This window comes from Pantoea sp. Z09, from assembly GCF_022394795.1.
Taxonomy (GTDB): Bacteria; Pseudomonadota; Gammaproteobacteria; order Enterobacterales; family Enterobacteriaceae; genus Pantoea; species Pantoea latae.
The window spans coordinates 1,415,669-1,638,856 of sequence record NZ_CP092373.1 but is presented as its reverse complement, the minus strand read 5'-3'; the positions used below and the strand labels follow the sequence as shown (position 1 = coordinate 1,638,856).

Sequence of the window (223,188 nt, the reverse complement as noted above, 5' to 3'; positions counted from 1 at the left end):
TTTCCGAGGCGGAGGCGCTAAAGCGATCCACTAACACCACCAGCGGGCCTTTGTAGTAGACCACGCCGTCGTTGTCGCTGTCTTCGCGCACGCGTCCGTTGTTGTCGCGCACCTGCACCACCGGGCCGCTGGGAATAAACAGGCCGGAGAGCGACACCGCTTCGGTCAGCGCGCCGCCGCCGTTGGTGCGCAGGTCGATGACAATGCTGTCGACGTTCTGCTTCTGCAGTTTCTGCAGCTGCACTTTGACGTCATCGGTCAGGCCAACATAGAAGCCGGGAATATCCAGCACGCCGACCTTCTCTTTGCCGACGTTATGCACGCTCATCTTCACCGCGCGATCTTCCAGGCGGATCTTTTCACGCGTCAGGGTGACGGTGCGGGTTTTGGTACCCTTGCCCGCCGGCAGCACTTCAAGACGGACTTTGCTGCCTTTCGGCCCTTTGATTTTGGCGACGACGTCATCCAGACGCCAGCCGATGACATCTTCCATCGGCTTGCCCGGCTGACCGACGCCGACGATGCGGTCGCCGACGCTGATTGACTTGCTCTTCGCCGCCGGACCACCCGCGACCATAGAGTTGATCACCGTATAGTCGTCATCCATCTGCAGCACCGCGCCGATACCTTCCAGCGACAGGCTCATTTCGGTGTTGAACTGTTCGGTGTTGCGCGGCGACAGGTAGTTGGTGTGCGGGTCGATTTCATGCGCAAACGCGGTCATCGCCATCTGGAACACATCTTCGCTGTTGCTCTGCGCCAGACGACGGATCGAGAAGTTGTAGCGCTTGGTCAGCACATCGCGGATCTCTTTTTCGTCTTTGCCCGCCAGCTTAAGGCTGAGCTGGTCATATTTGACCTTGGCGTCCCAAAGCGCGTTCAGCTCGGCCTGATCTTTCGGCCAGGGCGCTTTGGCGCGGTCGATATCGATCGTATCGTTGCCGCTGAAGTTCATCGGACGGTTCAGCACGTCGAGCGCGTACTGATAGCGCTCGAAACGGCGTTTCTGCGCCAGATTATAGAGATCGTAAAACACGTCCAGCTTGCCGCTGCGCAGCTCATCGCCAAGCGTGGTTTTTTTATCGGCGAACTGCGCCACATCCGACGCCAGCAACACGTTGTGGTTGTAGTCGAGCAGATTAAGGTAGCGGTCGAAAATTTTCGCTGAAAACGCCTGGTCGAGATCGAACTGGCGATAGTGTGAGCGGGTAAAGCGGGAGGTCACCCGTTCGCTGACGGTGGGATCCTGCGGATCTTCGTGAAGCTGGGGGATCTGATCGGCGCGGGTAATATTCTCAGCGCCAAATGAAGGGCCTGCCAGTAGCAGGCCCGCAATCATACCGATTTTTAACAGGGTGTTCATGCCGGGGTCAGCCTCCGTTTCAGAACTGCAAGTGTTCTGCGCGCACAATCATTGCCATGCCGGAAGCGAGCTGTACCCGAACGCCGTCTTTTGACACTTCAAGAACGGTCGCGTCCATCGCACTTTTGCCTGCTTTGACTTTGATATTCTGGCCAGGTTGCAAAGTTGAGGTATCGGTGATGGGTTTCGCCTGCGCAGCCGGACGCGGAGCCGGTTTACGATCCTGAGCGGCAGCACGCGGCGCCTGAGGACGCGCTTTACGCGGCGCCTCGCCGTCGGCCGGTTTGCGCGCGGCAGGACGGCGCGGACGACGCGGTTCAGCGCCCTCTTTACCCTCTTCGCCCGCTTCGCGTTTCGCGGCTTTCTGCTGCTCGCGCTGCGCCTGAACGCGCGCTTTCGCCTCTTCCAGCTGCTGACGCGCATGCTGCACGTGCTGCTCGTCCAGCACGCCGCAGGCGTTGCCGTCGAGATCGACACGCGTCGCGCCGGCTTTAATCCCGTAGAGATAACGCCAGCTGGAGGTATAGAGACGCAGCGCGGAACGCAGCTGGGTCTTGCTCAGACTCATTTCGCCCTGAACGCGCTCCACCAGATCCTGAAAGATACCGATTTTGAGCGGACGCGCTTCACCTTCGGCGCTAAAGCAGTTTGGAAAACGTTCCGCCAGAAAGGCGATCACTTCTTTACTGCTATTCAACTTAGGTTGATTTTCCATGAAATTTCCTGATTACAACGGATTTGCCGACCAGAGCAGGCATGAACAGGCGACATTATAATGACAACATCGCCAAATGCCATGCGATCCAGTCGATTAGCTGCGCGACAGCTGCAAAAATTTTTCGATATCGCTGTCTGCCAGCACGTCGCAAAGCCCATCAGTCAGTGCAACCAACCCAGTTTCATCCTCGCTGTCGAAGCGATTGAACACCGTGCTGTCGATATCCAGAACGCCTACCAGCGCACCATTTACTTTCAGAGGAATCACGATCTCGGCATTGCTGGCCGCGTCGCAGGCGATATGACCCGGAAAGGCGTGCACGTCGTCGACGCGCTGCACGCGATCCTGCGCCAGCGCCGTGCCGCAGACGCCTTTGCCCACTGGAATGCGCACGCAGGCGATTTTGCCCTGAAAAGGGCCCAGCACCAGGGTATCGGCTTCTGTCAGCAGGTAGAAGCCCGCCCAGTTCACGCCTTCAAGGCGTTCATACAGCAGCGCGCTGAAATTGCCCATAGCGGCGAGAAACGACGTCTCGCCCGCGAGCAGCGCGCGCATGTCGCGATTCAAATCAGCGTAAAAGGCAGTTTTGTTCATTATTTAACCATTAACATTAACAACAGAGCGGCTTGATTTAACCGCCCGTTAAAATAAGCACTAAATATCCACCGCCACAAGGTGAATCATAGCGTTAGTTGCTATAACCTTAGATTTTTGTGGATCGAAACGTGGGCCCCGTACGGGCGTGTCAGAAACGTGAAAACGTTTTTTTGCCCCACCACCGCATCCGGTCACAGCGACACATATCTGGGCGAAACGTGCACCACCCTATGAAAATTCACGCCATCAGCCAGCCATTGCCCCACGCACGTTATCAGCGTTGTCCGCAATGCGATACCCTTTTTTCCTTACCGGATGTGAAATCGCATCAGTCTGCCTATTGTCCACGCTGCCATGCGCAAATTATCAGCGGACGCGACTGGTCGATGACCCGGCTAACGGTGATGGCCGCGGCCATTCTGATGCTGATGCCGTTCGCGTTTACCCTGCCGCTGGTGGATATTCGCCTGCTCGGCATGCGCATCAACGCCAGCCTGCTTGGCGGCGTTATCCAGATGGCGGAACAGGGCAACGTGCTCACCGCCTCGATGGTGGCGTTTTGCACCATCGGCGCGCCGGCGGCGCTGGTGGTCGGCATCGGCTATCTGACCCTTGGCCATCGGCTGGGAATGAACCTGCGGCCGGTGCTGCTGATGCTGGAGAAGGTCAAAGAGTGGGTGATGCTCGATATCTATCTGGTGGGCATCGCGGTGGCCTCGATCAAAGTGCAGGACTACGCCTCACTGGAGGTCGGCTACGGGCTGGCCGCCTACCTGACGCTGACGGTACTGAGCCTGCTGACGCTGATCCATCTGAATGTAGAGCAGTTGTGGGAGCATTTTTATCCGCAGAAGCAGTACGCCACCGCGCGCGACAGGCTACAGGTCTGCCTGAACTGCCATAATACCGGTGAGCCGGACGCGCGCGGCCGCTGCCCGCGCTGCCATACCCCGCTCGACTTTCGCCGGCGTCACAGCCTGCAAAAATCCTGGGCGGCGCTGATCGCCTCGGTGGTGCTGCTGATCCCCGCCAACCTGCTGCCGATCTCGGTGGTCTACCTTAACGGTTCGCGCCGCGAGGATACGATTTTCTCCGGCATTCTCGGCCTGGCCTCTGGCAATATTCCGGTGGCGGCGGTGGTGTTTATCGCCAGTATTCTGGTGCCTTTTACCAAGGTGCTGGTGATGCTGACGCTGCTGTTGAGCATCCATTTCCGCTGCGAGCAGGGGCTAAAAACCCGTATTCGCCTGCTACGGGTGGTGACCTGGGTTGGCCGCTGGTCCATGCTCGATCTTTTTGTGATTTCATTAACCATGTCGCTGGTCAATCGCGATCAGCTGCTGGCTTTTACCATGGGACCCGCCGCGTTTTACTTCGGCGCGGCGGTGATCCTGACCATTATGGCCGTTGAGTGGCTCGACAGCCGCCTGCTTTGGGATGCACATGCAACAGGAAACGCCGACTACACCGACTAACGCTACGCTGCGCAGCAAACGTAAAGTCTCTCCATTCTGGCTTCTGCCGATTGTCGCGATGCTGATCGCCGGCTGGCTGCTCTGGACCAACTACGAAGAGCGCGGCACGGTGATCACCATTAACTTCCAGTCGGCGGACGGCATCGTGCCGGGACGCACGCCGATCCGCTATCAGGGCGTGGAGGTCGGCACCGTGCAGGGCATTAACCTGAGCGACGATTACCGCACCATTCAGATCAAGGCGAGCATTAAAAGCGATATGAAAGAGGCGCTGCGCGAGAACACCCAGTTCTGGCTGGTGACGCCGAAGGCCTCGCTGGCGGGAGTATCGGGACTCGACGCGCTGGTGGGCGGCAACTATATCGGCATGATGCCGGGCAGCGGCAAGCCGCGCGAGAGCTTTATCGCCCAGGATACCCAGCCGAAGTACCGCGTCAACACCGGCGAGCTGCTGATCCACCTGCACGCGCCGGACCTGGGCGCGCTCAACTCCGGCTCGCTGGTTTACTACCGTAAAATCCCGGTCGGCCGCGTCTACGACTACAGCATCAACGGCAATACGGACGGCGTCACTATTGATGTGCTGATCGAGCGCCGCTTCAACAACCTGGTGAAAAGCAACAGCCGCTTCTGGAACGTTTCCGGCCTGAGCGCCGACGTCAGCCTGAGCGGCGCGAAGGTGCAGCTTGAGAGCCTGGCGGCGCTGGTCAACGGCGCCATCGCCTTTGACTCGCCAGACGACGCGCCGCCGGCGAAAACAGATCAGAACTACCAGCTCTACCCCGACCTGGCGCACAGCCAGCGCGGCGTGGTGATCACGCTCGATCTGCCCAACGGCAATAACCTGAAAGCGGGCCGCACGCCGCTGATCTATCAGGGGCTGGAAGTCGGCAGCCTGACAAAGCTTAACCTGCTGAGCGGCGGCAAGGTCACGGGCGAGCTGACGCTCGATCCTTCCGTGGTTAGCCTGATGCGCAGCAACACGCGCATCGAGATGCGCAGCCCGAAAGTGAGCCTGACCGACACCAATCTGAGCAGCCTGCTGACCGGCAATACGCTGGAGCTGGTGCCGGGCGACGGCGAGCCGCAGAACCACTTCACCGTGCTGCCCGCCAGCGAGTCGCTGTTGCAGAAGCCTGATGTGCTGACGGTAAAACTCAGCGCGCCGGAGAGCTACGGCATCGACGCCGGTCAGCCGGTGATGCTGCACGGCATGAAAATCGGCCAGGTGATTTCGCGCGAGCTGAATGAGAAAGGCATCCAGTTTGTCGCGGCCATCGAGCCGGGCTATCGCAATCTGGTGCACGGCGACAGCAAATTTATCGTCAACAGCCGGCTCGACGTGAAGTTCGGCCTCGACGGCATGAAGGTGCTGGGCGCCAGCGCCCGCGAGTGGGTGGATGGCGGCATCCGCCTTGAGCCAGGCAATAAAGGCGAGGTGAAAGCGGCCTATCCGCTCTACGCCGACGCCGAAAAGGCAGAAGAAGGCATTATCGGCGATCGCCCTTCCACCACCCTGATGCTGACGGCGAACAGCCTGCCGGACGTGCAGGCCGGCTCGGTGGTGCTCTACCGTAAATATGAGGTGGGCGAGATCGTCGACGTCACGCCGCGCGCCAGCGCGTTCGATATCGCCGTGCATATCAAGCCGGAGTACCGCAAGCTGCTGACCAACGAAAGCGTGTTCTGGGCGGAAGGCGGCGCGCGCGTGCAGCTAAACGGCAGCGGCCTGACGGTGCAGGCGTCGCCGCTGAATCGCGCGCTGCGCGGGGCGATCAGCTTCGACAATATGAGCGGCGCGGCGAACGCCAAAGGCAACAAGCGCACGCTCTATCCTTCCGAGACGGCGGCGCGCGCGGTCGGCAGCCAGATTACGCTGCACACCTTTGACGCCAGCAAGCTGTCAGAGGGGATGCCGATTCGCTATCTCGGCATCAATATCGGCCAGGTCGAGTCGCTGTCGCTGAGCCAGGACAACAATCAGGTGGTGGCGAAAGCGGTGCTCTACCCGGAATATGTGCAGGACTTCGCCCGCAGCGGCAGCCATTTCTCGGTGGTGTCGCCGGAGATCTCCCCGGCGGGCGTTAATCATCTGGAAACCCTGCTGCAGCCCTACGTCAACGTCGACCCCGGCAAGGGCGTGCCGGCGCGCAACTTCGAGCTGCAGGAGAGCACCATTACCGATTCGCGCTACCTGAACGGGCTGACGATCTATGTCGACGCCGCCGAGGCGGGCTCGCTCTCTATCGGCACGCCGGTGCTGTTCCGCGGCGTCGAGGTCGGCACCGTGACCGGCACCTCGCTCGGCAATATGGCGGATCGCGTGCAGATTGCGCTGCGCATCAGCAAAAAGTATCAGCATCTGGTGCGCAACAACTCGGTGTTCTGGCTGGCGTCGGGCTATAACCTCGACTTCGGCCTGATTGGCGGCGTGGTGAAAACCGGCACCTTCCAGCAGTTTATTCGCGGCGGCATTCAGTTTGCCACGCCGCCGACGGTGCCGCTGGCGCCACAGGCGGGCGCGGACAAGCACTTCCTGCTGCAGGATGAAGCGCCGAAAAACTGGCGCAGCTGGGGCACGGCGATCCCTGACCCGCAGCAGTAATAAGACCGGGCAGCCTCGCTGCCCACGCGGAGACGCCCCCTCTCTTTGGGGGCGTCTCAGCAACCGTCCCGGTCACTTCAGACCATTGCGCCAGCTGTTCGAACCGATCTGACGCTTTCATGCTACACTGCCGCCCTGTTTTTTGACCTCAATGCCTTAACTGGAATCTGCCTGTGGCCGACCTTTTCCCCTCTGACTTCCTGGATCTTATGCGCGCGGCGCTGCCCGACGACGCCGAACTGCAACGCTTTATCGCTATCAGCCAGCAGCCGCTGCGCCGCAGCATCCGCGTCAACACCCTCAAGATCGCCGTGGCGGATTTTCTTGCCCAGACGGCGGATTACGGCTGGCGCCTGACGCCGGTGCCCTGGTGCGCGGAGGGTTTCTGGATTGAACGCGACGATGAGAGTTTGCCGCTGGGTAGCGTGGCGGAACATCTGAGTGGGCTGTTCTACATCCAGGAGGCGAGTTCCATGCTGCCGGTCAGCGCGCTGTTCGACGCCGCGCCCGAGGCGCAGCTGGTGATGGATATGGCCGCAGCGCCCGGTTCGAAAACCACTCAGATGGCGGCGCGCATGGGCAATCGCGGCGCGATCCTCGCCAATGAGTTTTCCGCCAGTCGCGTCAAGGTGCTGCACGCCAATATCAGCCGCTGCGGCGTCAGCAATGTCGCCCTGACCCATTTTGACGCGCGCGTCTTCGGCCCCGCCTTGCCGGAACGGTTCGACGCCGTGCTGCTTGACGCGCCCTGCTCTGGCGAAGGCGTGATACGGAAAGATGCGGATGCGCTAAAAAACTGGTCGCTGAGCAGCACCGAGGCTATCGCCGCCACCCAGCGCGACCTGATCGAGAGCGCTTTCCATGCGTTAAAACCGGGCGGCACGCTGGTCTACTCCACCTGCACCCTGAATCAGATCGAGAATCAGCAGGTGGTCGCCTGGCTGCTGGCGCGCTATCCGCAGGCGGTGGAGATCGCGCCGCTCAGCGGTCTGTTTGCCGGCGCCGGGCAGGCGTTGACGCCGGAGGGCTTTTTGCACGTCTTCCCGCAGCTGTTCGACAGCGAAGGCTTCTTTGTCGCGCGGCTACGTAAAACCGACTCGGTGGCGCCGCTGCCGACGCCCGGCTATAAGCTGGGCAAGCTGCCCTTTACGCCGCTGGATAAAAAGAGGACGGCGGAAGTGGCCGCAGCGGCGGCAGCAGTCTGTCTGCGCTGGAACGACGATCTAACGCTATGGCAGCGCGACAAAGAGATTTGGCTGTTTCCCGCGGCGATCGCCCCGCTGCTCAACAGCGTGCGTTTCTCGCGGATCGGGCTGAAGCTGGCCGAGACCTTCGCTAAAGGCTATCGCTGGCAGCATGAGGCGGCGATAGCGCTGGCGCAGCCGGATGGGCAAAACCGCTTTGAGCTGACCGCCGACGAGGCGCTGGAGTGGTATCGCGGGCGGGATATTTTTCCTGACGTGCCGCCGACGCGCGATGAAGCGATAGTGACCTATCAGCAGCAGCCGCTCGGGCTGGCGAAGCGTGTCGGCAGCCGCATTAAAAACAGCTATCCGCGCGAGCTGGTGCGTGACGGCCGGCTGTTCCGCTGAGGCCTACTGCAACCGCAGCAGCGTCAGCGAGTTGCCGAACACCGCGCCAGTGTCGATATAGTGCAAATTGCCCGTTTCCAGCGGATGCTGCAGCGGCGTGTGGCCGAAGTAAAAATCATCCGCGCCGGCGATCCTCGCCGCATCGCCCGCTTTCAGCTGGGCGATGCGCTCGCGATTCCACACCACCTGATGCCAGTCCAGCGGCTGCTCCCACGCGTAGCGGTCTGCCGGATAGTCGGCGTGCGCCACCACCACGATGCGTTCCGCAAGCTGCAGGTGCAGGATCAGCGGCAGGCTTTTCAGCTGCCGCAAGGCGTGACGCGCGGCAATCAGCTGCGCGCCTTTCAGCTGATAAAACCACTCGCCACCGTTCAGGGTCCAGAGCAGCGAATCGTGACACTGTAACGCTTGCAGCGCCATCTCTTCATGATTGCCGCGCACGCAGCGGAACCACGGCTCCTCCAGCAGCTGTAAACAGCCGAGGCTGTCAGGCCCGCGATCGATTAAATCGCCGACGGAGATCAGCAAATCGTTTTGTTTATCGAAGCCCTTTTCCAGCAGCAGCGCATCCAGCTGACTACGGCAGCCGTGCAGATCGCCTACAATCCATATGTTTTGCCAGTTTTCACCGTTGAGATACTGGTAGTGCATTATTAGCCTGCTTGTTAACAACTGGTTTATCTGATGCGGGTTAAAGTATAGCCGGTCACATCTTCAGGGAGGCGTGATGAACAGCCGGAAACAATTTATTAGCGTGCTGGTGCTTATCTTTGTCGGCAGCCTGCTGTTGCTGGAATCGCTGGCGCGTCTGGTGCATTTGCTGTTGGTGGGTTAACGGCCAAACGCTGTTGGCCTGCTTCTCAGATTTTCCGTAATAAAGGGGCGTAAAAGCGCCACTGCGCGGCGATTACTGTTCAGATATCAGGATGTTTCTCCCTGACGAAACTGCGCTAGTGTGAGATCTCAGCCCGTCCACAACGTGGAGCAGATACACACAGCAAAGGAGGGATGGCTGATTACCTCCGTCAGGAGAATAAAAATGGTCGCTGCAACGCTTGATAACGTAAGTTTTAACCTTGATTCTCTCGAAAACGCAGCATTAGAAATCTGTAAAACCAAAGGAATGCTGGGCATGCTGTTGGCGTCAGTATCAACAGAGATTCAGCAGTCCTATTTCCAGCTGTTACGCGAGTCCGGCTTCGATGACGAACTGGTCTGGCTGCAGCAGGTGCTTGAGTCCAGATAAGTGCTCTTGTTGACCCCGGCGCCCGCTGGGGTTTTTCATTTTTGCCGCGGTGCCAGCCGACAAAATGAGACGCAGAGCGCAGGTGAGAAAAAATATTTTTTTGCTCTCCTGTTTTGGCTGGTACGACAAAAAAATGCCCCGCGCCCGCTATCGTTCATTTTTACCTGATAAGCGACAGCTAACGCAGAGAGAAACCAGCAGGACTACCCTGTCAGCCGGTTCTCTCACCGCCCACTGAATTTGTTTCGCTACTGGACAAATCGATCGGTGGCGCCCTTCCCTGGACAGGCTGCGATTACGGTTTTAATGCAGGCGGCACGGTGCCGGACAGCTCCTGCTCGCTTTGCGCGCCGGAACCGGGACGCGCATGGCCCAGCAGCGGCTCGTCGCCCAGCAGCTCGGGCTTCTCTTTCGCCGTAAACTGGGCTTTGCCGTCAAATGAAGGACCTTCGCACCAGCGGCCTTTCGGCAGCGGTTTATCCAGCGAGGTGTTGAGCACGTAGTAGGAGTGCTCGCTCGCCTCTTCGCTTTGCGGGAAGCTGTTGGGGATCGGCAGCGAGGCGTTGAGCCCGCCCATCTCCTCAATCACCGCCAGCCACTGCTGCTGGTGCATGGTGTCGCGGGCGATGAGGAATGAAAGGAAGTCCTTCATGCCGGTGTCTTCCGTCAGGTTGTAGAGACGGGTCGCCAGCACGCGGCCTGTCGCTTCCGCCGTTACGTTGGCCAGCATATCAGCCGCCACGTTGCCGGACGCATAGATATGGCTCATATCAAAGGGCACGCCGTTGGCATTGACCGGCATCGCCGCCAGACCGGAAGAGAGGATATGGCGCGGATTCATGCCGCCCAGCACCGCATTGACCACCGGATCTTTCGCCGAGGCTTCCTGGTAGGACAGGGGAGCCCCTTCCAGGTTGAGCGCGACGGCGTGCGCCAGCATTTCGATATGCGCCAGCTCCTCCGTCGCAGTGGAGATCAGCAGATCGCGGATACGCGCATCGCCGCGCGCGCCCATCGCCTTGAAGAAATACTGCATTGCCACACGAATTTCCCCTTCAACCCCGCCGATCGCCTGTTGCAGCAGCATAGCAAATTCGGGATCCGCTTTATCGACGCGAACAGGGTATTGAAGTTTTGATGAATGGTGGAACATATTTTATCTCCTGGCTTTTTTACAAGAATAAGCCGGACAAGCCTGGAAGAGGTTCGTGGAAAATGAAAGCGTGACCGTAAACTTTTCGGAATCGCTATCAGCGGCAAATTAACCGGCAACCGAGAAATATTAATCAGTTAGCGCAGAGAAAAATGATTGGCTATTTTACGCCACCCTCATTATTTCAGGCATAATATGCGCACCCTTTATAAGGATATATATCCGCGCCTTTTCCACTGTTGCGTTTTTTTGCGAGGTTATTTTTCTGTCAGCCAGGCAGAGGCGGCGATATTTGCTGGCGCCATCCTCCGTCAGGGAAAATCAAAGCAGGAAAGGATGAGTTTGTGTCGACGGGCGCGCAGGCATATCAGCGCTGCGCGCGGCGTGTCGGGCGGCAGGATGCTACTCTTTAAGCGGCGGCTGAGCGTTAATCAGCGGGGAAACGCCACTGATTTCCGCCAGGCCCGCCTGATTCAGCTGGTTATCGGCGCTGTCGACTGCGCGGGAAATGGTCAGCAGCTCCTGGAACTCCTGCAGCAGAATAGCGGCGTCAGATTTCAGCATCTCGTCGGAATCGGCTGAATCGATTACGGTATTGATAGCCTTATTGGCGCTGTCGATCATCTCGGTGACGCCGCCCTGCCTGCTGACGGCCAGCACCAGCGCGCTGATTAACAGCGACTGCGCCTCTACGCGCGCCGTCAGCTGCTTGGTTTCCGCATCGATTTTGGATATTTTAGCCAGCATGCTCAGCACAACATTTTTCATAACCGTCTCCCTGTAAAACAGGGATCTTACCTTGCTGCGTATTGTCGGCAAGCTGAAAAATCTTAATTCGTTAACTGGCCCTGCGCCGCGCCGCCTGAAAGCGCGGCCTCGCGCAAAAAGGCGATTGCAGAGCATAAAAAAACCCCGACATCAGATGCCGGGGCTGGTGGTCTACACAGAATGTATCAGGTTCTGTTGGTCAGGACTTGCGTCCGCCGCTATGGCTATTCTGACCACCTTTTTTACCTGCTTCAGAAGCTTTTTCACGGTCGCCGGCGAAACCACCGCCGCTGTGCTGACCGCCTTTTTTACCAGCCTCTGACGCTTTTTCAGGATTATTTGCGAAATTACCTGAACCACCACGATGCTCGGCCATCATATCCTCCTGGATATATTGTCATTGGGTCAATGGCAACCGGCATAAATCTATTACGCCAGCCGTATTTCGTGTTGCATGATTAAGACTAGCCGAGCTGAGGTTATCTGCAAGGCAATTCCTGACCAGTAAAAATATTTTCGCCCTTAACGAAGCGACAGCGCCAAAATTAAACCCAGCGGGAAATCGGTATAATAACCTTACGAACAGGAACTTAGAGAAATAACAGTCAGGGAAGCACGCGGGCCTTATTCATACTTATTTACCAATGCCCATATAAATACATGTCACGTCACAAGGTTAAGGCAAAAGGTTAATAGTGGCAGAGAGGAATCCTGAAAGGCGGCTAAATTCAGAGCACAAAAAAAGACCGAACACGATTCCTGTATTCGGTCCAGGGAAATGGCTCGTTGAGAGCCGTGCGCTAAAAGTTGGCATTAATGCAGGCGATGTCGCCTTGCAACTTAAGGTTAGCCCACGTCTGTGGAAATGCCAGCGATCGCTCAGGCAGCGGAAATCCGCAGGATCAGTTTGTGATCCTGACGGCAGAATCAGTGGAAAACGGCGCGCAAGCGAACCGCGCCGGAGAAGGTATTATTTATCGCACAGCGCCTGCGTGCGCTCGACGATTGGCTGCAGGCTCATCATCTGGCCCGGGTGGCTTTTATCTTCCGCCTGGATCACCGAAATCGGCTGCGCTTTCACCTGACCGGACTTCACGCGCGCGTCGGCTTTATCGTTAAGCGGATACTGCATCAGCGTGCTGGGGTTAATGGCGAACAGCGAACCGTCTTTCTCACAGGTCAGCATCACTTCTTCACGGCTAAAAGGCCAGGCTGCCTTGCCCACTTCAAAACGGCTCACGGTAATAATTTCTGCCGCCAGCGCCTGGCCACAGAGAGAGAACAACAGCATTGCGGGGATCACTTTCTTCAGCAACATAGCCTACCTTTTTACTCAGTCAAAACGGGTCATACTCAGGCTGGCGACAGCGTGGCGAAAATGCTGACCAGACCCACCACAGCGCATGCCAGCAGCAGCTCAAGCTGCGTCATACGGATAAATTTTTGCTGCGCGCCCTGCCCCGCGAGGCGGAAACGCGGCACCAGCAGATAACGGTTAACCAGCGCGATAGCGACCATCAGGGCCACCAGCGCCACCTTTATTAACAGCAGATCGCTGTAGAGGCCAGCGTGCCACTGGCGCGGCCAGCCGGCGATAAGCAGCGCGTTGACGATGCCGGTCAGCAGCGTGACAGCAACGGCCAGATGACCGTAGCGCGAAAAGCGCATCATGGCGCGAATCGCGTCGCTGCGGCGATCGATTTTCCGCGCTTCGCGCATCAGGATCAACAGCGGCAACAGGCCGCCGCTCCAGAACGCGGCGCCGATAAGATGCAGCGCGTGATTGCCCTGCTGCAGCGCGCCGGTTACTCCTTCGCGCATCGCCGCATGTCCGATCATCGCCATGCAGCCCAGCTGCAACAGGGCGCCTGCCAGCCACGCCTGCTGCCGCCGCTCACCGCGCAGCAGGCTGGCCAACAGCGTTACGCCAGCCACCCCGGTTTCCCATTGCCAGACAACGCCGAAGCGCGTGCTGAGCACGGCGCGCCAGATCCCGCTGTCGCTCAGGTTGCGCCAGTCACCGCTCATCAACGCCAGCTGGGTCGCCAGCATCAGCAGCGCGCTGAGCAGTGCCAGCGAGGCGCACAGGCGCATGAGCGGCATAAGGCGCTGCGCCAGCGCACGGCGATAGCGCGGCAGCGCCAGTAGCGTAGTATAAAACGCGCTGCCCGCCAGCAGCATCACAGCGCCAAAATGGAGCGCACGCAGCAGGATCCAGAGAAGAGACACAGACTATTTTACGCGGAAGCGGGTGCTGCCCTGGGTTTTATGACCATCCACCGACAGCACATGCCACTTAACCTGATAGTCGCCCGCCGCCAGCGGCGTTTTCAGGGAAAGGATCAGGCGGTTGCGCTGCTGCGCGTCCTGCTGCGCCTTATCGCCGGCGAGGCTGTGTTTATCCGCGCCCAGCAGCGTAATGCCGCTAAACGCAGGCTCCACATCTTCGCTAAACGTCAGGATCAGCGCCTGCGGCGAGGCGGCGACCACCGCGTTGTCGGCCGGCTCCGACGACGTCAGGTGTGCGTGCGCCAGCGCCGGCTGGCTAATCAACCACAGCGCGGCGCTGGCCAGCGCGGCGGCGCCTGATAAAAATGCTCTTTTTTGCATGGGATCATCCTCTTAGCCAACGCATCGGCGGCAAACGTGGCGCAAGGATACGCCGAGGTTTTTGAGGTGTCGAGGGCCAGCAATGCTATCCTTTGCCCTTGATTCAGACAGGGATAAGCATTATTTTTGCCCCCTGTCTTCAGGAGATCCCCATGAGCCATAACCTCGCCCTGCTTTCTCAGCAAGAGAAAGATAAAGTCAACGTTGAACTGGCCGCAGCGGGCGTGGCGTTCAAAGAGCGCTACAACATGCCGGTGGTGGCAGAGATGGTTGAGTACGAGCAGCCGGCTGCGCTGCGCGACTGGTTCCGCCAGCGTCTGATGCACTATCGCCAGGCGTCGCTGAACTTCTCGCGCCTGCCCTATGAACCCAAAATGAAGTAAATTATGCTACGCGTCATTGATACTGAAACCTGCGGGCTGCACGGCGGCGTCGTGGAAGTGGCGTCTGTTGACGTCATCGACGGGCAGATCGTCAACCCTATGAGCGACCTGATCCTGCCGGATCGCCCCATCAGCCGTCAGGCGATGGCGGTGCACCGCATTACCGAAGCGATGGTGGCAGGCAAGCCGACGATTGAAGAGGCGATAGGCCGTTATCACGGCAGCGCCTTTTACGTGGCGCATAACGCCAGCTTTGACCGCCGCATGCTGCCGGAAATGCACGGCGACTGGATCTGCACCATGGTGCTGTCGCGTCAGCTGTGGCCCGGCATTAAATATGGCAATCAGGCGCTGCGCCACAGCCTGAAGCTGGAGGTGACGCCGCCCGCCGATCTGCACGCCCACCGCGCGCTTTACGACTGCTACGTTACCGCCGCGCTGCTAATCCGCATTATGGAGATCTCCGGCTGGGACGCGACGCAGATGGCGCAGCGCTGCCAGCCCGCCAGCGTGGCGGGCGACGTGCTGCCGTTCGGCAAGTATCGTGGCCAAAGCGTCGCCGCTATCGCGCGCAAAGATCCGCGCTATCTGCGCTGGGTGCTGGAAAACGTGCGCGATTTGCGCCCGCCGCTGCGGCAGGCGCTGCGCAAATATATCAGCGACGATCAGTAATCACGCTGCGGCGGCAGGCTGCCCTGCGCCAGCGCGATCAGGAAGGTCAGCTCCAGCGCGATCCCCTCATAGGATTTGTAGCGTCCCGATTTTCCGCCGTGACCGGCGTCCATATCGGTGCAGAGCATCAACAGATTGTGGTCGGTCTTGAGCGCGCGCAGCTTCGCCACCCACTTCGCCGGCTCCCAGTACTGCACCTGCGAGTCGTGCAGCCCGGTGGTCACCAGCATATGCGGGTAGGCTTTCGCCTCGACGTTGTCATAGGGGCTGTACTGACGGATGTATCCGTAATAGTCCGCCTCGTTGGGATCGCCCCACTCGTCATATTCACCTGTGGTCAGCGGGATCGACTCATCCAGCATGGTGGTCACCACGTCGACAAAAGGCACCTGCGCCACCACGCCGTGAAACAGCTGCGGCGCCATATTGATCACCGCGCCCATTAACAGGCCGCCTGCGCTGCCGCCCATGGCGTAGAGCTGCTCGGGCTGACCGAAGCCTTTTTTCACCAGCGCCTGCGTCACGTCGATAAAGTCGGTAAAGCTGTTCATCTTATTGAACAGGCGGCCACCGTCATACCACTGCTGTCCCAGCTCCCCGCCGCCGCGCACGTTAATCAGCGCGTAGACGAAGCCGCGTTCGAGCAGGCTCAAGCGGCTGACGCTAAAGTCCGCTTCCATATTGCTGCCGTAGGCGCCATAGCCGTATACCAGCATTGGGTTTTTGCCCGGCTGATAGTGTTTGCGGTGATAGACAAGCGACACCGGCACTTCCGTGCCGTCGCGCACCGTGATCCAGTGGTGCTCGCTTTTGTAATTGTCGGGATCGAAGTTGCCGACCGCGCTCTGTTTGAGAATACGCCGTTCGCCGGTGTCCATATCGAGTTCGAACAGCGTGGTGGGCGTGGTCATCGAGCCGTAGCCGTAGCGCAGCTTGCTGGTTTCTGGCGAGGGATTAAACGCCAGCCAGGTCACGTAGGTGGGATCGTCGAAGGCGATGCCGGTGTCTTCGCCGGTTTGCCAGTGGATCTGACGCAGGCTGGTCAGGCCGCGCTGGCGCTCCTCGACCACCAGCCAGTCGCGGAACAGCTGGAAGTCCTCCATCACCACATGGTCGCGCGGCGCAATCAGGGTTTCCCAGCGCGACTCCTCCAGCCAGCGCGTGCGGTAGAGCCCGAAGTTCTTCCCTTCCCGGTTCGAGCGGATATAAAACTGATGCTGGTAGTGATCCAGGCTGTACTCATGATCTTTACGGCGCGGCAGAAAGACCTGCGGCGTGGCGTCCGGGAAGCCGGCGTCGAGCAGCTGGATCTCGCTGGAATTGGTGCTGAACAGCGCAATCAGAATAAAGTGGTCGGACGTAGTTTTATGCACGCTGAGATGATAGGTGTCGTCCTGCTCTTCATACACCAGCCGATCGTCGCTTTGCGGCGTGCCGAGTTCATGACGCCAGACCTGATAGGGCAGCAGCGTCTGCTCATGCTTGCGCACGTAGTAGAGCGTGCGGGAGTCGTTGGCCCAGGCGAGGCTCGATGAGGCGTTGTTCAGCACCTCTGGATACCAGCTCCCTTTCTCCAGGCAGCGAAAGCGAATGCCGTACTGTCGCCGGGAAAGGAAGTCCTCTGCCAGCGCCATCACCTTATTGTCGGGGCTGATGCTCAGCGTCCCCATGGTATAGAACTCACTGTGCGAGGCGCGCTGGTTGGCGTCCAGCAGCAGCGTCCACTCGTCGTTGACGGCGCTGTCGGCGGGCTGGCGATAATAGGCAGCATATTCGTTGCCGCTCTCATAGCGGCTCTGATAGCGATAGCCGTTATGCACATAGGGAACCGAATGGTCCTGCGGCGGCAGGCGATCGACAATCTCCTTTAATATGCGGTTCTGCAGCGGCTGCTGGGTCGCCATGATCTGCTTGCCGTAGTTATTTTCGGCGCGTAGATAGTCCAGCACCTCTTCATTATCGCGCTTGTCGTCGCGCAGCCAGTAGTAATCGTCCACGCGCGTTTCGCCGTGGAGCGTCATGGCGTGGGGGATTTTTTTTGCGATGGGGGCCTGCATGCGGTGTCTCCCTGTTATTGATATCCCTTAAGGGTGGCATCAGGTCGCTGGGAAGCCAAATTTTTGTGCGTAACACCTTGTTATTGCGGCCGCACCGGGCGCCCGTGGCGCGCTTAATCCGCCGGAATGCGCGCTTTTTGCTCGCGCAGATCGTTTTCGATGCCGTCGCGCACATCCTGCGGGATCTTCAGCGCGTCGCCCAGCGCGGTAAGGTAGCTGCGCTCCATAAAGTGATCGACGTCGATGGCGGCGCAGCTCAGGAAATAGAGTTCCAGCGCTTCGTCTTCGTTTTTCACGTCTGCCGCCAGCCAGGCGGGATCGAGCGGACGACTCATCGCCTGCTGGATCAGCGCTTCCGCCTGCTGCCCATAGCCCGACTCGTGAATGCTGCGCTCGATGGCGGCGCGCTCTTTAGCGTCGATATGGCCGTCGCTTTTGGCGGCGAACACCAGCGCCGTCACCAGCCGCTCGGCGCGCTGGTCCGCCGGGGTTTGCAGCTCGCCAAAGCCCGCGTCATTCTGGTGGGTGTCACGCACGCGCTGCTTATATTTATTCCACAGCAGCGCGCCCGCCGCCGCGCCGCCGCCGATAATCAGCGCTTTGCCGCCATAGTCGGTTAACAGCTTGCGCGACTTTTTACTGGCGATCAGCAGGCCCGCCAGGCCACCCAGCGCGCCGGGTGCCAGCATATCGTTCAAACCGCCGTTGCCGCCGCTGTGACCTTTCTTCGCCAGCAGCGACTGAAGCTGCTGCAACAGGTTGTTCATCGTTCACTCCTTCTTTAGGCGATAAGGCCCCTACTCTGCCCTGGCGGACGTCAGGTAACGTCAAGGTGAGAAAAGAGAGGCAAAGCAGAGGAGGATGAGAACGCAAACGTTTTCGTTTATACTGCGCGCGCGTTTTGACTCACAGGTGAAATTATGACGACTCTTGGAACTGCGCTGCGTCCGGCGGCGACGCGTGTCATGCTGTTAGGCTCGGGCGAGCTGGGTAAGGAAGTGGCGCTGGAGTGCCAGCGACTGGGTGTGGAAGTGATTGCGGTCGATCGCTACGCCGATGCGCCTGCGATGCACGTGGCGCACCGCAGCCACGTAGTGAACATGCTTGACGGCGAGGCGCTGGCCGCGCTGATTGCGCAGGAAAAGCCCGATTACGTGGTGCCGGAGATCGAAGCGATCGCCACGGAGAAGCTGGTTGAGCTGGAGCAGCAGGGCCAGCGCGTGGTGCCGACCGCGCGCGCCGCGCGCCTGACCATGAACCGCGAAGGCATTCGCCGTCTGGCGGCGGAAGAGCTGTCGCTGCCGACCTCAAGCTACCGCTTCGCCGACAGCAAGGCGAGCTTCGACGCGGCAACGGCAGAGATCGGCTTTCCCTGCATCGTTAAGCCGGTGATGAGTTCGTCAGGCAAAGGCCAGAGCTTTATCCGCGACGCGAGCCAGCTGGAGCACGCCTGGGAGTATGCGCAGCAGGGCGGCCGCGCCGGCGCAGGTCGCGTAATCGTCGAGGGCGTGGTCAACTTCGATTTTGAAATTACGCTGCTGACCGTCAGCGCGGTAGATGGCGTTCACTTCTGCGCGCCGATTGGTCATCGTCAGGAAGATGGTGACTACCGCGAATCCTGGCAGCCGCAGCAGATGAGCGAGCGGGCGCTGCAGCGCGCGCAGGCGATCGCCGGCGAGGTGGTAAAAGCGCTGGGCGGCTACGGCCTGTTCGGCGTCGAGCTGTTTGTCTGCGGCGATGAGGTGATCTTCAGCGAAGTTTCGCCGCGTCCGCACGACACCGGCATGGTGACGCTGATTTCGCAGGATCTCTCTGAGTTCGCGCTGCACGTGCGCGCCTTTCTCGGCCTGCCGATTGGCGCGATCCGCCAGTACGGTCCCTCTGCGTCGGCGGTGATCCTGCCGCAGCTGCACAGCCAGAATGTTCAGTTCGTCAATGTGGAAGCGGCGCTGGGCGCCGGTCTGCAGCTGCGCCTGTTCGGCAAGCCGGAAATCGCCGGTTCGCGCCGTCTCGGCGTGGCGCTGGCGAGCGGTGACAGCGTGGATGACGCCGTTGCGCGCGCCATTACCAGCGCCGCAGCGGTAAAAGTAGAAGGGTAAGAGAGAGCGGTGAGCGCCCTGCTCACCGCTTGCGGTTACTGCGCGCCCGCTACCGCTTCGCGCGCCAAGCGAGTAATACGATCCCAGTCGCCTGACTCCAGCGCGTCGTTTGGCACCAGCCAGGAGCCGCCGATGCAGAGCACGCTCTTCAGCGCCAGGTAGTCGCGATAGTTGGCGGGCGAGATGCCGCCGGTCGGGCAGAAACGCACCTGCGGGAAGGGACCGCCGATCGCCTGCAGCGCCTTGACGCCGCCGTTTGCTTCCGCCGGGAAGAATTTAAACTCGCGCAGGCCGTAATCCATGCCGGTCATCAGCTCGGAAACGGTGCTGATGCCGGGAATAAGCGGCACCGGGCCTTCTACCGCCGCCTTCAGCAGCGGCTCGGTAATGCCGGGGCTGATCACAAACTGCGCGCCCGCCTCGGTCACTTCCTGCAGCTGCTGGGTGTTGATCACCGTGCCCGCGCCGACGATGGCGTCCGGCACCTCTTTGATCATCAGGCGCAGCGCGTCCATCGCCACCGGCGTGCGCAGCGTCACTTCCAGCACGCGCACGCCGCCGGCCACCAGCGCTTTCGCCATCGGCACCGCATGTTCCAGCTTGTTCACCACGATCACCGGCACCACAGGTCCAGTGGTCAGAATCTTTTCAGCACTCGTCTTCCAGTTCTTCATCAGTTCCCCTTGCTTATCCATACCGGCGACTGCCGCGCAGCGCGCCATCAATGCGCCACTACCATACAGGATCGCCTTCCGCATCGTCTATCCGCCCGGCGCTGTTTTTGAAACTGCGGTTCAGTTTTCTGCACGCAAAAGCCCGCATAGCGCGGGCTGTTTTCAGGATTATTCGAACTCGTTCCAGGAACGGCCGTCTCGGGTGATCATCGCCACGGACGCCACCGGCCCCCAGGTGCCCGCCTGATAAGGCTTGGAGGAGTCGCCGTCGGCGGCCCAGGCGTCGATAATGGAGTCAACATAGGTCCATGCCGCTTCCACCTCGTCGCGGCGCACAAACAGCGCCTGGATGCCGCGCATCGTCTCCAGCAGCAGACGCTCATAGGCGTCGGCCAGATGCGACTGGTTGAAGGTTTCCGAGTAGCTCAGATCCAGCTTAGTGGTCTGCAGCTTGTGCTTGTGATCCAGACCCGGCACCTTGTTGAGGATCTCGATATCGACGCCTTCGTCCGGCTGCAGACGGATGGTCAGCTTGTTCTGCGGCAGTTCGGAGTAGGAGTCCTTGAACAGGTTCATCTCCGGGTTCTTAAAGTAAACCACTACCTCAGAGCATTTGGTCGGCAGACGCTTGCCGGTGCGCAGGTAGAACGGCACGCCCGCCCAGCGCCAGTTGTCGATATCGACGCGAATGGCGACAAAGGTCTCTGTCGAACTCGATTTATTGGCGCCCTCTTCTTCAAGGTAGCCCGGCACCTTTTTGCCCTGCACGAAGCCGGCGGTGTACTGGCCGCGCACGGTTTTGTCGCGTACGTTGGTCTGATCGATGCGGCGCAGCGAGCGCAGCACCTTCACTTTTTCGTCGCGAATGGCGTCGGCGCTCAGGTCGGACGGCGGCGACATGGCGATCATGGTGAGGATCTGCAGCAGGTGGTTCTGGATCATATCGCGCATCTGGCCCGCCTGGTCAAAGTAGCCCCAGCGTCCTTCGATGCCCACCTCTTCCGCCACGGTGATCTGCACGTGGTCGATGGTGCGGTTGTCCCAGTTATTGACGAAGATCGAGTTGGCAAAGCGCAGCGCCAGCAGGTTGAGCACCGTCTCCTTGCCGAGATAGTGGTCGATACGGAACACCTGGCTCTCGTCGAAGAATTCGCCCACCGCGTCGTTGATCTCTTTCGAGGTTTCCAGCGAGGTGCCAAGCGGCTTCTCCATTACCACGCGCGCCGGCTTCGCGTTCAGCTTCGCCGATCCCAGTCCCTTGCAGATGGCGCCAAAGGTGCTGGGCGGCATGGCGAAATAGTTAATGGTGGTGCGCTTGTCCTGGTCGAGCATTTTGCCCAGTTTAGGGAAATGAGAGGTGTCGTTGACGTCGAGATTGCAGAAGTCGAGGCGGTTGCTGAGTTTGTCCCACAGCGCTTCGTCGATCTTCTCCTTCATAAAGGTTTCCAGCGCTTCACGCACCACTTTGGTGTAGGCTGCTTTATCCCACTCGGCGCGTCCCACGCCGATAATGCGGGTTTCCTCGTGGATCTGTCCCGCTTTTTCCAGCTGATACAGTGAAGGCAACAGTTTCCGGCGCGCAAGATCGCCTTTGGCACCGAATATCACCAGATCGCATGCCTGGGCTGTTTGTGTTACCGCCATTTTCCTCTCCTCATTGCAGGATGATCCCGTTGGCGTTTGCATCCTCGTCCACCGGGTCCGTGTTGTAATTTTCTTTCAGCACAATGTACTTATTTCAGGGGGTCAGGTAAACCGACTCTATGCTGGTCCGCAGAGTTAACTCTGGACGGAATAAGGCGTGCCGATGTGATACTGCGTGCGCTTTTACCCAATTTAGTGCGGCGGACGATCTCCGGCAAAACTTAATCCGGCTCAAATTATGACAAAAAATATCCCCGTCGACTTATCCTCACTTGCGCGCGGTCATGGCGAACGCGGTATATTCACGCTTTTATCCCCTCTCTGCCAGTCATCGCTGGCATCGATCAAAGCGATAATGGTCATCCACTTATGAATATGCTGGAAAAAATCAGCGCGCAGCTGGCGGCGCTCAGCAAATCTGAGCGCAAAGTCGCCGAGCAGATCCTCGCGGCGCCGCAGGAGGCAATCCATGCCAGTATCGCCCGCCTGGCGCGCGCCGCCGAGGTGAGCGAGCCCACCGTTAATCGCTTCTGCCATCGGCTGGGCGCGCACGGCTTTCCCGCTTTTAAACTGCAGCTGGCGCAGAGCCTGGCAAAGGCGCCCAGCTGGGTCAGCCGCGACGTCGACGAGCATGACGACGCCGAACGCTATAGCCATAAAATTTTCGACTCGGCGCTGGCGGGTCTGCAGCGGGTGCGCGACCAGCTCGATCTCGGTGTCATTCGCGCAGCGGTGGCGGCGTTGTCGCAGGCGCATAAAGTGGCCTTTTTTGGCCTGGGCGCGTCGGCGGTGGTGGCGCACGACGCCTTCAATAAATTTCTGCGTTTTAATCTGCCGGTGGTCTGGTCAGAGGATATTGTGATCCAGCGCATGAGTTGTATAAATAGTCGGCCTGGTGACGTGTTTGTTTTGATTTCACATACTGGCCGCACGAAAAATATGATAGAACTGGCTCGCCTGGCCGGTGTAAACGGTTCCACCGTGATAGCCGTCACGTCTCCCGCTTCGCCGCTGGCAGAGGTCGCCACGCTGGCGCTCACGCTTGATGTCCCGGAAGATACCGATGTCTATCTGCCGATGGTTTCCCGCCTGGCGCAGCTTACCGTTATCGACGTGCTCGCCACCGGCTTTATTCTCGAACGCGGCAGCGCGTTTCGCGAAAACTTAAAGCGGGTAAAAGAGGCGTTAAAAGATTCCCGTCTCGATAAAGCCGTCGCGACGGAAAACGCAGCAGAGCAAAAAAATTAACATCACATTCACAATGTGAGTCGTATCACAGGCTGTCCTTCAGTTAGAATAATGTTCACGCCCTTTCCACTTTAGGGGATACGCAAATTTGTCAACGGAGTCCTTCATGTCAAGACGTCTCAGAAGAACCAAAATCGTTACAACCCTCGGCCCGGCCACTGACCGCGATAATAATCTGGAAAAAATCATCGCCGCAGGCGCCAACGTTGTGCGACTCAACTTCTCTCACGGCACCCCGGAAGATCATCAGCTGCGCGCCAACAAAGTGCGCGAAATCGCCGCTAAGCTGGGTCGCCACGTCGCGATTCTGGGCGATCTGCAGGGCCCGAAAATTCGCGTGTCCACCTTTAAAGAGGGCAAAGTGTTCCTCAACGTGGGCGATCGCTTTCTGCTCGACGCCAGCCTGAGCAAAGGCGAAGGCGATAAAGAGAAAGTCGGCATCGACTATAAAGGCCTGCCGGAAGATGTGGTGCCGGGCGATATCCTGCTGCTCGACGATGGACGCGTGCAGCTGAAGGTGCTGGAAGTTCAGGGCATGAAAGTGTTCACCGAAGTCACTGTCGGCGGCCCACTCTCTAACAATAAAGGTATTAACAAGCTCGGCGGCGGCCTGTCGGCGGAAGCGCTGACGGAGAAAGACAAGGCGGACATCATCACCGCCGCGAAGATCGGCGTCGACTATCTGGCGGTCTCCTTTCCGCGCAGCGGCGAAGATATGAACTATGCGCGTCGTCTGGCGCGCGAAGCGGGCTGCGAGGCGCAGCTGGTGGCGAAGGTAGAGCGCGCCGAAGCGGTCGCGACTCAGGAAGCGATGGACGATATTATTCTCGCCTCCGACGTGGTGATGGTGGCGCGCGGCGATCTCGGCGTCGAGATCGGCGATCCCGAACTGGTGGGCATTCAGAAGGCGCTTATCCGCCGCGCGCGTCAGCTGAACCGCACCATTATCACCGCCACGCAGATGATGGAGTCGATGATCACCAATCCGATGCCAACGCGCGCCGAGGTGATGGACGTCGCCAACGCCGTGCTGGACGGCACCGACGCCGTGATGCTGTCGGCGGAAACCGCCGCCGGCCAGTATCCGGCCGAGACCGTTTCCGCGATGGCCAAAGTCTGCCTTGGCGCGGAGAAGATCCCGAGCGTCAACGTCTCTAAACACCGTCTGGAAGTGACCTTCGACAATGTGGAAGAGGCGATCGCCATGTCGGCGATGTATGCGGCGAACCACCTGCAGGGCGTCACCGCGATCATCACCATGACCGAGTCTGGCCGTACGCCGCTGATGACCTCGCGCATTACCTCTGGCCTGCCGATTTTCGCTATGTCGCGTCATGAACGCACCCTGAACCTCACCGCGCTCTATCGCGGCGTGACGCCGGTTTTCTTTAACAGCGACAACGACGGCGTGGTTGCCGCCCACGATGCGATCAATCTGCTGCGCGACAAAGGCTTCCTCGTTGCCGGCGACCTGGTGATTGTGACCCAGGGCGACGTGATGGGCGCCACCGGCACCACCAACACCAGCCGGGTGCTGCGCGTAGACTAATCTCGCGCCTCTCTGCTGTAGTATGCGGTAAACAACGCGACTGCCTGGCGGTCGCGTTTTATTTTTTTAAAAGGAGTCTGGATGCCCCGCTATCAACCCGTCAGCAAGCTGACAGCAGGTCTGCTGCTGTTTCCGCTGGCGCTGGTGCTGTTTGAGTTCGCCACCTATATCGCGCACGATATGATCCAGCCCGGCATGCTGCTGGTGACGCAGGAGTTCGGCGTCGGCCCGGAGTGGGTTTCGACCTCGCTCACCGCCTATCTGCTCGGCGGCGTGGTGCTGCAATGGCTGCTTGGCCCGCTCTCCGATAAATTTGGCCGTCGCCCGGTGATGCTGGGCGGCATTATCTTCTTTATTCTGGCCTGCGCGCTCACCACCTGGGTCGGCTCGATTCGCGAGTTTGTCGCGCTGCGTTTTATTCAGGGCATCAGCCTCTGTTTTATCGGCGCGGTGAGCTACGCGGCGGTTCAGGAGGCGTTCGACGAGGCGCTGGCGGTACGCGTCATGGCGCTGATGGCAAACGTCGCGCTGCTGGCGCCGCTGGCCGGTCCGCTGGCGGGTGCTGCCTGGCTGACGGTGGCGAGCTGGCGCAGTATGTTCTGGCTGTTCGCGTTGCTGAGCGCCGTCGCCCTGCTGATTTTATGGCGCGTAATGCCGGAAACCGCCGGCGACCGCAGCCACTCGGTGGCGCTGCCGCAGCTGGTGCGCACCTATCGTCAGCTGGCGCGTGATCGTATGGTGATGCTGGGCTCGTTCGCCATCGGGCTGGTGTTTATTCCTGTTCTGACCTGGGTGGCGCTCTCGCCGGTGATTTTAATGCATGAGGAGCAGCTGTCGCGCATGCACTATGCGCTGCTGCAGCTGCCGGTGTTTCTGGCGATGATCGCCGGGAATATTACGCTCGGCAAACTGGCGGGCCGCGTGCCTATCGAGCAGCCGGTGAAGTTCGCCGCCTGGCCAATTTTGTTGGGGCTGGGCATCGCGCTGCTGGCGAACCTGCTCGATCACTACAGTTACCTGTTCCTGACCGCCGGGCTGAGTCTTTACGCCTTCGGCGCAGGCATGGTCAACGCCGGGCTCTACCGTCTGACGCTCTACGCCAGCGACGCCGGTAAAGGCAGCGTGGCGGCGATGCTGGGAATGATCAGTATTTTGACGCTGGCGGTGGGCATTGAGCTGGCGAAAAGCGGCTACTTCAGCGGCGGCACACCCTGGTTTAGCCTGATCAACTTCGCCAGCGGCGTGCTCTGGTTTGTGCTGGTGACGCTGTTCCTGCGCGAACGCAAGCGGCGTGCGCGGGTAACGGCACTGTCACAGTAAAGGTGCAGATGCGTGTAGCCTGGCCCGATCGCAAAGTCGCACAAGGCCTCCCTGCGCGCTCGGCCCAGGCTACCCGCCTGTCAGGCTAATCAGCCGTTACGCCTCGCTATTTACGCGGATAAAGCTCTTTGCGCTTATAGGGCTCGATATCGCCCTCTTTGCGCGTCTTCAGCAGCTTCAAAATCCAGGTGTACTGCTCGGGATGGGGACGTACGAAGATTTCCACCTCTTCATTCATGCGGCGCGCCAGCGTGCGATCGTCCGCTTCCAGCAGATCGTCCATTGGTGGACGGACAAAAATATCGAGCTGGTGCGTTTTGCCGTTATAAACCGGGAACAGCGGCACCACGCGCGCGCGACACACCTTCATCAAACGGCCCACCGCAGGCAGCGTCGCTTTATAGGTGGCGAAGAAATCAACAAACTCGCTGTGCTCCGCGCCGTGATCCTGATCGGGCAGATAGTAACCCCAGTAGCCCTGGCGCACCGAGCTGATAAAGGGTTTGATGCCGTCGTTGCGGGCGTGCATGCGGCCGCCAAAACGGCGGCGGGCGCTGTTCCAGATATAGTCCATCAGCGGATCGCTCTGGTTATGGAACATCGCTGCCATCTTCTGTCCTTCGGACGCCAGCAGCATCGCCGGGATATCGACGCCCCAGCCGTGCGGCACCAGAAAGATAACGTTCTGCTGCGAGGCGTGCAGCTCGTCGATAATCTCGCGACCGTGCCACACCACGCGCTGACGGATCTGCTGCGGATCGCGCAGCGCCAGCTCGGCCATCATCACCATCGCCTGCGGCGCCGTCGCGAACATTTCATCAACGATCGCTTCCCGCTCCGCCTCGGGGCGTTCGGGCATACAGTAAAACAGATTGATCTGCGCGCGGCGGCGAGCGCTTTTGGCCAGCCTGCCCGCGCGACGGCCCAGTGCGCCCAGCAGTGGATCGCGCACTTTGGCGGGTAAATAGGCCATACCGACCATTGCGCCGATCGCCAGCCAGCTGCCCCAGTATTTAGGCTTTAAGAAAGAACGTTCAAAAACGGGAATGAATTCAGCACTATTTTTTTTCGGGGTTTCCATGCACTCGCCTCAATCAATGACGCGCTAATGATAGTGGCGACAGGTAAATTTGCAATCCCCGACGCAAAGAGGAAAAAACCGACGCACGGGGCGTCGGTTTTCAGGCGTGGCTCACAGAGAGACTATTTGAAGCTAAGCTGCGGCAGGTTGGTTTTCACCTCTGCCAGATAATCGCTGCGCTCTTTGCCGGTGAGGCCTTCCATGCGCGGCAGCTTCGCCGTCAGCGGATTCACCGCCTGATTATTGATCCAGATTTCAAAGTGCAAATGCGGACCGGTAGAGCGGCCGGTATTGCCCGACAGCGCAATGCGATCGCCGCGCTTCACCTTCTCGCCCGGCTTCACCAGCACCTTCTTCAGGTGCATATAGCGCGTCATATACTGACGGCCGTGACGAATAGCGACATAGTTGCCGGCCGCGCCGCCGTTTTTCGCCACCACCACCTCGCCGTCGCCCACCGCCAGCACCGGCGTGCCAACCGGCAGCGCAAAGTCGACGCCTTTATGCGGCGCAATGCGCCCCGTCACCGGATTAAGACGACGCGGGTTGAAGTTAGAGGAGACGCGATACTGCTTCACGGTCGGGAAGCGCATAAAACCGCGCGCCAGGCCTGAGCCGTTGCGATCGTAAAATTTGCCATCTTCGGCGCGGAACGCGTAGTAATCTTTGCCGCCGGAGCGCAGGCGCACGCCGAGCAGCTGGCTCTGCGCGCTTTTGCCGTCGAGCATCTCGCGCGACATCAGCACGCTAAACTCGTCGCCGGCGCGCAGCTTGCGGAAATCCATCTGCCACTGCAGCGCTTTAATCACCGCGCTCGCTTCGCTGCCGGTCAGGCCGGCGCGCTGCGCGCTGGCGGCGAAACTGCCGCGCACCTCGCCTTTCAGCACGCGGTTCTGCCACTCGCCCTTCTGCATCTCGGACTGCATGGTGAACGCGCCGTTATTGCCGCGCTGATAGGTGCGGGTTTCGCGACGGTTAATCTCCCAGGTGAGCGACTGCAGGGCGCCGTCGTCGGTCAGGGTCCAGCTCAGCTGCTGGCCAACCTGCAGGTTGCGCAGCGCTTTATCGCTGTTGACCAGCGCAGTGATATCGCCCAGCTCGATGCCGTACTGATTCAGGGCGCTGCTCAGGGTATCGCCGGAAGAGACGGTGTATTCGTGCGTGCCTGACGCGTCCGGCACATCGCTGTCGATGTCGTCCGCAGGCAGCTCTTCCTCCGGCTCGGAGGTGGTCTGATCGATCGGTTCGCTGGCCTCAGGCAGCAGCGTACGCAGCTGATTTTTATCAAGTTCGATGCTCTTGACGATGGGCATCGCGTCATCGGTGGGATGGTAGACGTAAGGCCGCCAGACGGCGACGGCCAGAGTGACAACGGTTAAAGACCCCAGCATAACGCGGTGGGGGCGCGGCAAATTATTAAATGCGAGGGCGACAGAGCGGGCTATCTGCTGCACGTTTACCTATTCCTCATGCTCCATTCAGGCAGCTCGCATACTGGCCTGACAGCTGTGAAAGGAATTTCACGTAGCTGTCCTGACTAAGGCTGATATTCGTCCCCAGCGGATCCAGCGTCCCTTTACGCACGCTAGTGCCGCGGGCAACCGCATCGATGACGGCTGGCCTGAATTGTGGCTCAGCAAAGACGCATACGGCCTTCTGCTCAACCAACTGTGTTCGTATTTGATGTAGACGCTGTGCGCCCGGCTGAATCTCAGGGTTTACGGTAAAATGCCCGGTGGGCGAGAGGCCGTACTGTTTTTCAAAATAGGTGTAGGCGTCATGAAAAACGAAATACCCTTTGTTGCTGACCGGCGCGAGCTGCGCGCTAATGTGCTTGTCGGTCACCGCCAGTTCGTTCTCGAACTGCTGCAGGTTCGCGTCAAGTTTGGCTTTGCTTTCGGGCATAAGTTCCAATAATTTGCCGTGGATTGCAACCGCCGCTAGCCTGGATATTTGCGGTGACAACCACAGATGCATATTAAACTCGCCGTGATGGTGATGATGGGCGTCGTCGTCATGGCCGTCAGCGTCGTCGTGTGCGCCGGCGTCATCGTGGTGATCGTCGTCGTCGCCGCCTTTCAGCAGCAGCGGCTTCACCGCCGGCATCGCGGCGATTTCGAGATTTTTAGCGGCGGGCAATTCTGCGGCGGGTTTGGTCATAAAGGCCTCCATCTCCGGCCCGACCCACACCACTAAGTCCGCGTTTTTCATACGTTTTACGTCGGACGGACGCAGCGCGTAATCATGTTCTGAGGCGCCATCCGGCAGCAGCACGTCCACCGGGGTCACGCCGTCGGCGATGGCCGCAGCGATAAACCCTAACGGCTTCACCGAGGCGACGACATTTGCCTGCGCCGGAAGCGCGAGCGTGGTGGCCAGCGCCAGCGCAGAAAGGGTAAAAACTGTACTCTTTTTAATGTGTAACATAATGCGTCATTCCATCGTGACCTGGGGATGGGATGTGATATTATAACATTCGAAATTCTGTGCAACCTGTAAATAACATGACCTCACTCGTCACGCTTGAAAATATCTCCGTGCAGTTCGCACGGCGTCCTGTCCTCTCCGGCATCAGCCTGACGCTGACGCCGGGACGCATCCTTACGCTGCTCGGCCCTAACGGCGCCGGGAAATCCACGCTGGTGCGCGTGGTGCTGGGCCTGCTGGCGCCGACCTCGGGTCAGGTGCAGCGCGACGCCGGGCTGCGCATCGGCTACGTGCCGCAAAAACTGCATATCGACCCCACGCTGCCGGTCAGCGTCGAGCGCTTTATGCTGCTGACGCGCGGCGCGAAGCGCGCCGACGTGCTGCCGGCGCTGAAGCGCGTGCAGGCGGGTCACCTGCTCAACGCCCCGCTGCAAAAGCTTTCGGGCGGCGAAACCCAGCGCGTGCTGCTGGCGCGCGCCCTGCTCAATCAGCCGCAGCTGCTGGTGCTGGACGAACCGACGCAGGGCGTCGACGTTAACGGCCAGGTGGCGCTTTACGATCTGATTGACCAGCTGCGCCACGAGCTTAACTGCGCGGTGCTGATGGTCTCTCACGATCTGCATCTGGTGATGGCGAAAACCGATGAGGTGCTCTGCCTCAACCACCATATCTGCTGCTCCGGCACGCCGGAAGCGGTGTCGCAGCACCCGGAATTTATCGCCATGTTTGGCCCGCGCGGCGCGCAGCAGCTGGCGATCTACCGCCATAACCATAATCATCGTCACGACCTTCAGGGACGTATCGTTTTACGCAGAGGACAGGGTCCATCATGATTGAGTTACTATTACCGGGCTGGCTGGGCGGCGTGATGCTGGCGCTGGCGGCCGGTCCGCTGGGTTCCTTCGTGGTGTGGCGCAAAATGTCCTATTTCGGCGACACCCTGGCGCACGCCTCACTGCTGGGCGTCGCCTTCGGCCTGCTGCTCAACGTCAATCCTTACTACGCCGTGATCCTGGTGACCGTCTGTCTGGCGCTGGGGCTGGTGTTCCTCGAGCGCCGGCCGCATCTGGCGATCGATACGCTGCTCGGCATTATGGCGCACAGCGCGCTGTCGCTTGGGCTGGTGGTGGTGAGCCTGATGTCGAACGTGCGCGTCGACCTGATGGCCTACCTGTTCGGCGATCTGCTGGCAGTGACGCCGGAGGATCTCTGGGTGATGGGCGCGGGGGTAATCGTGGTGCTGGCGGTGATGGCATGGCAGTGGCGCGCGCTGCTGTCGATGACCATTAGCCCGGAGCTGGCGCAGGTCGACGGGGTCAATATTCAGCGTACCCGCCTGATTTTGATGCTGGTGACCGCGCTGACCATCGGCGTGGCGATGAAGTTTGTTGGCGCGCTGATCATCACCTCGCTGCTGATTATCCCCGCCGCCACGGCGCGCCGCTTTTCGCGTTCGCCGGAGCAGATGGCGGGTCTGGCGGTGGTGGTGGGCATTCTCGCCGTCTCCGGCGGCCTTACCTTCTCCGCCTTCTACGACACGCCTGCCGGGCCGTCGGTGGTGCTGTGCGCCGCGCTGCTGTTTATCCTCAGCATGGCGCGCAAGCCCGCCGTCTGACTACTCGTCGCGCGCCAGGCCGAAGTGGCGATAAGCATGCTGCGTGGCCATACGGCCGCGCGGCGTGCGCTGAATAAAGCCCTGCTGGATCAGGAAGGGCTCAATCACATCTTCAATGGTTTCCCGCTCTTCGCCGATAGCCGCGGCCAGGTTATCCAGCCCCACCGGCCCGCCGGTGAACTTGTCGATAATCGCCAGCAGCAGCTTGCGATCCATATAGTCGAACCCTTCGCTGTCGACGTTCAGCATATCGAGCGCGCTGGCGGCAACGTTGCCGCTCATCTCACCGTTGGCACGCACCTCTGCGAAGTCGCGCACGCGGCGCAGCAGGCGGTTGGCGATACGCGGCGTGCCGCGCGAGCGCTGCGCCACTTCCCGCGCGCCTTCGTCGCTGAGCGGCAGGCCGAGACAGGCGGCGCTGCGGCTGACGATATGCTGCAGATCCGGCACGTTGTAGAACTCAAGGCGCTGCACGATGCCGAAGCGGTCGCGCAGCGGCGAGGTGAGCGAACCGGCGCGCGTGGTGGCGCCGATCAGGGTAAACGGCGGCAGATCGAGCTTGATCGAGCGCGCGGCCGGGCCTTCGCCGATCATAATATCCAGCTGATAATCTTCCATCGCCGGATAGAGCACCTCTTCTACCACCGGCGAGAGGCGGTGGATCTCATCGATAAACAGCACGTCGTGCGGCTCGAGGTTGGTCAGCATCGCCGCCAGATCGCCCGCCTTTTCCAGCACCGGGCCGGAGGTGGTGCGTAAGTTGACGCCCATTTCATTGGCGACGATATTAGCCAGCGTGGTTTTTCCCAGCCCCGGCGGCCCGAAAATCAGCAGGTGATCCAGCGCATCGCCGCGCAGTTTCGCCGCTTTGATGAAAATTTCCATCTGCTCGCGCACCTGCGGCTGACCGACATATTCCGCCAGCAGCTTAGGGCGAATAGCGCGGTCGAGATTCTCTTCTTCGTTATAGCTGGCGGAGGAGACCAGACGGTCGGCTTCAATCATGACTTACCTCAAATGGCGGCGCGCAGCGCTTCACGGATCAGAGTCTCACAGTCCGCGTCAGGTCGGGCGACTTTGCTGATCATACGGCTGGCTTCCTGCGGTTTATAACCCAGCGACACCAGTGCCGCAACCGCTTCCGCCTCGGCGTCGTTGCTTTCCGGCTCGGCGTGCGGCGCGGCCAGCGTAAAGGCGGATTCGCCGGAGAAAAGGTCGCCATGCAGCCCTTTAAAGCGATCTTTCATCTCCACCACCAGACGCTCGGCGGTTTTCTTGCCGACGCCGGGCAGTTTGATCAGCGCGGCAATCTCCTCTTTCTCCACCGCCGTCACGAACTGCTGCGCCGACATGCCGGAGAGGATCGCCAGCGCCAGCTTGGGGCCGACGCCGTTGGTTTTGATCAGCTCGCGAAACAGCGCGCGCTCTTGCTTGTTGTTGAAGCCGAACAGCAGCTGCGCGTCTTCACGCACCACAAAGTGGGTAAAGATCACCGCTTCATGGTTGAGTTCAGGCAGCTCATAAAAACAGGTCATCGGCATATGCACTTCATAACCCACGCCGTGCGCTTCGATCAGCACCAGCGGCGGCTGCTTTTCCAGAATATTGCCCCGTAAACGACCTATCACCTGAACGCTTCCTTAATCAACGAATGTGGCGGGATTTATAACATAAAAAAGGCTGGATGAATATCCAGCCTGAAACGCAACGCGGCGCAACCGCCTAGCCTGAACGCAAACGCCCGCGCGTCAGCAGCAGTTTGCTGTCGCTGACGCGCGCCGCGTTCTGACTGACGTGGCAGTGCGTAATGGCGATCGCCAGCGCATCGGCGGCGTCCGCCTGCGGATTGGCGGGCAGCTTAAGCAGCGTGCGAACCATGTGCTGCACCTGGCTCTTCTCCGCCCCGCCGGTGCCGGTTACGGTTTGCTTGACCTGACGCGCGGCGTACTCAAACACCGGCAGCTCCAGATTAACCGCCGCGACGATCGCCGCGCCGCGCGCCTGCCCCAGCTTCAGCGCCGAGTCGGGGTTCTTCGCCATAAAGACCTGCTCAATGGCGAAGTAGTCCGGCGAGAACTGGGTGATGATCTCGGTGACGCCCGCATAGATCAGCTTCAGACGCGCCGGCAGTTCCGTGGTATTGGTGCGGATACAGCCGCTGCCCAGATAGGTGAGCTGGCGGCCGGTCTGCCGAATTACGCCGTAGCCGGTGACGCGCGAGCCGGGATCGATACCCAGAATGATCGCCATTACAGCGTTTCCGCGACCTCGTCGGAGATCTCGCCGTTATGGTAGACTTCCTGCACGTCGTCGCAGTCTTCCAGCATGTCGATCAGGCGCAGCAGCTTCGGCGCGGTTTCGGCATCCATTTCCGCCTTGGTCGACGGGATCATCGAGACTTCAGCGGTGTCCGCTTTCAGGCCGGTGGCTTCCAGCGCATCACGCACCGCGCCCAGCTCTTCCCACGCGGTAAAGACGTCAATCGCGCCGTCATCGTAGCTCACCACATCTTCCGCGCCCGCTTCCAGCGCCGCTTCCATCACGCTGTCTTCATCCTGGCCCGGCGCGAAGGAGATCACACCCTTCTTGCTGAACAGGTAGGAGACCGAGCCGTCGGTGCCGAGGTTGCCGCCGGTTTTGGTGAAGGCGTGACGCACTTCACCAACGGTGCGGTTGCGGTTGTCGCTCAGACACTCCACCATCACGGCAGAGCCGCCGGGGCCGTAGCCTTCGTAAATGATGGTTTCCATGTTGGAGTCATCTTCGCCGCCCACGCCGCGGGCGATAGCGCGGTTCATGGTGTCGCGCGTCATATTGTTGGACAGCGCTTTGTCCATGGCGGCGCGCAGACGCGGGTTGGACGCGGCGTCGCCGCCGCCGAGTTTAGCGGCGGTGACCAGTTCGCGAATGATTTTGGTGAAGATTTTACCGCGCTTAGCGTCCTGCGCCGCCTTGCGGTGCTTGGTGTTCGCCCACTTACTATGACCAGCCATTAGATCTTTTCTCCAGTTTAGGCATCGTACAGGCTATCTTGCTTGCGATCTTGTTCCCCGGCAGTGCTCGCAATCCTCACGTACATAAGTACGCTCCGGTTGCTGCGCGCTGGCGATGAACAACCTCGCGGCACCGATAACGCCTGACTGTTTGAGTTTTGCGGTGCAGTTCTGTGGGAACGCACCCATTTTCTTTAGTCCAGGCTGCCAGCAAAACTACGGCGGGCAGCTAAATAAATTCTTCAATTGCCTGGCGATTGCTCCAGGACTTCGTCAGGGCGGCGGCAGCGGCGGGTTCGAGCCAGCGTGCGTCGAGGTGCTCGCTGAGCGTCGGCTGGCGTTCGGCCGGCAGCGCCAGCCGAAACCAGTGTTCGCGGTTGTGCGTCACGCCCGGCGCGTAGCGATGGCGATAGTGCGCAAAGATTTCGAACTCGATCTCTTTGTGGCAGTCGTCCAGCGCCAGCTTTTCAGCCGCGATGTCGATGGCCAGCTCTTCCAGCACTTCGCGCCGCGCCGCCTGCAGCGGGGTTTCGCCCGCTTCCAGGCTGCCGGTGACCGACTGCCAGAAGCTGCTGTCGTCGCGCCGCTGCAGCATTAACACCCGACCGGTATCCTGCGCGAAAATCACCACCAGAACCGAGACCGGGTGCTTATACATTACTTATTCTCTGACTTTTCTTTCTTCGGCGCGATCTGAATGCCCAGATCCAGCAGCGCTGCCGGGTTGGCCTCGCTCGGCGCTTCGGTCATCAGACAGGCCGCGGCGGTGGTTTTTGGGAAGGCGATCACGTCACGGATGTTCTCGGTGCCGGTCAGCAGCATGGTGAGACGATCCAGACCGAAGGCCAGGCCCGCGTGCGGCGGCGTACCATATTTCAGCGCGTCGAGCAGGAAGCCGAACTTCTCGCGCTGCTCGTGCTCTTCAATACCCAGAATGGTGAACACCGCCTGCTGCATTTTACCGCTGTGGATACGCACTGAACCGCCGCCCACTTCATAGCCGTTGATCACCATATCGTAGGCGTTGGCGACCGCGCTCAGCGGATCGGCCGCCAGCTCGTCTGCCGACATCTCTTTTGGTGAGGTGAACGGATGGTGCATCGCCGCCAGACCGCCTTCGTCATCCTCTTCAAACATCGGGAAGTCGATGACCCACAGCGGCGCCCAGGCGCTTTCGTCGGTGATTTTCAGGTCGCGGCCCACTTTCAGGCGCAGCGCGCCCAGCGCGTCCGCTACCACTTTGGCGCGATCGGCGCCGAAGAAGATCAGGTCGCCGTCGGCGGCATCGGTGCGGCTCAGGATCGCTTCCACGATCTCTTCGTTGAGGAACTTGGCCACCGGGCTCTGTACGCCGTTGAAGCCGTCGGCGCGCGCGTTGACCTTCATCCACGCCAGACCTTTGGCGCCATAGATTTCAACAAATTTGCCGTACTCGTCGATCTGCTTGCGGCTCAGCTGAGCGCCACCCGGCACGCGCAGCGCGGCAACGCGGCCTTTGGCGTCGTTGGCCGGACCGGCGAACACCTGGAACTCAACGTTTTTCAGCAGGTCGGCGACGTCCACTAGCTCCATCGGGTTGCGCAGATCCGGCTTGTCGGAGCCGTAGCGACGCATCGCGTCGGCAAAGGTCATCTGCGGGAACGCGCCGAGATCGACGCCTTTCACCTCCAGCCACAGCTGACGGATCATGCGCTCGTTGATCTCACGCACCTGCGGCGCGGTGAGGAACGAGGTTTCGATATCGATCTGGGTAAATTCCGGCTGGCGGTCGGCGCGCAGATCTTCGTCGCGGAAGCACTTAACAATCTGGTAGTAGCGGTCGAAGCCGGACATCATCAGCAGCTGTTTAAACAGCTGCGGCGACTGCGGCAGCGCGTAGAACTTGCCTTTATGCACGCGGCTCGGCACCAGGTAGTCGCGCGCGCCTTCCGGCGTCGCTTTGGTCAGCATCGGCGTTTCGATGTCGAGGAAGCCTTCGTTGTCCATAAAACGACGCACGAAGCTGGAGATCTTAGCGCGCGTCTTCAGGCGCTGCGCCATCTCCGGGCGACGCAGGTCGAGATAACGGTACTTGAGGCGTGCCTCTTCGCTGTTGACCTGGTTAGAGTCGAGCGGCAGCGGCTCGGCGCGGTTGATGATGGTCAGCGCCTCGGCGAACACTTCGACTTCGCCCGTGGCCATCTCGGCGTTTTTGTTCTTGTCGTCGCGCGCGCGAACGGTGCCGCTGATCTGGATGCAGAATTCGTTACGCAGCTCAGACGCCAGCTGGAAAGCCTCCTGACGATCGGGATCGAAAAAGACCTGCACGATGCCTTCGCGGTCGCGCATGTCGATAAAAATCAGGCTTCCCAGATCGCGACGGCGGTTGACCCAGCCGCAAAGAGTGACTTGCTGACCTACATGAGACAGATTGAGCTGTCCGCAATATTCTGTACGCATAACGTATCCTTTTAACTTCGCCGCTGCTGCCTGGCAGCATCAGGCCGCGTAACCATTTGAGATGCTGCCGCAAAAAAGGCGGTCATTATAATGGAAAAAGCCAGGCAGGATAAGTAGAGCCGCGCCAAAGCGCGTATTTCGTCGCCGGTTTTTCCTGCGTCGCGCAACCAGGCTACCCTGTAGAGCCAAACCAGAAGGAGAAGAGACGCCGTGACGCTTCGCATTGGGCTGCCGCAGTGGCAGCATTCGCACTGGAAACGCTGGGGCATTGAGAGCCTGGCCGATTACGCCCGCCTGTTCCACTGCGTGGAGGGCAACACCACGCTTTATGCGCTGCCTGCGCCCGACACCGTACAGCGCTGGCGCGATATGACCCATGACGACTTCCGCTTCTGCTTTAAGTTTCCGCACACCATCAGCCATCAGGGCGAGCTGCGCCATACCGACGATCTGCTAAACGACTTTTTGCGCCTGCTCGATCCGCTGGCGGATCGCATCGGCCAGTATTGGCTACAGCTGCCCGCCGCCTTTTCCCCGGCGCAGCTCGACGATCTCTGGCGCTTTCTCGACGGGCTGCCGCGCCGCTTCAGCTATGGCGTCGAAGTGCGCCACCCCGCCTTTTTCGCCAAGGGCGAGGCGGAGCGCGCGCTGAATCAGGGCCTGCAGGCGCGCGGCGTCAATCGGGTGATCCTCGACAGCCGACCGGCGCACGCCTCGACCTCGCAAAGCCCCGCCGCCCTGCATGCGCGTCAGCAAAAGCCGCGCGTGCCGCCTCACGCGCTGCGCACCGGCGAGCGGCCGATGGTGCGCTTTATCGGCAGCGACGACGTAGACGAAAGCGAGCGATTTTTTCAGGTCTGGCGCGAAAAGCTGGCACAATGGCAGACGGAAAGCGATCCGCTGTTCTTTATCCATACGCCGGATATGGGCCAGGTCTTTCCGCTGGTGCGACGCCTGTGGCCGCAGCTGCAGGCGATCGACGCTGGTATCGGCGAAGGGCCCGCCTGGCCGCAGCAGGATTCGCTGTTCTGATCAACGAGGAAGAGCATGGTTAGCGCGTTATATGTGGTACTGGGTGTGTTGATGGTGATGAAGTTCGCGCTGGACGTGGTGCGCTATCGCCGCCACTATCGGGTCGCCTTTGGCGACGGCGGATTTCACGATCTGCGCGTGGCGATGCGCATTCACGGCAACGCGGTGGAAACCATCCCGCTGGCGCTGCTGCTACTGGTGATGATGGAGATGAACGGCGCTGACATCTGGATGGTGCACCTCACCGCGCTGATCTTTTTCGCCGGTCGCGTGCTGCATGCGCAGGGGCTGCGCCGCAGCGCGCTCGCCGGGCGCAAATATGGCATGATGCTGACCCTGTTCGCGCTGTGCGGCATGGCGGTGTTTAATCTGATCTATCTTCCCTGGGAGCTGGTGCTGACGCTGCATTGACCCGCCGCGGGCGTAAAGGGTGCAGCCCGCCCCACTTTCTGCCAGAATAGCGCCCTTTCCGTCGTCTTTCCGGATTTACTATGTCTGACCGCGATACGCTATTTTCCGCCCCCATCGATAAGCTGGGCGACTGGACCTTTGACGAGCGCGTGGCTGAAGTCTTCCCCGATATGATTCAGCGCTCCGTGCCCGGCTACTCCAATATCATCTCGATGATCGGCATGCTGGCCGAGCGCTTTGTCACGCCCGACAGCCAGGTGTACGACCTGGGCTGTTCCCTTGGCGCCGCCACGCTCTCGGTGCGCCGCAACATCAAGGCGCCAGGCTGCACCATTATCGCCGTGGATAACTCGCCGGCGATGGTCGAGCGCTGCCGTCGCCATATCGACGCCTTTCGCGCCGACACGCCGGTGAACGTGATTGAGGCCGATATCCGCGATATCGCCATCGAAAACGCCTCGCTGGTGGTGCTCAACTTTACGCTGCAGTTTCTCGATCCCCCTGCGCGTCTGCAGCTGCTGGAGAAGATCTGGCAAGGGCTGAAGCCCGGCGGCGCGCTGGTGCTGTCGGAGAAGTTCAGCTTCGAGGACGCTGAGGTGGGTGAGCTGCTGTTCAATATGCACCACGACTTCAAGCGCGCCAACGGCTACAGCGAGCTGGAGATCAGCCAGAAGCGCAGCATGCTGGAGAACGTGATGTTGACCGACAGCGTCGAGACGCATAAAGCGCGCCTGAAACAGGCGGGCTTCTCTCACGCGGAACTCTGGTTCCAGTGCTTTAACTTTGGCTCGCTGGTGGCGTTGAAATGATTGAGTTTGGCCGTTTTTATCAGCAAATCGCCACCGGTCCGCTCGCCAGCTGGCTGGAGGTGCTGCCGGCGCAGATCGCCGCCTGGCAGAAAGAGAACCTGCATGGCCTGTTTCGCAACTGGGAAAAGTCGGTGGATCATCTGCCGCTGCTGCAGCCGCAGCATCTTGACCTGCTGCACAGCGTCAGCGCCGATCGCGACGATCTGAGCGACCGCCAGCGCCAGGGCATTGAGAAGCTGCTGCGCAACCTGATGCCGTGGCGCAAAGGCCCCTATGCGCTCTACGGCACCGCGATCGACACCGAGTGGCGCTCTGACTGGAAGTGGCAGCGCGTCGCGCCGCATATCTCCTCACTGGCGGGCCGCACCGTGCTGGATGTCGGCTGCGGCAGCGGCTATCACATGTGGCGCATGGTCGGCGCAGGCGCGCAGCTGGTGGTGGGCATCGATCCGATGCAGCTGTTCCTCTGCCAGTTTGAAGCGGTACGCAAGCTGCTGGGCGACGACCGACGCGCGCATCTGCTGCCGCTCGGCATTGAGCAGCTGCCGACGCTGCAGGCGTTCGACACCGTTTTCTCGATGGGCGTGCTCTATCATCGCCGCTCGCCGCTCGATCATCTGCTGCAGCTGAAAAACCAGCTGGTGAGCGGTGGCGAGCTGGTGCTGGAAACCCTGGTGATCGAAGGGGACGAACGGGACGTGCTGGTGCCGGGCGAGCGCTACGCGCAGATGCGCAACGTCTACTTTATTCCGTCGGCGCTGGCGCTGAAAAGCTGGCTGGAGAAGTGCGGCTTTGTTGACGTGAAGATCGTCGACTATGCGGTGACCTCCACCGACGAGCAGCGCCGCACCAGCTGGATGACCAGCGAATCGCTGGCCGAGTTCCTCGACCCGCACGACGCGACGAAAACGGTGGAAGGCTACCCGGCGCCGCTGCGCGCGGTGCTGGTCGCCACCAAACCTTAAGGGCTAGCGGCGCGAAAGCGCCAGCTTCGCCGCGAAGCCGATAAACACCATGCCCGTCAGGCGGTCCATCACCTTGAGCACCGCCGGACGGCGCAGGTGCGCGGCGAAGTAGTGGCTGCCGCCGATCAGGACGGCGTTCCACAGCAGGCCAATCGCAATATGCATCAGCGCCAGCAGCGTGCACCAGAGCGGCACCGAGGCACCCGCCGGAATAAACTGCGGCAGGAAGGTAACGTAAAACACGCCTATTTTAGGGTTGAGCAGATTGCCGAACAGGCCGCGATTGAAGCAGCTCAGATAGCTTTGCGGCGCGGTTTCGCCCGTGGCCTCTTCCTGCGGCTGCGTGCGCGGACTGAGCAGCAGCCTGGTGCCCAGATAAAGCAAATAAGCGGCGCCGACCCACTTCAGCAGGTTATAGGCCATCTCCGACGCCAGCAGCAGCGCGCCCAGGCCACATCCCACCGCGACGCCCCACAGCAGACAGCCGAGGTTGATGCCCAGCGCCGTTGCGCTGCCGCGTCGCCAGCCCTGCGCGGCGGCGGTGCGCAGCACCAGCGCGGTGTCGAAACCCGGCGTCAGCGTCAAAATGGTAATCGCGAATAAAAACGAGAACAGCAGCGTGGCGGTCATAGTTATCTCCCTGAAATGGCGCCGCTTACTTTAACAAACTTTTAACGCGGGCGCGCTGTTTCTGCGCGCTACTCCGCCTCCGCCGGCCGATCCCAGTACTGATATTTATAGGCGGCGCTGAGATGGCGCTCGATGGTGCCTTTATCAAACACTTCGGTTTCGTGCAGATAGCTTAAGGTGCAGTTACCGACCTCGTCCCACAGCTGACACTCATCCACCGAGCGCAGCGAACTGACCGGCGTGGTGGCGCTGCCGTGCAGCTGCCATTCGCGGAAATTTTTATCGTAGGTGTAGCGATCTTTGCTGCGCGCCGTGATGGCGCTGATCACCTGCCCTTGCGGATTCCACTGCCAGCGACTTTCGCCGTTGGTCAGCGCGTCGGTGCCGCGCGAGACGCTTTTCGCCAGCCGCAGCTGCGCGTCGTAGCGGTAGGTGGTATCGGTAAAACCACTCTTGCCCATGCTGGTGAATTTATCGGAGGCGGTGACGATATTGCCGTGCTGGCCGGTCAGCCAGCTAATGGTGCCCTGACGGTTGTCGACCACCTGCTCCTGCCCCTCTTTCAACACCTTCACCAGATAGGCGTATTCCGCCACCCAGCCGCCCTGCACGCGGGCGATATGCTGCTCCATGCTCAGGATAACGTTGTGCTCTTTTTTATCGAAGGTGACGTCGGCCACCAGCAGGATGCCGCAGGGATCAAACTGCCCCAGCACCCGCTTTTGCGAGTCCACGTCTTTGCCGAACTCGCCGGCGATCACCTGACGCACCGCGCCTTTGGCGCTGCCGCCCAGCATAATCCAGCTGTTGCTACTGGCGACGGCCTTGCTGTGCGGAGCGCACCCGGCGGCCCGCAGCGCGGGAGAGGCAAAAAGCAGAGCCAGCGCGAGCGCCGCAGTCAGAGAGCGTGTCATGGTGTAACTCCCAGTGATCTCAATAACCTGAGTGTAACCGCATTGGCGGCTTCTGGCGCGGCCTGCTGCTAATCGGCAGATAAAAAGAACCCCAGCAAGATGGCTGGGGTTTGGTACTTGCAAACATCACGTCATAAGGCGTGCTGCGCGGCAAAATCTCTGGTGATTCAGGCTACCCTGACGGTATTAAGCTGCATCACGCTTTTCATGGCTTCCACCACGTCGCTGTCCACGCAGTAACGGCTGAACTCATCCATTTCCGCATCAGAACACATGGAGACACCGGCTTTGCGATAGCGCATCGGCGAGGTCACGAGGCGGCTGGCAGAGCTGTGAACCTCGCAAAGTCCGCTGTCGAGGAACTTTTGCAGGTTGCTGAGGCGCACGCCAGCACCGGCCATAATGATTGGACCCTCGCTCTGTTCATTAAGTTCCTTTAATAATGCAATTCCGTTTTCCGCGCTCTGCTGCTGCCCGGAGGTGAGCACGCGCGCCACGCCCAGCGCGGTTAATTCGTCCAGCGCGCGGTTCGGGCTGTGGCAGAGGTCGAAGGCGCGATGGAAGGTGACCTGCACGCCGTCGCACAGCGCCATAATCTGCCGCATGCGTGCGCGATCGATATGCGCCTCTTCATCCAGCATGCCGATGACCAGGCCGGGGAAGCCCATATCGCGGATGCGCGCCACGTCAGATTTCATGATCTCAAATTCCCGCGCGGTGTAACAGAAGTCGCCGCCGCGCGGCCGGACGATAGGATGAACCGGAATCGATATTTCACGTCGTGCCGCTTCCAGTGACCCAGCGGAAGGCGTCAGGCCGCCTTCGCGCGGCGCGGCGCACAGCTCAACGCGGTCGGCGCCGGCCTGCTGCGCCGTCATGGCGCAATCCACGCCGTAGCAGCAAATTTCCAGGGTTGTCATCGGTTCCTCCTTTACATGACGTCTGGCTCGACACAGGGCTATCGGTTAGTCTGGCAACAGACATCAGTTTACGTGGAAAACCGCGCATGGCATTTAATTTTGACCAACGGATAGACCGTCGTCACAGCGATAGTCTCAAATGGAACAAATACAGTGACCCGGACCTGCTTCCGCTGTGGGTGGCGGACACCGATTTCCGCTCGCCCGAGTGTGTGATCGACGCGATAAAAAGCCGCGCCGATCATGGTGTTTTCGGCTATGGCACGCGGCCAGCCGGCTTCATCGACGCGGCGCTGGCGCGTCTCGAACAGCGCTACCAGTGGAAAGTAGAGCCGGAATGGCTGGTGGTGCTGCCTGGCGTGGTGAGCGGCCTTAATCTGACGGTGCGCGCCATGACGGCGCGCGACGAACGCTCTCTCTCGCCGTCGCCCATTTATCCGCCGTTTCGCGGCGCAGCGAAGCTGGCGGAGCGCGAGCAGCGCTATCTGCCGCTGACGCTGCAGGCGGGACGCTGGGTGGTCGACCTCAGTCAGGCGGATGCGCAGCTCAACGGTAAAGAGAAGCTGCTGCTGCTCTGCAACCCGCAGAACCCCGGCGGCACCGTTTATCGCCGCGACGAGCTGGAGGCGCAGCTGGCGTTTGCCCAGCGGCACGATCTAATCGTCTGTTCGGATGAGATCCACTGCGATCTGCTGCTGACGCCCGGCGCGCGTCATATCCCCTTCGCCAGCCTGAGCGAAGACGCCGCGCAGCGCAGCATTACGCTGATCTCCCCTTCCAAGAGCTTTAATATCGCCGGGCTGGGCGCCTCGCTGGCGATTATTCCCAATGCCGGGCTGCGCGCGCGCTTTAAGCAGGCGCGCTACGGCATCGTGCCCGACGTCGATATTCTGGCGCTGGTGGCCGCCGAAGCGGCATGGCGTCACGGCGACGCCTGGCTGGCGGCGCAGCTCGACTATCTGCGCGTCAGCCGCGATCGGCTGCATGCGGCCGTCAACGCGCTGCCGGGCGTCTCGATGGCGCTGCCGGAAGCGACCTACTTAGGCTGGATCGACTGCAGCGGGCTGGATGTCGCCAGCCCGGCGCTCTATTTCGAAAAGCACGGACTGGGTTTCTCCCCCGGCCGCGACTTCGGCGACGATCGCTTTGTACGCTTTAATTTTGGCTGCACTCACGCCACGCTGGACGAGGCGCTGCGCCGTTTCCAGACAGCGGTCACCGCGCGCGCTTAGCCCGCCTCGCTGGCGACGATCTCCTCCAGTCGCCACGGATGAAACTTTATCGTGGTCTGCCCGTCGGTCACCGCTAAGGTCGGATTGGGCAGCCGCTCGTTTTCCCCTTTTGGCGAACTGGTTTTAAACGAGATGCCGGGCTGCGTCAGCGCGTCGTCGCTGAGCAGCGCCATGGCGCGCACGCCCAGCGTCTGGTGATCGCCGCGCAGCACGATTTCCACATGCTCAAAACCTTCATGGCGATAGCGTTTCTCCCCCGGCCAGGGTAGCTCGACCACGTCGATCTGCCAGCCGTTCAGCGCTAAGGGCTGGTGCAGCTTAAACAGGCGGATAGGCCGGCCATTGATGATTGCCTCGGAAAACTGGCTGCCGATTTTCGCCAGCCCCTGCTGCCAGCGCTCCGCGGTGCTGTTTTGATGACAGCGCACGGCGATATGATCCGCTTCGAGCGTCGCTAAGCTTAATCCGAGGCGCGCGGCGAATTCTTCCAGCGCTGCGCTAAAACGCGCCAGATCGATGGCTAAATCCGCTAATTCAGAGGGAAAAGAGAGGTTGGAAGTCATAAAACGCCCTTGTTTGTTTACGTTTTTTTATCAATACAAAGTCCCGCCAGCACTGGTTCAGGCGCGATTAAATGATAAGAATCATCCGATTTGCCCCCGATTTTGCCGCAAAACCATGTAATAAGCCCTTTTAATTCGGATTTATCCCCGCTTCAGGGCCAGTAGTTTCTGGATGAAAGTGCACTAAATTGCTGAAATTAATGACATTCATTTATACAATGAGATAACTCTTATTTGCCCGCCAAACAATTGCAGCAGCACCGCCTTTCTTATAAATTTGACCTAACACAACTACAAGGAATGGCTCTATGTTCATGCTCATTGTTGTCGCAGTCCTGATCGCACTGATGGGATTTGCAATTTCCCGCCACTGGAAGGTGCGAGAAGATAAAAGCGTCAAAAACCCTCGTCGCCATCTTCGCCGTCGTTAGCCTCTCTTTCGGGAAACCGGCCTGACGCCGTTTCCCCGCACTCTCTCTGCGCGGCGACTGCTGACGCAACGTGACATTTCACGTATACTTCCCCCTTCTTTTTTTCCATTCTGCGCGGCCTGCGGGCGCTCTGGCAGGATGATGACAATGGCTCGCTGCGCAGCAGTCGAGCCTTTCAGCATATGAAGGTAATGCGGTGAATATTCAGGCTCTTCTTTCCGAAAAAGTCAGTCAGGCGATGATTTTAGCCGGTGCGCCGGCCGACTGTGAACCCCAGGTTCGTCAGTCCGCTAAAGTTCAGTTTGGGGATTATCAGGCCAACGGCATTATGGCGGTGGCGAAAAAACTGGGACAGGCGCCGCGACAGCTGGCTGAAAGCGTGATAACCCACCTTGATTTAGCGGGCATCGCCAGCAAGGTCGAGATCGCTGGCCCGGGCTTTATCAATATTTTCCTCGACCGCAGCTGGCTGGCCGCACAGGCAAAACAGGCGCTGACGCAGCCGCGTCTCGGCGTCGCCGCCGTTGAGCCGCAAACCATCGTTGTCGACTACTCGGCGCCTAACGTGGCGAAAGAGATGCATGTCGGCCACGTGCGCTCTACCATTATCGGCGATGCCGCCGTGCGCACCCTGTCGTTCCTCGGGCATAACGTGATCCGCGCCAACCACGTCGGCGACTGGGGCACGCAGTTCGGTATGCTGATCGCCTTTCTGGAGAAGCAGCAGAACGAGCACCACGAGGAGATCGCGCTGGCCGATCTGGAAGCCTTCTACCGCGAAGCGAAACGCACCTACGACGAAGACGAAGCCTTCGCCGAGCGCGCGCGCGCCTACGTGGTGAAGCTGCAGGGCGGCGACGAATATTGCCGCACCATGTGGAAGAAGCTGGTGGATATCACCATGGGGCAGAATCAGCTGATTTATGACCGCCTGAACGTGACGCTGACCCGCAAAGACGTGATGGGCGAAAGCCTCTATAACGATATGCTGCCGGGCATCGTCGCCGATCTGCGCGTCAAAGGGCTGGCTGTCACCAGCGAGGGCGCCACCGTGGTGTTCCTCGACGAGTTCCAGAATAAAGAAGGCGAGCCGATGGGCGTCATCATTCAGAAGAAAGATGGCGGCTACCTCTATACCACCACCGATATTGCCTGCGCCAAATATCGCTACGAGACGCTGAAGGCCGATCGCGTGCTTTATTACATCGATTCGCGTCAGCATCAGCATCTGCAGCAGGCGTGGACCATCGTGCGCAAAGCGGGCTACGTGCCGGAATCAGTGCCGCTGGAGCACCACGCCTTCGGCATGATGCTGGGTAAAGATGGCCGCCCGTTCAAAACCCGCAGCGGCGGCACCATTAAGCTCGCCGATCTGCTGGATGAGGCGCACGATCGCGCACTGAAGCTGGTGCGCGAGAAGAACCCGGAGATGAGCGAAGCGGAGCTGCAGCAGCTGGCGGAAGTGGTCGGCATCGGCGCGGTGAAGTACGCCGATCTGTCGAAGAGCCGCACCACCGACTACATCTTCGACTGGGACAATATGCTGGCGTTTGAGGGCAATACTGCGCCCTATATGCAGTATGCCTACACCCGCGTGCTCTCGGTGTTCCGCAAAGCGGGCGTTGACGTCGACAGCATCGACGCGCCGCTGGCGATTACCGAAGATCGCGAAGCGCAGCTGGCGACGCGCCTGCTGCAGTTTGAAGAGACCATCACGCAGGTGGCGCGCGACGGCACGCCGCACGTGATGTGCGCCTATCTTTATGACCTGGCGGGTCTTTTCTCCGGCTTCTACGAGCACTGCCCGATCCTCAGCGCGGAAGAGGAATCGACGCGCCTGAGCCGCCTGCAGCTGGCGGCGCTGACGGCGAAGACCCTGAAGCAGGGGCTGGATACGTTGGGTATCAAAACCGTCGAGCGTATGTAATAAACAAAAACCCTGCCCTGGCGTAATGCTTGTCAGTTAATCACAGGGTGATGACGCAGTCTGGTGCCGCTCTGGGGCGGGCGGTCCTCGCGCCGCTGACGCGGTCCCTTCACGTCACTCGTCTGCCTCACGGACCGGTGGGGATGGAACCTCCCTGTTCCAGCCCCACCTTTCGCCCGCATCCCTGCGGGCTCTCCTGGCAGACTCACTCTGTTCAGCGCTGCGAAATGCCCGCCCCAGAGCGGCACCAGCCTGCTGGCCAGCTTCCGTGAGCGCTGCTGGAAAGGGCATAAGGGAGCGGACGGCAGCGTTTCTACTGCTACAAAGGGCACTCTGCCTGAGGCCACTGCGCCTCCTCTGCTGTAGAGGGCTATTCGCAGCGCTGAGGCGGAAACGTTGTGCCAGGAGCCGGTCGCAGGGAGGCGACAGGCAGTTCGGGTAGGCCTGGATGGCCGTACCCGAACGGTCCGGCCGGCACGACGTTGCAGCCGAAGGCACCGCGCAGCGGCGCGAGGACGGCCCGGCAGCAGAGGAGGTGCAGTGGCCCGCACCAATATGCTCACACGCGTACACGCGTATAAGAAAAGGCCGCTTTTTTCTTAAAAAGCGGCCTTTTCTGAACCTGACCTTCACTGACAAGCATTACGCCTCGGCGGGGTTTTTTAATGCTGATAATTTACCATCACTTCGCTGCTCAGCACCCTCAGCCCCGGCGGCAGCGCCCCGCTGCCCGCTACGCCAAACACCATATAGAGCGTTTCGCTCGCGTCGAGATGCGCCAGCGCACGTGTGGCGCCGCTGCCGCCCTCCAGCGAGGCGCAGCGCTGCGCGCCGCACAGCTTCACCTGCAATCCCGACGGCGCGGCGCCGGTCAGCTGATAGCGCCAGTTAATCAGGCTCACCGAGCCGGAAATCCCCGGCGGCGCGCGCAGCGGTTTCGACTTCACCCAGCCGCCCCGGTTGCTGAGCGCCGGGCCGCTGACGCTGGCGTGCCAGGCGCCCGTGGCGGCGAAAAGCGGCAGCGCCGTCAGCAGCAGCGCCAGTCCCAGACGCCAGCGCGCCATTACTTGCCACCGATAGTGGCGGTCATGCGGATATGCCGGTTGTCGGTCAGCTCCATATTGGAGAGCACCACCAGCTGCGGCAGATTGCGGCGCAGAAAGCGCGCCAGCAGCGCGCGCAGCGGATGGTTGACCAGCAGCACCGGTGGCGCGCCCAGCATCTCCTGACGCTGCAGCGCGGCCTGCGCCTGCTCCAGCAGCCGGTCGGCCAGGCCAGGCTCCAGCCCGCCGCCGCCCTGCAGCGCCTGCAGCAGCAGACGCTCCAGCGTCGCATCGAGGCCAATCACCTGCACTTCGCCGTTGCCGGGGAACCACTGCTGGCTAATGGCGCGGCCCAGCGCCACGCGTACCACGCTGGTCAGCTCCTGCGGATCGCTCTGCACCGGCGCATGCTCCGCCAGGGTTTCAATAATGGTGCGCATATCGCGGATTGAAACGCGCTCGGTCAGCAGGTTTTGCAGCACCTTGTGCAGCGTCGTCAGGGTAATCACGCCCGGCACCAGATCCTCGGTCAGCTTCGGCATCTCCTGGCTCACGCGATCCAGCAGCTGCTGCGCCTCCTGACGGCCGAACAGCTCGCTGGCGTACTGGCCAATCAGGTGATTAAGGTGCGTCGCTACTACGGTGCTCGCCTCCACCACGGTAAAGCCCTGAATCTGCGCCTGCTCTTTCAGCGCGCTGTCGATCCAGATGGCCGCCAGCCCGAACGCCGGATCGACGGTCGCCTCGCCCGGCAGCGTGCCCGCCGCCGTGCCGGGGTTAATCGCCATCCAGCGGCCCGGATAGGCGTCGCCGCTGCCAATCTCCACCCCTTTCATCAGAATGCGATAGCGCGCAGGCGGCAGCTCCATATTGTCGCGGATATGCACCACCGGCGGCAGAAAGCCGACATCCTGCGCCACCTTTTTACGGATGCTGCGGATGCGTCCCAGCAGCTCGCCGTTTTGGTTGTTGTCCACCATCGGGATCAGACGATAGCCCACCTCCATGCCGAGGGTGTCTTCCAGCTGCACGTCGGTCCAGGAGGCCTCGGTATTAGCGGGCGTATCCTGAGGCTTGATAAGCGAACTGCTGGCCGCTTCCGGGTTCTTCTTCGCCTCCATCTCGCGGCCGCGCATCCACCAGGCAAGGCCGAGCAGCGCGCCGGTAAACAGCAGGAAAACGAAGTTCGGCATGCCAGGCACCATGCCCAGCAGGCCGAGCACGCCGGCGCTGAGCAGCATCACGCGCGGGTTTTTGAACAGCTGGCTCACCATCTGCTCGCCGACGTCCTGATCGGTGCCGACGCGGGTGACGATCACGCCCGCCGCGGTAGAGATCACCAGCGCCGGGATCTGTGCCACCAGGCCGTCGCCGATGGTCAGCAGCGTATAGGTTTCAGCAGCGTGGCCGATATCCAGCCCGTGCTGCACCACACCCACCAGCAGCCCGCCGATCACGTTGATCACCATAATGATGATCCCGGCGATGGCGTCGCCGCGCACGAACTTACTGGCGCCGTCCATCGAGCCGTAGAAGTCCGCCTCCTGGGTCACTTCGGTGCGGCGCTTTTTCGCCTCCTGTTCGCCGATCAAACCGGCGTTGAGGTCGGCGTCGATCGCCATCTGTTTACCGGGCATGCCGTCAAGTACGAAGCGCGCGCCCACCTCGGCGATACGCCCTGCACCTTTGGTGATCACCATAAAGTTGATCACCACCAGGATAACGAACACCACGATGCCGATGGCGAAGTTGCCGCCGACCAGGAAGTGGCCGAACGCCTCGACCACGCGCCCGGCCGCGCCGGCGCCGGTATGGCCTTCCATCAGGATGATACGGGTCGAGGCGACGTTAAGCGCCAGACGCAGCAGCGTGGAGAAGAGCAGAATGGTAGGAAAGGCGGCGAACTCCAGCGTGCGCTGGGTGAACATCGCCACCAGCAGCACCATAATCGAGAGCGCGATATTAAAAGTGAACAGCAGATCGAGGATGAAGGCGGGCAGCGGCAGCACCATCATCGACAGGATCATCATGATCAACACGGGACCGGCAAGCACCTGCCATTGCGTGTCTTTCAGGTTGTTCGGTAAACGCAGTTTTGCGGCCAGGTTAGCCATCGTTTCGCTTCTCTCCTGCAGGGTCCATATCCGCCGGAACCGGCAGATTCTTTGGTTTGTTCGGGATCAGGCCGCCTTCGCGCTTCCAGCGCCGCAGCTGCCAGACCCAGGCCAGCACTTCCGCCACCGCCGCGTAGAGCGCGCCGGGGATCTGCTGACCGATTTCGGTGTGCCGATAGAGCGCGCGCGCCAGCGGCGGCGCCTCCAGCAGCGGAATGCGGTGTTCGGCGGCGAGTTCGCGGATCTTCAGCGCCACGTCGCCCGCGCCTTTCGCCACCACTTTCGGCGCGCTCATCTTTTCGTTGTACTGCAGCGCCACGGAGTAGTGCGTCGGGTTGGTGACGATGACGTCCGCCTTCGGCACATCGGCCATCATGCGGCGGCGCGCGGCGGCGCGCATCGCCTGACGGATGCGCCCTTTCACATGCGGGTCGCCTTCCTGCTGTTTGAATTCGTCGCGGATCTCCTGGCGCGACATGCGCAGCTTTTTGTAGTAGCTGTAGAGCTGCCAGAAAACGTCGTAGCCCACCATCGGGATCAGGCCGAGCACCACCAGCGCGCAGCAGGCGGCAATCATCTCCAGCCCGTGCATCAGGGCGTTAGAGGGTGACTGGCTGATCAGCCGCAGCATCTCCGGCCAGTGCGACCAGATGTACCAGCCGCCGACGCTGCCGACCAGCACCGCCTTAAGGATGCCTTTGAACAGCTCGGTCCAGGCCTGCGCGGCGAACATGCGGGCGAAGCCGGGCAGCGGATTGAGCTTTTTAAAATCGACCTTGATCGATTTGCCGCTGATCACCAGGCCACCCAGCAGCATCGGCGCGGCGATCGCCACCATCACCAGCCCGGCCATCAGCGGCAGTAGCGCCATGACCGCCTGGCCAATCAGGCCGCTGATATGGCCGATAATCAGCTTGCTGTCGTTGACCATGCTGTGATCGAAACGCAGCCCGGAGGCGACCATCGCCGCCAGCCGACGCGCCATCAGCGAGCCGCCCAGCCAGAGGGTCATCAGGCCCGCCAGCAGCATCAGCACCGACGTCAGCTCGCGCGAACGCGGAATCTGCCCCTCTTCACGCGCTTTTTCAAGTCGGTGGGCTGTGGGCGATTCTGTTTTGTCCTCGTCGCTCTCTTCAGCCACGACAAACCTCAGTGAACAGGAATTCTGAGCATAGAATGCCAAATTTGGCTTTGGTTAAAGCGGAGATAAAACGGGGAAAAGCGCCGTTCATTGGCGGATGAGAAAGAAAAGGTGCCGCCAGCCGGAAGGCTGGCGGCGCGGGATTAAAACCCTAAGCTGTCCAGCAGGTCATCGACCTGATCCTGGTTCGCCACCACGCCCGGTGCATCGGCGTGGATCTGCGGACCGTTCAGCAGGCTGGTGCCCTCCTGACGCTTCTCGGCGCTCACTTCTGGCATATTCTCCAGCAGCACCATCAACAGCTGGCGCTCAATCTCCTGGATCACATCCATCATGCGCTTGATCACCTGACCGGTCAGGTCCTGGAAATCCTGCGCCATCATGATTTCAAGCAGCTGCTTGTTGGTGAAGGCGGTATGCTCTGGCACGTCGGTGAGGAATGCGCGCGTATCCGTCACCAACTCACGTGCGTCGGCCAGTTCAATCGGGTTTTCAAACCACTGGTCCCAACGCCCTTTTAGCTGGGTTGCCCCGGCTTCCATTTTATCCTGATGCGGTTGCGCCGCTTCTACGCAGTTCAGCGCGCGGTCGGCAGCCTGTGCCGTCATCTGCACCACATAATCCAGACGGTCGCGGGCGTCGGGAATGGCTTCGGCCGCATCGGCAATGGCTTTGTCCAGCCCCAGCTCGCGCAGGCTGTCGCGCAGCATGCGCGTCAGCGAGCCGATGCGAGCGATGATGTCGTGTGCCGAGGCATCCTCAGTTGGTTTCGGAAGGTCGCTCATCACATCTCCTTACATACCCAGTTTTTCGAAGATCTTGCCTAATTTCTCTTCCAGCGTGGCGGCGGTGAAGGGTTTCACCACGTAGCCGCTGGCGCCGGCCTGCGCCGCCGCGATAATGTTCTCTTTCTTCGCTTCTGCCGTGACCATCAGCACCGGCAGCTTGCCCAGCGTGGCGTCGCCGCGAATGGTCTGCAGCAGCTGCAGGCCGTCCATGTTCGGCATGTTCCAGTCAGAGATGACGAAGTCGAATCCGCCCGCTTTCAGCTTGCCCAGGGCGTCGACGCCGTCTTCTGCTTCTTCGACGTTGTTGAAGCCCAGTTCTTTCAGCAGGTTACGCACGATGCGACGCATCGTGTTGAAGTCGTCCACCACCAAAAAGCGCATGTTTTTATCAGCCATAATTACTCCTGTGTTATCTCGCCCGGCAGGACGGGCCTGTTAAATTCGCAGTGCCTGTCCGGCGCTAATTTTTGCCAGCATATGCTGGCTGATATTGCCTAAATCCACGACTTCGCTCACACCGCCGCTGGCGATGGCTTCTCGCGGCATACCAAAGACCACGCAGGAGGCTTCGCTCTGCGCAATGGTCCAGGCGCCGGCGCGGTGCATTTCCAGCATGCCCGCCGCGCCGTCATTGCCCATGCCGGTGAGGATCACCCCCACGGCGTTACGGCCGGCGTTGATCGCCACCGATCGAAACAGCACGTCTACCGACGGCTTGTGGCGATTCACCGGCGGCCCTTCATTCAGTTTCACCACATAGTTGGCGCCGCTGCGCGCCAGCTCCATATGCATCGCGCCCGGCGCGATATAGGCGTGCCCCGGCAGGATGCGCTCGCCGTCTTCCGCCTCTTTCACCGTGATCTGACAAAGCTTGTTGAGACGCTCGGCGAACGATTTGGTGAAGCCCGGCGGCATATGTTGAGTGATCATCAGCGCCGGACTGGTCGGCGGCAGCGGCTGCAGCACATGGCGGATCGCCTCGGTGCCGCCGGTCGAGGAGCCGATGGCGATCAGCTTCTCGCTGCTCAGCAGCGGGCCTGCTTTTAAGGTCACCGGCGCCGGCATTGTCGGACGAGCGTGCAGTCGGGCGCGCGCCGCCGCGCGGATCTTGTCGGCGATCATCTGGCTGTAGGCCAGCATCCCTTCGCGAATGCCGAGCTGCGGCTTGGTGACGAAATCGACCGCGCCCAGCTCCAGCGCGCGCAGCGTAATTTCCGAGCCTTTGCCGGTCAGCGACGACACCATTACCACCGGCATCGGGCGCAGACGCATCAGCTTCTCGAGAAAGTCGAGGCCGTCCATGCGCGGCATCTCCACGTCCAGCGTCAGCACCTGCGGGTCGTACTGCTTGATCAAATCACGCGCGACTAAGGGATCGGGCGCGGTCGCCACCATCTCCATATCGGGATGGCTGTTGATGATTTCGGTCATCAGCTGTCGCATCAGCGCGGAGTCGTCCACGCACATTACGGTGATTTTGCTCATCATCTTTCCTTCGTCAGTCCATAGACGGTTTGTCCGCGCAGCCAGAACTCTTTGCTGATCTGACTGAAGTTCTCTGAGTGACCGGCAAACAGCAGGCCGCCTGGCTTCAGCAGCGGCACAAACCGACGCAGGATCTTCTCCTGCGTCTCTTTATCGAAATAGATCATTACGTTGCGGCAGAAGATCGCATCGAAAGGTCCCGGCAGCGCCCAGTCGTTGGCCAGCAGGTTGAGCCGGGCGAAGCTGACGCTGTTCGCCAGCTCCGGCCGCACGCGCACCATACCATCATGGGGGCCGGTGCCGCGCAGGAAAAAGCGCTGCAGCTGCTGCTGCGAGAGGGTGCGCAGCTCCTCCTGGCGATAGACGCCGGCGACCGCTTTCTCCAGCACCTGGGTGTCGATATCGCTGGCGTGCACCTGAAATTTGCCTGGTCCGGCGCCCAGCGTCTCCGCCAGCGTCATGGCGATGGAGTAAGGCTCCTCACCGGTCGAGGCGGCGGCACACCAGACGTTAAAGCTGCCGGAGCGCTTGCGCGCATGTTCCGCCAGAATGGGGAAATGGTGCGCCTCGCGGAAAAAAGCGGTCAGGTTGGTGGTCAGCGCGTTGATAAACGCCTGCCACTCCGCGCTGTTGGCATCGTTCTCCAGCAGCGCCAGATAGCGGCCAAAGTCATCAATATTCAGCGTGCGCAGGCGGCGCACCAGCCGGTTGTACACCATCTCGCGCTTGTGGTCGGCCAGCACAATGCCGGCGCGCTGATAGATCAGCTGGCTGATACGACGAAAGTGTGTATCCGAGAGCGGCAACCGCTGCACCATCTGCGAGAGCAGCGTTGTCGCGTCGTTTTGATCCAGTAACGTCGATTTCTTCATTTCAGGTCACCTGGCACTGTACTTCACTGATTAAATTCTGCTGCTATGCCGGTCGGCGTTGCCGCCAACCGGCCATCCAGGCGATTAAAAGGTTTCCCAGTTGTCGTCGCTGCGTACAGCTGACGCGCGGGAGGCCGCGACCGGCGCCTCCAGACGAACACTGTTCGACGCCGTAGTTCTGTTAACGGCCTGGGCGACAAATTCTTTACCAATATTGAACACAGAAACCGCCTGTTTCAGTCGGCTGGCCTGATCTTCCAGCGAGCCGGCCGCCGAGGCGGACTCTTCCACCAGCGCGGCGTTCTGCTGGGTGACGCGATCCATCTCCGTCACCGCCAGACCGACCTGGTCGATGCCGCGGCTCTGCTCGTCCGACGCCGAGGCGATTTCGCCCATGATGTCGGTAACGCGCGTCACCGCATTGACGATGTCCTGCATGGTTTCGCCGGCGCTCTCCACCAGCACCGAGCCGGTGTCGACGCGCGCCACGGAGTCCTCAATCAGCGCCTTGATCTCTTTCGCCGCCTGGGCGCTGCGCTGCGCCAGGCTGCGCACCTCGCCCGCCACCACCGCGAAGCCGCGGCCCTGTTCGCCGGCGCGCGCCGCCTCGACGGCCGCGTTCAGCGCCAGGATATTGGTCTGGAAGGCGATGCCGTCGATGACGCTGGTGATGTCGGCAATCTTCTTCGAGCTGCCGGCGATGTCGCTCATAGTTTTCACCACGCCGTCCACCACTTTGCCGCCCTGCTGCGCGGTTTCCGACGCGTTGAGCGCCAGCTGCGACGCCTGACGCGCGTTCTCGGCGTTCTGCTTCACGGTGGCGGTGAGCTGCTCCATGCTGGCGGCGGTCTGCTCCAGCGACGCCGCCTGCTGCTCGGTGCGCGAAGAGAGGTCGTTATTGCCGATGGCGATTTCGCTGGCGCCGGTGTAGATGGCGTCCGCGCCGTCGCGTACCGTCGAGACGGTGCGCACCAGCTCGGTCTGCATGTGCTGCAGCGCCGTCAGCAGATCGCCCAGCTCATTGCGCACGCTAAAGGCGATCGGCTGCGTCAGGTCGCCGCGCGCGATATGGCGGATATGCTCGATGCTCTGCTTCAGCGGCCCGATCAGCGAGCCGCGCATTACCGTCCAGACCAGCAGGCTGATCAGCAGCGTGATCAGCACCATGCCGACCGCGATCATAATGGCGTGGTCGTAGGCGCTGTTGTTGGCGTCGATGCCCTGCCTGGCCAGCAGCTGGTTATGGCTCTGCCAGGCGTTGTAATCCTTTGCAAATTTGTCCTGAAAACCCTGGGTCGGCTGATCGACGAAGCCTTTGAAATTGCCCGTGCCGAGAAAACCGGTCAGCTCGGTCAGCGCGTCGCGGTAGGCTTTGTAGTTGGCCTGCAGCGTCAGCACGTTTTCAGCGGTTTTGCCCTTTTCCGACAGGTTGGCGTTGAAGTCGGCAAACCCCTGGTCGGCCACTTTCAACTCTTCATTGGCCAGCGCCACCAGATCCTGCACGGTGGCGCCTGAGCCTGCCTGCTGGCTGTCGAGCAGGTAGCGGATCCCGGCGCGGTTCAGCGTGTTGCGCGCCTGAACCAGGGAGACCCATGAGGTGCCCATCGCCTGCTGCAGCGTCGCGAGACGCTGGTTATAGGCAAAATTCTCTTTGTCGGCTTTCACCGTATTAAAAAAAGCGCCTCCGGAAACCAGCTGCAGCAGCACAAACAGCACCAGCACACTCAGCAGACCGGAGACAACGCGTACTCGATTAAACATAAACACCTCATTGGTTGGCGGATCGCACTAGTTATCGGCCTCAATGAAGGGATCTTTATGTAAGGAAGCAGCGGTTGGACCAGAGGAGGAAAAAGCCTGCGCGGCCTGGCAGCAAGGGATCGAAACAGCCCGCTTCCCTGCGGGCGTAAACAGCGGTTTAGAAGGTTTCCCAGTTATCGCCGCTGACCGTTGCCGCCTGCGGCTGACGCGCCAGCGGCGCGGCCGCAACGGCGCGGGTTGCCGCGCGCGGTGCCTGCGCGGCGCGCGGGATGGCGAACACCGACACCGACTCGCTGAGGCGGCTCGCCTGCGCTTCGAGCGAGGCCGCGGCAGAAGCAGACTCCTCCACCAGCGCGGCGTTCTGCTGCGTCACGCGATCCATCTCGGTGACCGCCTGGCCCACCTGGTCGATGCCGCGGCTCTGCTCATCCGACGCCGAGGCGATCTCGCCCATGATGTCGGTGACGCGCGTCACCGCGCCGACGATGTCGCTCATGGTCTCGCCCGCCGTGCCGACCAGCTGCGAGCCGGCGTTGACGCGATTTACCGAGTCCTCAATCAGCGACTTAATCTCTTTCGCCGCCTGGGCGCTGCGCTGCGCCAGGCTGCGCACCTCGCCCGCTACCACGGCGAAACCGCGGCCCTGTTCGCCGGCGCGCGCTGCTTCCACCGCCGCGTTCAGCGCCAGGATATTGGTCTGAAAGGCGATGCCGTCGATGACACCGGTAATATCGGCAATCTTCTTCGAGCTGCCGGCAATATCGCTCATGGTTTTCACCACGCCGTCTACCACATCGCCGCCTTTACGCGCGGTTTCCGAGGCGCTGAGCGCCAGCTGCGACGCCTGACGGGCGTTCTCGGCGTTCTGCTTCACGGTGGCGGTGAGCTGTTCCATGCTGGCGGCGGTCTGCTCCAGCGACGCCGCCTGCTGTTCAGTGCGCGCGGAGAGATCGTTGTTGCCCGCCGAAATTTCGCTGGCGCCGCTCAGGATGGCGTCGGAGCCGTCGCGCACGTTGCTGACGGTGCGCACCAGCGACTGCTGCATCTCCTGCAGCCCGTTCGCCAGCTGGCTCATTTCATTGCGCCCTTCCACCGCGATCGGCTGGGTCAGATCTCCCGCCGCAATGGTGCGGATATGGGTCAGCAGCTGGTGCAGCGGCTGGATCAGCACCTGACGCAGGCCAAACCAGCAGACCGCCACCACGCCGATCACCAGCAGCGCCACCGTCGCCAGCAGCCACATCATCTGGGTGAATGCGCGCTGGTTCTGCTCCGCGCCCTGCGCGGCGAGCGTGGTCTGTCTGGCACGCCAGTCGCTGTAGGCGGCCTGCATCGTGTTCTGGATCTGTTCGATATTAAAGCGGAACATCCCGTCCAGATCGCGCGCCTTCAGGCGCTCCAGCATGCCGGCCAGGCCGTCGTGATAGCTGGCGTACTGCGCCTCCAGCCGATCGCGCAGCGCCACCTCCAGCCCCGGCGTGGCGGGCAAATCGTAGTAGATTTTAAAATTGCGATCGGCCAGCGCCAGCTGCTGTTCGGTCTGTTTAACCAGCTCGTCCAGCGGGCCGCCGTTAATCTGCGCCGCGGTGCTGCTCTGCAGGCGCAGCATGGCGCGGTTGAGGGTGATGCGCGTCTGGTTAAGCGCGATCCAGGCGTCGGTCATCGCCGTAACGTTATTCGTAGAGACCTGCGCCAGCGCGAACGCCTCTTTGTCTTTCTGCAGTGCCGACCAGAACAGCCCGCCCGACGTCAGCTGCAGCAGGCTAAAAATAGCCAGCACGGCGATCAGGCTGGTCACCACTTTAATGCGTTTCAACATATATTTTTCCCGGGGATCATTAAAAAAACGTGCAGGCTCTCTATCGGCGCGCCAGCGTCAGATCTGAGCGGGTTTAACGGTTTTCAGAGTTATGTAGGTTTTAAAAGCGGGAAGCACGGCTAGAGAGGGGAAATAGCATGCCGGACGGATGCCCGGCATGCAGGTGGCGCTTAGAAGGTTTCCCAGTTGGCGTCGCTGCCGGGCGCGGCCAGCGCCTTGCGCGGCGCGGCGGAAGCCAGGCTGAGCGCGGGCGCCGCAATTTGTACGTGTCGAGTGCCAACCGCCGCGGCCGCCGCGCGCGGGATCTTGAACACCGCCACCGACTGGCTGAGACGGCTCGCCTGCGACTCCAGCGAGGCCGCCGCCGCCGCCGACTCCTCCACCAGCGAGGCGTTCTGCTGCGTCACGCGATCCATCTCGGTCACCGCCTGACCCACCTGGTCGATGCCGCGGCTCTGCTCGTCCGACGCCGAGGCGATTTCGCCCATGATGTCGGTGACGCGCGTCACCGCGCTGACGATGTCGCTCATGGTGTCGCCCGCCGTGCCGACCAGCTGCGAGCCAGCGTTGACGCGGTTCACCGAGTCCTCAATCAGCGACTTGATCTCTTTCGCCGCCTGGGCGCTGCGCTGCGCCAGGCTGCGCACCTCGCCCGCCACCACCGCGAAGCCGCGGCCCTGTTCGCCGGCGCGCGCCGCCTCGACTGCCGCGTTCAGCGCCAGGATATTGGTCTGGAAGGCGATGCCGTCGATGACGCTGGTGATGTCGGCGATCTTCTTCGAGCTGCCGGCGATGTCGCTCATGGTTTTCACCACGCCGTCCACCACGCTGCCGCCTTTCTGCGCGGTCTCTGACGCGCTGAGCGCCAGCTGCGACGCCTGGCGCGCGTTCTCGGCGTTCTGCTTCACGGTGGCGGTGAGCTGCTCCATGCTGGCGGCGGTCTGCTCCAGCGACGCCGCCTGCTCTTCGGTGCGCGCGGAGAGATCGTTGTTGCCCGCCGATATTTCGCTGGCGCCGGTAAAGATGGCGTCGGAGCCGTCGCGCACGTTGCTGACGGTGCGCACCAGCGACTGCTGCATCTCCTGCAGGCTGGCGGCCAGCTGGCTCATTTCGTTACGCCCTTCCACCTGAATCGGCTGGGTCAGGTCACCCTGAGCGATCTGCTGGATATGCGCAATATTCGCGTTTAGCGGGTTAATCAGCACGCGACGCAGGCCGACCCAGCAGAGCGCGATCGTCACTACTACCAGCGCCATAATCGCGCCCAGGATCCACAGCATGCGCGCATAGGCGCTGGCGTTTTTCGCCACGCCCAGCTCGGCGAGGTGCGCCTGATCGGCGCGCCAGTCGGTATAGAGCTTAAGGAACGCGCTCTGGCTCGGCGCCACCGGCGCCTGGGCCACGCCCGCCATATCGCTGGCGATCAGCGCCTCCTGCAGCTGGCGCAGCGCATCCGCGTAGGCAGCGTAGGCGACGTCCAGCTCTTTATTCAGCGCGACGTTCTGCCCGGTGGTGTCGGGGATCGACTTATAGAGTTTGAAGTTATCCGCGGCCGACTGCTGGAAATGTTTGCTGTCATCGATCAGGTGATCGATATCCGCGTCTTTGCCGCTGAGTTTACTGGTGGCGATACGCAGCTGGACGCGCGTCAGCACCACGCGGCTCTGGTTCAGGCTGGCGTAGGCGTCGTTGAGCGCCGCCTGATTGCGGCTGGCGAGCTGCGACACGTTAAAGCTGTTTTTATCGTCGCTGAGCGCAGAGAAAAAGATTGCTCCTGAGAAGGCCTGGAACAGGCCAAACATCAGTAAAACCAGCAGCAGGCTGGTGACTACACGTATTTTGGTTAGCATAAGGAGCCCTGGGAAAGTAGAAGATAAAGCAGAACAATTATCGGCCAGCGGCGGGAGATATTTAGGGCAAGGCAGGAAAAAGAAGAAATCTATTATCTTGATTTTAAAAGGAAATAGTCACGAGCCGGTGTTATCCCGGCCCGTGAAAAAAAGCGGCTTACGCGCTGCGCAGCGTATCCATCAGCGCCATCTCTTCGCTGCTCAGCAGCTTCTCGATGTCCACCAGAATCAGCATACGCTCGCCGAGCGCGCCGAGGCCGGTGAGATACTCGGTCGACATGGTGACGGCGAATTCCGGCGCCGGGCGGATCTGATCCTGCGTCAGCGACAGCACGTCAGAGACGCCGTCCACCACGATGCCGACCACGCGATGCTCCAGATTCAGCACGATCACCACGGTGTTGTCGTTGTACTCGACGTCGGGCTGGGAAAACTTCACGCGCAGGTCGATAATCGGCACGATCACGCCGCGCAGGTTGGTGACGCCCTTGATGAACTCCGGCGTGTTGGCGATGCGCGTCACCTGGTCGTAGCCGCGGATCTCCTGCACCTTGAGAATATCGATACCGTACTCTTCATCTCCCAGCGTAAATACCAGGAACTCCTGGCCGACGGTTTCGCCGGCGATTTTGGTCACGGTTGCCATTCCAGTCATGTTTCTACCCTTTTGTTATCAGTCAGGCGGCCGCGCCGGCCACACGTTTTTCACGATTCAGCGATTGCAGCGCTGATACGTCGACGATCAGCGCCACGCTGCCGTCGCCCAGGATGGTGGCGGCGGAGATGCCAGGCACTTTGCGATAGTTGCTCTCGAGGTTTTTCACCACCACCTGGTGCTGGCCAATCAGCTGATCCACCAGCAGCGCGTAGCGCTTGCCCGCGCTCTGCAGGATCACCACGATGCCCTGCGTCGCCTCGGTTTTCGCGCCCTGCACGTCGAACACGTTCCACAGCTCGACCAGCGGCAGGTATTCGCCGCGCACTTCCAGCACGCACTCGCCGCCCGCCAGCGGCTTCAGCTCTTCGCTGCGCGGCTGCAGGGACTCCATCACCGCGTTGAGCGGCAGAATAAAGACTTCATCCGCCACGCGCACCGACATGCCGTCGAGGATCGCCAGCGTCAGCGGCAGCAGAATGCGGATGGTGGTGCCTTTGCCCTGCTTCGAGGCGATCTCAACATGGCCGCCCATCTCCTGGATGTTTCGCTTCACCACATCCATGCCGACGCCGCGGCCCGACACGTCGGTGACCTGCTCGGCGGTGGAGAAGCCCGGTGCGAAGATCAGCATGCCGACCTCTTCGTCGCTCATGTTTTCGCTGACCGGCAGGCCAGACGAGAGCGCCTTGGCGAGGATGCGCTCGCGGTTCAGGCCCGCGCCGTCGTCGGAGACCTCAATGCAGATGTTGCCGCCCTGATGCTCTGCCGACAGCGTCAGGTTGCCGGTGGCGACTTTGCCCGCCGCGAGGCGTTTTTCCGGCGACTCGATGCCGTGGTCGAGGCTGTTGCGCACCAGGTGCGTCAGCGGATCGATAATGCGTTCGATCAGGCTCTTGTCGAGTTCGGTGGAGCTGCCGAGCAGCGTCAGCTCGACTTCTTTGCCCAGCTTGCTTGCCAGATCGCGCACCAGACGCGGGAAGCGGCTAAAGACATACTCCATCGGCATCATGCGGATCGACATCACCGATTCCTGCAAATCGCGCGCGTTGCGCTCCAGCTGGCCCATGCTGTTCAGCAGGTCGCCATGCGCCACCGGGTCGAGTTCGCCCGAGCGCTGCGCCAGCATCGACTGGGTGATCACCAGTTCGCCGACCAGGTTGATCAGCTGATCGACCTTCTCTACCGCCACGCGGATGCTGCTCGACTCGCTGGTTTTGGCCGGCGCGGCGGCGCGTTTGGCTTCACGCTTCGCCACCGGCAGTTCGCTGACGCTGGCGCTCTGCACCGGCGCGGCCTCTTCCACCGGCTGCGGCTCGGCGACCGGCGCGGCTTCTGCGGCGGCGGCGGCTTCCGGGAAGCGGATCTGCGCTTCGTCGATGACGAAGCAGAGCACCGCCACGATATCGTCTTTGCCGACGCCGTCGATGTTCGCTTCCAGGCTGTCACTGCCCTTCACCACCTGGCTCAGGCTGCCGAGATTGCCCAGTTCTTCCAGCAGCAGATCGACTTCTCTCTCTTTGAGGTTGATCAGCTGCACGCGCAGTCCGCTGCTCGCTGGCGCGGCCTGCGCCACGGGTGCGGCGGCCGGCGCGGGAACGGGCAGGCCTTTGGCCTCTAACGCCAGCTGGCGCAGCGCCTCGCAGATATAGTTAAAGCTTTCCGCGTTCGGCTCTTGCGCGGTTTTATAGGCATCGAGCTGTTCCTGCATAATATCTTTGGTTTCCAAAAACAGGTTGATGATGTCGGTGCTGAGCTGCATCTCGCCGCGACGAGCACCATCCAGAATGTTTTCCAGAATATGGGTGGTTTCCTGCAATACCGTAAAGCCGAAGGTTCCGGCGCCGCCCTTGATAGAGTGGGCGGCGCGGAAGATGGCGTTTAGCTGCTCGGAGTCCGGCTCCTGGGGATCGAGACCCAACAGATGCTGCTCCATGTCGGCTAACAGCTCATCGGCCTCATCGAAAAACGTCTGGTAAAAATCGCTGATGTCCATGCTCACGGGATCACCTCGGCTGTGAGGGGGCTGCTGTGTTTACCGGGCTGCTGCTTTGTGGCACAGGCGGCGCGGTAATCTTTTCAATGGCCGCCGGATCGCTCACCTGGACGGCGTCGCTCTCGGCGTTCTCTTTTTCAATTGCCGCTTCGGTGTCGTGGTTCAACACCAGCAGGCTAATGCGGCGGTTAACGGCATCGTTGCCGCCGCGGTTCTTCAGTTTCATGGTGTCGGCCATGCCGACGACGCGCAGCACTTTGCCGCCGTCGAGACCGCCCATCACCAGTTCCCGTCGCGAGGCGTTGGCGCGATCGGCTGAAAGCTCCCAGTTGCTGTAGCCGCGATCGCCGCTGGCGTACTGAAAGTCGTCGGTATGCCCCGCCAGGCTGATGCGGTTGGGGATATCGTTCAGCAGCGGCGCGATGCCGCGCAGGATGTCGCGCATATAGGGCTCTACCTCCGCGCTGCCGGTTTTAAACATCGGCCGGTTCTGGCTGTCGACAATCTGAATGCGCAGCCCCTCTTCCACCATGTTGATGATCAGGTGCGGACGCAGCGCCTTCAGCCGCGGATCCGCCTCGATCAGCTGATCGAGCTTTTCCCGCAGGCGATTCAGGCGGATGTCATCCAGCTTGCGCTTCTGCTCATCCATATTGACGACTTTTTTCACTTCGCCCTGAATGCGCGTCGCGTCGTCGCCGCCGCCGGGGATCGGGCTGTCGCTGTCGCTGCTGCGCTTGCCGCCGGTCAGGGCGACCTTCAGCGGCGTTTTAAAATATTCGGCGATCTGCACCAGCTCCTGCGGGCTGGAGATGGAGATCAGCCACATCACCATAAAGAAGGCCATCATCGCCGTCATAAAGTCGGCATAGGCGATCTTCCAGGAGCCGTGGCCCCCTTCGTGGCCTTTATGCTTGCGCTTTTTGACGACGATGATGGGACGGTTGCTGTTCTTCATGCATTTTCGTCCGAAGTCTGTTTCGCCGGGTTCTTGGCGTTACGTACGTGCTCCTCCAGTTCGCTAAATGACGGGCGCTCGGCGGAATAGAGCGTCTTACGGCCAAACTCCACCGCGATCTGCGGCGCGTAGCCGTTCAGGCTGGAGAGCAGCGTGACCTTGATGCACTGCATCATCTTGGTGGTTTCAGAGCACTTCTGGCGCAGCACCGACGCCAGCGGCGAAATAAAGCCGTAGGCCAGCAGGATGCCGAGGAAGGTTCCCACCATCGCGTGCGCCACCAGCGCGCCCAGCTCGGCGGCCGGACGATCGGCGGAGGCGAGCGCGTGCACCACGCCCATTACCGCCGCCACGATGCCGAACGCCGGCAGGCCGTCGCCGACGGCGGATAAACTTTGCGCTGGCACTTCGCATTCGTGCTCGTAGGTTTCGATCTCTTCATCCATCAGCGCTTCAATCTCGAAGGCGTTCATATTGCCGCTGACCATCAGGCGCAAATAATCGGTAATAAAATCCACCAGCTGTTTATCGGCGAGAATACGCGGATAGTTAGCGAAAATTTCGCTCTGAGCGGGATCTTCAATATCGCGCTCCAGCGACAGCATGCCCTGCTGGCGCGATTTGGCCATCAGACGATAGAGCAGCGCCATCAAATCCATATAGAGGGCTTTGTTGTATTTTGAGCCGCGCATCAGTTTCGGCAGCGCTTTTAAGGTTTTTTTAATCGATTTGCCGTTGTTACCGACGAAAAAAGCGCCAATGGCGGCGCCGCCGATAATTAACAGTTCGGATGGCTGGTAAAGCGCGCCAAGATGGCCGCCCACCATTGCATATCCGCCCAACACGGATGCAACAACAATGATATAACCCAATAAGATCAGCACAAAAACATCCTTACGTCCGTAACGTGTTGGTGGAAGTTAAGCCAGAGGGCCGCAGGCGCTATTCAAATCGTGGGCAAAAAAAAAGCAGCGGGGAGAACCCCGCTGCTGGATGACTTTCCACGATGCGAACAAACTTAAACGGCGTGTTTAACCTGTTCATCCAGCAGTTGTGGAAAGGTATCGGCAGAATCTGCAGAAAGTTTACGTCTTTTTACCGCGCGTGACGGCGGCTGGCACAGGCTGCAGACGAAGCTGCCGACCGGCTGATGCGCATGGTTGATGAAACTGCCGTTGCAGCTTTTGCAGTCGGCGAGTTCCAGCATATTACTTTCAACGAATCGCACCAGGGTCCAGGCGCGCGTCAGCGCCAACAGCGGGCCCTCGTCCGATTGCGGACACTGTTCGAGATAGAGGCGGTACGCTTTGATAACCGCATCGACGCCGGTCGCCATGCCGGTTTTCAGCATAAACTGCCAGGCGTTGCAGAACATGGAAGCGTGAATATTCTGCTCCCACGTCATAAACCAGTCGGTGGAAAACGGCAGCATGCCTTTTGGCGGCGGACTGCCGCGCAGCTCTTTGTAGAGCTTAATCAGACGACCGCGGCTAAGCTGGGTTTCGCTCTCCAGCATTTGCAGACGCGCGCCCAGCGTAATTAATTCCATGGCGAGCTGAATATCGCGCGCTTCCTGGACAATACTTTTTTCGGACATTTACATCGCCCTCTTTTTCGCCGGCGTCTCTTCTTTTGAGACATTACGCAGTAAACGGCTGGATAATAAAATTCCGGTGTGGATTTGTTGTAAATCATCCACGCGAGATTCCTGCGTCAGGCGATTAATAATGGCGTGGTCATTAAAGCGAAACTGGCAAACCAACTGATTGGTTTCCGCTAACTTGACCATTTCCGGCAAGGTTAATTGCGACAATGCGTCAGCCATCTCTTCATCAATTCCGAGGCGAAACATTGCAGAAGCTTTTTCCTGGTTAATTAATCGCTGCGCAAGCAGTAAATAAGACAGATTGATATCATAAATATGTTTTAGTAAATCAGTTGTACCCATTTTTTCCATCCTGACAGACGCGACGTATTAGCATCGCAGAAAAACCCTCTGCGTTTCGGGTTGCTGGTTGGTAAATCTAAAGATGGCAAAAATTTACAGCCAAAAACCAAACGTACTCTGAAGTCTGCCACATGTTCTTGTGAACATATTTACAGTGCCAGTCAAAACCCCAGGGCCATTCTTTTTTAAATTATTGCGCTCTTCCGTGACGTCTCTTTACATTTTTTTAAGACTATTCCTAAAACAACGCAAATCTATCCCGTCTGATTTCCACATACAACGACAGAGATGTGAAATTTTAGATAAAGTGTGATCTGCGTCACACTTTTAAGGCAAATTTTTTCCTGAACCCTTCAGCATCGCTGTTATTTTGTCTGTTTTTTAGCCAACTTTACCGGATTTCACTTATATTTCGTCCTTGATAGGGGCTTATTCCTGTTACAGATATGATGTGTCAGGCCGCCTGACGACAACTCGATCTATTATCTTTAACATTGCGCTTAACACCCTATAAGCCGCCATTTACATCGCCAGCACCAGCATATTATGCTGAATAAGGCGCATGAGATCCGCTTTTAAATTAATCACTTAGTGCAACGGTTTCCTGGAGTGAGTAAGGGAAGCGTAAAGAGAGGCCGTGAGAGATCGACGCGTTTTAGCAACGAAGCGTTAACGCTTTACAGTGGACGTAAGGCTGCGGACAACAGATGTAACAGATGGTTACATTAGAATTGTGAATGAATAGCGGGTTTGACACTTTTGTACCTGACAACTATCGGCATTGGACGGGCAAACTTTAGGGCGAAACGTGAAAAAAGCGGCTTTTTTTTCTGAAATGCGGAGAGGTGCGGTCAGTGAGCCGCTAGCGGCTGCGTAAAAGGCTGAGCAAGAGGTTAGCGCGGCTGTTGATGCGGGGGAAGAAAAGCAGGTGACGGCCCGCTCGCGCGGGCCATCGACACTATCAGGCGAGTTTCGGGAAGGTCGCCACTTTATTTACCGTGCCGTGATCGGCGCTGCGCGGCGGAATCGCCCACAGATCCTTCAGGAAGCTCTCACGCCAGTGGGTGATATCCTGCTTGCGCAGCACCGCCATCATATCGTTGTAGCGCGATATGCGTTCGGTGCGCGGCATGGTCAGCGCCTTGTTGAGCGCGGCGGCAACCTCATCGCGATCGTAAGGGTTAACGATCAGCGCCGAGGTCAGTTCGTTGGCCGCGCCGGCGAAGCGCGACAGCACCAGCACGCCCGGATCGTCCGGGTCCTGCGCGGCGACATACTCTTTCGCCACCAGATTCATGCCGTCGCGCAGTGGCGTGACCAGACCCACGTCGGTCAGACGGAAGATCTTCATCAGCAGACGACGGTCGAAGTGCTGGTTAAGATAGTAGAGCGGCGTCCAGCCCAGGGTGCCGTACTTGCCGTTAATGCGGCCCGCCTCCGTCTCCAGCTGGTGACGGATATCCTGATAGGCCTGCACGTCGCCGCGCGAGGTCGGCGCGATCTGCGAATAGCGAATTTTGCCGCGATGCTCCGGGAAGTTCTCCAGCAGCGCTTCATAGGCAAGAAAACGCTCCGGCAGCCCTTTCGAATAGTCGAGGCGTTCGCAGGCGATGATGTTCTTCGCATCGCCCAGCTCGCGCTTCATCGCCGCCATTTTCGGCGGCAGCGGGCCTTCAGCCATCTCTTTGATGCTGTCCGGCTCGATGCCGATAGGATAGACCTCGGTCATAAAGGTGTTGCCGAACGCGCGGTGTTTCTTCTCGCCTTTGTTCTGCAGTTGCGTCAGCTGGCTCAGGCTGTCGAGGAAGGCGACGCGATCCGACTCGGTCTGGAAGCCCAGCAGATCGTATTCGCACAGCATCTCCAGCAGCTCTTTGTGCGGCGGCAGCGCGTTGAAGATTTCCGGCGTCGGGAACGGGATATGCAGGAAGAAGCCGATTCGGTTGTTAATGCCCTGCTTGCGCAGCGCGGCCGCAAAAGGCAGCAGGTGGTAATCGTGGATCCACAGTGTGTCATCCGGCTTGATCAGCGGCTTCAGGCGCTCCGCCAGCATCTCGTTGACGCGGCAGTAGCCATCCCAGGCTTCGCGCTGGAACTGCACCAGATCGAGGCGGTAGTGAAAGGCGGGCCAGACAACGGTATTGGAAAACTGGCAGTAGTACAGATCGTAATCGTTCTGACTCAGCGGCAGTGCGGCGTAGGAGATGCCGTCATGCTCTGCCTGCACCAGTTCGTCTTCCTCTTCTCCGGAAAATTCGCTGATTTCCCCGTTCCAGCCAAACCACAAACCGCCGGTGCTTTTCAGCGCGTCGAGAATGCCGACGGCGAGGCCGCCTGCGCTGGCTTTTTTCCCATCAGGAATGGCGATTCGGTTAGATACGACCACTAAACGACTCATAACCTTTACTCCTTACCGACGTTGTCTTGTTTTATTTGTAATAGTAATCGCTCCAGCCAGGCATAGACTGCCTCAACGTCTGGCAGGCGATAACGCGCCTGGCTGGAACCTTGTCCAATCTTCACGGAGATGCCCTGCATGGCGTTGACCGCGACAAAGCCTTTCTCATCCGTCAGATCGTCCCCAACGAATACCGGAATGCGACCGGTAAAGGGCGCTTCGCGCATAAAGGCGCGTACGGCTTCGCCTTTATCAATTCCCTGCGGTTTGATCTCCACCACGCATTTTCCCGGCTGCAGCGCCAGCGCCGGAAAGCGTTTCACGACCTGTTCCGCCAGGTCGAGCACATCCTGTTCATGCTGCATCGCCTGACGGTAATGCAGGGCGAAGGCCATACCTTTGGCCTCCAGCAAAGTGCCTGGCCAGCGATCCATCGCCTGCTGCAGCTGCAGCTGTAGCGCCTCGGCAACCTCTGGCTGCAGGCTGGTGCGGTGCATCTCGCCCTGGGCGTCGCGACGCTCGGCGCCATGCACGCCGGCGGCGGGCGCGACGAGCGGCGCGGCCAGCGCGTCAAGCTGCGCGATCGGCCGGCCGGAAACCAGCGCCAGCGCGCCATGACAAAGCAGGGAGAGTTGTTGCAGCTGCTGACGCACGGTTTCAGGAATGAAAACCGCGTCGGGCTGGGGCTGTATCGCAGCGAGCGTGCCGTCTACATCAAAAAAGAAGGCATAAAGACCGCCGCTCAGCGCAGGAAGCGAGGCATGTTCATTTGCCGCTTGGGTCACGTCTCTTCTCCTGTCGTTAATTCGGGCGCGGACGATTCGCGGCTTGTCAGGTCAGAGGCCTGGCTCGTCGGCGCGCCATTGCAGGATGTTTTAACAGGGGTGAATGTCAGCGGGTTCGGCAACCGGAACGGCCGCGCGTGAACCAGAAAGTGGAACAAAAACTGCGGATACCAGCATGTAAAATCGGATAAAACACCACTACGTTCAGGAACCACCACAGACATATCAACCTGACTGAAAACATCGTCGCGATTAAGTGTAGACGGTGCTGGCGCTTTTGCCAGTCCATGCGCTTTTTTTGCCTGTTCGCCACAGATTATCTTGTCTTTACCGCTTCGTTTACCTGTTTGTCCTCTCCTGCCGCCGGGCCTGTATACTGGGGCAACAGAGTATCAACAAGGAGCGCAGGATGTTTCAGGTATCTGATACGCCAGACGGCGAAGTGATCGACGTGATTTCCATTCAGTCGCAGGTGGTTTACGGCAGCGTGGGCAACAGCATCGCCGTGCCCGCGCTGCGCCGCCACGGCTTGCAGGTGGTCGCCGTGCCTACCGTGCTGCTGAGCAATACGCCCCACTACGCCAGCTGCTACGGCGGCGAGATCCCGCAAGAGTGGTTCGAGGGCTACCTTAGCGCGCTGGCGGAGCGTCAGCTTGACGTCACCGCGCGCGCTGCGGTGCTCGGCTATCTGAAGTCCACCAGTAAAGCGACCGCGCTGGCGCGTTGGCTGCGGCAGATGCGTGAGAAAAATCCGCAGCTGCCGGTGATTATCGATCCGGTGCTGGGCGATGACGACAGCGGCTTCTACGTCGATCCCGAACTGGCGCGCCACTACCGCGAACAGCTTGCGCCGCTGGCGACCGGGCTGACCCCGAACCGCTTTGAGCTGGGCTGCCTGTGCAACGCGCGGCTGGAGAGCGACGCTGAGATCCTCGACGCCGCGCGCTCGCTGCTCGGCGCGCAGACTGAATGGGTGGTGGTCACCAGCGCCACGCGCGACGACGCAAAACAGAGCATGCAGGTGTTTTGCGTCACGGCGCAGGAGAGTTTCATCACCGAGCATCCGCGCTACGATAATCCGCCGAAAGGCACCGGCGATCTTTTTACCGCCGAGCTGACCGCCGGGCTGCTGCGCGGCGTGCCGCTTAATAACGCGGTGGAGCAGGCCAGCCTGTTCGCCCAACGGTCGGTGCTGGCCACCCGCACGCTGGGAAGACGCGAGCTGCAGCTGGCAGAGGCTCAGGCAGTGTAAAAACGGCCGGTTTTCCTTTAGGGTAAAGCTACCTCACCCTAACAGGACGCTTAAAATGTATAACAACCCCTGTCAACTCGTCGGCGTGCTGTGCGACGACATCAGTCATCCGCATACGGCGGCGCTGCTGCAGGAACTCCATCGCCAGCTTAACGCGCGCGGCGGCAAAGTGCTGCTGGTGGACGCGGCGACAGACAGCGCGCGCCCGCTAGTGCCGCTGCTGACCGCCGCTATTCAGCTTTCCGGCCCGATCGCCCCCGCTTTTCGCGCCGCCGCCGGGCGCATGCCGCTGCTGGCGCTGGATGAGCTGCCTTTTGACGACTTTGCCGCCGGCGCAGCGCTGGGCGAGCTGCTGCTGGCGCAGGGCCACCAGCGCATCGGCTATCTGCAGCAGGCCAACGGCGCGGCTGCGGCGCGCCTTGACGGCCTGAGCAGCGCGCTGGCCGCGGCGGGCAAGACGCTTCACGCCCCGCTTATCGCCGGTCGCGACCGCGAAAGCGGCTATCAGACGGTGATGGCCTATCTGAAGCGCGCCCGCGCCGCAGAGCGCATTCAGGCGCTGCTGTGCGACAGCGATCTGCTGGCCTTCGGCGCGCTACAGGCGGTGCGTGATTTTGGCCAGGGGGCGCACCTCGCCGTGGCAGCGGTGGGCGACAGTGAGGAGGCCGCCACCTCGACCTGGCATCTGACCTGCTGGGCGCAGCCGCAGGCGCTGCGGGTAGCGGAGGCGCTGAACCGGTTGCTGCTCAATCGCGCAGAGGAAGATGGCGCATGGCGGCGCGGCGAGCTGCGGCTGCGCCACTCCCATCACGGCAAGGCGCTGTTGGGCGAAATGGGCCAGTGCGGCTGCGCTATCCGTCACTAATAAAAAAGCCCGCCAGAAGGCGGGCTTGTCAGTTATGCACGGGGTGATAACGCAGTCTGGTGCCGCTCTGGAGCGGCACCAGACTGCTGGCCAGCTTCCGTGCGAGCTGCTGCAAAGGGCACTCTGTCTGAAGCCACTGCGCCTCCTCTGCTGTAGAGGGCTATTCGCAGCGCTGAGGCGGAGACGTTGTGCCAGGAGCCGGTCGCAGGGATGCGACAGGCAGTTCGGGTAGGCCTGGATGGCCGTACCCGAACGGTCCGGCCGGCACGACGTTGCAGCCGAAGGCACCGCGAAGCGGCGCGAGGACGGCCCGGCAGCAGAGGAGGCGCAGTGGCCCGCACCAGCATGCTCACACGCATATAAAAAAGCCGCCATTTAGAGACAATAGCGGCCTTATCTGAACATGAGCTTCACTGACAAGCATTGCGCCAGAAGGCGGGCTGATTGCTGCTTACTTACGCGCCAGCGTCATGCCGCTGCCCTTATTCAGGGTGATCTGCGCGTTGTACTCTTTCGGCAGCCGTCGCGCCTGATAGAAGACGCGATGCCAGTAAGGGTTGTCGAGCGCGGAGCGGATCACGCCCTGGCTGACCGAAGCGTGAAAGAAGTGACGATCGGTGTCATAGAAGCCCACGTGCATGCCGCCGTTGATGCGGAAAAAGACCAGATCCCCCGGCTGCATATCGCCTGGAGCGATGCGTTTGCCCATCTTCAGCAGTTCCGTGGTGGTGACGCGGTCCATCGGCAGGTTAAAGCGATCTTTCAGGGTACGCCAGACAAAGCCGGAACAGTCAACGCCGGAGAGTTCCGTCCCGCCCCACTGATACTGCGTGCCGTGCCAGGTGTGCATCTGGTCATGCAGCGCCGCCACAACCGGGATCAGGTCGGGCTGGTCGCCAAGGCTCTCATCGCCCATCGAACGCTCATTCTGTGCCGAGGCGTCGGTGGCGTGGCGGGAACATCCGCCAAGCAGAAAAGCGGAGGTGAGCACAAGGATCAGCAGAGGTCGCAGCGTCTTCATGGTGTGGGGGGAAGCCCTAAGCAGGTTGGCGTGGTAGAGGACTTATAGCGTAATTACGGGTTTCGCTAAACCTGCCCCCTTCGCGCTTTACGTTAATTTACAAAAAGCGTCGCCGCTGCGCGCTATTCGCTGATTTTAAGACAAATAATGGCGCTTAACCCGTCACCGCGAGCGACTCTATTACCCCGGTCAGATGCTGGATCACCTGCTGGGCGGCGCGCGACAGCTGGCGCGACGGCGCGCAGCACAGCGCCAGGGTGAGCGGCCGCACGCTGCTGTCGCGCAGCGGAACAAACAACAGCACGCCGCGCGCCACCTCGTCCATCACATCCAGCAGGCTAAGGATGCTGATGCCGCTGCCCTGCTTAATCAGCGACTTAATCAGGCGGATATCGTTGCAGGTAATGACGTTTTCCGGCTGCAAATTATGCCGCCGATAGAGCATCTCCACCCGTTCATGCACCACCAGCGGCGCGCCAGGAATAATATGCCGTTCCGCGCTGAGCTGGCCGGTGGAGAGCGTGGCGCACGCGCTGAGCGTATGCCCGGCGGGCAACACTACGCCGACCGGCAGCTCGGCGAAGGCGATGACGCTCAGCCCCGCCTGCGCCTGCGGGTCGAGCACCAGCCCGGCGTCCAGCTCCGCCAGCCGCACCTGCTCGCCAATCTGCGCGCTGTCATGCACGCTGAGGTCGAGACGCAGCCAGGGATGCAACTGCGCGATCTGCGACAGGGCGTCGGCGATCGCTCCTTCGTTCAGCGCCTGGATCAGACCGAGCGTGACGCGGCCGCGCCGCAGCCCCTGGATTTCATCGAACCGCTGGCGCGTGCGCTGATACTCGCGCCGCCAGCGCCGCAGGTCGTCCAGCAGCAGCTCGCCAGCGCTGGTCAGGCGCATACCGTCGGGCAGACGCTCAAACAGCCGCATACCCAGCTCCTCTTCCGCCTGCAAAATCTGCCGGTTAATCGCCGAGGCGGAGACGTGCAGCTGCTCCGCTGCCTTGCGCAAACTGCCGCTGCGCGCCACCTCGAGGAAGTAGTGGGAAAAGCGAGAAAAAGGAAGCATCGGCACCTGTACTGTTTATCGCAACACGTTGCTGAAAAAACGATGATGGATCGCCGCACCCCTTTTTGTCCACACTGTTCTTATCCTGTTTATCCCCAGAAGGGTGACCGCTATGAATCAACCTGCGCCTCCGGCCCACTGTACCTTTGAACCCGATGACTGGCTGCGGCTGGCGCGCTGCTGGCATCCGGTCGCGCGCGTCTGCGATGTCAGCCCGGCGCCCACCAAAGCGGTGCTACTCGACGAGCAGCTGGTGCTCTACCGCATAAATGGGCAGATCGTCGCGGCGAAAGATGTCTGCCCGCATCGCGGCGTGCCGCTGACGCTCGGCTTTCACGACGAGCACGGCATTATCTGCCCCTATCACGGGCTGCGCTTCGGCGAGGAGGGCCGCTGCAACCGCATTCCCTCGAGCCCTAACCAGCCGGTGCCCGCCAAGCTCAACCTCACCGCTTTCCCGGTCGAGGAGCGCTTTGGTCTGGTCTGGGTCTGCCTGGCGCCGGATGTGGAGCGTCCCGCCGCGCTGCCGACCATGCCGCACTGGCAGGACGCCGGGTTTCAGCAGATCACCTGCCCGCCTTTTGACGTCGCCGGCTTTGCCGGTCGCCAGGTAGAAGGCTTCCTCGACGTGGCGCATTTCGCCTGGGTGCACAGCGAAACCTTTGCCGACCCCGACAATCAGGAGGTGCCGCCCTACTCCCCGGTCGAAACCGAGTATGGCTTTGCGGTGGATTACTGGAGTTCCGTCTCTAACTTTGCGGCGAACTCGGCGCAGCAGGCGCCAGAGGGCTTTCAGTGGCTGCGCCATTTTGAGATGCATCTGCCCTTTACCGCCACCCTGACGGTGCATTTCCCCGACGCGGCGCGGCTGGTGATTATGAATGCCGCCTCGCCGGTCTCGGCGCGCAAAACGCGCATGTTCGCGCCCATCGCGCGAAACTTTGATCTGCATATTCCGGTTGAGGAGGTGCACGCCTTCAACCACCGCGTCTTTGAAGAGGACAGGCTGATGGTCGAGACGCAGATGCCGGAGCGCCTGCCGCTCGATCTGACGCTGGAGGCGCATATTCCCGCCGACCGCAGCTCTATCGCCTACCGTCGCGGCCTGAAAAAAAGGGGCTACGGCGACTTTTTCCTGGTTTAGGAGAGCAACAGATGAGCACGATTACGGTTGTCGTCGACGGGCTGTCGCGTCAGGGACGCCACGCCGTCGCGCTGAGTCTGGTGCGCGAGGATGGCGACCCCCTGCCGCGCTGGGAAGCGGGCGCGCATATCGACGTGCAGCTCGGCAACGGGCTGACGCGGCAATATTCGCTGACCGGATCCCCGGCGCGCCAGGATCGCTACCTGATTGGCGTCGGGCTGGCCGCCGAATCGCGCGGCGGCTCGCGCTATATTAATCAGCAGCTGCGCCTCGGCCAGCGGCTGACCATTTCCCACCCGCGCAACCTGTTCCCGCTGGTGGCAGCCAGCCGCGTGGTGCTTATCGCGGCGGGCATCGGCCTGACGCCGCTGCTGGCGATGGCGCAGCAGCTGGAAAAGGACGGCGTCGCCTTTTCGCTGCACTATTATGTGAAGCAGCGTCAGGACGCGGCCTTTGCGCGCCATCTGCTGCAGCCGTTCCGGCACGGCTATGGCGAGATCCTCTGTAGCGACGAGGGTCACAGCCCGCGTCACGCGCTGCCCGAGGCGCTGCACGCGCCCGAGCCCGACGCGCGTCTCTATCTCTGCGGCCCGCACGGCTTTATGACGCACCTGCAGCAGCAGGCGCAGACGCTGGGCTGGCCGGCGGATCGCATCCACACCGAGGCCTTTGCCGCCGCCACGCCGCCACCCGCGCAGAGCAGCGACGAGAGTTTTATCGTCACGCTCGCCTCCTCTGGCGCCAGCTGGCCGGTGCCGGCGGACAAAACCATCGCCCGCGTGCTGCTGGACAACGGCGTCGACGTGCCGCTCTCCTGCGAAATGGGCCTGTGCGGCGCCTGTCTGACGCCGGTGCTCTCTGGCGAAGCGGATCACCGCGACACCGTGCAGTCGGAGGCGGAAAAATCTGCGTCGCATCAACAAATCGCGCTCTGCTGCTCGCGCAGCCGCAGTAAAGCGCTGGTAATCGACCTGTAGCTTCTACACTTAGAGGCATCGCCCCGACACAAGGAGATGCCATGAGTCATCGTCTGCACAAAACCGCCTTTCCGGTCAGCAAGGCGCGCAAATATCTCGAGCCTGGCCCGGTGCTGCTGCTCAGCTCGCAGTTTGAGGCGCACAGCGACATCATGACGCTCGGCTGGCATACGGTGCTGGAGTTCTCACCGTCGCTGGTCGGCTGCATGATATCCAGCATGAATCACAGCCATGCGCTGATCCGCGACAGCGGGCAGTGCGTGCTTAACGTCCCCTCGGCAGATCTGATCGACAAGGTGGTCGCCATCGGCAACAGCCACGGCGACAAGCTGGATAAGTTCGACGCCTTTGATCTCACCGCCGAACCCGCCAGCGTGGTTAACGCCCCGCTGATCGGCGAGTGTTTTGCCAGCTTTGAGTGTCAGCTCTATGACGACTCGATGGTGGACAACTACAACCTGTTTATCTTCGAGATTGTGAAGGCGCACGTCGCCGACGAGCCGGAGTTTCCCCCGACGCTGCACTATACCGGCGAGGGACGCTTCACCATCATGGGCGATCGCGTGCTGGATCGCAGCGGCCAGTTTAAACCTGAGATGCTGATTTAGCCGCGCGCTGAGGATTCTCGCCCGCTGCGGCTTGAAAAGGCGCGCCGCCGTCCCTACTCTCTCTTTCTCGACCTCGACAGGAGTTAAGCATTATGGCAATCGAATACGCAGTGATCGCAGGCGGCTGTTTCTGGTGTACCGAAGCGGTTTTTAAAGATGTGATCGGCGTGGAGTCGGTTGAAAGCGGCTATACCGGCGGCGCGCGCCCCAACCCGACCTATGAGCAGGTGTGCAGCGGCGCGACCGGTCATGCAGAAGCGATTCGCGTGGGATTCGATCCCGAGAAAGTCAGCTATGGCGACCTGCTGGATATCAGCTTCGCCACCCACGATCCGACGCAGCTTAACCGCCAGGGCAACGATATCGGCACCCAGTATCGCTCCGCCATCTTCCCGGCCACGCCGGAGCAGGAAGCGGAAGCGGTCGCCGCCATTGCGCGCGCGCAGCAGGATCATCAGGACCCGGTGGTCACCACCATCGAGCCGCTGAAAGAGTGGTATCCCGCCGAGGCCTATCATCAGGATTACTGGGACGGCGCCGGCCAGCGCAACGGCTACTGCATGGCGGTGATCCCGCCGAAACTGCAGAAGCTGCGCAAAAGCTTCGCTAACCGGGTGAAGAGCTAACCTCCGCCTGATCGACTCAGCCCCGCCTGCGCGGGGCTTTTTTTTATTCAGGCGGTGGCGCGACGGCGTTTCAGCCCGATCAGCGTCGGGAAGATAAACAGCGACTGACCGAGGCCGCGATTGGTGAGCGACCACACCGCCACCGAGCAGAGCGAGCAGAGGCCGACAATCGCCAGCGGATAGAGACAGGCCCAGAGAAAGGAGAACCAGGCCTGCTCGAACAGGTGGTGACGCTGGGCGAACAGGATCGCCGACATGCCGAAGAACTCGATAAAGATGCGGTGGATCACATAGATTTGCAGCGTGTTGCGCCCTATCCAGTTCATGTAGCTCATGCTGAAATGCTGATTCAGCCAGCGGCAGGCCGCCACGCTGACCAGCACCGCGATAATGCACATAAACAGGCTTTTATCGAGGCCGAAGATAACATGGACGCCGGCGAGCGCCGCCAGTATCGCCCAGGGCGTCCAGTTTTCACGGCGCCATTCACTCAGGCGCAGCATCAGCGGGCTCCAGAATACGCCCAGCAGGAAGAACAGAAAATATTGCGCCACGCTCTGCGGCCCCCAGAAGGGAATAATTTTCTCTACCGCCAGATAATTGAGCAGCACGGCAACCGCCAGCAGGGCCACTTTATGCTGGCGAAAGATCTTGGTGCAGAGGAAATATAAGCCCAGCCCGTAGAGATACCAGGAGGTGCTCATCGCCATAAAGGTCAGCTTGAGAAACTCAAATAACGAACCGGCATAGGCGGCGTTGAGGTTTTGCGATATCCGCTGGCCGGTAATTTCCGTAGAGATGCCGACAATCGACCACCACTGAATAAATCCCCATAAAATGTAGAGATAAAACAGATTGGTGATACGGCTGGTAAACACCTGTTTCCACGGGCGATTGAGAATGCCGTTGGTGGCCAGCAAACCGGAAACGAAAAAGAAGGCGGGCATACGCAACGGCGACAGCACGGTGTTGAACTGCACCCATATCTCTGCCGGGATCCAGCCCGCTGAGAGATAGCGAAGCGTGCCTTCAAAGCCAGGCAGCACCGTATGGTAGAGCACCACCAGCAATATACAGGCGCCTTTCAGGGTATTCACCCAGGCTATTTCATCTGACTTATTTTGGCTCATGATTCGACTCCTGCTGTGTAGGTCAGAAATTAAAAAGAGAAGAGAGAATATGGGAATATAGCTTTTAGGATTGTCTGGGGATTATTCTCTATCCCATTGCCGCTGACTCTAGCGAAAGTCTTAAAAGTTTTGCGCTGGACCTGAATTAACAATGCTTTACTCGTTTCGCTTTTTCTTTACAATTCTCGCTGGTCACGCTTTTTCAGTTAGCTGTTAACCACTAAGCGGCAATCGCAGCGAATTATCGCTATGCTTTGCCGCGACGCTAAATAGGAGTAAACCTGAGTAAGAGAAACCATATATGGGTGTTTTAGCGCAATAATAATGAAATACTTTGCACCAAATGGTTTAAGAGAATTAAAAAAGGTGTGGTAGCAGCAAAATAAATACGCCACCGAAGAGGCGTAGGGTTACTGATTAAGAAATTTGTCGAGAAACTGACGGGTGCGCGCCTGCTGCGGATTGCTGAACAGCGCTTTTGCCGCGCCCTGCTCAACAATGCGGCCCTGATCCATAAAAATCGCCCGGTCCGCGACGTCGCGGGCAAAGCTCATCTCATGGGTGACGATCACCATGGTGCGCTTCTCCTGCGCCAGCGCGCGAATGGTGTTGAGCACCTCGCCCACCAGCTCGGGATCGAGCGCCGAGGTCGGCTCGTCGAACAGGATCACCTGCGGTCGCATCGCCAGCGCGCGGGCGATGGCGACGCGCTGCTGCTGACCCCCGGAGAGACGCCGCGGAAAGCTGCTCTCTTTGCCCTGCAGGCCCACTTTGTCCAGCAGCGCGCGGGCGCGCGCCTCCGCTTCCCCTTTCGCTTCGCCTTTGACGATCACTGGCCCTTCAATGATGTTTTCCAGCACCGAACGATGGGGAAACAGATTGAAGTTCTGGAACACAAAGCCGACCTGCTGGCGCAGCCTGCGCACCTGCTCTTTCTGCTTCGTCTGCGCCAGCCTGGCGTCGATGGCGATGTCGCCAACCTTGATGGTGCCGCTGTCCGGCGTCTCCAGCAGGTTGATACAGCGCAGCAGCGTGGTTTTGCCCGATCCGCTTGGGCCGATAATCGCTACCACTTCGCCCGACGCCACCTCAAGATCGATGCCGTGCAGCACGGTCTGCCCGTTAAAGGTCTTCACCAGTTTGCTGATTTCGATGGCGCTCATTTCGCCTCCTCATCCTGACGGTTGACCCGTTTTTCCAGCCGGTTCTGCAGCGCCGACAGCAGGGTCGCCATCACCCAGTAGATCAGCGACGCCGCCAGATACATGGTGAAGACCTCCAGCGTGCGCGAGGTGATCAGCTGCGCCTGACGGAACAGCTCCGGCACCTGAATCGTGGCCGCCAGCGACGTATCCTTCACCAGGCTGATAAAGCTGTTGCCGAGCGGCGGCAGTGCGGTGCGCGCCGCCTGCGGCAGGATCACCCGACGCAGCGTCTGCCAGCGCGTCATGCCGATGCTCGCCGCCGCTTCCCACTGCCCGCGTTCGATAGCGGCAATGGCGCCGCGCAGCGACTCCGAGGCGTAGGCAGCGGTGTTGAGCGACAGGCCGATCATTGCCGAGGGAATGGGATCAAGCTCGATGCCGAACTGCGGCAGGCCGTAGTAGATCATAAACAGCTGGGCGATCAGCGGCGTGCCGCGAAACACCGAGACGTAGAAGCGCGACAGCAAGCTGACCGGCCAGAAGTGCGACAGCCGCATCAGCGCCAGCACGAAGCCGAGCAGCAGGCCGAAAAACATGCCGCCGATGCTCAGCTCCAGCGTAAAGAGCGCGCCTTTGAATAAAAAAGGTGCTGAATCCAGCACCAGTTTGAGGCTTTCCTGCATTACTTAGTCACATCCGCGCCGAACCATTTTTCAGAGAGTTTGGTCAGCGAACCATCTTTCTGCATGGCGGCGATCGCCTGATTAATGGCGTTAAGCAGATCCTCGTTGCCTTTACGCAGCGCAACGCCTGACTCCAGACGCGAGAACGGTGCGCCCGCTACGGCCATGGTGTCGCCGGTTTTCTTCACCAGATCCAGCGCGGCCAGGCGGTCGACCAGAATCGCGTCGAGACGGCCAGAGCGCAGATCCTGATATTTCGTCGGGTCATCGTCATAGGTGCGGATATCGACGCCTTTTACGTTGTCGCGCAGCCACTGCTCGTAGTTAGAGCCAAGGCCAACGCCCACTTTTTTACCCGCCAGGTCTTCCGGCTTGCTGATGGTGCCCGCTTTGGCTTTCATGGTCAGCGCCTGCACGCCGGAGATGGTGTACGGCGTAGAGAAGTCATATTTTTTCTTGCGCTCGTCGGAGATGGTCACCTGATTGATCACCACGTCGATGCGCTTTGAATCGAGCGACGCCAGCATGCCGTCCCATTTGGTCGGCTGCAGTTTGGCCTTCACGCCAAGATGCTGCGCCAGCTGCTCGGCGAACTCCACTTCAAAGCCGGTGAGTTTGCCGCGCTCATCCTGAAAGCTGAACGGCGGATAGGTGCCTTCCAGCCCGACGCGCAGCTCGCCTTTATCTTTGACCTGCGCCAGCAGGTTTTCTGCTGCGTGCGTCTTGAGGTTAACGCCGGCAATCAGCGCCACCGCCATCACGCTCATCGCCAGATGGCGACCAACACGAGAAAAAATCATAATTACCCCATTTATTAGTATGTGATGTGTGTGTCGTCAGGCAGCGCGTGCGCGACGCCTGGTTCTGCGGAATAACTCGCGAAGTATAAACGTTTTTTTTCCGCTTGCTCAGACCGAAGGATGATAAGCAAATAACGCCGGCGCACCGCCGGTATGCACAAACAGCAGCGGCCCGTCGCGGCGGAAGCGATTCTGGCTGATGCCGTCCAGCAGCCCCGCCATCGCTTTGCCGGTGTAGACCGGATCGAGCAGGATGCCTTCCAGCCGCGCCAGCAGTTTCACCGCCTCCATGCCCTCTTCGTTCGGCTCGCCGTAGCGCGGCGCGAAGTAGTCGTCCCACAGCGTAACAGAGGCGGTGCTGGTGAGTTCCAGCTTGCCGATCAGCTGCTGACGCAGGCTGTCGACCACCGGCAGCTGCTGCTCCGCCCTGCGCGACACGGTGACGCCAATTACCTCGGTTTGCGGCAGCAGCTGCTCCAGCCCCACCGCCAGCCCGGCATGGGTGCCGGCGCTGCCAGAAGCCACCACCACTGCGGCGTAATCGACCACGCCTTCGCTCTGATGAGCGATCTCCTGCGCGCATTCGATATAGCCGAGGGCGCCCAGCCAGTTGGAGCCGCCGACCGGCACGATATAGGGACGAAAGCCCTGCGCTTCGAGGCGTTCCGCCTGCGCCGCCAGCTGCGCCGCCGGATTATCCAGCGCCTCGACCAGCATGATTTCGCAGTCGAACAGATCCAGCAGCAGCCGGTTGCCGTTGCTGAGGTAGTTTTCCGCCTGGGTGCCGATTGGGTTCTCCAGCAGCGCGACGCACTTCAGGCCGAGCTTAGCGGCGACGGCGGCGGTCTGGCGCACATGGTTGGACTGGATGGCGCCCGCGGTCAGCAGCACGTCGGCGCCTTCGCGCAGCGCATCTGCCGCCAGAAATTCCAGCTTGCGCAGCTTGTTGCCGCCGAGGGCGATCGGCGTGACATCGTCACGTTTTATAAAGATATCGCGTCCGACATAGTCGGAAAGGCGCGGCAGATGCTCCAGCGGCGTCGGCGCGCCGAGCAGTTCAAGACGGGGGTACTGATGAAGAAGGTGTAAAGACAAGGCGGCCTCCAGGGCTGTCACAATAATCTTTACAGTGTTGCAGAAGTTGCTGCCAGGATCATCCGGCATTGCGCGGAAAAGAGACGGTCAGAAGATAATAACCGCCCTGTCAGAGCAGGCATTGCCGTCTGACGCGTCTCTGCCTGGGCAGAGACGATCAGCATGTCCGTTCTCTGGCCGCTAGCTGCGCTGCCACCCCAAAAACTGGTCATATTTGCGCAGCGCAATGCGGTAGTTATTATTCCCCGCATCGGGCAGATCGTTTTCCAGGCACTCGTGCCAGCTGTTGCCGCTCAGGCGGTCGGCCGGGAAATTTTTGGCCTTAAGCATATCGTCCAGGCGACGCAGCCTTACCACATATTCGCGGATGGTGCTGTGGCTCATTTCCGTCTGCTCAAACAGATACTGCTTGAATGCCATAATGTCGAAGTAATTAGGATGCGTATTGCAAAAAATATCACTACAGAAACGGCACAGCGCGGTCAGTTCTGGCTGTAATTTCAGCCATAGCTGCTCATCAATCATCTGGTCCATGCGCGCGATGGCCTCTTTATTGATGATCTGACCGCGAAACACCAACGCCATGCGGTCAAGAACTTTGCCGCAGTGTGAACAGTGACTCTGGCTGTGTTTGTAGTCTTTAAGATAACGGCTTAAAGGTCTGGCTTTGGATTTGGCTCCCATTGCTGAGTCCCCGGTTTTATTATTTTTAGATCGCCAGGCACTGAGGCCGTCAGCGCGCTCCCGTAAGTCGGGCACGCAGGCGTTTGATCGCCTGACTGTGCAGTTGGCTGACGCGTGATTCACCCACGTCGAGTACCGCTCCAATCTCTTTCAGGTTCAGTTCTTCCTGGTAGTACAGTGTCAGCACCATCTTTTCGCGATCGGGTAAGGCTTCGATCGCGTCGATAACGCGTTCACGCAGATTCCCTTCCAGCAGCTGATGCAACGGGTTGGCTTCTTCATGCCCTTCCGTGACCAGCTCCGCACTGTCGCCGTGTTCTTCCCGATACTCGTCGTAGGAAAAGAGCTGGCTGTTATTGGTATCCAGCAAAATCTGCCGGTACTCTTCTAGCGAAACATTCAGCCGATCGGCTACTTCCTGCTCGGTGGCGGCACGTCCCATCATCTGTTCGACCTGATGCATCGCGCCCGCGACCTCGCGCGCGTTGCGGCGCACGCTGCGCGGCGCCCAGTCGCGGCTGCGAAGCTCATCCAGCATTGCGCCACGGATGCGCTGCACGGCGTAGGTGGTGAATGCTGTCCCCTGCAGTGCGTCGTAACGCTCCACAGCATTCAGCAAGCCAATGCCACCGGCCTGCAGCAGATCGTCAAGCTCAACGCTGGCTGGCAGACGTACCTGCAGACGCAATGCTTCGTGGCGCACCAGCGGGACGTAGCGCTGCCAGAGCGAATGTTTATCCATCACGCCTTCGGCGGTATAGAAATCGTTCACGTTGACTACCCTGCGTTAATGAAGTTATCGGCAGGATTATCCAATTCTGTAGGGGGATTGATTGGGGGAATAGGCGGGCAAAAGCGAGGTTATTTCATTTTTGTTATGTCAGGGAGCGGATTGTTCCGCTCCCTGCGCGTCGTTTAGGCTGATACGCGCAGCCGCTGCCGCGTGGCGGGCGGCACCTGGTCCCAAAGTGCGCATACCTGCCCCTCAAGCGCCTGATAATAAGGGCTTATGCTTTGCCGGGTTTCGGCGTCGGGATGAAAGCGGATCTGGCCAGATTCACCATCGATGCTTATCAGTTTATTGATAAACAGGCGCTGCAGGTCGCTGCGCAGAAAGAGGCCGTTGTCGGCGCTGTTGTCGACAAGGGATCCCTCTTCGTTCTCCCGCGTGTCGATATGGCACGCCTCAACCCAGGGCCAGCTGTGGCGATCGGTCAGGCGCGTGCCGGTCATCACGCAGCCGCCGTAGCGCGCTTTGACCGCCGCCAAAAACTCCGCCTGGCTGGCGCGCTGAAAGACCCGCGTCTTCACGCGGCGCCCCACCTCCGTGCCCGCCATCACCGCCGTCGGCGCCTTATGCAGCGGCGTGCTCAGCACCACCATAAACTGGATACGACGCGAGAGCGGGAAACAGGGATGCGACTGGGGGTCAAAGAGCTGCCAGTAAGCGTCATCTTCATCCTCGCGCATCAGCACCAGCTGATAGCCGCGGCTGGCGAGCAGGTTCTGCGCGGTGGCGGAGTGGGGATCTATCATGGCGTAGACCCGGCTGTCGCCCATCACCTGCCAGAGCGCGTCGCGCGACGCCTCGCTGCGGCGAAAATAGGCAAAGGGCTGCTGCGATTTCAGGTAGTGCTCAAAGCGACGCAGATAGTTTTTGCGCTCGTTGTCGTCGGAGATAAACAGCAGATCTTCCAGCGAGCTGTTGCTCTCTTCGCTGGCGAAGACCGCGCGAATGCGCAGCGTGCGATAGCTGGTGGACGGGCTCAGCAACCCGCGTACGGTGAGCGCCTTCTCCTCGGGATGCTGCTGCGCGTAACGCAGCGCGATCTCGTCGAAGGTTAAATGCTCGCCGGGTAACAAGTCATAATTGAAGCGCATGGACACTCCAGAAAAAGAAAATCGGACAAAATTCAGGGATGTTCTGTAAGAGGTTATCGGCAGAATAGCGAGGTTCTGTAACCGTTGGCCGCTGAATCACGGTTTTTCAGGCATAAAAAAACCCCGCCGAAGCGAGGTTTTTAACAAGGTCACCAGAGGGCGATTAGCCCTGCAGCAGAGACAGAACCTGCTGCGGAACCTGGTTAGCTTTCGCCAACACGGAGTTACCGGCCTGCTGGATGATCTGTGCTTTAGACATGTTTGAAACTTCGGTCGCGTAGTCAGCATCCTGAATACGAGACTGTGCTTCAGACAGGTTGGTGGTGGTGTTGTTCAGGTTGGTGATAGCAGAGTCCAGACGGTTCTGCACCGCACCCAGGCTAGAACGGAAGGTATCGACTGACGCGATAGCCTTGTCCAGCAGAGCCAGCGGGTCAGAGGTCGCTGAACCTGAATGGATGTTTGCGTTAGCGGTGTCAGCGATGTCGCCGATGTTGCTTGCTACGCCAGTTGTACCGCCCGCGCTGCCGTTGACAATCGCGCCAGCAGCGGTGTTGTAGTCTTTGCCCTGAACGGTGACATAACCCTGCGCCGCGCCAGTTGAATCCGCACCGACTTTAACGTATTGAGCAGACATGGTACCAGCGGTAACGCCGTTAGCTGTGTCGGTGTAAGAAACGTCGGTGGTGTTCAGCGTTACAGCGCCAGTGGCATCATCAACAGAGACTGCATAGTTGTCGCTGCCTGAAGAAACAACGTAGGTACCGGTCGCTGCACCAGCTGAAGTCTGAACGTTTTTCAGAGAGAGTGAGCTTGCGTCAACTTTCAGCGCAGTGGCAACAGATGACAGGTCCACATCTTTCAGCGCGCCGCTCGCACCAACCTGAGTAATGGCATCGCTGGTTTTCAGTGCGTTTTTAGACACGCTGAAGCCGCTCAGACCCAGAGTTGAAGAGTCGATTTTTTTCAGGTCGATGTCGATGGTCTGGCCATCGTTCGCGCCAACCTGAATAGACATTTTGCCGTCTTTTGCCAGCACGTTCACGCCGTTGAACTGAGTCTGACCAGAAACGCGGTCGATCTCGTCCAGACGTGATTTGATTTCGTCTTGGATTGAAGACAGGTCAGAATCGGAGTTGGTGCCGTTCTGCGCCTGTACGGTCAGTTCACGTACACGCTGCAGGTTGTTGTTGATTTCTGACAGCGCGCCTTCAGTGGTCTGCGCGGCAGAGATACCGTCGTTGGCGTTACGCGCAGCCTGAGTGAGGCCGTTGATGTTAGAGGTGAAACGGTTGGCAATCGCCTGACCAGCAGCGTCATCTTTCGCGCTGTTGATACGCAGACCTGATGACAGACGCTCGATAGAGGTAGACAGAGCGGACTGGTTCTTGTTGATGTTGTTCTGAGTGATCAGCGAGAGGCTGTTGGTATTAATGACTTGGGCCATGATAAATATTCCTGTTAATCAAGTCTTTCGGTTAAGGTGTGGGCTTCAACCCGCCGGCTTCAGCGCCGTCAAAGTTGTTATCGTCTGCCCTTAAATAACCTTTAGAATTTTTTTAGTACCAGGTGAAAATTTTTTCCTTCAACCTGTCACGCTTATCTTTATCGCCCTCGCCCCTGACTTCTTTAGAACTAAATCACCCCTTTTCTAGCCGTAGAAATACCCTTCTCTATATACGCTATTCGCTTTATCGCACAGCCATCAATAACTTTAAACTTTCCCTATTCGCCGCCGATAACCCCGGTATTCACTCTCCGTGTCGACATGATAAGGAAACAAGCATGGCAAGTATCTCTACCCTGGGTATCGGTTCAGGCCTGGACTTAAGCAGCATTCTCGACAGCATGCAGACGGCAGAAAAAGCCGCCCTGACGCCGATCTCTAATCAGCAGACTTCTTATACCGCCAAGCTGAGCGCCTACGCGACGCTGAAAAGCGCGCTGACCACCTTTCAGACGGCGAACACCACGCTGAATAATGCGGACCTCTTTACGGCGACCACCGCGACCAGCAGCTCCAGCGCCTTTAGCGCCACCACCTCCGGCAGCACCGTGGCGGGCAAATACACCATTAGCGTGTCGCAGCTGGCGCAGGCGCAGACGCTGACCTCCGCGGTGCAGAGCAGCAACACCACCGCGCTGGGCGACAACTCGGCCAGCAGCCGCACCTTGAGCATCGCGCTAGCGGACGGGTCGAGCAAAGATATCACCCTGACCAGCGACCAGACCTCACTGACCGGGATGCGCGACGCCATTAACGGCGCCAGCGCGAGCGTAACCGCCAGCATTATCAAGGTCTCGGACGGCAGCTATCGCCTCTCCGTTACCTCGAACGAAACCGGATCGGACAACGCCGTCAGCAGCATTAAGGTCACCGGCGACGATACGCTGCAGTCCATCGTCGGCTACGACGCCAGCGCCACCAGCAACGCGATGACCGAAAGCGTCACGGCGCAGAACGCAAAGCTGACCGTTAACAATATCGCTATCGAAAACAGCAGCAACACCATCAGCGACGCGCTGGAAGGCATTACGCTGAATCTGAGCGACACCACCACCGGCAACCAGACGCTGACTATCGCGACCGACACGTCGAAAGCGAACAGCGCCATCTCCAGCTGGGTGACCGCCTATAACACCCTGCAGGACACCTTCTCCAGCCTGACGAAATACACCGCCGTCGACGTTGGCGCGGACGCGCAGGATTCCAGCAACGGCGCGCTGCTGGGCGACAGTACGCTGCGTACCATTCAGAGTCAGCTGAAGAGCCTGCTGACCAACGCCGCCAGCTCGTCGACCTTTAAAACCCTGGCGCAGATTGGCGTCACCACTGATCCGACCACCGGCGAGCTGGAGCTTGACTCCGACAAGCTGAGCAGCAGCCTGACGTCGGATATGGCAGGCGTGAAAGAGATGATTATCGGCGACGGTAAAACCACCGGTGTCGCCACCACCGTCGCCAGCAACCTGACCAGCTGGCTCTCCAGCACCGGTATCGTGCAGTCGGCCACCGACGGCGTCAGTAAAACGCTGAACGAGCTGACCGATCAGTACAACAAGGTGAACGATCGTATTACCGATACCATTGCGCGGCTGAAAACCCAGTTTACCCAGCTCGACGTTTTAATGAGTTCGCTTAACCAGACCAGCAGCTACCTGACGCAGCAGTTCGAATCGTCAAGCAGCTCAAGCTCCAGCAGCTCGTCATAAGGAGTCAGTATGTACAGCGCAAACGGCACCCAGGCCTATGCAAAAATCGGCGTTGAAAGCGCCGTCATGAGCGCCAGTCAGCAACAGCTGGTGAATATGTTGTTCGACGGCGCGCTGAGCGCGCTGGTGCGCGCCCGTCTGTTTTTGCAGGACGGCAATATTGAGGGAAAAGGCCTTTCCCTCTCCAAAGCCATTAACATTATTGAAAACGGGCTTAAGCAGGGCCTGAATGAAGAGAGCGACGACGATCTCACCACCAACCTGCTTTCCCTGTACGCCTATATGGTGCGGCGGCTTCTGCAGGCGAATTTACGCAATGACGTGGAGGCCATTGTCGAGGTCGAAGCGCTGCTGCGTAATATCGCTGACGCATGGAAAGAAGTTGCCCAGCCTCAACCACTGATTCAGGACGCCGTTTAATGATACTTGCACCGCATCTGATTACCATTTACCAACAGCTACTCGATCTCAGCCAGCAGATGCTGCGTTTTGCGGCCGAGGGCGAATGGGATGATTTGATCAAAAAGGAAGTTGATTACGTCAGCGCGGTGCAACGGCTGGCGCGATCGACCGAAGCCGCCTCGCCTTCCGTGCAGGCGCAGGAGCAGCTGCGACCGGTGCTGCGCCATATTCTGGATAATGAGAGCGAAGTGAAGCGCCTGCTGCAGGAGCGCATGAACGAGCTGTCGACGCTGGTGAATCAGAACACGCGCCAGAAATCGGTGATGAGCGCCTATGGCAAACAGGGCAGCGTAATGGTGCCGATGGAGAATCAGCCGCTCTCCTGATCCTGACACGCACCGTGCGCAACAAAATAGTTGTTCTGCCGGTGCGTCTTTTTTTTATCGTGCTCCATACTTGCTTTTCCTTCCCGCTGGAGCGCAGCAGATGCACAACCCGACGTTACTGCAATTTTTCCACTGGTATTACCCGGATGGCGGCAAACTCTGGCCCGAAGTGGCGGAGAAAGCCGCCTGGCTAGGCGAGATCGGCATCACCATGGCGTGGCTGCCGCCTGCCTACAAAGGCGAATCGGGCGGCTACTCTGTTGGCTATGACAGCTACGATCTTTTTGACCTGGGCGAGTTCGATCAGAAAGGCAGCGTCGCCACCAAATATGGCGACAAACAGCAGCTGCTGGCCGCGGTGGACGCCCTGCGTACCCACCAGCTCGGCGTGCTGATGGATGTGGTGGTGAACCACAAAATGGGCGCGGATGAGAAAGAGCGCGTGCGCGTCAACCGCGTCAATCCCGACAACCGCGATGAAATCAGCGATGAGGTTATTGAGTGCGAGGCCTGGACACGCTTTAGCTTCCCGGCGCGCGCCGGCGAACACTCCCGATTCATCTGGGACTACAAATGCTTTAGCGGCGTCGATCATATTGAAAACCCCGATGAGAACGGCGTATTCAAGATTGTGAATGACTACACCGCCGACGGCTGGAACGATCAGGTCGACAGCGAGCTGGGCAACTTCGACTATCTGATGGGCGCCAATATCGACTTCCGCAACAATGCGGTGCGCGAAGAGCTGAAATACTGGGCGCGCTGGATGATGCAGCAGCTGCCCTGCACCGGTTTTCGTCTCGACGCGGTCAAGCATATTCCCGCCTGGTTCTACAAAGAGTGGATTGAGCATGTCCAGGCCGTCGCCGAGGAGCCGCTGTTTATCGTCGCCGAATACTGGTCGTTCGAAACCGATAAGCTGCTGGAGTATATCCAGCAGGTCGACGGCAAAACGCTGCTGTTCGACGCGCCGCTGCATCTGAACTTTCATCAGGCGTCGAACCAGGGCAGCGACTACGATCTCAGTCAGATCTTCGCCAACTCGCTGGTGGAGGCCGATCCCTGGCATGCGGTGACGATTGTCGCCAACCATGACACCCAGCCGCTGCAGTCGCTGGAGGCGCCGGTGGAAGCCTGGTTCAAACCGCTCGCCTATGCGCTGATCCTGCTGCGCGAACAGGGCGTGCCGACGGTGTTCTATCCCGATCTGTTCGGCGCCAGCTATGAAGATGAGGGCGGCGACGGCGACAGCCATCGGGTAGAGATGCCGGCGATTGCCGAACTGGAGGCGCTGATCCGCGCGCGCCAGATCTACGCCTGGGGCGCACAGACCGACTATTTCGATCATCCCAACTGCGTGGCGTTCAGCCGCAGCGGCACCGCCGAACAGCCGGGCTGCATCGTCATTATGTCGAACGGCGACGAAGGCGAGAAACAGGTGGCGATGGGGGAAAGTTTTGCGGGTAAAAGGTGGCGCGACTATTTAGGTCATCGCGACGATATTCTGACGGCGGACGAGCATGGCACGGTGGTGGCGCGCTGCAACGGCGGCAGCGTCAGCGTCTGGGTGCTAACGGAGTAATTGAACGCGCCTTATTCCATCGCGCTGGCGGAATAAGGCGCTAATAGCTTACTGCTTCGCGTCGTTCGCCTGGGTGATGGCGGACTTGAGGATTTCCGGTTCGATATTCTGGATCACTGCCGCTTTAGGCTGCTTCGCTACCTCTGCCAGCGCCTGCTGGCACTCTACTGTCGGGCGGTCCACCTTACGCAGCGTCAGGCCGTCATAATGGAGTTCGCTTCCCTCCAGCTCCAGCGGCATTACGCGCGACTGACGATTGACGTTAACGTAATCGCCGCTCAGCAGCGTCAGCTTGCCCGGCTTGGCGATCACGCGCATCCACTGGCGACAATCAAGCGTGCTGCCGTCGGCGTTAACAATCAGCGTTCCCATCGCCTCACCGCTGCGTAATCCGCTTTGCGGCCCCACCGTCTGCCAGTTGCCCTGCAGGCTGGCGGGCGCCGGCGTCTGCACCGCGTCCTGATAGCTGTTGATTTGCGCACAACCGGCCAGCGCCAGCGCCGCCGTCAGCATCCACTTTTTCATCGTTAATCCCTGAGATCGCTTCAATGGCGGCTAAGTTATAATTTTTCGCCTGCCTTTCGCAAGCGATCTGCGCCCTGCTTCGTCCTGCACGGCGACTTTTTTTACGCCGCACGCGCCGCGAACGGCGTCCTGACAAGGCCTGGCCGCTGAGTTACACTGGCGCGACGCACCATAATGAATTTTTCAGGATACCCGATGAAAACGCCAGAAGCCTATTACGCGCAGGCGCGCGAGATGTTTTTTACCGCTCACGCCGATTTTAAGGCCGCGCTTGATGAACTGACCGAGAGCGACGCGCGCCACGCCAATATGTCGCTGCGCCAGCTGCGCGAGTGGCACGCCGAACGCATCTACGCCGCCTTTCTGCGTCAGAAGAACCTCGACGGCATGATCTTCTCGATCCAGCTCGCCGAGCCGGACAAAGCGGTTGCCGCCGAAACCATTGAAAATTATCTGAAATCCCATGCGGAATCGCTGGGAATGAGCTGGGAAGAGTTCTGCATCAAAAACGAACTCTAACTCCTCACGGGCAGCAACACCTCCAACCAGTCAAATAGTTCAGGAATAAATTGTACAAGTTGATCAAACTTGTATAAGTTTACTGCACGACTTCGGTCGTGATTGTCCTTGAACGAATGGTGCGCTTGCACCGCCTCTGGAGGTGTTGCTGGATTTCCACCTCCAGAGGTTCTATTTTTTCCTGCTGCCGTCTCTCTTTTATTCCCCCTCTGCCTGCATCACCTGCTGCCAGTTTGCGTGTTACGCCGAAAAAAAGCGTTTTGACGCGCCTGAGAGGCTTGTCACTGGTTGGATTTACAGTATGATGTGCCAGCGAATTTCTTCCCTGTATGGAATACCAGTATGTTTGTGGAATTGATTTACGATAGGCGTAACGTCGCCGGCCTGCCGGGCGCGCGCGAGATGATTTTGCGGGAGCTGGAAAAGCGCGTGCAGCGCGTCTTTCCGGATCTTGAGGTGCGCGTTAAGCCGATGGAGCGAAACGCAATCGAAACCGATATGAGTAAAAACGACAAAGCCACGCTGGCGCGCATCATTGAAGAGATGTTTGAAGAAGCGGAAATGTGGCTGGTGGCCGACTAAGCGCGACGGCCACCGGAGAGGGCAGGATTACTTCTCCTGCTCGCTGTGGTTAATGGCGATTTCGATATCCTGGATCGCGGCGTCCAGGTCGTCCAGCAGCGTGCCCTGTTTGTTAAGCAGCGCGTCAATGCGTCCGGCAAACTCGGGATCTTTATATTCGCCGGCGTCAAACGCGAGCCAGTGGCTGGAGAGCGTCTCGGTATTGGTTTGCGCGTAGTGGCGCATCTCTTTCAGCTGCGAGGTAACATCGCGCAGGTAGTCAGTTTTGCTTTTCGTTTCCACTGAATCACTCATGCTATTTCTCCTTTTGCCTTTTTAACCAATAAATATCTCGCGTGAATGATTAAAGGTAGTGGAATATAACGAAGCCGCCTTAAGAATATTCGGAAGTGACGTGACCCGACGCTCGCAGGTAAAAATGAGAAAGGTTATCATTCCTGCTTATCGCAATTTTAACAGGACGTTAAAATGAAAATTCCTCTACTGCTTATCGCTTCGCTGTTGCTCTCCGCCTGCGCCTCTTCGCCGCCTGACGCCGCTAATATCCCTAAACAGATTAAAAGGGTGCGGCCGCCCTATCCCTATTACGCCTTAAGCCATCATATTGAGGGTTACGTCCGCTTCGCTTTTGACGTCGATGCGGAGGGCAAAGTCAGCGAAATGCGCATCCTGCAGTCAGAGCCGCGCGGCCTGTTCGAGCCCTATGTGATCGCTGCTGTCAGCCAGTGGCGCTATGAGAAGCATAAGCCGGTAAAGGATTTGCAGATGACGATTCGCTTTCGGCTCCAGCAGGATGCCGACCCGGCTAAAAGCTCTCTGATATTCTAAAAAAACAGGGGACGCGTTGTCCCCTTTTACGCTCTTGCTCTTTGGTTCATTACAGATATTTACGCGCCAGTTCAAACAACTCTTTTCTGGCGGCCGTGCCCAGATGCTCTATTCCCTGCTGCACGAAATCAAACGCGGCGCCGAAATCTTTTACCCCCGCGCTGAATTCGCTTTGCTCCCCTTCGCCACTCGCCTGAGTAGACGCCGCAGCGTTGCTGCTTGCTGGCTCCGCGGCAGCCGTCGACTGTGGCGCGGCGTCGGTAACAGCCGGCGTGCTCGCCTGCCCGGCAGCGGCATCCGCCACGGGTGCCTGCGCCTGGGGCTGTGGGCTAGCGGCGGCGTCCGCTGCTGCGCTTTGATCTGCGGGCTGCACGGCGGCAGCGTCAGGTGCGACGCCTTGATCCGCAGGCTGCGCGGCAGCGGCGTCCGGTGCGACGCTCTGATCTGCAGGCTGCGCGGCGGCAGCGTCCGGTGCGACGCTCTGATCTGCAGGCTGCGCGGCGGCAGCGTCCGGTGCGACGCTCTGATCTGCAGGCTGCGCGGCGGCAGCGTCAGGTGCGGCGCTCTGATCCGCGGGCTGCGCGCCAGTGGCGTCCGGTGCGACGCTCTGATCTGCAGGCTGCGCGGCGGCAGCGTCCGGTGCGGCGCTCTGATCTGCAGGCTGCGCGGCGGCAGCGTCAGGTGCGGCGCTCTGATCCGCAGGCTGAGCGGCAGTGGCGTCAGATGCGGCGCTTTGATCCGCAGGCTGCGCAGCGGCGGCGTCCGTTGCGGCGCTCTGATCGGCCGACGGCGCTGGGGTGTGCTGCGCCGTTGCACCAGGCGCCACATGGGTTTCTCCCGGCGTCTCCTCTGAAGTGGCGGGCGCCACTGTCGAAGGCGAGGATAAGCGCTGCAGCTGCGGATCGGTCGGCACGTTGCTGTCCGGAACGGCAAACTGCGGCAGATCGGCGTCACTGTTTGGTGCGGTTGCGTTAATGATGCTGTTATCAGTCATGGCAGACTCCTTCGTGTTGATAAACGATCGGAGGGCGTGGAAGCCTTCCCCAATCAGGTTAAAAATTCGCATGCGGTTCTCCTGTTACGGCTTCACAGTGGATTCATCCTGGATCACGACTCGCTTGACCTTATCCGCCGTCTGGTCGGCAGTCTGGTCGGGCAGCGCGTCCAGCTTGTGCTGCAGCACGGTGACCTGCTTCGACAGCTGATCCACTTTGAATTCGCGTCGGGCAGCCGACTCGCGGGATTCGCGCCGAATTTCCTCCACGCGTCGGTTAGCGGTGCTGCTGACATATAAAAAGAGAATGGTCATCACAACGCACAGCATCGACATGCCCAGCATCAGCACGCCTAGCATTAATTTGCGCTTGTGGAGCCGTGGTCTTATTTCACTGTGTATCTCGGCCATCGCTACGCTCCTCTAAGGTGGAAATCAGCCTGTCGATTTCATTACGGAACTTGCTGTTTTGATCGGCATCAGTCATCACCACCAGAATGCCGAGCGCGTTTTTAATCAAACGCAGATCGGTCTCCAGGGTAGATATCCGCCGCAGGTTCGTGTCGTGACGTATACGCAAATCATCATTCTCCTGACGGAGCAGCATATTGCTCTCCTTCAGCAGCAGGACTTGCTCCTTATAGCTGGTTATAATTTCACCACCGGCACGGTTACTGGTGACAATAGAGGCGATGCCTGCAATGAGCGGCTTCCAGAAAAGCGCAGCCGCTCCGCCCCCAAGTACTAACGCGCCAACACTGGTAATCAGACTACTTTCCATGCCTCACCTCTGTGCCTCGACGGGTAATGGCTGCTGACGTCAGGCGTAAAACGCAAAGCGCCTCCCTCGCCGCAACTTAAGATTGCTTAAATTAACAGCTTAAGTATACTTAAGTCTGGCTCACAGGAGATGTCAAGACGATGGAAAAAGAAACAACAGGTGAACGTATCCGCTTCCGCCGTAAGGCACTGAATTTGACGCAGAAAGCAGTAGCGGAAAAAATTTCGGTTTCTCATGTGGCGATATCACAGTGGGAAAAAGAGGAGACGCTGCCGCGTGGAGAAAATCTGTTGCGGCTGGCAGAGGCACTGGGCTGCGCGCCTGCGTGGCTGGTTGACGGCGACGGACCGGTCTTTACTGTACAAACGCAGACGCAAAGCGGCCTGCCGGTGCTGGAGAGAGAGCAGGTTTCTCTCTGGCTGTCAGAGGCTAACCAGGTCGAGATCCATCGGCGTGTGCAGTCGGATCGCGACTACTCCGGCGCCAGCTTTGCGTTAGTGCTGTGGGACAGCGCGCTGTCGCCGCAATGTCTGCGCGGCGATCTGCTGATTATCGATCCAGAGGTAGCGCCGCAGCCGGGCGATCTGGTGCTGGCGCTATGCGAAGAGCGGGATATGGTGGCGCGCAAATATCGGGCGCGCAGCCATGACAGTTTTGAACTGGTGCCGTTAAACGAGGATTTTCCGCCGCTCTCTTCAACGGAGCAGTCGCTGGTTCTGTTAGGGACGCTAATGGAGTGGCGCCGTTATCGCGATGGGGTAACGTCCTAAAAAAAGGATAATTCCCGCTGCGCTCGAACTTTTGTTATTAAGTAGCGTCCTAACAGGCATGTGGATTAATCCATGTAACGATTTTTACCCGCCGCGAGCGGGTTTTTTTTGCCTATAAGAATTTCCTTTGACGCGCCCGTGACTCTTTCATTCCTTTCTGATGAGGCTGGTGAGAATATAACCAGGCGCTATGCGCATACCCTTTACGTAATGGTAACGAGAGTTCTGCTATATGGATTTGCCCGCCTCGCGCGGGCAATTTTTTTGCTGCAAGCCGCCCGTAGACGGCTTGCTATTTCAGATGGCGGGATCGTTATCTTCGGGATAGTCCGTCTCGTCGGACACCTCATCATCCTCTTCCGGGAATTCACTTTCTTCATCATCTTCGCCGGGGATATCTTCTATGCTGCCAGGAACCTGACCATCGTCGGGAAGGGGTTCCACATCGGGACGTTCTGACATACGCACCTCCAGTTACCCGTATTGGGTGATTAAAGTTTAGTGCTGTGACTATTCAGGCCAGCGGTTAAATGCAGGAAACGTGAACGAAACGTGAAACAAAAAACATAGTCGTACTACCGCTTGGCTTATGCGCGCAGAGATGCTCCTTTCAGCTGCATGATGCAAGCCCGCTGCAGGCATTAATTTCGGCCTTTTCATTGACGGATTGTTTTATAGCTTCTTGAATAAAGGAAGGCGTTATTGATGAGGAAAGGGAAGTGACTGAACTATTACATATCATCTCGGTTAGCGCGATCGTTGCTGGCATCTATCTTATTGAATAAAAATATAGTTTATCAATGTTAATATATATTTAAGCGACTAACTGCCATAAATTTTGCCATTTTCTTTTTAGAGAATAAGTTAGCCTGTTGCTCTCAGGGGAAATATTTTTTTTAAAGAGGTAAATCAGACGGGCCGTTAATATTCCCGCCTGAGCCATTGTCAATGGTGCAGCATCTCGTCAACAACCTGCTGCTGCGTTAACTGCCAGGGATAATAGGTTGGCCAATTATCCATTTCCTGCAGCAGCGCCTGCTGGGAGGTGTTGCCAAAGAAAACATGGAAATGACTCGATTTGCGCGGCGCGATGATATGGTCGCTAAACTGAACATACTTCGGTGCCTTGCTGCTGGCGTCTGAACACTCAAACAGATAGCGCACGCCTTTTTTACCAGACGCGTAGGTGAGGATTTTATGGCCCGCATAGCGGTAATGACAGCCTGCTACGCTGTCGCCGCGATGAAACTCAATCACGCCATTTTCAATACCCAGACGTTCAATATCAGTCGCATAGCCTTTGCGATAATAGGCTTTGATCTGTTCTGCCGTCTTGTCTCCCGCTTTGGCCGCCTTCTTTTCAAATACCGGATCGAGTTTCCCCTTCGCTAACAGCGGATAGACCGATTCCCAGATGCCCTCCCAGTCCGCCAGCGTGCGATCTTTGACATCCTTATTATCAAATTCCCCTTCGGCCGCTTTTTGCTCCACCTCGGTCAATGCCGGACCATGCGCATGATGGCCATGCGCCATTGTCTGCCCGCTTACCGCCAGCATAACCAGTGCCAGCAATGTCTTTTTTTTCGCCAACATCTTACCCTCCCTTTGTGAAAGAGTGCAAAATGTTATGATATAACATTTCATATAGCAAGGCGCTTGTTTTACTTACTGAATAGCTTCACTCGCCAGATACCTGTTGACCAGTAAGCCTTAACCTCGCGAGGCCGCGCATTTCACATCACGCAGCGCTTCCAGTTCGGAGAGACGCGATTTCGCTTTTTCGCTGGCGGTGCGGCGCGCAATACCATTTCCAATACCCAGATCGCCCATAAAGCCCATCACCGTGCGATAGTCAAAGCTGCTGGTCTGTTTAATCTCCTGCTGGATACCGTGGGTTTTGGCAATCTCCTGCTGGAGCGCGGTGCAGTTCAGTGAGACAGCCTCTTCGTCCGTTACCGCCGGTGCCTGAGGGTACTGCTTGGTGGCGCATGCAGAGAGCGTCAGCGCGGCCAGGATTAACCATAGTTTGTTCATTGGAGTGTCTGCTTTGGGGTGCCTGAGGTGAAGGGGTAGCGTCAGGTTATGTGAGGCCAGGGTTTACCGGAAGTTTACTGCGGGAGGGTTTTAGTCAATTGGGGGAATATGGGGGGTTTTGTTATTATATGCCAGCTAAAGCTAGCGTACTGCGTTGATAGCTGACTCTATAAAATTGAACTTTTATTTCATTGTTGGGAAATAAGGCTTTTATTATTAATAGCTTACTCTTTACATTTTCAATCAAATTTCTTCGTTCTTTTGAGCAAGAAATAACTAGCCTGACAGCTTTATGTTCTTCCTTATGGAGGCTGCTACTTTATAGCTCAAGTATCCATTTACGCCCCTTACTTGACTAGCACCTATTTTATATCGTCAATTGCACGCGATACGAGCGACCTCAGCCTAAAGCATTAGCTTTTCACTGCATTAATAAAACCGCCTACAGGCGGCTTAGTAAAATCACTGATACTTAAGTTTAGATAGACTGCTATTAAATTTCTTCATTCCATCAGCTTCACGTAAATGCTTGCGATCCTTACTAATCACCGCAGTATGATTGCACTCAATGTTCGCATAGTTCACCATTGCCTGTAAGATATGAAGTACATTTTCAATCCCCCATGCACCATCGAAATCTGCATGTGCCCTTATGAGTTTCCCACTGACGATAGAGGGGCTGTAAAGTGAGAAAACAATAGGTTTATAGGTAGTCAGATATTTGAAGAAAGCCCTTTCCCACCCCGAGCTAACCTGTTGATTTAACTCAAAATAAAAAACACCAGAGCTACCGTTAACTTCACACAGGCTTTGATTTACACCAGTTATTTTTGGTTTAGAACTGTTCATGCACCATCCCCAAGAGGCATCCATGTTCATCAGAGTTATACAAGAATAGTCTTAAATATTTACTGATTTCCAGCAGATTTTTTAAAATCCTTACACTTCGGCATAGCCAAAATGACAAAATTCTGATTTTTTTCCATAAAATACATGCACTTATGGGCTTTGTTGAATAAATCGAACTTTTGCTGAGTTGAAGGATCAGATCACGTATCTTCCCGACAACGCAGACCGTTCCGTGGCAAAGCAAAAGTTCAAAATCACCAACTGGCCCACCTACAATAAAGCCCTCATCAACCGTGGCTCCATAACTTTCTGGCTGGATGATGAAGCTATTCAGGCCTGGTATGAGTCAGCAACACCTTCTTCACGAGGCAGACCTCAGCGCTATTCTGACCTTGCCATCACGACTGTGCTGGTCATTAAACGCGTATTCAGGCTGACCCTGCGCGCTGCGCAGGGCTTTATTGATTCCATTTTTTCTCTGATGAACGTTCCGCTACGCTGCCCGGATTACAGCTGTGTCAGCAGGCGGGCAAAGTCGGTTAATGTCAGTTTCAAAACGCCCACCCGGGGTGAAATCGCACACCTGGTAATTGATTCCACCGGGCTGAAGGTCTTCGGTGAAGGCGAGTGGAAAGTCAAAAAGCATGGCCAGGAACGCCGCCGTATCTGGCGTAAGCTGCATCTCGCCGTTGACAGTAAAACACATGAAATCATCTGCGCTGACCTGTCGCTGAACAACGTTACGGACTCAGAGGCCTTCCCCGGGTTAATCCGGCAAACCCACCGGAAAATCAGGTCAGCCGCCGCCGATGGCGCTTACGATACCCGGCTATGTCACGATGAACTGCGGCGTAAGAAAATCAGCGCGCTTATCCCTCCCCGAAAAGGTGCGGGTTACTGGCCCGGTGAATATGCAGACCGTAACCGTGCAGTGGCTAATCAGCGAATGACCGGGAGTAATGCGCGGTGGAAATGGACAACAGATTACAACCGTCGCTCGATAGCGGAAACGGCGATGTACCGGGTAAAACAGCTGTTCGGGGGTTCACTGACACTGCGTGACTACGATGGTCAGGTTGCAGAGGCTATGGCCCTGGTACGAGCGCTGAACAAAATGACGAAAGCAGGTATGCCTGAAAGCGTGCGTATTGCCTGAAAACACAACCCGCTACGGGGGAGACTTACCCGAAATCTGATTTATTCAACAAAGCCACTCTTGTTTATTGTTGCGTTAAGGGCACACTACTAAGAGTGCAACTTTATAGTATCACAATGTTGAATTTTAATTAGCTTTGTTACCATGCAACATATGAATTAAATCGTTGTTTAAAGAAACATTATTTAGCTAAAACATACATACCCTCATTTACCGTTTGGCTTGCTTTATTCAGCCGTGTCTTTAAAGCAGACACCTACGATTTAGCAAGATATGCAAGAACTATTATTATAAGGTTTATAAACCCCCAAAATATAAATGCAAGCCAAGAGCCAACCCCCGACTTCATCGCAAGTCAGATGGGGCACGCTAATGCGCAGAGGGTGTATCAGGTATTCAACTCCTGGATAAAAGAAAACGACGAAGCATAAACGAGTCCACTCACCAAAAAAGTAAACGAGTTTGTCCCATTCATGCCCCACACCAAAGCGATCCAACTTTTAATTTTATATATTAGTTTGTTAGCCAATCTAAACCTGCATATTCATTTTTTCACTTAGTAGTTTTGCTTGGTTGGGCAAATGTAGGTTGATTCAGGGTTTTCAGAAGCATACCGCAAAGCGCACTTCATCTATCGGGTGAATATGAAGTGCTTTGCGGTATTTTTTTGTGCTACATGTGTGCTACTGAGGCCAACAGCGTCAAGTAAAGGCGTTTTAGTAATCAATATTTAGGGCATAGCCCATGTGCGCATCACCATCAAATTACCACTCTGTGCTTAGCCGTTGGCTTTGAGAGTCTCCTGATAGCGTAAAGTTTTTGACATCTTATAGTCATAATCTCTGCGACCTGAAAAGTAACTAAAGGTGATTATATCATGATGCTGTTAATGCTAATGACCGTAGGAATTTCTTTCCTGGCGCTGTGCGCCATCCTTTTTGTAAAAAGTTACATCGCATCTATCAACGAAACTGATCGAGCGGGCCGTTTTCACAGGTAGTTCTTCACACTGAAGCCTCATCCGAGGCTTTTGTTCAATTACACATCTTTACCAATCCTTGCCTTAATCCTAATCTGATGCCAAGATCCGCCTTTTTCTGGGGGTGGCATGTTTAAGGTCTTTGCTCGATACGCCTCAGTAGGGGTCATCAACACTCTTATCCACTGGATTGTGTTCACCGTCCTCTATGTTTATGGGCAGACGCAGTCAATCTCTAACTTTTCTGCGTTCTGTGTCGCGGTAACCTTTTCGTTCTTCGCTAATGCCAAGTGGACTTTCAACTCTGAGGCAACCACATTGCGCTATCTCATATACGTTTTCTTTATGGGCGCGCTGGCAACAGGTACTGGCTGGTACGGAGACAAGCTATCGCTGAGTCCAGTCATAACACTGATAACCTTTTCAGTTATCAGTCTTGTTTGTGGCTTCATCTACTCTAAGTTCATCGTATTCCGGGAAGGAAAATGAAAATATCTCTCGTTGTACCCGTCTTCAATGAAGAGGAGGCTATACCTCTTTTCTATCAGGAAGTGCGTGGGTTCCCCGCCTTTGCTGAGCATGATGTCGAAATAGTATTCGTAAATGATGGAAGCAAGGATAGTACCGAAGCCGTCATTTGTCTCTTTGCCAAAAGCGATAAACTTATAAAGCACATCTCTTTCACTCGCAACTTTGGCAAGGAGCCGGCGCTGTTTGCTGGGCTTGAGTGCGCTACTGGTGACATCGTTATACCTATAGACGTCGACCTTCAGGATCCAATACAGGTGATTCCTGAACTCATTGAGAAATGGGAGGCGGGTGCAGACGTTGTACTGGCAAAACGCATAGACCGTAGTTCAGACGGCCATATGAAGCGAGTGTCTGCGGAGTGGTTTTACAAACTTCATAACAAGATAAGCACGCCCAAGATTGAAGAGAACGTCGGGGATTTCAGGCTTATGTCCCGCGAAGTTGTGGAAAATATAAAGCTTTTGAAAGAGCGAAACCTTTTCATGAAAGGGGTACTCAGTTGGGTTGGGGGGAGGACAGATATCGTCGAGTACGTACGCGCAGAGCGAGTGGCGGGAACATCAAAATTCAATGGCTGGAAGCTATGGAATCTGGCTCTTGAGGGCATTACGTCATTCTCTACTTTCCCGCTTCGCATGTGGACCTACATTGGCCTTTTAGTGGCGGGCCTGTCATTTTTGTATGGTTCATTCACCGCGATCAACACCCTGATATTTGGCAACCCTGTTAGCGGGTACTCATCTATCATCGTTTCTATTTTGTTTCTTGGTGGCGTGCAGCTTATCGGTATAGGTGTGCTCGGGGAGTACATCGGCAGGATTTATATCGAGACTAAAGACAGGCCTCGTTACATTGTAAGGAAAGGCAAGACGCATGAAGGTCAATAAAAAAGCAGTATCGTTTTGGGCAATGTCGGTCGTAATATTTGCAGTAATGTGCTCATTCTATTTTCGCATTGCTCAGAGGATAGACATAAACTCCGACATGGCTTCTGGCATTGTAGAGGCAATGGATATGACGAAAGGAAATATCCTGCTTTCAGACTGGAGTCTGTCTACTGTATCCTTTTATTTCACAGAGATTATCTGGTATGCGCTGGCTATTCTTATTGGTGGGCATACCTATAAAATAGCGTACTTCATGCCGGCAGTTATCCTCACCGTATTGTGTGTGATGATGATCATTTCTTCAGAGAGCAAAAAGACAGCCTTTATATTCACGCTTTTCCTGCTTGGTGCGCCTGCATTTTTCATGGCAAGGAATGTGCTCACTCCATTCATTCATGTAGGAACGTATATTTTTTGTCTGGCTGCCTATTGCTTTACTGTTCGGTATGTAAGCAATGGAAGCAAGGGGGCCCTTGCGGCAGTCTTTGCCATTCTTTCGCTGGCATACTTTAGCGACACGATAGCAATTTATATCTCTCTCGCTCCTGCGCTGGTTGTTATCGCCTTATCATATTTGCGCTCTGAGTTCGACAAGCGATGGGCCATGATCCTGCTGATAAGCCTATTGTCGGTCGCTGCTTCGGTGCTTATTAAGCTGATTTTCTCGCATTACGGCTTCGTTGTTCCTGGTGTGCAGCCGACAAGATTCGCTACGCTTGAAGGTATAGGCAAAAATGCCGGAGATATGTTCCTTGGCATTATGAGCCTGTTTGATGCTGACTTTTATGGGCGAGACCCGCGCGATTCCGAAACGGTTATGCGCTGCCTGACCTTTTTCATGCTTGCCGCGTTCATCCTTATTTTGGCATTGCGCGCGTTCAAAATCAGAGACGGGAAAGATATATTTCTGCTTTCGGCCACTCTCATCATGCCGATAGCATTCGTCGTCAGTGATGTTTCAGTTGGCGTATCTTCCATTCGCTATATTCTTCCGTTCTTTATATATGGAACCGTTTTTATCAGCAGGTTCAACACCCCCCTGATGAATAACTCCCGAGTCTTCTGGCTTGTTGCAGTTCTGGCTGTTATCCCGTCAGTGCATCACATTAAAGAGAGCCTTCATTTACCGAAAGCTTTGAATGGAATGAAAGGCCTTTCACAGGTGCTGAAGGACAATGGGCTGACAAACGGCTATGCAGAATTCTGGTTTGCGTCGGCCGTATCTGTATACGGACAGGTCCAGGTGGCGCCAGTTAACTATGACAATAACCAGATCATCCGCAGGGACTGGTTGAGTAAAGGCTCATGGTATGGTGCGAACAACCGTTTCGTCATAATACATGATGACATTATCAAGAAGTCTGCCGTTTCTTCTTACGGCGAGCCAGATAACATAATCCGTTATAATGGCTACCTTGTTTATGTCTGGAACAAGAAATTAGCTGCAGTTAATCCATAAACAGAATAACGGGGCGTAAGCCCCGTTATTCTTTCCGAGATTTACCAGCCTGAATCTTCCGCCTCATTGAATAGCGCGTTAATCCTCACCTTACCAGACGTTGGCCCGCCCACAACATATATCGCCCCCCATCCATTTTAAGTATGGCTGTTGATGCGCCTACCGCCTCATCACTACTTCCCTTTGAAACCACTGTCAGCAAGGCAACTCGCTTCTGTACGTTACAGACATAATGTTTTATGGATGCATTTCCAGATGCATAAGTGGAGATTGTTGCGGATACTTTAGTAAACCCGCCAGGCTGATGACCTGTTGTAAGGATGTGACCGTTAGGCCAGTATCAATCCGACGTTTTCGTTACTGGTGTGGCGCCCGTCCCCAAGAAACAGTTCATAACATTGATCTTGGCAATATTTGCGTAAGCTGCACTGGCGACGTCAATGAACGAATTAGCCCCAATATAAGAGCAGTTAGTAAGGATAACATCTCCCTTTGCCCTGCCCCAAATCTTACTGCCGCATTTAGGCCCTAACATGCGACAGGAAAATGTCTGCATATCCAACAGGCGTGGCCCCCAACAAAAACCATCTTCGGATCTGGTTCATGTACGAGGGTAAAAGACGGTAGGAGGCGCTCGGTGTACCCGACACGCCCAAGAACCGGAAGATGGCCGGCGAGCTACGTAGCAACATCGTGTATCGCATAAAGACAGGGACATTCAATTACCGCAGCCATTTCCCCGACTCGCCGCTGTTCAAAAACGAGGTGGAATCATCAAAGCCGGTGGCTATACGGGATGTGGCGGATTTATGGCTGAAGCTTAAAAAGCCGGACTGGGCAAACAGCTCGTATGTGACGACAGAACGCCGGGTTCGGGTCACGCTCGACAATATCGGCAACAGCCGGGACATAAAGACCATCATGCAGAAGGATCTGCTTAGCCTCCGCAACGAACTGCTGAATGTAAGCTACTTTACCGGCAGGAAGATGGATATAGAGAAGAAAGGCAGGACGGCAGCCACGGTTAACTCCAGCATGTCCGATCTGAAAGCAATCTTCGCCTTTGCTCACGGGAACGGATATATAGAGGCAAACCCGATGACGGGCATCAAACCTCTTAAGAAATCCAACAAGCGGCCGGACCCGATCACGCGAGAGGAATTTCCGCGCTTCATCGCCGGGTGCTCTACCCGGCAGAACGCCAACATGTGGTCGCTGGCAATTCTGACAGGTTTGCGCCACGGGGAAATCTGCGCTTTAGCCTGGGAAGACATAGACCTTGAAGCGAAGACAATAACCGTGTCACGCAATCTGACCCCGCAGGGTCTGTTCACCCCACCGAAGACAGAAGCGGGCAACAGGGTCATATGCATGATTGATGCAGCGGTCGAAGTTCTCCGCGACCAGCGCGAGCTGACAAGAATGTATCCGCCGACCTCTTTCGCCTTTCATACCAGGGAGTATGGAAAACGGATCGATGACCAGAAAACATTCGTTTTTAACGCCAACATCGACTCGGTCAACGGACGAGCAGGAAACTACTATTCAGCAGACTCGCTGGGTCAGATATGGAACAGTGCGCTGAGGCGTGCAGGCCTTCGTCACCGCAAAGCATATCAGTCCAGGCACACGTTCGCATGCTGGGCGTTGTCGGCAGGCGCCAACCCGAACTATGTCGTCGCGCAAATGGGTCACTCAGATGCGCAGATGGTGTGCCGGGTTTATGGCGCCTGGATGTCGGAGAACAATACGGATCAGCTTTCCCTAATCAACACGAAAATGAACGAGCTTGTCCCATCCGAACCCCACACCAAAGCGATCTAACCTTTAATTTTCTATTTATTAGTTAGTTAACCAACCTACACCTGCATATTCATAATATCCGTATACGCCGACACCAGCTTGTTCCTCACCTGAATCCCCATCTGCATCGAGATAGACGACTTCTGCATATCCACCATCACGTCGTTCAGCGCGATGCCTGGCTTGCCCATCTCAAAATCCTGCGCCTGGGCGCGCGCGGTGTTCTGCGTGTCGCTGATCTTATCCAGCGCTGCTTTCATGGTGGCGGCGAAGTCGACCGGCTGCGTCGCCTCGCTGCTTTTGTTACTGGCCTGCAGCGAAGTCAGCTGAAGCTGCTGTAAAACGCCGTCGATTGCCTGAATGGACATGCCGTTACCTCATTGAGAGAAAGAGATGGAATTTTCTACGCTCAAAAAGTTAACACGTTGTCAATGAGACAAAGGCGCTAAATAACTGCAAAAAACCCGGCTTATTCGCCCATCGAATTTTGCGATAAAGAAAATAATGCCATGCATTGAAGTGGAATTTCTTTTACGCAGTGTCAGGGAGTCTGTTTTGTCACCACAACAAACCCGGTCAATTATGTCAGGCAGGAAACGGTCATGAATGCGAGTGCAGCCGCTACACAGGATTCAGCAAAAAAAGGCTTTAGTGACCTTATCGCTCGCCTGCGCGCTAACCCGCGTATCCCCCTTATCATTGCCGCCGCCGCCGCTATCGCTATCGTGATGGCGCTGGTGCTCTGGGCGAAAGCGCCGGATTACCGCGTGCTGTACAACAATCTCTCTGATGAAGACGGCGGCGCGATTGTTACCCAGCTCACCCAGATGAACATCCCCTACCGCTTCGCCGACAACGGCGGCGCGCTGATGGTGCCGGCGGAAAAGGTGCACGAGCTGCGCCTGCGTCTGGCGCAGCAGGGACTGCCGAAGGGCGGATCGGTCGGCTTTGAACTGCTCGATCAGGAGAAGTTCGGCATCAGCCAGTTCAGCGAGCAGGTCAACTACCAGCGTGCGCTGGAAGGAGAACTGGCGCGCACCATCGAAACCTTAGGGCCGGTGAAAACCGCGCGCGTGCATCTGGCGATGCCGAAACCGACGCTGTTCGTGCGCGAGCAGAAATCGCCTTCCGCCTCGGTGACCCTGAACCTGCAGCCGGGCCGCGCGCTCGATGAGGGCCAGATTCAGGCCATCGTGCATATGGTCTCCAGCAGCGTGGCGGGTCTGCCGCCGGGCAACGTCACCGTGGTCGATCAGAGCGGTCGTCTGCTGACCCGCTCCGACAGCGAAGGCCGCGATCTTAATGACGCGCAGCTGAAGTACACCGCCGAAGTCGAAGCGCGCTACCAGCAGCGCATCGAAGCGATCCTGAACCCGATTCTGGGCCAGGGCAACGTGCATGCGCAGGTGACGGCGCAGATCAACTTCGATAAAAGCGAGCAGACCGACGAGAAGTATCAGCCTAACGGCAACCCGAACAGCACAGCGATCCGCTCGCGCCAGACCAGCACCAGCGATCAGAGCGGCAGCCCCTACCCGGGCGGCGTGCCGGGCGCCCTCTCCAACCAGCCTGCGCCAGCCAACACCGCGCCGGTTAACGCGCCCAATGGTCAAAATGGACAAAATGGCCAGAACGGCCAGCAGAACAACGCCAACAACGGCAGCACCACCAGCACCGCCAGCAGCAGCGCACCGACCAACTCGCGCCGCGACGATACGGTGAACTACGAGCTGGACCGCACCATTCGCCATACCAAAATGAACGTCGGCGACGTGCAGCGTCTCTCGGTCGCGGTGGTGGTTAACTATCGCGCCGACGACAAAGGCAAGGCGATCGCCCTTAACGAACAGCAGCTGAAGCAGGTAGAAGATCTGACGCGCGAAGCGATGGGCTACTCGCAGCCGCGCGGCGACAGCGTCAACGTGGTCAACTCCGAGTTCACCGCCAACGATCCGAGCAGCGGCGACCTGCCGTTCTGGCAGCAGCAGGCCTTCTTCGATCAGATGATGAACGTCGGCAAATGGCTGCTGATCGCCCTGGTCGCCTTCATCCTCTACCGCAAAATGGTGCGTCCGCAGCTGATGCGCAAACGCGAAGCGGAACAGGCCGCCGTGGAAGCCGCCGCGCAGCGCGTTGCCGCCGAACAGGAAGAAGAAGCCTACAGCGTGCAGCTCAGCAAAGATGAGCAGGACGTGGAGCGTAAGTCTAACAACCGCATGAGCGCCGAGGTGATGAGCCAGCGTATCCGCGATATGTCCGAGAACGATCCGCGCGTCGTCGCGCTGGTTATCCGCGAATGGATGAGTAAAGAACTATGAGTCTGACCGGAACTGAAAAAAGCGCCATCCTGATGATGACCATCGGCGAAGAGCGCGCCGCCGAGGTGTTCAAGCACCTCAACCAGCGTGAAGTGCAGCACCTGAGCGCCGCGATGGCCAATATGCGCCAGGTGTCGCACAAGCAGCTCACCGAAATCCTGCGCGAGTTCGAGACCGACGCCGAGCAGTTCGCGGCGCTCAGCCTCAACTCGAACGAGTACCTGCGTTCGGTGCTCACCAAAGCGCTGGGCGAAGAGCGCGCCGCCAGCCTGCTGGAGGATATTCTCGAATCCCGCGAGACCACCAGCGGTATGGAAACGCTCAACTTTATGGAGCCGCAGGCGGCAGCCGATCTTATTCGCGACGAGCATCCGCAGATCATCGCCACCATCCTGGTGCATCTCAAACGCGGCCAGGCGGCAGATATCCTGGCGCTGTTCGACGAGCGCCTGCGTCACGACGTGATGCTGCGTATCGCCACCTTCGGCGGCGTGCAGCCGGCGGCGCTGGCGGAGCTGACCGAAGTGCTCAACAACCTGCTGGACGGCACCAACCTCAAGCGCGCGAAGATGGGCGGCGTGAGAACCGCGGCCGAGATCATCAACCTGATGAAAACCCAGCAGGAAGAGGCGGTTATCGAAGCGGTTCGCGACTTCGACGGCGAACTGGCGCAGAAGATCATCGACGAGATGTTCCTGTTCGAGAACCTGGTGGAAGTGGACGACCGCAGCATCCAGCGCCTGCTGCAGGAAGTGGAGTCCGAGCAGCTGCTGGTGGCGCTCAAGGGCGCGGAACAGCCGCTGCGCGAGAAGTTCCTCAAGAACATGTCGGCGCGCGCCGCCGATATCCTGCGCGACGACCTCGCCAACCGCGGGCCGGTGCGTATGTCTGCGGTGGAGAACGAACAGAAAGCCATCCTGCTTATCGTCCGTCGTCTGGCGGAATCGGGCGAGATGGTGATTGGCGGCGGCGAGGAAACCTATGTCTGATGCCTTTTCCGCCCGCCCGTGGCAGCTCTGGCAGCCTGAGGATTTAGGCCGCCGCGACGAGCCGGAGCCGGAGATGATGCCGGAGCCGGAGATGTTCGCCTCAGAGGTTGATGAGCAACAGCTTCAGTTCGAGCGCCTGCAGCAGCAGGCGCGCAAAGAGTCGCAGGCGCAGGGCTACAGCGAAGGCCATCAGCAGGGCTTCGCCGAAGGCCAGAAAGCGGGCTATGACGCCGGTTTTCAGCAGGGGCTGGCGGATGCGCAGCAGCAGCAGGCGCCGCTTCAGGCGCGCATGCAGCAGCTGGTCACCGAGTTCCAGCACTCGCTGGAGGCGCTCGACAGCGTTATCGCCTCGCGGCTGATGCAGCTGGCGCTGGAAGCCGCGCGTCAGGTGATCGGCCAGGCGACCACGGTGGACGGCACTGCGCTGCTGCGTCAGATCCAGCAGCTGCTGCAGCAGGAGCCGATGTTCAGCGGCAAACCGCAGCTGCGCGTGCATCCTGACGATCTGCAACGCATTGAACAGACGCTCGGCCCGACGCTCGATCTGCACGGCTGGCGGCTGCTGGCCGACAGCACGCTGCATCCCGGCGGCTGCAAGCTGAGCGCCGAAGATGGCGACCTTGACGCCAGCGTGGCGACGCGCTGGCAGGAGCTGTGTCGCCTCGCCGCGCCAGGAGAGTTTTAATGACTTCGCGACTCTCCCGCTGGCTGGGCGCGCTCGACGCCTTTGAAACCCGCATCGCGCAGGTGCAGCCGGTGCGCCGCTACGGCCGCCTGACGCGCGCCACCGGTCTGGTGCTGGAGGCGACCGGCCTGCAGCTGCCGCTCGGTGCCACCTGCGTGATCGAACGCAACGACGGCAAAACCCTGACCGAAGTGGAAAGCGAAGTGGTGGGCTTTAACGGCCAGAAGCTGTTTTTGATGCCGCTGGAAGAGGTCGACGGCATTCTGCCTGGCGCGCGTGTCTATGCGCGCGACAGCGGCCACAGCGGCAAACAGCTGCTGCTCGGCCCGGAACTGCTGGGCCGCGTGCTCGACGGCAGCGGCAAGCCGCTGGACGGCCTGCCCTCGCCCGACACCGGTTACCGCGCACCGCTGATCACGCCGCCGTTTAACCCGCTGCAGCGCACGCCGATTACCGACGTGCTGGATACCGGCGTGCGCGCCATCAACGCCCTGCTCACCGTGGGTCGCGGCCAGCGTATGGGCCTGTTCGCTGGCTCCGGCGTCGGCAAAAGCGTGCTGCTCGGCATGATGGCGCGCTATACCCAGGCGGACGTGATCGTGGTCGGCCTGATCGGCGAGCGCGGCCGCGAAGTGAAAGACTTTATTGAAAATATACTCGGCGCCGAGGGGCGCGCGCGTTCGGTGGTGATCGCCGCGCCCGCCGACGTCTCGCCGCTGCTGCGCATGCAGGGCGCCGCCTACGCCACGCGCATCGCCGAAGATTTTCGCGATCGCGGCCAGCATGTGCTGCTGATCATGGACTCCCTGACGCGCTACGCCATGGCGCAGCGCGAGATTGCGCTGGCCATCGGCGAGCCGCCCGCCACCAAAGGCTATCCGCCCTCAGTGTTCGCCAAACTGCCGGCGCTGGTGGAACGCGCCGGCAACGGCACCCACGGCGGCGGCTCGATCACCGCCTTCTATACCGTGCTGACCGAGGGCGACGATCAGCAGGATCCCATCGCCGACTCGGCGCGCGCCATTCTCGACGGCCATATCGTGCTGTCGCGCCGGCTGGCCGAAGCGGGCCACTATCCGGCGATCGATATCGAAGCCTCTATCAGCCGCGCCATGACCGCGCTGATCGATGAGGATCACTATGCGAAGGTGCGTCAGTTTAAACAGCTGCTCTCCAGCTTCCAGCGCAACCGCGACCTGGTGAGCGTCGGCGCCTACGCCGCCGGCAGCGACCCGATGCTGGATAAGGCGATCCGCCTCTATCCGCAGATGGAAGCCTTTTTGCAACAGGGCATTTTCGAACGCAGCCACTACGACGACGCCTGCCTGCATCTGCACGCGCTGTTCGGCTAACGGCGGAGGAGTAAGCGATGAAAAGCGCCAGTGCCATCGACACGCTGCGCGATTTAGCGGAGCAGGATCTGGAAAAAGCGGTGATCCACCTCGGCGATATGCGCCGCGGCGTGCGCCAGGCCGACGAGCAGCTCACCATGCTGCTCGACTACCAGGATGAGTACCGCAACAAGCTGAACAACGATATGTCGGGCGGCATCGCCACCACGCGCTGGACCAACTACCACCAGTTTATTCAGACGCTGGAAAAAGCGATTGAGCAGCACCGCGCCCAGCTGAATCACTGGAACCAGCGGCTGGAGCAGGCGCTGGCGAGCTGGCGCGAGAAGCAGCAGCGCCTTAACGCCTATCAGACGCTGATTAGCCGCGCGGCGGACAACGCATTACGAATGGAAAACCGTCTCGATCAGAAACGGATGGATGAATATGCCCAACGGGCCGCATTGAGGAAAGGCGAATGATTACGCTGCCAACTACTGTCACCGCCGCCAGCGCGAAAGGTGACCTGAACAGTTCAGATTCCGCAGACCTTTTGCACAGCGTCAAATCGCTGCCGCAGGATTTTCTCACCGAGCTGGGCAACCGCCTGCTGACGCTGGCGAAACAGCAGGGAAACGTGGCGCAATCCGCTGAAAGCGCAGAGGAAAGCCAGGATGAGGCCGCGCCGACGGATGCGCTCAGCGCGCTGCTGACTCCCTTTGAGCAACCCGACAGCCTGAATGCGCTGCTGACGCCGGAAAATATTAAAGCCGCCACCAAATCCGCCGATGATAAAGAGAAAGAAAGCGCAGAAATCGTAAACAGCAGTGATGCGCAAACTATCCAGGCGCTGTTCGCCATGCTGCCGGCAACGGCGGTGACGCAGAGCAGCGTAAACGCGGCGGTGAGCCCGGCGGCGACCGGCGGTGAAACGCGGCGCAGCGCGCTCTCCACGCTGAGCCAGGCGCTAAGCGGCGCGCTGGCGCAGAGCGATGCGTCGCCGTCACAGACGCAGGCGAGCCAGGCAGAGACGAAAGCGGCGTCAGCGGCTGTACTGCACGCAACGCCAGCGGCGACGGCAACGGCAACGGCAGCAGCCAGCACGACCGCCGCACCGCTGACGCTGGACAGCAGCTTTCAGCAGGCGCTGAGCAACTTCAGCAAGCAGGATGAGAAAAGCGCGCCGCTGAATTCGGACAGCACCACGCTCACCAGCGCCCCGCTCAGCAGCAGCTCGGCGCCGCTGATGATGCAGAGCGCCTCGGCCACGACCAGCACGCCGTCGACGCCGATGTTGAACGCGCAGCTGGGCAGCGACGAGTGGCAGCAGGCGCTCAGTCAGCAGATTGTGATGTTCAGCCGCAACGGCCAGCAAAACGCCGAGCTGCGGCTGCATCCGGCAGACCTGGGGGCGATCCAGATTAGCCTGAAGCTGGATAACGACCAGGCGCAGATCAGTATGGCCTCCAGCCACAGCCACGTCAGGGCGGCGCTGGAAGCCGCCCTTCCGCAGCTGCGTACCGCGCTGGCGGAAAACGGCATTAACCTGGGACAGAGTCAGGTCAGCAGTGACAGCTTCGCGCAGAGCCAGGGCTTCCAGCAGCAGCAACAGCAGCAGCAGGAGACACGCCGCGACGGACAGCACGGCGCCTTCTCTCTCTCCCAGAATGACGATAGCGAAATAACGCCGATCGCCGTTCCTGCCGCCCTTCAGGCGCGCATCCTCGGCACCGGCGCCGTCGATACCTTTGCCTGACAGCGACAAACGCTGAAGGTAAGCGTAAAACCCGCGTCTTTTCTTCCCATTGTTTGACTTAAGACGCGGGATAATCTGTCCAGGCAAACCGAGAGGTTTGCCGATAATTCACAGGAAGTTACTGCAAAAATGTCTGATAACGCGAAAGCAAAAGGCCGCAAACGTTCACTCTTAATTCCGGTGTTGCTGATTGTAACGCTGGCCGCTTGTAGCGTGGCAGGCTATGCAGTCTGGCGAATGATGAATAAACACGAGAGCGACAAACCGGAAGCCGCGAAAGTGGAACCGCCGCCCGCTCCCGTCTTTTTTGCGCTTGATACCTTTACGGTTAACCTGGTCAATCCCGACAACGATCCTGACCGCGTGCTGTACGTAGGCTTTACCCTGCGTCTGCCGGACGAAGATACCCGTCGTCGGATGAATGATTATCTGCCGGACGTGCGTAGCCGCTTGCTGCTGCTGCTCTCCCGACAGAGCGCCGCCGCGCTGGCGACGGAGCCAGGCAAGCAAGCGCTGATTGATCAGATCAAGCAGGTGCTGTCACCTCCGCTGGTGAAAGGACAGCCTGCGCAGGTGGTAACCGACGTGCTGTTTACCGCCTTCATTTTGAGGTAAATCAATGGGCGATAGCATTCTCTCCCAGGCTGAGATTGACGCGCTGCTCAACGGCGACAGTGACAGCGCGGTAGATGAAAAGAATCAAAGCGGGCCGGAAGGCGACATTCGTCCTTACGACCCGAATACCCAGCGTCGCGTGGTGCGCGAGCGCCTGCAGGCGCTGGAGATTATTAATGAGCGTTTCGCCCGACATTTTCGTATGGCGCTGTTTAACCTGCTGCGCCGCAGCCCGGATATCAGCGTCGGTGCGATCAAGATTCAGCCGTATCACGAGTTCGCCCGCAACCTGCCGGTGCCGACCAACCTGAACCTGATCCACCTGAAACCGCTGCGCGGAACGGCGCTGGTGGTCTTCTCGCCGAGCCTGGTGTTTATCGCCGTGGATAACCTGTTCGGCGGCGATGGACGCTTCCCGACCAAGGTAGAAGGCCGCGAGTTCACCCACACCGAGCAGCGCGTAATCCGCCGCATGCTGAAGCTGGCGCTGGAAGGCTACAGCGACGCGTGGAAGGCGATCTACCCGCTGGACGTGGAGTATGTCCGCTCCGAGATGCAGGTCAAGTTCACCAATATCACCACCTCGCCGAACGATATCGTGGTCAACACGCCGTTCCAGGTCGAGATTGGCAACCTGGTGGGCGAGTTCAACATCTGTATTCCGTTCTCGATGATCGAGCCGCTGCGCGAGCTGCTGGTTAACCCGCCGCTGGAGAACTCCCGTACGGAGGATAACCACTGGCGCGAAAACCTGGTGAAGCAGGTGCAGCATTCAGAGCTGGAGCTGATTGCCCACTTTGCCGAGACCTCGCTGCGTCTGTCGCGCATTTTGCAGCTCAAGCCTGGCGACGTGCTGCCGATCGAGAAGCCGGAGCGCATTATCGCGCACGTCGACGGCGTGCCGGTGCTTACCAGCCAGTACGGCACCATGAACGGCCAGTATGCCCTGCGTGTCGAGCATTTGATTAACCCGATTTTGAATTCGCTGAATGAGGAACAGCCCAATGAGTGACAGCAATAAACCGTCCGACGACATCTCTGCGGACGATCTGTGGGCTGAGGCGATGAACGAGCAGACCGCCACCAGCGCGGCGCCGAGCGACGACGTGTTCAAAACGTTCGAGAGCAGCGTGGCCGCCGGTTCACTGCAGGATATCGACCTGATTATGGATATCCCGGTCAAACTCACCGTCGAGCTGGGCCGCACCAAAATGACCATCAAAGAGCTGCTGCGTCTGACGCAGGGCTCGGTGGTGGCGCTCGACGGCCTGGCCGGCGAGCCGCTGGATATTCTGATCAACGGCTACCTGATCGCCCAGGGCGAAGTGGTGGTGGTCAATGATAAATATGGCGTGCGCATCACCGACATCATCACGCCGTCTGAACGTATGCGTCGTCTGAGCCGCTAAGCATGATGAACACCCAGTCCCACGCGCTGCAGCCCGCAGCGCCCGCCACGCCAGCTCTCTCTACCGGCTCTGTCGTAACGCAGGTCAGCAGCGTGCTGGCGGTGATTGTGCTGCTGATCCTCGCCTGCGCCTGGCTGGCGCGCCGTCTCGGCTTTGCGCCAAAAACGGTAAGCAACCAGGCGCTGAAGGTGAGCGCCAGCGTACAGGTCGGCCAGCGCGAGCGCGTGGTGATTGTGGATACCGCCGAGGCGCGCCTGGTGCTGGGCGTCACGGCGGCGCAGATCACCCATCTGCACACCCTGCCGCCGGTGGCGCCGGAGGAGCGCGCGCCCGCCGCCGCGCCGCAAGATTTCCGTCAGCTGTTACAAAACCTGGTTAAACGTCCCGGAAAACCCAAATGATGCGTCGACTGCTCCCCTTTCTGCCGCTGCTGCTGCTGGCGCCGGCCGCTCACGCCCAGCTGCCGGGCCTGGTGAGCCATGCGCTGCCCAACGGCGGGCAGAGCTGGTCGCTGCCGGTGCAGACGCTGGTGTTTATCACCTCGCTGACCTTTATTCCGGCGGTGCTGCTGATGATGACCAGCTTCACCCGCATCATTATCGTGTTCGGCCTGCTGCGCAACGCGCTGGGCACGCCGTCGGCGCCGCCGAATCAGGTGATGCTCGGCCTCGCGCTGTTTTTGACCTTCTTTATTATGGCGCCGACCTTCGACAAGATTTACGACGACGCCTATCTGCCGTTCAGCCAGGACAAAATCAGCATGGACGTGGCGCTGGAGAAAGGGGCGCAGCCGCTGCGCGATTTTATGCTGCGTCAGACGCGTGAAGCGGACCTGGCGCTGTTTGCCCGCCTGGCCAACACGCCGCCGATTGCGGGGCCGGAAGCGGTGCCGATGCGCATTCTGCTGCCCGCCTACGTCACCAGCGAACTGAAAACCGCCTTTCAGATTGGCTTTACCGTCTTTATCCCGTTTTTAATTATCGATCTGGTGGTCGCCAGCGTGCTGATGGCGCTGGGGATGATGATGGTGCCGCCGGCGACCATCTCGCTGCCCTTCAAGCTTATGCTGTTTGTTCTGGTGGATGGCTGGCAGTTGCTGGTCGGTTCGCTGGCGCAAAGCTTCTATTCCTGATTATTCCGATTCCCCGGAGAGAAAAATGACGCCAGAATCCGTGATGGTGATGGGCCAGGAGGCGATGCGCCTGGCGCTAATGCTTGCCGCGCCGCTGCTGCTGGCGGCGCTTGTGAGCGGCCTGATTATCAGCCTGCTGCAGGCCGCGACCCAGGTCAACGAACAGACGCTTTCCTTTATTCCGAAGGTGCTGGCCGTTGCCGCGACCGGCGTCATTGCCGGGCCGTGGATGCTGAATCTGGTGCTGGACTATATCCGCACCCTGTTCACCAACCTGCCTTATATGATCGGCTAATGGTCACGCTCGACAGCGGTCAGCTGGTTCACTGGGTCAGTCAGTTCTTCTGGCCGCTGGCGCGTATGCTGGCGCTGTTCGCCACCGCGCCGCTGCTGAGCGAGCGCACCATCAGCAACCGGGTGAAGATTGGCCTGGCGGCGCTGATTACCTGGCTAATGGTGCCGGTGCTGCCGCCGGTTGAAGTAACGCTGTTTTCGTCTGCTGGTTTCTGGCTGCTGCTGCAGCAGATGCTGATTGGCGTCGGACTCGGCTTTACCATGCAGCTGGCCTTTGCCGCGGTGCGCCTGTCGGGCGAGGTGATCGGTTTGCAGATGGGGCTGTCGTTCGCCACCTTTTTCGACCCAGGCAGTCGTTTAAATATGCCGGTGCTGGCGCGTTTTCTCGATATGCTGGCGATGCTGCTGTTTCTGACCTTCAACGGGCACCTGTGGTTGATCTCGTTGCTGGCGGACAGTTTTCATACGCTGCCGATTGGCGGAGGGCTGTTAAACGCCAATGCCTTTAACGCGTTGGTCAAAGCGGGCGGGTTAATTTTCCTTAATGGCATGATGTTAGCGTTACCCTTAATCGTTTTGCTGCTTCTGATAAACCTGGTACTGGGTTTGTTAAACCGTGTTACACCTCAGCTCTCTATTTTTGCGGTTGGCTTTCCAATTACCTTAACAGTGGGAATTTTGACCATGGGGTTGATGATGCCGCTGGTCGCGCCCTTCTGTGAGCATCTGTTCAGTGAAGTCTTTGATTTGCTCGCCCAGTTTCTACTGGAACTGTCTCACCCCTGATCATTAAGTATCTCACTATCTTTCTAAAGTAATACTTAAGCCACTTAAAACATTCTGTGCATTTTTCAAACCAGTTTTCTCAGAAATCAACTAAGGAAATTCTGATAAGTGAGAACTGACTCTGAAAATTATTCTTATTAAACCGCGCTTCAAGTATTTTATTTCACAGATTCCCGCCATCGCTAAGAGCGCGGAATCGTTGACAAAAAAGGCAACAGGTTGTTTTCGAACAAAAAAAATCCTTTAACGATTTTTCTTGTCAGGACTCTCTTTTTCCGGCATTGTCAACACTCGCTAAAACGTCACACTTTCGCGAATCAAATGTTTTTAAGAATCGTCCTATCAGCATTGAGGGTGTTATGCGCGATAGTGACGAGGCTCTCAAAACAGGGTGTTATACACGCTTATTGCAAACCGCCAGCGATTCCCGCTATCACTGGAGGGATAAGTGACGTCAAGGCAGCACAAAAATAACTTTGCAGAAACGGGTCAGGGAAGAGTACTTTTGGCAGGCGTATGGCCTGTCGCCAGACTGCTGAGCAGAATAAAAAAGTGTCTTAGAAATCTCTCTCGTACCGCAACGCGTAATTCATCGTTGATTTAAACGGATAACAAATTGGTGAGGGTCGCTAAACATGCCAACGATTATTATGGATTCATGCAACTACACACGCCTGGGATTATCGGACTATATGTCCTGTAAGGGAGTCAAAAAGAAAAACATCTTTTCTGTCTCCGACATTGATCAATTACAGCAGCGCTGCGAACAGTTAAAACCTGGCGTAGTGTTTATTAACGAAGAATGTTTCATTCATGAATCGGATTCCAGCGACCGCATCCGAAACATTATTATGCAGCATCCGGAAACGCTCTTTTTCATCTTTATGGCGATTTCCAATATCCATTTTGAGGAATACCTCTACGTTCGTAAGAACCTGATTATTACGTCAAAATCGATAAAAACGACGACGCTGGACTCATTACTTAGCACCTATTTGCAGAAAAAACTCAACGCCTCTCCGCGTATTTCTTCTGGCCTGGACGTTCATCCGCTGACATTAAGCCAGACGGAGTCGAATATGCTGAAAATGTGGATGTCTGGTCACGACACCATTCAGATTTCAGACAAGATGCAAATTAAAGCTAAAACAGTTTCGTCACATAAAGGTAATATTAAGCGCAAAATTAAAACCCACAATAAACAGGTTATCTACCATGTGGTGCGTTTAACCGACAATGTGACCTCTGGCATCTATGTCAATGTAAGATAATCACTTCCCGAAAGAACCGGCCCTCTGGCCGGTTTTTTTTCGCCGTTTTTGCGAGCGAGATCGCACTCCCTGCCCTAACCCTTTTTCTCTCTTTGCCGATGTTAGCCTCATAACCCCGACATGAGATCAAGGATATGAACACACCACTGGATTCTTCTACACAGTTCAAGGCCGGACTGTGGCGCAACCTGCGCCTGGTTCCTCTCTTCAGTATGATCTTCGGCGGCATTATGCTGCTGTTCGCCCTCTGTATCGCTCTTGCCAGCTACTTCCTGATTCAGAGCAACCAGTCGTTGCGAGATGCCACCGACGAGATCCAGGTGCGTATGGGCATCTCCAACAGTTCCAACCATCTGCGCACCGCGCGCCTCACGATTATTCAGGCGGGCGCCGCCGCACGCATCGGTGAGATGGATGAGTTCAAAGCCAGCGTCGCCGCCACCGAGAAACGCATTCAGCAGGCGCAGGACGGCTTCAAAATTTATATGGCGCGTAAGGTGAAAACCCCCGAGGATATCGCCCTCGACGCACCCTTGACAGCGCGCTTTAACGACTATGTCGAAAAAGGGCTGAAGCCGATGATCAACGCCGGCAAACAGGGCAGCTTCGAGGGGATTATCGCGCAGGAGACCGACGTCACGCGCAAACTCGACAACGCCTATAACGAAGTGCTGCTGCAGGCGATCAAGCTGCGCACGCAGCGCGCCGACGCCATTAACGCCAGAGCGGAGCATCAGTCGCGCATCGGCTTTATCGCCATGGCCGCCGCCTTCGCCGCTGCGCTGGCGCTAACGCTGCTGACCTTCGTGTTCCTGCGTCGTGTGGTGATCAGCCCGCTGCATCAGTCGGTGGCGCGCATTGAACGCATCGCGCAGGGCGACCTCACTGCCCCACCGGAGCCGCACGGCCGCAGCGAGATTGGCGCTCTGCTGCATAATCTGCAGCTGATGCAGGATTCGCTGGTGAAAACCGTCGGCACGGTGCGTGAAGGCGCCGTCGCCATCTATCAAGGCTCTGGCGAAATTTCTGCCGGCAACACCGATCTCTCTTCCCGCACCGAGCAGCAGGCCGCCGCGCTGGAGCAGACCGCCGCCAGCATGGAGCAGCTCACCGCCACGGTGAAGCAGAACGCCGAGAACGCCCATCACGCCAGCCAGCTGGCGGCGGACGCCTCCGGCAAAGCGCGCAGCGGCGGCGATCTGGTTAACGGCGTGGTGAACACCATGACCAATATCTCCGGCAGTTCGAAGAAGATCGCTGAGATCACCAACGTCATCAACAGCATCGCCTTCCAGACCAATATTCTGGCGCTTAACGCCGCGGTAGAAGCGGCACGCGCCGGCGAACAGGGTCGCGGCTTTGCGGTGGTGGCCAGCGAGGTGCGCAGTCTGGCGCAGCGCAGCGCCCAGGCGGCGAAAGAGATCGAGTCGCTGATTGCGGAGTCGGTTAACCTGATCAAAGAGGGTTCTCATCAGGTAGGAGAAGCGGGCGAAACTATGGGCGAGATCGTCGAGGCGGTGCGCCGCGTCACCGATATCATGGCGGAGATCGCCGCCGCGTCGGATGAGCAGAGCCGCGGCATCCAGCAGGTGAGCCAGGCGGTCACCGAAATGGACAATGTGACCCAGCAGAACGCCTCGCTGGTGGAAGAAGCCTCCGCGGCGGCGGCCTCGCTGGAAGATCAGGCGGGTAAACTGACGCAGGCGGTGGCCGCTTTCCGCCTGCACAACACGCCGGCGCGCCCTGCAGCGCCTTCCGCGCCCGCGCCTGCGCTGAAATCGCCGCTGGCGACGCCGCGCCCGGCGCTGGCTGCGGCAGGCAGCGATAACTGGGAAACCTTCTGAGTCTTGACTGCATAAAAAAGAGTCTTAACGGCTAATGCTTGTCAGTTAAGTACAGGGTGATAACGCAGTCTGGAGCCGCTCAGGGATGGGCGGTCCTCGCGCCGCTGACGCGGTCCCTTCACGTCATTCGTCTGCCTGACGGACCGGTGGGGATGGAACCTCCCTGTTCCAGCCCCACCTTTCGCCCGCTTCCCTGCGGGCTCTCCTGGCAGCCTCATTCTGTTCAGCGCTGCGAAATGCCCGTCCCTGAGCGGCCCCAGCCTGCTGGCCAGCTTCCGTGTGCGCTGTTAAAACAGGACGGCAGCGTTTTTACGGCTACAAAGGGCACTCTGCCTGAGGCCACTGCGCCTCCTCTGCTGTAAAGGGCTATTCGCAGCGCTGAGGCGGAAACGTTGTGCCCGGAGCCGGTCGCAGGGATGCGACCGGCAGGTCGGGTAGGCCTGGATGGCCGTACCCGAACGGTCCGGCTGGCACGACGTTGCAGCCGAAGGCACCGCGCAGCGGCGCGAGGACGGCCCGGCAGCAGAGGAGGTGTAGTGGCCCGCACCAGCAGGCTCACACGCGTACAAGAAAAGGCCGCTATTGTAAGAAAATAGCGGCCTTACCTGAACATGACCCTAACTAACAAGCATTAAGCCTTAGCGGCTCCTGTTATTTTTGTACAGCGATCAGGTCTCTTGATAGGGCTCGACAAACACCCCTTCCGGATGGTCGCCCTCATTGAAAAACCAGATGCCCAGCGGATAATCCTCCAGCGCCACCAGATACATGACCCCTTCATTAAACGGCTCGACGGCGAGGATGGTGCCGAGGCGGCGCGGGCCGCCATCGGTCTTTACGGTGACGCGGTCATTGACCTTCATGCGCGTTGCTCCTGATGATTTTCCTGCGCATCAGTGTAAACGAAGAGGCAGGACTCAGCGACGCGCAATCACCCATACCGCATGAATGATGCCGGGGATATAGCCGCACAACGTCAGCAAGATATTGAGCCAGAAGGCGCCGCCAAAGCCCACCTGCATAAAAACGCCCAGCGGCGGCAGAATAATCGCGATAATAATGCGTAATAAATCCATGGTCTCTCCTTGTCGCGTTATGATTCAACTCCGTGACTAACTATAGACGATGACGCTGATTACCAAGGAAAAAACAGGTAAATTTAGGTAAGCGGGAAATTTTTCGCTTTCTTAACGTTTCGCAACAAGACTTCTGACAGGGCAACCTTTTACACTTTCCTCACTGCGCCAACCCCAAAGGGGCAGTCAACCTAAAAGTAACAAGGATTTTGCCCGCGCAGCGCGGGCTTTTTTTTGCCCGCTATTCCGCCCTCGCCCCGCGCCAGCCGCCGTCTATACTTAATCGATCCGTCGCTATGCCGGGTCACAGCAAGCCTGTAGATCCTTTTCACCCAAAAGGAGAGCGATAATGGCGCCTACACATCACACCGGCCCCGACCCGCAGCCTCACGATAAACCCGACGTCGACGCGCTGCTGGAAACCCTGCCGCGCAGCGCAGCGCAGCCCCCTTTGCCGCAGGCGGAGGGCGACCGCCCTCACCGGCCAGGCGGCAGAGCCTGGGGCAGCAGTATCGAACTGGCGGACGAGTATGAACTGGATATCCGCGACTGCAGCTGCAACGAAATGAATCGCTGAGCGCACGGCAAAAAAATACCCGGCAGGGAGCGCCGGGTAAATAAACAGCCTATTCGTTACGTCAGGAAATTCTTGACACCTTTGCAGAGTACGCCTGAACGCCATTAAGACAAGTCCTGGAGATGCACAAGCCTGCGACTTTTTCTGCTAAACGAACCGACCGGCAAGCGGAACAGCCCTGAATTAGCCGCGTTGCCTCTGCACTCTTTGTGCATCCCGCCTCGCTTCGCACCAGTGTTTTAAGAATTATCCTGGAAGTGCCGCGCGGCAGGTGAAAAGCAGGCGTAAAACCGCTCTGACTATAATACTGAAAATCCGCCAGTTAATGTCGCAAGGAGCCCGCTATGCCCAGTTTGCAACAGCCGCTGTTAATCGTCACCGACCTGGATGGTTCCCTGCTCGATCATCATACCTACCGCTGGGACGCCGCCGCCGACTGGCTGGCCGAGCTTCAGCGCCATCAGGTGCCGGTCGTGCTCTGCTCCAGCAAAACCGCTGCGGAAATCGCGCCGCTGCAAAAGCGTCTCGGCCTGGCGGGCCTGCCTTTTATCGCGGAAAACGGCGCGCTGGTGCAGATGTCGGCCGAGCGTCAGGTGCGCATTCCGCCGCACAGCCCTGACTATGACAGCCTCTGCCAGCAGCTCAAGGCGTTACAGGCAACGTTCAGATTCAAGGGTTTTCATGACTTTAGCGATCCGGAAGTGGCAGCGATGACCGGCCTGACGGAAAGCGACTCGGCGCTGGCGCGGCAGCGTCAGGCGTCGGAGGTGATTGTCTGGCGCGACGACGAAGAGAAGCTCGACGCCTTTCGCGCCGCGCTGCAGCAGCATCAGCTGCAGCTCACCCAGGGCGGCCGCTTCTGGCACGTAATGCCAGCAGGCAGCGGCAAAGGCGAGGCGCTGCGCTGGCTGCTGACCCAGTATGACAGCGCGCCGGCGACCCTCGGCCTCGGCGACGGCCCTAACGACGCACCGATGCTCGATGCGGTTGACTACGCGGTGGTGATCAAAGGCTACAGCAAAACGCCCGTCTCGCTGAGCCGGCAGGATACGCAACGGATCTACGCTACGGCGCACTACGGCCCGGCGGGCTGGAAAGAGGGTCTCGACTACTTTCTCACCCAGCCCGATTAAGCCGCACCCACTGTTTATCAAAAGGAAAGCGCGATGAGCGATTTTTATCAGAATGGCGTGATTACCAATTTCCATAATCTGACCGACCGCAGCGTCGAGTCGCTGGAAAAAGAGATGGTGCGCTTCGCGCGCAAACGCAAAATGGGGCTGATCCTGCCGTCGCTTTTCTCTGAACTGGAAGGCCCGGCGTTGAGCCATATCGTTGATGAGCTGGCCAAAGTGCCCTATCTCGACGAGATTGTGATCGGTCTCGATCGCGCCGACCGCGATCAGTTTCTCTACGCGCGCGAATTTTTCTCGCGTCTGCCGCAGCGCCACCGCATTTTATGGAACGACGGCCCGCGCCTGAAGGCCATCGACGCCGAGCTGGATAAAGAGGGGCTCTCCCCTTCCCAGCCGGGCAAGGGACGCAACGTCTGGTTCTGCACCGGCTTTACCCTGGCCTCGGATCGCACCCAGTGCGTGGCGCTGCACGATTGCGATATCGTCACCTACGAACGCGGCATGCTGGCGCGCCTGCTCTATCCGCTGGCCAACCCTGCCTTTCAGTATGAGTTCTGCAAAGGGTTCTACGCCCGCGTCGCCGACGGCAAGCTGAACGGCCGCGTCGGTCGGCTGCTGGTGGGGCCGCTGCTGCGTTCGCTGCAAAAGGTCTACGGCCACTCCGAGTATCTCGACTACCTCGCCAGCTTCCGCTATCCGCTGTCGGGCGAGTTCGCCATGCGCACCCATGTGCTTAATGGCATTAAGATCCCCGGCGACTGGGGGCTGGAAATCGGCGTGCTGTCGGAGATCTACCGCAACTACACCACGCGCCAGACCTGTCAGGTGGAGATTGCCCACAACTATGACCACAAGCATCAGCCGCTGGCGGAAGATGATGGCACCGGCGGGCTGAAGCGTATGAGCAGCGATATTGTGCAATCGCTGCTGCGCAAGCTGGCGACCATGGGCGTGCCGCTCACCAGCGACTCCTTTCGCGTGCTGAAGGCGACCTACTACCGCAACGCGCTCGATATGATGGAGATCTACAATCACGAGGCGGCGATGAACGGCCTGAAGTTCGATCAGCACATCGAAGAGGCGGCGGTCGAAATGTTCACCCAGTCGATTCTGGAAGCGGGCCAGGCGTTTATCGAACGCCCGAACGACAAGCCGTTTATTCCCAGCTGGAGCCGCGTGCAGTCCGCCTTTCCCGACATCCTGCAGCGCATCTACCAGGCGGTGGAAGAGGATAACGACGGCAAGGTCTAATCCTCGGCCACCACGCGGTTGCGGCCCTGACGCTTCGCCAGATAGAGGCGACGGTCCGCTTCCGCCTGCAGCCGCTGCGGCTGGTAGTCATTCTCCGCTTCGCTGCTGGCGACGCCCGCCGAGATAGTGACGCGGAAACCGCGGCTGGCGCTGGCCAGAATGGTTTTCTCCGCCAGCCGCTGACGCATACGTTCCGCCACCTTCACCGCATCCGCCAGACTGGTCTCCGGCAATACCACGCAAAACTCCTCGCCGCCGACGCGGCCAGCCAGATCGTTTTTACGCAGCGCCTGCGTTATCGTCGCGGCGACGCGCATCAGCGCCCGATCGCCCGCCTGATGCCCCCAGGTGTCGTTGACCGACTTAAAGTGGTCGATATCAAGCTGGATCACCGCCAGCGGCACCTTGAGCTGCGCGCAGCGCGTCGCCTCCGCCTCAAAGCGCTCAAAAAAGGTGCTGCGGTTAAGCAGGCGCGTCAGGCCGTCGTAGCTGGCGCGCCACTCCAGCCGCGCAGAGAGCTGGCTCAGCCGCCGCACCAGCCGCACAATCACCTGATGCGCCAGCAGCAGCAGCAGCACGAACAGCAGCCACATGGTGAGCATAAACAGCATCGCGCGCCCTAAATCCTGCCGTAGCCCCTGCGTCAGGGTTTGCTGATTCACCAGGTAGCCGTCAACGTTTCTCAGCTTGATCCAGCTGATAAACTGCCGCTCCAGACGTAGCGCGCCATATGGCTGGTGTGTCATCTGCGCATAAAGCTGCTGACGGGCAGCACGGCTCAGCGTCTTGCCGTCCGGGACGTCGAGCGACGCCACCGGCTGCAGGGTTTTATCCAGCAGCAGCACGCTGCCCTGTAGCGCGCTGTGGCGCAGGGTGTTCAGCAGCCCGGCGATGCGCTGTTGGGTAAAGTCCATCGACAGCGTGCCGTACCAGTAGCCGTCATCGATCACCGGCATACTGGCGGTTAGCATCGGCCCTTCCTGCTCCGCCCCCTGATAGACGCCGGACCAGCGCGGCTGAAGGCCAGCCTGCGCGGCGCCCGTGCGGAACCAGGGCCGCGACACCATAGTGGCGTAGCTGGCGGCGAGCGCGGCTAAATCGTGCGGCGGACGCGAGCTGATGTAGAAACCCGCGCGCGAGGTGTACCAGAAGCGGGAGTGGAAATCGTTCGCCGCGTCGCTGAACTGCAGAATAAAGCTGAACTCCAGCGCGGCGCGCAGCTCGCCGTCCAGCCGCTGCGGATCGCGCTGCAGCAGCGCATCCTGAGTCAGCCAGCCGTCGCCGACGCCGTTGATCGGCATGCTGCGCGGCATATCAAGCCGCAGCTGCCAGGCGGGCTGCGCGCGCAGATGTTGAAATCTCGCCAGCGCGCGGCGGCCGTGATCGGCGTCCAGCGGATGCGCCAGCGCGTAGCTGAACATGCGGCGATAAAAGATGATGCCGTCAATGCTCTCCTGAAACTGGCTTTCCAGCCCGTTTTGCAGATCGACCAGCGCGGCGCGCTGCCGGGCCTCATCGTTCGCTTTCAGGGTGTAGAGTTCGCGCCAGGTCAGAAACAGAGAGAAAAGAAAGACCGCTAAAAATAAGAGGTGAACGCGCATTACAGGACGTAACGTCCGCACAGAGAGCGGCAAAACAGCCATCAGCAACCATGCTCCGAATAACAGGGATCTGGCGAGTATAGCAGGCGTGGAGAGGGAAAAACTGCGGGAGGTCACGGGGGATGGAGATCGCATCCCCGTTAAAAGCGCGCTAGCTGGCGAGCGGCGACTCCGCTGCTGCGTGGCTCAGCTCATCCTGATGAAAGGCTTCGCGGCGCACGGCATAGCCGTCATACCAGCGGCATTCCACCATGCCGCTGGCAAAGCCGGTGACGACCATAGCAGGCCCGCCCTCTTTATGCTGCACTTCATCGCTAATGGTAAACATGATGTTGCGTCCTCCAGGTGACCGTTAACAGAACCTCTCTATCTATAGCAGCCATCCGGACATCCTGCCCGTTAAGGTACGCAAAAAAATCGTAAATTCAGAATAAAGCAGTAAGAAATGTTGAAAATAAAAAAAGCGGATAAAAATTATTATCCGCTTTTAGTGTTCATAAGGCCTGAAATCAGATTTTGCAGCCTTCGCAGTCTGCGTCGTCGCCTAAATCAGCAGGCACTTCGTTGACCTTTTCCGCCGCTTTGGCTTCCGCCTGCTCCAGCTGCGCATCAATATCAAATTCAAACATATCGTCGTTCATAGCGTCTCCTCTCCTGACTTCACTTCATGATGCAAGTGCGCTTTATACCGATTTACCGCGCAGTTTAGCAATCAGATTCACCACCAACAGCACGATCGACCCAACGATAAAACCGAGCACCAGATTGGCGCCGTTGCTGAGCAAACTCGCTACCAGCCCGCTCATATCGCCGGTGAGGGTTTCAATCAGGTGATGCAGCGGCGTCAGGCCGTGCACGATAATGCCGCCGCCTACCAGAAACATCGCCAGCGTGCCGACGACGGTGAGAATTTTCATCAGCCAGGGCGCAAAGCCGAGCAGGAAACCGCCGACGGCCTGAGCGACAGAGGACGATTTCTTTGTCAGCCAGTCGCCGAGATCGTCGATCTTGACGATAGCGGCGACAATACCGTAAACGCCGATGGTCACCAGAATGGCGATGCCCGCCAGAATCAGCACCTGATTCAGCAGCGGCGCGTCGGAGACAATGCCGAGCGTGATGGCGACGATTTCCGCGGAGAGGATAAAGTCGGTGCGCACCGCGCCCTTGACCTTGTCTTTCTCAAACGCGCGCGGGTCCTGCTGCGCCAGCTTATCGAGCCGCTGCTGGCGCGCCTCCGGGCTTTTTTCCTGCTTGTCGTGCTGCAAACTGTGCAGCACTTTCTCTACCCCTTCGTAGCAGAGGTAGGCGCCGCCGATCATCAGCAGCGGCGTGATCAGCCAGGGGGCGAAGGCAGAGATCAGCAGCGCCAGCGGCACCAGGATCAGCTTGTTGAGAAACGAGCCTTTCGCCACGCCCCATACCACCGGCAGTTCGCGGTTGGCTTTGACGCCGGTAACCTGCTGCGCGTTTAGCGACAGGTCATCGCCCAGCACGCCAGCGGTTTTTTTCGCCGCCACTTTCCCCATGACGGAAATATCGTCCAGAAGCGTTGCAATATCATCTAATAAAGTCAGTAAGCTGGATCCTGCCAAAATCTCTTCCTTATTCCGGTTCGTTATGTTGACAACAGGGACAGCGCTCCAGCGCTGCGGCGCTAATATCCGCGACGCCGTCGCAGTCCCACTCTACGCGGACAGCGCCGGTCAGCTCGCCTGCGTGCAGGTATTTGCTGACCGGGCTCTCCGTCATGCCGGTAATCTCCTCCGTCGCGATCAGCGTATCGCCGATAAACACGCGTGCGGTGGCGTGCGCATTGACCATGCGCTCGTCGCGCAGCTGATAAAGGCGTTTGACCGTCAGTTTAATACTGCTCATACAGAACTCCTGATCGCGGGGGAAGGCGAAATCTAACCCGGCCACGCCTGCAAGGCAAGGCGGCCTCAGCGCGGACGATAGTGCTGGATGCCGTTGTGATCGATCTCCGCACTGCTCTCCATCGCCAGCAGCCACTCCTCCAGCCGCTCCTGCAAATCGCCATCGCTGAGCCGCAGTTTATTGCGCAGCGCGCACTCCCAGATAATCAGCACTTTCCAGCCGCTCTCCTGCAGCTGGCGCACATAGCGATTATCCCGCTCGACGTTGCTGTTGATTTTGCCTACCCAGAATTCGGTGCGCGTCGCCGGCACCTTAAACAGATAGCAGTGATGGTGATGCCAGAAACAGCCGTGCACAAAGATAATCGCCTGCTGCTCCAGCAGCACGAAATCGGGTCGCCCCGGCAAATTTTTATCCTGAACACGATAGGCGAAACCGCGATCTTTCAGCAGCTGCGCCACCCGAAGTTCGATGGCGGTGTCCTGCTGGCGTATTGCGCGCATATTTTTGCTGCGCGTCGTGCTGGAGTGTACATCGGCCATGGCGTCTCCTTTTTGCCTACGTCTATCAACTTTAGCCTGCCTCGATAAAAGCGACAGCCTGCGGCGCGGTTAAGCTCTCTGCCCGAGCGGCACTAATTTCTTCGCGGCCTCAGGAGTGTTAGCATAGTCCGTTCACTGTTAAGGAAAAACGCATGCTTGTCGATGACGCCACCGCTCTGCCGGAACCCGCTTCTCCCCTGCTCTCTGCCGATAGCGACGCCGCTGACCTGATGCGCCAGGTGCTGGCGATTTACGCCGCGCGCGACGTCGCGGCGCGACTGCATCAGGCGGGTTTTCGCGACTGGACGCCGCAGCAGCTGACGCGTCTGCGGCAAAATAAAAGCGTGCTGCCGCCGCTGAGCGAAGGCGAATATGCGCTGTTGCGCAGCCTGCTGCCCGCGCGTCCCGCCCATTACGACCAGCCGCTGTTCCGCTTTATCGATCTTTTCGCCGGCATCGGCGGCATCCGACGCGGGTTCGACGCCATCGGTGGCAAATGCGTCTTTACCAGCGAGTGGAACAAAGAGGCGGTGCGCACCTATAAAGCAAATCACTACAGCGATCCGCAGGAGCACCGCTTTAATACCGACATCCGCCTGATCACCCAGCCCGACGGGCTGCGCGACGAGGCGGCGATCTACCGCCATATCGACGCGGCGATCCCCGATCATCAGGTGCTGCTGGCCGGCTTTCCCTGCCAGCCTTTTTCGCTGGCGGGCGTCAGCAAAAAGAATGCGCTGGGCCGCGCCCACGGCTTTGAGTGCGAGGCGCAGGGCACGCTGTTTTTCGATGTGGCGCGTATTATTGCCGCGAAAAAGCCGCCGATCTTCGTGCTGGAGAATGTCAAAAATCTCAAGAGTCACGATAAAGGGCGCACCTTTGCCGTCATCATGGCGACGCTGGATGAGCTGGGCTACGACGTGGCGGACGCCGAGGCGGATTCGCCGGACGCCAAAATCATCGACGCGCGCCATTTTTTGCCGCAGCATCGTGAGCGCATCGTGCTGGTGGGCATCCGTCGCGACTACCCCTTCAGCAAAACCCTGTCGCTGCGTCAGATCCAGCAGCACTATCCGCCTGCGGTGCCGAGCCTGCAAAGCCTGCTGGAGCCAGCGCCGGAGGAGAAATATATTCTTTCCGAGCAGCTGTGGCGCTATCTCTACGACTACGCCCGCAAACACAAGGCGAAAGGCAACGGCTTCGGCTTCGGGCTGAACGATCCGCGTAACGCAGACGTCTGCGTGCGCACGCTGTCGGCGCGCTATTACAAAGATGGCTCGGAGATCCTGATCGACCGCGGCTGGGACAAAGCGCTGGGCGAAGCGGACTTCGGCAATCCCGCCAACATGGCGCGCCGGCCGCGCCGCCTGTCGCCGCGCGAGTGCGCGCGCCTGATGGGGTTTGAGGCGCCGGGCGAACAGCGCTTCCGCATTCCGGTTTCCGATACCCAGGCCTACAAACAGTTTGGCAATTCGGTGGTGGTGCCGGTGTTCGCCGCCGTGGCGCAGCTGCTGCTGCCCGCAATCCGCCAGTTAAACAGGCCGTAACAGAGCCAGAGTTTAGCTTAGTAAAGCGCATTGTGCTGTTTTTCTGCCCGTGCGCCCGCTGTCACAACGCTGTCACGCAACCGATGAATACTCGCTTTTATTTTCAGGTTGCGCTATGTCCTCTCTCACGCTGTTCTCTCGCCGCTTGCGTCTGCGCAGGCCGGGCTTGCCCGGCTGGCTCAGCAGTTTACGCGGCAACTTCACGCTGTTCGTCACGCTCTTTTTCCTGCTGCAGGCGCTGGGCGTCGCGCTGTTCACCGCGCAGGTCAACCATACGCAAAGCGCGCTGGCGCAGGCCGCCGTGCTGCGGGAAAAGCTGGCCCTGCTTGATAAAGCGCGGATCGAACTTCTGACCGCCAGCGACAACAGTCACCGCGCCGGCATCTATCTGATGCAGGATCAGCAGAGCGGCTCGGTCGACAGCTGGAAAAGCCTCGCCGAGAGCGCCGACGCGTCGCTCACTCAGGCTAAAGCCCTTTTCACGCGCTATGGCGCACAGCAGGAGAGCGCGCTGGCTCAGGGCTTTGTCTGCTGACGCAGGGGCTGGAAGAGCAGCTGAAAGGGCTGCAGGCTAACCAGATCGACGCCTTTTTTAGGGTGCCGATGCAGGCCTATCAGCAGCAGTTCAACGACGCCTGGTTTGCCGAGATCGACGCGGCAAACCAACAGCTCAGCGTGGTTAACCGCAGCACGCTGGCGAGCATGACGCACAGCCGCAACGGGTCGCTGCTGGTGAGCGCGCTGCTGTTCGCGCTGCTGCTGGTGGGCGGCGTGCTGCTGGCGCGCGGCGTGATTGCGCCGCTGCGTCACGCCAGCCGTCAGCTTCAACAGATTGCCACCGGCGATCTGCTGTCGCCTCCGGCGGCCGGGCGGCTGCAGGCGCGCGAAACGCGGCAGCTGTTCAGCGCGCTGGCGGAGATGCGCCAGGGTCTGCGGCATATTGTGCATGAAATCAACACCATTGCCGCCAGCGTGGCGGCGGGCGCAGGCGAGATGCAGCGGCATAATGCGCGCGTCAGCGCGCAGCATCAGGCGCAGAACGCCAGTTTTACCCATCTGTCGCAGCGGCTGCGTCGCGTGGCGGAAGAGGTCGAAACAGGCGCTCAGGTGTCGCAGCAGGCGACGCGGCAGGCGCACGACGCCGACACGCTGATGCAGCAGTGCGCGTCGCGCGTCGACGAGATGGAGACGCAGATGCGCCAGATTGTCGCCGCTTCGGGGGATATCGCCGGCATCGTGGAGATGCTGGAGAGTTTATCGCTGCAGACCCGCCTGCTGGCGCTGAACGCGGCGATCGAATCGGCGCACGCCGGGGTGTACGGCCGCAGCTTCTCGGTGGTGGCAAAAGAGATCGGCATGCTCTCCAGCCAGAGCAGCGGTTCGACACAGCGTATCGACGGGTTGATCCAGCATACGCAGCAGCATGTGGCGCAGGGTTTCAATAAAGTCAAAATGCTGGAGACGCTGTTCCAGACCATCAGCGGTGCGGTCACCGCTATCGCCGGGCAGCTTCAGGCGCTGCAGCACAACGCCACGGCGCAGAGCGCGCGCGTCAGCCATATCGCCGCTGAGATCCATAAGCTGGATGAAACCCTTCAGGCCAGCGCCAGCCTCAGCGCGCAGCAGCAGCGCGCCGCCGATGCGCTGGAGCAGCAGGCGGCGCGGCTGGCGCAAAGCGTGCAGCAGTTTCGCATCGGGCAGGCGTAAACGGCGCCAATAAAAAAACCCGTCTTGCGACGGGTTCTCTTTATTTTTTCTTTTTGCCCTGCTTCTTCAACAGGGCGCGGAGCTGTTTAACCTCATCCGCCGAAAACGCGTTTGACGCGCTTTCCGCCGTATCCTGATTATCGACCGCCGCGGCGGTAGGCGGCAACAGGCTCTCCTGCAGACGCTGAACAATCTCCTGACTCATTGAGATCTCATTCTCCAGCGCCAGCTGTTTAATCTGCTCCTTCAGCGCCGGATCAATCTTAATCGTCAAATTTACCGTATCAGTCATTCCGTTACTCCCTTCGTTATGTCTCCACAACGTAGCGGAAGCAACCTGTTTTTAACAGACTGTCATAAAAATTTAATATTACGCCCGTAGCGGGGTGAAATCGCGCAGCACCGACTCGTCGAAGCTGGTGAGGTTGCCCTGCAGTTCGGCGCAGAGTTTCGCCATATAGTGCACCAGAAAATCGGCGTTATGCTGCGCCAGCGCCCTGCCCGTCTCGGTTTGCATCGTCTCCGGCAGTCGCAGCAGCTTCTTCTGGAAGTGATCCAGCGTCCAGTTGACGTCATTAAGCTCGCGCATTTTGCCGAGCGGATCCTCATTGTCGAACAGCGGACGATTCAGCGCGCCGGCGGTGTAAAAGACGCGCGCAAGGCCGATAGCGCCCAGCGACTCAAGCCGGTCAGCGTCCTGCACGATTTTCGCCTCCAGCGTTTCCGGCGCGATGGCCGCGCTGAAGCTGTGCGCCTTAACGGCATGGGCGACAGCCGGGATCAGCGCGGCGGGGAAATCGGGGAAATCCTCGGTTAAAATGCGTGTGGTCTCTTCCGCCGCATAGGTCGAGGCGAGATGGCGCTCGGGATGGTTTTTCGCCAGGTTGACCACATCATGAAAGTAGCAGGCGGTCAGGATCACCAGCGGGCTGACGTCGCTGCCCGCCATAATGCGCTGCGCGCTCATCCAGACGCGGCGCAAATGGGCGATATCGTGCGCCTTGTCATCATGAACCCAGTTAATCTGAAACCAGCTTTCGAAGCGCGTTTGCCAGAGTGAGAGCGTCATGGCTTATCTCCCTGTTAAAGTTTGGCTATGGCGCGGTGACCGGTCGCCGTGGGACGTCATCTTAACGAGTAGCCGATGACAAATTTTTGACACAGGGTGGTGTCACTGCGCTGTGAGGCAAACCGGCGATCAAAAAAATGAGACCGGGATCGAGTTATAGCGCTAATTGTCGCAATATCCCAGCTATTAACAAAATTTCAGCATTTCTCCATATAATTTATCTTAAGGGAAACTTATTAATGATCCGCGCTAACACACGCCAGCGCCTTCTGCTTCGTCAACAATGCCGCCCAGGCGTTTAGCCGTCTGAATGGCATATTTCTGCTTTGTGAAGGTGAAAGATTCTGAAAAGGTTTCTAAAATGGCGGATATAACGTACTGTATCCGGGCTATACCAGGTAAGGGACCACTTAGCAAACCCGGTCTGGTGCGTTTTTTGCATTTTCGTTTTTTCCTAAAGGCAAATCGCCGTGTTGCCGTTATTGTAAGGCGACAAATTGTTAAGCAGACTGATGGGAAATCATCGCATCTGCACTTAAACGCAAGGCGGCAGATTGATACGCGTCAACCGGGTTCTATATTTATTCAGAGGTAATCAATGAAAGAACGGCCGATTCTTTTTTCCGAACAGCGGGTTCGCGCCCTGTTGGTTGGCCAGCAAACTCAGACCCGGCGCATCATGAAAACGCAGGCTTTCGGCCCAGGTCAGGATCACCATGAAGGCGTGCACGCCTTTGACGTTAACGCTAATCATCTGCATGGCTATAAGCTGATGTCGATGGCGGATATCAGCCAGCACTGCCCTTACGGTAAGCCAGGCGATATTTTATGGGTACGCGAAACCTGGCGCGGGCCGATCGTGCCGGAAGCCGATCTGGCGGAATATGAGCGCGATCCGCAGCCGTTCCGCCTGCCGGCCTTCTGCCAGTATCGCGCCGACAACAACGAGCTGGGGCACCATAGCCAGGGCAGCCCGGAAGCCGATCAGTTCGGCTGGCAGACTGCGATTCACATGCCACGCTGGGCCAGCCGCATCAACCTGCAGATCACCGCTGTGCGCGCAGAAAAGATCCAGGATATCAGCGAAGATGACATCATGGCGGAAGGGGTGCAGACCGACTCGCACTTCCTGAATAATTTCTTCACCATGAACATGAACGCGGAGTCGCCGAAAGAGGCCTACCGCAAAGCCTGGCAAAAGCAGTACGGCGCCACCAGCTGGGAGGTGAATCCCTGGGTCTGGGTGATTGAATTCGAGCGCATCGAGCGCGATTAGCTGCGCTTTGCGGGCTGAATCACAGACAAATTGCAGGCTAAACGGTTGAATAGACAGCTTTCACCCCTGCAGCCAGAGTAGAGTGCCAGCGACCGTTACGGATGCTGGCATTTTTTCTGGCAGATCAGGATAGCGCGGATAAGGTGTCAGCGAGGTTAGCGATGTTCAAATGGCCATGGAAAAACGATAACCGCATGCTCCTTGCCGATCTGCCCTGGCGGCAGGCGCTGGCGCAGCCGGTGTTTAGCTGGCTGGACGAAGAGGAACAGCAGGCGCTGGTTGCCATGGCGCAGCGCTTTCTTCAGCAAAAAAAGCTGGTGCCGCTACAGGAGGTGGAGCTGGATGCCTTGCGCAGCGCGCGCATCGCCCTGCTGTTTTGCCTGCCGGTGCTGAAGCTGGGGCTGGAGTGGCTCGACGGTTTTCATGACGTGCTGATCTATCCGGAGCCGTTTGAGGTGGCCGACAGCTGGGAAGATGAACAGGGACTGGTGCATCACGCCGCTGCGGTGCATGCCGGACAGAGCTGGACCCAGGGTCCGATTGTGCTTAACTGGCTCGATCTTCAGGATGCATTCGATCTCTCTGGCTATAACCTGGTGATCCATGAAGTGGCGCACAAGCTGGACGCGCGCGGTCGGGGCTATACCAGCGGCATTCCCGTGATGGCGCTGCGCGACGTGGCGCAGTGGGAAAAAGATCTGCGCGCCGCAATGGATGAGATTGAAAACGAGGTGGAGCTGGTGGGCGAACAGGCCGCGACTATCGATCCCTACGCCGCCAGCGATCCGGCAGAGTGCTTCGCCGTGCTCTCTGAATACTTTTTTACCGCGCCGGACCTGCTGTATCAGCGCTTTCCGGCGATGTATCACCACCTGCGTCAGTTTTATCGCCAGCATCCGCTGCCGCGCGTTGAGGGCTTTTTCACCCACAGCGCTTAATTCGCGATCGCTTTGCTGCAAAGCTAGCCAGTTGAATGCTAATGTGTTTTTTGCTGTTGACACCCCGGCGCGCTGCCCTTAATATGCGCTCCATCGAAACGATTCCTCTGTAGTTCAGTCGGTAGAACGGCGGACTGTTAATCCGTATGTCACTGGTTCGAGTCCAGTCAGAGGAGCCATATTTAAGAAGCCCGCTCAGGGAAACCCGAGCGGGCTTTTTGTTTGCTTCACACGTCAGCGTCAGAGCAGCGTCTGCATAACGTCTCCCAGCGTCACCATCAACACCATAGGATCGATCGGCGAAGGTTCAAATCCGATCCGCAGATAAAAACGCCGCGCCTCATCAGAGAGGGCATGAACCAGCATGCCGCGAATACCGATAGTGTCTGATGCCTGAATGACTCTCAACCCTGCATCGCGCACCAGCGCCCTTGCCACTCCCTGACCCTGAATCCTTTTATCCACGGCCAGTCGTCCCAATACCACCACAGGGATCGGATCGGGCATATTACGGCGAAAACGCCCTGGGGCGACGCTTGTCACCACTGCGCTGGATGCCAGAGAATAGTACGCCAGCACGTTAGCGCCATCGCAGCAAACAAATGTTCGGGATGCGCCGGTCAGCTGATTTTTCATGGCCCGCTGTTTTAGCCAGTTGTCCATCGACTCCACACCGCAACAAAAGAGAGAAAGCCCATGGTCGGCATGCAGCGGCTCAGGGGCAGATATCACTTTTTGGCGTCCCAGGGCGCGGGGGTTTGCATGGTGCGACGCAGTTCAGCGTTGGGCGCGGGAGGCTGGTCCAGGCGGGTGATAAACGCCTGCCAGCCGTCGGGATCGACCAGCATCACGCGCTGCTCAATTAAGGCGTCTTCAGCGGCGGCCCGAGCCGCATCGAGAACGAAATCGGTACGGTTTTTTCCTTTCGCCTTTGCTGCGCGATCGATAAGGTCTCGTTCCGCAGGCCTGATGCGTAAATTGAGCGTCTCGCGTTTCACTGAAAAGCTGTCTGGCGCTGGCATAATTTTATCCTCCGGGTGGCGATGTGGATAATAAGTATACCGCTCGTGTAACGCAGATGTCATTACGCATCAGGGTTACGTCAGGACGTAAAGCAGCGCGCTTTAACCATCGGCAGGCGCAATAGCGCGGCTAAACCGCGCTCAGCCGCCTCGTTTTTCTCTCTTACGCCAGTTTAAATCACCGCCACGCCACCCGTCACCGCAACGGTGGCGCCGGAAATGTAGCTCGATTCGTCGCTGGCCAGCATCACATAGGTCGGCGCCAGCTCAGCGGGCTGGCCCATACGCGCCAGCGGCACTTCGCTGCCGAAGCTTTCCACCTGCTCAGGCGGCATGGTCGCCGGGATCAGCGGCGTCCAGATGGGCCCTGGCGCCACGGCGTTGGCGCGAATGCCTTTCTCCGCCAGCAGTGCCGCGAGGCCGCCGGAAAAGTTAACGATCGCCGCCTTGGTGGCGGAGTAGGCCAGCAGTTTCGGCTTGGGCTGGTCAGCGTTGATCGACGCGGTATTGATAATGGAACCGCCGGCAGGCATATGCGGCACCGCCGCCTTGCAGATATAGAACATGGCGTAGAGGTTGGTCTTCATGGTGCGATCGAATTCGTCATCGTCGATCTCCTCCAGCGCGGTGCGCGTCATCTGGAAGGCGGCGTTATTTACCACGATGTCGATTTTGCCGAAGCGCTCAGCGGTCTGCGCCACGATGCTGCGGCAATGCGCCGCCTCGGTGATGTCGCCGGCGATCAGCAGCGCCTGCTGGCCCGCCTCTTCCACCCGTTTCGCGGTATCTTTTGCGTCTTCATGCTCATCCAGGTAGGAGATGACTACGTCCGCGCCTTCCCGGGCGTAGGCGATAGCCACGGCGCGGCCGATACCGGAGTCGCCGCCGGTGATAATAGCGGTTTTGCCTTTCAGACGGCCGGATCCCTGATAGCTGGTTTCACCATGATCGGGCTCAGGATCCATTTTCAGGAAGCTGCCGGGCCATTCCTGCTGCTGCGCCTCGCGTGGGTTTTGTGGACGGTCTGTCATAGGTTCTCCCCTTTTTGTGACTCTTTCACTCTCGTCTGTGGAGCTGAATCGCTATCAGCCTTGAGCCCTAAGTGTAGCAGCCATCACCGATCCGCAAGCGCGAGAGCTAAGCGTAACGGCTTGAAGCAACAACAATTTTGCTGCAAAAAAGCCCGCACAGAGGGGGCTGAGCGGGCTTTCAGGCACAGCAAGCGCAGCGGCTACAGCAGATCCTCCCAGCGCATAATCAGCTTTGTCGGCAGCGGCTGCGCCAGCAGCGTTTCATCCGGCTGCCAGCTCTCCCAGTCGCGAAACGCGGCGAAATTCAGTCCGGTGAGCGTCTCCAGCGCGCTCACCGTTACGCGGTACTCGTCGACGTTGGGGCGCGGCGCGCTCTGCGCGTGGGGCAGCACGCGGCGCGGCTCATCCAGCAGGTCCGCCTGGCTGACCAGCAGCGCCGTCGCCGGCGGTGTTGATGCGCAGCACCACTTTCCAGAACATCAGCGGCACCTGCCATTCAGCGTACTGTCGCCACTGGTCGTTGAGCACCGGGCCGGTCAGCACGCTGATCTTACGCTTCGACTCCAGCACGCCCGACTCAAGAATATAGCGCTCTACGCCCTGCCAGTACTGCAGGCTCTGATTAAAGCGAAAATGCTGCGGCGAGCAGTTGGTAAAGTGAAAGGTGTCTTTATTGGCGCGTACCGCCTCTTCTGCGGTGCCCCAGGTGGGATCGCTGCGGCGCGTCAGATGTCCGCGATCGAACCAGCGGCTGTATTCGCTGTAGAAGGCCTGACCAGTAACGTAGCGACTGTCGATGCGGCTCTCGTCGACCCAGCGATCCCCCTCCTCCAGCAGCGACGGCTGGCCGTTGCCGCGATCGATGGCGATATAGCGCGCGCCGTCAATGTTAGTGGCGGTAAAAAAGGCGAGCCGTCGCTCTGCGTTCATCAGCAGCGAAAAGTGCTGATAGTCGAGCCGCGCCTCCGCGCCCTGGCGACCGTCACGCAGCGGCGCCACCTCGGCGGCGCGCGGCGCGATAATGGCCGCTAAATCGATCGGCACGCCGCCGAGAAAATCGGGCTGGAAGCCGTCGCGGTTGGCGTAGTTGTTCTGTGACGCAGCGGAGGCGTCCAGCGACGGCGCGCTCTCGCGGCCCGTCAGCGCCTGCATCAGCCTCGCCTGCTGCGCGGCGGGCAGCTGCGGCAGTTCCCCTTTTAGCCAGTCGATTACGGCGCTGATGCGGATGCCTTCATTGACCCAGCCGTCGTCGCTCTCCACGCCGCCGTGATGCAGCGCCACCAGCTGCCAGCTGTCGTTAAACACCGGCGCGCCGGACGAGCCGCCGTCGGTGTCGGCCGCGTAGTGCAGCAGCTGCTGGTGACGCGCCAGCAGCGCGTTGTTGCGCAGGGTGATCTGCTGCGGCGCGCCGCCGGGATGATGGATCAGGTTAAGGCTGATGCCCAGCGCATGCTTGTCGTTGCGGTCGTTTAGCGCCAGCGGCAGCGGCGCCTCACCTTCTCCCGCCACGCGCTCGCCCAGCGCAATCAGGGTGCAGTCCAGTTCGTCGGTCGGGCTGGTCAGAAAAAAACGCGCGGCATCGACGGCAAAGGTAACGCCATCGACCAGCTCGCCCGCTTCGCTGCGCCGCCAGCCAAACTGCAGGGTGACGCGGCCCGACTCAGGCGGCTGCGGCAGCAGGTGATGGTTGGTGATAAACAGGCCGCCGTGAGTGAGAAACCCGCTGCCTTTCGGCACGCCATCCTCGCGCAGCAGCGCCACGGCGCGGGCGCAGGAGAGGCCCTGCTGCAAAAAGGCGACCGGCAGCAGATCGTTGCTGTCGCCGGCGATCACGCCCTGATTCACTTGCTGCTGAAAGGCATAGCGCTGCGCGCGGGCGCGGTCCGGCTCTGCGGATTCACCCTGCGCCAGCGCGCGTCGGGTCTCTGCGCGCTGCTGCGCGGTCAGTGACAGCCGCGCGCTAATCAGCGCGGCACTCGCTTTGTCGCTCATCTGCTTCTCCAGGTAAAAGGCATGCTGCCCTCTTAACCATAGCCGCTGCGGCTGAATTCTCCCCTGGTGACATCGTGGAAAACAGCCTGGATAACCGACGTAAAAAAACCCGCCTCAGAGAGAGCGGGCTTTACAAAAGAGCGGTCAAACAGGGACCACTACTTTTCATGGTAGCGATGCACCGACGGGAAATATTCGAAGCCGTAGAGCTGGCTGATGGGCAGCAGCAGCTCCTGCTCCAGACTGGTTTCATGCTCGCTGCCCGGGCCGCGCGCGAACCAAACATCGATACGGTTTTTCCACAGCTGCAGTAATGCTTTCATAGGGGCGTCCTCACTAAGTCAGAGCCCCAGTAAAACCGTAAGGCCGCCGTAACTGAACCATCAATTTCTGCGGTTGATTGCTGGAAAACAGATAACCGCGCCAGGCCGCGCGAACGTTACTGCTGCCTTGCCACCATTTTCCGGTAGTTATCCAGCCACTTGCCGCTCTTCAGCCGCCACCAGAAACAGACGCCGCGCACCGCCCAGTCGAGGAACATGCCGAGCCAGACGCCGACCACGCCCATGCCGAGCATAATCCCCAGCACATAGCCGACCACCACGCGCGCGCCCCACATGCTGAACATCGAAACGTACATGGTATAACGCGCGTCGCGCGCCCCTTTTAGCCCGGCGGGCAACACCCAGGAGGCGGCCCAGATCGGCATAAAGGCGGCGTTAAGCCAGATCAGATGCTGCGTCACGCTAATAACGTCGGGGTCGCGCGTGTAGAAGCGCGCCAGCACCCCGGAGAGCGGCACGGTCATAAACGCCAGCACGCAGAGGCAGAGGCTCGCCAGCCAGAAAACGTGCCTGATCTGCCGCTCTGCCTGATAGACCTGGTTGCGTCCCAGACGGGTGCCGGTAATGATGGTCGACGCCGAGCCCAGCGCGTTGCCCGGCAGGTTAATCAGCGAGGCGATAGAGAAGGCGATAAAGTTGCCCGCGATGGCGTCGGTGCCCATGCCCGCGACAAACACCTGGGTCAGCAGCTTGCCGCCGTTAAACAGCACCGATTCGATACTGGCCGGCACGCCGATGCCCAGCACCTCCATCAGGATCTTCGAGTCCCAGCGGCGAAAGTAGCTCGGCAGGCTGATCTTCAGCGAGGCGTTAAAGCCGATCATCAGCACGTAAATCACGCCGATGGCGCCGATATAGCGCGAGATGGTGAGACCCAGCCCGGCGCCGACGAAGCCCAGCCCTTCCCAGGAGAAGGCGCCGTAGATCAACACGCTGCTGATCACAATATTCAGGATGTTCATCCCGCCGTTGATCAGCATCGGGATTTTGGTGTTGCCCGCGCCGCGCAGCGCGCCGCTGCCGATCAGCGCAATCGCCGCCGCCGGGTAGCTCCACGCCGAAGTTTGCAGATAGCTCAGCGCCAGCGCTTTGACCTTCGGCTCTGCACCACCAGCGATCAGATCGATGATCAGATGGCCCCACAGCTCAATGGCGAACACCAGCACCAGCGACAGCACCGTCATCAGCGCCAGCGACTGGCGCGTGGCGGCGCGCGCCCGTTTGCCGTTGCGCTTCGCCAGGCTGAAGGCGACCACCACCGTGGTGCCGAGATCGATAGCGGCAAAGAAAGAGATAATGATGATGTTGAAGCTGTCCGCCAGCCCCACGCCCGCCATCGCCTCTTTGCCCAGCCAGCTCACCAAAAATGTGCTTAACACGCCCATCAGCATCACGCACAGGTTCTCGATGAAGATGGGCACCGCCAGTGGCGTGATCTCACGCCAGAACAGCGTGCGATAAAAGCGACGTTTGGGATACCATGCCGTGCGCTTTATCGCCTGCATCACTGCTACGCCAGGATTTTGCAAGGGAATAACCAAATCAGAACAGATTGGACAGGAGTAGTAATGATGAGTCGCCTTATCTGTTTATGCAAAGCGTTTCCCTGATTTTTCAATCATTATTACACTCTTTTCTCGCCTTTCACCGCAGCGGCTGCCGTGCCGCCCAGATAGGCGCTGCGCACCTCTTCATTATTGAGCAGCGCCTGGCCGCTGCCGCTGAGTCGGATCTCGCCGTTTGCCATCACATAGCCGCGATCGGCGAGCGCGAGCGCATGGCGCGCATTTTGCTCGACAAGAAACAGCGTCATGCCCTGCTGCGTCAGCTCGCGCAGGATGGCGAAGATCTGCTTTACCACAATGGGCGCCAGGCCAAGGCTCGGTTCGTCGAGCAGCAGCAGTCTCGGGCGGCTCATCAGCGCGCGGGCGATGGCCAGCATCTGCTGTTCGCCGCCCGACAGGGTCATTGCCCGCTGTTTGCGCCGCTCCAGCAGGCGCGGAAAGAGTTCATACATCCGCGCCAGGTCGCTTTTCTGATGGGCGCTGCCGATGGCGATGGTGCCCATTTGCAGATTCTCTTCCACCGTCATATCGGCAAAAATGCGGCGCCCTTCCGGCGCCTGGGCGATGCCGCTGGCGGCGATAAAATGGGTCGACCGCTGGCTGATGGGCTCTCCCTGAAAATAGATCTCGCCCTGGGCGATGCGCGGCTGGCCAAATATCGACATCAGCAGCGTCGATTTGCCAGCGCCGTTGGCGCCGATTAGCGCCACGGTTTCGCCAGGCTGCACGCTGAGCGACACCTGCTTTAGCGCCTGCACCGGGCCATAATAAACATCCACCGCGTCAAATTTCAGCATCGGCTCAGCCATGAAGCTCCTCCTCCTCTGCGCCCAGATAGGCGGCGATGACGCGCGGATCCCGCTGTATCTCGCCCGGCGTACCCTGCGCGATAACGTCGCCGTGATCGAGCACCACGATATGGTCAGAAATGGTCATCACCATCGGCATATCGTGTTCGATCAGCAGCACGCTGATGCGGTGATCGGCGCGCAGACGATAGAGAATGGCGCTCAGCGCCTCGGTCTCGACCGGATTGAGGCCCGCCGCCGGTTCGTCCAGGCAGATCAGCTCCGGCTGGGTGCACATAGCGCGCGCAATCTCCAGCCGCCGCTGCTGGCCATAGGAGAGCGTGCCGGCCAGCCGGTTGGCCGTCGGCGCGAGATCCACCGTCTCCAGCCAGTAAAAGGCGCGATCCAGCGCCCGGCTCTCCGCCTCGCGATAGCCGCGCGTGTTGAAAACCCCCGCCAGCAGGTTGCGGTTCGCCAGCATATGCTGCGCCACCAGCAGGTTTTCAATCACCGACATCTCGCGAAACAGGCGGATATTCTGAAAGGTGCGCGCCAGCCCGGCGCGATTGACCAGATGCGCGCCGCCGAACATTTTGTACCAGAGGCGCGAACCCAGCTGCGCCGGCCGCAGCCAGTCCTGCGGCTGAATTTTTTGCCCGAGGATCTGAATAACGTCGGTGCTGCGCGCCTGCGCATTGAGCTGAATGCGTCCGCCGCTGGCGCGGTAGAAGCCGGTCAGACAGTTGAACACCGTGGTTTTACCTGCGCCGTTCGGGCCGATAAGCGAGGTGACCGAGCCGCGCTGCACGCGCAGGCTGACGTCGTTCAGCGCTTTGATGCCGCCGAAGCGCATCATCAGATGATCGACCTGCAAAATCGCGTCACTCATGGCGCGCCCCTTTACGCAGCGCGACGCCGACGCGGCTGGTGCGCACCAGCCCGCGCGGTCGCCAGATCATCATCAGCAGCATCAGCATGCCGAACAGCAGCACGCGATATTCGGCGAAGCTGCGCAACAGCTCCGGTGCCACCGTCAGGACAAAGGCGGCCAGCACCACGCCGAGCGTCGAGCCCATGCCGCCCAGCACCACGATGGCGAGGATCAGCGCCGACTCAAAAAAGGTAAACGACGTCGGGTTGACGAAACCCTGGTAGCTGGCGAAAAAGACCCCTGCGATCCCGGCCGTGGAGGCGCCGAGCATAAAAGCGGAGAGTTTCACCAGCACATGGTTAAGCCCCATGGCGCGACAGGCGATCTCATCTTCGCGCAGCGCTTCCCACGCGCGGCCGATGGGCATCCGCGTCAGGCGATGTTTGATAAACAGCACCAGCGCCACCACCAGAACCAGCACTACATAGAGAAAGATAAACTTCATGTTGGGGTTGTAGTCGAGGTGGAAGAACTGATGAAAGGGCACGCCGCCTTCGCGCGCGCGCCGGCCGAACTCCAGCCCGAGAAAGGTTGGCGACGGCACGGAGACGCCATTCGGCCCGCCGGTAAAGCTCAGCCAGTTGGTCAGCACCAGACGAATGATCTCGCCGAAACCCAACGTAACGATCGCCAGATAGTCGCCATGCATGCGCAGCACCGGAAAGCCGAGCAGCGCCCCGGCGAACGCCGCCATCAACGCCGCCAGCGGCAGCATGCTCCAGAACCCCAGCCCCAGATACTGATAGCCGAGCGCCAGCCCGTAGGCGCCGATGGCGTAAAACGCCACGTAGCCAAGGTCGAGCAGCCCCGCCAGCCCCACCACGATATTTAGCCCCAGCCCCAGCAGCACGTAGATCAGGCCGAGTATCGCCACGGTCAGCAGATATTTGCTGGAGAGAAAGGGAAACAGCAGCGCCGCCGCCAGCAGCAGCGGCAGGATCCAGCGCAGCCGCGAGCGATGGCCAGGCTCACGCACGTAGACGCCGTCGTCCGCGCCTTCGACGCGCCGCCGCAGCGCCTGTCCGCGCTCGGTCTGCAAAAAGAGGCTGAGCAGCAGCCGTCCCGCCATTACCACCGCCACCAGCAGCGCCACGCGCGTCGGGGCCAGCGCGAAGGCGTAGCCCTTCAGCACCACGCCGACGATCGGTCCGAATACCACCAGCGCAATCAGCCCGGCCAGCAGGGTCTCGCGCAGCGCCTGGCGCACATTGATCGATCGAATCATCATTGCGCCCTCACACTTTCGCCACCAGCGGCCGGCCAAGTAATCCCTGCGGGCGGAAGATCAGGATCACCACCAGCAGCGCGAAGGAGAAGACGTCTTTGTAGTCGGAATTTACCAGCCCGGCGAACTGCGCCTCCGCCACGCCGAGCAGCAGCCCGCCCAGCATCGCGCCAGGCAACGATCCGATGCCGCCCAGCACCGCCGCGGTAAACGCCTTGATGCCGATGATAAAGCCGGCGTAAAAGTCGAAGGTGCCGTAGTTCATCGTCACCAGTACCCCCGCCAGTCCGGCCATCGCCGCGCCGATGACAAAGACCAGCGAAATCACGCGATCGGTGTTAATGCCGAGGATCGCCGCCATTCGCCGATCCTGCTGCACCGCGCGGCAGATGCGACCCAGCCGCGTGTACTGAATGATCCAGGTCAGCAGCGCCATGCCGCAAAAGGCGGCAACCAGAATAAACACCTTGGTCCAGGTGATCTGCACCACGCCGCCGTCAAACTCGACGCGCAGCACGCCGGTAAGCAGCGTCGGCACGCCCTGCTGATTGGGGCCCTGGCTCAGCTGAACGTAGTTCTGCAAAATCAGCGACATGCCGATGGCGGAGATCAGCGGTGCCAGCCGTGTCGAGTGGCGCAGTGGCCGGTAGGCAATGCGCTCGATGGTCCAGCCGTACACCGCCGTCACCACCACGGTGAACAGCAGCGTGCCGAAGATCAGCAGCGGAAACGACTGCACGCCGAAAAAAGAGAGCAGCGCCAGCCCGATAGCGCAGAGATAGGCGGAGATCATATAGACCTCGCCGTGGGCGAAATTAATCATGCCGATAATGCCGTAGACCATGGTGTAGCCGATGGCGATCAGGCCATATACCGCGCCCAGCGTTAGCCCGTTGATCAGTTGCTGAAGTAAAAAGGCGTCCATAATGAATTCTCTGCGCAAAGCGGACCGCGCAGCCAGGCGATCCAGACAGGAAACGCCCTGCGGTGCGCAGGGCGGGCTCAGGCTTACAGCTGGTGATATTTACCTTTATCGTCCCACTGATAGATGACGTAGTCGGAGACTTTCAGGTCGCCTTTGGTGTCCCAGGCTTTTTTGCCCATCACGGTCGGCACATCGTGCGATTTCAGCCATTCGCTGGCTTTCTCATTGTCTTTACCGGCGCCTTTGTAGGCGGCGGCCAGCGCCTGAATAGAGGCGTAAGCGTAGAGGGTGTAGCCTTCCGGCTCGAAGCCGCCCTTGCGGAATTTATCGATCACCGCTTTGCCATCGGGGATCTGGCGCGGGTCATTGCCGAAGGTCATATAGATGCCGCTGGTGTACTGCGGTCCGCCCGCCGCCGTGACCAGCTCCTGCGTCACGATGCAGTCGCCCGAGAAAAAGTTCGCTTTCACGCCCTGCTCGCGCATCTGGCGTACCAGTGGCCCGGCCTCGGGATGACAGCCGCCGAAGTAGACCACGTCGGGATTCGCCTGGGCGATCTTAGTTACCAGCGCGTTAAAATCTTTCTCGCCGCGCGACAGGCCCTCATACATCACCTCTTTGACGCCGCGCTTTTCCAGCGCCGCTTTGGTGGCGTCGGCCAGCCCCTGGCCGTAGGTGTCTTTATCGTGGATCACCGCCACCTTTTTCGCCTTCAGCTTGTCGATCATAAAGTTGGCGGCAATGGCGCCCTGCTGGTCGTCGCGCCCGCACATGCGGAACAGGGTTTTCATGCCGCGCTCGGTGATCTGCGGGTTGGTGGAGCCTGGCGTGATCGACAGCACGCCGGCGTCGTCATAGACCTCCGAGGCGGGCATGGTGCTGGAGGAGCAGAAATGGCCGACCACCGCCATCACCTTATCCTGATCGACGAGTCGGTTTGCCACCGCAACCGCCTGTTTGGGCTCGCAGGCGTCGTCGCCCTGCACCAGCACGATCTTCTCGCCGTTGATGCCGCCCGCCGCGTTAATATCCTCTGCCGCCTGCGACGCCCCTTTCCAGTACTGCGCGCCATAGGTGGCGTTCGGCCCGGAGAAGGGCCCGGCGACACCGATTTTTATATCCGCCTGCGCACTGAGCGCCGCGCTTAAACCGCCTGCAATGATGACTTGTAATGACAACTTGATCAGTTTCTGAGACATGCTGTCTACCCTCAACCCAGTTCGTTAGCATTTGCCAGACCACGGCGCAGGAGTGATGAATGTTGTTAATACCGCTAAGGAAAGCCATGGGCGGCCGCGACCGCCGTCATGGATGGCAAGCAAGAATCTCGCCACAACGGCATGAAGAGTGAGATTTCGCCTGAGGAAGGTGGCAACGCCAGCGACAGCGCACGACGTCACCTTCTGATTCTTATAAACGTAGGCGGGGATGCGCAACACGCCAGCACCCTGTTGGTGCATAATGCGGTCGATCACAGATTCTTGCTCTACGGCGGCGGCAAACCCGCTAAGCTGTGGGGAAGGTCACTTATCACCAGGAGAGCTTATGCCTACACAATGGAACAGCCTTACCCGCCAGCAGGCGCTGGATGAACTGGAGCGTCGGTACGACGAGGCGGTGAACGCGCTGCGTGCCGCGATCAAAACCTATATTGAAGGAGGCGAACTGCCCGATGCGGCCGCACGTCGTGAAGGCCTGTTCGTCTATCCCGAGCTGCGCATCACCTGGCGCGGCGAAGGTCCACAGCAGAACCGCACGCGCGCCTGGGGCCGTTTCACCCATACCGGCAGCTACAGCACCACCATTACGCGCCCGGCGCTGCTGCGCCACTATCTCAGCGAGCAGCTGGCGATGCTGGAAAAAGAGTATGAGGTGGAAATTCAGGTCGGCCCTTCCAGCCAGGAGATCCCCTACCCTTATGTGATTGACGGCTCGGATCTGTCGCTGGACCGCACCATGAGCGCCAGCATCGCACGCCATTTCCCCACCACCGAGCTGTCGCAGATCGGTGATGAAACCGCCGACGGCCTGTTTAACCCGGACGCCGTTTTTCCGCTGTCGCACTTCGACGCGCTGCGCACCGATTTTTCCCTGGCACGCCTGCGCCACTACACCGGCACCTCCGTGGAGTATTTCCAGCCGTTTGTGCTGTTCACCAACTACACCCGCTACGTGGATGAGTTTGTGCGCTGGGCGACCGAGCAGGTGCGCGATCCCGCCAGCGACTACGACAGCCTGGCCTGCGCGGGCGGCGCGGTGATCACCGCCGATACGGCGGACAGCGACGCGGCGATGCTGGATCTGGCGTGGAAAAAGCATCAGATGCCCGCCTGGCATCTCACGTCGCCTGGCCGACGCGGCATTACGCTGGTCAATATCGGCGTCGGTCCCTCCAACGCTAAAACCATCTGCGATCACCTGGCGGTGATGCGTCCTCATGCCTGGCTGATGATTGGCCACTGCGGCGGCCTGCGCGAAAGCCAGCGTATCGGCGACTATGTGCTGGCGCACGCCTATCTACGCGACGACCACGTGCTCGACAGCGTGCTGCCGCCCGATATTCCGGTGCCGAGCATCGCCGAGGTGCAGCGTGCGCTCTATGACGCCACCAAAGCGGTGAGCAATATGCCGGGCGAAGAGGTGAAGCAGCGTCTGCGCACCGGCACCGTGGTGACCACGGACGACCGCAACTGGGAGCTGCGCTACTCTGCGTCGGCGCTGCGTTTCAACCTGAGCCGCGCGGTGGCGGTGGATATGGAGAGCGCCACCATCGCGGCGCAGGGCTACCGGTTCCGCGTGCCCTACGGCACCCTGCTCTGCGTCTCGGACAAGCCGCTGCATGGTGAAATCAAGCTGCCGGGCCAGGCGAACCGCTTTTATGAAGGGGCGATTTCAGAGCATCTGCAGATCGGCATCTGCGCGGTAGAGCTGCTGCGCGCCGAAGGCGATAAGCTGCATTCGCGGAAGCTGCGCACCTTTAACGAGCCGCCGTTCCGGTAATGAGCCTGAGCGCGAGGCACCTGTCTCGCGCTCTGTCATAACCCGATGAGGAGAGAAGCAACAAGCTTCGCCTCTCTATCTTATCCAAAATTCTCTCGCCAGCCAGCCCAGCACGGCTAACACAGCTGGCACCATCAGCGTCCAGGTGATGCGATCGTTGAGGCGGTCGAACTTTTCGTCAACGCGGTCGAACTTTTCATAAACCCGGTCAAATTTCTCGTAAACCTGGTCGAACTTTTCGTCAACGCGCGCGAAATTTTCATCAACGCGCGCGAACTGTTTATGAATCTGCTCAAACTGCCTGTCAATCGCGGCAAAATTAGTGTCGGCCTGCCCGGTCCAGTCACTGACTCGCGCAAACCGCTCATCACTACGAGCAAACTGGGCTGACGTCTGAGCAAAACCTTCAAGCATTTCACAGCGCAGCCTGAACTGGTCGGTACGCAGGCCTTCCACATCCGTTTTAGTGGCAAAATTCTGTGAACGTTCGGTGAGTACCGCCAGATCATTTTTAATCTGTTGGGTGTGCTGTTCAAGTCGATCAACGCGTCTGGTCAGTCGTTCCATGTTAGCTCCTCCTGGCTGTCGAAGCGGGCGTAAAAGCGGAGGCAAATAGTGCGGCAGCGTGCTTAGCGGGCGTTCCATGGTGTTGCTTCTCCTTGCAAGGTTATACAGCCTGCCGCTGGCACCTCCTCTGCTGATGGGAATTTAATCATTTCTTCCCGCCTGTGACATTCCCCGTTCCACTAATTCGGTGAAAATTCGCCTACAGGCAGCAGAGCGGCATCGCGCCAGCGGGTGTAGCCTAACCGTACACATCAGGCGTTAACAGTTTTTCTGGCGCACTCTGGAAGCCGCCGCGCAAACCCGCGCAGGCTGGACAAAAAAAAGCGCGGCAGACGCTGTCCGTCTGCCGCGCAGAGTGTGGATAAGACCGCGCCAGCCTGCACCGGCGCGGCGATCGTTATCAGGCGCTGAGCCAGCCCAGCTTGATCACGAAGAGTAAAGAGAGGATCACCAGCGCCGCATTGATCTCTTTTGTCCGGCCGCTCAGCAGCTTCACCACCGTCCAGGTGATAAAGCCGAAGGCGATGCCGTTGGCGATAGAGTAGGTCAGCGGCATGGTCAGCGCGGTAACGGTGACCGGCGCGGCGGTGGTGATATCTTTCCAGTCAATCTCCGCCAGACCGGAGGCCATCAGCACCGCGACAAACAGCAGCGCCGGCGCCGTGGCGTAGACCGGCACGCTGCCCGCCAGCGGCGAGAAAAACAGCGCCAGCAGAAACAGGATCGCCACCACGACGGCGGTTAAGCCGGTGCGTCCGCCCGCGCTCACGCCCGCAGCGGACTCGACGTAGCTGGTGGTGGTGGAGGTGCCGAGCAGCGAACCAAACAGCGCGGCGGCGCTGTCCGCCACCAGCGCACGGCCCATTTTCGGGATATTGCCCTGCTCGTCTGCCAGGCCGGCGCGCTTGGTCACGCCCAGCAGCGTACCGGTATTGTCGAACACGTCGACAAACAGGAAGGCGAAAATCACGCTCACCAGACCGACGTTAAACGCGCCGGCGATATCGAGCTGCATAAAGGTCGGTGCAATGGACGGCGGCGCAGAGAAGACGCCGGCAAACGGCGACAGGCCAATGCCCATAGAGATAAAGGTAATCAGCAGAATGCCGATCAGCACCGCGCCGGTGACGCGACGCGCTTCCAGCACCACAATCACCACGAAACCGAGCAGCGCCAGCAGCGGGCCCGGTTTGGTCAGATCGCCCAGCCCGACGAGCGTCGCCGGGTTATCCACCACGATGCCCGCGCCTTCCAGCGCGATCAGCGCGAGAAATAGTCCGATGCCCGCGGCAATGCCGGCGCGCAGCGGCAGCGGGATGCTGGCGATGATCCATTCGCGGATTTTGAAAATCGACAGCGCAAAGAAGATGACCGCCGACAGGAACACCGCGCCCAGCGCGATCTGCCAGGTGTAGCCCATGTGCAGCACCACGGTATAGGTAAAGAAGGCGTTCAGCCCCATACCCGGCGCCAGCGCGATCGGGTAGTTGGCAATCAGGCCCATCAGCACCGAGCCGATCGCCGCCGCCAGACAGGTGGCGACAAACACCGCGCCTTTGTCCATCCCCGTGGCGCCCAGAATGCTGGGGTTAACAAACAGGATATAGGCCATCGCCAGGAAGGTGGTGATCCCGGCGATTACTTCGGTGCGAACCGTCGTGTTGTGCGCTTTTAGCTTGAACAGTTTTTCTAACATCATCATCTCTCAAGAGCGGAGACGGCACGAATGCGCGTTCTCACTTGCCAGTGTGGGTTACATGCTGATTATTGTGTTACCGCACGACGCGCCGCTGCATGCTGACGGCTACGATCGTCACGCCCTGAATCTCCATAAGGCCTGAAGACATAGCAATCGCTATGCCAGCTGCAAACGCAATCGTTTACCTTGCCAGACCTGGCATTTTCTAAGAGAAATCCGAACCAAAAGAAGGCGCGATTATGGTGCATTGCCCCGCCGCTGCGCAATCGTTTTCATCGCGTGGCTATCACCCCGGTAAAATTCTGCGCCAACGCACGCTTCGATAAACTCAAGCGCGATGTCGCTCACGTTTCCACTGCTTGCCAGCGCGGCGCGAAACGCCCCGTGTACACTCTTGTTAACCTTTTTTTAACCTTGAGGTCGAGCCGCATGAAGCCCGCCATTCTGATTGTCGATGATGATAAAGCGGTGTGCGAACTGCTGCAGGATGTGCTGAATGAACAGCAGTTTAGCGTCTACTGCTGCCATTACGGACGCGACGCGTCGGCCCTGCTGGCGCAGCACGGCGACATTGCGCTGGTGATGCTGGATATGATGCTGCCCGACACCAACGGGCTGCTGGTGCTGCAGCAGCTGCAGCGCCAGCGCCCTGACCTGCTGGTGATCATGCTGACCGGCATGGGCTCAGAAGCGGAGATGGTGATAGGGCTGGAGATGGGCGCGGACGACTATATCGCCAAGCCCTTTAACCCGCGGGTGGTGGTGGCGCGCGCCCGCGCGGCGCTGCGGCGCGGCGGCCGTCTTGCGCAGCCGGAAACGGCGGAAAGTAGCTGGCGCTTTAACGGCTGGCAGCTTGACGAGGCGCGCTGCCAGCTGCTCAACCCGCAGCGCGAACCGGTGCCGCTTACCCAGGGCGAATACGCGCTGCTGCGCGCGCTGGTGCGCCATGCGCGAAAAGTGCTGACGCGCGATCAGCTGCTGGAGCTGACGCACGGCGAAAGCCTCGACGTGTTTGACCGCACCATCGACGTGCTGATCATGCGGCTGCGGCGCAAGATCGAAACCCACCCGCACCAGCCGAGCCTGATCCGTACGATTCGCGGCCTCGGCTATGTTTTTTCCGCTGACGTGGCGCGGCCGGAAGCGGTGCGGCTGAGCGCCTGACAGGACGTTCAGCCAGACCGCGCCGCGCGGTTACTTCACCGTCCAGCCTTTATAGCTGCCGACATTGTTGCGATCGATCAGGGAAACCGGGATCAGCACCGGCTTATCCGGCGCCGCTTTACCCTGCAGGATGTCGTAGCCGATCTCCACCGCTTTCGCCGCCATCACCTGCGGATCCTGCGCCGGCGTGGCGACGAACAGCGAATTCTTGCGCTTCAGCGCCTCTTCGCCATCGGGCGAGCCATCGACGCCGACAATAAAGAATTCGCTGCGCTGCGCCTGTTTCGCCGCCAGATCGGCGCCGATTGCCGTCGGATCGTTAATGGCGAACACCGCGTCCACCTTCGGATTGGCCGACAGCAGGCCGGTCATCACCTCCAGCCCCCCTTCGCGGCTGCCTTTGGCGTTCTGATTCCAGGAGAGCAGTTTAATCTCAGGATGGCGCTTCAGTTCGGTCATGCAGCCCTCAACGCGGTTCTGCACCGCCGACACCGGCGGCCCATTGATGATCAGGACGTTGCCCTTCTCTTTCAGGCGATCGGCGATATATTTACAGGCCATCACGCCCGCCTGGGTATTGTCCGAGGTGATGGTGGCGTTGGCGCCGTCAGCGGCGACGTCTACCGCCACCACCACGATGCCGGCGTCACGCGCGCGTTTCACCGCCGGCGCGATGCCTCTGGAATCGGCGGCGTTAAGAATAATCATGTCCACTTTCGCCGCGATAAAGTTGTCGATCTGCGCCACCTGCTGGCCCAGATCGTAGCCGCTGGAGACCAGCGTCACGTTGACTTTATCGCCCGCCAGCTCGTGCGCCTTCATCTCCGCGCCTTTAGTGATCTGCACGAAAAACGGGTTGGCGAGATCGCCGACGGTGACGCCGATAGATTTGAGATCTTTTGCCTGGGCGAAGGAGCCGCTGAACAGCGTCGCCGCCAGCAGCCCGGTTACGATCGGATTAAAACGCATAGACCTTCTCCTGCTGTTATATGAATCGCCAACGGCTGAATGGCGGAGGGGTAAAAGCGGCGCGGCGCGCTCAGGACACATGGTGCCGGGTGCGATATTTGTCGATCAGCACCGCAATAATGATCACCGCACCCTTGATCACCAGCTGCCAGAAATAGGAGACGCCCATCAGCGTCATGCCGTTATTGAGCGTGGCGATAATCAGGGCGCCGATCAGCGTGCCGGTAATGGTGCCGATGCCGCCAACAAAGCTGGTGCCGCCGAGGATCACCGCGGCGATGGCGTCCAGCTCATAGCCGACGCCGAGGTTGCCGTTGGCGCTGTAGAGGCGCGACGCAGACATCAGCCCGCCCAGCCCCGAGAGCAGCCCGCTCATGGCGTAGACGAACACCAGCACCGCGCCGACTTTAATGCCGGTGAGCCGCGCCGCCTGCATATTGCCGCCGACCGCATAGATATGAACGCCCAGCGTGGTGCGGCGCAGGATAAACCAGCAGAGGGCGATCACCGCGAAGGCGATCACGATCAGCCAGGGCACCGGCCCGAGATAGCCGTTGCCTATCCACTCAAAACTGATATCGGAGTTAATCACCGTGGTGCCGTTCGCCAGCAAGTAGGCGGCGCCGCGCAGCGCCGTGTAGGTGCCGAGCGTGACGATAAAGGGCGGCAGCCCGGCCCAGGCGACCAGAATGCCGTTGAACAGCCCCATCACCAGCCCGGCACCCAGCGCCATGGGAATGGTCATGCTGGCAAGCATCGGGTCAAGGGACGCCACCATCGCCACCACCGCCGTGGTGCCGAGCATCGATCCCACCGAGAGATCGATGCCGCCGGTTAAAATCACAAAGGTCATGCCGGCCGCCAGCACGATATTAATCGACGCCTGACGGGTGATGTTGAGCAGGTTGGCTTCGGTGAAGAAATTCGGCGCGACCACGCCGAATACCACCACAATCAGCACCAGGATCGGCAGGATGCCGACGGTTTGCAGCAGATCGCCCATCAGCGCCCGCTTTACGGTGGGCGATTTCACGCGCGTGGTTTCTGTTGTCACGGTCTTCTCCTTATAGATCCACTGGCGACGCGGCATGCGCCCCGGTGGCGAGCGTCATAATGTTTTCCTGGCTGATGCGATGCTGGTCCAGCTCCCCGGCGATGGCGCCTTCGCGCATCACGTACACCCGGTCGCTCATGCCGACCACCTCCGGCAGCTCGCTGGAGATCATCAGGATCGCCACGCCCTGCTGCGCCATCTGATTCATCATGCGGTAGATCTCGCTTTTGGCGCCGACATCGACGCCGCGCGTCGGCTCATCGAGGATCAGGATGCGCGGCCCAATCGACACCCAGCGCGAAATCAGCAGCTTCTGCTGGTTGCCGCCGGAGAGCCCGCCTGCGCGCACCTGCGCATGGGGCACGCGGATATTGAGCGTGGCAATAGCGTCGCCGGCGATCTTTTTTCCTTTGCGCCGGTTGAGCAGGCCGTAGCTGGCGTCGCGCTCCAGCGTCGCCATCACGATGTTCTCCTGCGCCGCCATATCGAGAAACAGCCCCTGCTCTTTGCGGTTCTCGGTAAGAAAGCCGATGCCGCGCGCGATGGCGTCGCGCGGCGAATGAATGGTCACCTTCTCTCCGTCGATCCAAATCTCGCCGCCGCTGGGTTTATGCACGCCGAAAATCAGCTGCGCCAGCTCGCTGCGCCCGGCGCCGACCAGCCCAGCCAGCCCGACGATCTCGCCGGCGCGCACCGCCAGGCTGCTCGGCCGCACCTTGCCGCCATCGGTGAGGTGATTGACCGCCAGCCGGATGTCGCCGAACGGAATGGTGCCATCTTTGTTGAAGAGATCGCTCAGCGGTCGGCCAACCATCATGCGCACCAGCTCGCTGGCGTTAAGGTTGTCGCGGGTCAGGCTGCCGACATACTGGCCGTCGCGCAGCACGCTGACGCGATCGGAAAGCTCATAGACCTCCGCCATGCGGTGGCTGATGTAGATAATCGCCATGCCTTCGGCGCGCAGGCGCTTGATCAGGGCGAAAAGCTGTTCGGTTTCGCGGTTGCTCAGCGCGGCGGTGGGCTCGTCCATCACCAGAATGCGGCTGTTGCGGTGCAGCGCGCGGGCGATCTCCACCTGCTGCTGCTCGGCGATACTGAGCCGGCTGACCCGATCGGTGGCGCTGAACTGCGCGCCGAGCCGATCGATCACCTGCTGCGCCTCTTCCGCCATCTGCCGTCGGCGAATCAATCCGCCGCGCGTCATTTCGCTGCCGAGGAAGATGTTTTCGGCCACCGTCAGGTTGGGCGCAAGGTTAATCTCCTGGTAAATCAGCGTAATGCCCGCCGCCAGCGCCGCTTTCGGCCCTTTAATCGCGTAGGGCTGGCCGTCGATCAGGATCTCGCCGCTGGTGGCGCTGTAGGCGCCGGCGAGGATCTTCATCAGCGTGCTCTTGCCCGCGCCGTTCTCGCCCATCAGCGCATGAATTTCTCCGGCGTAGACCGTGAGATCGACCCCTTTCAGCGCATAAAACTGGCCGAAGCGCCGCGTAATGGCGCGCATTTGCAGAATCGGTGTGGCTGTCATGGGTCGCTCCAGATAAGCGGGATGAGCGCTGAGTAAAGCAACGCCAGATAAATGGAAAATGTCAGCGCCCGTTCATATTTGTCATAAACGGCGTCGGGCCGCGGCCTATACTCGCCCCAGTGACGGCGGGCGCGGAGGCGGCGAATGCGGCATCAACATCCCTGGCAGGCGGGCGCGCGCGGCCGTCTGCTGCTGTTTAATCTGCTGGTGGTGTGCGTGACGCTGATGGTGAGCGCGGTGGCGATCCTCGGCTTTCGCCACGCCGGACGCATTCAGGAGCAGGCGCAGGCGCAAACCCTGGCCGATATGAGCGCCAGCCTGGCGCTGGCGCGCGACACCGCCAGCGTCGCCACGGCGGCGGTGCGGCTGTCGCAGGTGGTGGGCGCGCTGGAGTATCAGAGCGAGTCGCAGCGGCTGCAGCAGAACCAGCAGGCCTTGCAGCAGTCGCTGGCGCTGCTCGCCTCGGCGCCGCTGGCGGCGCGCCAGCCGGAGCGGGTGGCGCGCATTCGCGCGCGCAGCCTGATGCTGGAGCAGACCATTACCCGGCTGCTGGTCAACGGCCATCAGCGCCACCTGCAGCGCAACGCCCTGCTCAGCGGGCTGTGGCAGTCAGCGCTGCTGCTGGGGCGCATCGATCGGCTCGCCGCCGCGCGCGGGCCGGCGCCGTCGCTGCGTCAGCAAACCGAGCGCCTGATCAACGTGGCGATCCGCACCCCCTCGCCCATCGCGGTCATCGACCAGCTGCAGCAGGTGATGAGCGCCTGGCGCGCCGACTCCGGCGATGCACGGCTGGATGACAAAGTCGCGCGGCTGATAGCAACCCAGCAGTCGCTGACGCCGCTGGCGGCGCAGCTGGCGGAGAACGATCTGGCGATCGCCTACTCGACCTATCGCATCAAGGCGCTGGTGGCGATGCTCAACGACGACATCACCGCCTGCGTGCAGCAGGTGGCGCTGCAGAGCGAAACGCGCAGCGCGGAGACCCACCGCGAACTCAACTCCGTGATCCTGTTTATCGCCCTGTTTGCCCTGCTGGCGCTGGCGATCACCGGCTACGCCGGCATCTATATCTACCGCAACCTCGGCTCCAGCCTCACCGCCATCGCCGACGCCATGACGCGGCTGGCGCAGGGAGAGAAACGCGTCTCGGTGCCCGGCCTGCAGCGGCGCGACGAACTGGGGGATCTGGCGCGCGCCTTCAACGTCTTTGCGCGCAATACCGCGTCGCTGGCGCACACCTCGCGCCTGCTGAAGGAGAAGAGCAGCCAGCTCGAGTCCACCTTCCTGGCGATGCGCGACGGCTTTGCGCTGTTCGACAACGACGGCGCGCTGGTGGTGTGGAATGCGCAGTACCCGCAGCTGCTGGGGCTGCCCGGGCAGACGCTGCATCGCGGCCTGCACTACCGCCAGCTGCTGCTGCGCGCCGGGGTGGATCTGCAGGATTCCGGCGAGCCGCAGGAGGTGCGGCTGGCGGACGGCCGCACGCTGGAGCTGCGCTTCAGCCCGGTGCCGCGTCGCGGCATCGTCAACACCGTGCTGGAGCGCACCGCGCGCAAGGCGCTGGAAGAGGCGCTGGTGCACAGCCAGAAGATGAAGGCGGTCGGCCAGCTGACCGGCGGCCTCGCCCACGACTTTAACAATCTGCTGGCGGTGATCATCGGCAGCCTGGCGCTGACCCAGGGCCAGCTGCCGCCGGGCGCGCTGGCGAGCCGCATCGAACGCGCCCGGCAGGCGGCGGATCGCGCCGCGCTGCTGACCCAGCGCCTGCTCGCCTTCTCGCGCAAGCAGGCGCTGCATCCGCGCGCCGTCTCGGTGGCGCAGCTGGTGGATGAGCTGCAGGGTCTGCTGCAGCACTCGCTGCTGCCCGGCCAGCGTCTGATCATCGAGGCGCAGCAGCCCGGCTGGCTCGCCTGGATCGACGCCAGCCAGCTGGAGAACGCGCTGATGAATCTGGTGGTCAACGCGCGCGACGCCATGCAGCAGCGAGGCGGCGAGATTCGGCTGCGCATCTGTAATCAACGGCGGGAGACGCGCGAGCGCGTGGTGATTGAGGTGGTCGATCAGGGCTGCGGTATGACGGAGGAGGTGCGCACCCAGGTGTTCGAACCCTTCTTCACCACCAAAGAGACCGGCAGCGGCAGCGGGCTCGGCCTGTCGATGGTGTATGGCTTTGTGCGCCAGTCGGGCGGCCAGATCGAGATCGACACCGCGCCGACGCGCGGCACCACCGTGCGCCTGCTGCTGCCGCGCGCGCCCGAAAGCGCCGTCGTAGCGCCGCCGGTGCCGCCGGTCGACCCACCAACGCCGCGCGACAAGCTGGTGCTGGTGCTGGATGACGAGCCGGCGGTGCGCCAGACGCTGTGCGAGCATCTGCATCAGCTCGGCTACGTGACGCTGGAGTGCGCCAGCGGCGAGGAGGCGCTGGCGCTGCTGCGCCAGACGCCTGATATCGATCTGCTGATCAGCGACCTGATGCTGCCCGGCGCGCTGAACGGTGCCGACGTTATCCGTCAGGCGCAGCAGCACTGGCCACAGCTGGCAACGCTGCTGATCAGCGGGCAGGATCTGCGCCTGCAGCCGGTGGCGCTGCCGCTGTGCGAGCGGCTGGCGAAACCCTGGCAGCAGGCGCAGCTGGCACAGGCGCTGGCGCGCGCCTGGCAGCGCAGCGAGCGGCTCAGTCGCGCGCGGCAGGCTGCCAGAGCGGCACCGGCTTCCCGCTGATATAGCGCTTGCGCAGCCGGCTGGAGATCGCATCCATGATCATCACCACCGCCACGAGGATCAGGGTCAGAAACATCACCACGTCCCAGTTCCACAGGCGCATATTCTCGGCGTAGACCAGCCCGACGCCGCCCGCGCCGACAAAGCCGAGCACCGCCGCCGAGCGGGTATTGGACTCGATCTGATAGAGGCTGAGCGCCAGAAAGTGGGGAAACGACTGGGTAAAGATGCCGAAGCGATGCTTTTGCAGGCTGCTGGCGCCCACCGCGCTCAGCCCGCGGCTCGGCGAGCGCTCCACCGCCTCATGCCCTTCCGAGTAGAGCTTGCCGAGCAGCCCGACATCCTGCATCACTATCGCCAGCACGCCCGCCAGCGGCCCCATGCCGACGGCGCGCACGAAGATCAGCCCCCAAATCGCCATATCGATGCCGCGCAGCAGATCGAGCAGGCGACGCACCGCCCAGGCCATCGGCCGCATCGCACGGCTGTGCATCACGTTGCGCGCGGCGAAAAACGACAGCGGCAGCGCGATAATCGACGCGGTCAGGGTGCCGGCGAAGACGATCGCCAGCGTAATGCCGATTTGCGAGAAGTAGTAGCCGAACGGCCAGTTAATAAAATCGTGCCAGACGAACATGCGCACAAAGTAGCGCCCCAGCTGCTGCGCGCCTGTCGCGGCGCGGCTCCACTCGATGCCGTAAAATTCGAAGAAAAAGAGGTAGTAAAGCAGGATCGCTGCGGCGGTCAGCGCGAGTCGGCGCAGATAGCGCCGCTGCGCGCTGAACAGCGCCGGGTGTTCCCGCCTGAGCTTGCCGATATCTGGCGCCAGCGCAATCATGATGATCCCTCCACCACGCGGCGGCGCAGCTGGCCAGAGAGCGTATCCAGCAGCGACACCACCACAATAATCAGCAGCAGCGTGATGCTGACCTGATCGTAACGATCGAGTTTGATATTGGTCATCAGCTCCTGGCCGATGCCGCCCGCGCCCACCAGCCCGAGAATGGTCGATGAGCGAAAGTTAATCTCCAGACGCATAAAGCTGTAGGAGAGGAAAATCGGTTTCACCTGCGGCCAGAAGGCGAAGCGCATCCGCTGCAGCTTGCTGGCACCGCAGGCAGCCAGCCCGCGCACCGGCCTGTCGGAGGCGCTTTCGATCGCCTCGTAGAACAGCTTGGTCAGGCTGCCGATGGTGTGCAGCGCCAGTGCGAGGAAGCCGGGAATGGCACCGATGCCGAACGCCATTACGAACATCACCGCCCAGGCCAGCTCCGGCATGGTGCGCAGAAAGGCGACGGCGGCGCGAATGGCAACGCGCAGGCTGGCCGGGGTTTTGGTGTTGTCAGCGGCGAAAAACGCCAGCAGCGCGGCGATAGCCACCGCCACGAGGGTGGAGGCGAGCGCCAGCTGCAGCGTCTCCCAGATCAGCGGCAGCTGAAAATGAAGCCGGTAGCCCCAGTAAGCGAGCGATCCTTCGGTCTTTACGCTGTCGAACAGCGTAGAAAGGTGCAGCACCGGCAGGGTTTCCCACAGGTAGTCGAAGAAGTGCGGCATCGAGGTCCAGAGCGTCGTCAGGCTGAACTCTGACATTTTGCCCGCGATAAGGTAGAGCGTGACCAGCAGCAGCGACCAGATCAGCGTGTCGCGTTTCTGCTGGCGGCGGATGCGTTGGTAGTAGCGTTCGAAATCAGTCAAAAGAAGATTCCTGCAAGAAGTGAAAAACCGCAGAGAGGCTTATTCACGGGTATCTCTTCAGAAAAGAGATACCCGTATCGACCTTAGCCGCGCTGGCCTTTCGCCAGGTCGCGCTTCATATCGATAATCGTCTGATAGTCCGCCACCGACGCCGGGCCGATATGCTGCGCGCCGCCGACCGCCTTGACGAAGCAGGCGTGCTGCTCTTTATCCAGCTTGCGAATGGTCTCCACCACCTTCTGCTTGAAGTCCGCCGGCAGCTTATTGCTCACCAGCAGCGGGCCGTTCGGGATCAGCGGCGACTGCCAGATAATGCGGATCTGCTTCATCAGATCGGGATGATCCATGCGGATCAGGCGACCAAAGGCGCCGGAGCTGTAGCCGCTGTTATAGTCGCCCACCAGCGAACTCCAGGTCACCGCGCCGTCGAACTGATTGTTCAGCACGCCAAGGATGTCCTGCTCGTGACCGCCGGAAAAGGTGACGCTGGAGAAAAAGCCGTTGTACTTGTCGTCGACGCTGCCGCCGAACTGCTTTTTAAACGCCTGGTTCGGCATCAGGAAGCCAGAGGTGGAATCGGGATCGGCCATGCCGAACGACTTGCCTTTTAAATCTTCCAGCTTCTTATAGGGGCTGTCGTTCTTCACGATCACCACCGAGTGATAGCCCTGCGAACCATCTTTGTCGTCCACCAGAATCCCCACCACATCCACCGCTTTCTCATCCTGCAGATAGACCGAGGCGTACGAGGCGGGCGACATGCTCAGCACCATATCGATCTTGCCGCCCAGCAGGCCCTGGATCACGCCCGCGTAGTCGGAAGAATTGCGCAGCTTTGTGTCGACGTTGAGTTCTTTATCAAAAAAATCCTTCACGCACTGGTTATCGCCAATCTGCTGGGTGGCGTTCTGGCCGCCGAGAATGCCCAGATTGAGCGTTTTCGGCGCATCCGCTGCGTGCGCGCCAAAGGTCATTACGCCGGTCAGTAACGCTAATAAAGTCAGTTTCATTCGAGGTTTTTCTCTTGCCGTGGAGGTTAGTGAAGCTGATTGATTTCATCGCCGTAGAGCTGGTGCAGCAGGCTGTCGGTCAGCTGCGCCGGATGGCCGTCGAACAGCACGCGACCACGCTGAATGCCGATGACGCGGGTGCAGTAGCTTTTCACCAGCTCGACCGAGTGCAGGTTTACCATCACGCTGATGCCCTGCTCGCTCACCTGGCGCAGCACATCCATAATGCGTTTGGTATTTTTGGGATCGAGCGACGCTACCGGCTCATCGGCCAGCAGGATCTTCGGGTTCTGCATCAGCGCGCGGCAGATGGCGACGCGCTGCATCTGCCCGCCCGACAGGTTCTCAGCGCGCTGCAGCGCCTGTGGCAGCATATTCATCCACTGCAGCAGCTCGATGGCGTGGGCGCGGTCGCTGTCGGAGAAGACTTTAAAAAAGGATTTCAGCGTCGAGGTCTGGCTCAGGCGGCCCAGAAGCACGTTGGTCAGCACGTCGAGGCGCGGCACCAGACAGAAGTCCTGGAAAATCATGCCGCACTCGCTGCGCCACTGGCGCAGCTGGCGGCTGTTAAGCGTCAGCAGATTGCGCTGCGCCTCGCCGTCGCGCAGGCTGTAAACCGCCCCTTCCGAAGCGTCGATAGTGCCGTTCAGCATGTGCAGCAGCGTCGATTTGCCTGCGCCCGAGCGGCCGATCACGGCGACCATTTCTCCCGCATGCAGATCAAAACTGACATTGTCCAGCACGCGGTTTTCGCCCCAGCTTTTGCCCAGTCCCTGCACGGACAACAGCTTCTGGCCGCCTGGCTGCAGCGGCGCGGGGCGGTTGTCCACCACGGTTCTTAACAGTGCCTGTGCCATGATTAACTCCGTAGTCGTTGACAGGTCGTAAGTTGACGCCTATTACGGCCCGACGCCATGACTCTCTGATGACAGAGAGGTGATCAAACGGTGACAGGGTCGTCGGCGCCCAGCGACAGCGTCAGGCCGTCGGCGGCGGCCAGCACCGACGCCGGCAACGCATTGTCAGATAACCAGTTATCCATCTGATGCGACAGGTGCGTCAGCCAGGCGCGACGCGGCGCCAGCCGGTCGATAATCGCCAGCGCGCGCGTCAGATCGTTATGATTGCGCGCAGCCGGCGACGGCGGATCGTTGCAGTCGATCACCAGCTCATCGATGCGCTGGCCGCGCAGGAAATCGTCGGTGTCGGGCGGCAGCCCGCAGGTGTCGCACAGCCAGGCGAGCCGCGCGCCGTGCCAGTCGAACAGGTAGCCGTGCGTCAGCTTCGAGTGCTGCAGCGGCAGCGGCGTCACCTGCAGCGCGCCGAACGGATGTGGCACGAAAGGGGTCAGCGACGGACGAAAGTCGAGCAGGCCGGGATGCTTAAAGAGATCGTCGCAGCCCTTCTCGTCCGGCGGCCCCCAGACCGGGATCGCCGCGCCGACGCCCCAGCGCAGCGCGAACAGCCCCTGCACGTGATCCATGTGGTAATGCGTCAGCAGAATGCGCGACAGCTCGCTGGGGGCGAAGCGCTCCGCCAGCAGCGGCAGCCCGGCGTCGAGCAGAATGCGCTCGCCGCCCGCCTCGATCAACGCGCTGCAGGGCGCGCGGCGCCGCTTTACCTCGCGGCGCGCCCGCTGACAGGCGGCGCAGTCGCAGCCAGAAAGGGGTGCGGCGGTGACGCCGCCGGTGCCGAGAAAGGTGAGCTTCATGGCAGCGGCTCCAGCAGCTGGCGCAGTTGCAGCAGGGTGTGCGACAGCGCACCGTTGTTGTTCAGCAGGCGGCAGCCCGGCGGCGGCAGCTGGGCGGCGCGATCCAGCCGCCGCGCGATCTCCGTCTCGCTCTCCCGCCCGCGCTGGCGCAGACGCGCCGCCAGCACCTCCGGCGACACCGTCAGGCAGAGCGGCAGGAGCTGGACGCCGTAGCGCGCCTGCGCCTGCGCCAGATGCTGGCGCGAGCCGTTGACCAGCACGTCATGGCCACGCGTCAGCCAGAGATCCAGCTCCAGCCCAAGACCGTAGTGCAGCCCGTGCGCCGTCCAGCGCAGGGCGAACAGCCCGTGCGCCGCGCGCCGCGCGAACTCCGTTTCGGTCAGGGCGATATGGTTCTCGCCGCCCGCATCGGCCGGCCGGGTAATATAGCGATGGGCGATCAGCAGGTTGCGCGGCGGCGCTTCGCGCAGCGCGTTGAGCAGGCTGTCCTTGCCCGAGCCTGACGGCCCGATAAGCCAGATCAGTCGCGCCATCAGTAGACCTGCCTGCCCTGCGTCCAGACGTGGCGAATATGCGGATGGCCGTGATCGGTGTGCGCCAGCACCAGATCGGCGCGGCGTCCCTCGGCGATGGCGCCGCGATCCTCCAGGCCAAGCGCGCTCGCCGGATTGCGCGTCACCAGCGCCACCGCCTGCGGCAGCGTCAGCGCGTTGCGCTCGTCGGCGGCGAGGCGGAACGCCGCGTCCAGCAGCGACGCCGGATAGTAGTCGGAGGAGAGAATATCGAGCAGGCCTTCCGCCGCCAGCGCCCAGGCGGCGACATTGCCGGAGTGGGAGCCGCCGCGCACGATATTGGGCGCGCCCATCAGGATCTGCATGCCGCGCGCGCGCGAGGCGCGCGCCGCCGCAAGCGTGGTCGGGAATTCGGCGATGGCGCTGCCGACGCCGTACGACTCCTCGACGTGCGCCTCGGTGGCGTCGTCGTGGCTGGCAATGGCGATATGGCGCGCGCGGCAGAGGGCGGCGATCGCCTCGCGGTTCGGCTGCGACCACTGCGCCGCCAGCGTCAGCTGCTCCTGCTCGAAGGCGTCCATCTGCCGATCGTTGAGCGCGTACTTGCCCTGATAATATTCGCGGTACTTCTCCAGCGAGGCGTACTGGCGCTGGCCCGGCGAGTGATCCATCAGCGACACCAGCGACAGCTCCGGCGTCTGCATCAGCGCCTCGAACAGCGGCTGGGTGGCGTGATGCGGCAGCTCGCAGCGCAGATGCAGCCGATGTTCGGCGCGGTTCAGCCCTTTGCGGTTGCTGTCGCGGATGGCGTCGATCATTTTAGTCAGGTTGTCGAGACGGTGGCCGCCGTCGCGCACGTCGCCGACGCCGATGGCGTCCAGCACCGTGGTGATGCCGCTGGCGACCATCAGCGCGTCGTGGCTGCTCATCGCCGAGTGGGCGGGCCAGTCCACTTTCGGACGCGGGGCGAAGAACTTGTCGAGATTGTCGGTGTGCAGCTCCACCAGCCCGGGCAGCAGATACGCGCCCTCGCCATCCAGCGCGCCAGGCTGGCGGCTCGGAGTTTCGCTAAAGCTGGCGATCAGGCCGTCGCGCATCTCCAGCGATCCAGCCACCACCTCGTTTTCCAGAATCAGTCGAACATTATTGATAATCATGCTTCCGCTCCGCTGCTCATCGGCTGCATCACGTGCAGGCGATCCGCCACCCGTTCGCGCACCGCGTCATCGTGAAAAATGCCGACAATTGCCGCGCCGCGCGCGCGCGCCTGCTCAATCAGCTCGACCACCGCCGCGCTGTTGGTTTTATCCAGCGAGGCGGTCGGCTCATCCAGCAGCAGCACGGGATAGTCGGCGATAAAGCCGCGCGCGATATTGACGCGCTGCTGCTCGCCGCCGGAGAAGGTCGAAGGTGCCAGCGACCAGAGGCGCGGCGGCACGTTGAGCCGCGTCAGTAGCTCTTTGGCGCGCTTCTCGCAGAAGGCGCGCTCCACACCGCGCTCCAGCAGCGGCTGCATCACAATCTCCAGCGTCGGCACGCGCGGGATCACGCGCAGAAACTGGCTGACCCAGCCCAGAGTGTCGCGGCGCATCGCCAGCATCTGGCGCGCCGGGGCGTCGACCATATCGACCCACTCATCATGATGCCGCAGCCAGATATAGCCGCTGTTGGCCTGATAGTTGCCGTAGAGCGCGCGCAGCAGCGTCGACTTGCCGCTGCCGGAGCGGCCGTGCAGCACCACCACTTCGCCCTGGCTGACCTCCAGAGAGGCGTTATGCAATACCGGCAGCGCGACGCCGCCTTGATTGTGCAGCACAAAGGTTTTGCACAGATTCTCGACGCGCAGTTGTCTGTTCATGCCTGACTCCGTCATTAGTTCAGCACCGATGAGACCAGCAGTTGGGTGTAGGGGTGATGGGGATCGTCCAGCACGCGGTCGGTCAGGCCGCTCTCCACCACGCGGCCCTGCTTCATCACCAGCAGCCGGTGCGCCAGCAGGCGCGCCACGCCGAGATCGTGGGTGACGATAATCACCGCCAGGTTCAGCTCGCGCACCAGGGTGCGCAGCAGATCGAGCAGGCGCGCCTGCACCGAGACGTCCAGCCCGCCGGTCGGCTCATCCATAAACACCAGCTTCGGCTGGGTGACGAGGTTGCGGGCGATCTGCAGGCGCTGCTGCATGCCGCCGGAAAAGGTGGTGGGCAGGTCGTCAATCCGGCTGGCGGCAATCTCCACCTCCTGCAGCCAGCGGCTCGCCTGGGCGCGGATGTCGCCGTAGTGGCGATGGCCCACCGCCATCAGCCGCTCGCCGATATTGCCGCCCGCCGTCACCTGTGGGCGCAGCCCGTCAAGCGGATGCTGATGCACCACGCCCCATTCGGTGCGCAGCAGGCGACGGCGTTCGCTCTCCGACAGCGCGTACAGGTCGCGCTGGCTGTAGAGAATGTTGCCCTGCTGCGGCGTCAGGCGCGCCGAGAGGCTGCGCAGCAGCGTGGTTTTGCCGGAGCCGGACTCGCCGACGATGCCCAGCACTTCGCCGGGATAGAGATCGAAGCTGACGGCTTCAAAGCCTTTGCCCGGCGCGTAGAGATGCGTCAGGTTATGGACCGCAAGCAGCGGCTGTTCACTGTGCATGTTGCTGTTCCTGCTGCTGGTGGCAAAAGTCGGTGTCGGAGCAGACGAACAGGCGCGTGCCCTGATCATCCATCACCACCTCGTCGAGATAGCTGTGGCGCGAACCGCACAGGGCGCAGGGTTCATCCCACTGCTGCACGCTAAAGGGGTGATCCTCGAAGTCGAGACTCTCAACTTTGGTAAAGGGCGGCAGCGCATAAATGCGCTTTTCGCGTCCGGCGCCGAACAGCTGCAGCGCGGGCATCCTATGCATTTTCGGGTTATCGAATTTGGGGATCGGCGACGGGTCCATTACGTAGCGGTCGTTGACCTTCACCGGATAGGCGTAGGTGGTGGCGATATGGCCATAGCGCGCGATATCTTCATAGAGCTTCACCTGCATCACGCCATACTCCTCCAGCGCGTGCATGGTGCGGGTTTCGGTTTCGCGCGGCTCGATAAAGCGCAGCGGCTCCGGGATCGGCACCTGAAAAATCAGGATCTGATCCTCTTCCAGCGGCGTCTCCGGGATGCGGTGGCGCGTCTGGATCAGGGTGGCGTCGCAGGTGCGTTCGGTGGTCGCCGCGCCGCTGACGCGCTGGAAAAAGCGGCGGATCGACACCGCGTTGGTGGTGTCGTCTGCGCCCTGGTCGATCACCTTCAGCACGTCGGCGTCGCCGATCACGCTGGCGGTGATCTGGATGCCGCCGGTGCCCCAGCCGTAGGGCATCGGCATCTCGCGTCCGGCGAACGGCACCTGATAGCCGGGGATCGCCACCGCCTTGAGGATGGCGCGACGAATCGCGCGCTTGGTTTGCTCGTCGAGATAGCCTGGGTTATAGCCGCTCAGCTCACTCATGGTTCGCCTCCTGATGCTCCTGGCGCAGCTGTCTGAGCAGCGCCAGCTCGGCCTGAAAATCGACGTAGTGCGGCAGTTTGAGGTGGGAGACGAAGCCGGCGGCCTCGACGTTGTCGGCGTGCGCCAGCACGAACTCTTCATCCTGCGCCGGGCTGGTGATACGTTCGCCGTGCTCGCGGGTTTGCAGCGCGCGATCCACCAGCGCCATCGCCATCGCCTTGCGCTCGGCGCGGCCAAACACCAGGCCGTAGCCGCGGGTAAAGTGCGGCGCCTCGTCGCCCTGGGTGGTGAAGCCGTTGACCATTTCGCATTCGGTCAGCAGCAGTTCGCCGATCTCCAGCTCAAAGCCCAGCTCTTCCGGGCAGATGCTGACGCTGAGGTAGCCGGTGCGGATCTCCCCGGCGAAGGGATGAGTGCGGCCGTAGCCGCGCTGGGTGGAGTAGCCGAGCGCCAGCAGAAAGCCCTCGTCGCCGCGCACCAGCTGCTGCAGCCGCGCCGCGCGCGTGGCCGGAAAGCCCATCGGCTCGCGGGTGATATCCACCGGCTCGCTGCCGTCGTCGGTTTCCCGTGCCGCCAGCCCTTCGTCGCTCATCATGGCGAACATATGCGGGCAGTGCGTCGCCAGCGCCTCGTCGCCGCGCGGCGCGGCGGGCGTCTCGCCGTTGGCCAGCAGGGTGAAGTCGAGCAGGCGATGACTGTAATCGTAGGTTGGACCCAGCACCTGGCCGCCCGGCAGATCTTTATAGACGGCGGAGATACGGCGCTCGAGGCGCATCTCGCCGGTGGCCAGCGGCGCGCTGTCCGCCAGGCGCGGCAGCGTGGTGCGGTAGGCGCGCAGCAGGAAGATCGCCTCCACTAAGTCGCCGCTCGCCTGCTTGATCGCCAGCGCCGCCAGTTCGGGATCGTAGATGCCGCCTTCGGTCATGACGCGATCGACCGCCAGGCCGAGCTGCTGCGCCACCTGATCGCAGCCCAGTTCCGCCACCTCGCGCGCGCCGCGCCGCAGGTCCGCCTGAAGCTGATGGGCGTTGGCTATCGCCTTTTCGCCTCCTTTAACCGCCACGTACATCAGCACACCTCCACGTCGGTGGTGCGCGGCAGCGCCATCATCGCTTCGCCGCAGGTGAAGATCAGATCGACGCCCTGCGGGAAGGGATGCGGCCGGTTGCGCAGGTAGTCCAGCACGCTCTCCGGCAGCTGCGGCGCGATGGCGCGCGGTTCGCGCAGGCCCGGCCCGGAGAGGCGCAGCGTCAGCCCGCCGTTGAGCGATGGCACTTCAATAATCAGCGTGGTGCTCTTTTCCGGCGCCAGGTTGTCGCCTGCGGCGAAGTCCGCCGGGCAGGGGCTGCTGCTGGCGTGGCTCAGCGCAAAAGGCGCGTCGCGGCTCTCGCTCAGCGGCACGCCGGTATGAAAGCGCAGGTTGCTGCGCAGGATCGCATTGTCGATCTGCGGCTCGATCCACAGCGGGCTCTCCTGATCCACCAGCGTTAGCAGCACCGCAGTCGCGGCGGGCGACAGCGCGCCCCAGCCCTGCGCCAGCGGCAGCGAGACCATTACGCCCGGCTCGCTCATCGCTTTCAGAATACGTCGGAAGGCGCGCTGCGCGTCGGCCACCGGATGGTTAAAACTAGCCAGTAAAGTCATTAGTTGTCTCCGCGTACCAGCGTAAAGAAGTCGACCTTCGAGCTGGCGATTTCGCGCGCGCGCAGCTGACGCTGCTCCTCACGCAGGGCCGCCAGCGGCGTAATGATTTTTTCAGTCAGCAGCGCGTGGGTCTGCGGCTGCTGCAACAGCGCGTCGATCAGGGCGCAGCGCTCGGCATGCGCCTTGTCGCGGCCCAGCACGTAGCTGTAGCCGAGCGTGCCCTCTTCCAGCTGCACCACGGCGCGCGTGACGGTGGCGTCGCCCATGACAAAGCGCTTGCCGCTGGCGCCCATGCGCGCCATCAGACGCGTCAGGCCGATTTCCGCCGGGCGGATCAGGGTGAAGCGCGGCGCGAGGTGCAGCGCCTGCCAGTGCTGCGCCAGCGCCGACGCGCTGCTGTGCGCCAGCACCGACAGCCACTGCTGTCGTTGCGTTAAGCTTTCCATTCATGCTCCAGAGTGAGTTCGATCATGTCGCCGCGCGTCAGGCTGACGGAATACTCCGCCAGCGCGCCGTCGCGGGTTTTATTCAGGGTGCGCACGCAGAGCAGCGGCGCGTGCAGCGCAATCTCCAGCAGCCGACACTCTTTGGCCTGGGCGCGGCGCGTGCTGATGCGGGTCTGGCTGCGCATCAGCTGATGGCCGCCGTGCTGCAGCAAAAAATCGTGCAGCGAGCCGCTGCTGAAGCGCTGCAAAGCGGGCCACCAGCCGAGGTCGGGCAGAAAATGGTTGATGACGCACACCGGCACGCCGTTGACCCGGCGCAGGGTGCGCAGATGGATAACGTTCTCCCCTTCCGCCACGCCGAGCGCGCTGGCGACGTCGGCGCTGGCGGGACGCAGCACCGCCAGCAGCCGCTCGCTGGTGGGATGGCTGCCCTGCTCCAGCAGGTTCTGGCTAAAGCGCGCCTGCGCGTGCAGTGGATAGTCGTAGGGCCGCATCAGCACCAGGATGCCGACGCCGTGACGGCGCTGCAGCAGCCCTTTATTGACCAGCTCGTCCACCGCGCGCCGCAGGGTGTGGCGATTGACCTCGTAGCGTTCCGCCAGCTGCTGTTCAGAGGGCAGATAGTCGCCGCTGCGGTAGTGTTCCCGCAGCGCCTGCTCAAGCTGCGCGGCGACGGCCTGGTAAACAGTGGTCGGATGTCTGGATATCTCCATCATGAACCGATCCTCAACCTTAACTGAGTGGTGAAAGCCGCGATAAATCCGGCGGCGCGTTGGGCATTACCATGAGCCGCGCAGATGACAGCAGGGTGACCGTGCAGTGACGCCGGGATGAATTCGCCGACGGGTGAAGGCGGGTTTAATTAGCTGCGCTAACGCTTTCTGTCAGCGAAGCGGCTGTGCATTTTTAACGCTTTTTCAATAACTACCTGCAAGACCAGGCAGCGTGCAGGCTGGCGGTTTTCTGCTAGCTTAATAACTGACACATCCTTGTTACGTGAAGAATGAAAATGATAAACAGCGTCAAACTTTCCGCCGGCTTTCGTCGGACGTTTATTCAAGAGGTGCTGCTGCCGCTGGTGGCTATTCTGCTGCTGACGCTGGTCGGCGCCGGAACCGGGCTGTTTCTCAGCACCTCAATGAGCAACCAGAAAGCGCAGGCGCAGCAGCAGCGCATGATTCAGGCCTCCTTCACCCAGAGCCTGGCGGAGCACCTGCGCCAGCTGCGCAGCCTGTCGCGCTGGGAGCCGCTTCAGGCTCATCTGACGGCGACGCCGGACGACGAGCGCTGGCTGGATGAGAATGTCGGCCACTGGCTGTATGAGATGTTCGGCCATCAGCTGATCATGGTGCTGGACCCGCAAAACCGGCCGATGCAGGCGTGGCGCGACGGCCTGCCGCTGGCGACGCCGCAGGCCGATCCCGGCGTGCAGGCGCTGCTGCGCGCCAGCGCGCGTCTGGAGGCGGCGGACTTCGCGCGTGTCGATGGGCGCGCCGCGGCGCTGGCCGTGGGGGATATGGGCCGCGACGCGGCGCGCTACCGGCTGGTCAGCCTCAAGTTTCTCGACGATGGCTACCTCGCCGGGCTGGCGGAGCGCAGCCAGCTCAAGGGGCTGCGTTTTTCCGACGCCGCCGCCTCGGCGCCCGCGCGTTACCTGCTGACCTCGCAGCAGGGCGATGAGGTGGGCTATATCAGCTGGGATCCGACGCGGCCCGGCGCCGAGATGCTGCGCACCGTCGGCCCATCCACCGCCCTTGCCGTGCTGGTGGTGATGCTGCTCTGCCTCTATATGGTGCGACGCCTCTGGACCTCATCGCTGAATTTGTCGCAGTCGATGCTGAAACTCGGCGCCAGCGAAGCGCAGGCGCTGCATCTGGCGTTTCACGACGTGCTGACCGGGTTGCCGAACCGCGCGCTGGTGGAGGAGCGGCTGACCCAGGCGCTGGCGCTGGCAACGCGTCACGAGCAGCGCGTGGCGCTGCTGCTGATCGACCTCGACCGCTTTAAAAACATCAACGACACCTACGGCCACCATGCGGGCGACGAGCTGATCATCGCCGTGGCCCATCGCCTCTCCAGCCTGGTGCGCGCCAGCGACACCGTCGGGCGCATTGGCGGCGACGAATTTATTGTGGTGATGCCGGAGGTGGACAACATCGGCCAGGTGCAGGCGCTGGCGCAGCGCATCCTCGACGCCCTCAGCCAGCCCTTCGCCCTGTTCGGCGGCGAGGTGTGGAGCGGCGCCAGCATCGGGCTGGTGCTGGCCCCGAAAGATGGGCTGGATCGGCAGGAGCTGGTGCGCAAAGCGGATATCGCCCTCTACGAAGCCAAAAGCGGCGGGCGCGGCAAATATCGCCAGTTCGAACGGGTGATGGATGAGTCGATCCGCACGCGGCAGAGCATCGCCGCCGATCTGCGCACCGCGCTGCAAAGCTATCAGGGGCTGGCGGTCTGGTATCAGCCGCTGATGGATATCGACGGCAAAAATATGGTGGGTGTCGAGGCGCTGCTGCGCTGGGATCATCCGACGCGCGGCGCTATTCCGCCAGGGGACTTTATCGCTATCGCCGAAGAGACCGGGCTGATTATCCCGCTGGGCGAGTGGGTGCTGCGCGAAGCCTGCCTGACGCAGCAGCGCTTCCCCGATTTGATGGTGGCGGTCAACGTCTCGCCGGTGCAGTTTCGCGCCACCGGCTTCGTGGTGCGCATGATCGACATCGTGCGCGAATGCGGCGGCGATCCCCAGCGTATCGAGCTGGAGATCACCGAAGGGGTGCTGATTGAGGATGAGCATGAGGCGCGCGCCATTATTATCGCGCTGCGCGAGGCGGGCTTTCGCATCGCGCTGGATGACTTCGGCACCGGCTACTCCAGCCTGAACTACCTCAGTACCTTTCCCGTGGACAAGATCAAGATCGACCGCTCCTTTACCCAGTCGCTGGGCGTGGCGGAAAACTCCGTGGCGATTATCGAGTCGGTGGTGAAGCTGGGACACGCGATGGGGCTGACGGTCACCGCCGAAGGGGTAGAGACCACAGGCCAGATGAGCGCGCTGGCCGACGCCGGCTGCAATCAGCTGCAGGGCTATCTGTTCAGCAAGGCGGTGCCGCTGGAGCGGCTGGGCGACTGGATGCGCTAAAGCAGGCGCGCTGGCAGCCAGCGCGCTAAGTCAGTTATTCCGGGAAGTCGGTATCGACCGAGGTCTGCTTCCAGGCTTCAATCTGCGCCAGACGCTCTTTCAGCTTCGCCGTTACCGCATCATAGCCCCAGGCGCCCATCACCAGATGGCGCGGCGGGTTATCATGTTCGGTAATGGCGATCATCGCCTGGGCCGCGCGCGCAGGATCGCCTTTCTGCGTGCCGCTGTATTCCGAGGTCGCCTTCATGCGCGCCGCCGCGGTGTCGGCATACTCCGGCAGCCTGCTCGGCGTCTAATGCAGCGAACGGCCCGCCCAGTCGGTGCGGAATGGCCCCGGCTCAACGCAGGTGACGCGAATGCCGAGCGGCGCGGTCTCCAGCGCCAGCGAGTCGGACCAGCCCTCGACCGCGTGCTTGCTGGCGGAGTAGTAGCCGGAGCTGGCGAAGCCGATAAAACCCGCCACCGAGGTGATATTGATGATGTGTCCGCTGCGCTGCTGGCGCATTGTCGGCAGCACGGCGCGCGTCAGGGCGAACAACCCGAAGACGTTGGCGTCGAACTGGTCGCGGATCGCCTGCTCCTCGCCCTCTTCCACCGAACTCTGATAGCCGTAGCCGGCGTTGTTCACCAGCACGTCAATAGTGCCGAAAGCCTCCAGCGCCTGACGCACCGCGCTGTCGATGCTGTCGGCGCGCGTGACGTCCAGCGCCACCGCCCGCGCGTTGTCGTGTCCTTCGACCAGGTCAGCGACTTTCGCCGTGTCGCGCGCCGTCACCACCACGTTAAAGCCGCGGGCGATCGCCTGCTGCGCCAGTTCGCGTCCAAAGCCTGTCGAGCAGCCCGAAATAAGCCATACCGGTTGTTTATCTGTCGCCATGAGTGACTCCTGAAATGATGTGCGGCGAATCGCCGGAACCCCCACGCGAGCGGCGGGGAAAAAGAGGAAGAGTAAGGTTAGCGGCACGGATCCGGGCCGCTTAGCGCTTTGTGCGCCCTACTTCTTCTTATGCAGCAGCTGGCTGGCGGTGTCGCTGATAATCTGCGCCGCGCCGCGATCGCCCTTCGCCATGGAACTCATAAAGGCTTTCGCCTGCTTAAAGGTGATATGCGGCGGCAGCGGCGCCACCTCTGGATCGGTTTTCACCTCCAGCACCACCGGACGATCGGCGCTCAGCGCGCGACGCCAGGCGTCCTCCAGCTCATCCGGGTTATCGACAAAAATCCCCTGCAGGCCGAGGGATTCCGCAAACTGCGCGTAGCGCACGTCCGGCAGCTGCTGCGTCGCCTCAAAGCGCGCGTTGCCCTCCATCACGCGCTGCTCCCAGGTGACCTGATTCAGGTCCTGGTTGTTGAAGACACAGACGATCAGGCGCGGATCGCTCCACTGCTGCCAGTATTTCTGAATGGTGATCAGCTCCGCCATATTGTTCATCTGCATCGCGCCGTCGCCCACCAGCGCCACCACCGGTCGGTCGGGGTGAGCAAACTTGGCGGCGATGGCGTAGGGCACCGCCGCGCCCATGCAGGCAAGCCCGCCGGAAAGCGTGGCGCGCTGCCCCTGCTTGACGCGATAGTCGCGCGCGAACCAGTTGGCGCAGGAGCCGGAATCAGAGGTGACGATGGCATTGTCCGGCAGCTGCGGCGACATCTCCCACACCACGCGCTGCGGGTTAACCGGATTCGCCGGCGCGTGGGCGCGGTCCTCCATCACTTTCCACCAGTCGCGCACCTGCACCGCAATCTCCTCCTGCCAGCTGCGGTCCTCTTTATGCTCCAGCAGCGGCAGCAGCGCACGCAGGGTTTCCGCCGCATCGCCGTGCAGATTGACTTCGCAGGGGTAGCGCAGGCCGAGCATCGCCGGATCGATATCGATCTGCACCGCGCGCGCCTTGCCCTCTTCCGGCAGGAACTCGGTCCAGGGGAAGCCGCTGCCGATCATCAGCAGGGTGTCGCAGTTCTGCATCAGCTCCCACGAGGGTTTGGTGCCGAGCAGGCCGATAGAGCCGGTGACAAACGGCGCGTCGTCCGGCAGCACATCTTTGCCGAGCAGCGCTTTGGCGACGCCCGCCGCCAGCACGTTGGCGGTCTGCACCACCTCCACCGCCGCGCCGCGCGCCCCTGCGCCGATCAGGATGGCGACTTTTTTACCGGCGTTCAGCACCTCGGCGGCGCGCTGCAGGTCCGCCTCGTAGGGCACCACTTTCGGGCGCTGATAGCCAGGGCCGGAGTGGGTGAAGCCGTGCAGATGCTTTGGCGCTTCCCAGGGTTCGTCCTGAATATCTTTCGGCACGATCACCACCGCCACGCCGTTTTGCGCTTTGGCGATGCGCACGCCGCGATCGATCAGATGGCGCACCTGGGCAGGCGCGGCCGCCTCCTGCACAAAGTTGGCCACGTCGGCGAAGACGCGGTCCAGGTTCATCTCCTGCTGGTAGCTGGCGCCGCGCGCGGTCACTTCCGCCTGGCCGGCAATCGCCAGCACCGGCGCGTGATCCATTTTAGCGTCGTAGAGGCCGGTGAGCAGATGGGTGGCGCCGGGTCCGCCGGTAGAGAGGCAGACGCCCAGCTCGCCGGTGAATTTCGCGTGGCCGGCCGCCATAAACGCCGCCATCTCTTCGTGCCGCACCTGAATAAACTCAATGCCGTCGCCTTTTTCATTGGCGCGCTGGATGGCGCCGAGCACGCCATTAATGCCGTCGCCGGGATAGCCGTAAATACGGGTCACGCCCCAGGCCTTCAGCCGCTGCACAAAGAAATCGCTTGTTTTCATGCTCATCGTTGTCGCCTCCTTGAAAATCCGTGTCAGAAAGTAAGGGTAGTCGACAATCTGGCTTATTCGCCTGCTAATGCGGGAAAGCGCAGCCGTAACGCGCTGAATATTTGCGACATATCCGCCTCTTCTCCCGCCTGCTCCACCGCGCGGAACACCTGGGTTTTCAGAAAATGACGCCAGCTGACCGGCGCGTCAGCGAGAAAATCGGTGAGCGCCCGGTAGCGCGCCGGCGTCCAGATCGCCTCAAACGCCGTGCGCGCTGCGCCGTGATGAAAATGCGTTCCGGCCTGCTGCGGCATGGCGGCGCGCAGCTGCGCCGTTGCCGCCTCATCTACCGCATTGTCCGCGATGGCCACGCCATACTGCTCGCGCGCCGCCGCCGCGCTGAGAAAGCCACAGCGCACGTCGTTAAGCACCGCCTCAACGTTGCGCTGCGCCGGCAGGCCGTAGCCGCCCGCGCCCGGCCCACGCACCTCGATGACATCCCCTGGCTGGCAGTGGATCACGTCGCGGTTGCCGTGCTCCAGCACTTTGCCATCGCGCAGGGTGCGAAAACGGGAAAGGCCGCCCGCACAGCCGCCCGCCGCGCCCGCCGAGGCGAACACCGAGCGGTTGCGGTTGCGCGCGGTAACGGTGGTCTCTGGCGTGAAGATGGCAAAGGCCATTTCAGTCGCCAGCCCGCCGCGAAAGCGCCCGGCGCCGGCGCTGTCGGGTGCCAGGCCGTAGCGCAGAAAGCGGATGGGCACCTCCGCTTCGTTGATCTCGATCGGGGTGTTTTTCAAAAAGGCGGAGAGTCCGCCGGAGCCGTCCGGGCCGTCGTGGCGCGGCGTGCCGCCCGCGCCGCCGCCGACCGGGCCAAGCGAAGCCACGACGCTGCGGTTGCGCGCGTCCAGCGTGCGGATATTCATAATGGAATTGCCGCCCGGCGAGTTGGCCGGCAGCCGATCCGGCAGCGCCAGCGAAAAGACGCCGACGGTGGCGATTTGCGACAGCGCGCAGGTGAGCGAGCGCATGCCGACGGCGGCGGGCGCCTCGCAGTTCATCACCGTGCCCGGCGGCAGAATGGCGCGCGTCGGGCGCAGCGTGCCGGCGTTAAGCAGCAGCGAGCGATCCAGCGTCGACAGCACGTAGGTGACGCCCACCAGCGCCAGCGGATGGCGCTCGCGGCCGCCGGTCGGCATGTTCAGCGACGAGGCAAGCTGCGGATCGCTGCCGGTGTAGTCCAGCTCCAGCCGATCGCCGCGCACCCGCAGGGTAATCGCCACACGGCAGGGATAGCCGCCTTCGCCATCTTCATCGGCGTAGTCGGCGTAGAAATAGTCGCCGTCGGGGATGGTGCGGATAATGGCGCGCGCCTGCTGTTCGGCGTAGTCAAGAATGCCTGCAATCCCCTGCAGAAAATCGTCGACGCCGAAGCGGGCGATAATCTCGTGGATCTTGCGCTCGCCGATATTGACCGAGGCGATCTGCGCCTTGAAGTCACCCCAGTTCTGCTCCGGCACGCGCACGTTAAGCCGCAGAATGCGCGCCACATCCTCGTTCAGCTCGCCGTTGCGGATGATTTTCAGCGGCGGGATGCGGATCCCCTCCTGCACGATATCGGTCAGCGCGCGCGACAGCGAGGCGGGCACCGCGCCGCCGATGTCGGTATTGTGGATATGGCCGACGACAAAGCAGACGATCTCACCCGCGTAAAAAACCGGTTTCCAGATATGAATATCGGGCGAGTGGGTCGCGACGTTGCCCGCGTAGGCGTCGTTGGTGATGCAGATATCGCCTTCATCGTAGTGGTCAATCAGCGCCAGCACCGGCGCATAGTCGATGCCGCTGTACCAGGGCGCGCCGAAGCTGCGCGGCGAGGCAAACGCCAGCCCGTCGCGGCTGACGATCTGGCAGGAGAAGTCTTCCGTCTCTTTAACGAAGGTCGAGTGCGCGGTGCGCATCAGGGTAAAGGCCATCGCGTCGGCCGCCGCCGCGCAGTAGTTGGCGAGAATTTGCAGGTTACGTCCGTCAATAGCCACGATCACTTCTCCTCGTTCAGCGGAGTAATTAACAGATTGCCGAAGCTGTCCACCTCGACCTGCATACGCGGCGGTACGCAGGTGGTGCAGTCATCCTGCGCCACAATCACCGGCCCGCGCAGCTGATGACCGGGGCGCAGCGTGGCGCGCAGCACCAGATCGACCTGATGAAAGGCGCCGTCGATCCACGCCTGCACCTGCTTCGCCGCTTTTACCGGCCCGCTGGCCGCAGGCAGGCGATTCAGCGCCGGTTTCGGCGTGGGCGAGGCGATCACTAGCCGCAGGTTGATCAGCTGCACCGGCGCGTCGGCGTCACTGTGGCCGAACAGCTGGTGATGCTGCTGGTCGAACGCCGCGTGCAGCGCCGCCACGTCGGCGTTCGCCAGCCACGCCGCCTGCAGCGGCACGTCAATCTCGAACGACTGGCCGCGATAGCGCATATCGGCGCTGAACTGCAGCGTAAAGGGCATCTCGCCGCCGTGCTCCGCCGCCAGCCAGGCCTGCGCCCGCTGACTCAGGCTCTCCGCTTCGGTCGCCAGCCGATCCGCCAGCTGCGCGCTGAGATCGCCGTAAAGCGTGCGGATAAAATCGTTGCGGATATCCGCCACCAGCCCGCCCAGCGCCGAGAGCACGCCAGGCGTCGGCGGCACGATGACCCCTTTCATATTGAGTTCGCGCGCCAGAAAGCAGCCCATCATCGGCCCTGCGCCGCCGAAGGCGAGGAACCAGAACTCACGCGGGTCGAGGCCGAAGCGCGACAGCAGGCCGCTGGTGTCGCTGTACATGCTGGAGATCGCCAGTTCGATGGCGGTTTCGGCGGTCTGCTCCACCGAGACGCCAAGGCGCTCGGCCAGCGGCTGCCAGGCGGCGCGCGCGGCGGCGACATCCACCTGCACGGCGTGATAGCCGAGATCGCCGTGGCCGATCATGCCGCAGGCGGCAAAGGCGTCGGTGGCGGTCGGCTGGGTGCCGCCGCGCTGGAAACAGACCGGACCCGGCAGCGAACCCGCGCTGTCCGGCCCCATCTGCATCACGCCCTGGGCGTCGATCCACGCCAGCGATCCGCCGCCCTGCCCGACCGAGGTCACCGCCACTGAGGGAATGTAGATGGGAAAATCGCCGATGATTTCGCCGTTGCCCTGCGCCACCTCGCCGTTCACGATCACCGCCACGTCGGCGCTGGTGCCGCCGATATCGAGGCTAAGAATGCGGTCAAAGCCGCAGGCGCTGGCGAGATAGCTGGCGCCGATCACCCCCGAAGCGGTGCCAGAGAGCACCATCTGCACGCATTCGCGCTTCGCCTGGCCGACGCCCATCACGCCGCCGTTGGATTTGGTGATGCGCGGCGGCGTAGCAACGCCTTTGTCAAGCAGCGCCTGTTCGAATTTTTCCAGGTAGTTGATCACCATCGGCTGCACGTAGGCGTTGATGGTGGCGGTGATGGTGCGCTCATATTCGCGAATAATCGGCCAGATGTCGGCGGAGCAGGAGGTCAGCAGCTCCGGCGCCACCTCTTCAACAATCGCCTTTACCGCCGCCTCGTTTTGCCGGTTGCGATAGCTGTGCAGCAGCGCCACCACGATGCCCTGACAGCCCGCGGCGCGCGCCTGCTCGATAGCCGCCAGCACGCTGCCGCGATCCACGGGCTGCAGCACGCTGCCGTCGCGGTCGGTGCGCTCGCGAATGGGGAAAACGCGGTCGCGGCCGATCAGCGGCGCGGGCCGCCGCGAAAAGAGGTCATGAATATGGGGGATTTTTAGCCGCGCCAGCTCCAGCACGTCGCAGAAGCCTTCGGTGGCGAACAGCGCCAGCCGCACGCCGCGCCGCTGGATCACGGCGTTGATGCCGACCGTGGTGCCGTGGGTAAAGTAGCCAATCTCTGCTGGATCCAGCCCGTCGCGCTCGGCGAACTGCGCCAGCCCGGTAAGGATTTCGCTGCCTGGCGCATCGGGCCGGGACAGCACTTTCAGGGTATGGATCTGATTAGTTTGCCGATCCAGCACGGCGAAATCGGTAAAAGATCCGCCTATATCCACGCCAACGCGGTAACGCATCTGTGTCGCTCCAGAGTCAGGAGAGAGGGAACTCCATCAGCTTGTGCGGTTCCTGCACTACGCGCCAGCCGAGCCGCTGGTAGAGCTGATGGGCATCGTTTGTAGAGAGCATCCAGCGGCGCACCGTGGCCAGCTCCGGATGCTCGCGCACGCAGCTGGCCAGCCAGCTGCCTAAGCCGTGACCGCGCCACGCCTCATCAATCATCACGTCGCACAGCCAGCCGAAGCGGGTGTAGTCGGTGATCAGCCGCGCAAAGCCGATCTGCGCATCAAAGTGATAGAGCCCGAACGGCAGCGACGCGGCGATGGCCCGCTCGGTGGTGGCGCGCGCCTGCCCTTTCGCCCAGTAGGAACGTTCCGCCAGCTGGAAGTGGATCCAGTCCATATCCAGCCGCGTCCGTTTGGTGGAGAGGGTAAAGTCGTCGCGCTGCCAGATATGGTCGGCAATGATCGGTGCGGTCATAAATAACTCCTTGTCGCGGCATCAATTTATAGTAAAGGCGCAGCGCCAGCCGACGCGGCTGAAGAGGCGCGGCGAACCGGTCAAATGCGGTGAAAAAAAGGTGGAAAAGAAATTTTATGCTGCGTAGAAAGGGTCAAGCTGCGGCCATAAAAAAGCCCCATAACGGGGCTGAAAAGTGGATGCATTTTTTTAAAACAGGTCTGCGTGCGTACCGGTTCTTTCGAACCTTATTAGCTCATCCGTTAGTTTGTAGATCAGTAGCCAGTCGGGTTCAATATGCGCATCTCTGTAACCCCTGTAGTTACCCTGCAGCGGATGATCTTTATAAGCCGCAGGAAGAGGCAATCTATCGTTCATAAGCAGCGACATAAGCGTTTTAAGCTTGTCCATCTTTTTGCGTCGCTTCTGCATCTTTTTGACGTCTTTGTAAAACTGGTTTGAGTAGGCAATTTCCCTTTGCTTAGCCATGAGATTTCCTTCTCTTCGCAATGACCGGTTAAATACCTAACTGGTCAAACAGATCTTTTTCATCCTTCGCTTTTTTTACGCCTTTGCCTTGCTCGCTCGCTTCGATGCTGCTGGCTGTGATGTCGTTGGGGATGCGCAGATCAAAAGGCAGCGCCTTTTCTTTGGCAACTTTAGTCAGGGTGATGCGTACCAGGTCAGAAACGGTTAATCCCATTTCAGCCAGCACGGCGGCGGCTTCATTTTTCAATGTCTCGTCTATACGAGCACGTACGAATGCATTGGTGGGCATGATCGTTCATCTCTCTTAAAGTAGAAAGAGAGTGTAGCTCAGCTGAGCTACAGCAGCATAGCAGTATATAAAAGGATTCAGCGCTACAGCGCGCTCAGCACATCGTTCTGCCGCGTAATCAGCGAGCGCAGCGGCACGCTGCTCTTCATCACCGGCGATTTAATCACGATATAGCTAAAATATTTGTCGATGCCGATCTGCGCATCGAGCATCTTCTCGATCACTTCCTGATAGTGCTCGATGCTGCGGGTAATAAAGCGCAGCAGATAGTCGTAGCCACCGGTGATCAGATGACACTCCATCAGCTCATCCACATCGCGCAGCGCGCTTTCGAACTTCATAAAATCTTCGCGGCGATGGCCCGAGAGCGTCACTTCGGTAAACACCGTGACCGAGTCGGTGATTTTGGTGAGATTGATATGGGCTTCATAGCCGGTGATAAACCCCGCCTGCTCAAGGCGCTTGACGCGCTGCAGGCACGGACTGGGCGAAAGTCCCACGGCGTCGGCGAGATTAACGTTGCTGATACGGCCATCTTTTTGCAGTTGCACCAGGATGTTGATATCGATGCGGTCAAGTTTCATTAAGCCGTTCATACCACCCCTCATTGTTAACCAATTGTGCAGGACGTGCTGATGGTATAACACGCTTTGCGCCGCCAGCGCCAGCGTTAACATGCGTGTTAACCATCAGGAAAAATTATAATTATTCCAGCAATATCAATGAGGAAGAAGGCGCTATCCAAGACGGCCAGTGGCGCGCGCCAGCGCAATATCAAAAATGTGCAGCGCCTCTTCTAATTGTGAATCGGTTGTGACAAGCGGCGCGAGGAAGCGCACCACGTTGCGCTGAACGCCACACTTAATCAGCAGCAGCCCCTCCTGACAGGCGCTGTCGAGGATCTTCTGCGTCAGCGCAGCGTCTGGCTTGCCGCTTTCGAAATCGAGGATCTCCACCGCCAGCATAAAGCCGAGGCCGCGCACGTCGCCGATGCAGGCGTACTTCTCCGCCAGCTGCTGCAGCCGCGCATGCAGCTGCTCGCCGAGCTGGTTGGCGCGCGCCAGCAGATTGTCATGCTCCAGCAGATCGAGCACCGCCAGCGCCGCCGCGCAGCCCAGCGCGTTGCCGCCGTAGGTGCCGCCCAGCCCGCCCGGCGTCGGCGCATCCATGATCGCCGCCTTGCCCACCACGCCGGAGATCGGCAGGCCGCCGCCGAGGCTTTTCGCCACCGTCACCAGGTCAGGTTTGATGTTGAGATGCTGGAAAGCGAACATTTTGCCGGTGCGGCCAAAGCCGGTCTGCACTTCGTCGCAGATCAGCACAATGCCGTGCTGCTCGGTAATGCGGCGCAGCGCCTGCATAAACGCCGGGCCGGCAGGCAGGAAGCCGCCGTCGCCCTGCACCGGCTCGATAATGATCGCCGCGACGCGCTCCGGCGCGATCTGCACCGCGAACAGCTGATCCAGCGCCTTCAGGCAGTCGACTTCCGTCACGCCGTGCAGCGGATTAGGGAACGGCAGGCGGTAAATATCCGCCGGGAACGGGCCAAAATTCTGTTTATAGGGCTGGCTCATGCCGGTCAGCGTTACGCCCAGCAGCGTGCGGCCGTGGAAGGCGCCGTCAAAGGCGATGACCCCGGAGCGGTTGGTATGGGCGCGGGCGATTTTAATCGCGTTCTCCACCGCCTCCGCGCCGCTGGTGAAGAAGACGCTTTTGTAGGCCTCTTCGCCGCCAACCAGCTGGTTAAGCCGCTGCGCCAGTTCGATATAGCCCGGATAGGCCACCACCTGAAAACAGGCGTGCGACACCAGCCCCAGCTGACGCGTAACGGCGTTGACCACCGCCGGATGGTTGTGGCCGACGTTGAGCACGCCGATGCCGCCGACGAAGTCGAGATAGCGGTTGCCTTCGACGTCCCACACTTCGCTGCCCTTCGCGCGTTCAATCACCAGCGGGTGCGCGGTGACCACGCCGCGCGGCACGTTCTGCTCGCGCGCGTCCAGCAGCAAACTGTTGTCTGAATAGGTCTGTTGTTTGGCGATGACATTCTGCATTTTTTACCTCATCCACGTAACGTTCGGTTGGCTCAAGTATCGCAACCCACTGGTTTAGCATGCTGCCGTTATGGGTAAGGCTGCGGCATTTCCTGTCAAAATCGGTGCCCTTACAGCAGGGAAATTTCTTAACCTAATGCGCGGCGGGCAAGCGCCGATAAGGCGCGCACGCCATAGGGGATCAGCTCGTCGTTAAAGTCGTAGGCGGAGTGGTGCAGCGGCCGCGACGGCGCCGAGCCAATCCAGAGATAGGCGCCCGGCTTCGCCTGCAGCATAAAGGCGAAGTCCTCTGAGGTGAGCGCGGGCTGGCGCGCGACGCGGGCGTTAAATCCCGCCTCGCTGAGCGCTTCAACGGCAAGCTTCGCCTCCGCCTCGCTGTTTATCGTGGCCGGGTAGTAGCGCAGATAGTTCACTTCCGCCTGCAGGCCGTGCGCGGCGGTAACGTGGCGCGCCATCTCGCGCAGCCGCGCTTCGAGCGTATCCTGCGCCGTCGGGCTGAAGGTACGCACCGTGCCGGTGATCGACGCCTCCGCCGGGATCATGTTGTGCGAGAAGCCGCCCTGTATGCGCGTCACGCTCAGCAGCGCCGCTTCGCAGGGATCGATGGCGCGCGCCACCAGCGTATTGAGCTGCACCACCAGTTCGCTGGTCGCCAGCAGCGTGTCACGCGTCAGATGCGGCTGCGCGGCGTGGCCGCCGCCGCCTTTTACCCTAATATCGAAGCGGTCCGCCGCCGCCATAATGGCGCCGGGACGGGTCTGCACCTCACCGAGCGGCAGCTCCGGCCAGTTGTGCAGCGCATAGACCGCCTCGCAGGGAAAGCGGCTGAACAAGCCGTCGTCGATCATCGCCTTCGCGCCCGCCAGCCCCTCTTCCGCCGGCTGAAAGATAAAGTAGATGGTGCCGTTGAAGTCGCCCGTCTCCGCCAGCTGCTGCGCCGCGCCGAGCAGCATCGCGGTATGCCCGTCGTGGCCGCAGGCGTGGCAGACGTTCGCCGTCTGGCTTTTCCAGGGCGCGTCGCCCTGATCCTGCATCGGCAGCGCGTCCATATCGGCGCGCAGCCCAATCGCCCGCCTGCCGTCACCGCGCGTCAGCACGCCGACCACGCCGGTTTTGCCGATGTTGCGATGGACCGCTAGCCCCAGCTGGTGCAGAAAGCGCGCCACGATGTCGCCGGTGCGCGTCTCCTGATAGCCCAGTTCCGGGTGGGCATGCAGATCGCGCCGCAGCGCGACAAGAGCGTCAATGTTCATTAATAACCTCGCGCGCGGTCGATCAGACCGATCATCGGTTCGCCGCGCTGATAGCGACGCAGGTTCTCCAGCAGCGCGGCCACGGCGCTCTCGTTTTGCGTCTGGCTGGCGATATGCGGCGTCAGCCAGATAGCGGGATGACGCCAGAAGGGATGGGACGGCGGCAGCGGCTCGGGATCGGTGACGTCGATTACCGCCGCGCCGAGCTGGCCGCTGTCGAGCGCCGCCAGCAGATCGGCATGATGCAGCTGTGCGCCGCGTCCCGCCTGCACCAGCGCCGCACCCGGCGGTAGCTGGCTGAAAAGATCGCGGTTCAGCAGGCCGCGCGTCTCCGCCGTCAGCGGCAGCAGGCAGACCAGAATGTCGCTGCGCGCCAGAAACGCGCTGAGCTGCCCGTCACCGTGAAAGCACGCGACGCCATCGAGCTGGCGCGGCGTGCGGCTCCAGCCGGCGCAGTCGAAGCCGAGCGTTGCCAGCTGCCGCAGCGCGGCCTGGCCCAGCTCGCCGAGCCCCATCACGCCGACGCGCCGCGTGGCGGCGGGCCGCACGCTGTGCGCCAGCCACTGCGCCTCGCGCTGCTGCTGCAGGTAGCGCACCATATCGCGATGCAGGCCGAGCACCGCGAAGGTGACATACTCCACCATGCCCTGGGTCAGGCCCGGCTCGATCATGCGCACCACCGGCAGGTCGGGCGGCAAGGCGGCAAGATCGAACTGATCGGCGCCTGCGCCCACCGACAGCAGCGCTTTCAGGTTGGGCCAGGTTTCCATCAGCCTTTCCGGCGGCTGCCAGACGATCAGCATCTCGATCTCATGCGGGTTGCCGCTTTCCGGCCAGAGATGCAGCTGAATATCGGGCGCGTGCTGCGCCAGCCACTGCTGCCACAGCGCGCCGCGCTGGGGATCTGATTTATAGAGGATCTGCATCAGGCCATCGCCTGAGTCATCAGGCCGAACGCCTGCATGCCGCCGGCCTGCGGCGTCCAGGGCGTGCCGCGCACCATGGTGGTGGGATTGTCCACCTGCGCCAGCCCGAGCGTGGCGAGCCAGCCGGCCAGCGGCAGCGCAGCGTCGGTGTCGATGCGCACGAACTCACCGCGCAGCCCCTGCATCAGCGAGGCGACCAGCGCCTGCGCCAGCGGAAAATCCTGCGCGATAATCGGGCCAATCGCCCAGCCGTGGCCGAAGCGGCGCAGGCTGGCGAAGCCGTGAACCTGATGCTGCGCATCCTCCAGCAGCACGGTCTGATGCTGGCTGACGATATGCGCCATCAGCTGCGGGCGCAGCATGCCGTGCGCCTGCTGGTCGAGCGCGGTCAGCGGCGGCACGTCCTGCGCCTGGGCGCGGCGCAGCGTCACTCCCGCCGGGATCGCCACGGGCGGCACCGCCTCCAGCGCGCGCGTCTGGTGCTGGAGGATCTGCCCGGTGGTGACAAAGCCGAGCTTCTCATAGAGTCCTTTGCCCATCTCGGTGGCGTGCAGCCGTACGTTGTGGTCGGGCACCTTCTCCAGCAGAGTCAGCATCAGCTGTTTGCCCAGCCCGCGCCCCTGCTGCTGGCCGTCCACGATCACCAGCCCGATGGTGGCGGCGCGTTCGCCCCAGCGCCAGAGAATGGCGCTGCCGAGCAGTTTGCCCTGCTCTTCAATCACTACGCCTTCGCCGAAGGTCATCGCCTGCTGCCAGTCTTCACGACGGTGCGGCCATTTCAGCTGCTGCGTCATGGCGTAGCACTGCTCCAGATCCTGCGCGTTCATGGCGCGAAAAAGTGCGGTCATGGTTTTCTCCTTACATCATGCCTGGCTTTTTAAATGCGCTGCCCTCTACGCTATGGCAGCGCTAGTGTATGGGATCGGTGAGCGGCGCAGCCGGTCTCGCGATCCGCAGAGAGAGTGGCAGCTCAGCGCGCACTGCCCGGGGACACTATGGCAAGCAAGATAGCCCTATTCCGCCTTTAAAATCTCTTCGTGCTCATCCAGCCACCCCTGCCGCAGCTCCGGCACGGCGCGCTTCAGCCGCTCGAAATAGAGTTCGCTGGTCGGCTTGTCGTAATCGTCTCGCGCCAGTTGGGTGACGATGCGCCCCGACTTCATCACCACGATGTTGTCACACACCGCGCGCACCGCGTGCATATCGTGGCTGATAAACAGCACCGACAGGCCCAGCTCGCGCCGCAGCTCGCTGATCAGATCCAGCACCGCCGCGGCGACCACGGTGTCGAGCGCCGAGGTGACTTCGTCGCACAGGATCAGATCCGGCTCCGCCGCCAGCGCGCGCGCCAGGTTAACGCGCTGCTTCTGCCCGCCGGAGAGCGCCCAGGGGCGTCGCCACAGCACGCTGCGCGGCAGCTTCACCAGATCGAGCAGCTGATGCAGCCGCTGGGTCAGCGCCTGCCCGCGCAGGCCGTGAAACAGCGCCAGCGGACGCGACAGGATGCGCTCGACGCTGTGCGCCGGATTGAGCGCGGTGTCCGCCATCTGAAACACATACTGAATGCGGCGCAGCTCGTTGTCAGGCCGCTTGTGCATATCGCTCGCAATATAGTGGCCGTTGAACAGCATATGGCCGTGGCAGGGCGCGTTAAGGCCGGCGATGGCGTGCGCCAGCGTGGTTTTGCCCGATCCCGACTCGCCGATAATGCCGATAGCCTGCCCTTTCCACAGCTGCAGGTTGATATCCTCCAGAATACGGATCTTCGGCTGACCGTCGCTGCCGCGCGGGCCGTAGCCGGCAGAGAGGTCGCGCACCTCCAGCAGCGGCTGCAGCTCACCGCGCGCCTGATGCCACGGGCTGGGGCGCTCTTTCTGCCGCGCCGCGTCCATCAGCAGCCGCGTATACTCCGCCTGCGGCGCGCCGATCAGCCGTTCAGTGGTGCCATATTCGGCGATCTGGCCGCGCAGCAGCACCAGAATGCGGTCCGCCATCTGCGCCACCACCGCCAGATCGTGGCTGACGTAGATGGCGGTGACGCCGCGCTGCGCCACCACGCGACGAAAGGCTTTCAGCACTTCCACCTGGGTGGTGACGTCGAGCGCCGTGGTCGGCTCGTCGAGGATCACCACGTCGGGATCGCCGATCAGCGCCATCGCGGTCATCAGACGCTGCAGCTGCCCGCCGGAAACCTGATGCGGCCAGCGATCGCCGATGGTGTCGGGGTTGGGCAGCGCCAGCTCGCGGAACAGCGCCACCGCCTTGGCTTTCGCCGCCTTGCGCGTCATGGTGCCGTGGATCACCACCGGCTCGATCACCTGATCGATAATTTTCATGCCGGGGTTAAACGAGGCCGCCGCGCTCTGGGCGATATAGGCGACTTTGTTGCCGCGAAATTCGCGCAGCTGCTGCGGGCTCAGGCCGTTGACGTCGACGCCCGCCACGTGAATATTGCCCTCGGCGATGCGGCAGCCGGGACGGGCATAGCCCATCAGCGCCATGGCGATGGTGGTTTTGCCGGAGCCGGATTCGCCAATCAGCGCCAGCACCTCTCCTTTCTGCACGGTAAAACGAATATCGGACACCAGATCGATGGCGTCGCCCTTGTCGCTCTGCGCCGTGACGCGCAGCTTATCCACGGTAATCACCGGCATGGCGGTGTGCGGCATCACGTTCATACGCCCTCCTTCGCCAGCGTCAGCGGACGCATCTGCTGCAGACTGTCGATAAACAGGTTGGCGCCGATGGTCAGGCTGGCGATCGCCAGCGCAGGCATCAGCACCGCCGGCGAGCCGTCGAACAGTCCCTGAATGTTTTCACGCACCAGCGTGCCCCAGTCGGCGTAAGGCGGCTGCACGCCGAGGCCGAGAAAGCTCAGGCCGCTCAGCAGCAGCACGATATAGACGAAGCGCAGGCCAAAGTCCGCCAGCATCGGGTGCACCATATTGGGCAGAATATCGTGAATGGCGACGTACCAGCGGCTTTCGCCGCGCAGCCGCGAGGCGCGCACATAGTCCATATTGCGCAGGCTGCCCGCCATGGCGAAGGCGATGCGGAACGCGCCCGGCCAGTAGGTGAAGATGGCGGTAAGCAGCAGCATCGGCAGCGACGAGCCGAAGACCGCCACGATCATCAGCGACAGCACCTTGCCCGGCAGCACCAGCATGGCGTCGTTGACGCGCCCCAGAATCTCCTCCAGCCAGCGGCCGGTCACCGCCGCCAGCAGCGCCAGCAGCGTGCCGATCAGGCTGGCGCCGATGGCCGCGCCCAGCGCCAGGCCTATCGAGAACTTCGCGCCGTAGAGGATGCGGCTGAGAATATCGCGCCCCAGCGCGTCGGTGCCGAGCCAGTTGTCGGCGGTAAAGCCGCCGAACAGCGGCCCGCCGCCGATATCCTCGACGTTGTGCGGCGCCAGCTGGTTGCCGAAAATTGCCATCAGCAGCCAGAACAGCGACACCACTAAACCCAGCCGCCCGGAGATCGACAGCGACTGAAAGAAACGAACGGGAAGTAAGGTATTCATGCGCTTCTCCATTTCGGGTTGAAGGCGATGGTGAGCACGTCCGCCAGCAGCAGCAGCAGCAGATAGCAGCCGGCGAACAGCATTACGCAGAACTGCACCACCGGCAGGTCGCGGTTGCTGACCGCGTCCACCAGCTGGCTGGCGAGGCCGGGATAGCTAAAGATGGTTTCGATAATGATCACCCCGCCGAACAGATAGGAGAGGCTAAGCGAGATGGCGTTGGCAATGGGGCCGACCGCGTTGGGCAAGGCGTGGCGCAGCACGGCGCGCAGCGGCGAGACGCCTTTCAGCAGCGCCATCTCCAGATAGGGGCTGTCGAGCTGGTTGATAATGGCGGCGCGCGTCATGCGCGCCATCTGCGCCACCAGCACGCAGCAGAGGGTCAGCACCGGCAGCGCGTAGGCCTTCAGGTAGCTAACCAGATCCATATTGGGCGAGCCGAAGGACATCGCCGACACCCAGTGCAGCTTCACGGCGAAGATCAGCACCGCCACCGTCGCCACCAGAAACTCCGGCACCGCCACCATCGCCATGGTGCTGACCACCAGCGCGCGATCCAGCAGCGAGCCGCGCGTCATTGCGGCGGTAATGCCGATCGCCAGCGCCAGCGGCACGCAGATCAGCGTGGTGATCGCCGCCAGCTCAAAGGTGGCGGGAATGCGCTGCGCCACCAGCTGCATCACCGGCAGGTGGCTGGCGAACGAGGTGCCGAAGTCGCCCTGCAGCATACCGCCCAGCCAGCTGAAGTAGCGCAGCAGCAGCGGCTGATCCAGCCCGAGCTGGGCGCGCAGCGCCGCCACCGTTTCCGGCGTGGCGTTTTGCCCGAGGATCATCTGCGCCGCGTCGCCCGGCAGCAGGCTGGTGATAAAAAACACCACCGCCGAGACGATCAGCAACGTCAGGATGCCGGCGCCGGTGCGGCGGGCGATCAGGAACAGCATGTATCGGTTCATCGGCGTTCTCCATCAGAGAGAGGGTTAAGCGGACAGCCAGGCGAATTCGTGGAAGCGATAGCCCATCATCATGCCGGAGGGCCAGGCTTCGACGCCCTTCACCTTTTTGCTGTAGCCGTCGGTGGTGCTGATAAAGGTCGGGATAATGGTGCCGCAGTGGTCGTAGATCAGCTTCTGCATATCGCCATACATCTGCTTGCGCTTCGCCTGTTCACGCTCGCCGCGCGCCGCCACCACCAGCTGGTCGAACTGCGGGTTTTTCCAGCCCGACTCGTTGTTGGGCGCGCCGGAGAGGTAGAACTGCGAGAAGAGCATATCGAGCGTTGGACGCGGGTTGATCGAGCCGTAGCCCACCGGATCTTTGGTCCAGTGCGTCGACCAGTAGCCGTCATAGGGCACGCGGCGCACTTTGACGTTGATGCCGGCGTTGCGCGACACCTGCTGGATCAGCTGGCCGCCCTCCACCGCGCCTTCGATGTTCGGCGTGGTAATAATCTCGACCGTCGCGCCCTTCATCCCCGCCTTCTCGATATGGAATTTGGCTTTCTCGACGTCGAGCGGACGCGGCTTCAGCTCGGCGTTGTAGAGCGGATGCCACGGCGGCACCGGCGTGTCGTTGCTGACGTCGCCGTAGCCCTGCAGCACGGTTTTCACCAGCATCTCGCGCGGCTGCAGATATTTCAGCGCCAGCACGAAATCTTCGTTGCTGCCGGGTTTGATATCGGTGCGCACGATGAGGTTGGTGTACATGCCCGATTTGCTCTCCAGCACGCCGAAGTCGCTGGTGGCCTTGATGCGCTTGCAGTCGTTGGCGCTCAGGGTAGAGACAATGTGCAGATCGCCCGACATCAGGGCGTTGACGCGCGCCGCCTGGTCGGTGACGCCCAGCAGCTCGACTTCGTCGAGGTGCGGCAGGCCCGACTTAAAGTAGTGGGGGTTTTTCGTGCCGACCGAGCGCACGCCCGGCGTAAACTCTTTGCAGACGTAAGGCCCGGTGCCGATCCCTTTGGTGAAATCTTTGGTGCCGTCCTGCACGATTAAAAACGGCGGCGCGGCGAGGATATAGGGCAGATCGAAGTTCGCCTGGCTCAGCACCAGCTGCACTTCATTGTCGTTAACCGCGCTCAGCGTCTGGAACTGCTCAGCGATTTTAAAGGCGTTAGAGGCGACCGCGGCATCTTTATGGCGGCTCAGCGAATAAATCACATCTTTTGCGGTGAGCGGCTTGCCGTCGTGAAAGGCGACGCCGCTGCGCAGCTTGATCTGCCAGGTAACGCCGTCGCTGGTGTCGATCGAAGAGGCGAGCGCGGGCAAGGCTTTGAGATCTTTATCCAGCTCGGTCAGGCCGTTGTAGAACATGCACTGGCGCGTATAGTCGCCGCTGTTGTTGGCTTTGGCGGGGTCGAGGGTATCAGTGGCGGAGGCGTTGGCCATGGCGGCGCGGATTTTGCCGCCTTTTACCGGCGTTTCAGCGGCGAAGCCCAGCTGCGGGAAGCCGATAATGCCGCTGCTCATCACCGCCCCGGCGGAGAGCATTTTCATCAGGCCGCGGCGCGACAGCGTGCCTTCGGTCAGCATGCGCGTCAGCGCGTTATTATCATTTTTACTCATCTGCGTACCCTCAATAAGCGTTTAAGTTCACCTGGAATGCAAGCATTAAGAGAAACGATCTTTGGCTTTGTAATAGAGTCCGGCCAGCGGCAAAAACCACGGCTTGCCGTGATAGCCTGGCAGTGCGGGCCAGGCGTCGCGCTGCCAGGGATTACGGTTGCTTTTTTCGGCAATAAGATCCGCCATCACCGCGCCCATCCACACCGACATCTGCGTGCCGTGGCCGCTGTAGCCCATCGAGTAGAAGACGCCGTCATGTTCGCCCGCGTGCGGCAGCCGGTCGGCGGACATATCCACCATCCCGCCCCAGCAGTAGTCGATGCGCGCCTGCGCCAGCGCGGGGAAAAGGCCCGCCATCGTTGCCTGCAGGATCTCGCCGCTTCGTGAGTCGGAGGTGGGGTTGCTCACCGCGAAGCGCGCGCGGCCGCCGAACACCAGCCGCCGGTCGGCGGTGGTGCGGAAGTAGTTGCCGAGATTCAGCGAAGTGACGTAGGTGCGATCCTGCGGCAGCACCTGGCGGATCGGCGCCTCACCCAGCGGCTCCGTCACCACAATAAAGCTGCCCACCGGCACGATGCGGCGCTGGAACCAGCGAAACGGCCCGACGTTGGAGCAGCCGGTCGCCATCAGCACTTTATCGGCGAGGATCTCTCCTTTTGCCGTCTGCACGCGGTGACGATAGCCATCAAGGCGGGTTAAGCCGGTTACGGCGTGATGCGGGAAAATTTTCGCCCCGCTGCGCGCCGCCGCTTCCGCCAGCCCGACGCCGAACTTGCCCATATGCATCTGGCCGCCGCGCTTTTGCAGCAGCCCGCCGTGAAAGGCGTCGCTGTTGACTTCGCGGCGGATCGCCACCTGGTCAAGCAGCTCGATATCCGGATCCACGGTGCGGCGCATCAGCTCCCACGCCTCGCGCAGCCCGGCGAAATGGGACGCCTTGCTGGCGAGCTTGAGCTTGCCGCACAGGCGGAAATCGCAGTCGATCTGCTCGCTGCGCACCAGCTGTTCGACGTAGCTCACCGCGTCGTCGTAGGCGCGGTAAAAGCGCGTCGCTTTCTCGATGCCCTGGCTCGCCACCAGCGAGGCGAAGTTCTGCGCCACGCCGGTGTTGCAGTGTCCACCGTTGCGCGCCGAGGCCTGGCTCATCACCTCGCCGCCCTCCAGCAGCACCACGTCGAGGCCGCTGCGCGCCAGGCTCAGCGCCGCCGAGACGCCGGTAAAGCCGCCGCCGATCACCACTACGTCGGCGCGCGACGGCAGCGAACCCGGCGCCACGCCGTGAAAGGCGGGCGCGGTGGCCTGCCAGAAGGATTCGAGTTTCATTGCGCTATCCTCAGAGACCGACCACGGCAGGCAGGCCGCCGATATCGTTGATTTCGGTGTAGCCGTAGTACGGGTTCGCCGGTTCATGGCCGCGATTAACCCAGGCCTTGTGCGTAATGCCGAGATCGTGCGCCGTCATCAGGTCGTAGCGGAAGCTGGAGGAGACGTGCAGGATCTCGTCAGGACGGCAGTTGAGCTTCTGCAGCATATATTCGAAGCCTTTCATCTGCGGCTTATAGGCGCCCACTTCCTCGGCGGTGATCGCCAGATGGATCGGCGCGCCCAGGCGCGGAATATGGTGCGGCAGCAGATCCTTCATCGAGTTGCTGAGCAGCACCAGCGGGAACTCGGTTGCCAGTTTCGCCAGCCCGGCCGGCACGTCGGGATGCGGCCCCCAGGTGGCGCAGTCGGTGTAGATATAGTCGCTGTCCGCCTTGTCCCACGCCACGCCCCACTTTTTGCAGGTGCGCTGTATCGCGTTGCTGACCACGTCGTAGTAGGGCTTCCAGGCGCCCAGCACTTCGTCCATGCGGTAGCGGGCGAAATCGGTGGTGAACGCCTGCATCTCGCTCGCCGCCACGCGCGCCTCGAAGCAGCGCGCCGCCGCGCCCGCCATATCGAAGTTAATCAGCGTGCCGTAACAGTCAAAGGTGATGTATTTCGGTTTAAACAGTGCCATGACGCGACCTCGTCTCTATCAGGAAAGTTAAAAATCGATCAGTACGCTTTTCTGGCGCTGGCAGGCCTGAAACGCCTGCCGCCCCAGATCTTTGCCGATGCCGGAGCCGAGAAAGCCGCCGGTGGGGATGATAAAGTCGCCGGAGCGGCCGTAGCGGTTAATCCATACCGTGCCGGCATCGATGGCGCGCATCGCCCGCATGGCGCGCGGCAGGCTCAGAGTGTGCACCCCGGCGCACAGGCCGTAGGTGTCGTGTGCCGCCAGCCGCAGCCCCTCTTCTTCATCGTCAAAGGTCTGCACCGTCAGCACCGGGCCGAAGATCTCCTGCTGCACCGCCGGGTTATCTTGCGCGACGCCGCACAGCAGCGTGGGCTGCCAGAACCAGCCCGCTTCGGTGTCGGCGAAACGCTCGCCGCCGACCAGCACCTCCGCGCCCTGCGCCTTCGCGGCGGCGATCACCGAGGCGACTTTGTTGCCCTGGCGTTCGTCAATCAGCGGCGCGTAGCGGCTGTCGCCGTGCCAGGTCACACCGGGCTGCACGCTGCGGCACAGCGCGGCGAGGCGATCGAGCAGCGGCGCGGCGATGGCGCGCTGCACAATCAGGCGGGTGCCGGCGACGCACGCCTGGCCGCCGTTGGCGGTAAAGCCGCGCAGAATGCGCTGCGCCAGCACTTCAATGTCGCCCGCGTCGTCAAACACTAGCTGCGGACTTTTGCCGCCCAGCTCCAGCGTTACCGGCTTCATGCCGTGCTGCGCCACGTCGCTCATAATGCGCGCGCCGGTCAGGGTTGAGCCGGTGAAGGAGACCTTGCGCACCAGCGGATGGGTCACCAGCGCATGGCCGGTCACCGCGCCGCTGCCCTGGACGATATTGAGCACGCCAGCAGGCAGCCCGGCCTGCAGCGCCAGCTCCGCCATGCGCACGGTGGAAAACGGCGTCAGTTCGGAAGGCTTGAGCACCACCGCATTGCCCGCCGCCAGCGCCGGGCCGCACTTCCATGACGCCATCGACAGCGGAAAATTCCACGGCGTAATGGCGCCTATCACGCCGTAGGGCTCGGCGATCAGCATGCCGAGGCTGCTGTCGCGCGTCGGAAAGAGATCGCCGCTGTATTTATCGGCGCACTCGGCGTAGAAGCGGATCGCTTCGGCGGTGAACGGAATTTCATGCTGCGCCACATCGCTAATCGGACGGGTGGAGCCGAGCGCCTCCAGCTGCGCCAGCAGGCTGTCCTGCTCGATCAGATCGGCCCAGCGGCGCAGCACCCGGCCGCGTTCGCGCGGCGCGCAGCCTGACCAGCCGCTGCTTTTCAGCGCCTGGTGGGCGATCTGCACCGCGCGGTCGACGTCGGCGGCGTCCGCCTCATGCAGCGTGGCGTAGATCCTGCCGTCTGAGGGGCGCTTCACCACAAACGCCGCGCCCTGGCTCTGAACGTGCTGGCCGTCGATATAGTGGCCAACCGGAAGCGAAACTTTTTCAGGGTCGAAACTTAACATGGAAAATTCCTTATTTTTCACACCCGTCAAACCAAAGGGAATTAGCGCTGTCGCAAGGCTTATATTCAGCGTTAATAAGCTCATGCAAAAAGGTAATGCAGAAAGTATGCCAGCCAGCTAAAAAATAAAAATGCGTTTAAAACAGCGCAAAAAAATTTTGTGCCGTATTGAAAGCGGAAATTTTGCGTAATTGCCGAAGGAATAAACAGATGATTTAGCTCACAAAAATCATGCATTGCCGTGGTGCACCGCGCATGAAACTTGCACTAAAATGGCGAACCACGAGAAAAATCTGACGCAGCGCACAAAATAAAAAAAGCGTTTGCTGCTTTCGCCGCAAACGCCTGCTGTAAGAAATTATAAAAAAGGGTTGAGGATTAATTCAGACTGCCAATATGGAGCGCCTTCTGTTCCAGATATTCTTCAATACCATAGCGCGATCCTTCGCGCCCGATCCCGGATAATTTTACGCCGCCGAACGGCGCCACTTCTAATGAGATCGCGCCGGTATTAAAGCCGACCATGCCAAATTCCAGCGCTTCGGCGACGCGCCATGCGCGACGAATATTCTCGGTGAAGAAATAGGCGCCGAGCCCATAGGGGGTGTCGTTGGCCATGGCGATCGCCTCTTCTTCCGTGTCGAAGATAAACAGCGGCGCCACCGGGCCAAAGGTCTCTTCATGAGCGATACGCATCTGCGCGGTGACCTCGCCGAGCACCGTTGGCTGCACGTACGTGCCATTGCCGTAGCTGGTTCCGCCGGTCAGCAGCGCCGCCCCCTGAGCAAGGGCATCCTCGATATGGCTGTTGACCTTCTCGACCGCGCGCGCGTTGATCAGCGGGCCGATGGTGCTGCCGGGCGTAAACCCGTCGCCGACTTTTAGCGTGGCGACCGCCTCGAGCAGCTTCGCCGCGAAGCGCGCATAGATACCGCGCTGCACCAGAATGCGGTTGGCGCAAACACAGGTCTGTCCGGCGTTGCGGAATTTGCTCACCATTACGCCCGCCACCGCGATATCGACATCGGCGTCGTCGAAGACGATAAAAGGCGCATTGCCGCCCAGCTCCAGGCTGAGGCGTTTGACGCTGTCGGCGCTCTGCTGCATCAGCATCTGGCCGATGCGCGTCGAGCCGGTAAAGGAGATTTTCCGCACCAGGCGACTGCCGGACAGCGCCGCGCCGATCTCCGTCGGCAGGCCGGTCACCACCTGCAGCACGCCGGCGGGGAAGCCCGCGCGCTCCGCCAGCACCGCCAGCGCCAGCGCCGAAAGCGGCGTCAGCTCCGACGGCTTGACGATAATCGGACAGCCCGCCGCCAGCGCCGGCGCCACTTTCCGCGTGATCATGGCGATGGGAAAATTCCACGGCGTGATGGCCGCCGCGACGCCGACCGGCTGTTTCAGCACGAGAATGCGGCGATCCTCGCTCGGCGCGGGAATGGTATCGCCGTAGATGCGGCGCGCCTCTTCGGCGAACCACTTCACAAAGCTGGCGCCGTAGAGCACCTCGCCTTTGGCCTCCGCCAGCGGCTTGCCCTGCTCGGCGGTCATGATGGTCGCCAGATCGTCGGCGTGGGCGAGGATCAGCTGATGCCACTTCTCCAGCAGCGCGGCGCGGCTGGCGTTGGGGGTTTTGCCCCACGCGACGCGCACCGACTCGGCGCAGGCGATGGCCGCCTCCGTCTCCGCGCGGCCCAGCGCCGGAATGGTCGCCAGCGTTTCGCCGCTGGCGGGATCGGTCACCGGCAGGGTTTCGCCGTTGTGCGCCGCCTGCCAGCGGCCGTCGAACAGCGCCTGCTGACGCAGCAGATCGGGATCTTGTAGTTGAAGACGCGACATTTCACTCCCCTCTTTGATCGGTTTTATTTCACTTTATCGCGTCGTCTCAGCGCAGGATGTTTTTCTCGCCAGGCAATAGCCTTAATCAGCGAGTTTTGTGGGCGGAAAGAAAATTTTATGCCGCGCGACTGCTATGCTCAGTTTTTAAACAAGGAGATAACCATGAGCGATCATATGTGGCGAGCGGTTGATGATTACTTCACCGAAACGCTGGTCAAACCGGATGCGGTGCTGCAGGGGGTGCTGGCACGCAATGCGGAGGCGGGCCTGCCGCCGATTGACGTGGCGGCGAACCAGGGCAAGCTGCTTTATCTGCTGGCGCGCATGATGAACGCCTCGCGTATTCTGGAGATCGGCACGCTGGGCGGCTACAGCACCCTTTGGCTGGCGCGCGCCCTGCCGGAGAATGGCCGCATCGTTACGCTGGAGTTTTCGCCGCAGCATGCGCAGGTGGCGCGCGCCAATTTCGCCGAGGCGGGCGTGGCGGATAAAATCGAGCTGCTGGTCGGCCCGGCGCTGGAGAGCCTGCCGCAGTTGCAGGGGCCGTTCGATATGATTTTTATCGACGCCGATAAGCGCAATAATCCACACTACCTGCGCTGGGCGTTGAAGCTGGCGCGCGTCGGCAGCGTGATTATCGGCGATAACGTGGTGCGCAGTGGGCGCATTGTCGACTCACAGTCAACGGACGAAAACGTACAGGGGCTGCGACACTATCTGCGCGACGTCGGCGACAGCCCGCACCTGACGGCGACCGCGCTGCAAACCGTCGGCAGTAAAGGCTGGGATGGGCTGCAGCTGGCCATCGTCGAGTCGCTGCCCGATTAGATCTGGAAGTCGATAACCGGCTCCTCTTCGCTCTGGTAGGAGAGCGCCTGACGTTTGATCTCTTCCAGCGAGAGGTTGGCGTTGCACAGTTCCATAAACTGCCAGACATAGTTGCGCTGTAGCTGTCCGCGCTTCAGGCCCAGCCAGACGGTATTGGCGTCAAACAGATGGTGGGCGTCGATGCGTACCAGCCCCTCACTCTGCTGGGTTTCACACGCCTGATCGGCAAGGATGCCGACGCCTAACCCCAGTTCCACATAGGTTTTCACCACGTCGGAGTCCTGCGCGCTCAGCACGATATCGGGCTTCAGCCCGGCGCTCTGGAAGGCGCGGTCGACGCGCGAACGTCCGGTAATGCCCTGACGATAGGTGATAAGCGGGTAACGGCTCAGGGTGCTGAGCGAAACCGGCTGCTGGTGCACCAGTTCATGATCGCTCGGCACCAGCAGCGCGTGATGCCAGCTAAACCACGGGAACGCCGCCAGGCTGCTGTTATTAACCAGCAGCTCACTGGCGATGCCGACATCTGCCTCACCTGCCAGCAGCATGGCGACGATCTCCTGTGGCGATCCCTGATTTAACTCCAGACGCACGTTGGGATAGAGCTGGCGAAACGCTTTGATGATGCGCGGCAGGCTGTAGCGCGCCTGGGTGTGCGTGGTGGCAATGGTCAGGATGCCGCTGGTTTCGTTGGTGAAGACGTCGGCCAGACGGCGCACTTTGCCCGCCTCGTCGAGAATGCGTTCGGCGATGGTCAGCAGCGCTTTACCCGGTTCGGTCATGCCCAACAGCCGCTTGCCGCGACGAATAAAAATCTCCACGCCCAGCTCATCTTCCAGATCGCGGATATGGCGACTGACGCCCGACTGCGAGGTAAATAGCGTGTTTGCCACTTCCGTCAGATTGAACTCGCAGCGCGCCGCCTCACGGATGATTTTAAGTTGCTGGAAATTCACGATATTTACCTCCCTTTACGAAATTGTTATCTCCGATGGTAAGAAGGTTTATTGATATCAACAAATAATAAAAACTTTGTGCTTATGCGTATGGGGAATATGGGTCAGTGGAAAAATGCCTTCTCAAGGTGGGTAGTGCTGGTGACCTCACAAATTAAACTCGCTGTGGTTAGAAAGACTAGAATGCATAAGTTCTCTACGCATACCTTAATAACATCATAAAGTGTAGGGACACATTATGCAGGCTTCAGACTATTTGAAAATGAAGTTTCAGAGCGACAGGCAGTTGGCTCTTTACGCCCAGCAGGGCGTAACGTCCACCTGGAAGGCGATGAAGGGGATCGGATCGGATATTTACGCAGGCGTAGAGCGCGTGAGTTGGTATTCATCATGCCTTATTCCCTCGTATCACGATGTATGCAGGCAATTATTTTCAGAAGAAAAAAGAATGCTGTACTCCGTTCGTTCTCTATATCGATACCGGGATGTAATAGCCCATATGCTTTATCTTTATTTTCAAATGATTATAGAGGATGCAAAAAATGGAAACCATAAAGACAGGGTGCGATCTGCTGATTCAACAGTCGCAAGCATGGTTGCCAGCATCCCGGCTGGCAAAGCGACTCGTCTTAGCCTTGCAGTCGCTCTGTCAGAGGCCTTATCCATGTCGGACGTTCTCTCGCGCTCAGTTATAGAAAGGCTGGCGGCAAGGGTGCCTAACGTTGTCTGGTTATTCCAAATATTCGGAACGGATCAGAAATGTGCCCTTGCTGCTCGCCGGCTAAAAACGTTGGATGAACAATACTATTTCATTCTCTATAACGCTCAATTAGAAATGCTTTATTACTTTATTGAACCTGTCTTATCTGAAGTCATAAAAAAGTTCAGATTGAACGCTATCGTAATTTTGAAGAAATTCACGATGCGATAAAGAGCGAATATCATGTTTAAAACTTTTTTATCACTTATTTTTAATGAAGGGCTTATTCTGGTCAGCCTGATTGGGCTGGGATTTTTTTACCTGGGATTTTTTCCAGCGTACTGGCTGCCATTAACAGTTATCTCAGTGGTTGTACTTATCATTGTGCTCCCCAAATTCACCGCAAAATTTGATAAGTATGATAAATAATCAACAAAAAAAGGAATTTTATGTCTAATCCAGCATATTTATGGTTAACCGATGAAAACGGCTCACCGATGGCGGGTCCGTCGCTAGTGTCGGGGCGCGAAGGCGCGATTGAACTGAAATCTCTTACGCATAACGTCAATATCCCTGTGGATGGAAACACCGGGAGATTAACCGGCACGCGCATCCATATGCCAATCATGTTTCAAAAGGAGTTCGACCGCGTCACCCCGTTGCTCTTTCGGGCATTAAGCACGGGAAAAACGTTGCAGTCTGCCATCATTAAAATGTACCAGATTAATGAGGCCGGACTGGAGCAGGAGTATTTCAATATTATTCTGGAAGGGGTAAAGCTAACCTCTATCACGCCCGATCTTTATCCCGGCAGCAACACAGGCACGCACCTTGAAACGGTGCTGCTACGCTATGAGAAAATTACATGGAAGCACTGCGATGGGAATATTCTTTATACCGATTCATGGAATGAACGCGCAACGTATTAATCATTGCGCTGATTGCCTGCGCTCCAGCAGGCAACAAAAGCGGCCCCGCAGGACCGCTTGCTTATCCTGGCTTACTAACTCACTAACAGCAGCGCGCGCTCTTCCGCCATCGGTTTGGTCAGCAGCGACAGCAAAATATCTTTTACCGCCTGCGCAGAAGGCGACAGCGGCAGACGCGCCGAGACGTTCAGCGACAGCGGCAGATTGAGCGCCGGGCTGTTGATGCGCGCCATCCAGGCCTGCGTCGATCCCACCAGCGAACGCGCGGCGGATTCCGGCAGCACCGTGACGCCCATGCCGCTGGCGACGGCGGCGGTCAGCATCGACAGCGATTCGATCTCGCCGATAATGCGCGCGCTGAGACGACGCAGCGAGAACGCCTCGTCGACCCGCTTGCGCACCGCGCTGTAATCACGCGGCAGGAACAGGCTCATCTGCGCCACCTCGGCTAAATCGACCGACGCGCCCGGACAGTCGGTCGCGCCCACTAAATAAAGCTCTTCTTTCATCAGCGGCATGCTGGTGATGCCCGCGGTCGGCGCGCGGTCATAGAGCACCGCCATATCAAGCTGGCCGTTCATGATCTTCTCATTCAGCGACGCGCCGCTGTTCTCATGCAGATAGACCAGGATGTCTGGATGCTGCTCGCGTACCGTTTGCAGCAGCGGCATGGTCAGCGACGACGCCGCCGTGCCCGGCGCCATGCCGATGGAAACCTGTCCGCTCAGCGCCTGTCCGGCGTTGATCACCGCCGTCTGCGCCTGTTCGCACTGGCGTAAAATCGTCCGCGCATGCGCATAGAGAATTTTACCGGCTTCGGTCGGCGTGACGCCGCGCTTGGTGCGGATCAACAGCTGCTGATCGAGTTCGTTCTCCAGCGTGGCCACCTGTTGACTGAGCGCAGGTTGCGCGATGTGCAGCACTTCAGCCGCCTGCGTCAAACTGCCAATATCGACGATTTTTACAAAGTACTTCAGTCGTCTTAAATTCATCTTGCCTCCGTCACTTTCCCCGAATGCCAATAACATCTGTTCTTGTGGCCTGCTGACCTCGTAGTAAACAAATTGCAATTAGCAGGCCACTTTTCGCGCGGCGCCGACGCGGCAGCTGCAGAAAAATCCTAACAACCCGAAAAATAAGCGTTTCTGATTACTCATAAAGAGGTAATAAGCGGCGGGAATGGCCTGATGACCAACGTTGCAGAGGCCAGTGCACTTCAGTGGTGCAGCACCTGCGTGCCAGACGTGCATAAAAGTGATGGCTCAGCGGGGAGAAGCGGAAAAAGCGCGGTTATCCAGCAGTAAAACTTATTTAGCCCACAAAAAGCCTGCTCAGCTCAGGCGAGCGAGCAGGCCAGCGGTGGGAATATCAGCGTTTTTTACGGTTGCGATGCATATCGATAGAGACAGCCGCCACAATAATGATGCCCTTAATAATGTCCTGCACGTAGGCGTCGACGCCAACAAAGGTGAAGCCACTTTTGATCAGGCCGAGGATCACCGCGCCAATCAGCGTGCCGGTAATGCGCCCGACGCCGCCCATCAGGCTGCTGCCGCCGATGACGGCCGCGGCGATAGCATCCAGCTCATAGGCCATCCCCATGCTTGACTGGCCGCTGCTGACGCGCGCCGCCAGCACCACGCCTGCCAGCCCGGAGAGCGCACCGGCGATGGTATAGACGATCACCAGGTACTTATTGACGTTGATGCCGGAGACTTTGGCCGAGGTCATATTGCCGCCGATCGCGTAAACATATTTGCCGTAGCGGGTATGTTTCAGGGCGATGTGGAACACCAGCGCCACCACCAGGAAAATAATCACCGGCATCGCGCCCTGGCCGATAGAGGTAAACCCGTCGGAGAGGAAGCTAATCGGATTGCCCTGGGTGTAATACTGCGCCAGACCGCGCGCCGACACCATCATGCCCAGCGTGGCGATAAAGGGCGGAATGCCGGTCCGGGTGATCAGCACGCCGTTCACCAGGCCGCACAGCAGGCCGACGCCGATGCCGGCGCCAATCGGCACCACCGCAGGCATGTTCACCAGCGACGGAAACATCGGCGACAGGCTGTCGGAAGTTTGCGCCAGGCTGGCGGCGACCACCGCAGTCAGCGCAATCACCGATCCCGAGGAGAGATCGATGCCGGTGGTAATAATCACCTGCGTCACGCCGACCGCGATCACGCCGATAATCGCCACCTGCAGCACAATCAGGATCAGGCGGTTGGTGTTCATCAGAAACGACTGGTCGCGCACGTACCAGCCGGCCAGTTCGAAGATCAGCGCGATGCCGACCATCACGATAAAGATGCCGGTATCCTTCGGCAGTTTATGCCGCAGATTACCGAAGAATGACGACTGTTCAGTTGCCGGAGTGGCTGTCACTTTCATGTTGCTCATGGTTGTCTCGCGCCTCATTCGGATGCCAGCGACAAAATGGTTTCCTGGTCGGCCTCTTCTTTATCGAGGATGCCGGTAATACGTCCCTGATGCATCACCATCACGCGGTCGCTCATGCCGAGTATTTCCGGCAGTTCCGACGACACCATGATGATAGCCACGCCACGGTTGGCCAGTTCAGAGATCAGACGGTAAATTTCCGCTTTCGCGCCGACGTCGATACCGCGCGTCGGTTCATCGAGGATCAGGATTTTCGGCTGCGCCAGCAGCCAGCGGGCGATCAGCACCTTCTGCTGGTTGCCGCCGCTCAGGTTGTTGATGATCTGATCCATAGTCGGGGTTTTGATATTCAGCCGACGGATCTGATCCATACAGTCCTGCGCCATCTTGACGTGGCTGACGAAGCCGCTTTTGCCGCTGTACTCCGGCATGTTGACGATGCTCATGTTCTCCATCACCGACAGCACCAGAAACAGCCCCGACTTTTTGCGGTCTTCGGTTAAAAAGGCCATGCCCTTTTCGATCGCCGTGGAAGGCGAATCGATGTTGACCGGCACGCCGTCGATCAGCACTTCGCCGCTGTCGATGCCCTCCATGCCGAACAGGCTTTCCATCACCTCGCTGCGCCCCGCGCCGACCAGACCGGCAACGCCGAGGATCTCGCCGCGCCGCACGCTGAAGCTGACGTCATGAAAGCGATCTTTGCTGCTGAGGTTGCGCACCGTCAGCACCTCTTCGCCGATGGCGTTGTTGAACTTGGGAAAGAGCTGCGTCAGTTCGCGCCCCACCATCTGGGTGATCAGCGACTGGCGCGTAAACTGCGCGGTGTGGTTACTGCCCACCCAGCTGCCGTCGCGGAAGATGCTGATTTCATCGGTGATGGCGAAGATCTCATCCATCTTATGGCTGATGTAGATAATGGCTTTGCCCTGCTCGCGCAGGTCGCGAATGATGGTGAAGAGGTGCGCCACTTCGCTTTCGGTCAGAGCGGAGGTCGGCTCATCCATAATCACGATATCGGCGTTCCACGAGACCGCCTTGGCGATCTCCACCATCTGCTGCGCGGCGATGCTCAGATCCCCCACCAGCCGGTCGGCCTTCAGGCGGATGTTAAGCTGATTGAGCAGCGTCTGCGTCTGCTGGTTTAGCCTGCCGTGATCGACAAAGCCAAATTTCATCGGCTCGCGCCCCAGCCAGATATTCTCTGCAACGGTCATGTAGGGCACCAGGTTAAGCTCCTGGTGGATCATGGAAATGCCGGAACGCAAGGCGTCCATGGTGTCCTGAAACTGCACCGGCTCCCCTTTAATGCGGATGGTGCCCCGATCGGGACGGTACATCCCGATCAGGCACTTCATTAAAGTGGATTTGCCCGCGCCATTCTCGCCCATCAGGGCATGTACCGATCCCGGACGCACGCGCAGCGAAACGTTATCGAGTGCCTTCACACCGGGAAAGAACTTGCTGATGCCTTCGGCTTCAAGCGCAAAAGCGGTCATACATCACCTCCGTACGGCTGAGTCGGGATCGGTTATTTCTGATTACGGTTAACGAACTGCTGCATATTCTCTTTGGTGATCAGCTGATAGGGGATATCGATGACTTTCTGCACTTTTTCGCCCTTCGCCAGCTTAACGGCGGCCTGCACCGCGCCTTCGCCCTGCCCTTTGGCGTCCTGGAACACCGTGGCGACCATCTTGCCGTTCTTCAGCATCTGCAGCGCGTCCGGGGTGCCGTCCACGCCGGCGATCAGGATATGGTTGGGGTTTTTGCCCAGCGCCTGCAGCGCGCCGATAGCCATCTCGTCGTTGTTGGAGGCGATAGCCTGAATATCGTCGCCTGCGGTCAGCCAGTTGCTGACCACGTCTACCGCGTCGTTACGCATAAATTTTGCGGTTTGCTTCTGCACTACTTTGATGCCGGGATATTTCGCCACCACCGCTTCGACGCCTTTGGTACGGTCGCGCGTGGATTCGTTGGCAAGGTCGCCCATCAGAATAGCGACGTTGCCTTTGCCGTTCAGCGCTTTCGCCAGCGCCTCCATCTGCAGGCGGCCCGCCAGTTCTGAGTCCGATCCCACATAGGCCATTTTGTCGGTCAGCTCCGCCTGCGGACGGCGGTTAACGAAGATCAGCGGGATGCCCGCTTTGGTGGCCTGGTCCATGATCGGCTTGACGGCGTTGGTATCCACCGGATTGACGATGATGGCGTCGACGCCCTGGCCAATAAAGTTCTGCACCTGCTGCAGTTGCTGCGAGACATCGCCTTTGGCGTCCTCTAGCTGTCCCTGCACGCCCTCTTTCTGCATCTCTTTCTGCATCGCGGTGCGCAGGATGGTCAGGAAGTTGTCGTCAAACAGCGCCATCGAGACGCCAACGGAGAGATCTTTCGCCATCGCGGCGGCGGGCAACATGCAGGCTAACAGCGTGACAGCGAGTGTTTTTTTGATGTTCATGAGTAACCCTTATTGTCGTTAACTTGCCGACGCTGCTGATACCGCGAATGAAAAATATCTTTTACATTCACTCAACGTTGCTGGCGGATTCCGGTCTGTTTATAGAGGTAAGGCTCGGCGTTCGCGCTTTTTTGTGACCAACCCCTCCTTTTTACAATCTGTTGTTTCTACTGGATATATTTTTTTAATCACGTTCCACTTTTTGCGAATTATTTCGGCCGTGATGATAAGCAGTTTATTTATTCCATTAATCTTGTTTTTGAAATTTTTATCATAAAAGCACTGAAACAGTTGTTTTAACATCGGCAAATAACAAAACTTTGACACGCATCTAACATCTGCAGGGAAATGCGTTTAAAGTGAGATCCTGTTGGCAGTTTGAAATCTCGCCGAATTTGTTGAAAAAGCGGCAAACCGCTGCTTTTGCGAGCGTTCAGTCGGGAAAAGTGAAATCGTGCTTTGACAAGCCAGAACGGCGTCGCTAATATTCGCCCCGTTCCAACGATTCCTCTGTAGTTCAGTCGGTAGAACGGCGGACTGTTAATCCGTATGTCACTGGTTCGAGTCCAGTCAGAGGAGCCAGATTTAGAAAAGCCCGCTCAGGGAAACCTGAGCGGGCTTTTTGCTTTCTCGTCGTTAGCGCGGACAGGCAAAATGCGTGGTGTGCGTAGGGTCTCATCAAGAAGAAAACGAATAACCGTTTCTCCTCACCTCACACCGTGCCAATGCGCCACTGATAAGACGGCGCCTGACCATTTACCACAAAATCCCCAACGATCCGCTCCTTATAAACCCGTGGATTATGTGACACCAGCGTGCGCGCATTGCGCCAGTAACGATCCAGCCCCAGCTCAGACGAGGTGGCGGACGCACCCAGCGCATCAAAAATCAGTTCCACTGCATCAAGGATCAGGGCCGATACCACGGTTTGCGCCTGCGCCACCGCCAGCTCGGCCTGCTGATTGGCCGCATCGGCCAGCTGAGGTTGTTGCTGTACCTGGCGGGCGTAATTCAGTTCCTGCGCGCTTTGCTGCACCAGCGCCTGAGCCGCCCAGACGGCGCTGTGAACTTTACCGACGATTTGCAGAATCTGCGGGTCCTGCGCCGCACGCGCGGCGTTGCCGTGCGAGTAGCTACGCTGACGCTGACGGACCGCCAGCGCCACCTCTTCCGCTGCTGCCTGCCCAATCCCGGCCAGTGTCGCCAGGTGCACCAGCTGATAAAAAGCCGTATCGGACGTGGTGGCGCTGGCGTCGTGGCGGGAGATATCTTCCGCCGTCACCGGCACCTGATGAAAACGCGTGGTGCCGCTGGCGGTAAGCCGCTGACCAAAACCATCCCAGTCGTCGATCACTTCCACACCCGGATGATGACGATTGACCGTCACCCCGACCCATACCTGATTTTCATCACTGGCCCCGATATTGATCCAGTCTGCATACAGCGAGCCGGTGGTATAAAATTTCTCCCCGTTGAGTTCAAAACCCGTATCGCGTGGCAGGACGGTGGTGGAAAAGGTAGCTTGCTTCGCACTGCCAGGTTCGCTCCAGGCATTACCGATCCAGTCACCCTCCGCCAGCCGGGTAAACCAGCGCTGCTGTTTGGCCGAATCGTCCGCAGTTAATATACTTTCGACAAAGCCGAAATGGGCGCGCAACGCCTGGGTGATATTAGAGTCTGCCGCTGCCAGCTCGGTCAGCAAGGCAAAAAGCTGCGGCAGGGTTACGCCATAACCACCGAACGCTACGGGCACCCGCAGCGCACCAAACCGCACCTCCCGCAGCCAGTGCAGCGGCACATGCAGCATTTCACGTTGTTGTTCACGCTGTAACGCTCCCGCACGAATACGGGCAAAGATCGGGCGAAAACGTTGTGCCAGCGCCCGGTAAGCCGCATCACGATCGCCTCCCAGCGCAGAAAATTGTGGTGTCATGCCTTCACCTCTTCATCAGTGGTTTTGGCGGCGTATTGCTCGGGATCGCGATATTGATGGGCGGGATGGCTGGCAGGGAGATGCGGCCCCTGACCAAACAACTTTTCGCGCAACGTGCTGCCTGCCGGATAGGCGTGACGATATGCACCCCGCCGTTGCAGCTCCGGCACCAGCCAGGCGATCACGTCAGCAAAGGTTTCGTGGGCGACAACGTAAGCGAGGTTGAAGCCGTCAACATCCGTCTCATTGACCCAATGTTGCAGCGCATCCGCCACCGTGACGGCGGAGCCGATAAACACCTTGCCCAATCCGCCGATGCTGCCGAACTCCGCCAGATCCTGCACCGACCAGTTTTCCTGCTGCGGCGCAAAGGTATTCACCAGCGAGGCAATCCCGCCTGCGGCATCTTTTTCAATCGGCTGGTGCGGATCCGCCCGTGAAAAATCCTGCCCGCTCCAGCCCGAGATCAGCGCCAGCGCCCCTTCTGGTGAGATGTACTGCTGATACTCACGCCATTTGGCCTGCGCTTTCTCATCGGTTTCATCGACGATAATGGTGATAAGTGCATAAACCAGCACCCCCTGCGGATCGCGTCCCTGCGCGGCCACCTGCTGACGCAGCCGCGAAACTGTGGTTTTCAGCTCGGGCAGTGAGTGTGAATTAACAAACACACTTTCGGCGTTACGCGCGGCAAAGCGCACCCCGGCGCCGGATGACCCCGCCTGGAACAACAGCGGCGTGCGTTGTGGTGAAGGCTCGCTCATATGCACGCCAGGCACCTGATAGAATTTGCCGTGATGACCAATGGCGTGCACCTTTTTCGGATCGGCAAACAGGCCGCGCTCACGATCGCGCACCACTGCGTCCGGCTCCCAGCTCCCCTCCAGCAGCTTATACAGCACCTCCATATACTCTTCGGCTCGGGCGTAGCGGGCGTCATGTTCCAGCAGAACGGGCTGCCCCACGTTGCGCGCCCCGCTATCGAGGTAGGAGGTCACAATATTCCAGCCAATCCGGCCGCCGGTCAGATGATCGGCCGTGGAGAGTCGTCGGGCAAAGGTATAGGGGTGTTCATAGGTGGTGGAAATGGTGATGCCAATACCCAAATGCTGGGTCGCCATGGCGATCGGTGCCGCCAGCTGCAGGGGATCGTTGACCGGAATCTGCGAGGCTTCGCGCACCGCCGTATCGATGTTGCCGCCATACACATCGTAATAACCGATCACATCGGCGATAAAAATGCCGTCAAACAGCCCCTGCTCCAGCAGCCTGGCCAGATCGGTCCAGTAGCTGATGTCTTTATATTGCCAGGAGCGATCGCGCGGATGACGCCATAGTCCAGATGACTGATGTCCCACGCAGTTCATTTCAAAGGCGTTAAAACGTATTTGTTTGCTCATTGATGAGTCCTGTCTCCATCGCACCGAAAGAAGAGGCCGCCAGCAGTTGGCGGGTAAACGCATGTTGGGGACGGCTGAAAATCTCCTGCACCGTACCCTGCTCCACGACGCGGCCGTCGCGCATCACCAGCAGGCGATCGCATAAATGACGGATCACGGCCAGGTCATGGGAGATGAACAGATAAGCCACGCCGAGGGCGGCCTGAAGCGTACTGAGCAGATCAAGGATTTGTGCCTGTACCGACGCGTCGAGCGCCGAAACCGGTTCGTCGCACAGGATCACATCGGGTTCGGTCGCCAGCGCGCGGGCAATCGCCACCCGCTGTCGCTGGCCACCCGACAGCTGCTGCGGCCAGCGTTCAGCAAGACTCAGCGGCAGCCGCACCTGTGCCAAAAGCGTTGCAATCCGTTCAGCCTGTGCGCTGCGCGGCAGCCCCGTCACATCCAGCGCATCACTGAGGATCTGCCGCACCGACCAGCGCGGATCAAACGAACTGAGCGGATCCTGATAAATGATACTGAGCGCCCGCCGCCGCGCCCGCCGCTGTGCCTCTTTCACCGGGGGCTGCGCCTGCGGATTGACCCACGGCAGTCCGGCGAAATCGACCTCGCCGCTATCCGGCTCCACCAGCCCCATCACCATGCGTGCGGTGGTGGTTTTACCCGACCCCGACTCGCCGATGATGCCGAGCGTTTCTCCCCGATGCAGCTGGAAACTCACCGCATCCACGGCGGTGATCTGATGATGTGCGCGGGTATAGGTTTTGTGCAGATTGCGTGCCACCAGCACCGGTGCCTCACCGGGCTGGCGCTGGCGACGGTGATCCGGCTTACGCGCGCCCGGTGCCGCCGCCAGCAGCTGACGGGTGTAATCATGTTGCGGGTGATAGAGCACCTGTTGTGCGCTGCCCTGCTCTGCCACCACGCCGTGGTGCATCACAATCACTTCATCGGCCAGATGCGACACCAGGTTAAGATCGTGGCTGATGATCAGCAGACCCCGCCCCTGCTGCCTGATCTCCTGCAGCAGCGCAATAATCTGCGCCTGCACGGTGGTATCGAGCGCCGTGGTTGGTTCGTCGGCAATCAATATCGGCGGGTCGAGGGCCAGGGCGCAGGCAATCAGCGCGCGCTGGCGCAGACCTCCGGAGAGTTCTCCCGCGCGCTGTCGCGCCCGCAGCGTGGGATGCGGGATCCCCACCTTCTCCAGCAGGGCCAGCATGCGCGCCTGGCGCTGTTGCCGCGTCCCCCAGCGGTGCGCGTTCAGGGATTCCAGGATCTCGTCACCAATGGAACGCAGCGGATCGAGCGATACCAGCGCATCCTGCAGCACAAAACCAATATCCTGCCCACGCAGGTCACGCCATGCTCGCTCTCGCAGCTGGAGCAGGTCTCGGTCGCCAAAGGTGAGCTGACGCGCCTGTACTTCGCAGCCAGGCGCAGACAGCCCAACCAGCGCACGCGCGGTGACGCTTTTCCCTGAACCGGACTCGCCCACCAGCGCCACCACCTTGCCGGGTGACAGGCGAAAAGAGATATTGCTGACCAGCCGTTTACGTTCGCCGTGCTGGTTCACGTCGATGGTTAACCCTTCCACAATCAGTTGCCTGTTGCTCATATCAGCCGTCCCTCACGCTTGCGTTGCAGATAGCGGCCCAGCACTGAAGTCGAGAGCGTGGTCAGCACAATGAATAATCCAGGGAAGAAAGTGAGCCACCAGGCCTGCTCCACGAAATCACGTCCCATTGACAGCAGCGTGCCCCACTCCGCAGCAGGCGGCGGCGCACCCAGCCCGAGAAAGGAGAGTGCGGAAGACCAGACAATCGCCTGCCCGACGCCCATGGTCAGCGTCACCAGCAACGGGCGTAGGGCATTCGGCAGCAGCTGCCGCAGGATAATGCGCGCAGGGGAGTGGCCTAACGCACGGGCCGCATCGATATAGCTGGCGTGACGCACCGTGAGCACCTGGCCGTAAACCATTTTGGCGTAACCCGGCGCATTGCTGATGCCGGTGGCGATGATTAACGGACCGATACCGCTGCCCAGATGCGCACTGAACAGCAAGGCCAGGATCAGCGTTGGAAAGGAGAACAGGATATCCAGCAGCCAGCCGGTGATACGCTGACCCGTATCGCCGCTTAGCCCTCCGGCCAGCCCCAGCGCAATCGCCAGCACCGCCGATATCATCACCGCCCCAACGCCCAGCAATAATGAGAGCCGCGCGCCATAGACCACGCGGCTGAACAGGTCACGGCCTGACTGATCGGTGCCGAACCAGTGCTGCACGCCAGGGTCCTGAAAAGCATCGCGGGGCGAAATCGCCAGCGGATCGTAATGGGTGAATAATCCGGGAAACAGCGCGGCCAGCAGCAAAAACAGCAGGAAAAGGGCGGCAAATACCGCGCCGGGGGCCACCGGCTGGCGTCGCGTTCGCGCCGCTTGCCGGGAGTCCGTTAACGTAACCGGTGAGCTACTCATCGTCTGCCCTCCTCAATCCGGGGGTCAATCACCACGTAAAGAATGTCCACCAGCAAGCTGGTGACGATATACGCCAGAGTGATCACCAGCGTGATGCCGACGGTGAGTGGCATATCCTGTTTCATCACCGCCTGATAAAGCTGACGCCCGATGCCCTGACGCGAGAAAATCAACTCAATCAGCACCGCGTTACCCATCAGCGCGCCAACCGCCCAGGCTGACAGGCTGACGGCAGGCAACAAGGCGTGACGCAGCACATGACGCAAACGCACCGCCAGGTCGCTGACGCCCCGAGCGCGGGCGCTGAGAACAAAAGGTTGTTCTATGGCAATGCCGAACGCTTCACGCATTACCTGCGACATAAACCCGGCCAGCGGGATCGCCAGCGCCAGCGACGGCAGCACCAGTCCTGCCCACCCTTCATCACTCTCTGGTGGGAACCATTGCAGGCCAAACGCAAACACCGACAGCAGCACAATACCCAGCCAGAACTGAGGCAACGCCGCGCTGAGGGTTTCAATGGCGGAACCGAGAGATGACAGCAGCCGATGGCGGCTGGCGGTCGTCAGCATGGAGATCAGCGCCAGCAGCCAGGCAAACAGCAGCGCCGCCAGCGTCAGCTGCAGCGTTGGCCCCACCTGTTCCGCAATCACCTCGGCCACCGGCTGATGCTGAGAAAAGGAGAGGCCTAAATCACCGCTTAACAGCCGTTTCAGCCAGAACAGGTACTGTTCCGCCACTGGCTTATCCAGCCCAAACTCGCGGATGGTGGCAGCAATGGTCTCGGGCGTAGGATTGGCCGAGGGACCGCCCAACAGCGCTCGCACCGGATCACCCGGCGTGAGTTTCAAGGCAAAGAAGGTGACGGTAGCGGAAGCCCACAGCACGATAATGCCGCCCAGCAGCCGGTGCAGGATACGTTGCGCGCGTTTATTCAGCCTCGCACGCGCAAGGCTATCGTTGAGGATAATGCTCATTTGCTGACCCACGCGTCATACAGCCAGGTTACCGTCAGCGAAGGTTCGAGACGGACATCGTGGGCGGTTTTGTAAATGCCTAAGCGGGTACTTTGCGGGTAGGTGCGCAGTTGCAGGTAGTTATCTGCGATAATTTTCTGTGCCTGATAGTAAAGTTTGCGGCGAGTGTCGCTGTCCTGCGTCTCCAGCGCCTGCTGGACAAGGGCGTCGAACGGCGGATTGTTAAACCCGGTATCATTCTGGTGATAGCCACCCGACCCTGCCGCACCGAGAAACGCCGATCCGAACAGAATTCGCAGCACGTCAGGCGTATTGGTGTTCCAGTAGCCGAGGCTGACATCGTAGTCCCACTTGCCCTGCAAATCGGTCGATGCCGCATCGCTGACCGGTTGCAGCTGGACATCAAAACCGACCTGACGCGCCGTGGCCTGCACCTGTTCCCACAGCGTGCGCTCTGGCGCGCTGGTTGACGCACCAATCGGGATATGTACCGCCAGCGGCTTGCCGTTGCGAATGCGGATCGCGCTCGGTTCGGCTTGCGTCCAGCCAGCCTCATCCAGCAGCTGTGCCGCGCGCTTCGGATCATAATCGTCGGCATGGGCAAAATCCGGGCTGTAGAATGGCGTCACCGGACTGAGCGGCCCGCTGGCGCGGTGGAAATGGTTGAAAAAGATGCTGGCCAGCGCGCCTTCAATGTCTGCCGCGCGTACAAAGGCTTCACGCACTTTCAGGTCGTTAAAGGGCTCCCGGCGGGTATTCAGCCCGCCGTAGGTCGGGTTGCCAGGACGATCTTTTACCAACACGGTGAGAGAACGATTTTTACTGGCGGCGGTTTCTGATTCAGGCGGCAGGGCCTCGATCACATCCACCTTGCCGCTGCGCAGTGCGGCGAACCGCACCGAGGGCTCCGGAATAAAGCGCCAGATGATGTGGTCAAGCCAGGCCGGTCCCTGATGGTGAGCATAGGGCGGCGCCCAGTGGTAATCCGGGTTACGTTCCAGCACCACCTGATTCTGACGTTCCCACTTCACCACTTTAAATGGCCCGGAACCGACCGGTGACTGGCAGTTCTCATCACGGGAGCGGGCTAATGCGCCCGGCGCTTCGATACCTAAAAAGCCCTGCGCTAAGACCTCAAGAAAGGCCGCATAGGGCGTGGAGAGGTGCACCACGGCGGTATATTCATCTGGCGTATCGGTGGATAGATACTGGCGGATATATCCCCCGGCAGTAGAGGATTGCGTGGCGGGGTTCGCCATATGATCCAGATTCGCTTTCACCGCCTGCGAGGTAAATTTTTCGCCGTTGGTGAATTTCACATCGTCGCGTAAATGAAAGGTGTACGTTTTACCATCTGCCGACACCTGCCAGCTTTTTGCCAGCCAGGGGTGGATCGCGCCTTTATCATCCATCGAGACCAGCGAATCAAGAAATTGCTGGGCGACAAACACCTGCGGCATATCGCCATCAACATGCGGGTCGAGGCAGGTGGGTTCGCGGTCGGTGGCATAAATCAGCGTCCCGCCCTGCACCGGCGTATCGGCAGCCTGGGCTACAGGCATCATGGCGACGCCACAGAGAATAACTAACGGGGGAAGTAATCCGCGACGAGTCTTAATTCCTTTTTTAAGCAAAGCATATTTGTTTTTAAATAAAGTCATAATTATTCTCTGATTGCGATGATGCCTGCCCGAAATTGGCAAACGAATAACTGATAGCAATCCCGGATAATCTTGTCTAACAACAAAAGCGCATTAATTATCCTTTGCCATTAATATCAGCGAGCTGATGAATTATTTAACACTGCAATGCGTAAAGATAATAAGTGAAAGAGACATTGCTGTTGATAAATAATGAATAACACGCTTAAAAGGCGGGTTTATTTTAAGTACATTCCCATTCCGGTTTATTGCATAACCTTAAGCCTGTATATGAATAAACTTTGCCACAATTGGTATTTCCCCTCTTAATAACCCTTTGTTATCCCTGTGGTTCCTTTTTCTGCTATTTTGAGAACCCCCGTGGAAATTTACTGGTATCTGACCGCGCCAGACGGTCATCAACCCTGGACCGCCTCCGGCAGCCGCCAGGTCAACTACGCCTATTTCCAGCAGGTCGCCCGTGCGGTAGATCATCTCGGTTTTACCGGCGCGCTGCTGGCGACCGGTGCACATGACCCCTGGATTCTGGGGGCGTCACTCATTCCCTATACCGAACGCATGAAGTTCCTGATTGCCATCCAGCCGGGTCTGATCTCCCCCACCCTGCTTGCCAAAATGGCCGTGACGTTTAACCAGTTTTCAAAAGGCCGGGTGCTGCTAAACGTGGTCAGCGGTGATAAAAACACGCTGGGCGCTTACGGCATGCACCTCGATCACGATGCGCGATATGATCTCAGTGACGAATTTTTGCAGGTATTACGCCCCCTGCTTAATGAAGAAAATGTCAGCTTCAAAGGGGAACATCTGGATATTGAGAACGCCAGGCTGGCATTGAGCAACGGGGGATATCCCCGGCCACCGCTATGGTTTGGTGGCTCCTCTGAAGCGGCACAGGAAGTCGCGGCAAAACATATCGACACCTATCTCTCCTGGGGAGAGACGCCCCCGCAGGCCGCAGAAAAGATCGCTCAGGTGAAAGCCAGAGCCGCTAAACACCATCGCCAGCTACGCTACGGCATTCGCCTTTATGTGATTGTGCGCGAAACCGATGAACTTGCATGGCAGGCGGTAGACGCACTCTATGCCTCGATGGACAACAGTGCCATTGCCGCCCGAAAGCACCTGGCCCGGGGTTCAGACTCCGTAGGTCAGTCCCGCATGAGTGCACTGCACAATGACCAGAAGCCCGCCGATCCGCGCGACCTGGAGATCTACCCCGGACTGTGGGCCGGCATTGGTCTGGTGCGTCCTGGGCCTGGCACCGCTATCGTCGGCAGTCCGGAAACGGTAGAACGCACCCTGCGTGCCTATCAGCAGGCGGGGGTTGACGTGTTTATCCTGTCCGGCTTCCCCCTGCTGGAGGAAGCCTATCGCTTTAGCGAACTGGTGATGCCACGACTGTCACTCACGCCCCCTGACGAAGCGGCAAAAAATAGCTTTACCTGGGGAAATCTGTGGGATCGCCCGGTCGAGAGTGGAGAACAAGCACCATGAAATTTCGTCTGGGGAGTCATCCCAATAATCTCTCGCTGTTTATTCTGCGCCATCGTGGTGTCATCGAGCCGGCGGCCAGAGAGCGGGGCTGGCAGCTGGAATGGTTCGACTATACCCAGGGCGCACGCAGCGGCGAGTGGCTGGCTGATGAACAGGTTGATGTGGTCGGCACCGGGTCTACCCCGCCGATAGCGGCGCAGGCCGCCGGGCAGGAGATCTCTTATCTCGCCAGCTCGCCGCCGCGTGATAACAACTGCGCTTTGCTCACGGTGCAAAGCAACGACATCTCCTCGCTCCGCGATAAGCGGCTGGCGGGCATGCCCGGTTCTTTCACCGATCATTTTCTGGCGCGTCTGCTGCAAAAACATAACCTGCGCCGCGCCGATATTACCCTGCTGGACTTGCAGGGGCAGGATGCGCTGGATGCGTTGCTCAACGGCGATATTGACGGCTGGCTGGCGATCGATCCCTGGCTGACACGCGCATTAAAGATTGCAGGCGTCGTCGCACGCTCTGCCGTCGGCGATGAAATCATCAACCGTTCACTGTTCTGGACGCGCGCCGCCTGGCAGCAACGTTACCCCGAGGCCGCCGCCTGGGTCGTAGAACAGCTGCGCGCAAATGATGCCTGGATTGAACAACACCCGATAGCCGCCGCGCAAATCCTCGCCGACAAACTCAACGCCTCCATCCTGCCTGATGAATGGCTGAAAACCCTACGTGGGCGTCTCTGGGGGATAACCCCTGCCAGTGATGCCCTGCTAGCCGAACAGCAGCAGCAGGCCGACGATCTTTTTGCCGTGGGTTTCATCCCGACGGCCCTATCCCTGAACGCCAGGAGAGACGCATGGCCCGCTGGATAACCCGTACAGCTTTTGCTGCACTAATCGTGTGTGCCGGGCTGGCCCAGGCCTCTGAATCGATCACGCTGCGCATTGGGTTTCTGCGTGGCCCCACTGACTTAGCGCTGGCTAAGGAGAAGGGGACGCTGGAAAAGGCGCTGGCCGCGCATCAGGTGAAGGTCGTGTGGGCCGGTCCTTTTGCCGCTGCCGCCCCTGCTTATGAAGCGTTAAACGCCGGTTCAATTGACATGACCACCGGCAGCTCCACAGCGTTCGTAACCGCCATCGCTGCGGGTTTGCCGTTGCGTTTCTTTGCCAGTCAGGCCATGCCTGCTGAAGGTGAAGGGATTGTGGTACGGAATAACAGCGATATCCATTCGTTGCAGGATCTGCGTGGCAAAAAGGTGGCGGTAAACAAAGGCGGTACTGGCGAGTACCTGCTCTCACGAGCGCTGGAGCGTGCCGGCATTCCGGAGCAGGATGTGACCAAAGTTTATCTTAGCCCTTCCGATACCGGCACGGCGTTTGTGGGGGGACATGTTGATGCCTGGGCGATCTGGGATCCTTTCCTCTCTCTGGCCAGAGAGAGTTATGACGCCCGTCTGCTGAGCAATGGTAAGCAGGTTGGTTCGGAAAATGCAGCAGGTTATTTCGTCAGCGAGGCGTTTTATCAGGCGCACCCTGAGGTGCTTAACTGGGTTTATGAGGTGTTGCAGCAGGAGAACCACTGGGCCAAAGCCCATCCGCTTGAAGCAGGCAAGATCTGGGCTTCACAAATGGGGCAACTGGGGAACGCACTGGCGGCGCAGTTGGGCAAGGTCAACACCGTTCCCGTCACGCCGGTAGATGAGGCCGCGATAACGCATATCGGTCATATTGCCGACTGGTATCAGCAACAGGGGCTGATCGCCAGCCACCCGGATATTCGCCAGCATGTCGTCACCCTGACGCCTTAAAACCCTGTGATGAGTAAAACATAATGACGCAACCGGCTATCTCGCATATTTCGTTTCTCACACCGGGTAATTATTCTGATAACGCACCGCTTCAGGGTCTTGAACAGACGTTACAGCTGTTCGAACTCGGTGAACAGCTGGGTTTTAATGGTGCATGGGTCCGCCAGCGGCATCTGGAGCATGGCGTCTCGTCCGCCAGCACCTTTCTCGCCGCCGCCACGCAGCGTACCCGCCAGATAGAACTAGGCAGCGCCGTGATTCAGATGGGGTATGAGAGTCCCTTTCGTCTGGCCGAAGACCTGGCGACAGTGGATATTCTCGCCAGAGGACGGCTGAATGTCGGCCTGAGTGCAGGCGCACCCAATCATCTTGAATTAATAGGGGCTTCCGTCTGGGGAGAAGCCTGGCAGCAGCAGGATTTTTCTTACCAGCGCGTGCTGAGTTTGCGCGATAACCTGAGTGGCCGCTTGTTCGGCGATGACAACACGGTCATTCACTCACCCGGCAATACCCAACGCCCGCGCGTTCAGCCCTTTTCCGCCGGTCTGGTCGACCGATTGTGGTACGGCGGAGGATCGCTACGCTCGGCGCGCTGGGCAGGCAGCAACGGGTTTAATCTCCTCACGGGCAATCTCACCTCTGGAGAAGAAACGGACGATTTTTACCAGGCACAGCTGGCGCAAATTCAGCTGTATCGGGAAAATCTTGTGGCGTCTGGCCAGCGACAGGCACGCATCGCCCTGGGACGCGTCATCATTCCCACCGACAGTGCGGATGCCACCACCCGCAGACATTATCAGCAGTTTGCCGCCAGCCGCTACCAACGCACTCTGGCACCGCAGGGACCCCGACGCACCCTGTTCTCTCAGGATATCGTGGGCAGTGCGGAGCAGATTCTTGAACGGCTGCTGCATGATCCCGTCTTACCTCTGGTGAATGAGCTGAGAATTGAACTGCCTTATGAATTGCGTTACGCGGAGTACAGCCAGATTATCAGCGATTTTGCCACGCTGATTGCGCCAGAGCTGGGCTGGACATCGCTGCCGCACGCTACTCATGTTGGGGCCGAATGAAAGCCGGAAAGCCAGCGGCACATCACCTTGCCGCGGCTTTCCGGTTTTGTGCTGAGCTAACTTATCAGTGCAGTGACGGTAATCACCGCCAAAGGGGCGCAGGCCCGGTCTGCAGAATTGCAGGGTTACTATGACCTGGAAGGCGCGCTGGTTCACTACGCCGCCAGCACCGGGGTTGATCTCTCGCAACATAATATTGATACCCCGCTCAAGTGGCGTCACACCCACTCCAACCAGTCGCTGCTGAAAATGGTGGCGGGTGCCGAAGGTGAACCCCGGAAAACCCGGCGCTTAACGGCCTGCGCCGCACCACAAGACGAAGCATGTGGGGTCAGCTCAGCTTTGTCCCGCCGCGTGGATGGCGAGCGGGACAGCCCCTGTTAAACCTGCGGCAGCGGCGCCAGCTCCAGGCTCGATCGGAAATCATCCCCCACATAATCACCGTCCAGCAAATCGCGTCTGCGCAATTCCGGCAGCAGCCCGTTCAGCAGTAGATCCTCTTGATCCGGCTGCCCCAGGCCGTGCAGCGAAATCACATCCAGCACACCCGCCTGATAACGCTGTTCGATCGCGTCGGCCAGCGTTTCCGGCGTACCTGCGGTAAACCAGTGGCCGGTCTCCTCTGCTTTAATAATCAGCTCGCGCAGCGTCAGCCCCTCCAGCGCAAAGCGGCGGAAGATGGCGGCGCGGCCCTGACGGCGATGCACCTGTGCCAGCGCCGGGATCAGCGCGGCGGGTAGCGGCTGGTCGAGCGGCAGATCGCGCAGGTCGAGTTCGCCGCCCAGCATATCGGCGACGCGCAGTCTGCCCTGCTCATAGTTAATGCGCTCATGCTTTTCGCGCAGGCGGCGCGCTACGTCGGCATCGCTCTCGCCGATAATGGCGTGGAAAGAGTTCATGATCAGCGGCGGGTTATGTTCACGACCGAAACGCCGCGCGCGCTGCTGCACGTCGGCAACAAACGTCTGCGCCGCCTCAAAGGTCGGCTGCGAGGTGTAAATCACCTCGGCAAAGCGCGCGCCGAGCGAAACGCCCGCCTCTGACTGCCCGGCCTGGAACTGAACCGGCCGACGCTGCGGCGGCGGCGGCACGTTCAGCGGCCCGGCGACCTGAAAGTAGTCGCCGCGATAGTGAATCGCCTTTAGCTTCGCAGGATCAATTTTGATGCCGCCGCTGGGGGTGCGCTGCACCGCATCGCGCTGGTTGGCGTCGAACAGCGCGTTAATCACCTCAATAAATTCGCTGGCGCGCGCATAGCGTGCTTCCGGCGGCGGCAGCGCGCCCTCGCCGAAATTCTCTTCGCCAACCGACGAGGTGACCGCATTCCAGCCGGCGCGGCCGCCGCTGAGATGATCGAGCGTGCCGATCTGGCGCGCCAGATGGTAGGGATGCAGCCAGCTGGTGCTGACAGTGGCGATCAGGCCGATATGCGAGGTGGCCTGACTCAGCGCCGCCAGCGCCATCAGCGGATCCTGACTGCCGGTGGTGCCCGCCAGTCCGGCAGGATCCGCCTGCAGCAGATCGGCGGTAAAGAGGCCGGTAATCTTCTCGCGCTCGGCGATTTTCGCCAGCGCGATGGCGCGCTTAATGCCGGTATCGGGCGCGCTGTCGTTGCCTGCCGCGATAACGCTGGCCGCGCCGACCAGGGTTTTCAGTTTTCTGCGATGAGATGGCGTCACGATGCGATCCTCCTTTGAGCGGTGAAGTCTGTTTTAACGCGCTGCAGCGCGTCGGCGTCGGTCAGCAGGCGCAGCCCGACGCGCGCCAGCACGCGCGCGCCGACGATCAGCGCCTGATAGCCCTGTTCAGAATTCGCCGCTTCGCGAAACGGCACGGTATGGAAAATAAGATCGTCAGGGCCGATTTTCAGCCAGGGATGCGCCGTCGGCACCGCGTGGCTGATATCTCCCGCGTCGGTGGAGACCTTGCTGCGCTGAGGCGACAGGTCGACCTGCTCGCCCGCCGCCGTCAGCTCTTCCAGCAGCAGCGCATCAAGGGCAGGATTGAGCAGAAAGTCGCGCGGCCCGACCTGATGATCGATCGCTACCCGCGTGCCGGTGGCCAGCGCCACGCCGTCGGCGATGGCGCGCAAACGCGGCTCCAGCGCCTCTACCTGCTCGCGACTGTCGGCGCGAATGTAGTAGTGCGCCGCCGCGTATTCAGGGATCACGTTCGGCGCCTGGCCGCCGTTGGTGATAATGCCGTGCACCCGCACGCCATCCGGCAGCTGCTGGCGCAGCACGCTGATGCCGTTGTAGAGCAGCACCAGCGCGTCGAGGGCATTGAGGCCTTCATGCGGCGCGCTGGCGGCGTGCGACGGCCTGCCGTAAAAATGAAAATAGAGGTGGTTATTCGCCAGCGTCGCCTCGGTAAGCCGCGTCTTCCCTGCCGGATGTGCCATCAGCGCCGCATCGACGCCGTCGAGCAGCCCCGCCTCGACAAAGCGTTTTTTCACGTTGCCTTTTGGCCCGCCCGGCCCCGCCAGACCGCCCTCTTCCGCCGGCGTGCCTAATACCACCACGCGGCCGCCGGTCTGCGGCAGCGTCTCGGCCAGCGCGATTGCCGCCGCCACGCTGGTGACGCCGATCAAATTATGGCCGCAGGCGTGGCCGATGCCGATCAGCGCATCGTACTCGGCGAGAAAGGCAACCGTCGCGCCAGCTTTGCCGCTGTCTTTCACGGCATAAAACGCGGTCTCATGTCCCGCCACGTTGCGCGTCACCGCAAAGCCCTGCGCCGCCAGCAGCTGCGTCAGCTGCTCGCTGGCGAAGTACTCGTTGTTGCCGGTTTCCGGCCGTGCGAAGATCGCCTTCGACAGCGCGACGTAGCGCGCGCCATCCCTTTCCAGGCTGTTTTCCAGCTGCTGTCGGAGCATACTCATGGTCATCTTTCCCCCTCGTTGAGCGGCGCCAGATGGCGTTTCGCCTCCTGACGCACGCGCTGTAACACATGATGTTTGATATCGCCGTAGTGCGGCTCGCTGGCCAGGGTTTCGATATCCCGCTCGCGGCCAAACGGCAGCCGGATATCCTCGACGATGCGGCCTGGACGCGCCGACATCACCAGAACGCGGTCGGCGAGGAACAGCGCCTCTTCCACGTCGTGAGTGACGAACAGCAGCGTGGTTTGGGTCTCAAGCCAGGCGGCGCGCAGCAGCTCCTGCATCATCATGCGGGTCTGCGCGTCGAGCGCGCCAAACGGCTCATCCAGCAGCAGCACCTCCGGGCCAGGCAGCCAGGCGCGCGCCAGCGCCACCCGCTGCTTCATGCCGCCGGAAAGCTGCCAGGGCGCGTGATCTTCAAAACCCGCCAGGCCGACGCGCGCCAGCCATTCGCGCGCGCGCGCGTCGACCTCTGCGCGGTTATGCTTGCGCAGGCGTGGGCCAAACGTGACGTTCTCCAGCACGTTAAGCCAGGGAAACAGGTTCGGCTGCTGGAAGATCATGCCGCGCGACGGATGCGGCTGGCGCACCGGCTCGCCGCCGCACAGCACGCGCCCCTGCTGCGGCTGAGTAAAGCCCGCCAGCAGGTTGAGAATGGTGGATTTGCCGCAGCCAGAGGGGCCGAGCAGCACCACGAACTCCCCTTTGGTCAGGCTGAGGTCAATATTTTCCAGCACCGTCAGCGCCTCAAAGCGCAGCGTGACCTGCTGCAGAGAGATATGTTCGCTCATGCGTCTCTCCCGGCCCAGGGCACCAGCCAGCGCTGCAGGCCGAGCAGCAGCAGGTCGAGCAGATAGCCGATGCCGCCGAGCAGCAATATCCCCAGCATCACGATATCGGTGCGCAGATAGGCGCTGGCGTTGATCACCATCCAGCCGAGGCCGGAGTTGGCTGCCACCATTTCAGCGGCGATCAGCGAGGTCCAGCCAATGCCGATCGAGAGGCGGACGGTGGTGAAAAGATCGGGCAGCGTGTCCGGCAGCACCACGCGCAGGAAAATCTGGCGGCGGGTGGCGCCCAACGTCTGCGCGACGCGGATCCTGGCCCGCGCCAGCCGCTCTACCGCCGCCTGGGCGCCGACCACCACGCTTAAAAAGGTGGCAATAAAGATCAGGAAAAACTTTGACGCCTCGCCGATGCCGAGCCACACCACCGCCAGCGGGATCAGGGCGATTTTCGGCAGCGGGCGCAGGAACTGCACAAAGGGATTCAGCGCCGCCGCCAGCGGCTCCGACATGCCCATCAACAGCCCGAGCGGCACGCCGAGCGCGATGGCGCAGGCGAAGGCGCCGAGCGAACGTGCCAGGCTGACGGCGATGTTCTGCCACAGCGGCACCTGACGATAGCCGTCGCTCACCAGCTCCTGCGCGGTCAGACCGATGTCGGTCAGCGACGGCAGCAGCAGCGGATCGACCCACTGCCGCGTCGCCGCCGTCTGCCACAGCAGAAAAAACAGCGTCACGGAGAGTACGCTGACGCCGACTTTGCTACGTAGCCTCATGGCGCCGCGTGCGCCGCTTGCTGCAGGAAGCGCGGGTTAATGGCCGCATCCCAGTGCGCCGGAATGTCGCGCTTGCGCACTTCGCCGGTTTCAGCGAGGAAGCTGGCGGTTTTGCTCAGCGCCTGGCCGATGCCGCTGGCGTCCGCATCGTTGCCCTTGCCCAGCCAGGCCGCCGTCGCCTGCTCCTGAATCGAGGGATACTCCAGCCCGGAAAGGGTATTGGCAGCGGTAGTAACCGGCGCGCCCACCTCTTTCGCCACCGTCGCGGCGGCTTGCTCCGGGTGTTGACGGAACTCATCCACCTTCTGCTGGTGCACGCGCAGGAAGGCGCTGACGATTTGCGGATACTGCTCGGCGAAGGCTTTACGCACCGCATAGTTGTTGTAGATCAGATAGCCATCTTTCTGCAGCTCTTTGGTGGCGAACACCTGATGGCCGCCCGCTGCCTCCAGCTGCTGCGCAAACGGCGCCCAGACGTAGCCCGCGTCGATGTCGCCGCGCTGCCACGCCGCCACCATTTCCGCCGGGCGCAGCGGCAGCAGCGTGATTTTGCTGCGATCCAGGTGATGCACCTTGATCGCCGCGTCCAGCGCATACTGCGAGGTGGAATTTGGCGGATAGCCGACGCGCTTGCCCTCGAGATCGCGCAGATCCTTAATGCCCTCCTTGCCGATCAGCCGCTCGTAGCTGGCGATCACGCCAGAGACGCCGACGATCTCAATCGGCAGCTTGCGCACCAGCCCCGCCGTGGCCGGGCTGGAGCCGAAGTTGGCGATATCGATGGCGTTGCTGGCGAAGTAGTTGAGCGCATCCGCGCCCGAGGCGAACTGCACCCAGTTCACTTTGGTGCCGAAGGCCTTATCCAGCGAGCCGTCCGCCTTCGCCAGCATAATGACCTGCGAGCCGCCGCTGTAGGCGATGCGCACCTCATCCGGAGTGGCGCCGTGGCTAACGCCGCTGATCAGGCTGGCCGCAAGTATCAATCCCCACTGCTTTTTCATCGTTTTTTCCTTGTTAATGTCCTGACGACAGGCAAAAGCGTGCCGCCGCACGCGCAGAACGCGTGACGTCATTTAAGTATGTTGTAATTAAGTAGAGCGCTGCTGCTGCCAGAGGCGCGCGCAGACCGCCGCCATCGCCTCCGCCGGATCGACCGCCGCGCACGGCGGCTGCCAGCCGATAGCGCGCAGCGCCAGCGGCACTTCGGTGCAGGCCAGCACCAGCCGCTCGGCGCCGCGATCCAGCAGCGCCTGCGCCAGCCGCGCCAGCTGTTCCCCGCCCGCCGCGACATCGCCGCGCTTCACCGCATAGCAGCCAGGTACAAAATCGCTCGCCATCTCTGCCGCCGTCGGCAGCAGCGTCTCGATGTTGTGCCGCGCAAAGCGGCGCTGGAACCAGCCGGCGTCCAGCGTGCCCTGCGTGGCGATCAGGCCAACCGATGCCGGCGACAGCGCCGCCACCGCCTCTGTCGTGGCGTCGGCGATATGCAGCAGCGGCGCGCGACTGGCGGCCTGCAGCGCCTCGAACCAGTGGTGGGCGGTGTTGCAGGCGATAACGATATGGCTGGCGCCGATGCGGTTGAGCCGCTCAACGCCGTCGATCAGCTGCGGCAGCGGCGATGGGCCGCGACCCGCCAACGCCTGCTGGCGATCGGGAATTTGCGGCACGTTCCATACCGCCATCGGGATCTGCTGCTGGTCGCTGACGCTGTTCACCGCCCGCAGCAGCTGATACTGAAAATCAACCGCGGCGAGCGGCCCCATGCCGCCCAGCACGCCGAGCAGAAAAGGCTCAGCCATGGGCGAATCCCGCCTCCAGCGGCTGCTGATAGCCAAACAGCCCTGCCGCGCCGCCGGTGTGGATAAACACCACGTTTTCATCCTGACGGAAGCGGCCCTGACGAATAAGATCGACCAGGCCGGCGAAGCCTTTGGCGGAGTAGACCGGATCGAGCAAGATGCCTTCGTGCTGCGCCAGCAGCGTCAGCGCCTCGAGCGTACCTGAGGTGGGAATGCCGTAGCCGTCGCCGACGTAGTCGCTGTTGGCCACCACCGCCTCGCGCGGCAGCGGCTGCGTCACCTCCAGCAGCGCAAGCGTCTGCGACGCCAGGTTCCAGACGTTCTGCTCTTGTTTCTCCTTCGGCGCGCGCACGCTGATGCCGAGCACCGGAATGCCGCTATTGCTGGCGAACAGACCGGCCACCAGCCCCGCCTGAGTGCCGCTGCTGCCGGTGGCGTGCACCACGTGATCGATGCGCAGACGCTGCGCCGAAGACTGCCATAGCAGCTCCTGGGCGCAGGCGACATAGCCAAGCGCGCCGATCGGGTTCGAGCCGCCGCCGGGGATCACGTAAGGACGATGCCCCTGCTCGCGCAGCTGCGCGGCGTGCTGCTCCATCGCCTGCTGCATATCCGTGCCGTTGGGCAGATGGGCGATAATCTCGCCGCCAAGCAGCTTGTCGAGCAGCACGTTGCCGGAACGCTGATAGGCCTCGCCGTAGTCGCTGACGCGCTGCTCAAGAAAAACCTGCGCCTTCAGACCGAGGCGCGCCGCGCCGGCAATGGTCTGACGCACGTGGTTCGACTGGGTTGCGCCCTGGGTAATGACGATATCCGCCTTCTCCGCCAGCGCCTGCGCCAGCAGAAACTCCAGCTTGCGCGTTTTGTTGCCGCCCGTGGCGAGACCGGTGCTGTCGTCGCGCTTGATCCAGAGCTGCGGGCCGCCCAGCAGCCGGGTCAGATTGTGCAGCGGCTCCAGCGGCGTGGGAAAATGGCCCAGCGAAAGACGGGGGAAACGAGCAAGATGCATAGCGCACTCCTTGAGGTAATAAGTCACTGTTTGCAGGTACTTTATGCTCGCAGCGCGCCGATGTTTAAAAAGAAATAGTGCTATCGATTGCGGGAAAAGGCACAAGCGCCTAGCGGCGCCTGTCGATGCGCGCCACCAGCCGATCCCCCAGCCACTGAATACCGCACACCAGCACGATCAGCACCGCGATCACCGCTACCATCACCGCCGTATCAAAACGCTGATAGCCGTAGCGGATCGCCAGGTCACCCAGCCCGCCCGCGCCAATCGCGCCCGCCATTGCCGACGCGCCGATCAGCGCCACCAGCGTCACCACGAAGCCGGCCAGAATGCCCGGCAGCGCTTCCGGGATCAGCACGTCCCAGACGATGCGCAGCCTGCTGGCGCCCATGGCGCGCACTGCGTCGATCAGCCCGCGATCGACATCGCGCAGCGACACCTCCGCCACGCGCGCAAAATAGGGCGTCGCGGTGATCGACAGCGGCACAATCGCCGCCCAGGTGCCGAGCGAGGTGCCAACCAGAAAGCGGGTAAAGGGGATCAGCGCCACCAGCAAAATAATGAACGGCAGCGAGCGAAAGCCGTTGATGACCAGGCCGAGCAGGCGGTTGACGCCGCGATGTTCGGCGATGCCGCCTGGGCTGGTCATCACCAGGATCAGGCCGAGCGGCAGCCCGGCAAGCAGCGAAAACAGCCCGGCGATCGCCGTCATGATCACGGTTTCCCACAGCGCGTTGAGCAGCAGGTCAAACATAACTGGCGACATAGCCCACCTTTTCCACCTGAGCCTGCTGCTGATGCAGCCAGGCGAGAACCCGTTGCTCATCGGCGCCGTTGCTGGCCGGGATAGCAATAAAGAAGCGCACCACCGCGTAGTGCTGAATATGGTCGACGCCGCCCTGAATCAGGCGAAACGCGCCGGGCAAGGCGCAGGCGAAGCGCGTCAGCAGCTCCCCCTGCGCCTCTTCGCCGGCGAAGTGCACGCTGTAGATCGCCTCGCCCTGCTTCTGCTGGCTGAGACGCTCGGCGATGCTCTCCGGCAGCTGCGGCAGCAGTCCGCGCAGCAGCGTGCGGGTCAGCTCCGCCTGCGGATGGGCGAAGACCTGCCACACCGGCCCCTGTTCGATAATCTCTCCGGCGTCGATCACCGCCACGCGATGCGCCACCGACTTGATCACCTCCATCTCATGGGTAATCAGCAGGATGGTGATGCCGAGCCGCTGATTCAGCGATTTCAGCAGCGCGAGGATAGATCGGGTGGTTTCGGGATCGAGCGCCGAGGTCGCCTCGTCGCACAGCAGCAGCGCCGGGCTGGCCGCCAGCGCGCGGGCGATGCCGACGCGCTGCTTTTGGCCGCCCGACAGCGCCGCCGGGTAGTGGCGCGCCTTATCCGCCAGCCCGACCAGCGCCAGCAGCTCCGCGACGCGCCGATCGCGCTCCGCCTTCGCCATACCGGCGATCTTCAGCGGCAGCGCCACGTTTTGCGCCACGGTTTTCGCCGACAGCAGGTTGAAGTGCTGAAACACCATGCCGACGCGGCTGCGCACCGCCTGCAGCTGCTTCTCCGACAGGCCGGTGATGCGCTGGCCTTCGATTTCGATCACGCCCTCGTCGGGCTGCTCCAGGCCGTTGAGGCAGCGGATCAGCGTCGATTTCCCCGCGCCGCTGCGGCCGATAATGCCGAGGATCTCGCCCTTGCGCACTTTCAGCGACACCTGGTTCAGCGCCTGCGTCTCGCCGAAGCGGCGCGACACCTTGTGCAGACTCACCACGCTCTCCGGCAGCGAGACCACCTGCTGCGCCTCCTCCACGACGCCGCGCGTGGCGGCGCTGAAGGAGGCCCCGGCCTGCTCGATAACTGTCATGCTCGCTGTCCTTACCAGGCGGTTAAGCCGGTGCCTTTGTAGACCTGATCAAACACCTTTTTCACCGCGTCGTTTTGATAGGAGGCGACCAGAGTTTTGACCCAGGGCGCGTCAACGCTCTCTTTTTTCACCGCGATAAAGTTGTTGTAGGGGTTGTCTTTGACCGGCTCCTGAGCGATGCGGTCCGTTTTGGTCAGGCCGCTCTTCAGCGCCCAGTCGGTGTTGACCACCGCGGCGTCGAGATCGGGCACCGAGCGGCCGATAATGCCGGAGTCCAGCTCTTTAATCTGCACGTGGCGCGGATTGTCGGTGATATCCGCCGTGGTGGCGGCAATGCCCGCGCCAGGACGCAGTTTGATCACGCCCTGCTGCTCCAGCAGCACCAGGCCGCGCGCTTCGTTGGAGGGATCGTTCGGCACGCCGATCACCGCGCCCGCTTTCAGATCCGCCGCGGCTTTCACCTTTTTCGAATAGAGGCCGATCGGCCACACCGCCGTATCGCCGACGCGCACGATGTCGTAGTGATTAACTTTGATCTGGTTATTGAGGAAAGGCTGATGCTGGAAGGCGTTGGCGTCGACTTCGCCGTTCTGCAACGCCTCGTTCGGCTGGTTATAGTCGTTGAAGACCACGGTTTTGACCGTCAGCCCTTTCGCCGCCGCCTGCTTTACCACTTCGCGCCAGACATCTTCATCTTCGCCGCTCATAATGCCGACTTTTACCGTGCTTTTGTCGGCGGCCCAGGCTGAGGCGAACGGCGCCAGCGCTACGCCCGCCACCAGCAGCGCGGCAGAGGTGAGAGAAAGAAAGCCTTTTTTGACAACAGCCCCGGATGTGCGCATAACTATTTCCCCAAAGTGATAGTAACGTTAACTGCGGCCACCGCAGATAGCCGCAGTATACGCAGTTGCTTATATCCGCATTATGATTTTTACAGGAATGCTATTCCTGAAATGAATATAAACGCGCAGCCGCTCGCGTCGCCAAACGACCCTGGCGCGCTGTGATACCATACCGGTTTGATTTTCCTTGTTACTGAGCGCTATGTCCGACAC

At 60.2% G+C, this 223,188-nt stretch carries 217 protein-coding genes, 2 tRNA genes and 4 pseudogenes (2 of these 223 only partly in view); 74 read left to right on the top strand and 149 right to left on the bottom strand.

The annotated features are described in order from the left end of the window. The 3 genes from prc to MC269_RS07800 all read right to left on the bottom strand — a co-directional run. Window positions 1-1,363 carry the 5' portion of a carboxy terminal-processing peptidase gene (gene prc / locus MC269_RS07810; RefSeq protein WP_239954742.1) on the bottom strand. It extends 674 nt beyond the left edge of the window, so only the first 1,363 of its 2,037 coding nucleotides appear in the window; its start codon is at window positions 1,361-1,363; its stop codon lies beyond the left edge, outside the window. 19 nt (window positions 1,364-1,382) lie between these two features. Beyond that, the gene (gene proQ, locus MC269_RS07805; RefSeq protein ID WP_239954741.1) at window positions 1,383-2,078 is read right to left on the bottom strand and encodes an RNA chaperone ProQ; all 696 of its coding nucleotides are present in this window, start codon (window positions 2,076-2,078) and stop codon (window positions 1,383-1,385) included. Between the two features lie 96 nt (window positions 2,079-2,174). Next, window positions 2,175-2,675 (bottom strand): GAF domain-containing protein, encoded by a 501-nt coding sequence (locus tag MC269_RS07800; RefSeq protein WP_081142717.1) that lies wholly within the window; start codon window positions 2,673-2,675, stop codon window positions 2,175-2,177. Between the two features lie 233 nt (window positions 2,676-2,908). Between MC269_RS07800 and yebS the strand changes: the two genes are divergently transcribed. The 3 genes from yebS to rsmF all read left to right on the top strand — a co-directional run bounded on the left by yebS (window position 2,909) and on the right by rsmF (window position 8,350). Beyond that, window positions 2,909-4,153, top strand: a complete 1,245-nt coding sequence (gene yebS, locus MC269_RS07795; protein ID WP_239954740.1) for a membrane integrity lipid transport subunit YebS — start codon at window positions 2,909-2,911, stop codon at window positions 4,151-4,153. After that, entirely contained in the window at window positions 4,122-6,758 is a 2,637-nt protein-coding gene (locus MC269_RS07790) for a PqiB family protein (protein ID WP_239954739.1), read from the top strand. Before yebS ends, MC269_RS07790 begins: the two co-directional genes overlap by 32 nt. Window positions 6,759-6,967: 209 nt before the next feature. Further along, window positions 6,968-8,350 (top strand): 16S rRNA (cytosine(1407)-C(5))-methyltransferase RsmF, encoded by a 1,383-nt coding sequence (rsmF, locus tag MC269_RS07785; RefSeq protein ID WP_239955092.1) that lies wholly within the window; start codon window positions 6,968-6,970, stop codon window positions 8,348-8,350. Between the two features lie 3 nt (window positions 8,351-8,353). On the opposite strand, the gene MC269_RS07780 is transcribed toward rsmF, so the two are convergent. After that, a complete protein-coding gene (locus tag MC269_RS07780; protein WP_239954738.1) occupies window positions 8,354-9,001 on the bottom strand; it encodes a metallophosphoesterase in 648 nt (215 codons plus the stop codon). Between the two features lie 388 nt (window positions 9,002-9,389). On the opposite strand from MC269_RS07780, the gene MC269_RS07775 reads away from it, so the two are divergent. After that, window positions 9,390-9,596 (top strand): hypothetical protein, encoded by a 207-nt coding sequence (locus MC269_RS07775; RefSeq protein ID WP_081142712.1) that lies wholly within the window; start codon window positions 9,390-9,392, stop codon window positions 9,594-9,596. A 295-nt stretch (window positions 9,597-9,891) separates the two neighbouring features. Here the strand turns inward: MC269_RS07775 and MC269_RS07770 are convergent, their stop codons facing one another. The 6 genes from MC269_RS07770 to copC form a co-directional block, all read right to left on the bottom strand. Next, window positions 9,892-10,749 carry a manganese catalase family protein gene (locus tag MC269_RS07770; RefSeq protein ID WP_239954737.1) on the bottom strand — a complete coding sequence of 286 codons (858 nt, stop codon included), beginning with the start codon at window positions 10,747-10,749 and terminating at the stop codon, window positions 9,892-9,894. Between the two features lie 402 nt (window positions 10,750-11,151). After that, window positions 11,152-11,517, bottom strand: coding sequence for an anti-adapter protein IraP (gene iraP / locus MC269_RS07765; RefSeq protein ID WP_081142710.1), 366 nt, complete (start codon window positions 11,515-11,517; stop codon window positions 11,152-11,154). 199 nt (window positions 11,518-11,716) lie between these two features. Next, complete coding sequence (locus tag MC269_RS07760; protein WP_081142709.1) at window positions 11,717-11,893, bottom strand: general stress protein; 177 nt, start codon at window positions 11,891-11,893, stop codon at window positions 11,717-11,719. A gap of 594 nt (window positions 11,894-12,487) precedes the next feature. Further along, window positions 12,488-12,835, bottom strand: a complete 348-nt coding sequence (locus MC269_RS07755; protein ID WP_081142708.1) for a YebY family protein — start codon at window positions 12,833-12,835, stop codon at window positions 12,488-12,490. Window positions 12,836-12,870: 35 nt separating this feature from the next. Then, entirely contained in the window at window positions 12,871-13,746 is an 876-nt protein-coding gene (gene copD / locus MC269_RS07750; protein ID WP_239954736.1) for a copper homeostasis membrane protein CopD, read from the bottom strand. A 3-nt stretch (window positions 13,747-13,749) separates the two neighbouring features. Then, on the bottom strand, window positions 13,750-14,127 hold the full coding sequence (gene copC, locus MC269_RS07745; RefSeq protein ID WP_239954735.1) for a copper homeostasis periplasmic binding protein CopC: 378 nt from the start codon (window positions 14,125-14,127) through the stop codon (window positions 13,750-13,752). Window positions 14,128-14,279: 152 nt separating this feature from the next. Between copC and MC269_RS07740 the strand changes: the two genes are divergently transcribed. Both MC269_RS07740 and exoX read left to right on the top strand, forming a co-directional pair. Beyond that, window positions 14,280-14,510, top strand: coding sequence for a DNA polymerase III subunit theta (locus tag MC269_RS07740; protein ID WP_081142703.1), 231 nt, complete (start codon window positions 14,280-14,282; stop codon window positions 14,508-14,510). 3 nt (window positions 14,511-14,513) lie between these two features. After that, window positions 14,514-15,182, top strand: a complete 669-nt coding sequence (exoX, locus tag MC269_RS07735; RefSeq protein ID WP_239954734.1) for an exodeoxyribonuclease X — start codon at window positions 14,514-14,516, stop codon at window positions 15,180-15,182. Here the strand turns inward: exoX and MC269_RS07730 are convergent. Together MC269_RS07730 and MC269_RS07725 are read right to left on the bottom strand one after the other, a co-directional pair. Continuing rightward, complete coding sequence (locus tag MC269_RS07730) at window positions 15,176-17,239, bottom strand: prolyl oligopeptidase family serine peptidase (RefSeq protein ID WP_239954732.1); 2,064 nt, start codon at window positions 17,237-17,239, stop codon at window positions 15,176-15,178. The genes exoX and MC269_RS07730 overlap by 7 nt on opposite strands. Before the next feature lie 113 nt (window positions 17,240-17,352). After that, window positions 17,353-18,006 carry a tellurite resistance TerB family protein gene (locus MC269_RS07725; protein WP_239954730.1) on the bottom strand — a complete coding sequence of 218 codons (654 nt, stop codon included), beginning with the start codon at window positions 18,004-18,006 and terminating at the stop codon, window positions 17,353-17,355. Window positions 18,007-18,159: 153 nt separating this feature from the next. On the opposite strand from MC269_RS07725, the gene purT reads away from it, so the two are divergent. Then, the gene (gene purT / locus MC269_RS07720) at window positions 18,160-19,338 is read left to right on the top strand and encodes a formate-dependent phosphoribosylglycinamide formyltransferase (protein ID WP_239954729.1); all 1,179 of its coding nucleotides are present in this window, start codon (window positions 18,160-18,162) and stop codon (window positions 19,336-19,338) included. A 35-nt stretch (window positions 19,339-19,373) separates the two neighbouring features. Here the strand turns inward: purT and MC269_RS07715 are convergent, their stop codons facing one another. After that, window positions 19,374-20,012, bottom strand: coding sequence for a bifunctional 4-hydroxy-2-oxoglutarate aldolase/2-dehydro-3-deoxy-phosphogluconate aldolase (locus tag MC269_RS07715; protein ID WP_081142728.1), 639 nt, complete (start codon window positions 20,010-20,012; stop codon window positions 19,374-19,376). 168 nt (window positions 20,013-20,180) lie between these two features. Then, entirely contained in the window at window positions 20,181-21,656 is a 1,476-nt protein-coding gene (gene zwf, locus MC269_RS07710; protein WP_081142694.1) for a glucose-6-phosphate dehydrogenase, read from the bottom strand. Window positions 21,657-22,025: 369 nt separating this feature from the next. On the opposite strand from zwf, the gene hexR reads away from it, so the two are divergent. The 3 genes from hexR (at window position 22,026) to MC269_RS07695 (ending at window position 25,773) form a co-directional block, all read left to right on the top strand. After that, a complete protein-coding gene (gene hexR, locus MC269_RS07705; protein ID WP_239954728.1) occupies window positions 22,026-22,904 on the top strand; it encodes a transcriptional regulator HexR in 879 nt (292 codons plus the stop codon). A 106-nt stretch (window positions 22,905-23,010) separates the two neighbouring features. Continuing rightward, complete coding sequence (gene pyk, locus MC269_RS07700) at window positions 23,011-24,453, top strand: pyruvate kinase (RefSeq protein ID WP_239954727.1); 1,443 nt, start codon at window positions 23,011-23,013, stop codon at window positions 24,451-24,453. An 81-nt stretch (window positions 24,454-24,534) separates the two neighbouring features. Further along, a complete protein-coding gene (locus MC269_RS07695; RefSeq protein ID WP_239954726.1) occupies window positions 24,535-25,773 on the top strand; it encodes an MFS transporter in 1,239 nt (412 codons plus the stop codon). A 106-nt stretch (window positions 25,774-25,879) separates the two neighbouring features. On the opposite strand, the gene lpxM is transcribed toward MC269_RS07695, so the two are convergent. The 3 genes from lpxM to znuA all read right to left on the bottom strand — a co-directional run bounded on the left by lpxM (window position 25,880) and on the right by znuA (window position 29,281). After that, a complete protein-coding gene (gene lpxM / locus MC269_RS07690) occupies window positions 25,880-26,854 on the bottom strand; it encodes a lauroyl-Kdo(2)-lipid IV(A) myristoyltransferase (RefSeq protein WP_239954725.1) in 975 nt (324 codons plus the stop codon). 122 nt (window positions 26,855-26,976) lie between these two features. Beyond that, complete coding sequence (gene mepM, locus MC269_RS07685; protein WP_239954724.1) at window positions 26,977-28,308, bottom strand: murein DD-endopeptidase MepM; 1,332 nt, start codon at window positions 28,306-28,308, stop codon at window positions 26,977-26,979. Between the two features lie 13 nt (window positions 28,309-28,321). Further along, window positions 28,322-29,281 (bottom strand): zinc ABC transporter substrate-binding protein ZnuA, encoded by a 960-nt coding sequence (gene znuA / locus MC269_RS07680; RefSeq protein WP_081142688.1) that lies wholly within the window; start codon window positions 29,279-29,281, stop codon window positions 28,322-28,324. Between the two features lie 77 nt (window positions 29,282-29,358). Between znuA and znuC the strand changes: the two genes are divergently transcribed. Both znuC and znuB read left to right on the top strand, forming a co-directional pair. Beyond that, window positions 29,359-30,114 carry a zinc ABC transporter ATP-binding protein ZnuC gene (znuC, locus tag MC269_RS07675; RefSeq protein ID WP_081142687.1) on the top strand — a complete coding sequence of 252 codons (756 nt, stop codon included), beginning with the start codon at window positions 29,359-29,361 and terminating at the stop codon, window positions 30,112-30,114. Beyond that, complete coding sequence (gene znuB, locus MC269_RS07670; protein ID WP_081142686.1) at window positions 30,111-30,896, top strand: zinc ABC transporter permease subunit ZnuB; 786 nt, start codon at window positions 30,111-30,113, stop codon at window positions 30,894-30,896. Before znuC ends, znuB begins: the two co-directional genes overlap by 4 nt. On the opposite strand, the gene ruvB is transcribed toward znuB, so the two are convergent. The 6 genes from ruvB to aspS all read right to left on the bottom strand — a co-directional run bounded on the left by ruvB (window position 30,897) and on the right by aspS (window position 36,328). Beyond that, window positions 30,897-31,901 carry a Holliday junction branch migration DNA helicase RuvB gene (ruvB, locus tag MC269_RS07665; RefSeq protein WP_081142685.1) on the bottom strand — a complete coding sequence of 335 codons (1,005 nt, stop codon included), beginning with the start codon at window positions 31,899-31,901 and terminating at the stop codon, window positions 30,897-30,899. Window positions 31,902-31,909: 8 nt separating this feature from the next. Continuing rightward, window positions 31,910-32,524, bottom strand: a complete 615-nt coding sequence (ruvA, locus tag MC269_RS07660) for a Holliday junction branch migration protein RuvA (RefSeq protein WP_081142683.1) — start codon at window positions 32,522-32,524, stop codon at window positions 31,910-31,912. Between the two features lie 94 nt (window positions 32,525-32,618). After that, a complete protein-coding gene (gene ruvC, locus MC269_RS07655) occupies window positions 32,619-33,146 on the bottom strand; it encodes a crossover junction endodeoxyribonuclease RuvC (RefSeq protein WP_081142681.1) in 528 nt (175 codons plus the stop codon). Further along, window positions 33,146-33,889 (bottom strand): YebC/PmpR family DNA-binding transcriptional regulator, encoded by a 744-nt coding sequence (locus tag MC269_RS07650; RefSeq protein ID WP_239954723.1) that lies wholly within the window; start codon window positions 33,887-33,889, stop codon window positions 33,146-33,148. Before MC269_RS07650 ends, ruvC begins: the two co-directional genes overlap by 1 nt. A 229-nt stretch (window positions 33,890-34,118) precedes the next feature. After that, window positions 34,119-34,547, bottom strand: a complete 429-nt coding sequence (nudB, locus tag MC269_RS07645) for a dihydroneopterin triphosphate diphosphatase (RefSeq protein WP_239954722.1) — start codon at window positions 34,545-34,547, stop codon at window positions 34,119-34,121. Continuing rightward, window positions 34,547-36,328 (bottom strand): aspartate--tRNA ligase, encoded by a 1,782-nt coding sequence (gene aspS, locus MC269_RS07640; RefSeq protein WP_081142675.1) that lies wholly within the window; start codon window positions 36,326-36,328, stop codon window positions 34,547-34,549. Before aspS ends, nudB begins: the two co-directional genes overlap by 1 nt. 210 nt (window positions 36,329-36,538) lie before the next feature. Between aspS and MC269_RS07635 the strand changes: the two genes are divergently transcribed. The 4 genes from MC269_RS07635 (at window position 36,539) to cmoB (ending at window position 39,545) form a co-directional block, all read left to right on the top strand. Beyond that, a complete protein-coding gene (locus MC269_RS07635) occupies window positions 36,539-37,360 on the top strand; it encodes a DUF72 domain-containing protein (protein ID WP_239954720.1) in 822 nt (273 codons plus the stop codon). Window positions 37,361-37,375: 15 nt separating this feature from the next. Further along, window positions 37,376-37,771 carry an MAPEG family protein gene (locus tag MC269_RS07630; protein WP_239954718.1) on the top strand — a complete coding sequence of 132 codons (396 nt, stop codon included), beginning with the start codon at window positions 37,376-37,378 and terminating at the stop codon, window positions 37,769-37,771. Between the two features lie 80 nt (window positions 37,772-37,851). Further along, complete coding sequence (gene cmoA, locus MC269_RS07625) at window positions 37,852-38,580, top strand: carboxy-S-adenosyl-L-methionine synthase CmoA (RefSeq protein ID WP_081142669.1); 729 nt, start codon at window positions 37,852-37,854, stop codon at window positions 38,578-38,580. Next, a complete protein-coding gene (cmoB, locus tag MC269_RS07620) occupies window positions 38,577-39,545 on the top strand; it encodes a tRNA 5-methoxyuridine(34)/uridine 5-oxyacetic acid(34) synthase CmoB (protein WP_081142667.1) in 969 nt (322 codons plus the stop codon). The genes cmoA and cmoB overlap by 4 nt, the downstream gene beginning before the upstream one ends. A gap of 3 nt (window positions 39,546-39,548) precedes the next feature. On the opposite strand, the gene MC269_RS07615 is transcribed toward cmoB, so the two are convergent. The 3 genes from MC269_RS07615 to cutC form a co-directional block, all read right to left on the bottom strand. Further along, complete coding sequence (locus MC269_RS07615; protein ID WP_239954717.1) at window positions 39,549-40,175, bottom strand: LysE family translocator; 627 nt, start codon at window positions 40,173-40,175, stop codon at window positions 39,549-39,551. A 68-nt stretch (window positions 40,176-40,243) separates the two neighbouring features. Continuing rightward, the gene (locus MC269_RS07610; protein ID WP_236722777.1) at window positions 40,244-41,089 is read right to left on the bottom strand and encodes a hypothetical protein; all 846 of its coding nucleotides are present in this window, start codon (window positions 41,087-41,089) and stop codon (window positions 40,244-40,246) included. Between the two features lie 167 nt (window positions 41,090-41,256). Next, complete coding sequence (cutC, locus tag MC269_RS07605; protein ID WP_081142659.1) at window positions 41,257-42,009, bottom strand: copper homeostasis protein CutC; 753 nt, start codon at window positions 42,007-42,009, stop codon at window positions 41,257-41,259. Between the two features lie 86 nt (window positions 42,010-42,095). Here cutC and MC269_RS07600 point away from each other — a divergent pair, with 86 nt between their 5' ends. Next, entirely contained in the window at window positions 42,096-43,241 is a 1,146-nt protein-coding gene (locus tag MC269_RS07600; protein ID WP_239954715.1) for a MalY/PatB family protein, read from the top strand. Here the strand turns inward: MC269_RS07600 and MC269_RS07595 are convergent. Then, a complete protein-coding gene (locus MC269_RS07595) occupies window positions 43,238-43,804 on the bottom strand; it encodes a VOC family protein (protein WP_081142655.1) in 567 nt (188 codons plus the stop codon). The two genes, MC269_RS07600 and MC269_RS07595, sit on opposite strands and share 4 nt — an antisense overlap. Before the next feature lie 627 nt (window positions 43,805-44,431). Here MC269_RS07595 and argS point away from each other — a divergent pair. Further along, complete coding sequence (gene argS, locus MC269_RS07590) at window positions 44,432-46,162, top strand: arginine--tRNA ligase (RefSeq protein WP_239954713.1); 1,731 nt, start codon at window positions 44,432-44,434, stop codon at window positions 46,160-46,162. 662 nt (window positions 46,163-46,824) lie between these two features. Here argS and MC269_RS07585 read toward each other — a convergent pair. The 18 genes from MC269_RS07585 to otsB all read right to left on the bottom strand — a co-directional run bounded on the left by MC269_RS07585 (window position 46,825) and on the right by otsB (window position 67,775). Further along, window positions 46,825-47,226: a flagellar protein FlhE gene (locus MC269_RS07585; RefSeq protein ID WP_239954712.1), complete on the bottom strand. Its 402-nt coding sequence runs from the start codon at window positions 47,224-47,226 to the stop codon at window positions 46,825-46,827. After that, window positions 47,226-49,319 carry a flagellar biosynthesis protein FlhA gene (gene flhA, locus MC269_RS07580; protein ID WP_081142835.1) on the bottom strand — a complete coding sequence of 698 codons (2,094 nt, stop codon included), beginning with the start codon at window positions 49,317-49,319 and terminating at the stop codon, window positions 47,226-47,228. Before flhA ends, MC269_RS07585 begins: the two co-directional genes overlap by 1 nt. Continuing rightward, window positions 49,312-50,460, bottom strand: coding sequence for a flagellar biosynthesis protein FlhB (flhB, locus tag MC269_RS07575; protein WP_239954711.1), 1,149 nt, complete (start codon window positions 50,458-50,460; stop codon window positions 49,312-49,314). The genes flhA and flhB overlap by 8 nt, the downstream gene beginning before the upstream one ends. A gap of 143 nt (window positions 50,461-50,603) precedes the next feature. Further along, window positions 50,604-51,245, bottom strand: coding sequence for a protein phosphatase CheZ (cheZ, locus tag MC269_RS07570; protein ID WP_081142831.1), 642 nt, complete (start codon window positions 51,243-51,245; stop codon window positions 50,604-50,606). 9 nt (window positions 51,246-51,254) lie between these two features. Then, window positions 51,255-51,644, bottom strand: a complete 390-nt coding sequence (gene cheY, locus MC269_RS07565; RefSeq protein ID WP_081142829.1) for a chemotaxis response regulator CheY — start codon at window positions 51,642-51,644, stop codon at window positions 51,255-51,257. A 39-nt stretch (window positions 51,645-51,683) separates the two neighbouring features. Then, complete coding sequence (locus tag MC269_RS07560) at window positions 51,684-52,733, bottom strand: chemotaxis response regulator protein-glutamate methylesterase (protein ID WP_081142827.1); 1,050 nt, start codon at window positions 52,731-52,733, stop codon at window positions 51,684-51,686. Continuing rightward, on the bottom strand, window positions 52,733-53,605 hold the full coding sequence (gene cheR / locus MC269_RS07555; protein WP_081142825.1) for a protein-glutamate O-methyltransferase CheR: 873 nt from the start codon (window positions 53,603-53,605) through the stop codon (window positions 52,733-52,735). Before cheR ends, MC269_RS07560 begins: the two co-directional genes overlap by 1 nt. Before the next feature lie 84 nt (window positions 53,606-53,689). Beyond that, window positions 53,690-55,366, bottom strand: coding sequence for a methyl-accepting chemotaxis protein (locus MC269_RS07550; RefSeq protein WP_239954710.1), 1,677 nt, complete (start codon window positions 55,364-55,366; stop codon window positions 53,690-53,692). A 157-nt stretch (window positions 55,367-55,523) separates the two neighbouring features. Then, window positions 55,524-57,185 (bottom strand): methyl-accepting chemotaxis protein, encoded by a 1,662-nt coding sequence (locus MC269_RS07545; protein WP_239954709.1) that lies wholly within the window; start codon window positions 57,183-57,185, stop codon window positions 55,524-55,526. Between the two features lie 170 nt (window positions 57,186-57,355). After that, window positions 57,356-59,035, bottom strand: a complete 1,680-nt coding sequence (locus MC269_RS07540; protein ID WP_239954708.1) for a methyl-accepting chemotaxis protein — start codon at window positions 59,033-59,035, stop codon at window positions 57,356-57,358. Window positions 59,036-59,192: 157 nt separating this feature from the next. After that, entirely contained in the window at window positions 59,193-59,690 is a 498-nt protein-coding gene (gene cheW, locus MC269_RS07535) for a chemotaxis protein CheW (RefSeq protein WP_081142815.1), read from the bottom strand. Between the two features lie 22 nt (window positions 59,691-59,712). Beyond that, the gene (gene cheA / locus MC269_RS07530) at window positions 59,713-61,686 is read right to left on the bottom strand and encodes a chemotaxis protein CheA (RefSeq protein ID WP_239954707.1); all 1,974 of its coding nucleotides are present in this window, start codon (window positions 61,684-61,686) and stop codon (window positions 59,713-59,715) included. A 10-nt stretch (window positions 61,687-61,696) separates the two neighbouring features. Continuing rightward, window positions 61,697-62,644, bottom strand: a complete 948-nt coding sequence (gene motB, locus MC269_RS07525; RefSeq protein ID WP_239954705.1) for a flagellar motor protein MotB — start codon at window positions 62,642-62,644, stop codon at window positions 61,697-61,699. Then, on the bottom strand, window positions 62,641-63,528 hold the full coding sequence (gene motA, locus MC269_RS07520) for a flagellar motor stator protein MotA (protein WP_081142809.1): 888 nt from the start codon (window positions 63,526-63,528) through the stop codon (window positions 62,641-62,643). Before motA ends, motB begins: the two co-directional genes overlap by 4 nt. Window positions 63,529-63,662: 134 nt before the next feature. Further along, complete coding sequence (gene flhC, locus MC269_RS07515) at window positions 63,663-64,241, bottom strand: flagellar transcriptional regulator FlhC (protein WP_033749746.1); 579 nt, start codon at window positions 64,239-64,241, stop codon at window positions 63,663-63,665. Further along, the gene (flhD, locus tag MC269_RS07510; RefSeq protein ID WP_081142807.1) at window positions 64,242-64,592 is read right to left on the bottom strand and encodes a flagellar transcriptional regulator FlhD; all 351 of its coding nucleotides are present in this window, start codon (window positions 64,590-64,592) and stop codon (window positions 64,242-64,244) included. Window positions 64,593-65,553: 961 nt separating this feature from the next. Further along, window positions 65,554-66,990: an alpha,alpha-trehalose-phosphate synthase gene (gene otsA, locus MC269_RS07505; protein ID WP_081142805.1), complete on the bottom strand. Its 1,437-nt coding sequence runs from the start codon at window positions 66,988-66,990 to the stop codon at window positions 65,554-65,556. Between the two features lie 5 nt (window positions 66,991-66,995). After that, window positions 66,996-67,775 (bottom strand): trehalose-phosphatase, encoded by a 780-nt coding sequence (gene otsB / locus MC269_RS07500; RefSeq protein ID WP_239954703.1) that lies wholly within the window; start codon window positions 67,773-67,775, stop codon window positions 66,996-66,998. 409 nt (window positions 67,776-68,184) lie between these two features. Between otsB and pdxK the strand changes: the two genes are divergently transcribed. Continuing rightward, window positions 68,185-69,027, top strand: coding sequence for a pyridoxine/pyridoxal/pyridoxamine kinase (gene pdxK / locus MC269_RS07495; protein ID WP_239954702.1), 843 nt, complete (start codon window positions 68,185-68,187; stop codon window positions 69,025-69,027). A 55-nt stretch (window positions 69,028-69,082) separates the two neighbouring features. Beyond that, a complete protein-coding gene (locus MC269_RS07490) occupies window positions 69,083-69,892 on the top strand; it encodes a substrate-binding domain-containing protein (RefSeq protein ID WP_239954701.1) in 810 nt (269 codons plus the stop codon). A gap of 451 nt (window positions 69,893-70,343) precedes the next feature. Here MC269_RS07490 and MC269_RS07485 read toward each other — a convergent pair whose 3' ends face one another. After that, window positions 70,344-70,904: an NlpC/P60 family protein gene (locus MC269_RS07485; protein WP_371824378.1), complete on the bottom strand. Its 561-nt coding sequence runs from the start codon at window positions 70,902-70,904 to the stop codon at window positions 70,344-70,346. Window positions 70,905-71,067: 163 nt separating this feature from the next. Continuing rightward, window positions 71,068-71,979 carry a LysR family transcriptional regulator gene (locus tag MC269_RS07480; protein ID WP_239954699.1) on the bottom strand — a complete coding sequence of 304 codons (912 nt, stop codon included), beginning with the start codon at window positions 71,977-71,979 and terminating at the stop codon, window positions 71,068-71,070. Window positions 71,980-72,091: 112 nt separating this feature from the next. On the opposite strand from MC269_RS07480, the gene hpxD reads away from it, so the two are divergent. The 4 genes from hpxD (at window position 72,092) to msrA (ending at window position 75,334) form a co-directional block, all read left to right on the top strand. Then, window positions 72,092-73,123, top strand: a complete 1,032-nt coding sequence (gene hpxD, locus MC269_RS07475; protein ID WP_239954698.1) for a molybdenum cofactor-independent xanthine hydroxylase subunit HpxD — start codon at window positions 72,092-72,094, stop codon at window positions 73,121-73,123. 11 nt (window positions 73,124-73,134) lie between these two features. Beyond that, entirely contained in the window at window positions 73,135-74,100 is a 966-nt protein-coding gene (locus MC269_RS07470; RefSeq protein ID WP_239954697.1) for a PDR/VanB family oxidoreductase, read from the top strand. Window positions 74,101-74,141: 41 nt separating this feature from the next. Beyond that, window positions 74,142-74,708 carry a flavin reductase family protein gene (locus tag MC269_RS07465; protein WP_167376571.1) on the top strand — a complete coding sequence of 189 codons (567 nt, stop codon included), beginning with the start codon at window positions 74,142-74,144 and terminating at the stop codon, window positions 74,706-74,708. A 92-nt stretch (window positions 74,709-74,800) separates the two neighbouring features. Then, window positions 74,801-75,334, top strand: coding sequence for a peptide-methionine (S)-S-oxide reductase MsrA (msrA, locus tag MC269_RS07460; RefSeq protein ID WP_081139150.1), 534 nt, complete (start codon window positions 74,801-74,803; stop codon window positions 75,332-75,334). A gap of 47 nt (window positions 75,335-75,381) precedes the next feature. Here msrA and MC269_RS07455 read toward each other — a convergent pair whose 3' ends face one another. The 9 genes from MC269_RS07455 to MC269_RS07415 form a co-directional block, all read right to left on the bottom strand. After that, the gene (locus MC269_RS07455; RefSeq protein ID WP_239954696.1) at window positions 75,382-76,464 is read right to left on the bottom strand and encodes an acyltransferase family protein; all 1,083 of its coding nucleotides are present in this window, start codon (window positions 76,462-76,464) and stop codon (window positions 75,382-75,384) included. 410 nt (window positions 76,465-76,874) lie between these two features. Beyond that, window positions 76,875-77,627, bottom strand: coding sequence for an L-cystine ABC transporter ATP-binding protein TcyN (tcyN, locus tag MC269_RS07450; RefSeq protein WP_239954694.1), 753 nt, complete (start codon window positions 77,625-77,627; stop codon window positions 76,875-76,877). After that, complete coding sequence (gene tcyL, locus MC269_RS07445) at window positions 77,624-78,292, bottom strand: cystine ABC transporter permease (protein WP_081139143.1); 669 nt, start codon at window positions 78,290-78,292, stop codon at window positions 77,624-77,626. The genes tcyN and tcyL overlap by 4 nt, the downstream gene beginning before the upstream one ends. Continuing rightward, window positions 78,292-79,092, bottom strand: a complete 801-nt coding sequence (gene tcyJ, locus MC269_RS07440; protein ID WP_081139141.1) for a cystine ABC transporter substrate-binding protein — start codon at window positions 79,090-79,092, stop codon at window positions 78,292-78,294. Before tcyJ ends, tcyL begins: the two co-directional genes overlap by 1 nt. 108 nt (window positions 79,093-79,200) lie before the next feature. Next, a complete protein-coding gene (locus tag MC269_RS07435) occupies window positions 79,201-80,187 on the bottom strand; it encodes a D-cysteine desulfhydrase (protein ID WP_239954693.1) in 987 nt (328 codons plus the stop codon). A 180-nt stretch (window positions 80,188-80,367) separates the two neighbouring features. Beyond that, entirely contained in the window at window positions 80,368-80,871 is a 504-nt protein-coding gene (fliZ, locus tag MC269_RS07430; RefSeq protein ID WP_048785856.1) for a flagella biosynthesis regulatory protein FliZ, read from the bottom strand. Between the two features lie 49 nt (window positions 80,872-80,920). Continuing rightward, window positions 80,921-81,643, bottom strand: a complete 723-nt coding sequence (locus MC269_RS07425; protein WP_081139137.1) for an RNA polymerase sigma factor FliA — start codon at window positions 81,641-81,643, stop codon at window positions 80,921-80,923. Window positions 81,644-81,786: 143 nt separating this feature from the next. Next, window positions 81,787-82,752: an HNH endonuclease signature motif containing protein gene (locus MC269_RS07420; protein ID WP_239954691.1), complete on the bottom strand. Its 966-nt coding sequence runs from the start codon at window positions 82,750-82,752 to the stop codon at window positions 81,787-81,789. A gap of 163 nt (window positions 82,753-82,915) precedes the next feature. Continuing rightward, on the bottom strand, window positions 82,916-84,199 hold the full coding sequence (locus tag MC269_RS07415; RefSeq protein WP_239954690.1) for a FliC/FljB family flagellin: 1,284 nt from the start codon (window positions 84,197-84,199) through the stop codon (window positions 82,916-82,918). Between the two features lie 338 nt (window positions 84,200-84,537). On the opposite strand from MC269_RS07415, the gene fliD reads away from it, so the two are divergent. The 4 genes from fliD to amyA all read left to right on the top strand — a co-directional run bounded on the left by fliD (window position 84,538) and on the right by amyA (window position 88,335). After that, complete coding sequence (gene fliD / locus MC269_RS07410) at window positions 84,538-85,965, top strand: flagellar filament capping protein FliD (protein ID WP_239954689.1); 1,428 nt, start codon at window positions 84,538-84,540, stop codon at window positions 85,963-85,965. 9 nt (window positions 85,966-85,974) lie between these two features. Beyond that, complete coding sequence (gene fliS / locus MC269_RS07405) at window positions 85,975-86,385, top strand: flagellar export chaperone FliS (protein ID WP_081139107.1); 411 nt, start codon at window positions 85,975-85,977, stop codon at window positions 86,383-86,385. Continuing rightward, on the top strand, window positions 86,385-86,753 hold the full coding sequence (fliT, locus tag MC269_RS07400; protein ID WP_081139104.1) for a flagella biosynthesis regulatory protein FliT: 369 nt from the start codon (window positions 86,385-86,387) through the stop codon (window positions 86,751-86,753). Before fliS ends, fliT begins: the two co-directional genes overlap by 1 nt. 100 nt (window positions 86,754-86,853) lie before the next feature. Further along, complete coding sequence (amyA, locus tag MC269_RS07395; RefSeq protein ID WP_239954688.1) at window positions 86,854-88,335, top strand: alpha-amylase; 1,482 nt, start codon at window positions 86,854-86,856, stop codon at window positions 88,333-88,335. 48 nt (window positions 88,336-88,383) lie between these two features. Here amyA and yedD read toward each other — a convergent pair whose 3' ends face one another. After that, the gene (yedD, locus tag MC269_RS07390) at window positions 88,384-88,860 is read right to left on the bottom strand and encodes a lipoprotein YedD (RefSeq protein ID WP_239954687.1); all 477 of its coding nucleotides are present in this window, start codon (window positions 88,858-88,860) and stop codon (window positions 88,384-88,386) included. A 195-nt stretch (window positions 88,861-89,055) separates the two neighbouring features. Here yedD and MC269_RS07385 point away from each other — a divergent pair, with 195 nt between their 5' ends. Further along, entirely contained in the window at window positions 89,056-89,379 is a 324-nt protein-coding gene (locus MC269_RS07385) for a DUF6388 family protein (RefSeq protein WP_239954686.1), read from the top strand. Between the two features lie 342 nt (window positions 89,380-89,721). Further along, a complete protein-coding gene (locus tag MC269_RS07380) occupies window positions 89,722-89,961 on the top strand; it encodes a DinI-like family protein (RefSeq protein ID WP_081139092.1) in 240 nt (79 codons plus the stop codon). A 27-nt stretch (window positions 89,962-89,988) separates the two neighbouring features. On the opposite strand, the gene MC269_RS07375 is transcribed toward MC269_RS07380, so the two are convergent. Beyond that, the gene (locus MC269_RS07375) at window positions 89,989-90,255 is read right to left on the bottom strand and encodes a hypothetical protein (protein WP_033749795.1); all 267 of its coding nucleotides are present in this window, start codon (window positions 90,253-90,255) and stop codon (window positions 89,989-89,991) included. A gap of 174 nt (window positions 90,256-90,429) precedes the next feature. Between MC269_RS07375 and MC269_RS07370 the strand changes: the two genes are divergently transcribed. Further along, the gene (locus MC269_RS07370; RefSeq protein ID WP_239954685.1) at window positions 90,430-90,789 is read left to right on the top strand and encodes a TonB family protein; all 360 of its coding nucleotides are present in this window, start codon (window positions 90,430-90,432) and stop codon (window positions 90,787-90,789) included. A gap of 49 nt (window positions 90,790-90,838) precedes the next feature. On the opposite strand, the gene MC269_RS07365 is transcribed toward MC269_RS07370, so the two are convergent. From MC269_RS07365 to MC269_RS07355, 3 genes are all read right to left on the bottom strand, one after another. Further along, window positions 90,839-91,783: a hypothetical protein gene (locus MC269_RS07365; RefSeq protein WP_239954684.1), complete on the bottom strand. Its 945-nt coding sequence runs from the start codon at window positions 91,781-91,783 to the stop codon at window positions 90,839-90,841. Window positions 91,784-91,867: 84 nt separating this feature from the next. Further along, window positions 91,868-92,143: a hypothetical protein gene (locus MC269_RS07360; protein ID WP_239954683.1), complete on the bottom strand. Its 276-nt coding sequence runs from the start codon at window positions 92,141-92,143 to the stop codon at window positions 91,868-91,870. Between the two features lie 31 nt (window positions 92,144-92,174). After that, a complete protein-coding gene (locus MC269_RS07355) occupies window positions 92,175-92,564 on the bottom strand; it encodes a hypothetical protein (RefSeq protein ID WP_239954681.1) in 390 nt (129 codons plus the stop codon). 140 nt (window positions 92,565-92,704) lie between these two features. On the opposite strand from MC269_RS07355, the gene MC269_RS07350 reads away from it, so the two are divergent. Further along, window positions 92,705-93,334, top strand: a complete 630-nt coding sequence (locus tag MC269_RS07350) for a helix-turn-helix domain-containing protein (protein WP_239954679.1) — start codon at window positions 92,705-92,707, stop codon at window positions 93,332-93,334. 297 nt (window positions 93,335-93,631) lie between these two features. Here the strand turns inward: MC269_RS07350 and MC269_RS07345 are convergent, their stop codons facing one another. From MC269_RS07345 to MC269_RS07330, 4 genes are all read right to left on the bottom strand, one after another. Then, complete coding sequence (locus MC269_RS07345; protein WP_239954678.1) at window positions 93,632-93,796, bottom strand: hypothetical protein; 165 nt, start codon at window positions 93,794-93,796, stop codon at window positions 93,632-93,634. Window positions 93,797-94,279: 483 nt separating this feature from the next. Next, window positions 94,280-94,927, bottom strand: coding sequence for a metal-binding protein ZinT (gene zinT, locus MC269_RS07340; protein WP_239954676.1), 648 nt, complete (start codon window positions 94,925-94,927; stop codon window positions 94,280-94,282). 117 nt (window positions 94,928-95,044) lie between these two features. Further along, the gene (locus MC269_RS07335) at window positions 95,045-95,368 is read right to left on the bottom strand and encodes a hypothetical protein (protein ID WP_239954675.1); all 324 of its coding nucleotides are present in this window, start codon (window positions 95,366-95,368) and stop codon (window positions 95,045-95,047) included. Between the two features lie 462 nt (window positions 95,369-95,830). Continuing rightward, complete coding sequence (locus MC269_RS07330) at window positions 95,831-96,217, bottom strand: hypothetical protein (protein WP_239954674.1); 387 nt, start codon at window positions 96,215-96,217, stop codon at window positions 95,831-95,833. A gap of 187 nt (window positions 96,218-96,404) precedes the next feature. Here MC269_RS07330 and MC269_RS07325 point away from each other — a divergent pair, with 187 nt between their 5' ends. The 5 genes from MC269_RS07325 to MC269_RS07305 all read left to right on the top strand — a co-directional run bounded on the left by MC269_RS07325 (window position 96,405) and on the right by MC269_RS07305 (window position 103,053). Next, window positions 96,405-97,373: an IS5-like element IS903B family transposase gene (locus MC269_RS07325; protein ID WP_000654812.1), complete on the top strand. Its 969-nt coding sequence runs from the start codon at window positions 96,405-96,407 to the stop codon at window positions 97,371-97,373. A 1,108-nt stretch (window positions 97,374-98,481) separates the two neighbouring features. Continuing rightward, entirely contained in the window at window positions 98,482-98,841 is a 360-nt protein-coding gene (locus MC269_RS07320; protein ID WP_239954673.1) for a GtrA family protein, read from the top strand. Continuing rightward, complete coding sequence (locus MC269_RS07315; protein WP_239954672.1) at window positions 98,838-99,770, top strand: glycosyltransferase family 2 protein; 933 nt, start codon at window positions 98,838-98,840, stop codon at window positions 99,768-99,770. The genes MC269_RS07320 and MC269_RS07315 overlap by 4 nt, the downstream gene beginning before the upstream one ends. Continuing rightward, the gene (locus tag MC269_RS07310) at window positions 99,757-101,229 is read left to right on the top strand and encodes a hypothetical protein (protein WP_239954671.1); all 1,473 of its coding nucleotides are present in this window, start codon (window positions 99,757-99,759) and stop codon (window positions 101,227-101,229) included. The genes MC269_RS07315 and MC269_RS07310 overlap by 14 nt, the downstream gene beginning before the upstream one ends. 666 nt (window positions 101,230-101,895) lie before the next feature. Then, on the top strand, window positions 101,896-103,053 hold the full coding sequence (locus MC269_RS07305) for a tyrosine-type recombinase/integrase (protein ID WP_371824362.1): 1,158 nt from the start codon (window positions 101,896-101,898) through the stop codon (window positions 103,051-103,053). Between the two features lie 35 nt (window positions 103,054-103,088). Here the strand turns inward: MC269_RS07305 and fliE are convergent, their stop codons facing one another. Next, window positions 103,089-103,400, bottom strand: a complete 312-nt coding sequence (gene fliE / locus MC269_RS07300) for a flagellar hook-basal body complex protein FliE (protein WP_081142470.1) — start codon at window positions 103,398-103,400, stop codon at window positions 103,089-103,091. A 234-nt stretch (window positions 103,401-103,634) separates the two neighbouring features. Here fliE and fliF point away from each other — a divergent pair, with 234 nt between their 5' ends. The 15 genes and pseudogenes from fliF to MC269_RS07225 all read left to right on the top strand — a co-directional run. Continuing rightward, the gene (gene fliF, locus MC269_RS07295; RefSeq protein ID WP_239954669.1) at window positions 103,635-105,350 is read left to right on the top strand and encodes a flagellar basal-body MS-ring/collar protein FliF; all 1,716 of its coding nucleotides are present in this window, start codon (window positions 103,635-103,637) and stop codon (window positions 105,348-105,350) included. Continuing rightward, window positions 105,347-106,339, top strand: a complete 993-nt coding sequence (gene fliG, locus MC269_RS07290) for a flagellar motor switch protein FliG (protein ID WP_081142465.1) — start codon at window positions 105,347-105,349, stop codon at window positions 106,337-106,339. Before fliF ends, fliG begins: the two co-directional genes overlap by 4 nt. Continuing rightward, the gene (gene fliH / locus MC269_RS07285) at window positions 106,332-107,024 is read left to right on the top strand and encodes a flagellar assembly protein FliH (protein ID WP_081142462.1); all 693 of its coding nucleotides are present in this window, start codon (window positions 106,332-106,334) and stop codon (window positions 107,022-107,024) included. Before fliG ends, fliH begins: the two co-directional genes overlap by 8 nt. Next, window positions 107,024-108,376: a flagellar protein export ATPase FliI gene (gene fliI / locus MC269_RS07280; protein ID WP_239954668.1), complete on the top strand. Its 1,353-nt coding sequence runs from the start codon at window positions 107,024-107,026 to the stop codon at window positions 108,374-108,376. The genes fliH and fliI overlap by 1 nt, the downstream gene beginning before the upstream one ends. Window positions 108,377-108,393: 17 nt before the next feature. Then, complete coding sequence (fliJ, locus tag MC269_RS07275; protein ID WP_239954665.1) at window positions 108,394-108,837, top strand: flagellar export protein FliJ; 444 nt, start codon at window positions 108,394-108,396, stop codon at window positions 108,835-108,837. Beyond that, window positions 108,834-110,111, top strand: coding sequence for a flagellar hook-length control protein FliK (locus tag MC269_RS07270; RefSeq protein WP_239954664.1), 1,278 nt, complete (start codon window positions 108,834-108,836; stop codon window positions 110,109-110,111). Before fliJ ends, MC269_RS07270 begins: the two co-directional genes overlap by 4 nt. A 129-nt stretch (window positions 110,112-110,240) precedes the next feature. Continuing rightward, complete coding sequence (gene fliL / locus MC269_RS07265) at window positions 110,241-110,726, top strand: flagellar basal body-associated protein FliL (RefSeq protein WP_081142456.1); 486 nt, start codon at window positions 110,241-110,243, stop codon at window positions 110,724-110,726. Window positions 110,727-110,730: 4 nt separating this feature from the next. After that, window positions 110,731-111,738, top strand: a complete 1,008-nt coding sequence (gene fliM / locus MC269_RS07260) for a flagellar motor switch protein FliM (protein WP_081142455.1) — start codon at window positions 110,731-110,733, stop codon at window positions 111,736-111,738. Further along, window positions 111,731-112,135, top strand: coding sequence for a flagellar motor switch protein FliN (gene fliN / locus MC269_RS07255; protein ID WP_081142454.1), 405 nt, complete (start codon window positions 111,731-111,733; stop codon window positions 112,133-112,135). Before fliM ends, fliN begins: the two co-directional genes overlap by 8 nt. A 5-nt stretch (window positions 112,136-112,140) precedes the next feature. After that, window positions 112,141-112,536: a flagellar biosynthetic protein FliO gene (gene fliO, locus MC269_RS07250; protein ID WP_239955091.1), complete on the top strand. Its 396-nt coding sequence runs from the start codon at window positions 112,141-112,143 to the stop codon at window positions 112,534-112,536. Then, on the top strand, window positions 112,536-113,267 hold the full coding sequence (gene fliP, locus MC269_RS07245; RefSeq protein WP_239955090.1) for a flagellar type III secretion system pore protein FliP: 732 nt from the start codon (window positions 112,536-112,538) through the stop codon (window positions 113,265-113,267). The genes fliO and fliP overlap by 1 nt, the downstream gene beginning before the upstream one ends. 25 nt (window positions 113,268-113,292) lie before the next feature. Next, window positions 113,293-113,562, top strand: coding sequence for a flagellar biosynthesis protein FliQ (gene fliQ, locus MC269_RS07240; RefSeq protein ID WP_081142453.1), 270 nt, complete (start codon window positions 113,293-113,295; stop codon window positions 113,560-113,562). Continuing rightward, entirely contained in the window at window positions 113,562-114,347 is a 786-nt protein-coding gene (fliR, locus tag MC269_RS07235) for a flagellar biosynthetic protein FliR (RefSeq protein ID WP_239955089.1), read from the top strand. The genes fliQ and fliR overlap by 1 nt, the downstream gene beginning before the upstream one ends. A gap of 635 nt (window positions 114,348-114,982) precedes the next feature. After that, complete coding sequence (gene rcsA, locus MC269_RS07230) at window positions 114,983-115,618, top strand: transcriptional regulator RcsA (RefSeq protein WP_081142451.1); 636 nt, start codon at window positions 114,983-114,985, stop codon at window positions 115,616-115,618. Window positions 115,619-115,752: 134 nt separating this feature from the next. Next, window positions 115,753-117,183, top strand: a pseudogene (locus tag MC269_RS07225) (methyl-accepting chemotaxis protein); the annotation flags it as partial. A gap of 37 nt (window positions 117,184-117,220) precedes the next feature. Here MC269_RS07225 and MC269_RS18835 read toward each other — a convergent pair. The 3 genes from MC269_RS18835 to MC269_RS07215 form a co-directional block, all read right to left on the bottom strand. Next, on the bottom strand, window positions 117,221-117,475 hold the full coding sequence (locus MC269_RS18835) for a DUF3035 domain-containing protein (RefSeq protein ID WP_371824377.1): 255 nt from the start codon (window positions 117,473-117,475) through the stop codon (window positions 117,221-117,223). 655 nt (window positions 117,476-118,130) lie between these two features. Further along, the gene (gene dsrB, locus MC269_RS07220) at window positions 118,131-118,325 is read right to left on the bottom strand and encodes a protein DsrB (RefSeq protein WP_239954661.1); all 195 of its coding nucleotides are present in this window, start codon (window positions 118,323-118,325) and stop codon (window positions 118,131-118,133) included. Window positions 118,326-118,379: 54 nt separating this feature from the next. Beyond that, entirely contained in the window at window positions 118,380-118,538 is a 159-nt protein-coding gene (locus MC269_RS07215; RefSeq protein WP_033749833.1) for a YqaE/Pmp3 family membrane protein, read from the bottom strand. A 349-nt stretch (window positions 118,539-118,887) separates the two neighbouring features. Here MC269_RS07215 and MC269_RS07210 point away from each other — a divergent pair, with 349 nt between their 5' ends. The 3 genes from MC269_RS07210 (at window position 118,888) to MC269_RS07200 (ending at window position 121,502) form a co-directional block, all read left to right on the top strand. After that, a complete protein-coding gene (locus MC269_RS07210) occupies window positions 118,888-119,115 on the top strand; it encodes a DUF2525 domain-containing protein (protein WP_239954660.1) in 228 nt (75 codons plus the stop codon). Window positions 119,116-119,459: 344 nt separating this feature from the next. Then, window positions 119,460-120,248, top strand: a complete 789-nt coding sequence (locus MC269_RS07205; RefSeq protein ID WP_239954659.1) for a mannosyl-3-phosphoglycerate phosphatase-related protein — start codon at window positions 119,460-119,462, stop codon at window positions 120,246-120,248. 33 nt (window positions 120,249-120,281) lie between these two features. Continuing rightward, window positions 120,282-121,502 carry a glycosyl transferase gene (locus MC269_RS07200; RefSeq protein WP_081140119.1) on the top strand — a complete coding sequence of 407 codons (1,221 nt, stop codon included), beginning with the start codon at window positions 120,282-120,284 and terminating at the stop codon, window positions 121,500-121,502. Here MC269_RS07200 and dgcQ read toward each other — a convergent pair. From dgcQ to MC269_RS07175, 6 genes are all read right to left on the bottom strand, one after another. Continuing rightward, window positions 121,499-123,103 carry a cellulose biosynthesis regulator diguanylate cyclase DgcQ gene (dgcQ, locus tag MC269_RS07195; protein ID WP_239954658.1) on the bottom strand — a complete coding sequence of 535 codons (1,605 nt, stop codon included), beginning with the start codon at window positions 123,101-123,103 and terminating at the stop codon, window positions 121,499-121,501. The two genes, MC269_RS07200 and dgcQ, sit on opposite strands and share 4 nt — an antisense overlap. 151 nt (window positions 123,104-123,254) lie before the next feature. After that, window positions 123,255-123,434, bottom strand: coding sequence for a YodC family protein (locus tag MC269_RS07190; RefSeq protein WP_081140115.1), 180 nt, complete (start codon window positions 123,432-123,434; stop codon window positions 123,255-123,257). A gap of 178 nt (window positions 123,435-123,612) precedes the next feature. Then, complete coding sequence (locus MC269_RS18770) at window positions 123,613-123,744, bottom strand: hypothetical protein (protein WP_256461758.1); 132 nt, start codon at window positions 123,742-123,744, stop codon at window positions 123,613-123,615. Between the two features lie 42 nt (window positions 123,745-123,786). Beyond that, window positions 123,787-124,698: a DUF808 domain-containing protein gene (locus tag MC269_RS07185; protein ID WP_239954657.1), complete on the bottom strand. Its 912-nt coding sequence runs from the start codon at window positions 124,696-124,698 to the stop codon at window positions 123,787-123,789. 10 nt (window positions 124,699-124,708) lie between these two features. Continuing rightward, entirely contained in the window at window positions 124,709-124,981 is a 273-nt protein-coding gene (locus MC269_RS07180) for a hypothetical protein (RefSeq protein WP_239954656.1), read from the bottom strand. Between the two features lie 65 nt (window positions 124,982-125,046). Then, window positions 125,047-125,523, bottom strand: a complete 477-nt coding sequence (locus tag MC269_RS07175; RefSeq protein WP_081140111.1) for a very short patch repair endonuclease — start codon at window positions 125,521-125,523, stop codon at window positions 125,047-125,049. 152 nt (window positions 125,524-125,675) lie between these two features. Between MC269_RS07175 and dcm the strand changes: the two genes are divergently transcribed. Together dcm and MC269_RS07165 are read left to right on the top strand one after the other, a co-directional pair. Beyond that, window positions 125,676-127,070, top strand: coding sequence for a DNA (cytosine-5-)-methyltransferase (gene dcm, locus MC269_RS07170; RefSeq protein ID WP_239954655.1), 1,395 nt, complete (start codon window positions 125,676-125,678; stop codon window positions 127,068-127,070). Between the two features lie 115 nt (window positions 127,071-127,185). After that, window positions 127,186-128,777 (top strand): annotated as a pseudogene (locus MC269_RS07165) (methyl-accepting chemotaxis protein). Window positions 128,778-128,817: 40 nt separating this feature from the next. Here MC269_RS07165 and MC269_RS07160 read toward each other — a convergent pair. Together MC269_RS07160 and MC269_RS07155 are read right to left on the bottom strand one after the other, a co-directional pair. Then, the gene (locus tag MC269_RS07160; protein ID WP_239954653.1) at window positions 128,818-129,069 is read right to left on the bottom strand and encodes an Arc family DNA-binding protein; all 252 of its coding nucleotides are present in this window, start codon (window positions 129,067-129,069) and stop codon (window positions 128,818-128,820) included. 78 nt (window positions 129,070-129,147) lie between these two features. Further along, the gene (locus tag MC269_RS07155; protein ID WP_239954651.1) at window positions 129,148-129,846 is read right to left on the bottom strand and encodes a phosphohydrolase; all 699 of its coding nucleotides are present in this window, start codon (window positions 129,844-129,846) and stop codon (window positions 129,148-129,150) included. Window positions 129,847-130,444: 598 nt separating this feature from the next. On the opposite strand from MC269_RS07155, the gene MC269_RS07150 reads away from it, so the two are divergent. The 3 genes from MC269_RS07150 (at window position 130,445) to MC269_RS07140 (ending at window position 132,239) form a co-directional block, all read left to right on the top strand. Next, a complete protein-coding gene (locus MC269_RS07150; protein WP_239954650.1) occupies window positions 130,445-131,122 on the top strand; it encodes a hypothetical protein in 678 nt (225 codons plus the stop codon). Between the two features lie 161 nt (window positions 131,123-131,283). Next, entirely contained in the window at window positions 131,284-132,060 is a 777-nt protein-coding gene (mtfA, locus tag MC269_RS07145) for a DgsA anti-repressor MtfA (RefSeq protein ID WP_239954649.1), read from the top strand. A 103-nt stretch (window positions 132,061-132,163) separates the two neighbouring features. Beyond that, a tRNA-Asn gene (locus MC269_RS07140) sits at window positions 132,164-132,239 on the top strand. A 61-nt stretch (window positions 132,240-132,300) separates the two neighbouring features. Here MC269_RS07140 and MC269_RS07135 read toward each other — a convergent pair. From MC269_RS07135 to MC269_RS07080, 12 genes are all read right to left on the bottom strand, one after another. Continuing rightward, window positions 132,301-132,792 carry a GNAT family N-acetyltransferase gene (locus tag MC269_RS07135; RefSeq protein WP_239954648.1) on the bottom strand — a complete coding sequence of 164 codons (492 nt, stop codon included), beginning with the start codon at window positions 132,790-132,792 and terminating at the stop codon, window positions 132,301-132,303. Next, window positions 132,789-133,082 carry a DUF1778 domain-containing protein gene (locus tag MC269_RS07130; RefSeq protein WP_239954647.1) on the bottom strand — a complete coding sequence of 98 codons (294 nt, stop codon included), beginning with the start codon at window positions 133,080-133,082 and terminating at the stop codon, window positions 132,789-132,791. The genes MC269_RS07135 and MC269_RS07130 overlap by 4 nt, the downstream gene beginning before the upstream one ends. 173 nt (window positions 133,083-133,255) lie before the next feature. Beyond that, window positions 133,256-134,113, bottom strand: a complete 858-nt coding sequence (locus tag MC269_RS07125; protein ID WP_239954646.1) for a glucose 1-dehydrogenase — start codon at window positions 134,111-134,113, stop codon at window positions 133,256-133,258. A 200-nt stretch (window positions 134,114-134,313) separates the two neighbouring features. Further along, window positions 134,314-134,505: a hypothetical protein gene (locus MC269_RS07120; protein ID WP_239954645.1), complete on the bottom strand. Its 192-nt coding sequence runs from the start codon at window positions 134,503-134,505 to the stop codon at window positions 134,314-134,316. A 10-nt stretch (window positions 134,506-134,515) separates the two neighbouring features. After that, on the bottom strand, window positions 134,516-136,105 hold the full coding sequence (locus MC269_RS07115; RefSeq protein ID WP_239954643.1) for a DNA/RNA non-specific endonuclease: 1,590 nt from the start codon (window positions 136,103-136,105) through the stop codon (window positions 134,516-134,518). Between the two features lie 158 nt (window positions 136,106-136,263). Continuing rightward, window positions 136,264-136,428 carry a hypothetical protein gene (locus tag MC269_RS07110; RefSeq protein WP_239954642.1) on the bottom strand — a complete coding sequence of 55 codons (165 nt, stop codon included), beginning with the start codon at window positions 136,426-136,428 and terminating at the stop codon, window positions 136,264-136,266. Between the two features lie 116 nt (window positions 136,429-136,544). Then, window positions 136,545-137,954, bottom strand: coding sequence for an EmmdR/YeeO family multidrug/toxin efflux MATE transporter (locus MC269_RS07105; protein WP_239955087.1), 1,410 nt, complete (start codon window positions 137,952-137,954; stop codon window positions 136,545-136,547). 119 nt (window positions 137,955-138,073) lie between these two features. Beyond that, the gene (locus MC269_RS07100) at window positions 138,074-138,823 is read right to left on the bottom strand and encodes an ABC transporter ATP-binding protein (RefSeq protein ID WP_239954640.1); all 750 of its coding nucleotides are present in this window, start codon (window positions 138,821-138,823) and stop codon (window positions 138,074-138,076) included. After that, window positions 138,816-139,691, bottom strand: a complete 876-nt coding sequence (locus MC269_RS07095) for an ABC transporter ATP-binding protein (protein ID WP_239954639.1) — start codon at window positions 139,689-139,691, stop codon at window positions 138,816-138,818. Before MC269_RS07095 ends, MC269_RS07100 begins: the two co-directional genes overlap by 8 nt. Continuing rightward, the gene (gene livM, locus MC269_RS07090) at window positions 139,684-140,961 is read right to left on the bottom strand and encodes a high-affinity branched-chain amino acid ABC transporter permease LivM (RefSeq protein ID WP_239954638.1); all 1,278 of its coding nucleotides are present in this window, start codon (window positions 140,959-140,961) and stop codon (window positions 139,684-139,686) included. The genes MC269_RS07095 and livM overlap by 8 nt, the downstream gene beginning before the upstream one ends. Before the next feature lie 7 nt (window positions 140,962-140,968). Continuing rightward, the gene (locus MC269_RS07085; RefSeq protein ID WP_081140094.1) at window positions 140,969-141,883 is read right to left on the bottom strand and encodes a branched-chain amino acid ABC transporter permease LivH; all 915 of its coding nucleotides are present in this window, start codon (window positions 141,881-141,883) and stop codon (window positions 140,969-140,971) included. Window positions 141,884-141,966: 83 nt separating this feature from the next. Further along, on the bottom strand, window positions 141,967-143,082 hold the full coding sequence (locus MC269_RS07080; RefSeq protein WP_239954637.1) for a branched-chain amino acid ABC transporter substrate-binding protein: 1,116 nt from the start codon (window positions 143,080-143,082) through the stop codon (window positions 141,967-141,969). 346 nt (window positions 143,083-143,428) lie between these two features. On the opposite strand from MC269_RS07080, the gene MC269_RS07075 reads away from it, so the two are divergent. Beyond that, entirely contained in the window at window positions 143,429-144,883 is a 1,455-nt protein-coding gene (locus tag MC269_RS07075; protein ID WP_239954636.1) for an AMP nucleosidase, read from the top strand. Between the two features lie 75 nt (window positions 144,884-144,958). Here the strand turns inward: MC269_RS07075 and MC269_RS07070 are convergent, their stop codons facing one another. After that, window positions 144,959-145,450 (bottom strand): hypothetical protein, encoded by a 492-nt coding sequence (locus MC269_RS07070; protein WP_239954635.1) that lies wholly within the window; start codon window positions 145,448-145,450, stop codon window positions 144,959-144,961. Window positions 145,451-145,850: 400 nt separating this feature from the next. After that, window positions 145,851-147,149, bottom strand: a complete 1,299-nt coding sequence (locus tag MC269_RS07065; RefSeq protein WP_239954634.1) for an NCS2 family permease — start codon at window positions 147,147-147,149, stop codon at window positions 145,851-145,853. Between the two features lie 429 nt (window positions 147,150-147,578). On the opposite strand from MC269_RS07065, the gene MC269_RS07060 reads away from it, so the two are divergent. Beyond that, on the top strand, window positions 147,579-148,313 hold the full coding sequence (locus MC269_RS07060; protein ID WP_239954632.1) for a response regulator: 735 nt from the start codon (window positions 147,579-147,581) through the stop codon (window positions 148,311-148,313). Window positions 148,314-148,343: 30 nt separating this feature from the next. Here the strand turns inward: MC269_RS07060 and MC269_RS07055 are convergent, their stop codons facing one another. The 3 genes from MC269_RS07055 to MC269_RS07045 form a co-directional block, all read right to left on the bottom strand. Then, window positions 148,344-149,282 (bottom strand): ABC transporter substrate-binding protein, encoded by a 939-nt coding sequence (locus MC269_RS07055; protein ID WP_239954631.1) that lies wholly within the window; start codon window positions 149,280-149,282, stop codon window positions 148,344-148,346. Window positions 149,283-149,352: 70 nt separating this feature from the next. After that, entirely contained in the window at window positions 149,353-150,372 is a 1,020-nt protein-coding gene (locus MC269_RS07050; protein ID WP_239954630.1) for a ribose ABC transporter permease, read from the bottom strand. Continuing rightward, the gene (locus MC269_RS07045; RefSeq protein WP_239954629.1) at window positions 150,347-151,861 is read right to left on the bottom strand and encodes a sugar ABC transporter ATP-binding protein; all 1,515 of its coding nucleotides are present in this window, start codon (window positions 151,859-151,861) and stop codon (window positions 150,347-150,349) included. The genes MC269_RS07050 and MC269_RS07045 overlap by 26 nt, the downstream gene beginning before the upstream one ends. A gap of 144 nt (window positions 151,862-152,005) precedes the next feature. On the opposite strand from MC269_RS07045, the gene MC269_RS07040 reads away from it, so the two are divergent. Continuing rightward, window positions 152,006-154,582: an ATP-binding protein gene (locus MC269_RS07040; protein WP_239954628.1), complete on the top strand. Its 2,577-nt coding sequence runs from the start codon at window positions 152,006-152,008 to the stop codon at window positions 154,580-154,582. On the opposite strand, the gene phnE (MC269_RS07035) is transcribed toward MC269_RS07040, so the two are convergent. The 14 genes from phnE (MC269_RS07035) to phnF all read right to left on the bottom strand — a co-directional run bounded on the left by phnE (MC269_RS07035) (window position 154,536) and on the right by phnF (window position 165,785). Beyond that, window positions 154,536-155,420: a phosphonate ABC transporter, permease protein PhnE gene (phnE, locus tag MC269_RS07035; protein ID WP_239954627.1), complete on the bottom strand. Its 885-nt coding sequence runs from the start codon at window positions 155,418-155,420 to the stop codon at window positions 154,536-154,538. The two genes, MC269_RS07040 and phnE (MC269_RS07035), sit on opposite strands and share 47 nt — an antisense overlap. Then, window positions 155,417-156,277: a phosphonate ABC transporter, permease protein PhnE gene (phnE, locus tag MC269_RS07030; RefSeq protein WP_239954626.1), complete on the bottom strand. Its 861-nt coding sequence runs from the start codon at window positions 156,275-156,277 to the stop codon at window positions 155,417-155,419. The genes phnE (MC269_RS07035) and phnE (MC269_RS07030) overlap by 4 nt, the downstream gene beginning before the upstream one ends. 83 nt (window positions 156,278-156,360) lie before the next feature. After that, a complete protein-coding gene (phnD, locus tag MC269_RS07025) occupies window positions 156,361-157,287 on the bottom strand; it encodes a phosphonate ABC transporter substrate-binding protein (protein WP_239954624.1) in 927 nt (308 codons plus the stop codon). Window positions 157,288-157,313: 26 nt separating this feature from the next. Then, on the bottom strand, window positions 157,314-158,144 hold the full coding sequence (gene phnC, locus MC269_RS07020; protein WP_239954622.1) for a phosphonate ABC transporter ATP-binding protein: 831 nt from the start codon (window positions 158,142-158,144) through the stop codon (window positions 157,314-157,316). Between the two features lie 83 nt (window positions 158,145-158,227). Then, complete coding sequence (gene phnP, locus MC269_RS07015; RefSeq protein WP_239954620.1) at window positions 158,228-158,998, bottom strand: phosphonate metabolism protein PhnP; 771 nt, start codon at window positions 158,996-158,998, stop codon at window positions 158,228-158,230. Then, window positions 158,995-159,531, bottom strand: coding sequence for a ribose 1,5-bisphosphokinase (gene phnN, locus MC269_RS07010; RefSeq protein ID WP_239954618.1), 537 nt, complete (start codon window positions 159,529-159,531; stop codon window positions 158,995-158,997). The genes phnP and phnN overlap by 4 nt, the downstream gene beginning before the upstream one ends. Then, the gene (phnM, locus tag MC269_RS07005; RefSeq protein WP_239954616.1) at window positions 159,531-160,667 is read right to left on the bottom strand and encodes an alpha-D-ribose 1-methylphosphonate 5-triphosphate diphosphatase; all 1,137 of its coding nucleotides are present in this window, start codon (window positions 160,665-160,667) and stop codon (window positions 159,531-159,533) included. Before phnM ends, phnN begins: the two co-directional genes overlap by 1 nt. Then, a complete protein-coding gene (gene phnL, locus MC269_RS07000) occupies window positions 160,664-161,368 on the bottom strand; it encodes a phosphonate C-P lyase system protein PhnL (protein WP_239954614.1) in 705 nt (234 codons plus the stop codon). Before phnL ends, phnM begins: the two co-directional genes overlap by 4 nt. A gap of 14 nt (window positions 161,369-161,382) precedes the next feature. Continuing rightward, a complete protein-coding gene (gene phnK / locus MC269_RS06995) occupies window positions 161,383-162,144 on the bottom strand; it encodes a phosphonate C-P lyase system protein PhnK (RefSeq protein ID WP_239954613.1) in 762 nt (253 codons plus the stop codon). Next, window positions 162,134-162,982: an alpha-D-ribose 1-methylphosphonate 5-phosphate C-P-lyase PhnJ gene (locus MC269_RS06990; RefSeq protein WP_239954612.1), complete on the bottom strand. Its 849-nt coding sequence runs from the start codon at window positions 162,980-162,982 to the stop codon at window positions 162,134-162,136. Before MC269_RS06990 ends, phnK begins: the two co-directional genes overlap by 11 nt. Continuing rightward, complete coding sequence (locus MC269_RS06985) at window positions 162,975-164,051, bottom strand: carbon-phosphorus lyase complex subunit PhnI (RefSeq protein WP_239954611.1); 1,077 nt, start codon at window positions 164,049-164,051, stop codon at window positions 162,975-162,977. The genes MC269_RS06990 and MC269_RS06985 overlap by 8 nt, the downstream gene beginning before the upstream one ends. Then, window positions 164,051-164,626 carry a phosphonate C-P lyase system protein PhnH gene (gene phnH / locus MC269_RS06980; protein ID WP_239954610.1) on the bottom strand — a complete coding sequence of 192 codons (576 nt, stop codon included), beginning with the start codon at window positions 164,624-164,626 and terminating at the stop codon, window positions 164,051-164,053. The genes MC269_RS06985 and phnH overlap by 1 nt, the downstream gene beginning before the upstream one ends. After that, a complete protein-coding gene (phnG, locus tag MC269_RS06975; protein WP_239954609.1) occupies window positions 164,626-165,072 on the bottom strand; it encodes a phosphonate C-P lyase system protein PhnG in 447 nt (148 codons plus the stop codon). The genes phnH and phnG overlap by 1 nt, the downstream gene beginning before the upstream one ends. Continuing rightward, entirely contained in the window at window positions 165,060-165,785 is a 726-nt protein-coding gene (phnF, locus tag MC269_RS06970) for a phosphonate metabolism transcriptional regulator PhnF (RefSeq protein ID WP_239955085.1), read from the bottom strand. Before phnF ends, phnG begins: the two co-directional genes overlap by 13 nt. A gap of 296 nt (window positions 165,786-166,081) precedes the next feature. Between phnF and MC269_RS06965 the strand changes: the two genes are divergently transcribed. Continuing rightward, entirely contained in the window at window positions 166,082-168,211 is a 2,130-nt protein-coding gene (locus MC269_RS06965; RefSeq protein WP_239954608.1) for a bifunctional diguanylate cyclase/phosphodiesterase, read from the top strand. 34 nt (window positions 168,212-168,245) lie between these two features. Here MC269_RS06965 and MC269_RS06960 read toward each other — a convergent pair. From MC269_RS06960 to MC269_RS06865, 20 genes and pseudogenes are all read right to left on the bottom strand, one after another. Then, window positions 168,246-169,088, bottom strand: a pseudogene (locus MC269_RS06960) (oxidoreductase). A 117-nt stretch (window positions 169,089-169,205) separates the two neighbouring features. Further along, a complete protein-coding gene (locus MC269_RS06955) occupies window positions 169,206-170,987 on the bottom strand; it encodes a thiamine pyrophosphate-requiring protein (protein WP_239954607.1) in 1,782 nt (593 codons plus the stop codon). A 56-nt stretch (window positions 170,988-171,043) separates the two neighbouring features. Then, complete coding sequence (locus tag MC269_RS06950) at window positions 171,044-173,005, bottom strand: hydantoinase B/oxoprolinase family protein (RefSeq protein ID WP_239954606.1); 1,962 nt, start codon at window positions 173,003-173,005, stop codon at window positions 171,044-171,046. A 2-nt stretch (window positions 173,006-173,007) separates the two neighbouring features. Beyond that, window positions 173,008-175,059, bottom strand: coding sequence for a hydantoinase/oxoprolinase family protein (locus tag MC269_RS06945; protein WP_239954605.1), 2,052 nt, complete (start codon window positions 175,057-175,059; stop codon window positions 173,008-173,010). 16 nt (window positions 175,060-175,075) lie between these two features. Beyond that, complete coding sequence (locus MC269_RS06940) at window positions 175,076-175,522, bottom strand: GNAT family N-acetyltransferase (RefSeq protein WP_239954604.1); 447 nt, start codon at window positions 175,520-175,522, stop codon at window positions 175,076-175,078. Between the two features lie 189 nt (window positions 175,523-175,711). Then, window positions 175,712-175,990, bottom strand: coding sequence for a type II toxin-antitoxin system YafQ family toxin (locus MC269_RS06935; RefSeq protein ID WP_239954603.1), 279 nt, complete (start codon window positions 175,988-175,990; stop codon window positions 175,712-175,714). Between the two features lie 28 nt (window positions 175,991-176,018). Further along, entirely contained in the window at window positions 176,019-176,279 is a 261-nt protein-coding gene (locus tag MC269_RS06930; protein WP_239954602.1) for a type II toxin-antitoxin system RelB/DinJ family antitoxin, read from the bottom strand. A gap of 83 nt (window positions 176,280-176,362) precedes the next feature. Beyond that, the gene (locus MC269_RS06925) at window positions 176,363-176,875 is read right to left on the bottom strand and encodes an Lrp/AsnC family transcriptional regulator (RefSeq protein WP_081140041.1); all 513 of its coding nucleotides are present in this window, start codon (window positions 176,873-176,875) and stop codon (window positions 176,363-176,365) included. 141 nt (window positions 176,876-177,016) lie between these two features. Then, the gene (gene gabT, locus MC269_RS06920; RefSeq protein ID WP_239954601.1) at window positions 177,017-178,333 is read right to left on the bottom strand and encodes a 4-aminobutyrate--2-oxoglutarate transaminase; all 1,317 of its coding nucleotides are present in this window, start codon (window positions 178,331-178,333) and stop codon (window positions 177,017-177,019) included. 115 nt (window positions 178,334-178,448) lie between these two features. Continuing rightward, a pseudogene (locus tag MC269_RS06915) lies at window positions 178,449-179,580 on the bottom strand (M20 aminoacylase family protein); the annotation flags it as partial. Between the two features lie 5 nt (window positions 179,581-179,585). Further along, window positions 179,586-180,512, bottom strand: a complete 927-nt coding sequence (locus MC269_RS06910) for a glyoxylate/hydroxypyruvate reductase A (RefSeq protein ID WP_239954598.1) — start codon at window positions 180,510-180,512, stop codon at window positions 179,586-179,588. Continuing rightward, window positions 180,512-181,360 (bottom strand): GNAT family N-acetyltransferase, encoded by an 849-nt coding sequence (locus tag MC269_RS06905; protein ID WP_239954596.1) that lies wholly within the window; start codon window positions 181,358-181,360, stop codon window positions 180,512-180,514. Before MC269_RS06905 ends, MC269_RS06910 begins: the two co-directional genes overlap by 1 nt. Window positions 181,361-181,525: 165 nt before the next feature. Next, on the bottom strand, window positions 181,526-183,190 hold the full coding sequence (locus tag MC269_RS06900; protein WP_239954595.1) for an ABC transporter ATP-binding protein: 1,665 nt from the start codon (window positions 183,188-183,190) through the stop codon (window positions 181,526-181,528). Continuing rightward, window positions 183,187-184,035, bottom strand: coding sequence for an ABC transporter permease (locus tag MC269_RS06895; RefSeq protein WP_239954594.1), 849 nt, complete (start codon window positions 184,033-184,035; stop codon window positions 183,187-183,189). Before MC269_RS06895 ends, MC269_RS06900 begins: the two co-directional genes overlap by 4 nt. Further along, a complete protein-coding gene (locus MC269_RS06890; RefSeq protein WP_081140029.1) occupies window positions 184,032-184,988 on the bottom strand; it encodes an ABC transporter permease in 957 nt (318 codons plus the stop codon). Before MC269_RS06890 ends, MC269_RS06895 begins: the two co-directional genes overlap by 4 nt. Window positions 184,989-185,012: 24 nt before the next feature. Next, on the bottom strand, window positions 185,013-186,599 hold the full coding sequence (locus tag MC269_RS06885) for an ABC transporter substrate-binding protein (RefSeq protein WP_239954593.1): 1,587 nt from the start codon (window positions 186,597-186,599) through the stop codon (window positions 185,013-185,015). A 45-nt stretch (window positions 186,600-186,644) separates the two neighbouring features. Further along, the gene (locus tag MC269_RS06880) at window positions 186,645-187,922 is read right to left on the bottom strand and encodes an FAD-binding oxidoreductase (RefSeq protein WP_239954592.1); all 1,278 of its coding nucleotides are present in this window, start codon (window positions 187,920-187,922) and stop codon (window positions 186,645-186,647) included. 10 nt (window positions 187,923-187,932) lie between these two features. Further along, on the bottom strand, window positions 187,933-188,601 hold the full coding sequence (locus MC269_RS06875) for a haloacid dehalogenase type II (protein ID WP_081140023.1): 669 nt from the start codon (window positions 188,599-188,601) through the stop codon (window positions 187,933-187,935). Between the two features lie 27 nt (window positions 188,602-188,628). Next, window positions 188,629-190,098, bottom strand: coding sequence for an aldehyde dehydrogenase (locus tag MC269_RS06870; RefSeq protein WP_239954591.1), 1,470 nt, complete (start codon window positions 190,096-190,098; stop codon window positions 188,629-188,631). 377 nt (window positions 190,099-190,475) lie between these two features. Beyond that, window positions 190,476-191,936, bottom strand: coding sequence for an NAD-dependent succinate-semialdehyde dehydrogenase (locus MC269_RS06865; protein WP_239954590.1), 1,461 nt, complete (start codon window positions 191,934-191,936; stop codon window positions 190,476-190,478). Between the two features lie 162 nt (window positions 191,937-192,098). Here MC269_RS06865 and MC269_RS06860 point away from each other — a divergent pair, with 162 nt between their 5' ends. After that, window positions 192,099-192,764, top strand: coding sequence for an O-methyltransferase (locus tag MC269_RS06860; RefSeq protein ID WP_081140134.1), 666 nt, complete (start codon window positions 192,099-192,101; stop codon window positions 192,762-192,764). Here MC269_RS06860 and cbl read toward each other — a convergent pair. Next, window positions 192,761-193,720, bottom strand: coding sequence for an HTH-type transcriptional regulator Cbl (gene cbl, locus MC269_RS06855; protein WP_239954589.1), 960 nt, complete (start codon window positions 193,718-193,720; stop codon window positions 192,761-192,763). The genes MC269_RS06860 and cbl overlap by 4 nt on opposite strands. A gap of 238 nt (window positions 193,721-193,958) precedes the next feature. Between cbl and MC269_RS06850 the strand changes: the two genes are divergently transcribed. From MC269_RS06850 to MC269_RS06840, 3 genes are read left to right on the top strand one after another with little or no spacing between them, the layout of a single operon-like run. Continuing rightward, window positions 193,959-194,651: a hypothetical protein gene (locus MC269_RS06850; protein WP_239954588.1), complete on the top strand. Its 693-nt coding sequence runs from the start codon at window positions 193,959-193,961 to the stop codon at window positions 194,649-194,651. Between the two features lie 12 nt (window positions 194,652-194,663). Next, window positions 194,664-194,849 (top strand): hypothetical protein, encoded by a 186-nt coding sequence (locus tag MC269_RS06845; RefSeq protein ID WP_239954586.1) that lies wholly within the window; start codon window positions 194,664-194,666, stop codon window positions 194,847-194,849. A 20-nt stretch (window positions 194,850-194,869) separates the two neighbouring features. Beyond that, window positions 194,870-195,349: a type VI secretion system tube protein TssD gene (locus tag MC269_RS06840; RefSeq protein ID WP_239954584.1), complete on the top strand. Its 480-nt coding sequence runs from the start codon at window positions 194,870-194,872 to the stop codon at window positions 195,347-195,349. A 74-nt stretch (window positions 195,350-195,423) separates the two neighbouring features. Here MC269_RS06840 and nac read toward each other — a convergent pair whose 3' ends face one another. The 4 genes from nac to MC269_RS06820 form a co-directional block, all read right to left on the bottom strand. Continuing rightward, window positions 195,424-196,341 carry a nitrogen assimilation transcriptional regulator NAC gene (gene nac, locus MC269_RS06835; protein WP_081140015.1) on the bottom strand — a complete coding sequence of 306 codons (918 nt, stop codon included), beginning with the start codon at window positions 196,339-196,341 and terminating at the stop codon, window positions 195,424-195,426. A gap of 376 nt (window positions 196,342-196,717) precedes the next feature. Next, window positions 196,718-197,740 carry an ABC transporter permease gene (locus MC269_RS06830; protein ID WP_174580909.1) on the bottom strand — a complete coding sequence of 341 codons (1,023 nt, stop codon included), beginning with the start codon at window positions 197,738-197,740 and terminating at the stop codon, window positions 196,718-196,720. Between the two features lie 23 nt (window positions 197,741-197,763). Further along, complete coding sequence (locus tag MC269_RS06825) at window positions 197,764-199,248, bottom strand: sugar ABC transporter ATP-binding protein (RefSeq protein WP_081140013.1); 1,485 nt, start codon at window positions 199,246-199,248, stop codon at window positions 197,764-197,766. Window positions 199,249-199,280: 32 nt separating this feature from the next. Further along, window positions 199,281-200,204 carry a sugar ABC transporter substrate-binding protein gene (locus MC269_RS06820; RefSeq protein ID WP_239954582.1) on the bottom strand — a complete coding sequence of 308 codons (924 nt, stop codon included), beginning with the start codon at window positions 200,202-200,204 and terminating at the stop codon, window positions 199,281-199,283. A gap of 506 nt (window positions 200,205-200,710) precedes the next feature. On the opposite strand from MC269_RS06820, the gene MC269_RS06815 reads away from it, so the two are divergent. After that, window positions 200,711-200,786 (top strand) — tRNA-Asn (locus MC269_RS06815). 130 nt (window positions 200,787-200,916) lie between these two features. Here MC269_RS06815 and MC269_RS06810 read toward each other — a convergent pair. The 6 genes from MC269_RS06810 to MC269_RS06785 are packed head-to-tail and all read right to left on the bottom strand — an operon-like array spanning window position 200,917 to window position 208,653. After that, the gene (locus tag MC269_RS06810; RefSeq protein WP_239954579.1) at window positions 200,917-202,137 is read right to left on the bottom strand and encodes an acyl-CoA dehydrogenase family protein; all 1,221 of its coding nucleotides are present in this window, start codon (window positions 202,135-202,137) and stop codon (window positions 200,917-200,919) included. Further along, window positions 202,134-203,537 (bottom strand): LLM class flavin-dependent oxidoreductase, encoded by a 1,404-nt coding sequence (locus tag MC269_RS06805; RefSeq protein ID WP_239954578.1) that lies wholly within the window; start codon window positions 203,535-203,537, stop codon window positions 202,134-202,136. Before MC269_RS06805 ends, MC269_RS06810 begins: the two co-directional genes overlap by 4 nt. Further along, a complete protein-coding gene (locus tag MC269_RS06800; RefSeq protein WP_239954576.1) occupies window positions 203,515-205,155 on the bottom strand; it encodes an ABC transporter ATP-binding protein in 1,641 nt (546 codons plus the stop codon). Before MC269_RS06800 ends, MC269_RS06805 begins: the two co-directional genes overlap by 23 nt. Further along, window positions 205,152-206,015 (bottom strand): ABC transporter permease, encoded by an 864-nt coding sequence (locus tag MC269_RS06795; protein ID WP_239954574.1) that lies wholly within the window; start codon window positions 206,013-206,015, stop codon window positions 205,152-205,154. The genes MC269_RS06800 and MC269_RS06795 overlap by 4 nt, the downstream gene beginning before the upstream one ends. Beyond that, window positions 206,012-206,992, bottom strand: a complete 981-nt coding sequence (locus MC269_RS06790; protein WP_239954573.1) for an ABC transporter permease — start codon at window positions 206,990-206,992, stop codon at window positions 206,012-206,014. The genes MC269_RS06795 and MC269_RS06790 overlap by 4 nt, the downstream gene beginning before the upstream one ends. Continuing rightward, window positions 206,989-208,653: an ABC transporter substrate-binding protein gene (locus MC269_RS06785; protein ID WP_239954571.1), complete on the bottom strand. Its 1,665-nt coding sequence runs from the start codon at window positions 208,651-208,653 to the stop codon at window positions 206,989-206,991. The genes MC269_RS06790 and MC269_RS06785 overlap by 4 nt, the downstream gene beginning before the upstream one ends. A gap of 360 nt (window positions 208,654-209,013) precedes the next feature. Between MC269_RS06785 and MC269_RS06780 the strand changes: the two genes are divergently transcribed. Genes MC269_RS06780 through MC269_RS06765 form a run of 4 tightly spaced genes read left to right on the top strand, consistent with a single transcriptional unit; the run spans window position 209,014 to window position 213,018 of the window. Further along, window positions 209,014-210,147 carry an LLM class flavin-dependent oxidoreductase gene (locus tag MC269_RS06780; protein WP_239954569.1) on the top strand — a complete coding sequence of 378 codons (1,134 nt, stop codon included), beginning with the start codon at window positions 209,014-209,016 and terminating at the stop codon, window positions 210,145-210,147. Beyond that, the gene (locus MC269_RS06775) at window positions 210,144-211,010 is read left to right on the top strand and encodes an ABC transporter substrate-binding protein (protein ID WP_239954568.1); all 867 of its coding nucleotides are present in this window, start codon (window positions 210,144-210,146) and stop codon (window positions 211,008-211,010) included. Before MC269_RS06780 ends, MC269_RS06775 begins: the two co-directional genes overlap by 4 nt. Next, window positions 210,995-211,945 carry an aliphatic sulfonate ABC transporter substrate-binding protein gene (locus MC269_RS06770; RefSeq protein ID WP_239954567.1) on the top strand — a complete coding sequence of 317 codons (951 nt, stop codon included), beginning with the start codon at window positions 210,995-210,997 and terminating at the stop codon, window positions 211,943-211,945. Before MC269_RS06775 ends, MC269_RS06770 begins: the two co-directional genes overlap by 16 nt. Before the next feature lie 23 nt (window positions 211,946-211,968). Continuing rightward, window positions 211,969-213,018 carry an LLM class flavin-dependent oxidoreductase gene (locus MC269_RS06765; RefSeq protein WP_239954566.1) on the top strand — a complete coding sequence of 350 codons (1,050 nt, stop codon included), beginning with the start codon at window positions 211,969-211,971 and terminating at the stop codon, window positions 213,016-213,018. Between the two features lie 380 nt (window positions 213,019-213,398). Here MC269_RS06765 and MC269_RS06760 read toward each other — a convergent pair whose 3' ends face one another. The 10 genes from MC269_RS06760 to MC269_RS06715 all read right to left on the bottom strand — a co-directional run bounded on the left by MC269_RS06760 (window position 213,399) and on the right by MC269_RS06715 (window position 222,975). Then, complete coding sequence (locus MC269_RS06760) at window positions 213,399-214,697, bottom strand: NtaA/DmoA family FMN-dependent monooxygenase (RefSeq protein WP_239954565.1); 1,299 nt, start codon at window positions 214,695-214,697, stop codon at window positions 213,399-213,401. Next, window positions 214,694-215,899 (bottom strand): M20 family metallopeptidase, encoded by a 1,206-nt coding sequence (locus MC269_RS06755; RefSeq protein ID WP_371824361.1) that lies wholly within the window; start codon window positions 215,897-215,899, stop codon window positions 214,694-214,696. The genes MC269_RS06760 and MC269_RS06755 overlap by 4 nt, the downstream gene beginning before the upstream one ends. 2 nt (window positions 215,900-215,901) lie before the next feature. Further along, window positions 215,902-216,690: an ABC transporter ATP-binding protein gene (locus MC269_RS06750; protein ID WP_239954563.1), complete on the bottom strand. Its 789-nt coding sequence runs from the start codon at window positions 216,688-216,690 to the stop codon at window positions 215,902-215,904. After that, window positions 216,687-217,460: an ABC transporter permease gene (locus MC269_RS06745; RefSeq protein ID WP_239954561.1), complete on the bottom strand. Its 774-nt coding sequence runs from the start codon at window positions 217,458-217,460 to the stop codon at window positions 216,687-216,689. The genes MC269_RS06750 and MC269_RS06745 overlap by 4 nt, the downstream gene beginning before the upstream one ends. Further along, complete coding sequence (locus MC269_RS06740; protein ID WP_239954558.1) at window positions 217,457-218,461, bottom strand: ABC transporter substrate-binding protein; 1,005 nt, start codon at window positions 218,459-218,461, stop codon at window positions 217,457-217,459. Before MC269_RS06740 ends, MC269_RS06745 begins: the two co-directional genes overlap by 4 nt. A gap of 87 nt (window positions 218,462-218,548) precedes the next feature. Continuing rightward, a complete protein-coding gene (locus tag MC269_RS06735; RefSeq protein WP_239954556.1) occupies window positions 218,549-219,259 on the bottom strand; it encodes an aspartate/glutamate racemase family protein in 711 nt (236 codons plus the stop codon). Continuing rightward, a complete protein-coding gene (locus MC269_RS06730; protein WP_239954554.1) occupies window positions 219,252-220,268 on the bottom strand; it encodes a D-cysteine desulfhydrase in 1,017 nt (338 codons plus the stop codon). The genes MC269_RS06735 and MC269_RS06730 overlap by 8 nt, the downstream gene beginning before the upstream one ends. Window positions 220,269-220,377: 109 nt before the next feature. Continuing rightward, complete coding sequence (locus tag MC269_RS06725) at window positions 220,378-221,034, bottom strand: methionine ABC transporter permease (protein WP_239954553.1); 657 nt, start codon at window positions 221,032-221,034, stop codon at window positions 220,378-220,380. Next, a complete protein-coding gene (locus MC269_RS06720; RefSeq protein WP_239954552.1) occupies window positions 221,015-222,133 on the bottom strand; it encodes a methionine ABC transporter ATP-binding protein in 1,119 nt (372 codons plus the stop codon). The genes MC269_RS06725 and MC269_RS06720 overlap by 20 nt, the downstream gene beginning before the upstream one ends. Before the next feature lie 11 nt (window positions 222,134-222,144). Then, entirely contained in the window at window positions 222,145-222,975 is an 831-nt protein-coding gene (locus MC269_RS06715; protein ID WP_239954551.1) for a MetQ/NlpA family ABC transporter substrate-binding protein, read from the bottom strand. 202 nt (window positions 222,976-223,177) lie between these two features. Here MC269_RS06715 and MC269_RS06710 point away from each other — a divergent pair, with 202 nt between their 5' ends. Next, on the top strand, window positions 223,178-223,188 hold the 5' portion of the coding sequence (locus MC269_RS06710; protein ID WP_239954550.1) for a TetR family transcriptional regulator. The gene runs 631 nt beyond the window's last position; 11 of the gene's 642 nt are visible here — the first part of the coding sequence; it begins with the start codon at window positions 223,178-223,180; its stop codon lies beyond the right edge, outside the window.

What these genes read in the sequence shown, in the direction of transcription:
- fliZ (WP_048785856.1), bottom strand. Translation starts at nt 80,871, where the DNA reads ATGGGAGCCAAATCCAAAGCCAGACCTTTAAGCCGTTATCTTAAAGAC.
- MC269_RS06895 (WP_239954594.1), bottom strand. Translation starts at nt 184,035, where the DNA reads ATGAATACCTTACTTCCCGTTCGTTTCTTTCAGTCGCTGTCGATCTCC.
- MC269_RS07065 (WP_239954634.1), bottom strand. Translation starts at nt 147,149, where the DNA reads ATGATGTTAGAAAAACTGTTCAAGCTAAAAGCGCACAACACGACGGTT.
- fliD (WP_239954689.1), top strand. Translation starts at nt 84,538, where the DNA reads ATGGCAAGTATCTCTACCCTGGGTATCGGTTCAGGCCTGGACTTAAGC.
- MC269_RS07335 (WP_239954675.1), bottom strand. Translation starts at nt 95,368, where the DNA reads ATGAACAAACTATGGTTAATCCTGGCCGCGCTGACGCTCTCTGCATGC.
- exoX (WP_239954734.1), top strand. Translation starts at nt 14,514, where the DNA reads ATGCTACGCGTCATTGATACTGAAACCTGCGGGCTGCACGGCGGCGTC.
- cheA (WP_239954707.1), bottom strand. Translation starts at nt 61,686, where the DNA reads ATGGACATCAGCGATTTTTACCAGACGTTTTTCGATGAGGCCGATGAG.
- motB (WP_239954705.1), bottom strand. Translation starts at nt 62,644, where the DNA reads ATGAAGAACAGCAACCGTCCCATCATCGTCGTCAAAAAGCGCAAGCAT.
- pdxK (WP_239954702.1), top strand. Translation starts at nt 68,185, where the DNA reads ATGTTTCAGGTATCTGATACGCCAGACGGCGAAGTGATCGACGTGATT.
- fliI (WP_239954668.1), top strand. Translation starts at nt 107,024, where the DNA reads ATGACTTCGCGACTCTCCCGCTGGCTGGGCGCGCTCGACGCCTTTGAA.
- MC269_RS06860 (WP_081140134.1), top strand. Translation starts at nt 192,099, where the DNA reads ATGAGCGATCATATGTGGCGAGCGGTTGATGATTACTTCACCGAAACG.
- fliT (WP_081139104.1), top strand. Translation starts at nt 86,385, where the DNA reads ATGATACTTGCACCGCATCTGATTACCATTTACCAACAGCTACTCGAT.
- fliO (WP_239955091.1), top strand. Translation starts at nt 112,141, where the DNA reads ATGAACACCCAGTCCCACGCGCTGCAGCCCGCAGCGCCCGCCACGCCA.
- phnD (WP_239954624.1), bottom strand. Translation starts at nt 157,287, where the DNA reads ATGAAACTGACTTTATTAGCGTTACTGACCGGCGTAATGACCTTTGGC.
- MC269_RS07330 (WP_239954674.1), bottom strand. Translation starts at nt 96,217, where the DNA reads ATGAACAGTTCTAAACCAAAAATAACTGGTGTAAATCAAAGCCTGTGT.
- fliR (WP_239955089.1), top strand. Translation starts at nt 113,562, where the DNA reads ATGGTCACGCTCGACAGCGGTCAGCTGGTTCACTGGGTCAGTCAGTTC.
- MC269_RS06905 (WP_239954596.1), bottom strand. Translation starts at nt 181,360, where the DNA reads ATGACCGCACTTTTTCGCGCCATGAACGCGCAGGATCTGGAGCAGTGC.
- phnG (WP_239954609.1), bottom strand. Translation starts at nt 165,072, where the DNA reads ATGGAAAGCTTAACGCAACGACAGCAGTGGCTGTCGGTGCTGGCGCAC.
- cheR (WP_081142825.1), bottom strand. Translation starts at nt 53,605, where the DNA reads ATGAAGAAATCGACGTTACTGGATCAAAACGACGCGACAACGCTGCTC.
- znuB (WP_081142686.1), top strand. Translation starts at nt 30,111, where the DNA reads ATGATTGAGTTACTATTACCGGGCTGGCTGGGCGGCGTGATGCTGGCG.
- MC269_RS07455 (WP_239954696.1), bottom strand. Translation starts at nt 76,464, where the DNA reads ATGAGCCAAAATAAGTCAGATGAAATAGCCTGGGTGAATACCCTGAAA.
- MC269_RS06775 (WP_239954568.1), top strand. Translation starts at nt 210,144, where the DNA reads ATGAAATTTCGTCTGGGGAGTCATCCCAATAATCTCTCGCTGTTTATT.
- MC269_RS07100 (WP_239954640.1), bottom strand. Translation starts at nt 138,823, where the DNA reads ATGGCTGAGCCGATGCTGAAATTTGACGCGGTGGATGTTTATTATGGC.
- fliH (WP_081142462.1), top strand. Translation starts at nt 106,332, where the DNA reads ATGTCTGATGCCTTTTCCGCCCGCCCGTGGCAGCTCTGGCAGCCTGAG.
- MC269_RS07045 (WP_239954629.1), bottom strand. Translation starts at nt 151,861, where the DNA reads ATGACAGCCACACCGATTCTGCAAATGCGCGCCATTACGCGGCGCTTC.
- MC269_RS06910 (WP_239954598.1), bottom strand. Translation starts at nt 180,512, where the DNA reads ATGCAGATCCTCTATAAATCAGATCCCCAGCGCGGCGCGCTGTGGCAG.
- MC269_RS06720 (WP_239954552.1), bottom strand. Translation starts at nt 222,133, where the DNA reads ATGACAGTTATCGAGCAGGCCGGGGCCTCCTTCAGCGCCGCCACGCGC.
- fliP (WP_239955090.1), top strand. Translation starts at nt 112,536, where the DNA reads ATGCGTCGACTGCTCCCCTTTCTGCCGCTGCTGCTGCTGGCGCCGGCC.
- fliM (WP_081142455.1), top strand. Translation starts at nt 110,731, where the DNA reads ATGGGCGATAGCATTCTCTCCCAGGCTGAGATTGACGCGCTGCTCAAC.
- cheZ (WP_081142831.1), bottom strand. Translation starts at nt 51,245, where the DNA reads ATGAGCGACCTTCCGAAACCAACTGAGGATGCCTCGGCACACGACATC.
- phnK (WP_239954613.1), bottom strand. Translation starts at nt 162,144, where the DNA reads ATGCACAGTGAACAGCCGCTGCTTGCGGTCCATAACCTGACGCATCTC.
- MC269_RS06715 (WP_239954551.1), bottom strand. Translation starts at nt 222,975, where the DNA reads ATGCGCACATCCGGGGCTGTTGTCAAAAAAGGCTTTCTTTCTCTCACC.
- MC269_RS07175 (WP_081140111.1), bottom strand. Translation starts at nt 125,523, where the DNA reads ATGGCCGATGTACACTCCAGCACGACGCGCAGCAAAAATATGCGCGCA.
- MC269_RS07560 (WP_081142827.1), bottom strand. Translation starts at nt 52,733, where the DNA reads ATGAGCAAAATCACCGTAATGTGCGTGGACGACTCCGCGCTGATGCGA.
- MC269_RS06750 (WP_239954563.1), bottom strand. Translation starts at nt 216,690, where the DNA reads ATGAGCGAACATATCTCTCTGCAGCAGGTCACGCTGCGCTTTGAGGCG.
- MC269_RS07740 (WP_081142703.1), top strand. Translation starts at nt 14,280, where the DNA reads ATGAGCCATAACCTCGCCCTGCTTTCTCAGCAAGAGAAAGATAAAGTC.
- MC269_RS07775 (WP_081142712.1), top strand. Translation starts at nt 9,390, where the DNA reads ATGGTCGCTGCAACGCTTGATAACGTAAGTTTTAACCTTGATTCTCTC.
- MC269_RS07095 (WP_239954639.1), bottom strand. Translation starts at nt 139,691, where the DNA reads ATGAGTGACGCGATTTTGCAGGTCGATCATCTGATGATGCGCTTCGGC.
- MC269_RS07180 (WP_239954656.1), bottom strand. Translation starts at nt 124,981, where the DNA reads ATGAGCAGTATTAAACTGACGGTCAAACGCCTTTATCAGCTGCGCGAC.
- MC269_RS06800 (WP_239954576.1), bottom strand. Translation starts at nt 205,155, where the DNA reads ATGAGCAACAGGCAACTGATTGTGGAAGGGTTAACCATCGACGTGAAC.
- MC269_RS07755 (WP_081142708.1), bottom strand. Translation starts at nt 12,835, where the DNA reads ATGTTGCTGAAGAAAGTGATCCCCGCAATGCTGTTGTTCTCTCTCTGT.
- iraP (WP_081142710.1), bottom strand. Translation starts at nt 11,517, where the DNA reads ATGAAAAATGTTGTGCTGAGCATGCTGGCTAAAATATCCAAAATCGAT.
- hexR (WP_239954728.1), top strand. Translation starts at nt 22,026, where the DNA reads ATGAATATGCTGGAAAAAATCAGCGCGCAGCTGGCGGCGCTCAGCAAA.
- MC269_RS07650 (WP_239954723.1), bottom strand. Translation starts at nt 33,889, where the DNA reads ATGGCTGGTCATAGTAAGTGGGCGAACACCAAGCACCGCAAGGCGGCG.
- MC269_RS06820 (WP_239954582.1), bottom strand. Translation starts at nt 200,204, where the DNA reads ATGAACATCAAAAAAACACTCGCTGTCACGCTGTTAGCCTGCATGTTG.
- MC269_RS06945 (WP_239954605.1), bottom strand. Translation starts at nt 175,059, where the DNA reads ATGCGTTACCGCGTTGGCGTGGATATAGGCGGATCTTTTACCGATTTC.
- MC269_RS07365 (WP_239954684.1), bottom strand. Translation starts at nt 91,783, where the DNA reads ATGACTGATAACAGCATCATTAACGCAACCGCACCAAACAGTGACGCC.
- fliF (WP_239954669.1), top strand. Translation starts at nt 103,635, where the DNA reads ATGAATGCGAGTGCAGCCGCTACACAGGATTCAGCAAAAAAAGGCTTT.
- MC269_RS07780 (WP_239954738.1), bottom strand. Translation starts at nt 9,001, where the DNA reads ATGCACTACCAGTATCTCAACGGTGAAAACTGGCAAAACATATGGATT.
- MC269_RS06845 (WP_239954586.1), top strand. Translation starts at nt 194,664, where the DNA reads ATGTTTAAAACTTTTTTATCACTTATTTTTAATGAAGGGCTTATTCTG.
- MC269_RS07465 (WP_167376571.1), top strand. Translation starts at nt 74,142, where the DNA reads ATGAGTCATCGTCTGCACAAAACCGCCTTTCCGGTCAGCAAGGCGCGC.
- MC269_RS07105 (WP_239955087.1), bottom strand. Translation starts at nt 137,954, where the DNA reads ATGCAGGCGATAAAGCGCACGGCATGGTATCCCAAACGTCGCTTTTAT.
- MC269_RS07715 (WP_081142728.1), bottom strand. Translation starts at nt 20,012, where the DNA reads ATGAAGAACTGGAAGACGAGTGCTGAAAAGATTCTGACCACTGGACCT.
- phnP (WP_239954620.1), bottom strand. Translation starts at nt 158,998, where the DNA reads ATGAAGCTCACCTTTCTCGGCACCGGCGGCGTCACCGCCGCACCCCTT.
- MC269_RS07310 (WP_239954671.1), top strand. Translation starts at nt 99,757, where the DNA reads ATGAAGGTCAATAAAAAAGCAGTATCGTTTTGGGCAATGTCGGTCGTA.
- MC269_RS06785 (WP_239954571.1), bottom strand. Translation starts at nt 208,653, where the DNA reads ATGACTTTATTTAAAAACAAATATGCTTTGCTTAAAAAAGGAATTAAG.
- fliQ (WP_081142453.1), top strand. Translation starts at nt 113,293, where the DNA reads ATGACGCCAGAATCCGTGATGGTGATGGGCCAGGAGGCGATGCGCCTG.
- MC269_RS07610 (WP_236722777.1), bottom strand. Translation starts at nt 41,089, where the DNA reads ATGACACGCTCTCTGACTGCGGCGCTCGCGCTGGCTCTGCTTTTTGCC.
- MC269_RS06925 (WP_081140041.1), bottom strand. Translation starts at nt 176,875, where the DNA reads ATGAACGGCTTAATGAAACTTGACCGCATCGATATCAACATCCTGGTG.
- MC269_RS07160 (WP_239954653.1), bottom strand. Translation starts at nt 129,069, where the DNA reads ATGACTGATACGGTAAATTTGACGATTAAGATTGATCCGGCGCTGAAG.
- cheY (WP_081142829.1), bottom strand. Translation starts at nt 51,644, where the DNA reads ATGGCTGATAAAAACATGCGCTTTTTGGTGGTGGACGACTTCAACACG.
- MC269_RS07615 (WP_239954717.1), bottom strand. Translation starts at nt 40,175, where the DNA reads ATGACCGCCACGCTGCTGTTCTCGTTTTTATTCGCGATTACCATTTTG.
- MC269_RS06805 (WP_239954578.1), bottom strand. Translation starts at nt 203,537, where the DNA reads ATGAGCAAACAAATACGTTTTAACGCCTTTGAAATGAACTGCGTGGGA.
- MC269_RS07470 (WP_239954697.1), top strand. Translation starts at nt 73,135, where the DNA reads ATGAGCACGATTACGGTTGTCGTCGACGGGCTGTCGCGTCAGGGACGC.
- MC269_RS07380 (WP_081139092.1), top strand. Translation starts at nt 89,722, where the DNA reads ATGTTTGTGGAATTGATTTACGATAGGCGTAACGTCGCCGGCCTGCCG.
- MC269_RS06935 (WP_239954603.1), bottom strand. Translation starts at nt 175,990, where the DNA reads ATGGCTAAGCAAAGGGAAATTGCCTACTCAAACCAGTTTTACAAAGAC.
- MC269_RS07315 (WP_239954672.1), top strand. Translation starts at nt 98,838, where the DNA reads ATGAAAATATCTCTCGTTGTACCCGTCTTCAATGAAGAGGAGGCTATA.
- MC269_RS07375 (WP_033749795.1), bottom strand. Translation starts at nt 90,255, where the DNA reads ATGAGTGATTCAGTGGAAACGAAAAGCAAAACTGACTACCTGCGCGAT.
- MC269_RS07070 (WP_239954635.1), bottom strand. Translation starts at nt 145,450, where the DNA reads ATGGAACGACTGACCAGACGCGTTGATCGACTTGAACAGCACACCCAA.
- MC269_RS07155 (WP_239954651.1), bottom strand. Translation starts at nt 129,846, where the DNA reads ATGACGCTCTCACTCTGGCAAACGCGCTTCGAAAGCTGGTTTCAGATT.
- copC (WP_239954735.1), bottom strand. Translation starts at nt 14,127, where the DNA reads ATGCAAAAAAGAGCATTTTTATCAGGCGCCGCCGCGCTGGCCAGCGCC.
- MC269_RS07490 (WP_239954701.1), top strand. Translation starts at nt 69,083, where the DNA reads ATGTATAACAACCCCTGTCAACTCGTCGGCGTGCTGTGCGACGACATC.
- MC269_RS07350 (WP_239954679.1), top strand. Translation starts at nt 92,705, where the DNA reads ATGGAAAAAGAAACAACAGGTGAACGTATCCGCTTCCGCCGTAAGGCA.
- zinT (WP_239954676.1), bottom strand. Translation starts at nt 94,927, where the DNA reads ATGTTGGCGAAAAAAAAGACATTGCTGGCACTGGTTATGCTGGCGGTA.
- MC269_RS06840 (WP_239954584.1), top strand. Translation starts at nt 194,870, where the DNA reads ATGTCTAATCCAGCATATTTATGGTTAACCGATGAAAACGGCTCACCG.
- MC269_RS07270 (WP_239954664.1), top strand. Translation starts at nt 108,834, where the DNA reads ATGATTACGCTGCCAACTACTGTCACCGCCGCCAGCGCGAAAGGTGAC.
- fliG (WP_081142465.1), top strand. Translation starts at nt 105,347, where the DNA reads ATGAGTCTGACCGGAACTGAAAAAAGCGCCATCCTGATGATGACCATC.
- hpxD (WP_239954698.1), top strand. Translation starts at nt 72,092, where the DNA reads ATGAATCAACCTGCGCCTCCGGCCCACTGTACCTTTGAACCCGATGAC.
- MC269_RS06890 (WP_081140029.1), bottom strand. Translation starts at nt 184,988, where the DNA reads ATGAACCGATACATGCTGTTCCTGATCGCCCGCCGCACCGGCGCCGGC.
- MC269_RS07420 (WP_239954691.1), bottom strand. Translation starts at nt 82,752, where the DNA reads ATGCGCTTCAATTATGACTTGTTACCCGGCGAGCATTTAACCTTCGAC.
- dsrB (WP_239954661.1), bottom strand. Translation starts at nt 118,325, where the DNA reads ATGAAGGTCAATGACCGCGTCACCGTAAAGACCGATGGCGGCCCGCGC.
- MC269_RS06940 (WP_239954604.1), bottom strand. Translation starts at nt 175,522, where the DNA reads ATGACCGCACCGATCATTGCCGACCATATCTGGCAGCGCGACGACTTT.
- otsA (WP_081142805.1), bottom strand. Translation starts at nt 66,990, where the DNA reads ATGAGTCGTTTAGTGGTCGTATCTAACCGAATCGCCATTCCTGATGGG.
- MC269_RS06810 (WP_239954579.1), bottom strand. Translation starts at nt 202,137, where the DNA reads ATGACACCACAATTTTCTGCGCTGGGAGGCGATCGTGATGCGGCTTAC.
- MC269_RS07415 (WP_239954690.1), bottom strand. Translation starts at nt 84,199, where the DNA reads ATGGCCCAAGTCATTAATACCAACAGCCTCTCGCTGATCACTCAGAAC.
- MC269_RS07210 (WP_239954660.1), top strand. Translation starts at nt 118,888, where the DNA reads ATGGCGCCTACACATCACACCGGCCCCGACCCGCAGCCTCACGATAAA.
- MC269_RS06765 (WP_239954566.1), top strand. Translation starts at nt 211,969, where the DNA reads ATGACGCAACCGGCTATCTCGCATATTTCGTTTCTCACACCGGGTAAT.
- MC269_RS07125 (WP_239954646.1), bottom strand. Translation starts at nt 134,113, where the DNA reads ATGACAGACCGTCCACAAAACCCACGCGAGGCGCAGCAGCAGGAATGG.
- MC269_RS07790 (WP_239954739.1), top strand. Translation starts at nt 4,122, where the DNA reads ATGCAACAGGAAACGCCGACTACACCGACTAACGCTACGCTGCGCAGC.
- MC269_RS07360 (WP_239954683.1), bottom strand. Translation starts at nt 92,143, where the DNA reads ATGCTAGGCGTGCTGATGCTGGGCATGTCGATGCTGTGCGTTGTGATG.
- phnN (WP_239954618.1), bottom strand. Translation starts at nt 159,531, where the DNA reads ATGGCGCGACTGATCTGGCTTATCGGGCCGTCAGGCTCGGGCAAGGAC.
- MC269_RS07630 (WP_239954718.1), top strand. Translation starts at nt 37,376, where the DNA reads ATGGTTAGCGCGTTATATGTGGTACTGGGTGTGTTGATGGTGATGAAG.
- phnL (WP_239954614.1), bottom strand. Translation starts at nt 161,368, where the DNA reads ATGAACAGACAACTGCGCGTCGAGAATCTGTGCAAAACCTTTGTGCTG.
- MC269_RS07595 (WP_081142655.1), bottom strand. Translation starts at nt 43,804, where the DNA reads ATGACTTCCAACCTCTCTTTTCCCTCTGAATTAGCGGATTTAGCCATC.
- znuC (WP_081142687.1), top strand. Translation starts at nt 29,359, where the DNA reads ATGACCTCACTCGTCACGCTTGAAAATATCTCCGTGCAGTTCGCACGG.
- msrA (WP_081139150.1), top strand. Translation starts at nt 74,801, where the DNA reads ATGGCAATCGAATACGCAGTGATCGCAGGCGGCTGTTTCTGGTGTACC.
- MC269_RS18835 (WP_371824377.1), bottom strand. Translation starts at nt 117,475, where the DNA reads ATGCAGTCAAGACTCAGAAGGTTTCCCAGTTATCGCTGCCTGCCGCAG.
- dcm (WP_239954655.1), top strand. Translation starts at nt 125,676, where the DNA reads ATGCTTGTCGATGACGCCACCGCTCTGCCGGAACCCGCTTCTCCCCTG.
- nac (WP_081140015.1), bottom strand. Translation starts at nt 196,341, where the DNA reads ATGAATTTAAGACGACTGAAGTACTTTGTAAAAATCGTCGATATTGGC.
- MC269_RS07550 (WP_239954710.1), bottom strand. Translation starts at nt 55,366, where the DNA reads ATGTTTAATCGAGTACGCGTTGTCTCCGGTCTGCTGAGTGTGCTGGTG.
- ruvB (WP_081142685.1), bottom strand. Translation starts at nt 31,901, where the DNA reads ATGATTGAAGCCGACCGTCTGGTCTCCTCCGCCAGCTATAACGAAGAA.
- phnM (WP_239954616.1), bottom strand. Translation starts at nt 160,667, where the DNA reads ATGATTATCAATAATGTTCGACTGATTCTGGAAAACGAGGTGGTGGCT.
- phnE (WP_239954627.1), bottom strand. Translation starts at nt 155,420, where the DNA reads ATGATTGCGCTGGCGCCAGATATCGGCAAGCTCAGGCGGGAACACCCG.
- MC269_RS07760 (WP_081142709.1), bottom strand. Translation starts at nt 11,893, where the DNA reads ATGGCCGAGCATCGTGGTGGTTCAGGTAATTTCGCAAATAATCCTGAA.
- aspS (WP_081142675.1), bottom strand. Translation starts at nt 36,328, where the DNA reads ATGCGTACAGAATATTGCGGACAGCTCAATCTGTCTCATGTAGGTCAG.
- dgcQ (WP_239954658.1), bottom strand. Translation starts at nt 123,103, where the DNA reads ATGCGCGTTCACCTCTTATTTTTAGCGGTCTTTCTTTTCTCTCTGTTT.
- znuA (WP_081142688.1), bottom strand. Translation starts at nt 29,281, where the DNA reads ATGTTACACATTAAAAAGAGTACAGTTTTTACCCTTTCTGCGCTGGCG.
- tcyL (WP_081139143.1), bottom strand. Translation starts at nt 78,292, where the DNA reads ATGCAGGAAAGCCTCAAACTGGTGCTGGATTCAGCACCTTTTTTATTC.
- fliS (WP_081139107.1), top strand. Translation starts at nt 85,975, where the DNA reads ATGTACAGCGCAAACGGCACCCAGGCCTATGCAAAAATCGGCGTTGAA.
- MC269_RS06985 (WP_239954611.1), bottom strand. Translation starts at nt 164,051, where the DNA reads ATGTACGTGGCGGTTAAAGGAGGCGAAAAGGCGATAGCCAACGCCCAT.
- MC269_RS07725 (WP_239954730.1), bottom strand. Translation starts at nt 18,006, where the DNA reads ATGAACAACCTGTTGCAGCAGCTTCAGTCGCTGCTGGCGAAGAAAGGT.
- MC269_RS07115 (WP_239954643.1), bottom strand. Translation starts at nt 136,105, where the DNA reads ATGAGCGACAAAGCGAGTGCCGCGCTGATTAGCGCGCGGCTGTCACTG.
- purT (WP_239954729.1), top strand. Translation starts at nt 18,160, where the DNA reads ATGACGACTCTTGGAACTGCGCTGCGTCCGGCGGCGACGCGTGTCATG.
- MC269_RS07130 (WP_239954647.1), bottom strand. Translation starts at nt 133,082, where the DNA reads ATGCCAGCGCCAGACAGCTTTTCAGTGAAACGCGAGACGCTCAATTTA.
- MC269_RS07545 (WP_239954709.1), bottom strand. Translation starts at nt 57,185, where the DNA reads ATGTTGAAACGCATTAAAGTGGTGACCAGCCTGATCGCCGTGCTGGCT.
- MC269_RS06740 (WP_239954558.1), bottom strand. Translation starts at nt 218,461, where the DNA reads ATGAAAAAGCAGTGGGGATTGATACTTGCGGCCAGCCTGATCAGCGGC.
- ruvC (WP_081142681.1), bottom strand. Translation starts at nt 33,146, where the DNA reads ATGGCGATCATTCTGGGTATCGATCCCGGCTCGCGCGTCACCGGCTAC.
- flhD (WP_081142807.1), bottom strand. Translation starts at nt 64,592, where the DNA reads ATGGGTACAACTGATTTACTAAAACATATTTATGATATCAATCTGTCT.
- fliL (WP_081142456.1), top strand. Translation starts at nt 110,241, where the DNA reads ATGTCTGATAACGCGAAAGCAAAAGGCCGCAAACGTTCACTCTTAATT.
- MC269_RS06825 (WP_081140013.1), bottom strand. Translation starts at nt 199,248, where the DNA reads ATGACCGCTTTTGCGCTTGAAGCCGAAGGCATCAGCAAGTTCTTTCCC.
- MC269_RS07770 (WP_239954737.1), bottom strand. Translation starts at nt 10,749, where the DNA reads ATGTTCCACCATTCATCAAAACTTCAATACCCTGTTCGCGTCGATAAA.
- lpxM (WP_239954725.1), bottom strand. Translation starts at nt 26,854, where the DNA reads ATGGAAACCCCGAAAAAAAATAGTGCTGAATTCATTCCCGTTTTTGAA.
- MC269_RS06885 (WP_239954593.1), bottom strand. Translation starts at nt 186,599, where the DNA reads ATGAGTAAAAATGATAATAACGCGCTGACGCGCATGCTGACCGAAGGC.
- rcsA (WP_081142451.1), top strand. Translation starts at nt 114,983, where the DNA reads ATGCCAACGATTATTATGGATTCATGCAACTACACACGCCTGGGATTA.
- fliE (WP_081142470.1), bottom strand. Translation starts at nt 103,400, where the DNA reads ATGTCCATTCAGGCAATCGACGGCGTTTTACAGCAGCTTCAGCTGACT.
- MC269_RS07205 (WP_239954659.1), top strand. Translation starts at nt 119,460, where the DNA reads ATGCCCAGTTTGCAACAGCCGCTGTTAATCGTCACCGACCTGGATGGT.
- MC269_RS06955 (WP_239954607.1), bottom strand. Translation starts at nt 170,987, where the DNA reads ATGAGCATGAAAACAAGCGATTTCTTTGTGCAGCGGCTGAAGGCCTGG.
- MC269_RS07040 (WP_239954628.1), top strand. Translation starts at nt 152,006, where the DNA reads ATGCGGCATCAACATCCCTGGCAGGCGGGCGCGCGCGGCCGTCTGCTG.
- cmoB (WP_081142667.1), top strand. Translation starts at nt 38,577, where the DNA reads ATGATTGAGTTTGGCCGTTTTTATCAGCAAATCGCCACCGGTCCGCTC.
- MC269_RS07080 (WP_239954637.1), bottom strand. Translation starts at nt 143,082, where the DNA reads ATGTCTCAGAAACTGATCAAGTTGTCATTACAAGTCATCATTGCAGGC.
- pyk (WP_239954727.1), top strand. Translation starts at nt 23,011, where the DNA reads ATGTCAAGACGTCTCAGAAGAACCAAAATCGTTACAACCCTCGGCCCG.
- MC269_RS07085 (WP_081140094.1), bottom strand. Translation starts at nt 141,883, where the DNA reads ATGGACGCCTTTTTACTTCAGCAACTGATCAACGGGCTAACGCTGGGC.
- MC269_RS06900 (WP_239954595.1), bottom strand. Translation starts at nt 183,190, where the DNA reads ATGAACGTGATGCCGCACACCGCCATGCCGGTGATTACCGTGGATAAG.
- MC269_RS07320 (WP_239954673.1), top strand. Translation starts at nt 98,482, where the DNA reads ATGTTTAAGGTCTTTGCTCGATACGCCTCAGTAGGGGTCATCAACACT.
- MC269_RS06880 (WP_239954592.1), bottom strand. Translation starts at nt 187,922, where the DNA reads ATGAAACTCGAATCCTTCTGGCAGGCCACCGCGCCCGCCTTTCACGGC.
- fliJ (WP_239954665.1), top strand. Translation starts at nt 108,394, where the DNA reads ATGAAAAGCGCCAGTGCCATCGACACGCTGCGCGATTTAGCGGAGCAG.
- MC269_RS06865 (WP_239954590.1), bottom strand. Translation starts at nt 191,936, where the DNA reads ATGTCGCGTCTTCAACTACAAGATCCCGATCTGCTGCGTCAGCAGGCG.
- MC269_RS07800 (WP_081142717.1), bottom strand. Translation starts at nt 2,675, where the DNA reads ATGAACAAAACTGCCTTTTACGCTGATTTGAATCGCGACATGCGCGCG.
- MC269_RS18770 (WP_256461758.1), bottom strand. Translation starts at nt 123,744, where the DNA reads ATGAACGACGATATGTTTGAATTTGATATTGATGCGCAGCTGGAGCAG.
- MC269_RS06735 (WP_239954556.1), bottom strand. Translation starts at nt 219,259, where the DNA reads ATGGCTGAGCCTTTTCTGCTCGGCGTGCTGGGCGGCATGGGGCCGCTC.
- MC269_RS06850 (WP_239954588.1), top strand. Translation starts at nt 193,959, where the DNA reads ATGCAGGCTTCAGACTATTTGAAAATGAAGTTTCAGAGCGACAGGCAG.
- MC269_RS06790 (WP_239954573.1), bottom strand. Translation starts at nt 206,992, where the DNA reads ATGAGCATTATCCTCAACGATAGCCTTGCGCGTGCGAGGCTGAATAAA.
- MC269_RS06875 (WP_081140023.1), bottom strand. Translation starts at nt 188,601, where the DNA reads ATGGCACTGTTTAAACCGAAATACATCACCTTTGACTGTTACGGCACG.
- MC269_RS07305 (WP_371824362.1), top strand. Translation starts at nt 101,896, where the DNA reads ATGGCCGGCGAGCTACGTAGCAACATCGTGTATCGCATAAAGACAGGG.
- MC269_RS07585 (WP_239954712.1), bottom strand. Translation starts at nt 47,226, where the DNA reads ATGGCGCGCTGGCGTCTGGGACTGGCGCTGCTGCTGACGGCGCTGCCG.
- rsmF (WP_239955092.1), top strand. Translation starts at nt 6,968, where the DNA reads ATGCGCGCGGCGCTGCCCGACGACGCCGAACTGCAACGCTTTATCGCT.
- zwf (WP_081142694.1), bottom strand. Translation starts at nt 21,656, where the DNA reads ATGGCGGTAACACAAACAGCCCAGGCATGCGATCTGGTGATATTCGGT.
- MC269_RS07600 (WP_239954715.1), top strand. Translation starts at nt 42,096, where the DNA reads ATGGCATTTAATTTTGACCAACGGATAGACCGTCGTCACAGCGATAGT.
- MC269_RS07110 (WP_239954642.1), bottom strand. Translation starts at nt 136,428, where the DNA reads ATGAAAGCATTACTGCAGCTGTGGAAAAACCGTATCGATGTTTGGTTC.
- flhC (WP_033749746.1), bottom strand. Translation starts at nt 64,241, where the DNA reads ATGTCCGAAAAAAGTATTGTCCAGGAAGCGCGCGATATTCAGCTCGCC.
- flhA (WP_081142835.1), bottom strand. Translation starts at nt 49,319, where the DNA reads ATGGCTAACCTGGCCGCAAAACTGCGTTTACCGAACAACCTGAAAGAC.
- MC269_RS06795 (WP_239954574.1), bottom strand. Translation starts at nt 206,015, where the DNA reads ATGAGTAGCTCACCGGTTACGTTAACGGACTCCCGGCAAGCGGCGCGA.
- phnF (WP_239955085.1), bottom strand. Translation starts at nt 165,785, where the DNA reads ATGGAGATATCCAGACATCCGACCACTGTTTACCAGGCCGTCGCCGCG.
- gabT (WP_239954601.1), bottom strand. Translation starts at nt 178,333, where the DNA reads ATGCAGAATGTCATCGCCAAACAACAGACCTATTCAGACAACAGTTTG.
- MC269_RS06755 (WP_371824361.1), bottom strand. Translation starts at nt 215,899, where the DNA reads ATGAGTATGCTCCGACAGCAGCTGGAAAACAGCCTGGAAAGGGATGGC.
- yebS (WP_239954740.1), top strand. Translation starts at nt 2,909, where the DNA reads ATGAAAATTCACGCCATCAGCCAGCCATTGCCCCACGCACGTTATCAG.
- MC269_RS07345 (WP_239954678.1), bottom strand. Translation starts at nt 93,796, where the DNA reads ATGTCAGAACGTCCCGATGTGGAACCCCTTCCCGACGATGGTCAGGTT.
- MC269_RS06870 (WP_239954591.1), bottom strand. Translation starts at nt 190,098, where the DNA reads ATGTTAAGTTTCGACCCTGAAAAAGTTTCGCTTCCGGTTGGCCACTAT.
- tcyJ (WP_081139141.1), bottom strand. Translation starts at nt 79,092, where the DNA reads ATGATTTTTTCTCGTGTTGGTCGCCATCTGGCGATGAGCGTGATGGCG.
- MC269_RS07355 (WP_239954681.1), bottom strand. Translation starts at nt 92,564, where the DNA reads ATGGAAAGTAGTCTGATTACCAGTGTTGGCGCGTTAGTACTTGGGGGC.
- yedD (WP_239954687.1), bottom strand. Translation starts at nt 88,860, where the DNA reads ATGAAAAAGTGGATGCTGACGGCGGCGCTGGCGCTGGCCGGTTGTGCG.
- MC269_RS07050 (WP_239954630.1), bottom strand. Translation starts at nt 150,372, where the DNA reads ATGCCGCGTCGCCAGTGGATCTATAAGGAGAAGACCGTGACAACAGAA.
- cutC (WP_081142659.1), bottom strand. Translation starts at nt 42,009, where the DNA reads ATGACAACCCTGGAAATTTGCTGCTACGGCGTGGATTGCGCCATGACG.
- MC269_RS07730 (WP_239954732.1), bottom strand. Translation starts at nt 17,239, where the DNA reads ATGCAGGCCCCCATCGCAAAAAAAATCCCCCACGCCATGACGCTCCAC.
- mtfA (WP_239954649.1), top strand. Translation starts at nt 131,284, where the DNA reads ATGTTCAAATGGCCATGGAAAAACGATAACCGCATGCTCCTTGCCGAT.
- proQ (WP_239954741.1), bottom strand. Translation starts at nt 2,078, where the DNA reads ATGGAAAATCAACCTAAGTTGAATAGCAGTAAAGAAGTGATCGCCTTT.
- MC269_RS07075 (WP_239954636.1), top strand. Translation starts at nt 143,429, where the DNA reads ATGCCTACACAATGGAACAGCCTTACCCGCCAGCAGGCGCTGGATGAA.
- livM (WP_239954638.1), bottom strand. Translation starts at nt 140,961, where the DNA reads ATGATGATTCGATCGATCAATGTGCGCCAGGCGCTGCGCGAGACCCTG.
- MC269_RS07385 (WP_239954686.1), top strand. Translation starts at nt 89,056, where the DNA reads ATGAAAACGCCAGAAGCCTATTACGCGCAGGCGCGCGAGATGTTTTTT.
- tcyN (WP_239954694.1), bottom strand. Translation starts at nt 77,627, where the DNA reads ATGAGCGCCATCGAAATCAGCAAACTGGTGAAGACCTTTAACGGGCAG.
- MC269_RS07150 (WP_239954650.1), top strand. Translation starts at nt 130,445, where the DNA reads ATGAAAGAACGGCCGATTCTTTTTTCCGAACAGCGGGTTCGCGCCCTG.
- MC269_RS07200 (WP_081140119.1), top strand. Translation starts at nt 120,282, where the DNA reads ATGAGCGATTTTTATCAGAATGGCGTGATTACCAATTTCCATAATCTG.
- MC269_RS06730 (WP_239954554.1), bottom strand. Translation starts at nt 220,268, where the DNA reads ATGCATCTTGCTCGTTTCCCCCGTCTTTCGCTGGGCCATTTTCCCACG.
- phnH (WP_239954610.1), bottom strand. Translation starts at nt 164,626, where the DNA reads ATGACTTTACTGGCTAGTTTTAACCATCCGGTGGCCGACGCGCAGCGC.
- MC269_RS06830 (WP_174580909.1), bottom strand. Translation starts at nt 197,740, where the DNA reads ATGAAAGTGACAGCCACTCCGGCAACTGAACAGTCGTCATTCTTCGGT.
- MC269_RS07215 (WP_033749833.1), bottom strand. Translation starts at nt 118,538, where the DNA reads ATGGATTTATTACGCATTATTATCGCGATTATTCTGCCGCCGCTGGGC.
- cheW (WP_081142815.1), bottom strand. Translation starts at nt 59,690, where the DNA reads ATGACTGGAATGGCAACCGTGACCAAAATCGCCGGCGAAACCGTCGGC.
- MC269_RS06990 (WP_239954612.1), bottom strand. Translation starts at nt 162,982, where the DNA reads ATGAGTGAGCTGAGCGGCTATAACCCAGGCTATCTCGACGAGCAAACC.
- fliN (WP_081142454.1), top strand. Translation starts at nt 111,731, where the DNA reads ATGAGTGACAGCAATAAACCGTCCGACGACATCTCTGCGGACGATCTG.
- phnC (WP_239954622.1), bottom strand. Translation starts at nt 158,144, where the DNA reads ATGGCACAGGCACTGTTAAGAACCGTGGTGGACAACCGCCCCGCGCCG.
- MC269_RS06725 (WP_239954553.1), bottom strand. Translation starts at nt 221,034, where the DNA reads ATGTCGCCAGTTATGTTTGACCTGCTGCTCAACGCGCTGTGGGAAACC.
- MC269_RS06745 (WP_239954561.1), bottom strand. Translation starts at nt 217,460, where the DNA reads ATGAGGCTACGTAGCAAAGTCGGCGTCAGCGTACTCTCCGTGACGCTG.
- amyA (WP_239954688.1), top strand. Translation starts at nt 86,854, where the DNA reads ATGCACAACCCGACGTTACTGCAATTTTTCCACTGGTATTACCCGGAT.
- MC269_RS06930 (WP_239954602.1), bottom strand. Translation starts at nt 176,279, where the DNA reads ATGCCCACCAATGCATTCGTACGTGCTCGTATAGACGAGACATTGAAA.
- MC269_RS06965 (WP_239954608.1), top strand. Translation starts at nt 166,082, where the DNA reads ATGATAAACAGCGTCAAACTTTCCGCCGGCTTTCGTCGGACGTTTATT.
- MC269_RS07060 (WP_239954632.1), top strand. Translation starts at nt 147,579, where the DNA reads ATGAAGCCCGCCATTCTGATTGTCGATGATGATAAAGCGGTGTGCGAA.
- nudB (WP_239954722.1), bottom strand. Translation starts at nt 34,547, where the DNA reads ATGTATAAGCACCCGGTCTCGGTTCTGGTGGTGATTTTCGCGCAGGAT.
- cmoA (WP_081142669.1), top strand. Translation starts at nt 37,852, where the DNA reads ATGTCTGACCGCGATACGCTATTTTCCGCCCCCATCGATAAGCTGGGC.
- MC269_RS06770 (WP_239954567.1), top strand. Translation starts at nt 210,995, where the DNA reads ATGGCCCGCTGGATAACCCGTACAGCTTTTGCTGCACTAATCGTGTGT.
- MC269_RS07055 (WP_239954631.1), bottom strand. Translation starts at nt 149,282, where the DNA reads ATGCGTTTTAATCCGATCGTAACCGGGCTGCTGGCGGCGACGCTGTTC.
- MC269_RS07480 (WP_239954699.1), bottom strand. Translation starts at nt 71,979, where the DNA reads ATGCTTCCTTTTTCTCGCTTTTCCCACTACTTCCTCGAGGTGGCGCGC.
- MC269_RS07370 (WP_239954685.1), top strand. Translation starts at nt 90,430, where the DNA reads ATGAAAATTCCTCTACTGCTTATCGCTTCGCTGTTGCTCTCCGCCTGC.
- MC269_RS07695 (WP_239954726.1), top strand. Translation starts at nt 24,535, where the DNA reads ATGCCCCGCTATCAACCCGTCAGCAAGCTGACAGCAGGTCTGCTGCTG.
- MC269_RS07540 (WP_239954708.1), bottom strand. Translation starts at nt 59,035, where the DNA reads ATGCTAACCAAAATACGTGTAGTCACCAGCCTGCTGCTGGTTTTACTG.